Genomic DNA, 227990 nt, shown 5'->3' with positions numbered 1-227990 from the left:
TGGCGTCGCTCACATTCTGCGGCACCACCGCATCCGGGCCACCGGATTTCTGTAACCGGGTTTCCAGCGCCTGATACAGCGCGCCGGGGATGGCGCCTTCCGCCACCTGCTCCGTAAGCCACAGGGCACCGGCAATGCGCAGGGTGTCAGCGTTGTTGGCCTCCGGGTACAGAGACAGACTGTCGAGCATTCTGGTGCTGGCGAGCCACTCCAGCGCCCCCTGTCGGCTGCGTTCGCGTTGTGGGTGCAACTGTGTGTTAAAGCGCTGCATTAAACCCGCCAGCAGATCCAGTCCGTCCGCCAGTCCCGCTTCACCATCCCGGTGCAGTCGCGCCCAGGCGTAATACGTGGCGACACGAATATCTTTTGTGGTGGTGGTCAGCAGTTTTTCCGCAAGGGTACAAATCAGGTCGGCATCTGCCCCGGAAAGTTTATTGACCTCCTCGCGCATCTGCTGAAAATCATCGTCGTAGCCGGGGTCAGCGCCGGTGGGGTTGTCCACCTGTACTGGCCGCAGCCAGTTGTCCCACAGGGAAAGGCGCTGCTGCGCCTGTTCCGCCAGCGCTTCCGGCGCGGCCTGGCAGGCTGTAATCAGTGTGTGAACGGATGCCATCAGTACGTTTCCTCTGTGGGGTCGGTGTCATCGGTCAGGGGGTCAGCGGCGGGCTCGCTGACGGTGAATATCTGCAACGGCAGGCTGAAGTTTCGCAGCTTCAGCAGGGCCAGCGGGCCCTCCCCCGCCTCGGTACGCAGGGTGTAGTTCAGCGGTCTGCCATCCTGCGCCTGCCACGTGAGACTGTAACTGCTGCCCGTGCCGGGATACGCGCTGACTGACGCCTTGTCCAGCAGCCTTATCCAGCCCCACGCCCCGGACATATCCTCATACTGCCGGGTGCCGGCCTGGGTGCTTATCCAGCTTAATGCCGCACCCGGCGCTTCGGTGTCCGCAGGCCAGATAAAACGCTTCCAGGCGGGCATCTGGTTCATATAAGTCAGCTTCTGGCTGTCGATAACCAGCCGCGTCTCCATGATGCCATCCGCCGTTCCCGGGCGCAGTTCAAAGGACAACCCCGCCTCCCCGCGAGTGAACACCACATCGGAAATATGGCTCAGGGTATCAACCGCCCTGAGGAAGGCCGGATTGAAGGTCAGCCCCTGAGCGTTGATGCTGTCCGGCACCCAGTGACTCCCCTCCCTGTGCAGCACGCCGTTAAGACGGGTCTGGAGAAAACGGGTGATACGTCCGGAATCAGCGTTGAGGTATCTGGCCAGCAACGGCAGTGAGACCTCGCTGCTGACATCCTTAAACGGATACCGCCCGCCAAAGGCGTTGTTCCAGTCATCCACCACGGCGGTCTGCCACTGTGCATTCAGGCTTTCAGCCGCCGGAGTCAGTACCTGCTGCCAGGCCTGCTCCATTGGACTCACAAACACTGTCCGCCCAAAACCACTCCACTCCTGGCCCAGACCGGCGGCAATCAGGCTGCCGTAGTCGCGGGTTTCGGTCAGGTCCACGGCTTTGCCCTGAAACACCGTCTGCGCAAGCAGCCGGGTCATGGCCTGCGGGTCAGCGGCGTTGGTCACCTGCTGCAGGCGCAGACGCACCTGCGTCACCCGGGTCAGGTACGACTGCAGGCTCAACTCCTGTGCACCTGTCCGGTTTTTATCCATCAGCGCCAGTACCGGGCCAAAGGTCGCATCCAGCGGGCCGTGAACACCGGCGCTCTGATCAATGGCATCCTGGTTATCACCACCGAGCAGATTCTTCGCAGATTTCACCAGCGAATCCGAAATGGCTTCGCCTGTCTGCCCGGTGCGGCCCTGAACATTCAGGGTGTTCATCAGCGCCACCAAAGGTGACTGACGCACATCGGCCATTAGGGTCAACTGTTCAATTGAATCCGACAGCGTGGCCGCCTGATTCCAGCGCAGGCTGTTCAGAAACTCCAGCCAGACACCGCAAAAGTCGGCAAAGTAACGTTCCGTCAGGCGAGTTTTCAGGGCTTCCGGTGAAGTCTCATCTTGCTTATTCACCTGACGTTTGCTGTCAGTCAGCACCCAGTCGAGTTCGTCCCGGCGCGCTTTCACCACTTTCTCGATAGCGGGCTGCACGGCCTGCTCCCAGGCCTGGCGGGTGAACATACCCGGCACGACTTCCGAGGTGCTGAACAGACGGGATGCATCGGTATCGCCGGTCATATCTTCCAGGCGCATATCGACATAGAGATGCGACACCTGTGTGAGCATCTTCTGGTAGAGGGTCGATTCGCTGTTGCGTACGCCCATCAGACGAACCAACAGGGAACGCGCCTGGCTGACCATGCTTTCATCAGCACGCAGTTTCCATTCAGGGTGCGCAACCAGCTGCGCGCCATAAAACGACAGCAGAGAAGGAGCCATCCCCTGCCAGACGCCGTCTTTTACACCGTCACGCGTCTGCCAGTCGTTAAGCAATGCAGAGCTGAACCAGTTCGTATCCATATGTTCCGGACGCGCCAGCATCAGGTAGAGTTTGAGCTGCTCCCAGGTGGTTTTTGCCTTCTGCTCACGCAGCGAGCTCTCCGGCGGCAGCGCATTGAAGGCACTGATATGCTTCTGCAGGTGGTCTGCGGCTGCATCCCGCAACAGCGGCAGTGCGCTGTCCCGGTAACGAGGCCAGAGTGCGGCCAGCAACGCGTCATTCTGACTCAGCCCCCCCTGTTCATACCAGGGCACGCCATGCTCAGAACGGTACTGCAGAGAGGCCAGTGTTTTCTGGAGTTCAGACAGCGCGTGCAGGCGCTGCTCCAGTGGCTGATTCTGTCGGGCGGCAAGCAAAGCCTGGGCCTTTGCACCGTCAATCTGGCTGCGGTTGGTGACATACGCGATGCTCATCCACGCAGCCCAGCCTGCCATCGTCAGGGCGGCGGCAAACGCCACGCCCCTGCGCCAGGGAATACCGGGCTTGCGCGGACGCAGCGCGGCAGGGAGCATCCGTAGAGAATCAGGCAGGACATCCCAGCGCTTATCCATGCCCCAGTGGTGAGGCACGGCACGTTCAGCTCCGGCAGAAGGCTGACTGAACACCACGCCAGCCAGCAGCAACGGCCGGTACGGATTGAGTATCACAGACAGCGGCGCAGTCAGGCTCTCAGGTTCACGAATGAGCTGGTCGGCAAGCGTCAGCAGGAAGTTATGTTTCACCTCACCGCAGATCTGCTGCAGACCCTGTGAAGTTAAATCCGGCGTCAGGGCTGAGATTTGCTCTGCCAGCCCTTCGGTACGGCAACCGGCAGGCAGCAGGCAGCCGGTCGCCTGCGTAATACGCCCTTCCGGTTTACCGGCGCGCGGATGCAGGGACCAGACATACAGCGGGAGTGTCCAGCCAAGCGTTTCCATACGTGAGCTGATGGCGTGAGAAAGGGAATCCATGGTGCTTTCAGACGGTACCGGCAGCGGTTGTTCCAGCCCTGGTGCTGAGAGCTGGTCAAACGCTGAAGTGACCCACACTAGCCCATCTACCGGGCGACGGCGCAGTTTGCGCAGCGCGGTAAGCCAGGCACTGTCTGCTGGCGTATTGAGATCACCACCCCACAGCAACAGCGTACCCCGGTCTTCCTGCCAGAGCTGAGCCGTAAGGCCCGGGGTCAATTGCTCCACCTCAGAGACAGTGCCAGTGAGCAGCAGAATGCGTATTTTACGGCCCCAACGACGGCCGTAGAGGTTACGCATGGCTTCGCGCATGGTTGTAACGGTGGCATTGCGTGGCGGAATCCGGGCAACCCTTGATTCATCAGAAGGTAACGCACTGTTCTTCTGCTCCCGCCAGCGGTGATGTTTTTCCCGCATAACCCGGAACACAAACGGCATGTTACAAGCAATCAGCAAGACAAGCCACGCAGTTGCAAGTGCCATCATCTGTTTCAGGCGTGTATCGAGGCCATACTGAGGACCAAAATGCAGGATCAAGCCCACTATAGTGAGTGAGATTAAGGCTACGATGCCGGCAAGCCCTCCTCTGCTCCATGAACTAACCGGCGTCATTATGATTGCTCCCTGAAGTGATGGTGCTGACAAAACGATCAGTTCCGGAAGTAAACAGACCTAAAACAGTTGCCTGGCTGACTGTGACGATATCCGAGAGCAATGCGGCTAAAAGCCACGCACTGCCAGTTCCCGGAATACCGTTATATTTTTCCAGTATATCAATCTCTTCAGGCATCCACGGCGCCTGAGGAGATTCAGATGCGGTCATTAACTCAGCAAACCAGTCATTCCATTGCCCGTAGTCGCAAAAGACTTTTGATGTTTGATAGGCGATCGTTTGTGTTTCGAGGAACAATTCCATGTCAGCCTGGAAATGAGACATATCCAGCGGCATCGGTCGCAGAAGTCTGGCTGAATGAGAAAGTTGGTATTTTTCAGCCACATCATCGCTGGTAAGAAGCATACTCGCCAGTGAATCGGAATATCGCCCATCCCCATGCTTCTGCAATACCAGAATCAAATCGATATCCAGAACCGGGGTTTTAAGACGTTCTTCGACCCAAGCAAAGGACAATCTTTCACAAAAGCAAACCGAACCGGAGATGGTGCGCCTTGGATATATGCTTTCCCAGACTTTTCGAAATTGAGAATCAGCGGCTGCAGACACAGCGTCGCTTACAACAGTGATTTTAAGCGGTAATGTAGTCGGAAGTATCGCGATTGCGTTTTGCATACTGGCAATTCCCAGTGCGAACAAGGAGCCAGAATTCACAGAATGAGCGTCAAAATGACTGGTCAGTGAAAGAAGATGAGGCGCGTTTGATGCCTCTGCTTTCGCTATAGCATCGGAGGTCACTCCTGAAGGTAACAGAATGCTGCTGCCAAGCACAGCCAGATAACGACCTGCCCAGTTTTCCCACTGTTGCTGCCCGTATTCAGCTTCCTTCTGCAAAAAATAGTGCTCATCTACCGTTCTGGCCCAGAGCCAGCCTCGCAAACAAAACAGGAAAAACCAGCCAAGAACCGGGCTGAATGCCAGCCACCAGATGTTTAATACAGATAAAATCTTAACCATGCCAGACGCATGAAGTATAAACAGCAATACGCCTACAAAGACGGCAACACCTCCAGCTAAAAGCCACCCCACAAAAGAGGGTTCTGGAGGTAATGCCTTCGTTGTTGCTTTCGACCTTTCCCAGCCCATTTATTATCCTACCGTGCTGTTCTGCGCACTCGAAATGACTTTACAACCGCACTGGCATTTGCAGCCATCTACGACAACAGCACGACCGTTAAAGGTCCGGCGCGGTGATCCTTCCATTATGGGGTTCGTTCCATGCCCGATGATCGGGCAACTAACCAAATCGCCAACTAAAGCAACTTTTTTTCCGTCAACAGTAATACTGGAAGAGGCGGAGATCACTTTTCCACCATGTGTTGTTTTATCGCCTAGTAAAACCAAACCTTTTGTCATATTTAATCCTCTCTCAATTAAAAAGAATCAATTAACTTTCATTCCATCAACTTTATCAAAATCAGGAAAAGTGTTCTTTCAGTTATAGCGCTACCAACTGGATAAATAATTTATGGATAAACACCCTTCACTTTCCTTTCAATTCCAACTAACTTTATAATGCTTTCATCAACCCCAAGAGGAAAAACTAATTATTTTAATTCATAAACACGCAAGATAAAAAATCGTTCTTACTAAATAAAGATAACGAATTTTCACTTTCACTTAATTCTTCTCCTTTACGTAAGAATAATACTTTGGAGATATTCCAGCTTTCCATGAGTTGGAATATATTACCCTTTTTTTTGGATGTCTCATTAAAAGCAAGCGTCGCACCTACCGCAGTTCCGGGTAAAGGGCAAGATTACGCCCCCCCTCAGCCCAAAAGGACTGTAGCAAGATAGTTTCTGTCCATCGCCGCTTTTCTCGTCTTGTGTCGCAGTCCTACCTTGAATATGGTAGCTTGACGAAGAATATTTAGCACAGAAATTTGTGTACTATTAATAGAAATGGACACACCAGTCTGGTGTGAAGTTGTAAGGTTTAATACATATTTATATTGAATGAGCTAATATTGCTTTCCCTCAAAAATAATTCCACATTAGCACCATTTAGCAATTCATTTTTGCAATATAATTTAAGTGCCTTGTCAACGAAGTAATATATATTTAACTGAACTATCCGCATTAGCATCAATATAGATTGCAATTGTTTTTGTTGTACTATCGATTACGGGATTCGTTGTAAAGAAAACACGCCTATCTTTTATTTTAATATTCGATACACCTTCAACAAAACTAATTGATTCTTTGTCAAAGTTAAATATTCGGGCTGCTGTTACAGTGTTTGACAAAAAGCTTAAAGCAACAAAAAACCATTACCGACATTACATTTTTCATAATTCACTCACCCCCATCGAATTTTAATCAAGTAATTTCCAACTCATTTCACAACACACTGAGAAAAAGAATACCATGGAGAGCAGAATAATTTTTATGGGTTAGAAATCCCCCATCAATTTTTATCAGCATTTAGCAAATCTCAAATACATAGTGCTGGCGCAGAAGCGTGATAGTTAATTAACATAATACATCTTGAACATAAAACCCATCTATTATCACTTATCAATATTCATTTTTTCGACTTTATAAAAATCAGGAAATACTGTCCCATCAGATACAACACTTCCATCCGGATATATTATTTCAGAGTAGATGCCTTCAATTTTCTTCTCTGGCTCAATGTATTTTACAACTTTCAACTCATCAATCACCGGATGATAAAAAACCTTATTAATATTAGATATCCGTAATAAAATAAAATCTTCCTCCCCAAACAAAGATAGTGACTTGGTCTTCTCTGCTATGTTCCTTTCTCTAATATAAGGATAATATTTTGGCGATAGATTTAAATCTCCTTGCGTAGACCTATACTGCCCGTTACGAGAAGCATCATTATCAAAAGCAAGCGACACCCCCACCGCTGTTCCAGGTACAAGATCTTTGCCAAGATGTGTTGCATTTATATACTCGATACCTAAAATGACCGCACTCAATGTCCATTTACACGTACCACCACCGGTCATCGCAATTTTTGCTTTCCAGATATCCCCACTCTCTTGCTGCATAGGGACCTCAATAACGTTATAGCTTGGCTCTGTGACAACTGAGCCATCAAATCCACTGATTCTCTTTTTCATGCATTCATGCGAGATGTATCTGACCTCAAGTGGAATCGGTTTCGTATACTGAGATGGGTTTTTTACTTCAAAATTAACCCACTTTGTATCCGCCGGTGGAGATAACGTCTTGTTAACGGTCTGGCTAACGCTGCATCCTGCAGAGGAAAACAACACCAGGAAAAGCAGAATGATATTTGATTGATTATACATTTTCCATTACCTCTTCTCCATATTGAGCAAACCGCAAAAGCGTATCATTGCCAGACGGCATAGATAATGTTGGAGTCAGCGACACTCCCAACAAGCTTTCGATATTAAGGAACATTTCATTTCTGGATAATTCATCAATCGGTATATCATTTTTATTTTCTGCCATCTGCTCCCTGAATGAATCAACGTTATACATATGCTCAGTAAATGTGCGTTTTTCTACTATACCGGCGTTATCAATTAACTCTAACACCTTGTTATACATATAGGGCATGTAGGAGGTCATAAAGTGATCAAAAATATTTAAACTAACGCCTCTGTCCGGGTTGCTTCCTTTAGGGAAAAAGTCAGTTAGATCTGCCTCCGTTAATGATGCTTTAAACTCTTTTTGCTTCTGCCCAGCTTGCTGCATCTCCTGCTCCGCCAGAGTGGACACCAAATATAGTTTAGCCTTAATAGGAAGTGAATTCCTGATAGTAATACACCCTGCGTGAGTTGGCAGATCTCTCTTGCACTCCTTCCATTCTCTGCTTTGGGTGGCCGTAAGAAAGGCTACGGTGTTGCCGTGATGCCAGAAACAATCTCCCCAGGAAATCAACTGGTATGCAATCAGTTCACCCACTGACCAGAAGAAGCCCAGCGTCCCACCAAACCATCCCCATAATTTATATAACTCGTTATCCAGGTTAGCTTCTGCGGGTACGGCTGGTATCGGATCGTTATCATTAACATGGCGGAAATGGGTAATATCCGATAACTGCATTATAGCATCGCGGGTAAAGGTGCGTGGCATTCCATAAGTGTAAAGTATAGGATTGTAATTTCTAAATCTTGCCGCATCAATTAATGCCAGTGCCCCCCCTAAGCTATGACCACAAATAAATAACTTACGGTTTGCAAGTAAATCTTTTAATTTTTCAATTTCACCTTTAAATTTCTTTCCTACTCGATTATAACCACTCCAAAAACCAGTATGCACTTTCCCAGCAGGTACTAACGGAGTGCATTGCGTTTTGTCTATATCGCATAATTCTGAATTTACCGGCCTAAACGCAAGATCCGTTCCTACATCAAACAAGCTGGCCGTTCCACGCCAGGCAACGATTATCTTATCCGCGTTATAAACATAGTAAAGCTGCGTATCACCGTCTGCCTTTGTTGCAGCAGTATTTTCCTTTGCCTGTGCTGTTCCATGTGGACTCTTATCATCTACTTTTGGCGACGTATCCCGTGAGGTATCCATAAACACCGGAGGATAATATCTCTTACTGAAGGGAACATCCTGTACTAGGGCATTCCATGCTGAACCGTCTTTATATAGCTGTGGTAAACGGGAAAGATCTTGGCACTGGTTAATAAAAAAACGCGTAATTGAATCTGTGTCTAGGGTACTGTCATTTGCATAAGCAAGCGTTGCTGCTGCTCCCAGGTTGATTCCATTCGCAATGGAATAGTCCTTCTGATGATGAAGCACTAGCTCCCAGGCTCTGAAAGGGCATATTTCTACTACATGACGTTTTTCAAATTCATTCGTGCGGAATTTAAATCCCTTAAATGCCGTTTTGGCAGGAAAGTGGTATGCGGGTAACATTTCCCCTGGCCTTAATTCCAGGTTTGGTGAACTCTGACAAAGCTCTCCCACTACCGCATAGTGCCATACAGATCCATTCGCTTCGGCCTCTGGCCGAACAAGAGAATCCTGTGGTGCATCTCTGCTTATCCGCAACTGACGTTTTTCCATTTCGTTAATTAATGGCATAGGTTCGACGGTAAAAAGTAGTTCCAGGCCATGCCGCATATCGATCCTGATGAGTCCTTCTGCATCACTTTTGCCTGAATAAGAGAACTCATCTGCCGAACCGGAAATCGGATGAGAACTTTCAGCTGTCCATGGCATATTCGCCACGGGAGCACCCTGCTCATCAACCAGCTGAATTTCAATCCAGTACGGCATTTGCTCTTCGCATGGCGCATGAGGGTTTTTACGGCAAAGTGAGGTAACAGCTGTGGTCATTTTATTCGGCCTCCAGGCTTTCAGGAACATTTCGCGGGTATTCAATTTTTAATTGTGATGGCATGGACGTAAATATTGGAGCCGTTTCTCCTGTTGCACTGGAGACACCGTTATAAACCTCCCCTTCAGCCGTCGTAATTCGATATGTGGTAAAAGGTTTGACCGCTCCACTTTCTGAAGACGTTGTGATAAATCCTTCGCTGTACCCTTTCGGGAAAGTCACAGGTGGTGTATCTAAACTGGCGGGACCTGTCTGATTAACATTGGCCGCTTTCAGCAAAATATTGCCCAGGCATCCCAGTTCAATATTCCCGCCGCTAAGCTTTATATAAGCGCCCCCACAGCTTAAAACCAGTTCCTGGCTGGCATTAACTTTCACGCTTCCCTGACCACTGATGACGGTGATGTCCTGTAATGCTGAGACATTCACTGCATCAGCCTGCGCCTGAATATCAACCATTCCGGCGCCTGCATACATTTTCATTCCTGCAGCCTGTGCAAACAAACTAACAGCTTCGCCAACCGCGACAGTGAATGATTGCCCGGCACTTATATCGGTGTTTTTACCAGACATCAGACCAATGCTTGCCCCGCCTGAAGCCACTCGGACAGTCTCAGGACTAAGAATACCTATTCCAGCGGGTGCACTGGCCAGCATTCCTGGCATTTTGAGATATTTCAGTGAGCTGTTAAGTGTCTTCTGGCTGTCGATATCGGATACAGTTGCCTTCGCTCCTTTCACAGCAGCCTTAAGGCTTCTTGCCAGCGTGAGTGCCTGTTCCAGCTGTTCTACAGCTCTGTCCATCTCAAGCATCTTAGTGCCGACGTCAGGCTGTACATCTGCGGTAAGTAAAATTCCCTTGCCTCCTCGAACGCTGACCCAGTCATTAGTTCGCAGTTCTGCTCCTTCACCGCGCACTACCCTGTCTGCATTGACATTATGTCCCAGATTGAGTTGCGTTTTACCCCCGTACTCCGTACTGAGCTTAACGTGCTCTTCACCGCGCTTATCTTCCATCCGCAGCTTATTCAGGCCAGCTGTTCGAATGACGTTGCGCGTACTGTTGGCTTCCGTGACGTGATCAACATGACGGGAATCGTGAAGGGCATGGGCAATATACGGGCGATCCGGATCGCCCTCATGAAACGCAATGGCGACTTCAGTACCCTGTATCAGCGGGAAGTGGAAGCCGTACTTGTCGCCACCGTAAGGTTTGGCAAAACGCACCGGCATACTTTCCAGGCCCTGACCCTTGTCATCGCGGTCAGCATCAAACTTCACCCGGTACATGCCCGACGCATCCTGCCAGGCGTAGATATCGTTATCTTTGGCGCTGGTCACGCGCGCCATCAGGGTACCGCTGACCACCGGGCGTTTTTTAAGAGCCGGACGCCAGCAACGGTTTTCGTAATAAGGCATCCCTTCCCACGTCACTAACAGAGCATTCTTACGGCTGGCAGTATAACCCGTGCGGGTAATAATAATGCCTTTGTCCGTTTCGGAGGGTAAAGTCGGCGGGATCGCCACTTCACTGATGGTCAGCACCTGAGCCGGAGAAAGCAGGGCATCATTACTGCGTCCGCTGACCGTTGTTTGTACGGACAGAAAACGCTCGTGCTCGAGGCGGGCCCAGAAGTTGCCGGTTTCCGCGGAAGGTGTGATTTTGTCGCCACGTTCAAGATGACGCGGCAGGTAGTGATAAACCTCGCCGTAAGTCACACAATCACCTTCACCACGGGTCATGTCCGCCGGTGCAGAGGTCAGGACATTCTGGGCTTCACGGTGGTTGTAATCACTGGCGATGACAGAGCGCTCAACCACGTTTTGCCGGACGTTTATGCCCCATACAGCATCGGCCTTATTGTCATTCATCCCTGACGGGCTGTTCAGAGGCAGCGTTTTACCGAAGGTCCAGGCACTCTGCTTGTCTGCGAAGTGCACCACTTCGGTTTGCGTGTCCGGTTGCAGGGTGAAGAAGTAGAAAATCCCCACTTCGGCCAGCAGGCGCTCTATGAAAGCGAGGTCACTTTCCTTGTACTGATTTATCTGCTCACGCTTCGGATAGTCGGCTTTGAGGGTGAACTCATACTCCCAGCCTTTCAGACCATGTTCCTGCAATACTTCGGTGACAACTTCCGGAACGGACTTATTGACGAAAAAGCGGTGGGTACGGAATTGTTTGCGCAGCAGAGACAGGTAAGGCTCGATAATGATTTGGTATGTCGCCTGGTCACATGAACCACTGATACGCTTAAAATGCGTCACCACGCCATGTACCACTTTCTGCCCGGTCAGCTCCATCAGCGGCCCTGTCCCCATGGTCAGCGTGGCAGGCTTAGTCAGCAGTTGCGCTGAGCTGATATTCTGGTCACTGCTGGTAAAGATAACCTGATAGTGGTAAAGCTCACTTATAAACTCCTTACCGGTGAAAGTTTCCACATCCAGTAAGGCTGTGCAGGACGGAATATCCAGACGATAGCGGTTCAGCCCGCCTTCAGTTAGCGCAGACAGGGTGTTCTTAAACGTATCTGTCAGACTCATGATATTGACTCCATGGGATAACCTGCAGTCCATGACTTTATTGCCAACGGGTAAGTAACAGGTTCAATCAGGGTACTCAGCGAGTACGAAAAAGGGTGATTACGGTTCCAGCCCCGAGGGCGCAGGCGAGGATTTTCATCAGCAAAACGGTCATTTCAAAATTGTTCATGCCGTATTCGCCGTCACCAGTGATGGGGATAAAGCGCTTAACGATTGTGTAAAAATACGTATCCGGAAGAAACAGTACTCACGCCACCACTAAAGCTAAAAAGATAAAAAGCTTCATGACGTTAAACCGGAGCACTATTCAGAAACTTTAATTGAACCATACGGCCTTGCAATTTCACGATCGGTCAACGGAAAATTGTAAACCACCCCATGATTTATCCCCACGCCGACAACAAATTTTCGTGGCTCATCATGTTTCTTTGAAATTAATATATATTCAACAATAAACCTCCCATTATCAGGGAAGTGATAAAAAGAAGGAGGAATACATAATTTTCCATCAACGATCGTAAGTTCAGGGGAAAAATTAAAGTCCTTTTCCTTCAAGGGAGTTCCGCGCGGATTTATTCCTATGTCAGCAGGTTGATAACCCTGAGCATCTGTAATGTTAAAACATACGTTTTTTCCCTGTTTACTAACAGAAGTGGTTTCATGGGGGATAAACCTATCTCCCGGGCCCGGGCATCCGGTTAAAATCACCAGACACAAACCAGAAAAAACAACAGGCCAACACTTACCAAAACCAAACACTTTTACCATGGGAACCCTCGCAACGCAATTTTGTATTGTTCACGTATTACTGATTCAGTAGTATCACCATCCAGAGTAATAGTTGGATATTTACTGCCCCATAATCGATGCCATATATTATATCCCTGCGTTTGCAACGTAAAATTATCTGCAATAATCTGCGCCTGTTGCTCCATCGAATATTCACTTAAGAGACGACCATCAAGTATATAGTGATAGCTCACCATCCAGCTAACCAATCCTCTGAAGATTACATTCATCCCTTTTTCACGTTGCCAGACATGCCCCATTTCATGGATGAACATATGTTGAAGATCGTCTGTCGTCTGGGAAAAATCATCGCAGTATTGATCGCGAAAATAGATCTCCCCGTCCGGTGTCATCGCCGTATTCTTATCCTGTAAATTGAAAGGAAGGTAACTTTCCCTGTGAATCCATACTTTCGAATAATCAATAGTGGATAAAAAAACTGAGTGTGCCAGCTGTATCTCACCCCTCGTAAGTAGCCTGAGACCACCTTCTTTAATTCTTGACGGATCCTGAGTTTCTTCAGTCATGTTTACACTCCAGCCCAATCCCCTCTTCATCACTCCAGCCGAGCGTCAGGGTATGTGGTTTCTGCCCCGCTGCCATATGGGTCAGCAACTGCTGGCTCAGCACCGGCAGGATCTGCTGGTTCAGCAGACTGTCAACATTGCGCGCCCCGGTGTCCGGCAGCAGGCAGGCGGCGGTCAGCGCGTCGTACAGGCTTTCGCTGATATGGGTAGTCATACCGTAGTGACGGTTGAGGCGTCTGCTCACCTGATTCAGCTTCATCTCCACAATGGTACGCATCGCTGCCTTTGCCAGCGGACGGTAAATCACCGTCTGGAAGCGCGCGAGCAGCGCGGGCTGGAAGTGTTCCCGCAGGACAGGACGCAGCAGTTCATGCAGGTCCGGCTCTGTCGCCTCCGGCTGTTCCTCCAGCATCTGCATGATGAGGTCGCTGCCGAGGTTGGAGGTCATCAGAATCACCGTGTTGCGGAAGTCAATTTCCCGCCCCTCGCCGTCGCGCATGAAGCCCCGGTCAAAGACCTGGTAGAACAGGTTCATCACGTCCCGGTGCGCCTTTTCCACTTCATCCAGCAGCACCACGCTGTACGGGCGCTTACGGACGGCTTCGGTCAGAATGCCGCCCTGGCCGTAACCCACGTAGCCCGGCGGTGAGCCCTTGAGCTGCGAGACGGTGTGTGGCTCCTGGTATTCCGAAAGGTTGATGGTGATAAGGGACTTCTCGCCGCCGAACAGTTCGTCCGCCAGCGCCAGGGCGGTTTCGGTCTTGCCGGTGCCGCTCGGCCCCACAAGCAGGAACACGCCCTGCGGGCCGTTCTCCGGCGCCAGACCGGTTTTGCTGGCGCGCAGGCGCTGCGCAATGGCATTCAGTGCACTGTCCTGACCGACAACGCGTTTCGCCAGACTGTGCTCAAGGCTCAGCAGTTCCGTCTGCTCGTCCTTCATCAGGGAAGAGAGCGGTACGCCCGTCCAGTCGGCGATAACGGTGGCGACGGTACGCGCGTCCACATCCAGCCCCAGCAGCGGGGTATTCTGCTGCACGGCAGTAAGCTGCATCTGAAGGTCCGCAATCTCCCCCTGGCGGGAGATATCCGTGCGGCAGGCAAGCAGTTCTTCCGTGAGTTTCAGCTCCTGGCCGTACCGGGTTTCCCGTTCGTCGAGCTGCAAAATGATGGCGACTTCTTCCTCTCCGATGGCAGCCAGACGTTCGCCGTGGGCGGTATTGCCCACCGCGATATCCTCCAGCAGCGCCTGCTTTTCCATAGCCAGTGCCGTGAGCTGCGCCTTCATGCGGGTCAGCGGCTCCGGAATAGTGTCGAGGCTCATACGGACACGGGCAGAGGCGGTATCCAGCAAATCCACCGCCTTGTCCGGAAGCTGGCGTCCGGTCAGATAGCGTCTGGAGAGCGTAACGGCGGCTTTAACCGCTTCATCGGTAATATGCACGCCATGGTGCTCCGCGTAGCGTGACTTGAGTCCGCGCAGCATCAGGCAGGCGGTGTCGTCGTCCGGTTCATCAACTTTAACCATCTGGAAACGACGCTCCAGCGCGGCGTCGCGCTCAAAGTACTGTTTGTACTCGCTCCAGGTGGTGGCGGCGATGGTTCTGAGCTCACCCCGGGCGAGCGCCGGTTTCAGCAGGTTGGCCGCATCGGCGCCGCCCGCCTGGTTGCCCGCGCCGATAATGGTGTGCGCCTCGTCAATAAAGAGCAGAACCGGCAGGGGTGACTGCTGCACCGCATCGATGATGTTTTTCAGGCGCTGCTCGAATTCCCCCTTCACACCCGCCCCGGCCTGTAACAGGCCGAGGTCAAGGGTGCGCACCGAGACCGGCTTCAGCGCGTCCGGCACATTGCCCTCATGAATGCGCAGCGCCAGTCCTTCCACGAGCGCGGTCTTGCCGACTCCCGGTTCGCCGACCAGAATCGGGTTGTTCTTGCGCCGCCGGGAAAGAATGTCCACCATCTGGCGGATTTCATTGTCGCGGCCACAGACCGGGTCGATTCTGCCCTCACGGGCGCGGGCGGTGACGTCGAGGGTGAACCTGTCCAGCGCATTCTGCAACGCCGGGTTCAGCTCTCCTTTTATATCCGCATTCACCGGACGGCCGACAAACTCCACCTCATCCCCCTGCGTAAGCTCCGCTTCCTGCTGCACCTCCGGGCGTTCATCCGACTGCGCATCCAGAAGTCCACGCAGGCGCTCAAGCTGGCTCTGCGCCAGCGTCAGCAGCGGCCACAGGCCGTCGCAGCGCAGCAGTTTCGGTTTTTCCACCAGAGCCATCAGGAGGTGAATGCTGCGGATATGTTCTTCCCCCGCCAGCGAGGCGTGCAGCCAGGCGTCCTGCATCAGTGCCTGCACGCCCTCCGAAAGCTGCGGACGGCTGCGCACTGACCGTGGCAGGCTGTCCAGAAAACCCAGCATATCCTGCCATATCGTATCCATATCCCATTCGTAGCGCCGCGCCAGCACCGTCAGGTCGCCCTCACCCTGCTCCAGCAGTTTCAGCAGCCAGTGCTCAGGCAGTATTTCCGCATGGGCGCGGGTCTGGCACAGGGAAGCGGCCCCTTCCATCGCGCGGGCACAGTAAGGATTAAGACGGCGTAACAGGATGGCTGGATTTTCCATGAGACTCTCTCTTTATCAGTTCCGGGCACGCTACCGCCCGTCGCTGTTCCCTGTTATTCAGGAACCCAAAGCGCATCAGGTCGGGCAGGCAGATTGTGTTTTTCTTTGCACAGCGTCCGTGCATACAGACGCTGTGCAAAAAATTGCGGACAGGGCCCTGTCCGCATGCGACTTACGCGGTGGCGCGTTCGTTCCAGGAATCGGAATGAATGATGTTGCCGTCCTTGTAGGTCCAGGTGATTTTTTCGTAGCGCAGTTCAACCTGCTCGAGGTGGTTATGCTTCTCGAAAGCAGGATCCTTGATGTCATGCATCTTCGGATTCACTTTCACCAGCTTCACGTTCTCAAGCTTCGTGTTGAAGTACTCCACTTCCTGGCCTGCGTCATTGATTCTGTACCATTTGAACTCGGCCGATTTCAGGGTCTGGCCGGTCGTCACCGCCTTGTACAGGTACGGGCTGGAGGAGTCGATTTCCTTGGTGAACAGGAAAGGCGTGTGGATACGGGTGCCGGTCAGCTTGCCGGTATTGTTATCGGTCGGGATGTACAGGTTGTGCTCCTGGGCCACCACTTCGATACTGCCTTCACGATCCTGAACGTCCACGGACCCTTTGATGTCCGCGCCGCCGTCGTCCTTCAGCCACAGATAGACTGGAATTGCCATGTTAATTACTCCGTTACATTGTTATCAGCGCCATCATCCTGCGATGACGCATGGGTCGTGCCCGGCGCCTGGCAGGCATTCGCCTGCGGTACCAGACTGATTTCGACACGGCGGTTCAGCGCACGCCCTTCAGCCGTGTCGTTGGTGGCGACAGGACGGCTTTCACCATAGCCCTGCACCGCAAAACAGCTTTCCGGCACGTCGCCGGTATCCCGCATCCAGTCGCGGACCGACTCCGCACGCTTAAGCGACAGCACCTGGTTGAACGGGTCATCCCCGGTGCTGTCGGTATGGCCCGCCACCACAATCAGCCAGCCGGGCTTCGCCTTGATCCCCACCAGTGAGTTCACCAGCAGCTTTGTTGAGGCGGGTTTAAGCGCCCACTTTCCGGTATCGAACAGCGACATGCTGTCGAGGCGGACAGTCTGCGGCCCCTGCACGATTTTCTTAATCACCGGACGAAGTGGCGGCGGTGGCGTCCAGCTATTAATGGCGGCTTCTACCGGCGGGATCAGACGCATGCCCTGATACAGGCCGAGCCCGTAACGCAGTGGCTCGCCACGCCGCAGCCAGTCGTCCAGCAGGCGGCTGTCTGCCCGCAAACGCTGCTGCGCCTGCTGCTTCGGCTCAGGTGGCGTGCCGCTGAGACGGTGGTATACGGCAAGGTGGTCGCCCACGCTGCGCACCAGCCGCTGGTTGTTGATAAAGGAAGCCAGCATCGCCAGCGCAAGGAAGACAAAGCTGATACCCCCGGCCAGCCGCATATTCTGCATCCGGCGGCTGATGCCGTGGCGACGCGGCAGGTACGGCAGCAATACCTCCGGCAGCGGCAGTAAATCCGGTGCAAAGACAGGTTTCGGGCAAAGCGTGGTGATACCGGCTATCTGCTGCTGCCAGAGGTTATCCTCTGTTGCGGCGATCGGTGTCAGACAGATACCTGCCGCGCAGAGATTCAGCTGCGGAAGCTCACCCTGTCTGGCGCTGAGTGGCCGGGTGAGGTGGTGCGCCATCAGCGCCAGTATGCTGTCCAGCCACAGCGTGTCATAAAGGCGTGAGGCGCGGCTGCCGCTCTCCCACTGCCAGTCCGTCACCGGCAGGGCGACATGTCCGTTCTGCCGCACCCGCACGCCCGGTAACTCCGGTGTGACGGTTAACCACTGCGCCTCTTCTTTAGAGTGAAGGTCAGGTGGCGTCACCCAGGCCACGCTCCATACCGGTGGAACACCGTTCAGCCAGTTCCGGCACTGCGTAATACTGCGTCGCCAGCCACGGAGCGTCTGCGCCAGTGACTCTTCCGACGTCTGCTGTTCCGGTATCAGCGCCAGCAATACCGAGACCTGCGACACCAGCGCCGGACGGACAGCCGCCAGATGCTGCGCCAGCAGCGGCAGCTGTTCTGCGTTTTGCGCGTGTATGTACCAGCCCTGACGGGTTTCACGATAAACGGTATCGGGAGGGAACAGGCTGGTCGTATCGCCGCAGGCCAGCACCACCGCACCCTGAAAATCTTCCGGGGGCAGGACATGCTCCGTTACCGGTATGACGAACTGGCGACGCCGCCACCGGTGCCATAGCGCCGCGCCGCAGACCAGCAGAATACAGATGCTGAGCACAGAACGGTTGACGGTGGAAAGCGGCCAGAAACCCACGACCAGCCACAGGGCAAGGACAGCAGCAAACAGTGTGAGTAGCGTTCGGGTGAGTTGACGCATCCGTTATCCCTGCCCCGCAATCTGCGCCACCATCTGCGACAGCACAGAGGAGAAGGTGAACCACAGCGCCGCCAGCACCACCACGCCCGCCGCCCAGCCCAGCCAGTACATCCGGCGTCCGCTGCGCAGGCGGGATGCCCTGACCACCACAGGCGTTTCCTGGGTCAGCGCAAACGGCGGTACGCGCTCACTGAGCGTGCGCACCACATCCTCACGCCGCTCATCATCCTGCGTGCGGTACTGACCGGTGAAGCCCAGTTGCAGAGTGCGGTACAGACAGGTCAGCACTGCCACATCCGGCGCAGGTTCGCGCAGGGCCGTACGGATACGCTCCCATAGCTCTTCTCCTGCATTCAGGGTACGGAAAAACCGCGCCTGAAGTGGGTCTTTTCGCCACTGGCGGTAACCGTCATCCTGTTTATCCCGGTTCAGCACGCTCTCATCCATCAGGGCGCAGTACGCATACAGCATATGTTCGCAGGACGTGGTGCTGAACCCGGCTTTGTTCAGTGATTCACGCGCGGCGTTCACCCACCGGCAGGCCCGTCGGTACAGCGCTTCGCCGTCCTTTACCTCCTGGCCGCTGCGCAACTGGCTGACCATCAGCCAGCCCGGATAAAACGTTTTGTTTATCAGGTTAATGTCGGCATCGTTCATGAGCGCAGCACCGCAAACAGTTCAAGTTTCACCTCACCGAGGGAGCCCGGCGTATAGAAGGTACAGTTCCCGGCTTCCAGCATGGCACGAGCAGCATCGGTGGACAGATCCAGCGCGAAATACTGATTTTCCAGGCGCAGCGGGATGGCCGCCGGAACGTGACTCAGCGGTTTAATCACCATCCCGCTCAGGGCGATATTCACCACCTCAGAGACATCATCGTGGCTGCCCGCCTTGCACAGTTGCGGGAAGCGCGTCTGGAGTTCGTGGTTTGGCATGGCGGAGCGCACGGAGAGATAGAAATCGGCCCCTTCACGCAGCCTCGCGTCGTGCAGCTTCCCGCGCCAGATTTCCCGGTCTTCGCCCTGTTTCAGTTCAATAGCGATCACGCGCGACGGCAGACTGGCTTCAAGGAGACTATCAAGCAGGGTAAACAGCGGCGGGAACACCGTTTCCGGCGCGTCATGCCGATAGGGGGGAATGGCGTCCACATCATGTTCAAGCGAAAAGGTCAGCAGGCTGCCGGCAAGGCGGGCCAGCTCGCGGTACAGCAGTTCCGGATGGCGGGACGGCGCCTGGTGCAGCTCCGTCAGTACCGGCTCAACGCTGTTGAGGGCGTTCAGCAACCAGAACAGCGATACATCGGCCACCGCGAAGTCCGCCATCCGCTCGTTGCTTTCACGGCGCATTGCCATCAGGCGCTTACGCCGGGCCGCAAGGCGGTGCAGCAAATCACTCAGTTCGCTGAGCAGTAGCGGGCTGGCAGATAAAGAGAGCAGCGGCGGAATAAAGCTCCGCTCCAGTACCCACTGCCCCTGCGCGTTTCGCATCAGTCTCGCCACCGGGCAGGTAAGCCAGGCGCTGTTTTCCTGAGTCGACAGCCGCAGTGTCAGGGCATGACGAAGTACCGTCAGTTCACTGCGCTCATGCCCGGCCAGTTCCTGCACCGTCACCCGTTCAGACTGCCAGCGGCGCGGACGGGCACTGTCCTGCCCGTCATCCAGATTACCGCCGTTGGCGCTGAGGAGTGGCAGACACAGCAGCACTTCAACTGCATCACTCCCCACCGCTGATAAATCAGCGACCGGCGGCAGGTTATCCGCCAGATCTGTGTCCACCAGCGTACCATCCGCAAAGCGTACGCAAAGCCGGGTGGCATTCAGCCGTGAAAGGGCCAGCGCGCCTTCGTCGAACTCCGCACACAGCACACCCCACGGGTGCGCCAGCGCCATCCGGGCCACGGTGTCGGCCACATGTGCATCCCAGCGGGCCTGCTGCTGGAACTGCTGCGGGGCCAGGAAGGCCCCGTCTTCCCATAACGGACGATAAATTTTCATCCCTGCTACCGCCTTACGCTTTCGCTTTCGGCATCTGGCTCACCAGAGACAGGTTCACATCCATGCCTTCCACCTGGAAGTGCGGCACCGCAAACAGCTTCACGCGGAAGAAACCCGGGTTGTCTTCGATATCTTCCACCACCACCTTCGCGTCACGCAGCGGATGAGAAGCCTGCAACTCATCGCCCGGATCGGTCATTTCCGTCACCAGACTACGCACCCAGGTATTCAGCTCCAGCTCCAGCAGACGGCGGTCCTTGGTGGTGCCGATGTTTTCGCGCTGGATGAGCTTCAGGTAGTGCGCAATACGCGACAGCAGGAAGATGTACGGCAGACGGGCGTTGATGCGGCTGTTGGCCGTGGCATCTGCGGTGTCGTACAGCGCCGGTTTCTGCGCGGAGTTTGCCGAGAAGAAGCAGGCATAGTCGCGGTTTTTGTAATACGAGAGCGGAATAAAGCCGAGGTTGGCAAACTCAAACTCGCGGGTCTCCGGGATCATCACCTCAGACGGGATTTTCACCTGGTTGCCGGTGCCCAGATCGTACAGATGAATAGGCAGGTCTTTCACCGCCCCGCCCGCCTGCGGGCCACGGATCTGCACGCACCAGCCGTTATTGATGAAGCTCTTCACCATGTTTGACGCGAAGGAGAACGACGCGCTGGTCCACAGGTATTTCTCGTGATCCGGGCCTTTCACCTGCTCAACGTAGTTAAAGCTGCGTACCGGTACGGTGTCCGGGCCATACGGCAGACGCCCCAGCACGCGCGGCATCACGAGGCCGATGTAGCGGGCGTCGTCGGTGTCGCGGAAAGATTTCCACTTGATGTACTCGGCGCGGTCGAAGTAGTTGCCGATATCCTTAATTGCAGCGACCTCTTCCATCGAGTCTTTCAGGAAAAATTTCGGACCGACAGAGCCAATAAACGGCATATGTGCGGCAGCTGATACTTTAGAGATGTTGCGCAGCAGCGCCACATCCTGCGGGCTGGCGTCAAATTCATAGGATGAAATCACGGAACCAATCGGCTCGCCGCCCGGGGTGTCGTATTCGGCGGTATAGGTGTGCCAGTAGAGGCCGCTCTGAATAAGTTCCGGCGCGTCTTCAAAGTCCTGACGCAGATCTTCTTTCGACACATCCAGAATTTCGGTTTTCACATTCTGGCGGTAGTCGGTGCTGTCCACCAGCTGCTTCAGGCCGCGCCACAGGGACTCCACCTTCTGGAACTCCTGGTGATGCATTACGGCATCCAGCTGACGGCTGATCTGGAAATCCAGCTCAGCGATATGGTGGTCAATCAGCGTTTTGTCTAGCTTCTCCACCGGCTGACCGGATTTGCGGATGCAGTCCATAAACACCTGCATCGCCGCCGTCAGGCGTTCACCCGCCGGAGCGTCAGAAAGCGCGGCGTCATCCAGAAACGCATTGATATCACCCAGGCTGGAGGCCGGGGTCAGGTTGATTTTTTCAAACAGGGAGGCGTAAACGCCCTCTTTTTCCAGTACGGTGGTCTGCCCCTGCGCGGAGGCGGTTTCAGTATTCACAGACATCAGCATATTCCCGGTTAATCCATTAAATTACACATGCCGCTTATTTCGGGGCCAGTGCACTCATTTCGTCGCGTAATTCCTGAGACAGCGCCGGGTCTTTGAGAATTTTCTCGAGTTCTTTTCTGAAAGTAGCGTTATCAAGGAGATTGGATTTGAGGTCGCGTAATAAATTACGCATGGCCAGCATGGCGCGGAGCTGGGGGATCTGGCGGGCAACCTGTTCAGGTTCGAAATCCTTAATATCGGAGAAATTCAGTTTTATGCTTTCTTCCGAGCCATCCCCGGCCATTGTGTTAGGAACCGTCAGATTCACTTCCGGGTTAAATTCCGAAAGTACGCTGTTGAAGTTATTTTTATTGACGTTAATTTTCTCCCTTTCCGATAATGGGCGATTCTCTTTTCCATTACTGAAATCACCGACGGTGAGGAGTTTAAGCGGCAGTTCGATTTTCTTCTGCGCGCCACCTGTATGCAGAGCCAGCTTTAAGTTTATGCGTGCCTTGGGCACCTCATTCTGGAATGAATCGGCCATAGCAATCCCTTTCTTTAAAAGAAATAAATGTTAAGTGAGTGACGTTTCTTTACAAAGCCATATTAGAGCAAATGTCTATTTGAAATCAACTTTTCAGATCAAAGATCTACAATTTGACTTTTCTTAAGAATATTCCACCAATAAGAATAAAAAAGAACGCCGCGTAGCGGCCTGCCGAAATGCCCTTGCGCGCTTTTTGTGAGCCTGACAAAAAGTTGCTCAAAGGTTGGCTACCAGATTATTTTGTTACTTTATCGAAGTGATGGAATAGTCCAGCCACGGACTATTCCATCACTCACAGTTATAAAAAATAAGGATAATATTGGCCCCACTATATATTTAAATATCCTATCTCTTTTTTTAACCCCTATCACATACAGATAATCGATAAACCTGGGACCAAACAGTTATTCCTTTCAGAAAATCAGGCAGAATTATATCTAATCAGCAGGGTCAATTGAATTGACTTTCCCATAAATTCAGGAAGGGGCGCAACATCCCCTCTTCTAAACGTCTTAATTTCTCCCTTCATTGAATGACTTAGCCTTTCTCCTGCTACGCTTGTTGTATGGTTCAGAAACGCAGGAACGCTTTCGATGAAAAAAATCGCCATTATCGGCTCAGGCCCAACAGGGATTTACACCTTTTACTCACTTCTTAACAACGCAGCGCCGCTTTCGATCACCGTTTTCGAAAAGGCAGACCAACCCGGTGTCGGAATGCCCTACAGCGACGAGGATAATTCCCGGCTGATGCTGGCGAACATCGCCAGTATTGAAATACCGCCCATTTTCATCACTTACCTGGACTGGCTCAAACAGCAGAATGCGGCCCGCCTTGCCCGCTATAACGTCGACAGTGAGAAGCTGCACGACCGGCAATTTCTGCCCCGTATTCTGCTGGGTGAATATTTCCACGACCGGTTTCTCGCTGTCGCTGCCGAGGCGAAAAAGGCTGGGTTTCATATCGAGGTTCACCCCAACGCAGAAGTCACTGATATTAAGGCTGATGCAGACGGCGTGGCCCTTTCAGTAAACAATGCCCCTTTCTCAAGGCGGTTTGATCTTGCGGTTGTTGCCACCGGCCACGTCTGGCCTGATGAAGATGAAACCACCCGCGCATATTTCCCAAGCCCATGGTCAGGGCTGATGGACGCGGAGGTCCGAGCCTGTGAGGTGGGGATCATGGGTACCTCCCTCAGCGGGCTGGACGCTGCAATGGCGGTTGTGATGCAGCATGGCCGGTTTAGCGGGAAGCAGTTCGTTGTCAATAAAGGCAGCGAAGGGCTAAAAATCATGCTGATGTCCCGCACGGGCGTTCTGCCGGAGGCCGATTTTTACTGCCCTATCCCTTATGAACCACTGTCGGTGTTAACGGATTGTGTGGTGGCAAGCGAAATCGACAAAGGCCCGGATGGGCTGCTTGACCGCATCTTTGCGCTGATGGTGAAAGAGCTTGAGCTGGCCGATCCGCGATGGTGTCAGGCGATAGCGCTCGGCACGCTGAATGCCGACACGCTCCGTGATGCCTGGTTTGAGGATCGTAAAAAGCACGGTCCTTTCACCTGGGCCGAAGCGAATCTGAAAGAAGTGGAGCGCAACAAGCGCGAAAAACGCACCGTTGCCTGGCGCTATACCGTGCTTCGTCTGCATGAAGTGGTACAGGCCATCGTCCCTTCACTCAATGAGCATGACAGAGAGCGGTTTAAATCCGGGCTGGAGCGTGTGTTTATCGATAATTATGCCGCCATTCCACCGCAGTCTATCCGCCGGTTACTGGCGCTGCGCGAGGCAGGGATCATTAGCGTGGTCGCACTCGGTGATGATTACGATCTGGATATCGGCAGCGATCAGACCGTCATCACCACGGCAAAAAAAAGTTACCGCTTCGACGTGTTTATCGACGCGCGCGGACAAAAGCCGCTCAGAAACAAGGACATTCCCTTCCCCACCCTGCGTAAACAGCTTGCGGGAACCGGCGATGACGTTCCGGACGTGGGAGAAGACTATACGTTGCTGGCGCCGGCATCACTGCGGGGGCGTATCGCTTTTGGGGCGATCCCCTGGCTGATGCACGATCATCCGTTTGTTCAGGGTTTGTCTGAGTGCGCTGAAATTGGTAAAGCGATGGCGGAAGCAGCTGGAAAACCTGCGTCGGGCGTGCGAAGGAAGTTACCTTACATGGAGTTTTAACAGGGCTTCCCTGCCCTGCGGTGTCGGATTACTCGAAGAAGACTTCCGGGTTTTCCGACAACGACACGAACGATTTAGTGTTCTTGTCCAGGGCAAGGATTTTGCCGCTTTCGATGTCATATACCCAGCCGTGCAGGCGAATGGCATTGTTGCGCAGGCCTACCGCCACCGACGGATGGGTCTTGATGTTGCTCAGCTGCGCAAAGACGTTTTCCTGCACCATCGCATTCACTTTATCGATTGGCTTATCCCAGGTTTTCTTCTCCACCACCGCTTTTGCCGCATCAGAATAGCGCAGCCAGTGGGAAACGGCCGGCATCGGCTCCAGATCGGCGTTGTCAGCAATCGCCTTCATCGCGCCGCAGTTGGAGTGGCCGCAAATAACGATATCGGTCACGCCCAGGGCCACTACCGCATATTCGATGGTCGCAGAGACACCGCCAGGCTCCGGCCCGAACGGAGGCACAATGTTGCCCGCGTTTCGAATGACAAAGAGCTGTCCTGGCTCCTGTTGCGTAACCAGTTCCGGAACCAGACGGCTGTCGGAGCAGGAGATAAACAGCGCTTTGGGATTCTGACTGGACGCTAAACTACGAAAAAGCTCTTTACGTTGCGGGAAAATCTCTTTTTGAAAGCTGAGAAAACCTTCAATGATATGTTGCATAGCCATTTCTCTTTTATCTGTTTTAGTTTAGGTATGATCGCGATCACACTCGTAAAATTTAACCACCGCGTCTTAGCGGAGACAAGCAATATATTTCTGGCCCGACCGCTGCACGATCTCATCTGCGTTCACCGGGATGTTCTGCCCTTCAAAGGCCCCGTACAGGCGCTGGTACGTTTTCCCGGTCAGTCGGCCGATCACCGACTCAACGGTGCGGGCAGGCAGCGGCAGCATATTCGGATAACTCCACATAAACGACACGGCGTCTTTCCCGGGTGTAACCTGCAAAATATCACCGGCCAGCAGCACGCCGTCGCCTGACTGCCAGTGCAGCACCGTGCCGCCTGCAAAATGCCCGCCCAGCCGCAGCAGAGTCACCAAAGGCATAATCTCCAGGGCGTCCTCCTCCCAGAAGCGTATCGCCGGGCTGTCACGCATCACCCACTGCCGATCGCTGGCGTGCAGGTAGATCGGCGCGTTAAACGCGGCGGCCCATTCCTGCATGGTGGTGTAGTAATGCGGGTGCGAAATCGCGATCGCGCTGATGCCCCCGAGGGCGTCAACTAACGCTCTGGTCGCCGGGTCAAGATTGGCGATGCAGTCCCACAGAACATTGCCCTGTGGCGTACGCAGCAGAAGCGCGCGCTGGTTGATGGCAAAAGCGGGAACGGTTTTGATGCTGAACAGCTGCGGCTCCAGCTGTTGCCATTTGTTGGTGTGCGTGGTCGTAAGGCTGTCGAAGTCCGTCCATGCCTGGCCCGTCACCGGGACATACTGGCGCTCATCGTCGCAAATCGGGCAGTTTTTGGGCTGTTCATCGTAAGCGGTACCGCAGGTTTTACAGAGTGTAATCATCGGCTTTCCTCAGCAATAAAGCACTGAGTATGGCAGGGATTATCCATATGTGCTGAGGGGTGTCTGGCCCACTTTTTTTGACTTATACTGTGCCAGTATCAAAAACTGAATAACGCAGGTGGCACATGGAAATTGATCTCGATAACTTAGTCTTTAACGGGCTGGATGAAGCAGAAGAGCGCAACGCGGAACGTCTCGACGATGCGGATAAAAAAGCCCAGGCGATTGTCGCCGATGACGACTGCGGCGATGCCTGCAAGATCTGAAGAAAAAGCACCGGGCTCCCCGGTGCTTTTTTATGAATGCCTTTTGCTACCCAATATCAGATCTCCGGCGTTTTGCTAAACCCGGTCAGCATCAGGATCAGGCTTTGGGGAGATGAGCCCGTCTCAAACTGATAGTGATTTCCCTGACGATCGCCGCCGATATACCACGAAATTTCGGTTTTCCCTTCTGCCAGCGCCTTACGCACCGCTTTATCCACGTCCACCATCCGGTATTCGCGGGAGTGGTTCAGGTAAAGCACCGCATCCGAGCGGTAGTTGCAGGACGGCCGTGAATGCCAGCTTACGGTGGCCGGATCCCAGTCGTTACTCGCCGGATAGAAGAAAATTTGATCCGCGCCGTTGGTTTCCACTTTCCCGCCAAAAATTCTTACGCGGTATTTAAACTGGGCAGGATCCTGTCCGGCAGGCAGCGGTGGAATGTGGAACTTCACCAGCGACAATGTTTCGCTGTTTTTCGTGCGTCCACCGTTCTTCCAGTTATCCTGCACCAGTAAGACCTGGGGATCGGGCTGTGAAAGTGCGGGTTCCATGCTGCTGAGCCAGACGTTGGCCTTCGCTTTTGAATAACCATACGGCACGGTGGTGCCGCAATCCATTCCGCGGTTCATGCACAGGTCGGTCATAAAGCGCGCGGCATCTTCCGTCCAGCCGTTCATGAAGTCAGCATGTGCCGTATACAGGCTACCCCACCGCTCTTCACGCTCACTGCCATGCATGATGGGGTCGAGGGAAAGCTGGACTTTACTGGTATCCAGAGAGCTAATTGTCGGGAGCACGTACGCAATATTCATGTTCACCGTCGGGATCTTCACCGGGAAGGCGGACGGACACTGTCCTTTCGTATCGTAGGTGGCGTTAGCCAGGCCGTGGGCGGGCTTCAGGTTGACCCCGTCCCAGCAGTTCGGGAACTGAATGCCGATATTAAACTGCACGGCATCCTTCGCCTTGCGTAAGCCGCAGACTTCACCCGTTCTGGTGGTGTAACCCTTGCCATTGGCGCATAAAAAGGTGATATGCGGATTTGGCGCGGTGCCGTGGTGATCGCCCGCCAGCAGCGACAGCCCCGCCGGGAACGGGTGCAGCGGCCAGGCGTCAACGTTCGATGCTTGATAATAGGTTTTTTGATAGGCGGGTTTGACCACCGTTCCGTCCGGCAATTTTAGCGACGGAGCCCAGTAGGCCGATCTGTCTGCTTTGTTATCGCAGGTGGTCTTTTCCTGGGTACGCAGCGATTCACGGCTGGAGTAAGCATCCGTATGCACGTTACCAAAAAAATCGTGCAGCATAGCCTCGTTGGGCATGCTGAACATCATAATGGCATCATCGCCGAGGGTGTGGGAATAACTGCATACAACATGTGCCTGTGGACCAGCGTGTGCCGCCTGCATGGTAAGCAGAAGTGCGGTGGCAGAAAGCGCGGGGGTTAATACTGTCCGTTTCATTATCATCTCCATCTGTGAAAGGAGATAGTGGTAACAAAACGGCCATCAATTACCGAGGATTAGCCTGGGTATTTTTCCCTTCATCCTCGCTTTGCAGACACCACGCACAGCTCATTCCAGTACATTTCGCGCGTCCGGCGCAGTTCAGCGTGACGTTTTATCATGGAACCACTCCGGGTCGATGTTGGCTACGTCCACGCCATACAGGCTGGCGACAGGCAGTATTGACTCAAGAACACGTTGCGCGCTGTTCTCCGCATTCGCTGGTCGGGGCGCAAAAAACCGCCGTAACGTGCTTATCCATTTTTTCATCGTCATTACCCTTCTCGCTTAACCTGTCCTCAGTTAAACACCCAAATTGCGCCGGGGGGAAATATCAAAATCCACTGTCGATGTGCAGGATCTGCAAATAGCGCCCCACCGTCTGCTCTCTTCTTTAACACCTTGTTCACTCATGCTTTTTTTCACATAGCAAAGAACGATTTCTTATTTGGCGATAGCTTTCCCTTATGGGAGCGTAACGGGGTAAAACAAAAACAACGGGATGGCGTATGACTATGGCTGCAAAAATGAAAGGGTTTAAAAAACGGGCGCAGGTTCTGGGATTAGTGGCAGCCTGGGGCCTGGTTTCAGCGCAGGCGCAGGCCGATCGGCTGGCGGATATCAAGGCAGCAGGCGTGGTGAAAGTGGCCACATTTGATGCTAATCCACCCTTTGGCTCGATTGATGCCAAAACGCATGAGATCGTGGGTTACGATGTGGACTTCGCCAAAGCGCTGGCGAAATCGCTCGGCGTCAAGCTTGAACTGGTCACCACCAATCCGGCTAACCGCATTCCGCTGCTACAGTCCGGAAAAGCGGATCTCATCGTGGCGGATATCACCATCACCCCGGAACGCGCACAGGTCATTGATTTCTCGACGCCTTACTTTGTCACCGGCCAGCAGTTCCTGGTCCCGGTAAAATCACCGGACAAGCTTGATGACTATAGCCGGGCACGCATTGGCGCCGTAAAAGGTACGACGGGTGAACAGGCGCTGCACCAGCGTTTTCCGCAGTCCCGCGTCCTCTCTTACGATGACATCCCGCTGGCGCTGACGGCACTGCGCAATGGCAACGTGCAGGCCATTACCCAGGACAGCACCATTCTGGCTGGTCTGCTGGCGCAGGCGCCGGATAAAGCCGACTTCAAAATCCTGCCCGACCTGCTCAGTAAAGAAGAGATTGGCGTGGGGGTGAAAAAGGGTGAAACGGCGCTGCTGAAAGCCGTTAACGATGAGCTGGTTAACCTGGAGAAAAACGGCCAGGCGGCAAAAATCTATGACGTCTGGTTCGGTCCAGGCACCCCTGCTCCACAGCCTCGTAACTTTAAAATAGAAGCCCGGTAATATGCTCTCAGGTTTATTTTCGCACTCCGCGGCCAATGCCGCGGATTTTTCACGTCTGGAACAGGCCAGCGTTGAGTTTCGCCATGTGGACAAACGCTACGGCGACCATCCGGTTTTAACCGACATTAATCTCACCATCATGCCGGGTGAAGTGGTTGCCATTCTCGGCCCTTCGGGTTCCGGAAAATCGACCCTGATTCGGCTTATCAACCAGCTTGAGAGCCTGAGCGGCGGGGAGATTCTGGTCGACCACAAGCCGACCGGACAGCTTTCCGGCAGCAGGCTACGTCAGTTACGCAGCCGCGTCGGGTTTGTATTCCAGCAGTTCAATCTCTATGCCCACCTTACCGCCAGCCAGAACATCACCCTGGCACTGGAGCACGTTCACGGCTGGAAACCCCTGCCCGCCCAGGAGCGCGCGCTGGCGCTGCTGGAGAAGGTCGGCATGCTGGAGAAGGCGCACCGCTACCCTGCTGAACTTTCCGGCGGACAACAGCAGCGCGTGGCGATTGCCCGCGCTCTGGCCTCGTCGCCGCAAATCATTCTCTTTGACGAGCCAACGTCGGCACTCGACCCGGAGATGATTGGCGAAGTGCTGTTGGTGATGAAAGCCCTTGCCCACAGCGGGATCACCATGATTGTCGTCACCCATGAGATGCAGTTCGCCCGGGAAATTGCCGATCGAATCGTCTTTATCGACGGTGGACACATTCTGGAAACCGCGTCCCCGGCGCAATTTTTCAACCAACCGTCGCATCCGCGTGCGAGGCGGTTCCTGCAAAAAGTGCTGGATCCGCTGCATCAGGAGCAACTGTAATGCCCGCTCTGGACTGGCAGGGGGTGCTGGCCGGACAGCCCCTGCACTGGATCCTCTCCGGATTTCTCACCACTCTGTGGGTGACGCTGGCGGGGATTATGCTGGCAAGCCTGCTCGCCTTGTTCTTTATGCTTTTGCGGCTTTCCGGGGGACGTCTCGGGACGTCGTTCGTCAGCGGCTGGGTATCGCTGTTTCGCAATACGCCGCTGCTGGTGCAGCTGCTGTTCTGGTATTTCGCCGCCTGGAACGGGTTGCCGCAGGGGCTGCGTGACGCGGTGAACGCAGACCACAGCTGGTCCATTTTGCCCGGTGACGTCTGGTGGTTTACGCCCGAGTTTTTATGCTCTGCCTGGGGGTTAGGCGTATTTACCTCAGCGTTTTTAATTGAAGAAGTCGAATCGGGGCTGCGTTCCGTACCTGCCGGGCAACGGGAGGCGGCGCTCGCCCAGGGATTTTCCTCATGGCGTCTGTTTCGCTACATTCTTCTGCCACAGGGACTCGCTAACGCCTGGCAACCCGTCGTTGGCCAGTACCTTAACCTGATGAAGCTCTCCTCGCTCGCGAGCGGAATTGGCTTCGCCGAACTGACCTACCAGGTTCGCCAGATAGAAAGTTATAACGCCCATGCCCTGGAAGCCTTTACCGTCGGTACGGTGCTCTACTTACTTACCGGGATGGTGACGGGGAGCGTGCTGGTGCGCCTCGGCCCCCATTCAGGGAGGAAAAATCATGATCCCCGGATTTAACGTTATTGTCGAAAACCTGGATTATCTGCTTTGGGGACGTGCGACTGCGGGAGAACCCGGCGGCGTACTGCTCTCACTACTGATGGCCGCTGGCGCCGCCGCGCTTGCCCTGCCCGGCGGGATTGTGCTGGCATGCGTCGCCTGGCGCTATCCCGGCGTGGTGCGCAGTGCGCTGTTTGCGTGGGCAGAGTTGATTCGCGGGATCCCCCTGATCTTCGTAATATTCTGGATGTGGTATCTGCTGCCGCTGATAACCGGCAGGGATCTCCCTGGCGCGACGACCGTCACGCTGGCGCTGGCCTGGTTTACCGCGGCTGCGGTGATGCATTCGGTATTAGCCGGACTGAGAGCCCTACCGTCGGGCCAGAATGAGGCCGCGCTTTCTCAAGGGTTCAGTACGCAGCAAACGCTGTGGCGCGTGCTGCTGCCGCAGGCGCTGAGAAATATTCTGCCGTCGCTGGTGGGGATTTTTATCAGCCTGCTGAAGGATACGTCGTTGGCGTTTATCGTGAACGTTCCTGAACTGACCACGGTGGCGGGACAGGTCAACAACCGGGTGCAAATTTACCCGGCGGCCATTTTTATCTTTACGGGTGTGATCTATTACCTGCTCTGCTGCTCGCTTGAGCTGCTCGCGAAGCGCTGGCGCGTTAGCCGGCCAGCGCTTTAACCACCGTTTCCATCGCTTTGGTGGTCAACTCACTGCGCTTAACGCGCTGGTTCGCCAGCGCGGTACGCAGTACGCCCGCAATGACAATATGTTTCGGCTCCTGCCCTAAATCACGCATTTCGAGAACGACCTTGCCTACCACCCGACACATCTCCTGGTACAGCGCTTCGTCTTTGGTCACATTGCCCATTGCCATCACTCCGTTGCCCTAAACCGTCAGCTTAAATCATTCGTCGGCTGGATACAAAAAAGAAGCCCGGCGTGTTGTTCGCCGGGCTTCGTCTGGAAAATCAGTCGATTAGTTGTTAACCGGGATGACTGCGCCTTTGTATTTGGTGCGGATCCAGTCCTGAATCTCTTTGGAGTGCAGCACGTTCACCAGCGCGACGATATCCTTCTTCTTCTCGTCACCGCGATGAACGGTAATGATGTTGGCGTACGGGTTATTCTCACCGCTTTCAACCGCAATTGGATCGTGGACCGGATCCAGGCCAGCATCAATCGCGTAGTTGGCGTTGATCACCACCGCAGCACCTTCGTCGTTGTTGTACATCTGCGGCAGCAGAGACGCTTCGACGTTAGGGGTAAATTGCAGCTTTTTCGGGTTCTCCACGATATCGCTGATGCGCGCGGTCACTTTATCGATGCCCGGCTTCAGCTTGATCACGCCCTCTTTTTCGAAGATGGAGAGAATACGCCCTTCCTCGGAAACCGCATCACGCATGATGATTTTGCCGCCCTCCGGCAGATCCTTCAGCGATTTGTATTTTTTTGAATAGATACCGATCGGCTCAATGTGGATTGCGCCCGCACTGACAAAATCATAATCCTTATCGCCCGCGTGATCTTTCAGCACGCTGTTCAGGTAAGGGATGTGCTGGAAATAGTTGGCGTCAATGTCATGCCCCGCCAGCGCCGTGTTTGGCAGTATGTAGTCCTGGAAGGGTTTAATCTCCAGATCGATCCCCTGCTTCGCCAGAATCGGCTTAGCCTGCTCCAGAATTTCCGCGTGCGGGGTGTTGGACGCCCCCACGGTGAGCGTATCCGCCCAGGAGGCAAAGCTCAGGGCGCTCAGGGTTGCGGCGGCGATCAGTGTCAGTGTCTTTTTCATGATGTGGTTCCTGTGTGTATTTATTAGCGTTTATCTAACAGTGAAGTAATGGCATCGCCGCAGAACTGGATAATGAACACGATGATCAGAATGGTCACCGTTGCCACCAGCGTGACGTCACCATGGTTGCGCTGGAATCCTTCCAGATAAGCCAGATTTCCCAAACCGCCGGCACCTATCACCCCTGCCATTGCGCTGTAGCTCACCAGCGCAATCAGCGTCACCGTCATACCTGAAACCAGTGCGGGTGAGGATTCCGGCAATAAAACCCGAAACACTAACGTGCTCAGCCGCGCGCCCATCGAACGCGTGGCCTCAATGACCCCTTTGTCCACTTCTCGCAGGGCAATCTCGACCAGACGGGCGTAGAACGGCGCCGCGCCCACAATCAGGGCGGGCAGCGCAGCGTTAGCGCCGAGAATGGTCCCCACAACGGTCTTGGTGAACGGGATCAGCAGAACGATGAGAATGATGAACGGAATCGAGCGGAACACGTTCACCACAATCGACATCACGCTGTAGACCGTGCGGTTGTGGAATAACCCGCCGCGGGCAGTTAAAAACAGCGCCAGACCCAGCACGATGCCTAATACAAAGGTCGCCACGCCGGAAAGCGCGGTCATGTACAGCGTCTCCAGCGTCGCCGCCCAGAGCTGATCCCACTTGAGATGCGGAAAGAGATTCTCAGCCATGTTTAATCACCTCGCCTTCAATATCGCTGTGCTGCAGGTCGGCGAGGATATTGTTCAGTTGTTCATCAGATGCCACGACGTGCACCCAGAGTTGACCAAACACGCCGTGAGCGGTTTGGGTCATTTTTCCGTGCAGGATGTTAAACGGCAGGCCGTAGCGCAGCGTCAGTTCGCCCACAATCGGTTTATGCGTGCTGTGCCCGGTAAAGGTCAGCCTGATAACCGTACCTTCCAGATCGTTTGCCAGTTCGGTATTGAAGGTTTCTTCTTCAGCATACTGGCTCACCTGACGGACAAACTGCTGCGTAATCGGCTGCTGCGGATGGGTAAAGACGCTCAACACGTCGCCCTCTTCCACCACTTTACCGTTCTCCATCACCGCCACGCGGTCGCAGATTTTGCGCACCACGTGCATCTCGTGCGTGATCAGCACGATGGTCAGCTTGAACCGACGGTTAATATCCAGCAGCAGATCGAGGATCTGATCGGTGGTTTGTGGATCCAGCGCCGAGGTGGCTTCATCACACAGCAGTACGTCCGGATGATTGGCCAGCGCGCGGGCAATGCCCACACGCTGTTTTTGCCCGCCGCTCAGCTGCGACGGGTAAGCATTCTCCCGTCCCTTCAGGCCGACCAGCTCCACCAGCTCGGCAACGCGAGCCTGAATTTGCGCTTTTGGCACACCGGCAATTTGCATTGAAAAGGCGATGTTTTCCTTCACCGTGCGCGACCAGAGCAAATTAAAGTGCTGGAACACCATGCTGATTTTCAGGCGTGCCTGACGCAGCGCTTCTCCCTTCGCGGCGGAGATATCCTGACCGTTAATGGTGACGCTGCCGGCGCTGGGCTTTTCCAGACCGTTCAGCAGACGGATCAGCGTACTTTTCCCGGCCCCGCTGTAACCGATGATCCCGTAAATCTGTCCCTGCTCTATCGTCAAGTTGACGTTATCAACGGCTGTCAGCGCCAGCTTTCCGTTGTCAAAGACCTTCGAAATATTGCTGAGTACGATCATTCTTATTCGTTATCCGTTACGCATATAGCGGTTTAGCAGTATGGATGTCCAAAAGATAGTAAACAGCCGTTATCAGCTTTTAAATGACCAAAAAAGAATTTCTTATAATTCTGCGGAATAAGCAGCGAACTGGCGGGTGAAAAAGCATTTAGATGAATATCAGCAATAATTATCTGCCATTTGCATATCAGGTCACACTCTCCCGGCGAAATCGGTTAATTTTGCAGCACTTTATGCGGATTTAGCCATCCTCACATCCGGACAACTTTACGTCTTGCTGTCTTTCCATCTGAAAATACAAGGATTATTCCTTTCTGTTCTTAAACCTGGTGAAACGTTCTTTATTGAGAAAATTTCATGGTTCTATCATCCGGTCATCACCTCTTCACAGGACATGACCATGACGCTTTACCACTCCGTCACCGAACTGATTGGCCGTACGCCGCTCATCCAGCTGCACAAGCTGGACACCGGCCCCTGCTCGCTGTTTCTGAAGCTGGAAAACCAGAATCCCGGCGGATCGATTAAAGACCGCGTCGCGCTGTCGATGATTAACGAAGCCGAGCGTACGGGCCAGCTAAGGCCCGGCGGCACCATTATTGAAGCTACGGCGGGGAACACCGGCCTGGGGCTGGCGTTGATTGCGGCGCAGAAGGGCTACTCGCTGATCCTGGTGGTGCCGGACAAAATGAGCCGCGAGAAGATTTTCCACCTGCGCGCGTTAGGGGCGCAGGTCGTGCTGACCCGCTCGGATGTGAACAAAGGGCATCCGGCCTATTATCAGGATTATGCCCGGCGGCTGGCGAACGAACTGCCAGGCGCGTTTTATATCGACCAGTTCAGTAACGCGGCCAATCCGCTGGCGCATCGCACCACTACCGCACCGGAACTGTTTGAACAGCTTGACGGCCAGATCGATGCCATCGTCGTCGGCGTGGGGTCCGGCGGTACGCTGGGCGGCTTACAGGCGTGGTTTGCAGAACATTCGCCGCAGACGGAATTTGTGCTTGCCGATCCGGCCGGGTCGGTACTGGCGGACCAGGTTGAGACCGGACGCCATCACGATGCCGGCTCGTGGCTGGTTGAAGGGATTGGCGAAGACTTTATTCCTCCGCTGGCGCACATCGAGGGGGTTAACCGCGCCTGGCGCATTACCGATCGCGAGGCGTTCACCACCGCCCGCGATCTGCTAAAAACGGAAGGGATCCTGGCAGGCTCCTCCACCGGCACGCTGCTGGCGGCAGCGCTGAAATATTGCCAGGCGCAGACTACGCCAAAACGTGTGGTCACCTTCGCCTGCGACAGCGGCAATAAATACCTCTCGAAGATGTTCAATGACGACTGGATGCGCCAGCAGGGGCTGATTTCGCGTCCGCAGGCAGGCGATCTCTCGGACTATATTGCCCTGCGCCACGATGAAGGCGCGACGGTGACTGCCGCCCCGGACGACACGCTTTCTACCGTGCTGGCCCGCATGCGCCTGTACGACATCTCTCAACTGCCGGTGCTCGATGACAACAAGGTCGTCGGCATCATCGACGAGTGGGACCTGCTGCGACACATCGGGGGAGATGCCGATCGCTTCTCCCTCCCCGTGACGGCGGCCATGACGCGTCAGGTTGAATATCTGGATAAGCAGGCCCCGGAGAGCGCCCTGTACGCCATCTTTGACCGTGGCCTGGTGGCGATTATTTATGACGAAAACCGCTTTCTGGGTTTGATCACACGCAGTGACGTACTCACCGCCTGGCGTAACCGCCTGACAAAATAAAAGGAGCAAAAGATGAAAAACCTGGCCACCCTCAGCGTTCACAGTGGTGAGTATCACGACCCGCACGGCGCCGTGATGCCGCCAATTTACGCCACGTCGACGTTTGCGCAACCGGCACCGGGTGAACATACCGGCTACGAATACTCCCGGAGCGGCAACCCAACCCGCCATGCGCTGGAGACCGCCATCGCCGAACTGGAAGGCGGCACGCGCGGGTACGCCTTCGCGTCAGGGCTGGCGGCCATTTCCACCGTGCTCGAACTACTGGATAAAGACAGCCATATCGTCGCCATTGACGACGTGTATGGCGGTACGTATCGCCTGATCGAAAACGTGCGCAAGCGCAGCACCGGGTTACAGGTGAGCTGGGTTAAGCCGGACGATGTAGCCGGACTTGAGGCCGCCATTCGCCCGGACACGCGCATGATCTGGGTGGAAACGCCAACGAACCCGCTGCTGAAACTGGCCGACCTGGAGGCCATCGCGGACATTGCCCGGCGCCATAATGCGATCAGCGTGGCGGATAATACCTTCGCCTCCCCGGTCATTCACCGGCCGCTGGAGGCGGGGTTCGACATAGTGGTCCACTCCGCCACCAAATATCTCAACGGTCATTCAGACGTGGTTGCCGGGCTGGCTGTTGTGGGGTCGAATAAGGATCTGGCGGAGCGTCTGGGCTATCTGCAAAACGCGATTGGCGGCGTTCTGGATCCGTTCAGCAGCTTCCTGACGCTGCGGGGCATTCGCACCCTCTCACTGCGCGTTGAGAAGCACAGCGCCAATGCGCTGGCGATTGCGCAATGGCTGGAGCAGCATCCGCAGGTAGACAGCGTGTTCTATCCCGGGCTGGCATCACATCCCCAGTATGCGCTGGCCCGCAGACAAATGGCGCTGCCGGGCGGCATGATCTCCGTTGTGATTAAAGGCGATGCGCAGCGCGCGACAGAGGTGATCCGTCATCTTACGCTCTTTACCCTGGCGGAAAGCCTTGGCGGTGTGGAGAGTCTGGTGAGCCAGCCCTACAGCATGACCCACGCCTCCATTCCACTGGCGCAGCGTCTTGCAAACGGCATTGTGCCGCAGCTTATCCGCCTGTCGGTGGGGATTGAAGATGCGAAGGATTTGATCGCCGACCTTAAACAAGCGCTGAAAAAGTGAGCAAAAAACGGCGGGCGTTGCGCCTGCCGTCATAAGATGACATTAGGCCTTAACGCCTTGATAACAAACTTATGTGAATCTGCACAGATTGTTTTTGAAACGCTGTTTCCATTTTCCTTTTTACTGTAAATCAGCGTATAATGCGCGCCAAATCCCTGGTGAATGGTTTCAGCGCTTGGAATACAAAAAACAACGTACAACTTCTCCTCTCCTTCGTTGGGCTGGCACTCAGGCACACTTTCTTCTGCACGCTCATTTGATGTCACCTATTCTTAGTGCGTGTCATATACTCTTTCGCAACACAGGTTTGACTCCGCGGCGGTGCGCCCCCGGAGCGAGATTTCCATATCCTTCCCAACTTAAAGACTAAGACTGTCATGAAAAAGACGAAAATTGTTTGTACTATCGGCCCGAAAACCGAATCCGAAGAGATGCTGAGCAAAATGCTGGATGCCGGCATGAACGTGATGCGTCTGAACTTCTCCCACGGCGACTATGCTGAACACGGCCAGCGTATCCAGAACTTGCGCAACGTGATGAGCAAGACCGGGAAAAAAGCGGCAATCCTGCTCGACACCAAAGGTCCTGAAATCCGCACTATCAAACTGGAAGGCGGTAACGACGTTTCCCTGAAAGCGGGCCAGACCTTCACCTTCACCACCGACAAATCCGTTGTGGGTAATAACGAAATCGTTGCCGTGACCTACGAAGGCTTCACCAGCGACCTGTCTGTTGGCAACACCGTGCTGGTAGATGACGGCCTGATCGGCATGGAAGTGACCGCTATCGAAGGTAACAAAGTTATCTGTAAAGTGCTGAACAACGGCGATCTGGGCGAAAACAAAGGCGTCAACCTGCCGGGTGTGTCCATTGCTCTGCCAGCGCTGGCTGAAAAAGACAAACAAGACCTGATCTTCGGCTGCGAACAAGGCGTGGACTTCGTTGCTGCCTCCTTTATCCGTAAACGTTCTGACGTGGTTGAGATCCGTGAGCACCTGAAAGCGCACGGCGGCGAGAACATCCAGATCATCTCCAAGATCGAAAACCAGGAAGGCCTGAACAACTTCGACGAAATCCTCGAAGCGTCTGACGGTATCATGGTAGCGCGTGGCGACCTGGGCGTTGAAATCCCGGTTGAAGAAGTGATCTTCGCGCAGAAGATGATGATCGAGAAATGTGTTCGCGCGCGTAAAGTGGTTATCACCGCAACGCAGATGCTGGACTCCATGATCAAAAACCCACGCCCTACCCGCGCTGAAGCAGGCGACGTTGCGAACGCCATCCTCGACGGTACCGATGCCGTTATGCTGTCTGGCGAATCTGCAAAAGGGAAATACCCTCTGGAAGCGGTCAGCATCATGGCGACCATCTGTGAGCGTACCGACCGCGTGATGAAAAGCCGTCTGGATTACAACAACGACAGCCGTAAACTGCGCATCACCGAAGCCGTGTGCCGTGGTGCGGTAGAAACCGCCGAGAAACTGGAAGCCCCGCTGATTGTCGTGGCGACCCAGGGCGGTAAATCTGCGCGTGCCGTGCGTAAATACTTCCCGGATGCGACCATTCTGGCGCTGACCACCAACGAAACCACCGCGCGTCAGCTGGTGCTGAGCAAAGGCGTGATCCCACACCTGGTGAAAGAGATTGCCTCTACCGATGATTTCTATCGTCTGGGTAAAGAAGTGGCTCTGGAACTGGTTGATTGTGGCCTGGCTCAGAAAGGCGACGTGGTGGTTATGGTTTCTGGCGCGCTGGTTCCAAGCGGCACCACCAACACGGCATCTGTCCACGTGCTGTAATATTTCACGAACAAATTATTGTTTTGTTAAAAAGCGTCCTTCGGGGCGCTTTTTTTATTCCCGCCTTTAACCAGAACTATTCAAAAAGCAAATCGGGTTTTTCTATTTAATCGCGATTTATCTAAGATGAATCCGATGAAAAATGCCTTTTTTAACATAGCTTTTTCGTCAAAATTGCCGATTTCGTTGCTTCTTTGAGCGAACGATCAAAAATAGGCGTAATCCCATCAAAAAAATATTCTCAACCCAAAAAACTTTGTGTAATACTTGTAACGCTACATGGAGATTAACTCAATCTAGAGGGTATTAATAATGAATCGTACTAAACTGGTACTGGGCGCGGTAATCCTGGGTTCTACTCTGCTGGCAGGTTGCTCCAGCAACGCTAAAATCGATCAGCTGTCTTCTGACGTTCAGACTCTGAACGCTAAAGTTGACCAGCTGAGCAACGACGTGAACGCAATGCGTTCCGACGTTCAGGCTGCTAAAGACGACGCAGCTCGCGCTAACCAGCGTCTGGACAACCAGGCTACTAAATACCGTAAGTAATAGTACCTGTTAATAAAATGGCGCACATTGTGCGCCATTTTTTTTGCCTTAGTCAAACCTCTACTGAAGCGCTTTCTCTCCCTCGTCTTCCGCCACCGCCGCTGAGACACGACTATTCTGAACCGACAGGACAGAATTGCTGGCTGACGAACCATTGCCTGTTGAAACGGCAACCGGGATCCCGGCTCTGCGCGCCAGGGCTTTATCGATAAGCGTTTTATCGCTACCTGACTCCGCTGCAAAAGCGGTAAACGCCGCCGAGTGCGTGAACGGCACCGTCTGTGGGTTTTCGCCCTCTGCCTGCGCCAGCGGCCTGTGCACTTCGATATAACGTTTGCCGTCCGGCTCGATGGAGAACTTCACCGGCTCATTGATAATCTGCACCCGCGTGCCGACGCGCACTTGCTCAAACAACGCTTTGATATCCGGCGCGTTCATCCGCATACAGCCCGAGCTGACCCGCAGTCCTACGCTGTCCGGCGCGCTGGTGCCGTGAATAAGATATTCCCCATTCCCGATACCCAGACGAAGCGCAAAGCGCCCCAGCGGGTTATTTGGCCCTGCGGGTACCACAGGCGGCAGTTTAATTCCCTGGGCCAGTGAGCGCGCTCTGATGCCCGCTGTGGGGGTCCAGGTAGGGTTAGGGATTTTCTGACTCACACGGGTGGTGCTAACCGGTGTTTCCAGCCCAAGCTGACCAATACCCAGCGGATAGACCTGCACGATATTTTCGCCTGGCGGATAGAAGTAAAGACGCAGCTCCGCCAGATTCACCACAATGCCCTCACGCTCGGTGTCCGGCAGTAGCATCTGGGAAGGGATCGTAATGACCGTTCCTGGCGCAGGATTCACCGGTGCAATGGTATTATTGGTTTCAAGGATGAGCTGTGCGGCGGTATTAAACCGACGAGCGATAGACTGAAGTTTATTGTCCCCTTCCTGAATGGTGTATGTCTGGTTTTGCCCAATCAGGCGGCTGCCTGCGGGCGGTAAAGGATAATCAACCGCCCTGGCTGAATTAACAGCACTGAGCGAACCAAGGAGTAATAGAGTTATTAGAGACGCGCGCTTCATGCTGAGATTCCTTATTCACTGACCAAACGTCAGAAAGCTGAAAAACCAGCGAGGTGGAAACCACCCCGCGAAACAGAATGAATGCTGTTCTGTCAGTTTAGCTAAGGATTGCGGCTTTGGCGCGTATGGCGCGGATCATCGCTTCCAGTCCCTGGGATCGGGACGGGGTGAGGTGTTGGGTTAAGGCCATTTTTTCAAACCACGGGCGAACGTCAAAGGCGACAATATCCTGCGCCGACATCTGGTGATAAAGAATAAATACGACGGCAATAAGCCCCTTCACAATGGCGGCATCGCTGTCGCCCTGTAATTGAATTACGCCATCATCCGTCTGCTGCATCTGGATCCAGACCTGGCTCTGGCAGCCCTGAATGATGTTGTCCGGGTTATGCGCCTCTTCGCTGAGCGGCGGCAGGCGCTGACCCAGTTCGATGATATAAAGGTATTTCTCTTCCCAGTTCGCGCAACGCCCAAAGTTGCGCAGCAATTTATCTCTGTCCGGCAAATCTGCCATCTCTCGCCTCTCCGTTAGCCAAGCAGCTGGTGAATACGTTTTAATCCCGCCACCAGTCTGTCGACCTCTTCCGTTGTGTTGTACATCACCAGCGATGCGCGGCACATGGCCGGTACCTCATAATACGCCATCAGCGGCATCGCGCAGTGATGCCCGGTACGCACAGCGACGCCGTAATTATCAAGGAAACTGCCTACATCATAGGCGTGATGCTTGCCGAGGTTGAAGGCTATCACACCCAGACGGTCAGCAGGACCATATAAGGTCAGTTCCGGGACGCTGGCCAGCTCCTGCAAGGCATAATGCATCAGCTGTTGTTCGTACTCCTGAATCGCCGCCAGCCCCGTTTCAGTGACGTAGCTAATGGCCGCGCCCAGCCCGATGATCCCGCCCGTGTTGGGCGTACCCGCCTCGAAGCGCCAGGGCGCACGGGCGTAGGTTGTGCCGTCCGTCAGGCTGACGGTGGCGATCATTGACCCGCCCCCTTCCCACGGCGGCATGGCCTGGAGAATGTCCTCTTTCACATACAACACGCCGATGCCCGTCGGGCCATACAGCTTGTGCCCGGAGAAGACGTAGAAATCGCAGTCCAGGGCCTGAACGTCAACCGCATGGTGCATCACCGCCTGGGCACCATCAATCAACACTTTCGCACCGGCCTGATGGGCTTTGTCGACGATCAGCGCCACCGGATTTTCCGTGCCCAGCACGTTTGAAACGTGGGTCACCGCCACCAGCCGCGTTCTGTCGTCCAGCAGAGCGTCCAGCTTTTCCAGCTGGAGCGTGCCGTCTTCATTCAGGGGGATCACCCGCAGTTGCGCCCCCACACGCTCGCAGAGCATCTGCCAGGGCACGATGTTGGCATGGTGCTCCATCTGGGTGATGATGATGTTATCCCCCGCGTGCACCTGCGCATTGCCCCAGCTGTTAGCCACCAGGTTGATCCCTTCGGTGGTGCCGCGCACGAACACCAGCTCTTCCGGCGAACGCGCGTTGAGGAAGGCTGCAACCTGCGTGCGCACGTTTTCCATGCGCTGGGTCGCCTCGGCGCTCAGGGTGTGGATCCCACGATGTACCGCCGCATAACCGTGGCGGTAAAACTCGGCTTCCGCATCCACCACCTGATTCGGTTTTTGCGCGCTGGCCGCACTGTCGAGATAGGCCAGCGGCAGACCGTTCACTTCACGGGTCAGTACCGGAAAATCTGCCCGGACTTTCTCTACGGGAAATGTCATGCTTCGCCTCCAGGCAGTCGCTGACCGATACGGGCCAGCACCTGCTGTTTAAGTCCCCCATCGGGCAGCGCTTCCGTCAGCTCAGCCGCAAAGGCGTAAATAATCATCTTTTGCGCGGCCTGCTGGTCTATCCCGCGCGAGCGCAAGTAGAACATCTGCTCATCGTCAATACGCCCGACCGTCGCGCCGTGACTGCATTTCACGTCGTCCGCATAGATTTCCAGCTGTGGTTTGGTGTCCACCTCTGCCAGACGTCCCAGCAAGAGGTTGTTGTTGGTCATCTGCCCGTCAGTTTTGATGGCGTGCTGCGCCACGTTGATCAGGCCGTTGAACACCGCACGTCCTTTGTCGCTGACGATGGTTTTGTGCAGCTGACGGCTGTTGCAGTAGCCTTTGTTATGCTCAAGCCAGGTGCGCGTGTCGCACACTTCTGACTTCACCGGCATCGCCAGGCTGTTAATACGCAACGTAGTGTTTTCACCGTTCAGCTGGGTGCTGGTATTGTGGCGCAGCACCGCGCCGCCAAGCAGGAAGCTATGGCTGTACGCCGCGGCATCCTGGCCCAGCAGAATATCGTTGTGGGCGAAGTGGTGACTGAGCGGATTCTCAAACGCCAGCTTGATGTGGTGCAGCTGGGCATTGGCCGCCACGTTCATCGTCAGACGCGAACCGGTAAAATGACGGGTGTCGTTAAGGCTGACGTAATGCTCGATCACCGTCGCCTCCGCCCCTTCTGCCAGCTCAAGATGGTGGCGATAGTGGGCGGTGTTAATCTCATCACCCGCAACGCCCTGGGTGATATGCATCAGCAGCAGCGGTTTCGCCGGACGCTGGTTACGCTTAACGCGAATATGGGTGACAGATTGCGACAGGCTCTCTGTCAGGTGCAGGAAGACTTCAGGCTGAACGGGCGCGTTCAGCGACTGACGTTCATCGTTAATGACGATATCGAACCCGCTCTCCTGCACGCTGTCGCTCAGCTCCGCACGGAACAGACCGTCGACAAACACCAGACGCACGGCATCCACGCTCAGCGCCAGCATGTCGCGCTGATCGGGGCTGACCTGCGCCAGACGGGTGACAAACTCGCCGTTCAGCAGGCCATCCAGCGGGGTATATTTCCAGTTCTCATGTTTACGCGTCGGTAAACCGAGACGCAGCATCTGCTGGAGATGGTGCTGAGCCTGTTCAGAGCGCGCTCCAGCCTGCGCTTCAAACAGCCGGTGCCACTGCTGAAGTGCATTACTGCTGTTCGGTAAGCCAGCCATAACCCTGCTCCTCCAGTTGTTTAACCAGCGTAAAGTCACCGGATTTCACAATGCGTCCCTGGTAAAGCACGTGGACATAGTCCGGCTTGATGTAGTCCAGAATTCGCTGGTAATGTGTCACGATGATAAATGAGCGGTTGCCATCACGCAGGGAGTTCACCCCGTCGGCAACGATCTTCAGGGCATCGATATCCAGCCCTGAATCGGTCTCATCGAGAATGCACAGCGCTGGCTCCAGAACCGCCATTTGCAGAATATCGTTACGTTTCTTCTCACCGCCGGAGAAACCCACGTTTACCGAGCGGGTCAGCAGATCTTCCGGCATTTTCAGCAGCTTGATCTTCTCTTCCATCAGATCCTGGAAGTCAAAGCGATCCAGCGCCTCAAGGCCGCGATACTTGCGCACCGCGTTCAGCGCGGTTTGCAGAAAGAACTGGTTGCTGACGCCCGGAATTTCCACCGGATACTGGAAGGCCATAAAGATGCCCTCGCCGGCACGCTCTTCCGGCGACATCTCCAGCAGATCTTTGCCGTTAAACTCAACGGAGCCGCTGGTAACTTCATAATCTTCGCGTCCTGCCAGCGTCGCTGAAAGCGTACTTTTCCCGGAGCCGTTTGGCCCCATGATGGCGTGAACTTCACCCGGTTTGACGTCAAAATTGAGGCCACGCAGGATCTCTTTCTCTTCCACGCTAACCTGTAAATCTTTAATGCTTAACATGTGCTTTCCTTAACCGACGCTGTGTTCAAGACTAATGGCGAGGAGTTTCTGGGCTTCAACGGCAAATTCCAGCGGCAGTTCAGAGAACACGTCCTTACAGAAGCCGTTAACGATCATTGAAATCGCATCTTCTTCACTGATCCCGCGTTGCAGGCAGTAGAAAAGCTGATCTTCACCAATACGTGACGTAGTTGCCTCATGCTCAAGCTGGGCGCTGTTATTGCGGCATTCGACATACGGGAAGGTATGCGCCCCGCAGTCCGCGCCAATCAGCATGGAGTCACATTGGGTGAAGTTACGCGCGTTGGTTGCCGTCGGCATGATTTTCACCAGCCCGCGATAGCTGTTCTGGCTGTGACCGGCAGAGATCCCTTTGGAGATGATGGTCGATTTGGTGTTTTTACCGATGTGGATCATCTTGGTGCCGGTATCGGCCTGCTGATGACCGCTGGTCAGTGCCACGGAGTAAAACTCACCGATTGAGTTGTCGCCGCGCAGAATACAGCTCGGGTATTTCCAGGTAATGGCGGAGCCGGTTTCTGACTGCGTCCAGGACATTTTGCTGTTTTCGCCTTCGCACAGCGCACGCTTGGTGACGAAGTTCAGAATACCGCCGGTGTTACCGTCGCCCGGGAACCAGTTCTGTACCGTAGAGTACTTCACTTCCGCATCTTTATGGATGATGACCTCCACCACCGCCGCGTGCAGCTGGTAGCTGTCGCGCACAGGAGCGGAGCACCCTTCGATGTAGCTAACGTAGCTGCCTTCATCGGCCACCAGGATGGTGCGTTCAAACTGGCCGGTTTTTTCCGCGTTGATGCGGAAATAGGTCGAGAGCTCCATCGGGCAGCGCACGCCTTTCGGCACGTAGATAAAGGTACCGTCTGACGCCACCGCCGCATTCAGTGCCGCGAAGAAGTTATCGTTACTGGGTACCACGGTGCCAATGTACTTTTTCACCAGCTCCGGGTGATCGTGAATGGCTTCCCCGAAGGAGCAGAAAATAATCCCCTGCTCCGCCAGTTTTTCACGGTAGGTGGTTGCCACCGAGACGGAGTCAAAAATGGCGTCTACCGCCACCTCTTTGCCTTCGCGCACGGGCACGCCGAGCTGATTGAACGCCTCTTCCACCTCTTTACTCAGGAAGCTGTTCTCGGCACCGGTTTGCTGTACCGCACCGGGTTGCGAGGCGCAGGTATCATCACAGCTGCCGCAGGAGGGCGCAGAGTAATAGCTATAATCCTGATAGTTCAGCTTATCGTAATGCGCTTTCAGCCAGTGGGGTTCTTCCATCTCCAGCCACGCGCGGAATGCGCTCAGGCGAAACTCCAGCATCCACTCCGGCTCGTTACGTTTCGCCGAAATGGCGCGCACGACCTCTTCGTTGATGCCTTTCGCCAGTTCATCGGTTTGCAGCTGCGTGAAGAAACCCTCTTTATAGTTGAGGTGTCCGCCGCTCCAGGTGTTTACATCACTCGTTGCTTCAGTATTACGAGACATAGTACCGCCTATACCCCAAAGCTTTCGCCGCAGCCGCATTCGTTCTGGGCTTTCGGGTTATGAAATTTGAATAACTGGTTTAAACCTTCCCGAACGTAGTCGACTTCGGTTCCATCGATAAAAGGCATCGCCTGTAGTGCGACGTATAACTTTGCACCGTCGGTTTCAAAGACCAGATCGTCCTTTTCAGGTTCGGTTACGGTATCCAGCACGTAGCCAAATCCCGCGCAGCCAGTCTGCTTAACGCCTAAGCGTACGCCGAGGATGTCGGGATTTTTTGCCACCAGCTCATGAATATGCGCCGCCGCCGCGGGCGTCAGCGTTAAGCCACGCCAGGCAAAATCGGCCGGATTGAAGGTTTCTGAATGCAGTTCCATAGGTCCACCTCATCTGATAAGCCACCAGGGCATAACACCATGTTAGTGATAACGATTATCACTTCAACCCCCTGCGAGCAGGGGCTTTGGGCTAAACCGCCCTTTTTGGCTACTTTCATTAAGCATAGACCCTGTGACGGGATGCGGATGGGATGGTTAGATTTGTTCAATGCATTGATAAATAATGCATTTCATAAGAAAGGCGGTAAGGTGGCGGGCAATGATAAAAATTGTATTGGAAATACCTATTTTTAAAATAGCTAAAGTACGCCCAGGCACCAAATACATTATTTACGTATGCCTCCCCCTTAAGCCAGGTTCTTTTTAATCCTTTTTTGCCTTACCTGGGCGCGCATAAAGACGTTTGATGGATAAGTTAACCATTATTTATCAGTCTGATAGTGGTTAAATTCCGATCATGATTAATTACATAAACTCATCCCTTTTCGGCGTAATGTTTCCCTTGTTAACCATTTATTCAATAAGGGATTAAATTATGTGGAGTGCCCATAAAGCCGCAGTTCATGCTCGCCAGCATGCAGGTCAGTATAGCCAGAAAAGATGTGCAGAATTTGTTTCGAAATCCATTCGCGCCGGCGGTGCTAATCTACAGAACACGCATTATGCTAAGGATATGAAAAGCAATTTAATTCTGGCGGGTTTCCACCAGGTTTACGGTGAGCCTGTTGAGGGCGATGTGGCGGTGATCCAGCCCACTGCGCACCACCCATATGGCCACGCTTGCATCTATGGTGGGAACGGCGTCTGGTACTCTGATTTTGTTCAGCGAACAATGTATCCGGGAAAGGAATACCGGGAATTAAAGCCAGCATATGCAATTTACAGGCATGACTGACATGAAAAAAAAAATTCTGGCGATCCTGCTTCTGCCCACTCTCGCATCCGCTGCACAGAAGTTCCCCCCTGAGGTATCCGCTGCCCTTCAGTTTAATAAGTGGTACATCTCGCAAATTATTATCGGGAAAGAGCCCCTGAAAAACTATGAAGCGCTGAGGCCATATGTAACCCGCGAAACTATCAGCAAACTCAAAGCCATGGATAAGCTGGATCCAGATGAATATGACGTGCCTGACGTCGATATGTTCATCAAGGCTCAGGGATATGAAGATGACTGGGACATCGTCAGTGCGCGGGCGCTGGATTACGATGCCGCCTGTATGCAGGTTTATATCTCATTCGGCAAAAAGCGGGATCACACCGTGATTGACTGCATGGTCAAGGAAGATGGCGTGTGGAAAGTTGAATCCGTGGCCAGTATGAATATTTCAGACAACCTGATGATGGAATAAACCGACGATATGACAGGGGTACTGATGCTATGCATCTTCGCGGATACCCCTGTCGTATCGCCAGAAGGCAAAATCCCGCACTGGCGGTTTACCGTTGGCCCCCTTAACATCAGTGATGGATCGAAACGGCGAAACCCTGTTCACGCCAGTGGTCGAGCTGCTCCTGTTGACGAGGCGTAGGCGCTTTACCGGTCCAGACGAAGATTTTTTGCCCGGGGAAGAGTTCAGGACGTGGAGAATCAATCGGCTCAGCCAGCACGTCGATATGCCAGCCTTTGTAGGCAAGACGGGCCGCTTCCAGCCACAAATGCGTACGGTCGTCGCACTCCCACCCAATCAGCAGCGCATCCTTACCTGCTTTTTTTCGCGACTCACCCAGGCTTGCAACGGCAAACTCAATCAGGACACCGTCCAGCAGGCTCGCCATGTGACGCACCGTATTCTGGTCCTGGTTCATTCGCTGCCGCACAGGGGTGATGATGTTATCTATCAGAACATCCATCGCATGGTCACGGCGGAACTCGCCGATTTTGGCGCGCAGTTTTGCCGGGCTGGCATAGCGCAGAACGGTTAACATCTCTTCCTGAAACGATGCCCAGTTCCCCTGAGTCATCACTTCTGTATTTTCAAGAAGCGCTTTTACTTTACCGACCGAAACACCCGTTTTCATCAGGCGTTTGATCTCTTCGATACGCAGGATATCTTCATCGTCAAACTGACGATGGCCCCCTTCGCTTCGCTGCGGCTTCAACAATCCATAACGGCGCTGCCAGGCACGCAACGTAACGGGGTTGATACCGCATCGTTCGGCCACTTCGCCGATACTGTAATAGGCCATTAACTCCCTCACGCACAATACTTCCATACCTAACCAAACCAACCTTATCAGATTGTACAAATCATTTGTATAACTAACTCCTCGTTCTGAGACAAGTGAATGGCTCAAAGAACCACTCACTCGTTAATATATTGTTGTATAAATTTAGCCGTACGTACAGGTCACTTTTAACAGTTACGTACAGGTTTTTTATAAATCGTACTTTTTCTCGGGCCAGGCAATCGCCGGAATGCCCCCCAGACGCGGGCTGGCGAAAAGGTGACCCTGGAACTGAGAAATCCCGGCAGATTCCAGCCACATCCACTCTTCAGCTAGCTCTACGCCTACCGCACAGAACAGAATTTCCAGGGAGGCGCAGCATTTAATGATTGACTGAATGATTGCCTGACGCGGGCCGCTCTTGTGCACGTTAGCAATCAAATCACGGTTGATCTTGATTCTGTCCGGCTGGAACTGGGCCAGCAGTTGCAGACCGGCGAATCCCGCGCCAAAGTGATCGATGGCCACGCTGATCCCGGCGCTTTTAAGCTGTCTGACCGCGCTGGTGAACTCTTCGAAGCGCGAGATCGCCTCGCTCTCGGTGAACTCGACCACAATTTGCTCCGGCACAAAACCGTTCGCCTCAATTGCCGTCAGTAAAAAATCGACGGCGCCAGGAACATTAACCAGCGTCATCGGCAACAGATTAATGGACAACGTTTGAGTCTGTAGGCCCAGCGCGCTGGCCATCGACAAAGCCACCTGCTTACTCTTCAGATCCGATTCGTACAGCGCCTCACGCGACAGGTTGGCAAAGTAGCTTTCCGGGGACTCACCGGACGGCGTGCGGATCAGGGCTTCCCAGGAAACCACCTGCTGCATAAACGGATCGACGATAGGTTGAAATGCGAAACTACAGTCCGCGCCCTTTGCCACTACCGTTGGCTGGGAGGATAATGGCGTGTTTTCGGTGACAAACTCCCAGGCGTCAGCCGGAGGCAGCTCAAAGTAGTTGGCTTTTTCAGTGGCCTCAACGAAGGTGCGGAAAAATTGTAGGGCGCGATCGTTATAGGTCAGCTGATAGCGGGTTGTGCCTTTATCGAGTACCTTTTGTAGCACTTCGTCGGTGTCGTACTGACGAAGGTCAAAGAGCTCCATACCTACGTTGCCAAAACGTCTTGAAGGCCCGTGATCGCTTAATAATTCGACCACGTTGTGATGCCGTGGGTCACGGCAGATGAGCTGATAGATCTCCTTAACGTTATCAGCGGGCCCTTCAAGTAACTGAAAGAAGTGTGTGCCGTTAAACAGCAAAATCCCCGTCACATCGAACTGGCGATTTCTACAATTTGCAGCAGCGACCATGTCTTCCAGCGCTTTCACTGGAACGTCCTCGCAGATATGACTGCGGTAAATAATGGTTGTGAGCATGCTAATCCTGAAGATTGAGGGGGTGACCACGAAAACACGTGGGGAGAACTCTGTTATAGCACATTAATTACCCAATAAATAATTTACATCTCAACAATTTACATGACTTCTTTGCGCCTTTTCCGGGCTTGTACAACTCTGCAACGCCACTTCGAATTGTACAATATATTTTGTGAATTTAGCAGTAAGCTGTATACATATAACCATATGATAAATATATACTTTATCAAATATATTATAAAATATTTAAAAAATTGTACATTTTTAATGTACAGATTTGAAAATTATGTATACCTTAAATGTAACGTTACTGATTACGAAAATTTACAGGAGCGAAACATGCAGCAGAACGGACACCTCGCAGACACAGCAACAGCAATTGCGCAGTACTTCGAAAAAGCCGCGCTTCCAACCCAACAGGAAACATTGGGTCAGGTTGTTGTTGAAATCCTTAGCGACGGGCGGAATCTGAATCGCAAATCGCTCTGCACAAAACTGTTAAGTCGCCTTGAAAAGGCCAATGGCCCGGAAGAGGAGCATCATTATCACATGCTTCTTGGCCTGCTCTTCGAACGTTAATGTTATGAACAGCAGTGATGCGGACAGACTGATCGACCAGCTTATTGGAGAAGCCGCTCTTTCACTTTTGAAGGAGCGCGGTCCTGTAACGACCGAGGGTTTGGTTCAGCGTCTGCGTAACATGCAAGCCTGTGAGACGGATCCCCAGCGGCGGGAGACATTAGCGAGGGTGATAGCTGAAATCAGCTCTGGCACGGTCGCTTTTAAAGGTCGCAGAACCGCACAAGGACGAATTCAGAGAGAGGGATCTCTCAAAAATAACCGAGACAATGTAGTGCCGTTATTTGGAAATGGAAAACCGTCCGATCCCAAAAAGATACATTGACTACAACTTTACAGCTACGGTGAGAACAAATGAGACAAAATATTCAGCTTCAACCCGAATACCACTCCGCCTTTTTAGATAGCGCGTTGTCGGAGTATTTCCGTCACGCAGGCGATCGCTTTGCTGAAGAGTCTGCCATTTTTTCGACTGCGGTTCGTTGTGTTCTTGCTTCCGAAGGTCATCTGACCAACAAAGCGATCATTCTCTGGCTGATCCAGACGCTGGAATCCACCGATGATGTCGTTAAGGCGGATGTGATCCGCAAGACGCTGGAAATTGTCGTCGGTTACACCATGGACGATCTTTAACGCCTCACTCTTCCCATCTCTTCGGATAGCGTGTCATCGTCAATTCTGACGAACGGACTGACGATGACACGCCCTCTCTCCCCTAACGCCCTGTTAATCAAGCACGCCGAATTTGGCATGGATCCTGCTTAGTCCGCTAAGGGACTGGGCTTTCCAGTAAACATTGCTTCATTTCTTAACAGGTCTGTTATTGATGAAAAAAATCGCCAGCGTCTGCCCCTACTGCGGTGCAGGCTGCAAACTTAACCTCGTCGTTAAAAATAACCGGATTATCCGTGCCGAAGCCGCTGATGGCGTAACTAATCAGGGCACGCTTTGCCTGAAAGGGTTCTACGGCTGGGACTTTCTTAATGATACTCGGCTGCTTACCCCCCGCCTGACGCAGCCCATGATCCGCTACAGCAAAGGCGAGGCCTTTACCCCTGTTACCTGGGAAGAGGCCATTCGCTATACCGCTTACAGGCTTAAAAGCATCAAAGAACAGTACGGCCCTCGGTCCATTATGACCACGGGTTCCTCGCGGGGAACGGGCAATGAGACCAACTATGTGATGCAAAAATTTGCCCGTGCGGTGTTGAATACTAACAACGTCGACTGCTGCGCCCGCGTCTGTCACGGTCCGTCCGTTGCCGGTTTACAGGAGACCCTCGGCAACGGCGCCATGAGCAATTCCATTAACGATATTGAAAACTCAAAATGCCTGCTGGTATTCGGCTATAACTGCGCCGACTCTCACCCCATCGTCGCCCGACGCGTGCTTAAAGCACGTGAAAATGGCGCTAAAATCATTGTCTGCGATCCGCGTCATATTGAAACGGCACGCATTGCCGATCTTCATCTTCAGTTAAAAAATGGCAGTAACATGGCGCTGGTCAATGCCTTTGGCTATGTCCTGCTTGAAGAGGAATTGTACGACAAAAACTACGTTGCTCGCTTTACAGAAGGGCTTGAGGCGTACCGACTGACGGTAAAAGATTACGCACCCGAGCAGGTTGAACATCTGACGGGGATCCCCGCGCGGGATGTTCGTCAGGCAATTCGCATGTTCGCAGCGGCGCCTTCAGCAACGGTGATGTGGGGTATGGGCGTCACGCAGTTTGGTCAGGCGGTCGATGTGGTGAAAGGTCTCTCCAGCCTGGCACTGCTGACCGGCAATCTGGGCCGCCCTGCCGTCGGCGTGGGGCCGGTTCGCGGGCAAAATAACGTTCAGGGCGCCTGCGATATGGGTGTTCTGCCCAATATGTTCCCCGGCTACCAGGACGTCACTGATCCGGCGGTCAGACTGAAATTTGCCGATGCGTGGAAAATCAATGTCAACCGGATGGACGATCGCGTCGGAACGCGTATCACCGAAGTGCCGCATCTCGCGCTGGAAGGTAAGATCAAAGCGTATTACATCATGGGGGAAGATCCGCTTCAGACAGAAGCCGATCTGGGTCTGGTCCGCCGCGGCTTTGAGGCGCTCGATTTTGTGGTGGTTCAGGACATCTTTATGACCAAAACGGCAGAGCTGGCTGACGTGCTGCTCCCTGCCACCTCATGGGGAGAACACGCCGGTGTGTTCACCTGTGCCGATCGCGGCTTTCAGCGTTTCGGCAAAGCCATTGAGCCCAGCGGCAATGTCAGGCGTGACTGGGAGATCATCAGCCTGCTGGCCACGGAAATGGGCTATCCCATGCATTACGAGGATAACCAGCAGATCTGGGACGAAATGCGCGAGCTGTGCCCCCTCTTCTACGGCGTGACCTACGAAAAAATGGGCGAGATGGGTCATGTGCAGTGGCCCTGTCCAACCCTCGATCATCCCGGCACTCCCTACCTGTACAAGGATAATCAGTTCGACACCCCCACTGGCAAAGGCCAGCTATTTGCCGCCCCCTGGCGCGCCCCGGCGGAGACACCGGATGCGGATTACCCGCTGGTACTGTGCACAGTGCGCGAAGTGGGCCACTACTCCTGCCGCTCCATGACCGGGAACTGCGCCGCGCTGCAAAGCCTGGCCGACGAGCCGGGCCGGGTGCAAATTAACCCGGCCGACGCGGATGAACGGGGGATTGCCGAAGGCCAGCTGGTCTGGGTACGTTCACGCCGGGGTAAAGTGATCACCCGCGCCAGCATCAGCGAGCGCATCAATGCGGGAGCAATCTATATGACCTACCAGTGGTGGATTGGCGCCTGTAATGAGCTGACGCAGGATAATCTCGACCCGATCTCCAGAACGCCGGAAACGAAGTATTGCGCCGTGCAGCTTGAGGCAATCGAGGACCAGCGCTGGGCAGAGGACTATGCCGCATCGGCGTATCAGTCCATGAAGTCGCGGTTGATCGCTGCGGTTAACGTTTAAATGCTTGCCGGGTGGCGGCTAACGCTGCCCGGCCAGCTATCCGCTGCCGTTTCAGGCTATTTGTTGTGCATAATTATTTTCCAGGTAATCGCGAAGCAGGTTCGGCCGGCTCTTTTTCTCCATCAGCCTTCTCAACAGTACGATCAGCTCGTAATCGCTTCGCAGATTAAATTTTTGCATCATCATATATTTATGGGTAAAGACCGTTTTTTCGCTCATCTCCAGCGCCTGAGCGGTCTGCACTACCGACAGCCCTCGGTAAAAATTGACCAGAATACGAATTTGTTGCCGGGATAACCCTTTATGCTGGCAGTCGAAACAGGTCTTTTTATTCCAGGTGTAACCCGGTAATTGCGTCGTGAACCACGCAATAAACAGAACGCCGCTAATACGATCAAGCGATGCCCGGCGAGGAAGAAAAATAATGTCCTGAAAGCAGGAAGGCAGCGCCGAAAAGCGCAGCTCATCGTCGACGAGACCTATCACAATTCCTTTTTGCCGGGCCAGTAATTCCGGAAAACAGGTCAGCGTTTCCCCCTGACATAATGAAAGAACAATAATATCGGCCTGGCTGACGTTTTCATTGGTCAGCGCCAGGTGAAAAGTGATGGAGCGATGAAAGTTATGCTTAAAAAAATCTTCGAAAAAGCTCTGTAGCCCAGCCTGAAAAAACAGATCCGTTTCCTGAATCAGAATATTTAACATAGTTCACACCAACGTCTTTAAAAAAGGCTTATCACCGGCATTCAGTTGTACTGCATCGTCATCACCACAACCGCGCGGATGCTTCCCGGCGTGGCGCCCCCCGTCATGGATTTTACCGAGGCCAGCATAGCTAATGTCGCGGTTCTGTCCGCGGCAATGGTCTGGGTCATGCTGGAGCCTGTTCCTTTAAGCGCACCGGTTTGGGCATCGCGCATGGCTATCGCCACATGTGTGGCCGAACCGCTGTTCATAAAATAGTCCGCGCCCGCCTCAGGATCGGGGCTGCCGGTGAAAGCGACGGTCACACTCTGCGTTCCCGTTGGGCACTGGGTAAACAGCAGACTGAAAGGCACCGGATCCGATGTTGAGCCCGGCGTCGCCATATTGGTTGCCTGAATATTGCCCAGATTGACATCGAGGCTGTTATTGCCGCCATTAAATATGCACGGCGACGCCACGATATTTCCCGTCACACCGATATTGACGCTATCAGCGGAGCATACCTTCCCGCTGAGTAAGGCAAGTAACAGCAGTGTCCTGCATCTTATTTTCATCTTCTTACCTGCTACTGATAGGTCAAATTAAGGGTAGCGGAGGCATTCGCTGAACCTGACTCCACGCGGGTTAACGTCTGGTAATATCGGGCCGTTAATGGCAACGTCTCTTGCCCCCCGGCAGACTGTCGCAAAAACAGTCGGCTGTTCATCACCAGCGGTGCACCGTTATAGATAAGCTGCACCCCCACCCCTTTCGCAGTGCCGGCATTTCCCTGCCCGGTTAAGGCCATCACGCTGGTATTGGCGCTGTCCGGATTCTGTATTCCACTGAGCGAGACCGTAATATTGGTTCCGGCGGCGCAGGTCAGGCCCAGGTTTTGCGTGTTCTGTGCTCCCGCTGGCGTGGTGCCCACCACGGTGCCGAACGCCGAAGCGGGAATATCCCCTATCGGAAACGTCAGCTGGGCCGTATTCACCGTGCACGCCAGAGCATTGATGGTGCCGGAGGTGAGCTGCGTGGTCAGACCGTCACGGTAGAGGCCGTCGCTTCCCTGAAGCGTCACGACGCCAATCACACCCGGCGTTAATGCCCCCGATGAGACCGGACCCGTCACCACCAGCTCAATCCTCCCGCCGTACCAGTCCACATAGGAGGTCTGCGCATTGTACGAGAACGTATTGCTCGGGTTTTCAAAATAACCGTTGGAAGAAAAGCGTATTCCTATCCCGCTGACGTTCGTGTTGTAGACATGGTTGCCGTAGCTGCTCAACGTGGCGCCGTTGTAGCGCATGCTGAATCCCAGCATCAGCGGATTCGTACACCCGGTAAGATAGGAGCCTGTGGCTGACGCCGCGCCGGAAAATACTACCGTGCCGACAGGCGCATCGCGCTGCACGTTGATCGTCCCCACGGACAGGGTGGAAAGCTGCGGGGTGATGGTGGTGCAGGTACCGGCCCGAGCCATATTTGCCGCCGCGAGCAAACAGAGCAGCAGCATCGTCTTAAGACATTTCATGTTAGCGTTCCTGACGGCAGGTGGCGCGTATATCAGCGATCCCACCGTACGTTGAGTGATTCGGCAGCGTGAAATCAGCGCGGCATTGCTGGCTGGATTGACTTCCCCATGTGGCGACTAACGTTCCCTGCTCGCGCATCCCGGTTAAATAGACCTGACCGCGATCGCCGACAATAAAACTGCCGCTGTCATCACCCACAAGGGTGACCACCGCCCCAAACGGAACGGCGCGATCGTTGTCGGTCAGGGTCATCAGCACCCGGCGTCCTGACTTCGGCAGATAATCGGCTCTCACCACCGCTCCCCGCGTCGGCGTCACCGTGCGGGTGTTGATCTCCAGCTCGACATCGTCCGGCATATTTTCCGGGTCGAGGGTGAGATCGTTTTTCCGGTAGACAGAAAGGTTGCTCACGACCGTATATCCGCGAAAATCTGTCCGTACACCGGGCTGATTGCGGATATCCACGTCGTGGGCGCCAGGGGCTTTGATTAGGACGCTGGTCTCCCCCAGCGGCTGGGAAAGCGTGATGCCATCAGCATGGGCGAGAATGCCGCCTTGCAGCCCGTAATTCAGGCGTTCACTGTTTTTGTCATAACCATAACCTGCCGTGACTTCGCCATAGGTGCCTTTATAGTCCGCGTTCACGTTGCCGGTATTCCCCACGCCCTCTGTGCCATATCCCTGCTGGACGTTCCAGCTCAGGGCACGGTTCTCGAGTGCCACCCCGTTCAGGCCGACGTTATGCGTCGTCCCGTTATTGCTGCTGGCGTTCATGCCATAGTTAGCCCATGTCTGCGGCAAAAATTTATCCAGCGGAATGCTGACGTTGAACGCCAGAAGCTGGTCGTGGTCAGCGTTTTTTTGGCTTTTGCGGTTTTCTGACGCTGAGCGGACATTTTTGCTGTAGGTCCATGTCAGGCCATAGCTGATGTTGTGCCAGTAGTTGCTATAGCCGACGCTCCACGAAGCCATCGACTTACCGTCATTCCAGTAATCTTCCCGCGCCGCACTGAGGGTAAGCGCGCCCAGATTGTCCCCCAGCGTCTGGCTCATCGTCAGCTCGGCACGGTTACGCCGCCTGTCCTGAAGCGCGCTGCTGTCGCCGTACGAATCGAGGACGTCCTGCATCCCGTAATAGCCGCGGGTCGAGTAGCGATACCCGGCAATCGAAAAGTTCGTCCCGGTAGTGATAAAATTCTTGCTGTAACGGGCCCGCCACGACTGACCGCTTGTTTTCGCGGTATGTTCCGGCGTTGACCAGCCCTGAGTGACGTCTGCGGATACTGCCCCGAGATCGCCCATGTTCTTGCCCACCCCCAGAGCCGCTGACTGGTACTTATCTGCCCCCTGAACGCCGCCATAAAGCGTGATGCCGTGCGGGAGGCCGTAAATTCCGGTCAGTTGCCCGAAGGAGGTTTTCTCCACGCTACGGTTATACGAGCGATACTGCCCGGCGGTAAGGGCATATTTCAGGCGTCCCTCCCGTTGCAGGACCGGCAGCGAAGCGTACGGCAGGGTGAAATGTTGCTCACTACCATCAGCTTCGACGATCGTGACATCAAGATCGCCCGCGCCGCCGGTGGGATACATGTCCGCGATCTCAAACGCGCCCGGCGCCACGTAGCTTTGGTAGATTTGATAGCCATTCTGACGCACCACGACCTGCGCGTTAGTTCGCGCAATACCGCGCACCACCGGCGCATAGCCTTTCAGGGAATCCGGCAGCATATCGTCGTCGGACGCCAGCTGGACGCCGCGAAACGGCATGCTGTCAAAGACATCGGCAGGCGCGGAACTGTCTCCGAGCGTAAGCTGGGCTTGCAGGGGAATAATCGCGCGCTGCATCAAGGTGTAGACGTTGTCCCACTTATCCTGGCCGGACGCATCGCGGGACCAGGTGGTGTAGTTGCGTAACCGCCAGGGACCGACGTTGATCCCCGGCCGCAGGTTTGCATACTGGCTGTCGCTGCGGGTGCCTGCCCCGCTTCTTGCCCGGCTGTTTGCCCCGCTCAGGCTGTAGTTGAGCATGGCCGCGGTAATGCCTTCATCCCACATATCCGGCGGAACGTAACCTCTCGCTGGCAGGTCTATGGCCGCCTGTGGGATGCTGATCGCCAGGCGCTGGGCGCCAAACTGGAAATCCGCGCTGGCCTGTGGAATCGCCCTGAGATCGGCGCATTCTCCTTCCGCGGCGTCGAGCTGCGGGAAAAGCGCCGTTTTCACGCCCCACGCTTTTAACTGCCCGATACTCAGGCACGGCTGCAACGTTTCACTGCCGTTAGCATCCTTCACTGCCATGAAACGAATATCCCGCGTTTCCAGCAGCCGATCGTCAAGAATAATATCAACATGGTATGTCCCGGGCGCCTGCGAGCCGGATTCAAAGGCAGATAAATCCGCTTTCCCCATTCCGGGATTATCCAGCTCTACCAGTTCCGTATTAAACGTCTCACTGGCATACAGTGTGGGAGAGACACCAGCAAGCGCGAGGGCAATAAATATTGCCAGGCGCGCAGGCTGCATTGTATTCAATGCCGTTGTCATGACGAGCACCTGATTAACGCGTAAGGATCACAAACTGGCCCGGTGTAATTCACCAGGGCTGCCATAATCGTTAATGACTTTAAACGTCAGCGTATTGCCACTGGTTCCATTCGGTAACGGGAAACGGGCTGTGCCCGAAGGCATCACATACGTGACATCGTCAAGTTTCTTATTACCCAACGTAATTTCATTGAAATTGATAACGTACGGCGTTGGATTATTAACCAGAAGGGTATTTCCCGCACGACGCCAGGTTAATTTATTGGCCTGCTCCTCGGGGGTAGACGCACGAAGAGCCTCTGGTCGATAAATTAATTTGATGCGCGTTTTGACGGCAATTTGCAGCGAGTTCATCTGCTTAGAGGCTGACGGAATAGCTTTGATGTTCAGCCAGAATAAACTCTCCTGCCCTTGAGGCAGAGAGCCTGTCATGACAATACGCTCGAGGTTTTTTTGTCCGCCGTCCAGCCGATACAGCGGAGGAGTAATAATAAAAGGCGCTTTACCCGATTGTTCATCCTGAACATCTATCCACGACTGAATTAAATAAGGACCGTTATCAGGATTCGTAATATTTATTGACGCTTCTTTTTTAGCCCCATCAAAAATAACACGGGTGCCGCCAATAATTACTCCTGCACTGGCGGATGTTAACGTCAGCGGTAACAGCGCCATAACCAGGCCCGTTGTGGTGATAAAACGCATTTTTTTACCTCATAAAACAAGGGGCCAGGCGGCCCCCTGCTAATTACTGCCATTGACTTAGTTGTACACCACAGAGAAGTTCGCGACCGAGTTAGCCGGGCCCGCGGTAACGGATGCCGCGGTGGAAATATACTGCGCGTAGAAGCTCAACGTATTATCAGCCGTACTGCTGAGTGCGTAGGTATAGCTGTTGCTGCCGTGCAGCGGCAGATCGGCTTTATCTGCCGTCATCAGGTTAATCGCCACCCCGGTAGCCGCTCCCGCCACGGACGTATCAATCGCCAGCAGGCTGGCGTTGGTTAAATCCGGCGTGCCATCAAAACGGACTTTTGCATTGGTGACGGTTACCGGACAGTTTTTCAAAATAATATTAAACTGCGTCGCAGCCGTTCTCGCCCCGGTTGTCGGGAATTCCGTTTTATAATAATCGCCCAATACCACCACCTGATTCTGGGATGCCACATCAACGTCGCAGGCAGAATCCAGAATATTTCCGTTAAAATTAACGGTACCGGCCGCTGCCAATGCATTGGTCATAGTGAGTACAGAACCTGCCGCTAACATTGCCATCATCAATTTTTTATTCATAATTTTATATCCCGTATTACTCTATTTATTACCGACATTCAGTTGCAGAAATTAAACCCCTTCCGACGAGTCAAAATTTATACAACTCCTTTTCCGCATACAATCAATTTTGAGGTCTAGCTGTAGACCCTCTTTTAACAAATAAAAAACATATTCACTCGGGAATAGCTTAAGAATAATGTCCACAGTCTACTTTTAGACCTGAACAAAAAAAGTTGCAATTTCAATTAATTAACACTTAAAAAAAGATAAGTCTATAATTAGACTCGCTGCTAACATTCCCTGACCTGCTGTTTTTTAAGATAATTCTTTATGCCGATCAAAAAATGATCGCATCAGTCAGTGAGGTCTCAAATGAATACCCGATTCGCGCCTGAGTCAGAAATTGATAAATCAACAGTGCTCGGCGCTAAGCCTTTTAAGCACATTGAAAAAATAATCGATAATGTTTTGCCGCATGCGGAGAGAGGCATTATTGCCAGAGGAGAAATTATCCATTATTGCTCCGGCGATACCCGTCAATGCTTTTTACTGTTGCATGGCAGCGTGGCGTTGCACCGTCGCGGGGACGGTATCGTCTTAAATTCTGAATCTGCGCCATTTATACTCGGCGTGAGCAGCCAGTTATCGTCTGAGCACCTGTACGTCAGAGCGCTGGAAACCTCAGAGGTGGCCAGCGTTTCGCTGGCGCGTTTCAATCATGTTGTCGCACAACAGAATTTATGGGAGCACTTCTCAAACCTGCTGATCTATACCGCATCGCGCGTTTACGAACATTGCGCCCAGATATCGCAAATGTCGGCTTATGACATTATCCGCTTTCAGCTGGTTGAGTTGATGCAGGAGCCTGAAGCCATTAGACAAAACATTACCGCCGCAGCCTATATCAAAAGCCGCACCTATCTTTCACGCAGTGGCATTATGCGGATCCTCGCGGAGTTGCGGACGGGGAAATACATCACCATGGAGCGTGGCGTTCTAGTAGAGATCCATCACTTACCCCGTAAATACTGAGGCTGTATTTATCTCTGGAGAAGGTGGAAAAGAAGAGCGACACTATAGAGAGTACAGTCTCTTTCCAGGTTAACGCTATGTCTTCTGACAAACCATCGCATCGCGGATCTCCCTATGCTCAGGAACTGATTTCTCATTTACAGCCGCACTGCACCACGCATAAAACCGATCCCGGCGAGCAACTTGATCTCCAAGTAAACGGGCAGAGCATGTGTTATTTAATTCTTGACGGCACGGTCGCCATATACAGAAGAAGCGACGACATGATGCTTTCGACGGCGCGCAGTCCCGCCCTGTTTGGCCTCGCTAACCTGACGGACATCTATTTTACCGACTACCTTCGAACGGTAACGCCTTGCCTGATTGGTGTGCTCACGACCGATCGGGTGGCTGAAATTATCAAAGAGAAGGCGCTGTGGGGGCTGCTTTCTAATCATCTAATGTTTGTCTATAACCGGCTTTATCACAACGTCATGCCGAAAGGCGCGCCAACCGCGTACGAGATGATTCGCCAGCAGCTCGTGCTGCTGATGCAGGAAGATGACAGCTACCGACGTAGCGTGACGGCGGAAAGGTATATCAGGGATAAAACCCAGCTTTCCCGCAGCGGCGTAATGCGGATCCTGGCTGACCTGAAAACGGGCGGGTTCATCGAAATGGAAGAAGGCCGGCTGATTAAAATTAATAAACTGCCTGCCAGATACTGACTGTCAGACACAAAAAAGGCCGCGCTTGCGGCCTTTTCTTCACTGCTTAATGGACGTGAACGCCCAACCGCCAGGCAAAGTAGATCTCTTCTTTCAGTTCGTTTGAAGAGAGCGCCAGCAAATCCGTAAATTCCAGCTCAAGCTGTTTCAGCTTTTTCAGGTACTGCGCTGGAGACAGATTGCTTTTATCGCGACGTAAATATTCAATTGCCAGCTGTGTTGGGGTTATTTCAGTATCCATGATCTCCTCGCTTATGTTCAAAACGTGACCAGTATATCACAATCAGGCGGCTAATTTTTGACCAAAAGCAAGACATCCGGAAACTTTACACAACGGCCGTCGTCAGCCTTGATGAACAACACAGGCGATCCTGCTCGTCCAGGATATCAATCTGCCACACCTGATGGCGGCTTCCAGCATGCAGCGCCCGGCAGACGCCGCGCACGCGCCCGCTGCGAACGGAGCGGATGTGGTTGGCATTGACCTCCAGACCCACCACCTTCTGCTCTCCTTCCGTACACAGGTAGCCCGCCACCGATCCCAGCGTTTCGGCCAGCACGACGGACGCGCCGCCGTGTAACAGGCCAAACGGTTGATGAGTACGGCAGTCTACCGGCATCGTCGCTTCCAGTTCGTTGTCGCCAATGCGCGTGAACTGGATGTCCAGCAAACCGACCATGTTCTCCGCGTCCATGGCATTTAAGGCCTCCAGCGTGACCGCACGTTTCCAGATCATCCGATAATCTCCAGTAAAGCCTGCAATGGATGGCGGACGCCGTTACCTTCCACCCGTTTCACCTGGCTGCGGCAGGAGTAGCCCGTCGCCAGACAGCGGTTGCGTGGCAGGCGCTGCATCGCCTGATGCCATGACAGCTCGTAAATGCCGAGCGAATTAGCGTGGTTTTTGACTTCATGGCCGTAGGTTCCGGCCATACCGCAGCAGCCCACGTTGACGCTTTCCAGCTTCGCGCCAAACCGGGCGAAGATAGAAGCCCACTGGGCAGGCGCCGTCGGCAGCGCCGTCACTTCGGTGCAGTGCCCAAACAGGTACCAGGATTCTCCGCTGACCTCCTGAGGGGGCGTTTGCGTCAGCACCGCAGGCAGCCACTCGTGTACCAGTAAGACTTGAAAATCACCGCGCTTATCGCCGAGAGTCTGCTTATATTCGTCCCGGTAACAGAGCACCAGCGCCGGATCGACGCCCACCATCGGCATGCCGAGCTGCGCCACGCGATTCAGAAAATCTGAAGTTTTCTGCGCGGTTTTCGCAAAGCGGATGAGGAAGCCTTTAATGTGCTGCGCCTTGCCGTTCGGCGAGAACGGCAGCACCACCGGCTGGTAGCCGATTTTCTCGGCCAGTCGGACAAAATCGGTCACCACCTGCGCATCGTAATAGCTGGTAAACGGATCCTGCACCACCAGCACCACCTTCGCTTTCTGCTCAGGGCTTAATGCTTCCAGTTGTTCCAGGGTCATATTCGCCGAGCGGTGCCCCACCAGCCGACGCTGGAGCGATGGCACCGACAGCAGCGGCAGATCCACCATGCCGATATGTTTTTCAGACAGTTTTCGCACCAGTGGCTGGTTGATAAAGAAGTTAAAGGTTTTTGGCGCACGGGCCATCAGCGGCGCGTAACTCTCCACCGTTGCTACCAGATGATCGCGCATCGGGCGCAGATAACGCGTGTGGTACAGCTGGAGGAAGCGGGAACGGAATTCCGGTACGTCAATTTTAATTGGGCACTGGGTTGAACACGCCTTACACGCCAGGCAGCCGGACATCGCCTCTTTCACCTCATGCGAGAAATCGTATTCGCCTTTGTTCGCATGCCAGCTGTTGCGGGTGCGTTCGATAAGCCCGCGCAGGCTCGCGCGTTTTTCCGGCAGCTCCTGTTCCAGCTTGAGCGGGTCAACGCCGCGGTCGGCCAGCAGGCGCAGCCATTCGCGCACCAGCGTGGCACGCCCTTTTGGGGAGTGGATGCGGTTGCTGGTGATTTTCATCGACGGACACATCGGGCTTTTCACATCGAAGTTAAAGCACAGCCCGTTGCCGTTACACTCCATCGCGCCGCGCCAGGAAGCGCGTACCGCAATCGGAATTTGGCGGTCATAGGTGCCGCGCTTAACGGCATCCACCTGCAACATCGGCGCATCAACGCCCTCCGGCGGGCAGATTTTTCCCGGATTGAGGCGGTTATCAGGATCGAACGCGGCCTTCACCTTACGCAGCTCGGCGTAGAGCTGTTCGCCAAAAAAGGCCGGGCTGTACTCGGCGCGGAACCCCTTGCCGTGCTCGCCCCACAGCAAACCGCCGTATTTGGCCGTGAGGGCCACGACCTCGTCGGAGATCGCCTTCATCAGGATCTCCTGCTGCGGATCGCACATGTCCAGCGCCGGGCGCACGTGCAGCACGCCCGCGTCAACGTGCCCGAACATGCCATAGCTCAGACCATGGCTGTCGAGCAGCGCGCGAAACTCCACGATATAATCCGCCAGATGTTCCGGCGGCACGCAGGTATCTTCCGCAAACGGAATCGGCTTCGCCGCCCCTTTCGCGTTGCCGAGCAGCCCCACCGCCTTTTTACGCATCGCGTAGATTCGCTCGATGCCGGAGAGATCGTTACACAGCTGCCAGCCAATGACGCCGCCTTCCCCCTGCGCAATCAGCTCGTCCAGACGCTGGCAGAGCGTGCTTACCTGGCTCTCAATCAGCTCTGCGTCATCCCCGGCGAACTCGACGATGTTCAGGCCGAGCATCTCTTTATCCGGCACGTCGGTAATCAGTTCGCTCACCGAATGCCAGACAATATCCTCCCGGGCCAGGTTCAGGACTTTTGAATCGACGGTTTCCACCGACAGCGCCCGCGCCTCCACCATAAACGGTGCATTACGCAGCGCGGAGTCAAAGGAGTTGTATTTGACGTTCACCAGACGGCGCACCTTTGGCAACCGGGTGATATCCAGACGCGCTTCGGTGATGAAGGCCAGCGTCCCTTCTGACCCGGTCAGTACGCGGGTAAGATCAAACTGGCTCATATCGTCATTGAAGACATGTCGCAGATCGTAGCCCGTCAGGAAGCGGTTTAGCTTCGGGAATTTGTCAAGGATCAGCTCGCGATTTTCGCGGCAGCGCTCCAGCACGGTGCGATAAATCCGTCCGCTGGTGGTGCTCTCTTTTGCCAGCGTTTCGGCCAGCTCGATCGGCATCGGTTGGGTATCGAGGATATCGCCCCCCAGCAGCACCGCCCGCACACCCATAACGTGGTCGGAGGTTTTGCCGTACACCAGTGAGCCCTGCCCCGAGGCATCGGTGTTGATCATCCCGCCAATGGTCGCGCGGTTACTGGTGGAAAGCTCCGGCGCAAAAAAATAGCCGTAAGGTTTCAAAAACTGATTCAACTGATCTTTGATCACCCCCGCTTCCACACGCACCCACCCCTCTTCCGGGTTGATCTCAATGATGCGGTTCATATAGCGGGACATATCAATGATGATGCCCTGGTTCAGCGCCTGCCCATTGGTACCCGTCCCGCCGCCACGCGGGGTGAAGACCAGGGAGCTGAAACGCTCCTGCGATGCCAGACGGGCGATGAGCGCCACATCGGCGGTAGAGCGCGGGAAAACGACGGCATCGGGAAGAAGCTGGTAAATACTGTTATCGGTCGCCATCGTCAGCCTGTCGGCATAATCGGTAGCGGTGTCACCTGTAAAACCCTGTTGCTCCAGTGCCTGCAAAAAATTAAGCACCAGCTGAACGACGCCCGGTGCCTGAGAAATCTGTGGGATCATTGCTGTCGACCCTAATGAGAATAGTGTGAAATCGTTTGCGTTGTGTCTGGAAAGTTTTATCACATTTTTTTCTTATGTGCTTCGTAGAATTACGGGCAAAATCCGCCTGTCAAAAATCGCTGAAATCACTAATGATTAGAGAGATGCGGTTTATATTCCCATCAGCCTTGCTGGTGTTCATTTAAGGAAAGTTTCGTTTATGGTCAATCTTCGTCAGCCCAGGGATGTCGCGCAGATACTGCTGTCGGTGCTGTTCTTAGCCATTATGATTATTGCGTGTCTGTGGATCGTTCGTCCTTTCGTGCTCGGATTTGCCTGGGCCGCGACCGTCGTCGTCGCCACCTGGCCTTTACTCTTGCGTTTGCAGAAACTGCTGTTTGGTCGCCGCGGCCTGGCCGTGCTGGTGATGACGTTGCTGTTGTTCCTGCTGTTTATTATTCCCATTGCACTACTGGTTAACAGCCTGGTTGACAGTAGCGGCCCGGTTATTCGCGCGGTCACCAGCGGTGATATGACGCTGCCGGATCTCGCGTGGCTGAACAGTATTCCTGTTGTGGGCGCAAAACTGTACAGCGGCTGGCACAGCCTGCTGGAGATGGGCGGTAGCGCCCTGATGGCCAAAGTGCGTCCGTACATCGGCACAACCACCACCTGGTTTGTGGGGCAGGCTGCGCACATTGGTCGCTTCATGATGCATTGTACGTTGATGCTGGTCTTCAGCGCCCTGCTGTACTGGCGCGGCGAGCAGGTTGCGCTGGGGGTACGTCATTTCGCCACCCGACTGGCAGGTAAACGCGGCGATGCGGCCGTGCTGCTGGCAGCCCAGGCCGTCCGCGCGGTGGCGCTCGGTGTGGTGGTCACAGCGCTGGTGCAGGCTGTACTTGGCGGAATCGGGCTGGCGATTTCCGGCGTACCTTATGCCACCATTTTCACCGTCGTCATGCTGATGACCTGTCTGGCGCAGCTCGGTCCGCTGCTGGTGCTGGTTCCCTGCATTATCTGGCTTTACTGGACGGGGGATACGACCTGGGGCACGGTGCTGCTGGTCTGGAGTTGCGTGGTGGGCACCATGGATAACGTGATCCGTCCCCTCCTCATCCGCATGGGCGCTGACCTGCCGCTGATTCTGATCCTGTCCGGGGTAATCGGGGGGTTAATTGCCTTCGGCATGATTGGCCTGTTCATCGGTCCGGTTCTGCTAGCGGTGACCTGGCGTCTCTTCTCCGCCTGGGTGCATGAAGTACCGCCGCCGGGAACCGATCCAGACGTCATCTTAAGCGAACTTGAAGAGCTGGAAGATAAGAACGCGCAGTAAGAACGGATGCCGGGTGGCGCTAACGCTTACCCGGCCTACACTCTCCACAGCAATACTTAAACGTTGCTAAACTATTTATTCTCTGCACACTGGTCAGACCCGCCTTTTCCTGCCTAAAACCGTCATTCTCTTCAAGAAATCTTTACCTGCCTTTAACTATTGAGACGAATCCGATCGACTCAAAATCCTGGCATGCCTACTATTAAGACACGGTTATAAATCAACACCTTGATTTATAAGCATGGAAATCCCCTGAGTGAAACAACGAATTGCTGTGTGTAGTCTTTGCCCATCTCCCACGATGGGCTTTTTTTTATCCTTTTTACGCCAGTGTAATGTCACAGCGACTAAGCATCCGCCAATCCCCCGCCAGCACCCGCGTTTCCCCGGTCACCAGCACGTTCACCACCTCGCGAATATCCGCCGAGGACGCGCCAACCTGTAGCTCGAATTCCCCTGGCTCGACAATCCGCTTCCCGTCCCGGCGGGTGAAATTAAACATCTCCACCGGCAGGGTAAAGGTCAGCGTGGCGGTTTCTCCCGGTGAAAGCGTAACGCGCTGGAACGCTTTCAGCTCCTGAAGCGGACGCACCTGCGTGGCGACCTTATCGCGTACGTACACCTGTACCACTTCGCTGCCGCTGCGCTCGCCGGTGTTGGTGATATCGACGCTTAACGCCACCTCTCCGTCGATCGGGACGCGGCTTTCAGCCAGGCGGGCCGCGCCCCAGCGAAACTGCGTCCAGCCGAGACCGTAACCGAACGGGTAAAGTGCGCCGAAATGGAACGCAAACGGCGTGCCGCCGCTTTTCAGCTTGTGGTTATAGTAGTACGGCATCGCCCCGGCGTTTTTCGGCACGCTCACTACCAGCCTGCCCTGCGGCTCCGCGCGGCCGGTTAAGACATCTGCAATCGCCCAGCCCCCTTCCTGCCCCGGCGCCCAGGCCATCATCAGCGCGGCCACCTTCTCTTCCAGCCCCTGAAGGTTATAAGGACGCCCGCCCGTCATGACGACAATCACCGGCTTACCGGTTGCCACCAGCGCCTCCAGCAGCTGTTGCTGCACGCCTGGCAGATCCAGCGAGTCGGTATCAGATCCTTCCCCCACGGTGCCGCTCTGGAACAGCCCGGCAAGGTCGCCCACGCAGGCCACCACCACGTCACTCTCTTTTGCCGCGCTCACGGCGTCGGGGATCAGATCCATACGTTGTGAAACCGGCGATTGCTGCATCGGTTTACCGCCGCTGTCGCCCGGAAATACCGGCGCCCCCGCCATCCGTTTTTCGATAATGTGGCACCCTTTCGCGTAACGAACCTGCGATGCGCCAAGATACTGCTCCAGCGCCGCGCGCGGCGTCGTTACCTGTGAGGTCTCTTCAACCATATCGCTGATGATCAGGTGAACCGGGAAGCTGTAGCCGCTCAGCAGCGCCAGCGGATCGTCAGCCGTCGGCCCCACCACCGCTACACGGGGTTTTCCGCCGAGAGGTAATATGCCGTTATTTTCCAGCAGCGTGATCGATTTTGTTGCCACCTCGCGCGCCACCTGCCGGGTCGCCTCACTCTGCAAATCGATGCCGTCTTCGGCGGCGTACGGTTTTTCAAACAGCCCGAGACGGAATTTTTCACTTAGCACGCGCGCCACAATCTCATCCACTTTCGCCATTGAGATAAGCCCACGCTCTACCGCTTCTGCCAGATGACGCGCGCAGTCATCCTTCGGCAATTCCACGTCCAGCCCGGCGTTAAACGCCAGCGCCGCCGATTCCGCTGGATCGTGAGAAATTCCGTGGTGCTGGTGCAGCAGGCTGACGCCGCCGTAATCCGCCACGATAATGCCGTCGAAGCCCCACTGTTCACGCAGCACGGTAGTGAGCAGGAAATGGTCGCTGTGCCCTGGCTGATTATCAATGTCGTGATAGGCTGGCATCACCGAACCGGCGTTGGCCAGCTTCACCGCCATCTCAAACGGCAGCAGGAAGGTATCGTTTAGCTCGCTGAAACCGAGATGGACCGGCGCATGGTTGCGCGCCCCTTCGCTGAAGGAGTGGCCGACGTAATGTTTCAGGGTCGCCAGCAGATCGCGCTTATCGCCCTGCAACCCCTTCACGTACGCCGTCGCCATCACCCCTACCAGCCAAGGATCTTCCCCAAATGTCTCTTCCGTCCGTCCCCAGCGCACATCGCGCGAGACATCCAGCACCGGGGCCAGCCCCTGCTGGCACCCGACGGATCGGGCCTCTTTGCCAATCTGCTCCGCCGCGCGCTGCACCAGCGCCGGGTCCCAGGTGGAACCGTAGTTTAGCGACGACGGGAACAGGGTTGCATCTTTGCACAGCAGCCCCACCAGACACTCCTCATGAAACAGCGCCGGAATGCCGAGCCGGGTCTCCTCCATCATCATGCGTTGCAGGCGGTTGGCGGCACGCACGCCGGTTTTTGCATTAACAATGTGCGTGCCGAGCGGACGGGTGATCTGCCCGGCGCCGAGCTTCAGCCTTTCGTTGAGGGACGCCTGTTCGCTCACGCCAGCGAATTCATCGCTCAGATCGCTGCGCTCGCGGTGGTTGCCGTGTTCATCGAGGATCAGCCAGTACGCGTGCATCTGGGCAAATTTCTCTTCCGGCGTCATACGCGCCAGTAAATCAGCGACACGCTCGTGTACGGGACGTCCCGCGTCCTTGTAGATCGCAGTCATGGTTTACTCCTGTAGTGCGGATTGGGTTGCCGGGCTGAGCTGCCCCGCATCGTTTCGACTATCGCGTTTGCTGGCCAGCTCGCGGGCGATGCTGTCCACCAGCCGGCTGTTAAGTTTGTAGATGGCAAGGAGCGCCACCATGCAGAGGAACAGCACGCAGGGGATCAGGGTGAACAGGGCATTGATGGTTGCAAGAACGTGAGGCGCCTGGTTTGCCTGACCTGGAGCGTAATCCACCATGCCAAGCACCCAACCGACCACCGCCCCACCCAGCGCCAGCCCAAACTTGATGGCAAACAGGGCGGTTGAAAAGACCAGCCCGTCCAGGCGGCGGCCGCTACGGTGTTCTTCGTAGTCCACCACATCGGAGAACATGGTCCATTGCAGCGGCGTGGTCAGGTTCTGAATAAAGCTAAACACAATATTCAGACCGAATATCAGCCACACCTGCGAAGGCGGAATGAAGAAAATCAGCGCGCCAAAAATAACGAAAGATATAATGGTCCACTGATAGGCACGCACCCGGTCAAATTTCCCCAGCAGGCGTTCAGATAATAATGCGCCGCTTAAGGAGGCCACCATGCCGGAAACAATAAAGGCAAAAACCAGTTCCGGACGTAACAGAACATAGTTAACGTAATACATGGTCGCAGAGCCACGCGTCACGACGGCGGTTAACAGTAAAATATTAAACAGAAAAACTATTCGCCACTGGCTATTGGCGGCCAGCAGTTTTAAATCCGTCAGCATCGAACCGGAGGTGTCATTGCGCGGCGAGTAACGCTCCCGGGTCATAAAGAAGCAGCAGAAGAATAAAATAATGCCCAGCAGCCCCATCAGGCTCATGGCATAGAAATAGCCTTTTTGCACATTCCCCTGGCCTAATAATGAGACCAGCGGCAGCGCGATGACCGTTACAATCAACCCGCCGATAAACGACAGGCCAAAGCGCCAGGATTGCAGCGAGTGGCGTTCGCGCGGGTCGAGCGTCAGCGCGCCGGGCATGGCACAGTAAGGGACGTTAATCGCAGAATAGATCAGACTCAGGATGGCATAGGTTACGCAGGCATAGACAATTTTTGCCGTCTGCCCGGCATCCGGTACGTAGAAGGTAATCAGGCAGCTCACGCCAAACGGAATGGCAAACCAGAGCAGCCAGGGACGAAAACGACCGTGGCGGGTCTGAGTGCGGTCCACCAGCGCGCCAATGCACGGGTCGACAAACGCATCGACCACGCGCACCACTAAAAACATGGTGCCCATAATGGCGGCAGGCAAACCGAATACGTCCGTATAGAAATAAGCGAGAAATAACGTTGCCGTTTGCCAGACCAGCGCGCTGGCCATATCGCCGAGGCCATAACCTATTTTATCTTTGGTACGTAATACAGAGGAGATTGTCATTGTTATTTGCCTTTTTATCAGGTTAAAACGTATTTCAACCAGTCGCGCATCATCCCGACGGATGTACGCGGTAAGGCTCAAGTATTAGCAACGCCCTGCCCGCTAACAATTGTCTAAATTAACAGATAAATTATGATATTTGGTTTTTTGCTTTATTTGTGATGGTGAGCATATTCGCAGGAAAATAAAAAAGGCGAGGACAGATATCCTCGCCTTTTTCAGATTATGCAGGTTTTACTTGTTCAGCTCTGCCAGGCTCAGCCAGGTCTGCACCACGGTGTCCGGGTTCAGGGAGAGGCTATCAATTCCCTCGTCCATCAGCCAGGCCGCAAAGTCTTCATGGTCAGAAGGACCCTGGCCGCAAATCCCGACATATTTACCCTGTTTCTTCGCCGCGCGGATGGCCATGGAGAGCAGCGCTTTCACCGCCTCGTTACGCTCATCGAACAGCTCAGAGACAACGCCGGAGTCGCGGTCCAGGCCGAGCGCCAGCTGCGTCATGTCATTCGAGCCAATGGAGAAGCCGTCGAAGTGCTCCAGGAACTGCTCTGCCAGCAGGGCGTTGGACGGAATTTCACACATCATGATGATCTTCAGCCCGTTCTCGCCGCGCTTCAGCCCCTGACGCGCCAGCTCATCTACCACTGCCTTCGCCTGATCCACGGTACGGACGAACGGGATCATGATTTCCACGTTGGTCAGCCCCATGTCGTTGCGCACGCGTTTTACCGCCTCGCACTCCAGCGCGAAGCAGTCGCGGAAGCTTTCCGACACGTAGCGTCCGGCGCCGCGGAAGCCCAGCATCGGGTTCTCTTCTTCCGGCTCGTAGCGTTCGCCGCCCACCAGGTTGGCGTATTCATTGGACTTAAAGTCCGACAGACGCACGATCACGCGTTTCGGGTAGAAGGCCGCGCCGAGCGTGGCGATCCCTTCCGTCAGACGACCAACATAGAACTCTCTCGGCGAGTCGTAACCCTTCATCATCTCGCGGATTTCGTTTTGCAGTTTTGCGTCCTGGTCGTCGAACTCCAGCAGCGCACGCGGGTGCACCCCGATCATACGGTTAATGATAAATTCCAGACGCGCCAGGCCCACGCCTTCGTTCGGCAGGCAGGCGAAGTCAAACGCGCGGTCCGGGTTGCCGACGTTCATCATGATCTTCAGCGGCAGATCCGGCATGGTATCCACGCTGGAGCTTTTCACGCTGAAGTCGAGGATATCAGCATACACGTAACCGGTATCGCCTTCGGCACAGGAGACCGTCACGTTCTGGTCGTCCTTCATGCGTTCGGTCGCGTCACCGCAGCCGACTACCGCCGGGATCCCCAGCTCACGGGCAATGATTGCCGCGTGACAGGTACGGCCGCCGCGGTTCGTGACGATGGCAGCCGCTTTCTTCATGATCGGTTCCCAGTCCGGGTCGGTCATGTCGGTCACCAGCACGTCGCCGGGCTGAATGCGGTTCATCTCGCTAATGTCGTGGATCACTTTCACCGGACCGGCACCGATGCGGTGGCCGATTGCGCGTCCTTCCGCGACAATTTTGCCCTGCGCGTGCAGGGTGTAGCGCTCCATGACCTGACCGCGTGAACGGACGGTTTCCGGACGCGCCTGCACGATAAACAGCTTGCCGGTGTGTCCGTCTTTGGCCCACTCGATGTCCATCGGACGGCCATAGTGTTTTTCAATCTGCACCGCCTGCTTCGCCAGCTCTTCCACTTCGGCGTCGGTCAGGGAGAAGCGATCCCGCTGCTCCTGCGGCACATCTTCAATGGTGACCTGCTTGCCATGTTCTTGCGTCGGGGCATAGATCATGCGGATTTTTTTCGAGCCCATGGTGCGGCGTACCACTGCCGGACGGTTAGCCGCCAGCGTAGGCTTGTGCACATAGAATTCGTCAGGGTTCACCGCCCCCTGCACCACCATCTCGCCCAGACCCCATGCGGAGGTGATAAACACCACCTGGTCGAAGCCGGATTCAGTGTCGATAGAGAACATCACGCCGGAAGAGCCCACGTCGGAGCGCACCATGCGCTGTACGCCTGCGGAGAGCGCGACGCCGCGGTGGTCATAGCCCTGATGGACGCGATAGGAGATGGCGCGGTCGTTGAACAGGGAAGCAAACACATGCTTCACCGCCACCAGTACCGCCTCGTAACCCTGGACGTTGAGGAAGGTTTCCTGCTGCCCGGCGAAAGAGGCATCCGGCATATCTTCTGCGGTAGCGGAAGAGCGCACGGCAAAGGAGGCCTGCGCGTCGTCAGCGGAGAGCTGGTTGTAGGCGTCATGGATGGCTTTTTCCAGTTCCGGCTGGAAAGGTGTGTCGATAATCCACTGGCGGATTTGCGCGCCGGCTTTGGCAAGCTCGGTGACATCATCAATATCCGTTTTATCCAGCAGGTCGTAAATGCGCTGGTTTACACCGCTCTGGTCTAAAAACAGGTTAAACGCATCGGCGGTTGTGGCAAACCCGTTAGGTACGGAGACACCCATACCGGACAGATTTGTAATCATTTCACCCAGGGAGGCATTTTTGCCCCCAACTCTGTCTACATCATTCATGCCGAGTTGGTTATACCAAAGCACCAGCGGTGACGAGCCATTGTTGGACATCGAAACAATCCTTTTGTGATATTTGATCGGAGTAAGAAACACCTGACTACGTATTTATACTGGCATATTTATTTCCGCTAAAAAAACGGTGAATCGTGTAAGCAATTTAAATTTTCAACTTTTCGGACAGTTTCCCGGCATTCGCTAACCCGATGATTCCTATAGATTCCGGCAAAAACCATAGAAATAAAGCCGCTATTCGGAAAATGAAATCCACTTTTCAGGAAAATCAAAAACACCATTTCATTTTAAATTCAGATAAGTTCTTTGCTGTGAAATTAACTTTTTTAATTTATGCTTTCAGGCAATTACGTACGCTATTCAGGGTGGATAAAATGGATAATGCTGTCGATCGCCACGTTTTTTATATTTCTGATGGGACGGCGATTACCGCCGAGGTGCTGGGACACGCGGTGATGTCGCAGTTTCCGGTATCGATAAACAGCATCACGCTGCCGTTCGTGGAAAATGAGAGCCGGGCCAAAGCCGTCAAGGACCAGATCGACGCTATTTACCAGCAGACCGGCGTTCGTCCGCTGGTGTTCTATTCCATTGTGATCCCTGAGATCCGCAATATCATTCTGCAAAGCGAGGGCTTCTGTCAGGACATCGTGCAGGCGCTGGTTGCCCCCTTGCAAAGCGAGCTGAAGCTCGATCCGACGCCGATCGCCCACCGTACCCACGGGCTGAACCCCGGTAACCTGACCAAATACGATGCGCGTATTGCCGCTATTGACTACACCCTGGCGCACGACGACGGGATCTCGCTGCGCAATCTCGACCAGGCGCAGGTGATTTTGCTCGGCGTGTCGCGCTGCGGTAAAACTCCCACCAGCCTATACCTGGCAATGCAGTTTGGCATTCGCGCCGCCAACTACCCCTTTATTGCCGATGATATGGATAACCTGGTGCTGCCCGCCGCGCTCAAGCCGCTCCAGCACAAGCTATTTGGGCTGACCATCAACCCGGAACGACTGGCGGCGATCCGCGAAGAACGTCGCGAGAACAGCCGCTACGCCTCGATGCGCCAGTGCCGAATGGAAGTCTCTGAAGTCGAAGCGCTGTACCGGAAAAATCAAATTCCCTGGCTGAACAGTACCAACTATTCAGTAGAAGAAATTGCCACCAAGATCCTCGATATCATGGGGCTAAATCGCCGCATGTACTAATATGCTAGTACATTAATCCAGTTTCAGTTATTATCATGCCATCCTCGGGGCGACGTGCCCCGAACTTGAAATCAGCAGGGATTGGTTTAAGGTGATGCCCATCACTTCCCGGTAGTCTGCCGATGAAGCAAAAAATTTCTGAGACATTCCATGAACAAAACCGACGAACTGCGCACCGCGCGCATTGATAGCCTGGTCACACCGGCTGAACTGGCCCGGCTGCATCCCGTTTCCGCCGAGGTGGCGGACCATGTGACGGCCTCCCGTCGCCGCATCGAAAAAATTCTCAATGGTGAAGACAAACGTCTTCTGGTGGTGATTGGCCCCTGCTCCATCCACGACCTGGACGCGGCAATGGATTATGCACAACGCCTTCAGACGCTGCGCGGCAGGTATCAGGATCGCCTGGAGATCGTGATGCGTACCTACTTTGAAAAGCCGCGTACCGTCGTGGGCTGGAAAGGATTGATTTCCGATCCGGATCTGAACGGTAGCTACCGGGTGAATCACGGTATTGCGCTGGCGCGCAAGCTGCTGTTACAGGTTAACGAGCTGGGCGTGCCGACTGCCACCGAATTTCTGGATATGGTGACCGGACAGTTTATTGCCGACCTCATAAGCTGGGGCGCGATTGGCGCGCGTACCACCGAAAGTCAGATCCACCGTGAAATGGCGTCGGCGCTCTCCTGTCCGGTGGGCTTCAAAAACGGAACGGACGGCAATACCCGAATTGCCGTAGATGCCATCCGCGCGTCACGCGCCAGCCATATGTTCCTCTCCCCGGATAAAAATGGCCAGATGACCATCTACCAGACCAGCGGCAACCCGTTCGGACATATCATTATGCGTGGCGGTAAAAAACCGAATTACCATGCAGAAGATATTGCCGCCGCTTGCGAAACGCTGGCGGAATTTGACCTGCCCGAGCATCTGGTGGTGGATTTCAGCCACGGCAATTGTCAGAAACAGCACCGCCGCCAGCTGGACGTCTGCGAGGAAGTTTGCCAGCAGATCCGCAGCGGCTCGACCGCCATTGCAGGAATTATGGCGGAGAGCTTTATCAAAGAAGGCACGCAGAAGATCGTTGCCGGACAGCAAATGGTCTACGGCCAGTCAATCACCGACCCGTGCCTGAGCTGGGAAGACAGCGAACGGCTGCTGGAGATGCTGGCGTCTGCGGTAGATTCGCGCTTCTAACCCCTTGCCGGGTGGCGGCTTTGCCTTACCCGGCCTACGATTCGTGCCCTTCTCCCTCTCCCCGTGGGAGAGGGTCGGGGTGAGGGCGTCAGACCGCATCTCTCCCCCAAATTTGATCCCGTCACACAATTTTCACAAAAACGCTTGCTGTGAATTTGCAGTTTATTGATAATGATTATCATTGTTACATTGATTGTTATTTATAAACATTATGTCACCGACCGATAACAGCGCGGCAACGCCTTCAAAAACACACACAGCGCCGTCCCCTGCTCCCACCGATCGCCGAATCGACAGTAAAAGCCTGTTGGGTGAGGAGGGACGGGTCATTATCGAGCATGACGGCCAGCACTACCTGCTGCGCCAGACCAATGCCGGAAAACTGATCCTGACTAAATAAACCAGACAACACATTCGCCAGCCACCCAGGTGATCCCCAGGCAGCCAGCGCTTTTCAATTCTTATGGAGAGTTGCTATGCCACACCTGCAATCCGCGTCTTTACGCCCGTCTCTTCTGGCGCTGGCGATTGTCAGCACCCTGCCGGGCGTTACGTTTGCTGCCGCAGACGAGATCACCGTCACCGCCACCGGCAATGCCCGCAGCGCCTTTGAAGCCCCCATGATGGTGAGCGTGATTGACGCCACCGCGCCGGAAAACCAGACCGCCAGCTCCGCTGCCGACCTGCTGCGCAAGGTGCCCGGTCTGACGCTGGACGGCACCGGGCGCACCAACGGTCAGGACGTTAACCTCCGTGGCTATGACCGCCGTGGCGTGCTGGTGCTGGTGGATGGCGTGCGCCAGGGCACCGATACCGGACACCTGAACAGCACGTTCCTCGATCCGGCACTGATCAAACGTATCGAAGTGGTACGTGGCCCTTCCGCCTTGCTGTACGGCAGCGGCGCGCTGGGCGGCGTAATTTCGTATGACACCGTCGACGCCAGCGATCTATTGGATGCAGGTAAAAACAGCGGCTATCGCGTATTTGCTACCGGTGCAACGGGCGATCACAGCATCGGGATGGGCGCCAGCGCCTATGGCCGCACCGATACCCTGGACGGCCTGGTCTCATGGTCCAGCCGCGATCGCGGCGACATTCGCCAGAGTGACGGCGCGAGGGCGCCAAACGACGAATCCATCAACAATATGCTGGCGAAAGGCAGCTGGAAAATTGATCCGGCTCAGACGCTGAGCGGCTCCCTGCGCTACTACAACAACGACGCGCAGGAGCCGAAAAATCCGCAGACCACGAATGCCAGCAGCAGTAACCCGATGACCGATCGTTCCACCATTCAGCGCGATGCCCAGCTTGGCTACCGCATTGCGCCAGCCGGAAACAACTGGCTGAACGCCGATGCGAAAATTTACTGGTCCGAAGCGAGGATCAACGCCCAGAACATCGACGCCAGCGGCGAGTTCCGTAAGCAGACCACCAAAGGCGGAAAAGTCGAAAACCGCACCCGCCTGTTCAGCGACTCCTTCGCCTCGCACCTGCTGACCTACGGCGGGGAATACTATCGTCAGGAGCAACACCCTGGCGGCGCGACCACCGGCTTCCCGGACGCTAAAATCGACTTCAGCTCCGGCTGGTTGCAGGATGAGATTACCCTGCGCGACCTGCCGGTAACGCTTCTCGGCGGGACGCGTTACGACAACTACCGCGGCAGCAGCAGCGGTTACGATGACGTGGATGCGGATAAGTGGTCATCACGCGCCGGGTTAACCGTGAGTCCAGCCGACTGGCTGATGCTGTTCGGCTCTTACGCCCAGGCCTTCCGCGCGCCAACGATGGGCGAGATGTATAACGACTCGAAGCACTTCTCTATCGGCAGCTTCTACACCAACTACTGGGTGCCGAACCCGAACCTGCGTCCGGAAACTAACGAAACCCAGGAGTTCGGTTTTGGGCTACGTTTTGACGATCTGCTGCTCGCCAACGACGCGCTGGAGTTCAAAGCCAGCTACTTCGACACCAAAGCGAAAGATTACATCTCCACTACCGTCGATTTTGCGGCGGCCACCACCATGTCCTATAACGTACCAAATGCCAAAATCTGGGGCTGGGACATGATGGCAACCTACGCGACCAGCCTGTTCAACCTGGACGTGGCCTACAACCGCACGCGCGGGAAAGATACCGACACGGGCGAATACATCTCCAGCATCAACCCGGACACCGTCACCAGCAAGCTGGATATCCCGGTGGCGCAAAGCGGATTCTCCGTGGGCTGGATCGGCACCTTCGTCGAACGTTCAACGCACATCAGCAGCAGCTACAGCGAGCAGCCTGGCTACGCAGTGAATGATTTCTACGTCAGCTATAAAGGTCAGCAGCAGTTCAAAGGCATCACCACCACCCTCGTGCTGGGGAACGCCTTCGACAAAGCCTACTGGTCACCGCAGGGCATCCCGCAGGATGGCCGCAACGGCAAGATCTTCGTCAGTTATCAATGGTAATTCCCTTCGGGGCAACGATTCAGAAGGATAAGATTATGGGTCACTACACACGCTGGCTTGAGCTTAAAGAAGAACATCCGGGTAAGTACGCCCGTGATATCGCCGGATTAATGCACATCAGCGAAGCAGAGCTGGCATTTGCGCGTGTTGGACACGACGCCTGGCGGCTGCGCGGTGAAATCCGTGAGATTCTGGCGGCGCTGGAGTCGGTGGGGGAAACCAAATGCATCTGCCGTAACGAATACGCCGTTCATGAACAGATCGGAGCGTTTACTAACCAGCACCTCGGCGGCCACGCCGGGCTGGTGCTAAATCCGCGTGCGCTGGATCTGCGTTTGTTCCTCAACCAGTGGGCGAGCGCGTTTCACATAAGTGAAACGACCTCCCGCGGCGAACGTCAGAGCATTCAGTTCTTCGATCATCAGGGCGACGCTTTACTGAAGGTCTACACCACGGATCACACCGACGTTGCCGCCTGGGGCGACGTGCTGACCCGATTTATCATTGCCGATAACCCCGCTCTGGCGCTAAAGGCTGTCGAGGCCCCTGCGCATTCCGACGGTGCTGATGCAGGCTCGGTGGAGAAAGAGTGGCGCGCCATGACCGACGTGCATCAGTTCTTTAGCTTACTGAAGCGCCATAACCTGAGCCGCCAGCAGGCGTTTCGTCTGGTGAGTGACGATCTGGCCTGTAAGGTGGATAACAGCGCGCTGGCACAGCTGCTGGAGACGGCGCGACAGGACAGAAACGAAATCATGATCTTCGTCGGCAACCGCGGCTGCGTGCAGATTTTCACCGGTGTGGTGGAAAAACTGACGCCCATGAAAGGCTGGCTGAACATCTTCAACCCAACCTTTACCCTGCATCTGCTGGAGGAGACTATCGCCGAGACGTGGGTAACGCGTAAACCTACGGCGGACGGACACGTTACCAGCCTGGAGCTGTTTGCTGCGGATGGCACTCAGATCGCCCAGCTCTATGGGCAGCGTACCGAAGGCGAGCCTGAGCAGAGCCAGTGGCGTCGCCAGATTGACGCCCTGACGCCAGAAGGGCTGGCCGCATGAAAAACTGGTTTGCCCTGCTCTGCGCCCTGCCGCTGGTCGCCGTCGCCGCGCCGGAGAGAATTGTCGCCCTCGGCGGCGACGTGACGGAGATCGTCTACGCCCTCGGCGCGGAGTCTTCTCTGGTTGCGCGCGACAGTACCAGCCAGTGGCCGCAGGCGACAAACGCGCTGTCTGACGTGGGGTATCTTCGCCAGCTGAATGCGGAGGGGATTTTGTCCGTACGCCCGACGCTGGTGCTGGCAAGCGACCAGGCGCAGCCCTCTCTGGCGCTGAAGCAGGTTGAACAGAGCCACGTCCGGGTGGTTACCGTTCCCGGCACGCCTGACCTGCGCGCGATTGACGAAAAAGTACGGGTGATAGCTCAGGCGACGCATCATGAGGCGCAAGGGGAAACCCTGCGCAACTCGCTGCGTCAGGCGCTGGCGGCACTGCCCTCAACACCGCTCAACAAGCGGGTGCTGTTTATCCTCAGCCACGGCGGAATGACCGCAATGGCGGCCGGGCAACAGACCGGTGCGGATGCGGCAATACGCGCCGCCGGGTTGCAGAACGCCATGCAGGGCTTTACCCGCTATCAGCCGCTTTCCCAGGAGGGGGTGATGGCCAGCCAGCCGGATCTGGTGGTGATTTCGCAGGAGGGCCTTAACGCGCTGGGCGGCGAAGAAAATCTGTGGAAACTGCCCGGTCTGGCGCAAACGCCAGCGGGACGAAGCAAGCAGGTGCTGGCTATTGATGACATGGCCCTGCTGGGCTTCAGCGTCCGCACGCCGAAAGCCATACAACAGCTGCGTGCCAGAGCGGAGCAACTGCCCTGATGTCCCGGCGCATCACATTATCGTTATGGCTTCTGGCGGGGTCGCTTACCGTCATGACGATCATGGCTACCGGTTTTGGGGCGTTACGCCTGCCGGTGAACGTGCTCTGGAGCGGCAGCGATGAGACGCTACGCCAGATCTGGCTCACCATCCGTCTGCCCCGCGTGCTGCTGGCGCTGGTGATTGGCGGGTCGCTGGCGCTCGCCGGCTGCGTCATGCAGGGGCTGTTCCGCAATCCGCTTGCCGACCCGGGCCTGCTCGGGATCAGCAGCGGTGCGGCGCTGGCCGTCGCCCTGTGGGTGGTGCTCCCGCTCGCGCTGCCCGCGCTGGTGATGCTCTACGCCCCTATGCTGGCGGCATTTCTTGGGGCGCTGGCAGCCACAGGCGTGATCTTCCTGCTCAGCAAGCAGCATGACACCTCTCTGTCACGTCTGTTGCTGGTGGGTATCGCCATCAATGCCCTGTGCGGTGCGGCAGTGGGTGTGCTTTCGTGGGTCAGCAATGACGCCCAGCTGCGTCAGCTTTCACTCTGGGGAATGGGAAGTCTTGGTCAGGCGCAGTGGTCCACGCTGCTCGCCGTGACCTCGCTGATGGTGCCTGCCGCTCTGGCGATCTGGCGCTGTGCCAGTGCGTTAAATTTACTGCAACTGGGTGAAGAGGAAGCGCATTACCTTGGCGTGGACGTAGCCCTTGTACAGCGAATATTACTGTTATGCAGCGCCCTGCTGGTCGCTGCGGCTGTCGCCGTCAGCGGCGTGATTGGCTTTGTCGGACTCGTGGTGCCGCACCTGATGCGCATGTGGTTGGGCGCCGATCACCGGGCAACCCTCCCCGGCACGGTACTCGCGGGCGCGTTACTGCTGCTGGTGGCGGATACGGTCGCGCGCACCCTGGTCGCCCCGGCAGAAATGCCGGTCGGCCTGCTCACCAGTATCCTTGGCGCTCCCTGGTTCTTATGGCTCATTTTTCGTCGTGGAGAACAGCATGGCTGAACGTTATACGGCTGAAAATCTGACTTTTACCCGGTCTGGCCGCACGCTGACAGATAACGTTTCGCTGTCACTGTCGCAGGGAGAGCTGGTTACATTGATCGGCCCCAACGGCGCAGGGAAATCCACGCTGCTGCGGCTGCTGACCGGCTATCTGAAACCCGACAGCGGAGGCTGTTCGCTGGCGGGAAAAGCGCTGGATGAATGGCATCCGCAGGTGCTGTCGCGCTATCGGGCGGTGATGCGCCAGCAATCTCAGCCTGGATTTGACTGGCAGGTGGAGGAGATCGTTGGAATGGGGCGTGCGCCCTGGACGCGTCACCCGGAACCGTCAATTGTGCGTGAGGTGTTGCAGCTGACCGGTTGCCTGCCGCTGGCCGGCAGGCGCTATCATGCCCTCTCGGGGGGCGAGCAGCAGCGCGTCCAGCTCGCCCGCGCGCTGGCGCAGCTGTGGCGTGACGGAACGCCGCGCGGCTGGCTGTTTCTCGACGAACCCACTTCCGCTCTGGATCTCTACCACCAGCAGCATCTGCTGCGCCTGTTGAAATCGCTGACCCGTCAGGGCCATCTTCACGCCTGCGTGGTGCTGCACGATCTCAATCTTGCCGCATTATGGTCGGACCGGATCCTACTGTTACACAACGGCAGGATTGTTTCTCAGGGCATACCGGAGACGGTTTTGCAGGCCGACGCGCTGGCACGCTGGTACGGTGCGCAGGTGCACGTCGGCAGACATCCGGCGCACGCCGCGCCGCAGGTTTTTCTCGCCCCTTAGCTTGAGCAGCTCACTTCCAGCCGCTTGCCCCAGTCCGGCGGGCGGCTGACATAGTCATCCTCCCGGTCGGCAAACGGCGTGCGCAGGGCGATATGTAGCCGATGCAGCTCGGTATAGTCCCCCTGCTCTGCCTGCTCAATGGCCCGCTGCGCCAGCCAGTTGCGCAATACCATCGCCGGGTTAACCGCCTTCATCCGCGCCTGGCGGGTATCGTCATCAATTTGTTCCTGCTGTAAACGCGCCCGGTAAGCGGCAAACCAGTCATCAAACGCCTGTCGATCGAAGAACTCGTCGCGCAGCTGTGACGCGGCGCTCTGCTGCGCTGTCTGACTCAGCATACGGAAGGTTCGGGTATAGTCGCTGCCTTCACGCGCCATGATGGCAAACAGCCCATTCAGCAGCGCGTTATCGCCTTTTTCCTGCGTCATCAGCCCCAGCCTGGTGCGCATTAACACACCGTATTCCCGCAGCAGGACCTCCTGATAGCTGTCCAGCGCATCGTTCAGGGCATCGACGTCGATAAACGGCGACAGGCTTTGTGCAAGCCGCTGAAGGTTCCACAGCCCCACCGCAGGCTGGTTGTCGAAACGGTAACGCCCCTGATAGTCCGAATGGTTACAGATGTAACCCGGCTGATAGTCATCAAGGAAGCCGTACGGACCGTAGTCAAACGTCAGCCCTAACAGGGACATGTTGTCGGTGTTCATCACCCCATGGGCAAAGCCGACGGCCTGCCAGCGGGCAATCATTGCGGCGGTGCGCGCAACAATATCACGGAACCAGAGAACATAGCGGTCCGGCTCGTTTTGCAGGTGCGGCCAGTGACGACGAAGAGCGTAATCGGCAAGCTGGCGGACTTTATCCGGCTCGCGGCGATAGTAGAAGTGTTCAAAATGACCGAAACGCAGATGGCTTTCCGCCACGCGGACCAGCATCGCTCCATGCTCCATCGTTTCGCGGGCCACCGGCGTGTCGCTGGTGACAATGGACAGCGCACGTGAGGTAGGGATCCCCAGAGCGTGCATCGCCTCGGAAGCCAGACCTTCACGTATGGTTGAACGCAGCACCGCGCGGCCATCTCCCATGCGTGAGTATGGGGTTAGCCCTGCCCCTTTCAGGTGCCAGTCGAGCGTTTCGCCATTCGGCAGAACTTGTTCACCCAGCAGGATACCGCGGCCATCGCCGAGCTGTCCCGCCCAGACGCCAAACTGATGTCCGCTGTAGACCTGAGCCAGCGGCTTCATGCCCGGAAGCAGCGTTTCGCCGCCCCAGACGCCGGCGCCTTTTTCTGGCTGAAAAAGCGTCGAAGGGATGCCAAGCGAATCCGCTAATGCATCGTTATGCCAGATAATACGCGCGTTTTGTAAAGGCGTTGGCTTAAGCGCGGTGTAAAAGCCGGGTAATTCATCGTGCCAGTGAGCAGTAAAAGACAGGGTCATAAGTCCTCCTGCTTTAAGTGTAGAGGGTTTCCCTGGACGTAAACACGGGCGAAGAAAGGGGTTATTGCTGTACGAGAGTCGTGACCCGCTCTGCCGGGACGGCAGGCCACAGGCTTCCCTGCATTGCACCAAAATTGAATGGCAGCACGCGTTGTAAGATGCCGTGATCGTCAATTCCCGAGACCATGACCGACTGACAGTGCGGCGCGATCTGCCAGAGAATAGCGCGCATAAAAGGCTCAAACGAGAGTGCCGAGACACGCTGCTGGATAAAGTTTTTATCCAGAACCACCCGTTTGAACAGACCATCATAAACCGGCTTAAGGGACGCAGCCCCTGCACCGAAGTTAGCCAGCACTAGGGGGAAATGGATCGCCATTCTTGCCAGACAGGGATCGTCTTTCCCGTTATTTAAACCTGGATAGTTCTCATTAACAGTAAACTCAAGAAACGGATATCGTTCAAGGATTGAAACAGCGTTCTCATTAGTTAATAAAAACTCAACAATTGCAGGTGTAATATTGATCCATGCAATTAACTGATGCTGAATAAAAAATAGCTTACAGGTATCGAGTAATTGTAGTTTCTCCTGAAACAGCGCTAATTCATCTTCCTGAGAAAGATGTGGGATAACCAGTTCAGTCGGGATCCGTACGTCCGCACCCACGCCAGTAAAGTTAACCAAAATCTCTAAACCTTTAAGCAAACCTGCACTATCACGCGCCGGAAGGAGTAAAAGTTCAGACTGGTAAGCATTATCTAGCGTAATAATCATCGCGCTTGTCCTGCATTAAAGATGAGAGAGAACATCCTGGAGCAATTGCAGGCACAATTCCACTGTCTTGATTTTAATAAGGTTAATTTCATTCTTTCCGTATTAATTTTCAGATTTTTCCCTGAATCTTAATTAATTTTATCCTGGTTATTGAATAATAGCCAGTTTTAGATAAAACAGGCACATGCGGACATAAATAATTGGGCAAAAAATTTAACTTTAATCAACCCGCAAGAAAAGCCTGACGTCTATTTTCACCGCCAGGCCCTCCGCACTGCATTTTTATGCAGCGGTTAAATACGTCTGGCCTGCCAGAAGTTTTTACGCCAGTAAACATTATCCAGAGAGGAGCGCATCACGCCACGGCTGGTCGAGGCATGAATGAACTGATTATCGGTGTCATAAATGCCGACATGAAGGCCGCTTTCACCGGAGCCCGTTTTAAAAAAGACCAGATCGCCGGGCAGGAGTTCGTCCTTATCAATTTCAGTGCCGATTTTCGCCTGCATACGCGTTTCTCGCGGAAGCTGGAGGTCAAATTTATCGCGGAAGGTCATCAGCACGAATCCTGAGCAATCCACCCCGCCCCGGCTCATGCCGCCGTAGCGATAAGGGGTGCCGCGCCAGTTGCTGAGCTGATCGTTCAGGCTGGCAATGACCGTAATGGAATCGGAAAGCCGTGGGTTGGGCGGAGGTGCACGATGGCTGCTGCATCCTGCAAGAAATAGCGCCGCAACAAGGAGAAACCAGAATCGCATTTCAGACGAATCCTCTGCTTTTTTTGTTCTTTCGGTAATTTAGCGTGCATCTATGCGACTGTGCAAGAAAGGTTATTCCTGCGCCGTGGAAATGAGCATCTTGTGGCCTTCAATATCCAGCCTCCGGAACGACATGTGGTAAGCGCTCGCAAGATTGGCGGCCGTCAGCACGTTGTCGCGCGTTCCGCTGGCAATCAGTTTGCCACGCGCCAGCAACCACACCCGATGCGCGTGGCGCAACGTATGGTTTAAATCATGGCTGCTCATCACAATGGCGATCCCCTTGCGACATAGCGCGCTGAGCAGGGTATCCAGCGCTGCCTGTTGGGCAACGTCCAGCCCGCTCATCGGCTCGTCCAGCAGCAGCATCCGCCCGTGAGGATTTCCCGCCGGATGGATCTGAAGGATAACGGCGGCCAGACGCACGCGCTGCCACTCGCCGCCGGAAAGCTGATTTGCCTGCCGGGTGAGCTTATCGTCTAACCCGAGCGCCGCAGCAACCTCGTTGAGCAAGCCCACCTGATTTTTATCAGACAGATGCAGCGTCAGGTAGTGCCAGACGGGCATCGCAAAGGGCGGAACCTGCTGCTGAACCAGGTAGCCTCGACGGGAGGCAAGTGTAGCGGGTAGCCAGTCGACGAGCGATTGCCCGAGAAAGGTTATCTCTCCTTCCCCGGTGGTCAGCCCCGCCATACGCGCCAGCAGCGTGCTTTTTCCGGCGCCGTTTGGCCCAACCAGGTGAAGGATTTCACCTGCGTTGACTGCGGCAGTCACAGGCTCAAGACGTCCCTTCCCGGCAACGTCCGTGAGCTGCATCAGCAGCGTCATTATTTCGCCAGCGCCAGCTTGATTGATTCCATCACGATAGGATCTTCCGGCGTCATGTCAGGCGAAAAACGCTGCACGACCTGACCGTCACGTCCAATCAGGAATTTTTCGAAGTTCCACAGAATATCGTCCGGATAGAGCGGCGCGCGGCCTTTACTCGCCATACGCTCATAGAAACCACTCTCTTCAGGCGCAACGGCGGTCGGCGCCGCGGCCACCAGTTTGGCATACAGCGGATGACGATTTTCCCCGTTCACGTCAATTTTGCTGAACATCGGGAACGTCACGCCATAGGTTGTGCTGCAAAAGGTCTTAATTTCCTCTTCGCTGCCCGGCTCCTGGCCCAGGAACTGGTTGCACGGGAAGCCGAGTACGGTAAAGCCGTCTTTTTCCCAGGCTTTATGAATGTTTTCCAGCTGTTCATACTGCGGCGTAAGGCCACATTTTGACGCCACGTTCACGATGAGCAGCACCTTGCCCTTGTAGCCTACCAGCGTGGTTTTCTCGCCGTCAATGGTCGTCACTTCGGTATTCAGAATATCAGACTGCATAGCATTCCCTCAGGTTGACTTACAGGTTGTGTTTTAACGTCCAGCTTTTAATAGTAGCCAGATAAAGACCGGCGCGCCCAGCGTTGCGGTCACCACGCCTATGGGCAACTCAGCGGCCGTCAGGGCGAGTCGGGCGATGATATCGGCAACCAGCAGCGTTGCCGCCCCGGCAACCGCCGAGGCCGGGAGCAGGGTTCGGTGGTCCGTAATGCCGCACAGACGCAGCATATGCGGGATCACCAGCCCAATAAAGCCAATCGCCCCCGCAAGCGCCACGCTTACGCCCACCATCCAGCCGATGGCGATAACCAGCACGTTGCGCCAGAATCCAATCGGCATCCCGAGCTGGCGAGCAGACGTTTCGCCCAGCGCGAGAATATTCAGCGGCTGCGCCTGGAACACCATCCACAGGATAACCGGGATCAGGAGCACCATCAGCCACCCCTGACGCCAGTCAACACCCCCAAATCCCCCCATCATCCAGTACATTAACTGGCGCAGATCGAAGGAGGTAGAAAAGTAGACGGCCCAGGTCATCAGCGCACTACAGATGATCCCCAACGCTACCCCGGCAAGTAGCAGCCGGCTGGTGGATAAATGGCGACGAGCAAAGCGCAGAAGGATAAGGGTTATCAACAGCGCGCCAAGGATGGCGCTGAGGCTAATCCCCCAGCCGGAGAGCTCGCCTCCCCCCAACATCACGGCGGCGATAAGCCCGACGCCTGCACCATTCGAGACCCCGAGAAGCCCGGGTTCCGCCAGAGGGTTTTCAAATAATGCCTGCATGATCGTACCGCACAGCGCCAGCGCAGCGCCGACCAAAAGGACAGCCAGCGTCCGCGGCAGGCGGATCTGCCAGACAAAGAGCTGCCCTTCAGGCGTAAACCAGCTTTCCGGCCCCAGCCACCGATCGCCCGCGCACAGGCTGACGGTGGTGGCGACAATCAACAGCACCCCGAGCAGACACAGGCGGCGGAGATCGGAGCGGTGCTGAAGACGGGCAAGATCAAGCATAGACGATAGGTTATCCGGTTGAGATATCATTGATTTTACGGCGGGTTTAGCAAATAGCGCAAAGAAAAAAGGCCGCGTGAGCGGCCTTTTTAGTTAGTTCATATTACTCTGCTTTGGGCGTTGCGTTTTCGACACGGCTTTTTAACTTCTGTCCGGGTCTGAAGGTCACCACGCGGCGGGCTGTAATGGGAATATCTTCCCCCGTCTTCGGGTTACGGCCCGGACGTTGGTTTTTGTCTCGCAAATCAAAATTGCCAAAGCCGGAGAGTTTAACCTGCTCACCATTTTCCAGAGCACGACGGATCTCTTCGAAAAACAGCTCTACCAGCTCTTTGGCATCCCGTTTGCTAAGCCCAAGCTTATCAAACAGATATTCTGACATTTCAGCTTTTGTAAGCGCCATAGGTTCAATCCCTCAATGATGCCTGGAATCGCTCTTTTAATGCCTCTACACATTTGGCGACGGTAGCGGCAATCTCCTCTTCTTCGAGTGTACGGCTGGTATCCTGAAGGATAAGGCTAATAGCGAGGCTCTTGAAACCTTCTGCTACGCCCTTGCCGCGGTACACGTCAAATAAGTTTACGCCAACTACCTGATTTACGCCAACTTTCTTACATTCGGCCAAAATATCTGCTGCGGGCACATTTTCAGCGACCACAACCGCGATATCACGGCGGTTTGCCGGGAAGCGTGAGACGTCCTGCGCCTGAGGAATGACGCGGTCTGCAACCGGGTTCCACTCCAGTTCGAATACGATGGTACGGCCATTCAGATCCAGCTTACGTTCCAGTTCCGGGTGAACAACCCCAATGAAACCAACACGTTTGCCGTCTAAATAGATCGCCGCACTCTGACCCGGATGCAGGGCTGGAATCGCTTCTGCGCGGAATTCAATTTCGGATAATTTACCGGTCAGATCGAGAATTGCTTCCAGATCGCCCTTCATATCGTAGAAATCAACTGTCCCTTTTGCCAGGTCCCAATGCTCTTCATAGCGGTTACCGCTGATGGCGCCGGCCAGCATGAGATCCTGACGGATGCCTAAATTCGCCTGAGTATCCGGTACAAAGCGCAAACCGCTTTCGAAAATACGCACGCGGTTTTGCTGACGGTTCTGGTTATAAACGATAGTGCCCAGCAGTCCCGTCCACAGGGACAGACGCATCGCTGACATCTCGCTGGAAATCGGACTTGGCAGGATCAGCGCTTCCTGACCCGGGTGGATCAGCTGTTGCAGCTTAGGATCAACGAAGCTGTAGGTGATCACTTCCTGGTAGCCTTTGTCGTTCAGCATGGTTTTCACACGCTTCAGAGACAGATCGGCCTCGCGATGGCTGCCCATCACCAGACCCGCCTGCACCGGCTCGTCAGGGATGTTGTTGTAGCCGTAAACGCGGGCCACTTCTTCCACCAGATCTTCTTCGATCTCCATGTCGAAACGCCAGGATGGCGCAACGGCTTTCCACTCGTCCTGACCTTCAGTGACTTCGCAGCCCAGACGCGTCAAAATGTCGGTCACCTGCGCATCGGCAACGTGGTGACCAATCAGGCGACCCAGCTTGCTGCGGCGCAGGGTAATGGTCGCACGCTTCGGCAGTGTCGCTTCGTTGGTCACATCAATTACCGGACCCGCTTCACCGCCGCAGATATCGATCAGCAGGCGAGTTGCACGCTCCATCGCTTTGTATTGCAGCGCAGGATCCACGCCACGCTCGTAGCGATGAGAAGCATCAGTGTGCAGACCGTGACGGCGTGCGCGGCCGGTGATGGAGAGCGGGCTGAAGAACGCGCATTCCAGCAGGACGTTTTGCGTCTCGTCGTTAACGCCAGAGTGCTCGCCGCCGAAGATACCGCCCATCGCCAGCGCTTTGTTGTGATCGGCAATCACCAGGGTGTCGGCGTTCAGTTTCGCTTCGCTGCCGTCCAGCAGAACCAGGGTTTCGCCCTCTTTCGCCATGCGCACGACGATCCCACCTTCGATACGATCTTTATCAAAGGCGTGCATTGGCTGGCCCAGCTCCAGCAGAACATAGTTGGTGACGTCAACCACGGCGTCGATAGAACGGATACCGCAGCGACGCAGTTTCTCTTTCATCCACAGCGGGGTTGGCGCTTTAACGTTAATACCTTTCACCACACGACCGAGGTAGCGTGGGCAGGCCTCAGGCGCGTCTACCTGAATCGGCAGCACGTCACTGATGGTTGCCTCAACCGGCGCGATCTCCGGCACGTTCAGTTCGGTCTGGTTTAGCACGGCCACGTCGCGGGCCACACCGATGATGCCTAAGCAGTCGGCACGGTTTGGCGTTACGCTGATTTCGATGGTGTTGTCATCAAGCTTCAGGTATTCGCGGATATCGGTACCGACTGGCGCATCCTGCGGCAGTTCAATAATGCCGGAGTGATCGTCGGAAATACCCAGTTCGGAGAAGGAGCACAGCATACCTTCAGACGGCTCACCGCGCAGCTTAGCCGCTTTGATTTTGAAATCGCCCGGCAGTACCGCACCGACGGTCGCCACGGCCACTTTCAGGCCCTGACGGCAGTTTGGCGCACCGCAGACGATATCCAGCAGACGATCACCGCCCACATTGACTTTTGTTACGCGCAGTTTGTCAGCGTTAGGGTGCTGACCGCATTCAACCACTTCGCCCACGACCACGCCGGTGAAGGCGCCAGAAACCGGCTCTACACCGTCAACTTCCAGACCCGCCATGGTGATCTGGTTGGAAAGCGCGTCGCTGTCCAGCGTGGTGTTCACCCATTCGCGTAACCACAGTTCACTGAATTTCATTGTTCTGTCCTGCCCTTATTTAAACTGTTTGAGGAAACGCAGATCGTTTTCGAAGAACGCACGTAAATCGGTTACGCCGTAGCGCAGCATGGTCAGACGCTCCATGCCCATACCGAACGCAAAGCCGGAATACACTTCTGGATCGATACCCACGTTGCGCAGCACGTTTGGATGCACCATGCCGCAGCCCAGCACTTCCAGCCATTTACCGTTTTTACCCATCACGTCAACTTCCGCAGACGGTTCGGTGAACGGGAAGTAGGACGGACGGAAGCGAACCTGCAAATCTTCCTCAAAAAAGTTGTTCAGGAAATCGTGCAGCGTGCCTTTCAGGTTGGTGAAGCTGATGTTTTTATCAACAATCAGACCTTCCATCTGGTGGAACATTGGGGTGTGGGTCTGATCGTAGTCGTTACGATAGACGCGGCCCGGCGCGATGATGCGGATAGGCGGTTCCTGTTCCTTCATGGTACGGATCTGAACGCCGGAAGTCTGGGTACGCAGCAGACGGGTAGCGTCAAACCAGAAAGTGTCGTGGTCAGCACGTGCCGGATGATGGCCAGGAATGTTGAGGGCATCGAAGTTGTGGTAATCATCTTCAATTTCCGGGCCAGTCGCCACGGTAAAGCCGAGCTCACCGAAGAAACTTTCAATACGATCGATAGTACGGGTAACCGGATGCAGACCGCCGTTTTCAATACGACGACCCGGCAGAGAAACGTCAATCGTTTCTGCCGCCAGACGCGCATTCAGTACTGCGCTTTCCAGCTCGGCTTTACGCGCGTTCAGCGCCTGCTGTACCTGCTCTTTGGCTTCGTTAATCACTGCACCGGCTGCCGGGCGCTCCTCTGCTGGCAGTTCACGCAGGGTAGTCATCTGAAGGGTCAAATGCCCTTTCTTGCCCAGATATTCGACGCGGACATTGTCTAACGCGGCAACATCTGAGGCCTGGTTAATGGCGGCCGTTGCACTGGCAACCAGCTCTGCGAGATGTGACATGGTTTTCCTCATTATGTCGGTGCAGACACCGAATTGTTGGACGTATTCTCTTAACTTCAGGCACAAAAAAAGCCTCCATCGGGAGGCTTATCTGGCGCTGTTTTTCGTTTCATCTTTCACGCGCTAGCCTCCTGAAGTCAGGTGCTAAAGTAAAAGAAGAAGCGGAAAATAGCAGCATTCATGCTTGCGTTACCTTGTAGGGTAAAAACCGTTAAGACCTTATTGAAAAGCCTGCACGGATAAATGTCAATCTTCTGATGGTGTTAAATGAAAAGAGGAGGCAAAGCCCCCTCTCTCAACTGGCTTATGCCAGTGCTGCTTTCGCTTTTTCGACCAGAGCGGTGAACGCTACTTTGTCGAATACTGCGATGTCAGCCAGGATCTTACGGTCGATTTCAACAGAGGCTTTTTTCAGGCCGTTGATGAATTTGCTGTAAGAAATACCGTTCTGACGTGCTGCTGCGTTGATACGCGCAATCCACAGTTGACGGAACTGACGCTTACGCTGACGACGGTCACGGTAAGCGTACTGACCTGCTTTGATAACAGCCTGGAAGGCAACGCGGTATACGCGTGAACGCGCACCGTAGTAGCCTTTAGCTTGTTTCAAAATTTTCTTGTGACGTGCACGTGCAATTACACCACGTTTTACGCGAGCCATGTGTGCTCTCCTGTATCTATTCTAAGTTAAAAAAGTTAAACGTTAACGACTTATGCGTACGGCAGGCACGCGATGACCAGGCCCAGATCGCCTTTAGAAACCATGGCTTTTGGACGCAGGTGACGTTTACGCTTGGTAGCTTTCTTAGTCAGAATGTGACGCAGGTTAGCGTGCTTGTGCTTAAAACCACCTTTACCGGTTTTTTTGAAGCGCTTAGCAGCACCGCGTACGGTCTTAATTTTTGGCATTTTAATAACTTCCACTTCGCATTGTTAAATAAACGAAACATAGGCGAACAAAACCTATGAAACCCGAAGGCTCCACAGATTTTGCTGCTTGAAGGCCTTACTGTTTCTTCTTAGGAGCGAGCACCATGATCATCTGGCGGCCTTCGATCTTCGTAGGGAAGGATTCGACTACTGCCAGTTCACTCAGATCGTCACGGACGCGGTTAAGCACTTCCATACCAATCTGTTGGTGGGCCATCTCACGACCGCGGAAACGCAGCGTGATCTTGGCCTTATCGCCATCTTCCAGAAAGCGAATCAGGCTGCGGAGTTTTACCTGATAATCGCCATCGTCGGTACCAGGACGGAATTTGATTTCCTTAACCTGGATAACTTTTTGCTTCTTCTTCTGTTCCTTAGAAGACTTACTCTTTTCATAAAGGAACTTGCCGTAGTCCATGATACGACAAACTGGCGGTTCGGCGTTAGGGCTGATTTCAACTAAATCTACTCCAGCTTCTTCAGCCTTTTCGATCGCTTCTCTCAGACTCACAATCCCCAGCTGCTCGCCTTCCAGACCTGTTAAGCGAACTTCCTGGGCGCGAATCTCGCCATTGATACGATTCGGACGTGCCGTTTGAACTCGTTTTCCGCCTTTAATACCTTATTCCTCCAGTTGTTGAAGACTGCGGCTGCGAATCTCTTGTTGCAGCTTCTCAATCACTTCACTTACGTCCAGGCTCCCCAGGTCTTTACCACGGCGGGTGCGAACGGCAACTTTGCCTGCTTCCACCTCTTTATCACCACAGACCAACATATACGGGACACGACGTAAAGTGTGCTCGCGGATTTTAAAGCCAATCTTCTCATTTCTCAAGTCTGCTTTTACGCGAATGCCCGCATTTTGTAGTTTCTGCGTCAATTCTTTAACGTAATCCGCCTGAGAATCGGTAATGTTCATCACCACGACCTGCACTGGCGCAAGCCAGGTTGGGAAGAAGCCTGCGAACTCTTCGGTCAGGATGCCGATGAAGCGCTCCAGTGAACCGAGAATCGCACGGTGAATCATAACCGGCACCTGACGCTCGTTGTCTTCGCCAACATAAGAGGCGCTTAAACGCTGCGGCAGGGAGAAGTCCAGCTGTACCGTTCCGCACTGCCATGCGCGATCGAGGCAGTCATACAGGGTAAATTCAATTTTCGGACCGTAGAATGCGCCCTCGCCCAGCTGGTATTCGAACGGAATACCGTTCTCTTCCAGCGCTACGGCGAGATCCGCCTCTGCGCGATCCCATGTCTCATCGCTGCCGATACGTTTTTCCGGACGCGTTGAGAGTTTGACCACGATCTTTTCGAAGCCAAAGGTGCTGTACATATCGTAGACCATACGAATACAGGCGTTAACTTCTTCACGGACCTGATCTTCAGTACAGAAGATATGCGCATCATCCTGAGTAAAGCCACGAACACGCATCAGACCGTGCAGCGCACCTGATGGCTCGTTACGGTGGCAGCTACCGAACTCCGCCATACGCAGCGGCAGATCGCGATAGGATTTCAGACCCTGGTTGAAGATCTGAACGTGGCCCGGGCAGTTCATTGGCTTGATGCAGTATTCACGGTTCTCAGACGAAGTGGTGAACATCGCATCTTTGTAGTTGTCCCAGTGGCCGGTTTTTTCCCACAGCACACGGTCCATCATGAACGGGCCCTTCACTTCCTGATACTGGTACTCTTTCAGCTTGGAGCGCACGAACGTTTCCAGTTCACGGAAGATAGTCCAGCCGTCGTTATGCCAGAACACCATCCCCGGCGCTTCTTCCTGCATATGATACAGGTCAAGCTGCTTACCGATTTTACGGTGGTCACGCTTAGCCGCCTCTTCCAGGCGTTGCAGGTATGCGTTCAGGGCTTTCTTATCGGCCCACGCGGTACCATAGATACGCTGCAACATCTTGTTGTTGCTATCGCCACGCCAGTAAGCGCCTGCGATTTTCATCAGTTTGAAGTGATGACAGAAGCGCATATTCGGCACGTGCGGACCACGGCACATGTCGACGTATTCCTGGTGATGGTACAAGCCTGGCTTGTCATCATGAGCGATGTTTTCATCAAGAATCGAGACTTTGTAGCTCTCGCCGCGCTTCACGAAGGTTTCACGCGCTTCGTGCCAGCTGACTTTCTTCTTAATGACGTCATAGTTGGTTTCGGCGAGCTCGTGCATACGTTTTTCGAGCGCGTCGATATCTTCCTGGGTCAGGGTGTGGTCAAGGTCAACGTCGTAGTAGAAACCGTTGTCGATAACCGGGCCGATCGCCATTTTGGTGTTTGGCCACAGCTGCTTGATAGCATGGCCTAACAGGTGCGCGCAGGAGTGACGAATGATCTCCAGACCTTCTTCGTCTTTCGCGGTGATGATCGCAAGCGTTGCATCGCTTTCAATCAGATCGGACGCGTCTACCAGCTCGCCGTTTACGCGGCCTGCAATGGTTGCTTTTGCAAGTCCAGGACCGATATCCAGGGCAACATCCATTGGGCTAACAGCGTGGTCGAAATGGCGTTGGCTGCCATCAGGAAGAGTAATTACAGGCATTTTATATCCTTATTTGCAGTGATGCCCCACACATAAGAGCATATACAAAGAAAATAATCGTGATTAAACAGTAGATTACGAAACCATCTGACCAACAATCGTCAAATTGGTTCGTCATCATTCACCGGCCGATTTCAGAATAATGCGGGTTTACGACAGGCGACGTAATGGTAACACTATTGACAGGGCGAATGCACCTTCCTGCGACCGTTTTGAACCGCACATCCTGTTGTCTGCATTAATGAACTTTTGTTGACGGGTGCTCGCAATCCGTAAGTGCTGAGCTATTCTTGATCTGGTCCTTAAACATCGAAGGGGTATCACATGAACGTATCGAGTAGAACCGTTGTGATATTAAATCTACTTTCCGCTGCTGGCCTGGTATTGATTCTGGCTGACAGATTCCATTGGTTTTAAGCCGAACCGGTGTTCCGGCATAACCTGTTCTCCCTTGTTGAGCGCTTTCTGGCGCAGACTTTGGTAGACTAAGGGTATCAACTGACAAGGATTAGGTTATGCCAACAAAAAAATTTGCCGTGAAGCACTGGAAAATGGTCGTGGTGTTAATTGCTATTTGCGGCGCGATGTTGCTGCTGCGCTGGGCCGCAATGATCTGGGGCTAATATTTTGTCTGCGAAAACGTGGCGTTAATTTACTGAATAAATTTTAACTATCTTTACGATAATTTAGGGTACAAAAACCGGTACGTCATAATCCGGTTTTCGACAGGCTGTAACAGCGTATATATTGCGTCACAGGCGGCAGTTGAAATATCAGGACCACTCACCCGCCACCAGCTTGTGTACATCAAATGCGTCATTCATTGACTGGCCGGTAGACTGAGAGCCGGGGGCAATGTTGGAGCCCGCTTCTACATCAGAGGCTTTAGCGATCCCGATTGGGTTGTTAACGTCACTGGCAGGTTGCGTCATATTATCAGCAGCAAATACGCCAAATGAAAGTGCGGAAAGCACCATCGCTGCTGTAGCGGTTTTGATTTTTTTCATAATTTTATTCTCATACTTATTTAATGCGTTTAATGCGATAGGCCTGAGGCGAGTTTTTCGCCTGTGCCGTAAGTGTAGATCTGGATCACATTTTTGCCTAGTCAAATTATTTATCAATTCGTGTCAAATAAACTGAATAAGCTCTGGCCAGCTAATTATGGAGAAATTATGAAGAAGAAACCAAATCCATTATTTATTTTAAAACGCCGTTTAATATAAATAAGCACAGTTTCAGAAAATAAAAAACGGGCCGGGATTATTCCCGGCCCGACGAAATTACATTTTATAACCTAAAGAAATCGTGGTTCGGCGATCGGTATGTTCCGGCGCAGAATCAGGTGGGGATGAGTTCCAGGTTACGTTGTACGCCACCTTGAGTCCAAAGTGTTCGTTGATGGCCACGTTCAACGCACTTTCAGAGTTCAGCGTTGTATCTTCAGCGCCAAACACCGACACACCCTGGGTGAATTTTGCGTTATCCGTCATCTGCCATGCGTAGGTGCCCGATGCATAACCCAGCGGCTGGGTTTCATCTTCGCCGTTGGTGTACTCGTCGTAACGGACACCCGGACCGAATTCAAAACGCAGGCTGTGCACCGGCCCATTGAGGAACTGACGACCATAACCCGCAGTTACGACATCACGCTGGCGATAGCCGTTGTAGCGGTCAGTCAGCCAACTCGCCTGCCCGAACAGGTAGTCATAATCGGTCATGTTGTATCGGCTACGTCCGCCTACCGCGTATTTCTCCGATGAGCGTTGATCGTTAGCAGAGGTGTTGCTGGCATTTCCCCACAGCGACCAGGCCGTGGTGTTGCCGTACCAGGTCAGGGTGCTGTCTGCGGTCAGGGAGGAGCTTTTCGTATTACCGGATTGCGCCAGATACCCGGCATTCACGTTACCTTCAAAGGGTTTTTTGGCAGTGGAGGGATCGTCCATGACAGTAAAAACGGTATCATCGGCGGTTGCATTCAGTGACGCAAATACGCCACCCGCCAGCATCAGTGCTGCGGGTACTGTCTTCAAAAGCTTCATTTTATTTAAGGAGTCCGTACAACATAAAAAGAGACCGTCACGGTCTCGGAAACTTTCTTGCGGATCAATGACAAGGCGACCATAGAAAGGTAACAAATTATAAAAAGCCGCAAATAACATAGCAATATTTTCTTCTTTCATTTTTTGAATAAGAACGATCCCAAAACGCGTTTTATTTTATATGCCCGGCGCAGCTTATTTGTCAGCATTCATTTTTAAAATCATACTGTTATTTACGTTGCCTTCCTGCCAAACGGTGCCAGGCTTAAAAGAACCCATGATAAAAGGAGGTCATGATGGCTTCGATTTATACGCTGACACTCTCCCCTTCCCTCGACTCCGCGACCATGACGCCGCAAATCTACCCGGAAGGTAAGCTGCGCTGTAGCGCGCCGGTGTTTGAGCCGGGCGGCGGCGGCATCAACGTGGCGCGCGCTATTACCCATCTCGGCGGAAAAGCCACCGCCATCTTCCCCGCTGGCGGCGCCACGGGAGAACATCTGGTGGCGTTGCTGGCAGATGAACAGGTGGCCGTAGACACCGTCGACGCTAAAGACTGGACCCGGCAGAACCTGCATGTCCATGTTGAATCCAGCGGCGAGCAATATCGCTTTGTGATGCCGGGGGCGAAATTGACCGATGATGAGTTTCGTCAACTGGAAGAGAAAGTGCTGACCATTGAAAGCGGCTCATTACTGGTGATCAGCGGTAGCCTGCCGCCGGGCGTCAAAACAGAGAAACTGCCGGCGCTGGTTCAGGCGGCGCTCCAGCGCGGCATCCGCTGCGTTGTCGATAGCTCGGGCGAAGCCCTGAAGGCGGCGTTAGAACCCGGACAACTTGAACTCGTTAAACCTAACCAGAAAGAGCTCAGTGCCCTGGTTAATCGAGAACTCAGCCAGCCTGATGACGTTCGTACTGCCGCAGAAGAGCTGGTACGTACGGGCAAAGCACATCGCGTTGTTGTTTCTCTCGGTCCTCAGGGGGCGCTGGCCGTCGATAAGACGGGCTTTGTGCAGGTTGTGCCACCGCCGATGAAAAGCCAGAGCACCGTGGGTGCCGGTGACAGTATGGTTGGCGCGATGGTGCTGAAGCTGGCGCAGGGGGCTTCGCTTCTGGAGATGGCTCGCTATGGCGTCGCGGCAGGGAGTGCAGCCACCATCAATCAGGGAACGCGTCTGTGTTCGCTTGCGGATACCCAGAAAATTGTCGATTACCTCGAGAGAAGCTGAACCTAATTCCCCTTCCCATGGAGGGGGAAGTCGCTAAACAGAGCTTATCGACTATGCTAAGAAAACTTTCAGGATAACAACGAGGTGAATTATGAGCAGTGGTGATATCACCCGCTACGTCGTAACCGTGAATATTCATGAGGCGTCGCTGACCGAACTGAATGAACTCAACAACGCGTTCACGCGCGCCAATTTTCTGCTTACGCTGACGGACGATGAGGGCAATATTCACGATCTCGGCTCACTGGCATTTGGCCTGATAAGCCCGCTGAGTCAGGAAGAGGTGAAGGCGCTGGCCAGTAGCCTGGTGGAAAGCGTGACTGACAAAGCCACGGAAATTGATGTGGATAGCTGGGAAAACTGGCATAAAAAAGAACAATAAGTGCCCTGTATAAAATTAAACCGCTCAGTTGTGCGTTAGTTCCTGTTTTTTTATAGCCGTTTTGCGCTAACTTTATGATCTGGCAGACAACATGGGAGAGACATCATGTGGCAGGCTATCAGTCATCTTTTAAGTGAGCAGCTGGGTGAAGGTGAAATTGAACTGCGTAACGAACTGCCAGGCGGAGAGATCCATGCCGCATGGCATTTACGTTACGCCGGGCGCGATCTTTTCGTTAAATGTGATGAGCGCGAATTGCTCCCCATTTTTACTGCCGAAGCCGATCAGCTTGAGCTGTTATCGCGCAGTAAAACAGTCACCGTTCCGCAGGTTTTAGCCGTCGGCAGCGATCGTGACTATAGCTTTCTGGTGATGAACTATCTTCCCGCGCGTCCTCTGGATGCGCACAACGCCTTTATTCTCGGGCAACAGATCGCCCGTTTGCACCAGTGGAGCGATCAACCTCAGTTTGGGCTCGATTTCGATAACGACCTCTCCACCACCCCACAGCCAAACGCATGGCAGCGCCGCTGGTCGACTTTTTTCGCCGAACAGCGCATCGGCTGGCAGCTGGAGCTGGCCGCTGAAAAGGGATTAGCGTTCGGCAACATCGACGCGATTGTTGAACATATTCAGCAGCGTCTGGCTTCGCATCAGCCTCAGGCTTCCCTTCTGCACGGTGATTTATGGTCAAACAACTGCGCGCTTGGGCCTGATGGTCCCTATATATATGACCCGGCCTGCTACTGGGGCGACAGAGAGTGTGACCTCGCGATGCTGCCGTTGCACCCTGAACAGCCGCCGCAAATTTATGATGGCTATCAGTCTGTCTCGCCGTTACCTGCGGGTTTCCTTGATCGTCAGCCGGTTTATCAGCTGTACACCTTGCTAAACCGGGCTATTTTGTTTGGCGGGAGTCATCTGGTAAATGCCCAGCGGGCGCTGGACCGTATTCTGGCGGCATAGCGGGAAGGGGCGGCATCACGCCCCTTCCCTTAGGATTTACAGGAAGCCAAGCAGCGTAAAGAAGAAATACCCGGCCACAATGATGATGACCGGCAGGATGTAGAGCGGGAAAAACTGCACAAAAATGGTATGACGCGGAACGACAATGCGCGATTCGATCTGCTCACGGCTCATCCCGTCAGGGCCTTTCGCCTTCTCAAGTATCAGCTGATCTTCCACCCCTTCGCGTAAAAAGCGGGTCTGGCGACTCATGCGCGCGCCGGAGGCCTGCAACGCCATCGCGATAAATATCAACGCATAGATTATCCAGAAACCGACATTCAGCTGGTGGTGAAAATCCGGCGTGGGCGAGTTGAACCAGAAGACGTTCAGGAACGGGGTGTTAAACCGCATCATCTCAATCATGACGTGGGCAAAATCAAGCATAACGGCATTGATGCCCGGCTGTTTTTCGCTGTGATCGTACATAAATTTGAGTACGGAGATCAGCGTTGAAATCAGGGCGGGAATAAAAATAACCCAACCAGCAACACGTTTTAAGACCGCGATGCGTCCAGCTTGTTGATACGTCATTAGTTCCTCTTCATAAAGACGCGTTATTTGTGCCTAAGTCTACCTGCTGTCGGTCAATTTCGCCCGCTCTTTGCATGCAATATGCTAAATTGCTTGTGCTTAGCACCGTTCGTCTTACCCCAAGATAAGGAGATGTTGTAATGTCGACACCGCGCCAGATACTTGCCGCTATTTTTGACATGGATGGATTGCTGATTGATTCCGAACCCCTGTGGGATCGGGCTGAACTGGACGTGATGGCCAGCCTCGGCGTCGATATCAGTCGTCGTAACGAGCTTCCCGATACCCTGGGGCTGCGCATCGATATGGTGGTTGACCTTTGGTATGCCCACCAGCCATGGGTTGGCCCGGATCGCGACGAAGTTACGGCGCGCATTATCAACCGCGCCATCTCCCTCGTAGAAGAGTATAAGCCTCTGTTACCGGGCGTACGCGACGCTATCGCCCTGTGCAAGGCGCAAGGGCTGAAAGTGGGGCTGGCCTCCGCCTCACCGCTGCATATGCTGGAAAAAGTGCTGACGATGTTCGGGCTGCGCGACAGCTTCGACGCGCTGGCCTCGGCCGAAAAGCTTCCGTACAGCAAGCCACATCCGCAGGTGTATATGGACTGCGCCGCGAAACTGGGGCTGGATCCGCTTACCTGTGTGGCGCTGGAAGATTCGGTTAACGGCATGGTGGCGTCCAAAGCCGCACGTATGCGCTCCATCGTTGTGCCGGCTGAAGAAGGCCGACACGATCCCCGTTTTGCCCTGGCGGATGTCAGGCTGACGTCTCTTGAAGAATTGACTGCCCGCCATCTGCGTGGGGAGTAACGCTCTTTCAGGCAGCTTCGGCTGCCTGCCCGAAAAATCAAAACAACGTTTTACTTTATTTGCTTTTCTCATTCCAGACTCCTATTCTTACGTGCAGAATGACAATAACCTGACTTCTGAGGCGCGTATGATACTGGATGCTTTTACTCTGGCAGGAAAAGTGGCGATGGTGACCGGGTGCGATACCGGTCTGGGGCAAGGCATGGCCATTGCCCTCGCCGAAGCAGGATGCGATATCGTGGGGGTTAACCGCAAGGTTCCTGACGAAACGGCAGCGCGCGTTACGGCGCTGGGACGACGCTTTATCGCGATTCGCGCCGATCTTGGCAAGCAGGAGAGTATTCAGAGCGTGGTGGATACCGCAGTCGCTGAGATGGGCCGCATCGATATTCTGGTTAACAATGCCGGCACCATCCGCCGTGCCGATGCGCTGGAATTTAGTGAGAAGGACTGGGACGAGGTCATCGATCTCAATCTGAAATCAGTCTTTTTCCTCTCTCAGGCAGTGGCGAAACAGTTTATCGCGCAGGGTCAGGGCGGCAAGATCATTAACATTGCTTCCATGCTCTCCTTCCAGGGCGGCATCCGGGTGCCCTCCTATACGGCGTCCAAAAGCGGCGTGCTGGGCCTCACCCGCCTGCTGGCGAACGAATGGGCGCCGCTAGGTATTAACGTGAACGCTATCGCGCCAGGTTATATGGCGACCAATAACACCCGGCAGCTTCGCGATGATGAGCAGCGCAGCCAGGCGATCCTCGACCGGATTCCGGCGGGCCGCTGGGGTCTCCCGGAGGATTTACAGGGTCCGGTGGTGTTTCTGGCTTCAAGAGCATCTGATTACGTTAACGGTCATACTCTCGCCGTAGACGGTGGCTGGCTGGCGCGCTAACCGCGCGTTTGTGACAAAGAGTTACACCGTCACCTCTTTCACACACTGTATAAAAACCCTATACTGTATGAATCGACAGTTTACCGGGTTTTATCATGACGGCGGAAGGCCACCTGCTTTTTTCACTTGCCTGTGCAGTGTTTGCCAAAAACGCTGAACTGACCCCTGTGCTGGCACAGGGGGACTGGTGGCATATTGTCCCTTCCGCCGTACTTACCTGCCTGCTGCCGGACATAGATCATCCAAAGTCATTCCTTGGCCAGCGGCTAAAGTGGATTTCAAAGCCCATCGCCAGAGCCTTTGGTCATCGCGGGTTTACCCACAGCCTGCTGGCCGTATTTGGCCTGCTTACACTCTTCTATTTAAAGGTTCCGGAGAGCTGGATCGTCCCGGCGGATGCCATTCAGGGCATGGTGCTTGGCTACTTAAGCCATATCCTCGCCGATATGCTGACGCCAGCGGGCGTACCGCTGCTCTGGCCCTGCCGCTGGCGTTTCCGCCTGCCAATCCTCGTGCCGCAAAAAGGCAACCAGCTGGAGCGCGTTCTGTGCATGGCGCTGTTTGCGTATGCCGTCTGGATGCCGCAGACATTGCCCGAAAATGGTGCAGTGCGCTGGTCATCGCAGATGATCAACTCGCTGCAATTTCAGTTCAATCGTTTTATTAATCACCAGATTGAACATTAAACCGACAATATAATCACTTTTGTCATAAACCATTCCATATGGATATAAGCGTGACATCACACTTCTGATAACCTTGCGCCAACAGGTTCGGTAAAAACCGACCGTATAATAAATCAGGAGAACGGGGATGAATTTTCCACTCATCGCGAACATTGTTGTGTTCGTCGTATTGCTATTGCTTCTCGCCCAGGCTCGCCACAAACAGTGGAGCCTGGCGAAAAAGGTACTGGTCGGTCTGGTCATGGGTGTGGTGTTTGGCCTGGCCTTACACGCTATTTACGGCTCCGACAGCCCGGTACTGAAAGACTCCATTCAGTGGTTCAACATTGTCGGTAACGGCTATGTACAGCTGCTGCAAATGATCGTTATGCCGCTGGTATTCGCCTCTATTCTGAGCGCCGTAGCCCGCCTGCACAATGCCTCTCAACTGGGTAAAATCAGCTTCCTGACCATTGGTACCCTGCTCTTCACCACGCTGATTGCAGCGCTGGTGGGTGTACTGGTAACCAATCTGTTTGGCCTGACTGCTGAAGGTCTGGTGCAGGGTAGCGCTGAAACCGCGCGTCTGACGGCGATTGAGACCAACTACGTGGGTAAAGTGGCCGATCTGACCGTTCCGCAGATGGTGCTCTCCTTCATTCCTAAGAACCCGTTTGCTGATCTGACCGGCGCAAGCCCAACCTCCATTATCAGCGTGGTGATCTTCGCGGCATTCCTGGGCGTGGCTGCGCTGAAGCTGCTGAAGGACGATGCGCCGAAAGGCGAGCGCGTTCTGACGGCCATCGATACCCTGCAAAGCTGGGTGATGAAGCTGGTGCGTCTGGTCATGCAGCTGACGCCGTACGGTGTCCTGGCGCTGATGACCAAAGTCGTTGCAGGTTCTAACCTGCAAGACATCATTAAGCTTGGCAGCTTTGTGATTGCCTCGTACCTCGGTCTGGGCATCATGTTTGTTGTGCACGGCATTCTGCTGGCGGTGAACGGCGTTGGCCCGCTGAAATACTTCCGTAAAGTCTGGCCGGTGCTGACCTTCGCTTTTACCAGCCGTTCCAGCGCGGCATCTATCCCGCTGAACGTCGAAGCACAGACCCGTCGTCTGGGCGTACCGGAGTCTATCGCCAGCTTCTCGGCCTCCTTTGGCGCCACCATCGGGCAGAACGGCTGTGCGGGTCTCTACCCGGCGATGCTGGCCGTAATGGTTGCCCCAACAGTGGGGATTAATCCGCTGGATCCGGTCTGGATTGCGACGCTGGTCGGTATCGTGACCATTAGCTCCGCCGGTGTTGCGGGCGTGGGCGGCGGCGCGACCTTCGCTGCGCTGATCGTTCTGCCTGCGCTTGGACTGCCGGTGACGCTGGTTGCCCTGCTGATCTCTGTTGAACCGCTGATCGACATGGGTCGTACCGCCCTGAACGTGAGTGGCTCAATGACCGCCGGTACCCTGACCAGCCAGTGGCTGAAGCAGACCGACAAAACAATTCTCGACAGTGAAGATGATGCCGAACTGGCCCATCGTTAATCACGGCCGAAATAAAAAAACCGCCTGAGGGCGGTTTTTTTATGGCTGTTATTCTTCAACCTCTTCATCCTGGCGGGTCTGCATAGCCCATCGCTGCGCCGATTCTGGCACCGTAAACGCAGGGGAGCGACGGAAGTGCTCGCCAATCAGCACGAAGGCAACGTATTTACCCCGTAACATCCAGACATCGCGAAAACCATCCACTTTCAGGGCATGGTCAGGCGGCGCGGGTTCAACGCGGGGCACATAGCTAATAACCTGGCGGTTTTGTTGACGAAGAGGTTTCATAAGCGACGGGTTCACTAAAGCAAATTCTTAAAGCAGGAAATTTCTATCATAGCCGATTCTCCCCCCACCCGTCGCGCCTGACATGTGGCAGATGGCTCCTTTCGCTAATCACTTCCTCTGAAAACGCTTAGTTCGCCTGCTAATTCATCACATTGTTCTATCCTTAATAGGGTTTTCAGGAACGAACAAAGGAGAATCGTGCAATGTCGAACAATGATAAACCCCATCAATCCCCTATTCATGGCACCGAAGAATCTCAACCGGGAATGGACTCACTCGCCCCTGCGGATGGCTCTCATAAACCGTCGCCGGGCCTCTCCGCGCCGGGCGAGCAACCTACTGCACCGGGAAGCATGAAGTCACCCGATGCGGACAACGAAAAGTTAAAATCTCTCGACCCGCACCGCAAAGGGGGTGAAGGCTATGCGCTGACCACCAATCAGGGCGTGCGCATCGCCGATGATCAGAACTCCTTGCGCGCCGGAACGCGCGGCCCGACGCTGCTGGAAGATTTCATCCTGCGGGAAAAAATCACCCATTTCGACCATGAGCGTATTCCTGAACGTATCGTTCACGCTCGCGGCTCTGCGGCGCACGGCTATTTCCAGCCGTACAAGAGCCTGAAGGAGATCACGAAGGCGGATTTCCTTTCCGATCCGAACAAAATTACACCGGTATTTGTGCGCTTCTCTACCGTACAGGGCGGCGCGGGTTCGGCCGACACGGTGCGTGATATTCGCGGCTTCGCCACCAAATTCTATACCGAAGAGGGCATTTTCGACCTCGTCGGGAATAACACCCCGGTTTTCTTCATTCAGGATGCGCATAAATTCCCTGACTTTGTCCATGCGGTAAAACCAGAGCCACACTGGGCCATACCGCAGGGACAAAGTGCGCATGACACCTTCTGGGACTACGTCTCCCTGCAACCGGAAACCCTTCACAACGTGATGTGGCGATGTCTGACCGGGGGATCCCACGCAGCTATCGCACCATGGAAGGCTTTGGTATTCATACCTTCCGTCTGATTAACGCTGAAGGTAAAGCGACGTTTGTGCGTTTCCACTGGAAACCGGTCGCGGGGAAAGCGTCCCTGGTGTGGGATGAAGCACAGAAGCTGACCGGGCGCGATCCGGACTTCCACCGTCGCGAACTGTGGGAATCCATTGAAGCCGGTGATTTCCCGGAATACGAGCTGGGGTTACAGCTGATCCCGGAAGAGGACGAATTCAAATTCGACTTCGACCTGCTCGACCCGACCAAGCTTATTCCCGAAGAGCTGGTGCCGGTTCAGCTGGTGGGCAAAATGGTGCTTAATCGCAACCCGGATAACTTCTTCGCGGAGAATGAGCAGGCTGCGTTCCACCCGGGCCATATTGTGCCGGGGCTGGATTTCACCAACGATCCGCTGCTCCAGGGCCGTCTGTTCTCTTATACCGATACGCAGATCAGCCGTCTCGGCGGACCGAACTTCCACGAAATTCCTATCAACCGTCCGACCTGCCCGTACCATAACTTCCAGCGTGACGGGATGCATCGCCAGGATATCGATACCAACCCGGCGAACTACGAGCCAAACTCCATTAACGATAACTGGCCGCGTGAAACCCCGCCGGGGCCAAAACGTGGCGGATTCGAGTCGTATCAGGAGCGCGTGGACGGAACAAAAATTCGCGAGCGCAGCCCGTCATTCGGCGAATATTACGCTCAGCCTCGCCTGTTCTGGAACAGCCAGACCCCGATTGAACAGCAGCACATTATCGGCGGTTTCAGCTTTGAGCTGAGCAAAGTGGTGCGTACCTACATTCGCGAGCGCGTGGTCGACCATCTGGCGCATATTGATATCCAGCTTGCTCAGGGCGTGGCGAATAATCTCGGCATCACGCTCACCGATGAGCAATGCCATGCCGCACCGCCAAAAGACGTGAACGGGCTGAAGAAGGATCCGTCCCTGAGCCTGTACGCGGTACCTGGCGGGTCAATTAAAGGCCGCGTAGTGGCTATTCTGCTGAACGATAAACCGCGCGCCAGCGACGTACTGGGGATCATGCGGGCGCTCAAAACCCAGGGCGTACATGCCAAACTGCTTTACTCTCGCATGGGTGAAGTGACGGCCGATGATGGCTCCGTCCTGCCGATTGCCGCGACCTTCGCCGGAGCACCGTCGCTGACGGTTGATGCGGTGATTATGCCGTGCGGCGACGTTGAGAGCCTGCTCGGTAACGGTGATGCCGCCTATTATCTGCTGGAAGCCTATAAGCACCTGAAGCCAATCGCTCTGGCAGGCGATGCGCGGAAGTTTAAAACTCTGCTGAAGGTACCGGATCAAGGGGAAGAAGGCATTGTCGAAGGTGATAACGTCGATGATGCGTTTATGACCCGGTTGTTTGACCTGCTCGCCGCGCACCGCGTGTGGTCGCGCAGCAGTAAGATTGACCAGATACCGGCGTAAAAAACCTGAAGCCCTCACCCCGGCCCTCTCCCCTGGGAGAGGGAGAAAACAATAAAAACGGTAACCAAAAGGTTACCGTTTTGCTTTTACCTCGCCACCGGGCTTTGCCTCAAAGATCCCTGAACGTCCCCAGACGATACCCACGCTCGGCAATCGCATACTTTAACGACGCCGATGTCAGCACATCCAGTTCTGCCAGACGCGGCCAGCAGTAGGCGCTCTTACGTACTATCTCATCGACAAACGCCGGGTGCGCCATTACCTCAAGCGAGCGCTCCCCTTTTGCGGCGGAGTCATCCAGCACCTTCAGGAACAGCGCTTCATCGATCTCGTCGCCATAAAATGCGCTGCTGAACCCCTCCGTTGACGTCACCGCGACGTCCGGCAACCCGCGCACCTCACGATCCACGCGCATCGCCACGCCTTTACGTTGCGCAAACTCTGCCACAAGCGGGAAAATCGCCGGGATCATATGCACATGATGATGGCTGTCAATATGGGTAGGTTCGCGGCCAAACACATCCACAAAGCGGTTAAACTGGCACTCCAGCTCGCGGGCAATCTCATCGAGCGGCAGAGCGTCCTGCTCCGCCATTTCCCAAATCCATTTCCCCAGTTTTCCCTCGCGCGTCAGACCCGGCATCGGTGAAAGGGGCAACCCAAGCGTCAGCACAAAATGCATGCCCACGCCCAGCTCGGGCAGCTCACGGCTTAACTGCGCCGCATGTTCCACCGCCTCACCGTTGATGAGCGCTGTTGTAGAGGTCACGACGCCCCGGCGACAGGCTTCAATAATGCCGTAGTTCTGCCCTTTTGACAGGCCAAAATCATCGGCATTGACGATCAGCAGGTTTTCCATCGCGCCTCCTCTTAACGGTGTGTGAGTTTCAGTTTCTCAACCGTTGCAGCAAAGTTTGGTAGCCATTTTTCATGCGCCAGGATCATCTCACTCGCGAGTTTTTCAGCGTCACGGTCAGAATGCACCAGCGGGCTGAGATTCAGCGCCAGCAGCACGTCATTCAGTTCGCCGCTCAGGGCAGCATTGCTCGCCGCCACTTCAAAGCCTTTGATGGTGTGAATCAGCCCCATCACCTTATCGTCGAAGTGGGTAATGCGGGGATGCGGTTTTGCACCCTCGCGTCCAAGGATGCAGGTCATCTCAACGGCCCAGTCTGCCGGGATATTGTCGATGTGCCCGTGATGGGGAACGTTCACATAGTGCTCGGCCTGCTTGTCATTGTAAATGGCGTTAATCACTTCACACGCCGCATCCGAATAGTATGCCCCGCCGCGCTGCTCCAGCTCTTTCGGTTTGACGTTCAGGTTCGGATCTTTATACAAATCAAACAGCTGCTTCTCTACTTTCTGCACAACCTGAGCGCGTGCGCCACCTTTGTAGTATTCGCCCATTTCAATGGCCAGCATCTCTTTCTGCTTGAAGTAGTAAAGCAGATACGAGCACGGCAGCAGATTCAGGGAGCGGATCAGCCCTTCGCTGAACGGCAGATCGAAGATGTTTTTCACCGAGGCCGCAGTCAGGCGACCAGAGGCGACGCCGTCGAGCAGTTCCGCAAAGCGCGATTGCCCGTTCACAATCACATCTTTGATAAAGACCATGTGATTCAGGCCGAACAGGTCAATGGACAGATCATCGTGCTCGGTCAGTTCCAGTACATCGCGGATGAACATCTTCATGCCAATCGGAATATTGCAGACGCCGATAAAGCGTTTGAAACCGGTATGGCGATAGACTGCCTCGGTGACCATCCCGGCCGGGTTGGTAAAGTTGATCACCCAGGCGTTCGGGCAGATCTCCTCCACGTCTTTAATGATGTCAAAAATGACCGGAATAGTACGCAGGCCTTTAAACAGGCCACCTGCCCCGTTGGTTTCCTGGCCCAGATAACCATGGCTCAGCGGAATGCGCTCGTCCAGCTCACGCGCCTTCAGCTGGCCGACGCGCAGCTGCGTGGTCACGAAGTCAGCATCTTTCAGTGCCAGGCGACGATCCAGCGTTTTATGCACGGTTAAGGGCACGCCCGCTTTTTCAACCATGCGTTTGCACAGTTCAAAAATAATATTCAGCTTCTCCTGACCTTCTTCAACATCCACCAGCCATAATTCGCTGACCGGTAATTCATGATACCGTTTCAGGAAACCTTCAAGTAATTCCGGAGTATAGCTGCTGCCGCCACCAATGGTTACGACTTTTAATTTCTGTTGCATAATATCTCCCTTAGCGTATCAGGTTAATCGCCTGCAAGGTATAGCGTGCTCTTCCCGCTATTTGGGCAAGCCATTACGTCACTGTTCCTGGCGGATAAACCGCCGAAAGTTAATTAATTACCGTTAAATTTTTGCGGTAACTGTTCGGTGTGAATGAAGTCAATTTTTTAAAGGTTTTAATAAACAGACTGGGACTGCTGTAACCCGATTCGTAAGCGATATCGGTGACAGAGTAATTAGTAATTTCCAGCTGTTTTTTGGCAAAGTTAATGCGGATTTCATTAATAATTTGCACAGGCGTTTTACGGTAATAACGCTGCGTGGCGCGCGTCAAATATTCCTGCGATTTACCCGACAGCGCCACCATATTCTCCAGGGCGTTATCGCTGAACTGTCCTTTGTCGTGCATCAGCTCCACGGTACTACGCAGCCACTGAGGAATATCATCCACCACCTGCTGTTCTTCACGGTGATGGCGGAGGCGATTCATGACGTAGAACGTCACGGTTTCAATAAATTCATCAAATTCATTGTCGCGGAAATTCAGCGAGGCGATAACCGTTTCAATCCAGGTCATAAACTCATTTTTAACGCGATACACCTGTGACGCCACAAAGCAGAACGGCACCAGCGGCAGATAATGCTTCTCGAAGAAACGCCTGCTCACGCCTACGTTCAGAATGCGCGTCGCACCAAACTCATAAAAGCTCTGGTGATAAGATCCCATCGGCAGGAAGACGAAATCGCCACGCTCAAGCAGGACGCGCTTACCGTTGATCTCCTGATAGTAGCGGCCGGTCAGAACAATCGTGAACTCGTAGTAGTCATGCTGGTGCAGACCGCTGGCGCTCTCCGTTTTGTTGTAAATCACCACGTGAAAATTCTTGCCATTAAACAGCTGCTGCTCATGTGCGGTTTTGATTTCCATCGTGCTGACCTCCTGCTACTTCATCCTGACTTATTGCATCTTCTCGTGAAGCTCGATGAGCTCCGCTACCAGCTCGCGTGCCAGCATGGAGGTCATCAGATGATCCTGCGCATGTACCAGCACCAGACTCACTTTCATCTTCCCTTCGCCCTGGTCGCTTTCGATAAGCTTCGTCTGCACCAGATGCGCTTCGTTTAACGCCGTACGGGACTGCTCCATCATGGTTTTCGCGGCAACGAAGTCGCCCTGCTTAGCCTGCTTAAGCGCCGCATACGCCAGGCTGCGTGCCTGCCCGGAGTTGATGATGAGGCCCATCACCACCTCTTCCAGATCGTTCTCTGCGGTTTCTTCGGCAACGATACTCTCTAAATCTAACATTTTTTAAGCTCCTTTCCGCTGGCGCGGGTTGCCCCGCGCCGTGCAATTTTAGAATTTCAGTGCGAGGGCGATATCCTCTTCGCTCTCTTCTTCATCGATAACCGTTGCGGCCTTGTTCGCAATCGCCACGAACGGCATGTAGAGCAGGGTTGCAATCCCGAGGTTGAATATCGCCAGCAGGAAGGCGGCCACGCTACCATTGGTGTTGAAGAACGCGCCCAGACCAGCCGGCATCGTCCACGGCGCAATGTTGGTCACCGGCGGGATAATGCCCAGGTAGTACGCCGTCAGCGTAATCGCGGCCAGCAGCGGCTGAACCAGGATGAAGGGAATGAACATCACCGGGTTCATGATAATTGGCAGACCAAACAGGATCGGCTCGTTAATCTGGAAGATGCCTGACGGCAGGGCCAGCTTCGCAACCTGACGATGGTCAGCGCGGCGAGAGACAATAAAGACCGCGATGATCAGACCCAACGTCGCCCCGGTACCGCCCAGGAAGATATAGGAGTCAAGCATCGGCTTCGCCCACACATGGAAGGTTTTACCGGCCGCCAGCGCCGCATCGACGGAGCCGTACTGCTGGTAAAGCGCGACGTTTTCCAGTGCCCATGGGGTCATAATACCGCTGTCCAGCGCCGCCAGTGCCAGTGAACCATGCACGCCGAAGAACCACAGCAGGGAGGTAAAGATGACATACGCCCAACCGACCACGCTACCCATCGACGCCAGCGGCGTTGAGATAGAGTCCATAATGATCTGGTGGAAGTTAGTTCCCCAGTGAGAGAGCGCCCAGGCAATAATCCCCATGATGGAGAGAATAATGAAGCCCGGAATCAACGCGGAAAATGAACGAGAAACAGAGGCCGGAACGCTATCCGGCAAGCGGATAACCCAGTTACGGCGAATAATGAAGGTGAACATTTCGGCCACCACCAGCCCGATAATAATACCGGAAATGATGTTTGCCCCACCCAGCCAGTTGGCGCCAACGGCATAAGCGTCGCCCACGCTGTACGGTGTGACGGTCATGAACGCGGCAATGGACAGTAAGCCTGCCGCCAGCGGATCCACTTTACGCTCTTCCGCCAGCGCCATTCCAATAAAGAAAGGCGCCATTAGCGACATAATACCCAACGTACCGTTGTATACGTTGCCGCCAATGGCTTTTAAACCATTAAGGGTTTCAATAGTTGAAGCATCTAGCCTAATTCCTAATGAATAAAAAAAGGAACCTTCTCCAAAGCTCAGAAAAACGTTGTTAATTAAAACGAACATTGCCCCGGCTAATGTCAACGGCATTAATTTAATAAAGCCGTTCTTAATGGCATTAACATGAGGCTGCTTTCCTATTTTAACAGCAAAAGGAAGGAGTACCTTTTCAAGTGAAGCGATGACTTTACTCATAGGAAAATACCCTTAAAGGCCGCAACGATCGTTACGGCGTATTGTGTGTGAAATAACTCTTTGACGGGAAAAATAAAAAATTAATTAGCAGCTTTTTTAATCGCCGCAACGGCAGCTTTTAATACACCTAAACCATCAATCTTGCCGTATAAAACGGAATCGATCACTTCGACCGGCTTATTGGGTAGCAGACGTTGAATTTCTGGCAGCATATAAGCGATTTGCGGCCCGAGTAAAATAACGTCTGCTGTCTGGCCCTTCTCGCCCGCCAGCGTTTCCGGAAACGCCTCAATCACCACAGGGACTTCATATTTTTCGGCCTGCGCGCGCATTTTAGAAACCAGCAGCGAAGTGGACATGCCCGCAGAGCAAAACAGATAGATATGTTTCTTTTCCATGATAACTTCCCTCTTGTTTGGCTACCCGCCGTCTCGCTATCACTCGACTCGCTATCCTGGCTGACGGGCAGTGTGCTGAACATTGTTTATCGTTGAAGTGAGTATACGCAATGGTACAGGGAGGGGATAATTCTGGATAGACTGAAATTGTCTCTCATTGACCTGGCTTGTTGACTACCTTCACATTTCAGGCAAATATTTCGCGCCAAGAAATAAGATTCACGTATGCATAAAAAAACCGGCCTTCCGGCCGGTTAGTTAACGCTCTCAGGCAAGCAGGCTTACTGTGCCTTAGGTGCCTGTGGGTCGGTGTCGTATTCGGCACAGGTCTGGTAACCAGAATTGATCACGTGACCCGTATCATCCAGGGCGACAAAGTAGGTCTCTGCCTTACCATCACGTTGACCCAGAATATAGGTCTGGCAGGTACCACGCGCGTGGATCATAGTAACTTCTGAAGAAGGTTTACCGGCAATGGCTGCAACCTGGGAACGCGTCATGCCTTTTTTGACGTCTTTTACCACTGGCTGTGTGAACTGATCTTTGGTGCGATCGTAAGCTGTACACCCTGCCAGCATAGTCAGTACCGCCGCTGCGCTTAAAATTCCTGCTACGTTCTTGTTCATATTCCGTCCTCTTGTTTATCAGCGTGTTAACTAAGCATGGGATAAAAATTACTATTGTTCAACTTTGCGAGTTACGCCAGACGAATTTCGGAAAATTCTAATAAAACAACGGTAAGCTGCTAAATCGCTGTAAAACAGTACACTCAAAACTGTGATCCTTGTCGTTTCCCCGACAAAGGGTTAGTTTTAACAGATCACACTTTCTGTTTGGTTCTGCATAGGGAGGGCGTAATGGCTCTGCAACAAGAAATTATTCAGGCGCTGGGCGCGAAACCTGCGATTGATGCCAATGAAGAGATCCGTCGTAGCGTTGATTTTTTGAAAGCTTACCTGTCTGCACACCCTTTCCTGAAGACGCTGGTGCTGGGTATCAGCGGCGGTCAGGATTCCACTCTGGCCGGCAAGCTGAGCCAGATGGCCATCTCCGAGCTGCGTGACGAGACCGGTGACACCGCGCTGCAATTTATTGCCGTACGTCTGCCGTATGGCGTGCAGGCTGACGAGCAGGACTGTCAGGATGCGATCGCGTTTATTCAGCCGGACCGTGTTCTTACCGTAAACATCAAAGGTTCGGTACTGGCAAGCGAGCAGGCCTTGCGTGAAGCCGGTATTGAACTGAGCGATTTTGTTCGCGGCAACGAGAAAGCCCGTGAGCGCATGAAAGCGCAGTACAGTATCGCAGGGATGACCAAAGGGGTCGTCGTCGGCACCGACCACGCCGCGGAAGCCATCACCGGCTTCTTCACCAAATACGGCGATGGCGGCACGGATATCAACCCCCTCTTCCGCCTGAACAAGCGTCAGGGCAAGCAGCTGCTGGCGGCGCTGGGCTGCCCGGAGCACCTGTATAAGAAGGCGCCAACGGCGGACCTGGAGGACGATCGCCCTTCCCTGCCGGATGAAGCCGCGCTGGGCGTCACATATGACAACATTGATGATTATCTGGAAGGCAAAACGCTCGACGAAGGTACCGCCAAAATTATCGAAGGCTGGTATCTGAAAACCGAGCACAAGCGCCGTCCGCCGATTACGGTGTTTGATGATTTCTGGAAAAAGTAAAAGCAAAACGGTAACTCAGTTTTACAGGCCGGGTAAGGCGTAACCGCCACCCGGCTCTTTTTTAACCACCGAACACCTGCTACACTGTATGCCTGAACAGTATATGGAGCAGTATGTGAGCAGGCGTCAATCCGCCCCGCGTCTTGAGTTTGAAGCGGCGGCTATCTACGAATATCCCGAGCATCTTCGCCCCTGGCTTGAGGCTCTGCCTAAACAGCCTGGCGTCTATTTCTTCCACGGCGACAGCGATACCATGCCGCTCTATATCGGCAAAAGCGTGAATATCCGCAGCCGGGTGATGTCGCACCTGCGTACGCCGGATGAAGCATCGATGCTCAGGCAGTCCCGGCGGATCACCTGGATCGAGACGGCAGGCGAACTGGGCGCGCTTCTGCTCGAAGCCCGGCTCATCAAGGAACAGCAGCCGCTGTTTAACAAACGCCTGCGCCGCAACCGCCAGCTGTGTTCCTTGCAGGTTAACGCAGGAAAACCGCAGGTTGTTTATGCCCGGGAAGTGGATTTTTCGCATGAACCCAATCTTTACGGTCTGTTTGCCAACAAACGTGCCGCACTGCAAACCCTGCAATCCCTGGCTGATGAATTACAGCTTTGTTACGGCCTGTTAGGACTGGAAGCCACCACCCGCGGTCGCGCCTGTTTCCGCTCCGCGCTGAAACGCTGCGCCGGGGCGTGTTGTGGAAAAGAGAGCGTTGAAGAACATCATGCCCGGTTTATGGCGGGCCTGGCCTCTATCAGCGTTAACTGCTGGCCGTGGGAAGGCGCGGTGGCGCTGAAAGAAACCCGCGATGCGATGACGCATTATCACATCATCCGCAACTGGCTCTGGCTTGGCGCCGTTGAAAGTCTGGATGACGCTACCGCCCTGCTGCGCACCCCTGCCGGGTTCGATCAGGATGGTTACAAAATTCTCTGTAAGCCACTATTAACCGGAAAACATGAGATCATCGTCCTCAGTGACCCGGCAGCCAGGTAATTTCACTGAACAGCAGCGACCCCTTCGTTTCCAGTAAACGTAGGGTATGACTGCCCGCTTCCCAGCTGGCACCCTGATCGGCGGTCAGTAATTTGTCGCCCAGTTGCCAGGCGCCACTTAAGACAAAGACCACCCCACCGCGTGACGCGAAGGTAGTGAACGTTCGGGTAGCAACGCGCACCTTTGCCTGGCAGCAATCCCGTCGGGTCATGATGTTGAAGTCCATCGACATCTGCCCCTCTGTGAGCACGGCTTTCACCGCCAGATCGCCCGCAAATCGGTAAGGCTGGTGATGCTTCAGGGTATGACAAAACGCCCTGCCTGCATCCAGGGTCACCTCGCCGCCTTCCAGCAGCGTAATCACCCGGTCAACGCCCGGGAACGCGGAGAATTCGCCGTTACTGGCGATGGAGGCAATACTGGCCCGCCAGAAAAAATCCCGCGTCGCGGGAGGAAAACAGCAAATCTCACGCGTCTCACCCGCACCATTACGCCAGAGACTGACCGGCATTTTACGGATATCAAAGAATTCCATGACCACTCCTGAAGGACGCACCGTGCGCCAGGGCATTTTCACAGACGTATTATCGGCAGCAGTCAGGCCAGACCTTAGGCATGGGATAAAAGAAAAACCGCCGGTCCTGTCCACAGCGTTTTCGCTTTTGTAGACAGGAGCCCGGCGGTCTTAAGAGAGTGAACCGATTATTCGGTTGGTGCAGGCATTTTACCTTCCGGCGCTGCACGTTCTGTCAGACGCTTCTCAAAATTGGCATTAAATTGCTTTTTCTGTTCCGGCGTCAGAATGTTGTAAATCTTGTTCTGGGTTTCCATGTGGGCCAGCATGCGTGCTTTATGCTGCTCGGCCATTTTGTCGATCTGCGCTTCCGCTTTTGCTTTATCGAAGCTGTCGCTGGCAATGATGTCATGCATTGCGCGGCGCTCTTCCAGCGGAGGACGTTTCATCTGGTCACGCTGGCTTTTCATGATGTCGCGGATCTGCTGCTTCTGCGCATCGGTGAGGTTCAGATCTTTAAACATCATCATCTCATGGTGCATACCCGGCTTGCCTTTATGATGCATCATCATTTTGCCTTCCGTCGGCGCGGCGGTAGTGGTCGCGGTATCGGCGGCGAACGCCATGCTGGTAGCGCCCAGAGCCAGGGTAGAGGCAACAAACAGTGCAGTTAATTTACGCATAATGTCTTTCCTTACTTTCAGTTATTCTTCGGCGCTATGCCGTGTTGACGAGATTAACTTTACGGCGTTTATCGTCAATTAGTCAGAGCAACGGTAAAACAATGAAAGTGTAAAAAACAACTTTTCGCCAATTGTGGAGAAATTAAGGAAAAAGCGTGGAGAGATGAAACAAAAATATTCAAAAGGATGATTTTAAAGAGATTATGGAGAAGTATAGCGAAGTGCCGTTTAATAATAAAGCAATTCTCCAGGAATATTCCGCAAACAATACCAGAGCGCTTTTAACGCTAAGAAATTTATTCTTCATTTCCCCTCCGGTCTGCGCGAGGGGAGACGTTCAGGGCATTTTTTCCAGCATCAGACCTGCTCGCAAACCAAACGCGACCGACGGATTAGGAAATAAAACATATTCCGTGGATTTCTGTACCGCATAGCGCGTCTCACCATCTTCCGCCAGCAGGACGCCCTGGCGAAACGGCGTAAAGTTCAGCGTATGGGGTGCCATATGAAGCTGGAAAGCCTCGCTTTGACGCGTGATCTGCTGCACGACCCGATAGCGCACGACGGGTTCCCGGGTGGGTTCCGGCGCAACCCCGGCTAGCAACGCCCGGAGCGCCTGATGCGTAGGGGTAAAACGCGTCAGGTCGTTTTGCCCGAACGGCAGCGCTTTTCCCAGCTCCAGGGTGCAGGATAACGCGCCAACATTCTCGCAGGTGAAGTGGGTAAACGTGCCGCCTGGCGTCTGGTGGAAGACCAGTGCCTCCAGCCCCGCATCGCCAAGCCAGGTCAGAAACGCCTCATCCCACGGCTGATGACGCTGCGGTAACACGCCAAAACGCACATGGTACGAGGCGCGAATGGCCGTATGCAGATCAAGGTGCCAGCGCGTTTCCCCCGCCCCGGCAAAAAACGCCGTGACCACCTTCTCCAGCCATTGCGCGCGAGTCGTCTCATCACTCTGTGGAAACTGCGCCCAGCGACCACCAAACATGCGGTTGATGTCGCTCACGAGATACCGTTTATTTTGCGCCAGCGCAGGCGGATTTCCCAGTACCACCAGCAGACGGCAGTGCAGCGTGATCTCTGCGCGATACAGCGCGCGCAGCAATAGTTCGACAATCTCCACGGGCGCGGTTTCGTTTCCGTGAATGCCGGTAGAAAGCAGCAGCGACAGGTTATATTTCCCCGTCGGCGTGAGTTCAAGCACGCCCGGCCCCAGCCATCGCCAGTGGAACGAAGGGCCTGCCCCCTCTTGCCGCTCCGGTGTCTCTTCGGCCAGCGTCAGCGCCAGTAAGTTTTCCATGTCGTCTCCTTAGCGCTGGAACGGATAAACCGATCCCAGTTGCAGGATGGTTGATAATGCATCCAGCGCTTCGCGGCCTTCGCGCAGCAGCTGCGGATCAACCAGATCGGCCTGAACCAGACGGTCGCGATAATAGCGGTCCACCCAGTCATTGAGAGTATTGAACAGCGTGTCGTTCATCATCACCGCCGGATTCACGGCCTGCAATTCCTCCGGCGTTAACACCACGCGTAGTCGCAGGCACGCCGGTCCCCCGCCGTTGGCCATACTTTCCCGAAGATCAAACACGCGCAGTTCATCAATCGGGTTATCCGCCTGCACCAGTTCGCTGAGATAGCGCCAGACGCCCTGATGGTTTCGGGACTCCTGCGGCAGCACCAGCATCATGCTGCCGTCATCCCGGCTCAGCAGCTGGCTGTTGAACAGATACGTTTCGACCGCGTCCTGCACGCTTACCGCCTGCGTGGGCACCTGAATCGGCATAAATCCCGGCACGCGTTCGCGCAGCGTGGCCAGCAACTTTTCCTGATGGGCAAACGCCTGCTCGTGGCAGAACAGTACCTGACGGTTGGAAACGGCAATGACGTCGTTATGAAACACGCCCTGGTCGATCACCTGCGGATTTTGCTGGGCAAAAATCACCTGAGAAGGATTAACCTGGTTCAGCCGCGCAACCGCCTGGCTTGCGGCTAAGGTTTGTCTCGCCGGATAACGAACCGGCGCGGCGTGGCCGCCCTCTTCCCGTCCATAGATAAACAGCTGCAAACCCGGCTCGCCATAGTCGCCGCCCAGACGGTTGTGGTTTGCCGCCCCTTCATCGCCAAACATCGCGACCTGCGGCAGCGCCGAATGTACCTCGAAATGCGCATCATGATTAAAAATGGCGCGCAGCACGCGCCCGGTGGTCTCCGCTTCGCTGGCGCGGTGGAATTTGTTGTTCAGGTTAGCAACGGTCAGATGCACTTTGCCGTCCAGCGTATCCGCCGACGGCGCAACGGTGGCGGCATTCGCCACCCACATCGAGGAGGCTGAACTGGCTGCGGAAAGCAGGTGTGGCGTCTGCGTGCCTGCTTTTTCCACCACCTGTTCATCCGTACCGCTGAACCCCAGCTGGCGCAGCACGGCCACGTTTGGGCGCTCCTGCGGCGGGATCACCGCCTGCGGGAAACCGGCATCGGACAGCGCCTTCATTTTCAATAGCCCCTGCTTCGCCGCCAGCTTCGGGTTCGAGACCTGGAAACGGTGCTTCGTCGAGGCTTCATTACCGAACGACAGCCCGGCATAGTGGTGCGTCAGCCCCACGAGGCCGTCAAAGTTAACCTCACGCGCTTTCATGGGCGTCACCCTCTGTAAAATCCAGCCCCGGATTCAACGTCTCCGGCAGCGTCAGCGCCGGGGTTTCCAGGCTTGCCATCGGCCACGCGCAGTAATCGGCGGCATACCAGGCGCTGGCGCGATGGTTGCCCGACGCCCCTACGCCACCAAACGGCGCAGTGCTCGCCGCACCGGTCAGCGGTTTGTTCCAGTTCACGATCCCGGCGCGCGCTTCCAGCAGCAGCTGGTCGAATTTCTCGCGATGCGGCGATATCAGGCCGCTCGACAGGCCGTAACGGGTATTGTTGGCCATCTCGATCGCCGACTCAAAATCGTCATAGCGCCAGACGCACAGCAGCGGGCCAAAGACCTCTTTATCCGGCACGTTGCTCGTCGCACTCATCTCAATAATCCCCGGCGTCAGCAGCGACGTGCCCGGCTGAACCAGCTTCGGCTCCAGCAGGGTTTTCGCCCCGCGCGCCACGTGCTCCTGCCACGCTTTCAGTACGTTCAGCGCCGCCTGCCCGGAGATCAGCCCGCCGATAAACGGCTGCGGCTCGGCATCCCATTTCGCGGGAGCCAGACGCGCGCTCACCTCCACCAGACGCTTCAGGAACGCATCCCCCTGCGCGCCGCGCTTAACCAGCAGGCGGCGGGCGCATGTGCAGCGCTGTCCGGCGGTAATGAACGCCGACTGAATGGTCAAGTGGACCGCGGCATCGATATCCTCCGGATCTTCCACAATCAGTGGGTTGTTGCCGCCCATCTCCAGCGCCAGAATTTTTTCCGGTTGCCCCGCCAGCTGACGATGCAGCTGATAGCCCGTTCCGGCACTGCCGGTAAACAGCAGACCGTCAATGTCACTCAGCGCACTCAGCGCCTGACCGGTTTCACGCCCGCCCTGCACCAGATTCAGCACCCCCGGCGGCAGCCCCGCCTGCTCCCAGAGTTTTACCACTGCTTCTCCGGTTAAGGGGGTTAACTCACTCGGCTTGAAGATGACGGTATTCCCCGCCAGCAGCGCAGGCACAATGTGCCCGTTCGGCAGATGCCCGGGGAAGTTATACGGGCCAAACACCGCCAGTACACCGTGCGGACGGTGGCGCAGCGTGGCCGCGCCGTCTGGCATCTCGGTATGCTGCTCGCCGGTGCGGGTATGGTACGCCTTCACCGATATCGCAATTTTGTTGATCATCGCCGTGACTTCGGTGGTTGCCTCCCAGCGCGGCTTACTGGTTTCGCAGGCAATGATGCGGGTCAGCTCGGCTTTATTGGCCTCCAGCAGCGCAGCAAATTTCTCAACCAGCGCCTGGCGCTCGGAGAATGGCCGTTTCGCCCACGCCGGAAACGCGCGGCGTGCAGCCTGACAGGCCTGCTCAACCTGCCCGGCGCTTGCGTCGTTCCCAGACCAGAGCACCTCCTGGCCGACCGGGTTAGTTTTTGTCCGCGCGTCACCTTCGCCCGTAACCCAGTCACCGTTAATCCATAGAGTCATGCTGTTTTCTCCTCAGGGCAGAGCCGCACCAGGCGAACCGTGTCGCCAGCGTTACATTTCAGGGCATCCAGTTGCGCAGCCGTCAGTACCAGACGCTCGCATGATGGGTTGGTTCGCACCAGCATGGCGCGGAAGTTGGTGTAATTCTCGTTCGAGACCAGGCAGGCTGGCCACTCGCCCGGCGCGGGCTGGCCTTCTGAAACCTCAACCAGGCGGCTTTTACGGATGGCGCGAACGCGGTCAATGTCGCATTCCAGCGTCGGGCCGCCGTCGAAGATGTCGACGTAGTTACGGTAGCGAAATCCCTCTTTCTCCAGCACCGCGCGGGCCGGGGCGGTTTGCGGGTGAACTTCGCCGATCACCGCCTGCGCTTCTGGCGTTAGGAAATGGGTATAAATAGGATGCTTCGGCATCAACTCGGCGATAAACGCCTTCTGACCGGTGCCGCACAGGTAATCCGCCCGGCTAAATTCCATGGAGAAGAAGCGTTCGCCCAGACTCTCCCAGAACGGCGAGTAGCCCGTCTCATCAATCACGCCGCGCATCTCCGCGACCACTTTTTCGTTGAAGCGGTCGCGAAAGGCGGCCATAAACATAAAGCGCGATTTGGAGAGCAGATAACCGTTGCCCTCTTTGCGCCAGTCCGGATCGAGAAACAGTGTGCAGAGTTCGCTGGCGCCGGTATGGTCATTACAGAGAAAGAGCGTCGGCAGCGCGTTGTAAACGTTCAGCTCTTTCGAGGCGTGGACCATCGTGCCGACGCGGTAGTTGTACCACGGATCATTAAGCCCGACGGCCACCTCGATAGCGCAAATCCCCGCCACGGTCCCCGTGTCGGTATCTTCCAGCACGAACACATAGCCCTGTTCGCTTTTTGGCAACGTCCCCTGCCAGGTTTGCAGGGCGCGCTCAATGCGCGCCGACAGCGTTTTTTCATCGGCAGGCAGCGAGGTCAGCCCGCCCCCTGTCTTACCGGCAAGCTGCATAAGCCCGGCGAGATCGCCGTGCGCAACGGGACGAATGACCATCATGATGACACCCCGGACTTCACCTGTTCGCAGGCCAGCGCAAAACGATCTAAGCCAGTTCTGACCTCTTCCTCGCTGACGATCAGCGCAGGGGCAAAGCGCACCACGTTAGCACCGGCAATCAGCACCATTACGCCCTGCTTTGCCGCTTCCTGTGAAATCAGCTTCGCTTTGCCGGCAAACTCAGGGGCAAGCTCACAGCCTATTAACAGCCCCAGACCGCGGATCTCTTTGAACAGGCCAGTTTTGCTGTTAATGGCCGTGAGTCGCTCAACAAACCACTGGTGACGCTGCTTCACGCCGTTCAGCACCTCAGGGGTGTTGATGATATCCAGCACCTGTCCGGCGACAGCGGTTGCCAGCGGGTTGCCGCCGTATGTGGTGCCATGAGTGCCCACGGTCATCACGCTGGCGAATTTATCGGTGGTCAGCATCGCCCCCACCGGGAAACCGCCGCCGAGCGCTTTGGCTGTTGAGAGCACATCCGGGGTCACGCCATAGTGCATGTAGGCGTACAGGTCACCCGTGCGGCCCACGCCGGTCTGGACTTCGTCAAAAATCAGGACCGCGTTATGCCGATCGCACAGCTCGCGCAGCCCTTGCAGGAACGCTTTCTGGGCGGGCATGACGCCGCCTTCCCCCTGCATGGGCTCGACAATCACCGCACAGGTGGTGTCGTCAATCAGCTCGCTGGCAGAGTGTAAATCGTTATACGCCGCATGACGGATATCCGGCGGCAGCGGCGCAAAATCCTGAGAATATGAGGGCTGACCGCCCGCACTGACGGTAAACAGCGTGCGGCCATGGAAAGCATTTTTAAAGGCTACGATGCCGCTCTTATGCGCGCCGAATTTATCGTGCGCATATTTGCGCGCCAGCTTCAGCGCCGCTTCGTTCGCTTCCGCGCCGGAGTTACAGAAAAAGACTTTTTCTGCGAAGGTGGCGTCGATCAGCTTCTTCGCCAGACGCAATGCCGGTTCGTTGGTATAACCGTTGCCGGTATGCCAGAATTTCGCCGCCTGGTCATTCAGCGCCTGCCGCAACGCCGGGTTTGCATGCCCCAGCGCATTCACCGCAATCCCACCTGCAAAGTCGATATACTCTTTGCCCTGCTGATCCCACAGGCGAGAGCCTTCCCCACGTACCGGAATAAAAGCCGCCGGAGCGTATACCGGCATCATCCATTCATCGAAATTTTCACGCGTAACTGACAGAGACATAGCGACCTCATCCGGTAAATAAAAGGTTGTTTAAATGTTAAATAATTGAGTGTTTGCACTGTGAATGTAGATTGCAGCGTTCGTGCCAGCCAGCGATAAAAATGCATAAATGGGTTTGGGTAACAGAATATCAATGAGTTACAATATGGAGTTATTCACTTATAATGCATAAATAGTGAATATTTTTACGACAAGCGGCGCTTTGCCGCATGAAAACAAGAAAGAGTATGCAGAGGCCAAATATAATTCTGGAATTGTGATCGCTCGCGAAATTTATCGGTCGTTTACGCCCTGTTCGAGGGCAAAACGCGCCGAAATGGTGCAAATATTGCACCGTTGGCATTATCTGTCGCAGTAATTGGGCGAAGCGGATAACAGACGACGTAAATTCTGCTACCATCCTTGCACTATTCACCTTGTATTGGCAGCGACTATGAAATTTGTCTCTTTTAATATCAACGGCCTGCGTGCCCGCCCTCACCAGCTTGAAGCGATTGTTGAGCAACATCAGCCAGATGTGATCGGCTTGCAGGAGACAAAAGTTCACGACGATATGTTCCCGCTCGAAGAGGTAGCGAAGCTGGGCTATAACGTTTTTTACCACGGTCAGAAAGGCCACTACGGCGTTGCGCTGCTGACCAAAGATACGCCGGTGTCGGTGCGCCGTGGTTTCCCGGGTGACGGTGAAGAGGCGCAGCGCCGCATCATCATGGCGGAAATTCCTTCCGCACTCGGCAATGTGACCGTCATCAACGGCTATTTCCCGCAGGGTGAAAGCCGCGATCATGAAACCAAATTCCCGGCCAAAGCGAAGTTTTATCAGGATCTGCAAAACTACCTGACAACCGAACTCAAAAAAGAAAACCCGGTGCTTATCATGGGCGACATGAATATCAGCCCGACGGATCTGGATATCGGTATTGGCGAAGAGAACCGTAAGCGCTGGCTGCGCACCGGCAAATGCTCTTTCCTGCCGGAGGAGCGCGAGTGGATGGAGCGCCTGCTGGGTTGGGGGCTGGTGGATACTTTCCGCACGGCTAACCCGGAAACGCAGGACCGTTTCTCGTGGTTTGACTACCGCTCTAAAGGCTTCGATGACAACCGGGGCCTGCGTATTGATCTGCTGCTGGCGAGCGCCCCCCTGGCCGAACGCTGCATCGAAACCGGTATCGACTATGACATCCGCAGCATGGAAAAGCCGTCCGACCATGCGCCGGTATGGGCAACGTTCAAGCTGTAAACTTCAGTGAATATTAAAAAAATCAGTCTCCTGTGCGCCCTTCTGGGCGCATTTGTTTTAATTGTTGTTTTGCTTCTACCGGGCATGCTCTCCCTCGACACGCTAAAAATACACCAGCAAACGTTGCTCGCTCGTGTGGAGCAAGCGCCCCTTCAGAGCGCGCTGTTCTATTTTGCGGTTTACGTTCTGCTCTCCGCGCTATCGATCCCCGGAGCCGCGCTTCTGACGCTGCTCGGCGGGGCGCTTTTCAGCCTGTGGGAGGCGACGCTGTTGGTGTCATTTGCCTCGACGCTCGGCGCCACGCTTGCCATGCTCGTCAGCCGTTATCTGCTGCGCGACTGGGTGCAGCGGCGCTTTGCCGCACAGATGACCACGATCGATGCGGGGATGGATCGCGACGGCGCACGCTACCTTTTTGCCCTGCGCCTGATGCCGTTGTTCCCATTTTTTCTGGTTAATTTGCTGATGGGGCTAACCCGTCTCAGGGTGCGTCACTACTGGTGGGTCAGCCAGCTTGCGATGCTGCCTGCCACCGTCATTTATCTGAACGCCGGACGCGAGCTGGGGAAACTCACCTCGCTGCGCGATATTCTGTCGCCGGGACTGCTGTTCGCCTTTACACTATTAGGGTTATTACCGCTGGTCACTCGCTGGCTGTTTTCCCGTTACATCCCTTCGATTAAAAAGTGAGGCATTATGCGCCGGGTGCGTTTTTGCGCGTTTCTGACGAGTCTGCTGCTGGCAACCTCTGCCTTCGCCGCTGAGAGCTGGCAATCCATTCAGCAACAGGCCACCGGGCAGACCGTCTGGTTTAACGCCTGGGGCGGTGACGAGGCCGTTAACCGCTACCTCGACTGGGTAAGCGGCGAGATGAAAACGCACTACGCCATCAACCTGAAGATCGTTCATCTGGCCGATGCCGCCGACGCGGTGAAGCGGATCCAGACGGAGCATGCCGCAGGACGTAGCAGTAACGGGTCGGTGGATCTGCTCTGGGTAAACGGGGAAAACTTCCGCAACCTGAAAGCGGCAAACCTGCTGCTCACCGGCTGGGCGCAAACCCTGCCCAACTGGCGCTACGTCGATACCCGTAAACCGGTAACGGAAGATTTTGCCATCCCGACCGATGGAGCGGAATCCCCATGGGGCGGCGCACAATTAACCTTTATCGCCCGTAAAGCGAGTATGCCGACACCACCAGCAGATCCCCACGCGCTGCTGCTATACGCCCAACAGCACCCTGGCAAGGTGAGCTATCCACGACCGCCGGATTTTACCGGCACGGCGTTTCTGGAACAGCTACTGCTGGCGCTGACCGCCCATCCGGAGGCGATAAAAAACGCGCCAGACAGTACCTTTGCGCAGGTCACCGCGCCGCTGTGGGATTACCTTGATACGCTGCACCCCCTGCTGTGGCGCGAAGGAAACGATTTTCCTCCGTCGCCTGCGCGCATGGATACGCTGCTGGCCAGCGGCAGTCTGAACCTGTCGCTCACCTTTAACCCCGCCCATGCGATGCAAAAGGTGGCGAGCGGTGAACTGCCTGCCGACAGCTACAGTTTCGGCTTTCTCAAAGGCATGATCGGCAACGTCCATTTTGTCGCCATCCCGGCAAACGCCAGCGCGAGCGCAGGTGCGAAAGTGGTGGCGAATTTCCTGCTGTCACCACAGGCGCAGATCCGCAAAGCTAATCCTGCCGTCTGGGGTGACCCGAGCGTGCTGGATGGCGAAAAACTGCTTGCGAAAGCGGCAAAACAGCTTCGCGCCTTTACCCCCTCAGGCACGCCTGATGTGCTTCCCGAACCGCACGCCGCCTGGGTTAACGCCCTGGAGCAGGAATGGCTTCGCCGCTACGGAACCCGCTAAGCGGGCTGGTCTGGGCGGCAATGGCGGTCATCTATCTGCCCCTGCTTCCCGCCAGCGGCATGCTGCTGGCCCCGGCGTTTTCTCCCGGCAACTGGGCGACGCTGTTTGCCGACCCGCAGCTGCCGCAGGCGCTGGCCGCCACGCTGGTGTCAGCGCTTATCGCGACGCTGGGCTCACTGTTTATCGCCCTGACCCTGCTTGCGCTTCTCTGGCCGGGTGAAGGCTGGCAGCGCCTGAGCACCCGTTTGCCGTGGCTCTTAGCCGTGCCGCACGTCGCCTTCGCCACCAGCGCGCTGCTGCTGTTTGCGGAAGGGGGGCAGTTTTACCGGATCTGTACAGTCTGTTCGCCGCAGCTTGACCGCTACGGTATCGGGCTTGGCCTGACGCTTGCGGTCAAAGAGAGTGCGTTCGTTCTGTGGACAATCTACGCCGCGCTGCCTGAAAAGCGCCTCGTACAGCAGAAAATTGTCCTGCATACCTTCGGCTACGGACGAATGCAGGCGCTCAACTGGCTCATCCTCCCGGCAATCGCCCCCGCGCTGGGCGCCGTGATGCTGGCGGTGCTCGCCTGGTCGCTTTCCGTGGTGGATGTGGCGATCGTGCTCGGGCCGGGCAACCCGCCTACGCTGGCGGTGCTGGCCTGGCAGTGGCTCACCCAGGGCGATGCGCAGCAGCAAACCAAGGGAACGCTGCTGTGTCTGGTGTTGCTCCTGCTGCTGGCGGCGCTTGCCGCGGTGGGATACGGCTTCTGGACGGCATGGCGGCGCGCCCAGCCTGACCCCTCCGGGGTACGTCGCGCTTCGCATAGTGCGCTGCCCGCACGGGTGCTGGGCGGGTTACTGCCGCTGTGCGGCGTGCTCTGTGCGCTGGTTCTGCTGATGCTGGCACGCCGGGACGACATCGGCCCCGTCAGCGACAGCCTTTCACTGGGGCTGCTGTCCAGCCTGACAGCGCTGGCCATCCTCATGCTCTGGCTTGAGTGGGGATCCCAGCGCGGCGCGGTGTGGATCTGGCTGCCGCTTGCCCTCCCGGCGCTGCCCCTCGTGTCCGGGCAGTATGCCGTGGCGCTGTGGCTGGGCATCGACGGCCAGTACGCTGCGGTGCTCTGGAGCCATATGCTATGGGTTCTCCCGTGGATGCTCCTGGTGCTACAACCGGCCTGGCGCCGGCTCGATCCCCGGCTTATCCTCACTGCCAGAACGCTGGGCTGGCGGCGGGCGAAAATTTTCTGGCTAGTGAAATGCCCATTGATGGTTCGTCCGGCCCTGCTGGCCTTTGCCACCGGCTTTTCCGTGAGCATGGCCCAGTACATGCCTACCCTCTGGCTGGGGGCGGGACGTTTCACCACCGTGACGACGGAGGCGGTCGCCCTCAGCAGCGGCGGCAGCATTCCGATCCTCGCCAGCCGGGCGCTGGGTCTGTTGTTGTTGACCAGCAGCGTATTTGCACTTGCCGCGCTGCTCTCCCGGCTCGTGGGCCGTCACAGACAAGGATTACGTTAATGCTGACCGTGAAAAATCTCACCATTGCGCCGCTCTTCCGTGAGGTCAACTTCCGCGTCCCGGCGGGGGAGATTGTCACGCTGATGGGGCCCTCCGGGAGCGGGAAATCGACCCTTTTCGCCTGGATGGTGGGGGCGTTATCCGCTGATTTTAAGGCGCACGGCGAGCTATGGCTGAACGATCGCCGCTGCGATATGCTCCCCGTGGAAACGCGCGGGATCGGCATTCTGTTTCAGGATGCCCTGCTGTTTGACGCCTTCAGCGTGGGGCAAAACCTGATGCTGGCGCTGCCGGCGCACATCGTCGGGCGCGCCCGCCGCAACGCGGTCGAGCAGGCCCTGGAGACTGCCGGGCTGGCAAACCACTACACCAGCGATCCGGCGACCCTTTCCGGCGGCGAGCGCGCCAGGGTCAGCCTGTTGCGCGCCCTTCTCGCCCAGCCGCAGGCATTGCTGCTCGACGAGCCGTTCAGTCGACTGGATAAAACGCTGCGCGCCTCATTCCGGGCGTGGGTATTCGAGGTCACTCGCCAGCGCAGGATCCCGGTGGTGCTGGTCACGCATGATGAGGACGATATTCCGCCCGGCGGCGAGGTGATTGAGATTTCTCGCTGGCAATAATGTGCTAACGCAATGTTTTTGGCTTCAGGAGAGACGACAATGCCCCCCTCTTTTAATGACGTCAGGTTTTTCGATGAAACGTGTTTCTCAACTGACCGCGCTGGCCCTGATCTGCGGCCTCGCCTCACTCTCCTCCACGGCGGCTGATATGCCCCACTCCCTCACGCTGGCTCAGCTTCAGACGCAAAATGGCGCGGTAATTGATACGCGCATCAGTGCGTTCTATAACGGCTGGCCGCAGACCCTGAGCGGAACGTCCGGGCACGAGCCCGCCGCACTTAATCTCTCTGCCAGCTGGCTTGGGGCAATGAGCGATGAACAGCTCAGCGGCTGGGCAAAACAGCATCGGCTTACGCCAGACATGCCGGTTGCGCTCTATGGCAACGATAATGACAACCAGACCGTCAAAACACGGCTGGAGAAAGCGGGCTTTACCCACGTCTCCACCCTGAGCGATGCCCTGCAACAATCCGACCGTCTGCAACGTCTGGCGCATTTCGAACAGCTGGTTTATCCGCAGTGGATCCGCCAGTTGCAGCAGGGCAAACCCGTTACCGCCGCACCAGCCGGAGAGTGGAAGGTGATCGAGGCTGGCTGGGGTACGCCGAAGCTTTATCTCCTGAGCCACATTCCCGACGCGGGCTATATCGACACCAATGAAGTGGAAAGCGAACCGCTGTGGAATAAGGTCTCTGACGAAAAGCTGAAAGCGATGCTGGCGAAGCACGGGATCCGTCACGATACCACCGTCATTCTGTACGGTCGCGACGTGTATGCCGCCGCGCGCGTGGCGCAGATCATGCTCTACGCGGGCGTGAGGGATGTACGGATTCTGGATGGCGGCTGGAAGGCGTGGTCCGACGCCAGCCTGCCCCTTGAGCGCGGAACGCCTGCAAACGTGAAGCCAGCCCCTGATTTTGGCGCGCCGATCCCGGGCCAGCCGCAGCTGATGGTGGATATGGAGCAGGCCCGGGGAATGCTGCACCGTCAGGACGCGTCGCTGGTGAGCATTCGTTCCTGGCCAGAGTTTATCGGTGAAACCAGCGGCTACAGCTATATCAAGCCAAAAGGTGAAATTGCCGGTGCGCGTTGGGGCCATGCGGGCAGCGACGCGACCCACATGGAAGATTTCCACAATCCGGATGGCACCATGCGCAGCGCCGATGATATTGCCGCCATGTGGAAAACGTGGAATATCCTGCCGGAGCAGCACGTTGCGTATTACTGTGGTACCGGCTGGCGCGCGTCTGAAGCCTTTATGTACGCCCGCGCCATGGGCTGGCAGAACGTTGCCGTCTACGACGGCGGCTGGTACGAATGGAGCAGCCATCCGCAGAACCCGGTCTCCACCGGGGAGCGCGGACCGGAGAGCGCACGCTAGCGGGGAAGTGACTTCAGCGTGATATAACCGCTCCAGATGCGCGTTGTGGTGGTCAGCCAGCACAACGCGCCAAACACCCATGCAAAGAGCGCGAAATGCGCCGGAAACAGGCTGCACAGCACAAACAGCGCGATGGTCTCTGTTCCTTCCGTTAATCCTCCAATGTAATAAAGCGACTTGTGCGCATAGCCGGGGTTGTCGATATCATGCTTCCCCGCCAGCGCGGCAAAGGCCAGAAAACTGCTGCCCGTCCCCATAAACGCGAAAAGCAGCCAGGCGGCGGCGATCGCATTATCAGCCGGAGCGGCCAGCGCAAAACCAAACGGCACCAGGGCGTAAAACAGGAAGTCGAGGGCGATATCAAGAAATCCTCCCGCGTCCGTCAGGCCACGGCGACGCGCCAGCGCGCCGTCCAGACCATCCAGCAGCCGGTTCAGCACAATGGCGATCAGCGCCGCCGGATACCAGCCCAGCGCCAGAAAAGGTAACGCCAGCACGCCAATCGCAAACCCGGCGAGCGTTAAGCCATCAGGCGTGATAAACGGTTTATCCAGCGCGGCGGCCAGCTGATTTAACCCGGGTTTCAGCCGGGGGTGCAGATGTTTATCCAGCATGTGGTTTACCTTTAAACGTGGCGCACAGCCCCTGAGTCGGGATATCCAGCGCGGCGTTAAAGCGGGCGGAAAGATTCTGAAAGGCAATCAGAGCCGTCATTTCGGTGATGGTCTCTTCCGTAAAGTGGCGCTTCAGCAGGCTTTTGATATTTTCATCCACCTTAGGCGGCGTGGCGGTGACCGCTTCCGCATAGGCCAGCGCCGCGCGCTCCTCTTCGCTGAACAGGGTGGAATTTTGCCAGTCGCTGACGGCCTGCACTTTATCCAGCGCCCCGCTCCGCTCGGCCAGACGCAGGCTGTTGGCATCAATACAAAATGCGCAGTGGCAGATCTGCGAGACCCGCGTCATTAGTAGCGATCGGAGAACCGGGGTCAAACGCGCCTTGCGCCGCTCCAGATAGCCGACAAACAGCGCCACCAGCCAGAAAAGACGCGGCATACGCCCCCACCAGCGAGTGGGGTTCAGCACCGCGCCGAAGTGTTTTTTCTGCATGGCGGCGATGGGGCTAAGGCTGACGGGAAGGGTTTCCATGGGCGCAACCCAGGCGGATATCTCTTTCACCTGATTCTCCTGATGACTGGACTCTTTGGAAGGGCACGATAATATGTCGTTTTTCGCTATTAATTATTGACGAACATGCTGAAAACACTCGATGTGGTTGCGGCCATCCTCGAAAATGAGGGCAAGATTTTGCTGGCGCAGCGTCCCGAACATGCCGATCAGCCAGGAATGTGGGAATTTGCGGGCGGGAAGGTTGAAGCCGGTGAGACCCAGCCGGAAGCGCTGATCCGCGAACTGCGCGAAGAGCTCGGCATTGAGGCCGTGCCCGCGCGGTATGTGGCAAGCCACCAGCGGGAGGTGTCGCAGCGGCTGATTCACCTCCACGCCTGGCATGTGCCTGAATTTAGCGGTGAGCTGAAGGCGCATTATCACTCGGCGTTGGTATGGTGTACGCCAGAAGACGCGTTCACGTATGATTTAGCCCCGGCGGATATACCGCTGCTGGAAGCGTTTATTCTTTTACGCGACGCCAGACCAGCGGGTTTGTACTGAGGGTGCGTTCATCACGCTGGCACTGCAACAGCACGCCATCCGCCCTGACCACTGCGCCTTCGGAATAGTTTTGATCCTGATAGATACAGCACTGATTACACGGCTGCGCACGCTGGCCGCCAGCGCTAAAGACCTCTGGCGGCACGTTAACCTCGACATCCGGGCGAATGCGATCAGCCTGTGCCCCGGCGGACACCATCAAACATAACGCGGCCATTGCGTAACGGTTCATAGACTTTGTTTCCTTTGCATCGTTTATATCTATAACGGTCGATCCGGACGGGATCTTTAATGTATCTCGTCATCGCTTTTAGTTATGACGCGCGCCCTGTCATTAATTTCCCTTGCAGCATAAATTTCTGCTTGCCTCTCAAAGCGGTGCGGGTGGTATAGTCAAAAAAACGACACAAAACATCTCCGCCACACGCATAAATTATTATAAGAGGTTCTTATATCTATGGATCAGACACGCTCTCTGGAAAGCTTTCTTGCCCATGTTCAGCAGCGCGACCCGCACCAAAGCGAGTTTGCCCAGGCCGTTCGTGAAGTCATGACCACCCTGTGGCCCTTCCTTGAGGAAAATCCGCGCTACCGCCAGATGGCGCTGCTTGAACGTCTGGTAGAGCCAGAGCGCGTCATCCAGTTCCGCGTGGCGTGGGTGGACGATCGCAATCAGGTGCAGGTCAACCGCGCATGGCGCGTGCAGTTTAACTCCGCCATTGGGCCGTTTAAGGGCGGGATGCGCTTCCATCCTTCGGTGAACCTGTCGATTCTGAAGTTCCTCGGCTTCGAGCAGACCTTTAAAAATGCGCTCACTACCCTGCCGATGGGCGGCGGTAAAGGCGGGAGTGATTTCGATCCGAAAGGCAAGAGCGAAGGCGAAGTGATGCGCTTCTGCCAGGCGCTGGTCACTGAACTCTATCGCCACCTTGGGCCCGACACCGACGTTCCCGCCGGAGATATCGGCGTGGGGGGGCGTGAAGTGGGCTTTATGGCCGGGATGATGAAAAAGCTCTCCAACAACAGCGCCTGCGTCTTTACCGGCAAAGGTCTGTCGTTTGGCGGTAGCCTGATTCGCCCGGAAGCGACGGGTTACGGTCTGGTCTATTTCACTGAAGCGATGCTTAAGCGTCACGGGCTGAGCTTCGAGGGGATGCGCGTGGCGGTCTCCGGCTCCGGCAACGTGGCGCAGTACGCTATCGAGAAAGCGATGGCGTTTGGCGCGCGCGTGGTGACCGCCTCCGACTCCAGCGGCACCGTAGTGGATGAAGCTGGCTTTACGGCAGAAAAACTGGCGCGTCTGTGCGAAATCAAAGCCAGCCGTGACGGTCGGGTAGCGGATTATGCCCGTGAGTTTGGCCTGACCTATCTGGAAGGTAAACAGCCGTGGGGCGTGCCGGTGGATATCGCCCTGCCGTGCGCGACGCAAAACGAACTGGACGTGGATGCCGCCCGGACGCTGATTAGCAATGGCGTGAAAGCGGTAGCGGAAGGGGCAAATATGCCCACCACCATTGAAGCGACCGATCTGTTCCTGGACGCGGGCGTACTATTTGCACCAGGCAAGGCGGCGAACGCTGGCGGCGTGGCAACATCCGGTCTGGAAATGGCGCAAAACGCCGCGAGAATGAGCTGGAAGGCTGAGAAAGTGAATGCCCGTCTGCACCACATCATGCTCGATATTCATCACGCCTGCGTGGAGTATGGCGGCGAGGCGTCTCAAACCAACTACGTGCGCGGGGCGAATATCGCCGGGTTCGTGAAGGTGGCCGATGCGATGATTGGGCAGGGTGTGATTTAAGGTTTATATCGTGCGGCCGGGTGCCCTCACCCCGGCCCTCTCCCATAGGGAGAGGGTGAAAACCGGGCGTATCAGGCCGCGCTTTTCTTCTTTTTAAACGGTTTCTTCGCACCCGCGCCTGGTGCAACCATCCCTCTGAAGCGCTTCACCGGCGTGCTGCGCGCCTGATCGATCAGCTGGTAAAGCGTCCCCACCAGCGGCTGCATAAAGTCCTGATAGCGGCACTGCTTCTCGCTAATCTGCGTCAGCACCGATTCCCAGTGCGCGGTCATGTCCGGCCTGGCGGCCAGCTCCGGCAGGGAATGAATCAGCGCGCGCCCCGGCTCGGTCGAATGGATATAGCGCCCCTTTTTCTCAAGAAAACCGCGCTTAAAGAGCAGCTCGATGATCCCCGCGCGGGTTGCTTCCGTACCCAGACCGTCGGTGGCGCGCAGGATCTTCTTCAGATCTTTATCCTGCACAAAACGGGCGATCCCGGTCATGGCCGAAAGCAGCGTCGCATCGGTGAAGTGGCGCGGCGGCTGGGTCTGTCGTTCAACCACCTCCCCCTTCTCGCACAGCAGTTCGTCGCCTTTGGCCACGACCGGCAGCGGCGTACCGTCGTTCTCTTCGTCACGCTCTTTGTTGCCGAGCAGCGTGCGCCAGCCCGCTTCCGCGAGGAAACGCGCTTTGGCGATAAATTTGCCTTTGGCAATGTCCAGTTCGATAACGCACTTGCGGAACACCGCGTCCGGGCAGAACTGCATCAGATACTGACGCGCGATCAGGTTATAGACTTTTGCTTCGTTGTCGGTCAGGTTGACGTTGCTGGTGCGCGCCGTCGGGATTATCGCGTGGTGGGCATCGACTTTTTTATCGTCCCAGCAGCGGTTATGGGTATCCGGGTTTACCGCCGGTTGCGGCAACAGATCCGGCGCATGGACACCAATGGCGTTCATCACCGAGTGGCGTCCGGCGAAGTGTTCCTCCGGCAGATAGCGGCTGTCCGAACGCGGATAGGTGATCAGCTTGTGGGTTTCATAGAGCTTCTGGCAGATATCGAGCACGTTCTGCGCGCTCAGGCCAAACTTTTTCGCGGCCTCGATCTGCAACGCCGAAAGGGAGAACGGCAGCGGTGCGGGCTCTGATTCCCGTTTGTCGTTATAGCTGGTGACTATCGCGGGTTGGCCGGTAATGCGGTTAACCACGTGCTCCGCCAGCGGACGATGCAGCAGCCGTCCCTCTTCGTCCTGATATGACTCACAGGCATCGCTCGGCTGCCAGACGGCGGTAAAGCGTTCGTCTTTCAGCGTGACGATATGCGCTTTGACTTCGAAGAAGTCTTTGGCGACGAAATTTTCGATCTCTTCGTCGCGACGCACCACCAGCCCCAGCACCGGGGTTTGAACACGCCCAACAGAGAGTACGCCCTGATAGCCCGCATTGCGTCCCAGGATGGTGTAGGCGCGGGTCATGTTGATCCCGTACAGCCAGTCCGCGCGGGCACGTGCCAGCGCGGACACACACAGGGGAATAAATTCGCTGTTGGCGCGCAGGCGCGAAATCGCGCGCTCCACCGCCTGCGGGTTAAGGTCGTTGATCAGGCAGCGCTGCACCTGCTGACGCTTTTCCGGCGCCAGCTCCAGGTAGTCCAGCACTTCATCGACCAGCAGTTGCCCTTCCCTGTCCGGGTCACCCGCGTGGACCACTTCCGTCGCCTCATGCAGGAAACGCTTAATGACGTTGAGCTGTTTGGTGACGGAAGGACGCGGTTGCAGACGCCACTTTTCCGGCACAATCGGCAGATCGTTGAGATTCCAGCGGGCGTAGCGGCTGTCGTAGACATCCGGCTGCGCCTGTTCAAGCAGGTGACCGATACACCAGGTGACCACCTGCCCGTTACCGCATTCGATAAAGCCATCACCTTTGCGATGCGGCTTGGGCAGCACGTCGGCGATGGCTCGCGCCAGACTCGGCTTTTCGGCAATAAACAACCGCATCGAATTAACGGATCTCAATCATCGGGCGGCCACCGCGGGCGGTCACCAGCTCGCCAATGGCCGTCAGGGTGATGCCAAACTCGGCAGCCGTCGCCTGAACGTCAGCTTCAGCTTCCGGCGTCACCGCCAGCAGCAGACCGCCGGAGGTTTGCGGATCGCACAGCAGGTTACGCCATGCTTCCGGCATTTCGCCCATTAAATGGCCGTAGCTGGCGAAGTTGCGCTGCGTCCCGCCCGGCACCGCGCCCTGAGCAATGTACTCTTCCACGCCCGGCAGTTTCGGCACATCCTGATACCAGATCTGCGCCTGCACGCCCGCGCCCTGACACACTTCAGAGAGGTGCCCCAGCAGACCAAATCCGGTCACGTCGGTCATGGCCTTCACGCCGTCGATATTGGCGAATGCCGCACCGGCGAGGTTCATCTGACACATCACTTCCGTTGCCAGACCGATATGCTCGGGCTTCAGCAGGGATTTCTTCTCGGCAGTGGTCAGTACGCCAATGCCCAGCGGCTTGGTGAGGAACAGTTTGCAGCCCGGTTGCGCCGTGCTGTTGCGCTTCACGCGTTCGGTGGGCACCACGCCGGTGACGGCCAGGCCGAAGATCGGCTCCGGCGCATCGATAGAGTGACCACCGGCCAGGGCAATACCCGCCTGCTGGCAGGCAAAGCGTCCGCCTTCGATCACGTCGCGGGCAATCTCAGGCGGGAGGTTGTTAATCGGCCAGCCCAGAATGGCGATCGCCATGATCGGTTTACCGCCCATCGCAAAGATATCGCTGATGGCGTTGGTGGCCGCAATGCGTCCGAAGTCGAATGGGTTGTCGACAATCGGCATAAAAAAGTCAGTGGTGCTGATAATGCTGGTGCCGTTACCTAAGTCATAAACCGCTGCATCGTCACGCGTTTCGTTACCGACAAGCAGGTTCGGGTCGACAAACTTCGCCTGCTCACTGTGCAGGATGGTCTCCAGCACTTTCGGGGAAATTTTACAACCGCAACCGGCTCCGTGGCTGTATTGCGTTAAACGAATGGTTTGCTCGCTCATGGACGTCTCCTGTCATCTCAATCGCGCTATGGTAGCGCTCATTCCATAAAGAGGTAAGTATGACTGTCTGAATTCTGCGGCGGATGCTCAGAATCCAGACAGTTTAGCGCGGGTAATTAAAAACGGCTGACGAAAGGCGTGGTGTCCGGCACGCTGATGGTGCTGGAGGCTTTAAGCTGCGGGGTGCCGAGATAGAGGAAGCCGACAATTTTATCGTGCTCGCCACAGGCAAAGCCATCACGCACGACCGAACTTTCGGTCAGCGGTCCGGTGCGCCAGATGCCATTGAAGCCCTGCGCGACGGCGGCCATTTGCATTGCCATTACCGCGCAACCGGCAGACATCTCCTGCTCCCAGACCGGCACTTTATGATCGGCCTGGCATTTTGCGACTACCGCGATGATCATCGGCGCACGGAATGGCGCGTTGCGGGCTTTATCAATCCCCTTCTCATCCTGGCCTGCGGCAACAGCCCCCTGCTCCAGCAGCTGGCTGAAGCGGCCGCGCCCTTCGCCTTCAATAATAAAGAAGTGCCACGGCTGCAATGTGCCATGGTCCGGCGCACGCATTCCGGCACGCAGAATGTTTTCCAGCTGCTCGCCGACGGGTGCCGGTTCGGCCAGGCGGGAAGCGCTACGACGGTTAACAAGCAGTTCAAGTGCGTCCATTGGTTAACTCCTTTCATGAAATTTACTCACAAAATTAACACGACAGCAGATTTTGTTACAGCGTGGCAGGCGATTCCTGCTGACAAGTGGCGGTTGGGTCATTACGATAACCGCACATTACCGTCCCGTGGCGACGGAAACAGTCCTTTTCTGGTTAGGGAGAATACATGCGAACCCTTTGGCGAATCTTTGCCGGTTTCTTTAAATGGACGTGGCGACTGCTCAACTTCGTCCGCAACCTGGTGATGAACATCTTTTTCATCTTCCTGGTCCTGGTATGCGCTGGTATCTGGATGCATATCAGCAACGCAAACCAGTCGCAGCATTCGACGCGCGGCGCACTGTTACTCGATATCACCGGGGTGATTGTTGATAAGCCATCGACCAGCAACCGTCTGGGCGTGATTGGCCGCCAGCTGTTCGGCGCAACGTCAGACCGTCTCCAGGAAAACTCCTTGTTTGATATTGTCGACACCATCCGTCAGGCCAAAGACGATCGTAACATTACCGGTATCGTGTTGGACCTGAAAGATTTTGCCGGCGCCGATCAGCCGTCAATGCAGTACATCGGTAAAGCGCTGCGCGAATTTCGCGACAGCGGTAAACCGGTTATTGCCATTGGCGACAGCTACACCCAGGGGCAATATTATCTGGCGAGCTTTGCCAATAAGATCTGGCTTTCGCCACAGGGCACGGTCGATCTGCATGGCTTCGCCACTAACGGTCTGTACTACAAATCGCTGCTCGACAAGCTGAAGGTCACTACCCACGTCTTCCGCGTCGGGACCTATAAATCCGCCGTGGAGCCGTTTATCCGCGATGATATGTCCCCTGCCGCTCGTGAAGCGGACAGCCGCTGGATTGGTGAGCTGTGGCAGAACTACCTCGGCACCATTGCCGCTAACCGTCAGATTACCGCTGAGCAGGTCTTCCCGGGCGCGCGCGGCGTGCTGGACGGCCTGCGCAAGGTGTACGGCGATACAGCGAAATACGCGCTTGATAACAAACTGGTCGATCAGCTGGGTTCCAGCGCTGAAATTGAAAAAGCGCTGACTAAACAGTTCGGCTGGAGTAAAGAGGATAAAAACTACAGCGCCATCAGCATGTATGACTACGCCGCGAAAAAGCCGGACGACAGCGGTGACAGCATCGCCGTGGTGTTTGCTAACGGGGCCATTATGGACGGGGAAGAAACGCCGGGGAACGTCGGCGGAGACACCACCGCGTCGCAGATCCGCGATGCGCGCCTGGATCCGAAAGTGAAGGCAATTGTCCTGAGGGTGAACAGCCCTGGCGGCAGCGTCAGCGCCTCTGAAGTGATCCGTGCTGAACTGGCCGCCGCGCGCGCCGCAGGCAAGCCGGTAGTGGTCTCGATGGGCGGCATGGCGGCTTCCGGGGGGTACTGGATCTCGACGCCAGCCAACTACATCGTGGCTAACCCAAGCACGCTGACCGGCTCGATTGGCATCTTCGGTGTGATCAACACCGTTGAGAACAGCCTGGATTATCTCGGCGTCCACACCGACGGCGTTTCCACCTCGCCGCTGGCAGACGTGTCCGTTACCAAATCCCTGCCGCCTGAGGTGTCTGAGATGATGCAGCTCAGCATTGAGAGTGGCTATAAACGTTTCATCACGCTGGTTGCGGACTCCCGTAAAAAGACGCCCGATCAGATTGACCAGATCGCTCAAGGCCACGTCTGGACCGGCCAGGATGCGAAGAGCAACGGTCTGGTAGACAGCCTGGGTGATTTCGACGACGCCGTGAAGAAAGCGGCGGAGCTGGCGAAGCTCAAGCAGTGGCACGTGGACTATTATCAGGACGAACCGACGTTCTTCGATATGGTCATGGACAGCATGTCCGGCTCCGTCCGTGCCATGCTGCCGGACGCGCTTCAGGCTTATCTGCCGGCGCCGGTGGCGACCGCGGCGAAAGCCATGAAAGCGGAGAGCGACAAGCTCGCAGCCTTTAATGATCCACAGAGCCGTTACGCGTTTTGCCTGACCTGCGCGAACGTGCGTTAAAAACCGTCCCCTCTTCCCGTGAAGAGGGGATTTTTTCTTTTGAAGAACAAGAACTCATTACCATGCAGAAGAAATCAATATATGTCGCCTATACCGGCGGTACCATCGGTATGCAGCGCTCAGAAAATGGCTATATCCCGGTTTCCGGCCACTTGCAGCGCCAGCTGGCGCTGATGCCTGAATTTCACCGTCCGGAAATGCCGGACTTTACCATCCACGAATATGAGCCGCTGATGGACTCCTCCGACATGACGCCGGAAGACTGGCAGCATATTGCGGATGATATTAAAGCCCATTACGACCAGTACGACGGCTTCGTGATCCTTCACGGTACCGACACCATGGCGTTCACCGCCTCGGCGCTCTCCTTCATGCTGGAGAACCTGAGCAAGCCCGTCATCGTGACCGGTTCGCAGATCCCGCTGGCGGAACTGCGTTCAGACGGGCAGATCAACCTGCTTAACTCCCTGTACGTGGCCGCTAATTACCCGATCAACAAGGTAACGCTGTTCTTCAACAACCGACTGTACCGCGGGAACCGTACCACTAAAGCGCACGCCGATGGCTTTGACGCTTTTGCCTCACCTAACCTGCAACCGCTGCTGGAAGCGGGGATCCATATCCGTCGTCTGGGCACGCCGCCCGCACCAAATACGGCAGGCGAGCTGATCGTTCATCCGATCACCCCGCAGCCGATTGGCGTGGTGACGATTTATCCGGGGATCTCCGCCGACGTGGTGCGCAACTTCCTGCGCCAGCCGGTGAAGGCGCTGATCCTGCGCTCCTATGGTGTGGGTAACGCCCCGCAGAACGGTGAGTTCCTTAAGGAGCTTCAGGAGGCGAGCGATCGCGGGATTGTGGTGGTCAACCTCACCCAGTGTATGTCCGGCAAGGTCAATATGGGCGGCTACGCCACCGGTAATGCTCTGGCTCACGCAGGCGTGATAAGTGGTTTCGATATGACCGTTGAGGCAACGCTGACTAAACTTCACTATTTACTGAGTCAGGATCTGGATATTGATTCCATTCGCCGCGCCATGATGCAAAACCTGCGCGGTGAACTGACGCCGGACGAATAAGGAGATCCCATGAAGCAACGCGCCCTGTTACTGGTCGATTTGCAAAATGATTTCTGTGCGGGTGGTGCGCTGGCCGTCGCGGAAGGCGACAGCACCGTAGACGTCGCGAATTCGCTGATTGCGTGGTGTAAAGCTCGTGGTGAAGCGGTGGTGGCGAGTCAGGACTGGCATCCGGCAAACCACGGCAGCTTTGCCAGCCAGCACAACGTTGAGCCTTACAGCCAGGGCGATCTGGACGGGCTGGCGCAAACCTTCTGGCCCGATCACTGCGTGCAGCAGACGGAAGGCGCTGAGCTGCATCCGCTGCTGAACCAGAAGGCCATCGACGCGGTGTTCCACAAAGGTGAAAACCCAATCATCGACAGCTACAGCGCGTTCTTTGATAACGGTCACCGCCAGAAGACGGCGCTGGACGCGTGGTTACGCCACCATGAGATCACCGAGCTGATTGTGCTGGGCCTGGCGACGGATTACTGCGTGAAGTTCACCGTGCTGGATGCGCTCCAGTTGGGCTATACCGTGAATGTCATCACCGACGGCTGTCGCGGGGTAAATATTCAGCCGCATGACAGCGCTCAGGCGTTTATGGATATGGCCGCAGAAGGCGCAACGCTGTATACGCTGGCTGACTGGATGGAGACGCAGGCGTAAGCTTTTTAGCCGGGTGACGGCTTAGCCTTACCCGGCCTACTTTCTCTGGTTTTGTAGACCGGGTAAGCGTCAGCGCCACCCGGCATTTCTTCCCCAATCCCCATAAAGTGAACTCCCTCGCATCACAAGCGAAACGGCGATGCTATTCTCTTCAGGCTGTTTTTTCGCCACGCCTTTTCTGTGGCGTGGTTATTTTTGTTCAGTCAAAGAGGAAATTATATGAAACGTTTGCCCTTGCTGGCAGCATTACCCTTGCTTTGCGCGTCACTGGCTTCCGCCGCGCCCCTGATGTCCGTGGGTTACTTCAATGGGGGTGGCGATGTTACCGCCGGACCGGGTGGCGATATTAATAAACTGGACGTCCGCCAGATCACCCACCTCAACTACTCGTTTGGTCTGGTCTATAACAACGAGAAAGACGAAACCAACGCCGCGCTGAAAGATCCGGCAAAACTGCATCAAATCTGGTTATCACCTAAGGTGGCATCCGATCTGGCGTTACTTCCTCAGCTTCGTAAACAAAACCCGAACCTGAAAGTCCTGCTTTCCGTTGGCGGCTGGGGGGCGCGTGGTTTTTCTGGCGCAGCGGCAACCAAAGAGAGTCGCGCGGTGTTTATTCGCTCCGCGCAGGAGATCGTCAGTCAATACGGCCTGGACGGGATCGACCTGGACTGGGAATATCCGGTCAACGGCGCGTGGGGACTTGTCGAAAGCACCCCTGCCGACCGGGATAATTTCACCGCGCTGTTAAAAGAGATGCGTGACGCGTTTGGTAAGAAAAAGCTGGTCACGATTGCGGTGGGCGCGAATGCGGAAAGTCCGAAAAGCTGGGTGGATGTGAAAGCTATTGCCCCCCTGCTCGATTACATCAACCTGATGACCTACGACATGGCGTACGGTACTCAGTATTTTAACGCGAATCTGTATGACTCCAGCGACTGGCCAACGGTAGCTGCCGCAGACAAATACAGCGTCGAGTTTGTGGTGAATAACTATCTGGCCGCCGGGCTGAAGCCGCAGCAGATGAACCTCGGAATTGGTTTCTATGGGCGTGTGCCGAAACGTGCCGTAGAGCCAGGGATCGACTGGAGCAAACCAGACGCGCAAAACAATCCGGTGACGCAGCCCTACTTCGGGCCGCAGGAACTGAGCCTGTTCAAATCGCTTGGCTATGATCTGACCAAAGATACCTATGTGAAATACAACGATATCGTCCGCAAGCTGCTGAACGATCCGCAGAAACGCTTTACCGAGCACTGGGACGAACAGGCGAAGGTGCCGTGGCTGTCGGTGAAATCCGCCGACGGGAAGGCGCTGTTTGCGATTTCCTATGAGAACCCGCGCTCCGTGGCGATCAAAGCGGATTACATCAAGGAGAAAGGTCTGGCCGGCGCCATGTTCTGGGAGTATGGGGCTGACGACGAAAACCAGCTCGCGAAACAGCTGGCGGAGTCGCTTGGGATCCCGCATCAGTAGTAAGACAATCAAGCCCTCTCCCTTTGGGAGAGGGTTGGGTGAGGGCATAAACCCGCACCGTTATTGCATTTTCATCGTCGCAATCGGCTTCGGCGTGATGCCGAAGTCTTCTTTTAACTCGCGCTTGCTTTTCATCACCATCTGACCGTTAGTGTCGATGGTCATGTGCTGGGCGTCGGTATTGTGACGCGCCTGCCACAGCATCACCAGCTGCAAGCTGTTCTCTTTTTGCTCAGGTGTGAGCGCCACACCGTCCGGCCATTTTCCCAGCTCAACGGCCGTCACCAGACGCTGATAAACCTCCGGGGTCATACCTGCAATCATGTCATCAATATTCATGATCTCTCCCTTTCAAAGGAATAATTTGCTGAATCGTTTTTTCAACCCTTGGTCTGGTCGCCGTTTTCATCATCGGTAAAGCTCATGGAAGCCGAATTTACGCAGAAACGCTCCCCCGTCGGCTGCGGGCCATCCGGGAAGACATGCCCGAGATGGGCGTCGCAGTTCCCGCAACGAATTTCGGTGCGCACCATGCCGTGCGAGGTGTCCGTCAGGTAGCGGATCGCGTCATCGCTGACAGGCTCGTAAAAACTCGGCCAGCCGCAGCCAGAATCGTACTTCGTCTGGGAGTTAAACAGCGGTGCATCACACACCAGGCAGTGGTAGACGCCTTCCCGTTTATTGTGCAGCAAACGCCCGGAAAACGGCGGTTCTGTGCCGTGATTTTGCGTCACGTAAAACTGCATCTCTGTAAGGTTTTTTTTCAAATCGTCGGGGTTACGTTGGTTCGACATATGCTTACATCTCGCTGTTGAAACAGACATCTTTTAACCCAGATTCTAACAAAACATTAACACCCGCGCGTGCACTTTTGTTCTAAACTTATGTGTCGCGAAAAGGCGGTCAGGCAATTGTGATCAATTTCACATTTTAATCCTGCGAGGCCTTTAAAATTCCGGGCGCAGCCCCCATGTGGTTGCTAGCTCAAAGGGAAAGTGAGGCGAGTCAGTCGCACAAACGTTAGTCACAGGATTGATTTGTCGCAATGATTGACACGATTCCGCTTGACGCTGCGTAAGGTTTTTGTAATTTTACAGGCAACCTTTTATTCACTAACAAATAGCTGGTGGAATATATGACTATCAAAGTAGGTATCAACGGTTTTGGCCGTATCGGCCGTATTGTTTTCCGTGCTGCTCAGAAACGTTCTGACATCGAAATCGTTGGTATCAACGATCTCCTGGACGCTGAATACATGGCGTACATGCTGAAGTACGACTCAACTCACGGTCGTTTCGACGGCACCGTTGAAGTGAAAGACGGCCACCTGGTTGTTAACGGCAAAACCATCCGCGTTACTGCTGAGAAAGACCCAGCTAACCTGAAATGGAACGAAATCGGTGTTGACGTTGTAGCTGAAGCTACCGGTATCTTCCTGACCGACGAAACTGCACGTAAACACATCACTGCGGGTGCGAAGAAAGTTGTTCTGACTGGTCCTTCCAAAGACAACACCCCAATGTTCGTTCGCGGTGCAAACTTCGAAACTTACGCTGGCCAGGACATCGTTTCCAACGCATCCTGCACCACCAACTGCCTGGCACCGCTGGCTAAAGTTATCAACGACAACTTCGGCATCATCGAAGGTCTGATGACTACCGTTCACGCAACCACCGCTACTCAGAAAACCGTTGATGGCCCGTCTCACAAAGACTGGCGCGGCGGCCGTGGCGCGGCTCAGAACATCATCCCATCTTCTACCGGTGCTGCTAAAGCAGTAGGTAAAGTACTGCCAGAACTGAATGGCAAACTGACTGGTATGGCGTTCCGCGTTCCAACTCCTAACGTATCCGTTGTTGACCTGACCGTTCGTCTGGAAAAAGCTGCTTCTTATGAAGAAATTAAGAAAGCAATCAAAGCTGCTTCCGAAGGCCCAATGAAAGGCGTTCTGGGTTACACCGAAGACGACGTTGTATCTACCGATTTCAACGGCGAAGTGTGCACTTCCGTGTTCGATGCTAAAGCAGGTATCGCACTGAACGACAACTTCGTGAAACTGGTTTCCTGGTACGACAACGAAACTGGCTACTCTAACAAAGTACTGGACCTGATCGCTCACATCTCCAAATAAGTTGAGATGAGTGCTTGATCCTAAAAGGCGACTTCGGTCGCCTTTTTTATTGTTTTTAGACAGAGGATTGCTTAATGATTAATAAAATTTTTGCACTTCCGGTAGTCGAACAACTTACCCCTGTGCTCTCCCGCCGTCAGATTGACGGTGCCGATATCATCGTCGTTGATCATCCGCGCGTTAAAGCCTCCGTCGCGCTCAATGGCGCCCACCTGCTCTCCTGGAAACCAGAAGGTGAAGAAGAAGGCCTGTGGCTGAGCGAGGCCACCTCGTTCAAAAGAGGGGCGGCGATCCGCGGCGGCGTACCGATTTGCTGGCCATGGTTTGGCCCGTCAGCGCAGCAGGGATTACCGTCTCACGGTTTCGCCCGTAACCAGCAGTGGACGCTGAAAGCCCACAACGAAGATGAAAACGGCGCGGTGTTGACCTTTGAGCTCCAGGCGAATGATGAAACGCGCGCCCTGTGGCCACATGAATTCACCCTGTATGCCCGCTTCAAGCTGGGTAAAACCTGCGAGATTGAACTGGAAGCGCACGGCGAATTCGAAACAACGTCCGCCCTGCACACCTATTTCAACGTAGGCGACATTCAGGCCGTTAAGGTGAGCGGACTTGGCGATACCTTTATCGACAAAGTGGATAACGCGAAAGAAGGCAAGCTGGACGACGGCGTGCAGACTTTCCCGGATCGTACCGACCGCGTATACCTGCACCCGGAAGCCTGTAGCGTCATCCACGACAGCGCGCTGAACCGCGGTATTGATGTGGTTCATCACCACCACAGCAACGTAGTGGGCTGGAACCCGGGCCCTGCCCTTTCCGTCAGCATGGCGGATATCCCGGATGACGGTTACAAGACCTTCGTGTGCGTGGAAACCGCGTGCGTGACCGCGCCGCAGAAAACCAGCGAAGAAAAACCGTCCCGCTTAGGCCAGACGATCAAGATTGTGAAGCGCTAATATTGTTCAGGCATCATAAAAAAACAAACGGGGCGCTAGCGCCCCGTTTTAATGCATCACGTTCTGGTCAGAACTTGTAGGTCACACCCACGGAGAAGATGCCAGACCAGGACTTGTCGACCATCGGGCTGTCTTTCACTTCATCGCTCAGACGAATGTAACGGCCAGTACCGTACACATTCCAGTCACCGAGGAAGTTATACGAGGCGGTGAGTTCCAGGTACGGGTCCCAGCCATCATCCGCGCTGTAGCTATTCAAACCACTGCGGCGAGACTCCGCTTTAGACACGCCATAGTAGTAGTCGTTGTAATTTTCGCTGCTGTACTGCACACCGATACCCGGCGTCAGCGTCACTGCGCCGTTGGTATAGCGGTAAAGCCACGCCAGATCCCAGATGAAGCCGTTGCTGTTGTCCAGGGTATCGCCCGCCAGCGCAGTGCGCAGGAAGCCATACTCGGTATTATGGACGTAAGAAAGCCCCGCCATCAGTGAGCTTCTGCGTTTGTCCAGTTGACGAAGCGCATTGCTGTCGCTGTCGCCTGGTTTAAAGTGCGTTGGGTCGTAATAGGCCATGATGGAGAGCTTATCGGCCGTATCGTTCCACAGATAGTAGCCGCCGCCCAACCCACGGAACCAGAAGTTATCGCCTTCATAGGTGACAACGGGGACAGGATAAACGTCGCGGTCATACTGCTTGTACGGGCTGTTAATCACGCCAGCACCCGCGCCAACAGTCCACTGGCTCTCAGCCTGTACGGTGCTCGCTGCGGTAGCGGCAAGGATGCCCAATGCCAGAAGTTTGAGTTTGGTCACAATCCATTCTTTCCTGTAGTCAAATAATCAGCGGGTGAAGTGTAACCGCCATTCCCGTACATCCCAAAATTTTTTGCGCACTAATCCGTTTGATTAACCCGTTATTTTTCATTTTTCAGATGACATCCCGCTTTCATTTATGTGACCGATAAATGAAAAACCCGCTTTTCGCTTATAACCGCAGTGGAAATTTTTGGATGAGTTATTGATATGTCATTGAAAGTAGATTTTATCCGTATGCAAGTTTTGCAATTGCCATCTACGCTTTAATTTAAGAAGAGGTTTTGCTGAACACCCTGCGGTTCATAGCCTTCGACCTGGCACACAGGTTGCTGCTCTGGCAGTGAGGTGCGAAAAATTCTCTTCCGGGAGCCTCCACTACTCATACGAACGGCTCTTATCCTGTGCTAAAAAACGAAAGGACGGCATGCCATGAATATATTCGATCACTATCGCCAGCGCTACGAAGCTGCCAAGGACGAAGAGTTCACACTGCAGGAGTTTCTTACCATTTGTCGGCAAGATCGCAGTGCCTATGCCAATGCGGCAGAACGGCTATTGATGGCTATTGGTGAGCCAAACATGGTTGATACTGCCCTGGAGCCACGGCTTTCCCGTCTCTTTTCGAATCGGGTGGTCGCCCGATACCCGGCGTTTGAAGAGTTCTATGGCATGGAAGATGCCATTGAGCAGATCGTCTCCTACCTGAAGCATGCCGCTCAGGGGCTGGAAGAGAAGAAGCAGATCCTTTACCTGCTGGGTCCTGTCGGTGGGGGTAAATCCTCCCTGGCTGAACGGCTGAAAGCGCTGATGCAGCGCGTGCCGATCTATGTGCTGAGCGCCAACGGCGAGCGCAGCCCGGTCAATGACCATCCGCTGTGCCTGTTTAATCCGCAAGAGGATGCGCAAATTCTGGAAAAAGAGTTTGGCATTCCGCATCGCTATCTCGGTACGATCATGTCGCCGTGGGCGGCAAAACGTCTGCACGAGTTTGGCGGGGACATCACCAAATTCCGCGTCGTGAAAGTGTGGCCGTCTATACTCGAGCAGATCGCCATTGCCAAAACAGAACCCGGTGACGAGAACAACCAGGATATCTCGGCGCTGGTGGGTAAAGTCGATATCCGTAAGCTGGAGCATCACGCGCAAAACGACCCGGATGCCTACGGCTATTCCGGTGCGCTGTGCCGTGCCAACCAGGGGATTATGGAATTCGTCGAGATGTTTAAAGCACCGATCAAAGTGCTGCATCCGCTGCTGACCGCCACCCAGGAAGGGAACTACAACGGGACGGAAGGTATTTCCGCCCTGCCGTTTAACGGGATTATCCTTGCCCACTCTAACGAATCTGAATGGGTGACCTTCCGTAACAACAAAAACAATGAGGCGTTCCTTGACCGTGTGTACATCGTCAAAGTGCCTTATTGCCTGCGGATCTCCGAGGAGATCAAGATTTACGAAAAACTGCTCAACCACAGTGAGCTGGTCCATGCCCCTTGCGCACCGGGAACGCTGGAAACGCTGTCGCGCTTCTCGATCCTGTCGCGCCTGAAAGAGCCGGAAAACTCCAGCATCTACTCAAAAATGCGCGTGTATGACGGCGAAAGCCTGAAGGATACCGACCCGAAAGCGAAATCGTACCAGGAATACCGCGATTACGCCGGGGTCGACGAAGGGATGAACGGTCTGTCGACGCGTTTCGCGTTTAAGATCCTCTCCCGCGTCTTTAACTTCGACCACGCGGAGGTGGCCGCCAACCCGGTACATCTGTTCTACGTGCTGGAACAGCAAATTGAACGTGAACAGTTCCCACAGGAGCAGGCTGAACGCTACCTGGAGTTCCTGAAAGGCTACCTGATCCCGAAATACGCCGAGTTCATTGGCAAAGAGATCCAGACCGCCTATCTGGAATCCTATTCCGAATACGGCCAGAACATCTTCGACCGGTACGTCACTTACGCTGACTTCTGGATCCAGGATCAGGAGTATCGCGACCCGGATACCGGCCAGCTGTTTGACCGTGAATCCCTGAACGCGGAACTTGAAAAAATCGAGAAACCAGCCGGGATCAGCAACCCGAAAGACTTCCGAAACGAGATTGTGAACTTCGTGCTGCGCGCCAGAGCGCATAACAACGGCCGCAATCCGAACTGGACCAGCTACGAAAAACTGCGCACCGTTATAGAGAAGAAAATGTTCTCTAACACGGAAGAGCTGTTGCCGGTTATCTCGTTCAACGCCAAAACCTCAACCGACGAGCAGAAAAAGCACGACGATTTTGTCGACCGTATGATGGAAAAAGGCTATACGCGCAAACAGGTCCGCCTGCTTTGTGAATGGTATCTGCGCGTGCGTAAATCGTCTTAAAACAAGTGCCCGGTAACGCGCTTACCGGGCCAACAAAATGTCCGGCACTTACGGACGCTGCAAGTTGGCAAATGCAGTACGGGGGATATATGACCTGGTTTATTGACCGGCGTCTTAACGGCAAAAACAAGAGCACGGTGAATCGCCAGCGCTTCTTGCGCCGTTATAAAGCGCAAATTAAACAGTCGATCTCCGAGGCCATCAACAAACGCTCGGTGACCGACGTCGACAGCGGCGAATCCGTCTCCATCCCCAACGATGACATCAGCGAACCGATGTTTCATCAGGGGCGTGGCGGCCTTCGCCATCGTGTACACCCAGGTAATGACCACTTCGTCCAGAATGACAGAATCGAGCGTCCCCAAGGCGGAGGCGGCGGTTCTGGCAGCGGTCAGGGGCAAGCCAGCCAGGACGGAGAAGGCCAGGATGAGTTTGTCTTCCAGATTTCAAAAGACGAATATCTCGATCTGCTGTTTGAGGATCTGGCCCTGCCGAATCTGAGAAAGAATCAGCACCGTCAACTCAACGAATACAAAACCCATCGTGCGGGCTATACCGCAAATGGGGTGCCCGCCAACATCAGCGTGGTGCGTTCACTGCAAAACTCGCTGGCGCGACGCACGGCGATGACGGCAGGCAAACGGCGCGAACTGCGCGAGCTGGAAACCAGCCTGAAAGTAGTGGAAAACACGGAACCGGCGCAACTGCTGGAAGAGGAGCGCCTGCGAAAAGAGATTGCCGAACTGCGGGCGAAGATCGACCGGGTGCCGTTTATCGACACGTTCGACCTGCGCTACAAGAACTACGAAAAACGCCCTGAGCCTTCCAGCCAGGCGGTGATGTTCTGCCTGATGGACGTGTCAGGTTCAATGGATCAGGCCACCAAGGATATGGCTAAGCGTTTTTATATTCTGCTCTATCTGTTCCTGAGCAGAACGTATAAGAACGTGGAGGTGGTCTACATCCGCCATCACACTCAGGCGAAAGAGGTGGATGAACATGAGTTCTTCTACTCGCAGGAGACCGGTGGCACCATCGTGTCGAGCGCCCTGAAGCTGATGGATGAGGTAGTGAAGGAGCGCTACGATCCGGCGCAGTGGAACATCTACGCCGCGCAGGCATCGGATGGCGATAACTGGGCGGATGACTCGCCGCTGTGTCATGAAATTCTGGCGAAGAAGATCCTGCCGGTGGTGCGTTACTACAGCTACATTGAAATTACCCGTCGCGCCCACCAGACGCTATGGCGTGAGTATGAGCATCTGCAAGCGATGTTTGATAACTTTGCGATGCAGCACATTCGTGACCAGGATGACATCTATCCGGTCTTCCGGGAACTGTTCCAGAAACAGTCATCCACCAGCAACGCATGACCCAACAGCCAGCGCTCCCGCTGGCTGTTTTCTTTCAGCCCTCTCCGTCCCGTGCTAATGTAGCAAGCTACGTATTGGCAAATCACAGGTGAAATCGTTATGTCTGATGACGTGACCGGGACGACGACCCATCAGCGGCTAATCAGCTTATTAACCGAGCAGGAGGCGCGCTTTCGCGTGGTGGCGCATGAGGCCGTTGGGAAATGCGAAGCGGTCAGTGAAATTCGCGGGACCGATCTCCGGCAGGGTGCAAAAGCACTGGTCTGCAAGGTAAAAGGCAACGGCGTTAAGAAACATATTCTGGCAATCCTCGCCGCCGATCGGCAGGCCGATCTGAGCCTGCTGGCCAGCCATTTCGGTGGGCTAAAGGCCTCTCTCGCCAGTCCGGCAGAAGTGGATGCGCTTACCGGCTGCGTTTTCGGCGCCATTCCCCCCTTCAGTTTTCATCCGGATCTGACGCTGGTCGCCGATCCGCTGCTGTTTGAGCGCTTCGATGAGATCGCCTTTAACGCCGGCCTGCTGGAAAAATCGGTGATAATGGATACCCAGGACTATCTGCGTATCGCCCGTCCTGAACTGGTGACGTTCCGTAAACAATAAATACAGCGGCTGGCTAACGGTCAGCCGTTTTCCAGCAGCAGCACGGAAGCAATCAAAATAATCGCGATGATAAAAAATGATGAGGAAATAATTAGCGTTTCGACAAACATAGGATCGTTCATGATGCCCTCTGCTTTGCCCATTTACCTCTTTTTTACTCCCCCACAATGACAGCTAAATGACAATGACGCGTCCGCGAAAAGACGATTTTTTTCGCTGAAACGATTCGCTGTTAACTATCCTTCTCCGCATAAAGTCACTGTTTAAATACTTTTTTGTTACCGGTATCACGAAAAGAAATTTACGTAACCCCGATGCCAGATCTCGCAATTGTTAACCTTTTCATCCTGGTTAACCCTGTTTACGGAGCACCTCAAAAATAAACCTTACACTGGCAAGGTGAATACAATGACCGAGATAATTACCCGTAAAGAAAAGATCAGTTATGGGTTAGGCGATATGGCGAGCCATATTGGGCTGGATAACGTCATTATTTTTCTGACGTTTTACTATACGGACGTGGTGGGGCTACCTGCCGCATTCGTGGGCACCATGTTTCTTCTGGCGAGAACCGCCGATGCCATAATAGACCCGGCGATGGGCTATATCGCTGACAGGACGCGAACGCGCTGGGGCAAATTCCGTCCCTGGATGCTGTGGCTGGCGCTGCCCTTTGGCGCAAGTTGTCTGCTGACCTACGCCGTGCCGGCGTCCCTCGATCTGCACGGTAAAATGATTTTCGCCACCGTCAGTTATACCCTGATGATGCTGATGTATACCGCAATCAATATTCCCTATTGCTCCATGGGCGCGGTGATTACGCCCGACAACGATGCGCGAATTTCCCTCCAGTCTTATCGCTTTTTCCTTGCCACTTTGGGTGGCGCGCTGTCGACATTCTTTATGATGCCGCTGGCAGAGTTTTTAGGTGGCGACGATAAATTACTGGGCTACCGCTGGGCAATGGCCATTATGGCGACCGTCGCGGTCGTCATGTTCTGGATCTGCTTCGCCAATACGCGTGAACGTATTAAGGCTCCCGCTACCCACAATAATTATCTTGCGGAACTGCGGGATTTATTACGAAACGACCAATGGCGGATTGTCGCCGTCCTGGTATTAACCAACATTGGTTTTGGCGTTATTCGCCTTGGCGCAATGATGTATTTCGTCACTTATTATCTCGGTAGCGCAAGCTATTTTATGTGGATGCTCGGGGCGCATATTCTCGGGAAAGCCGCAGGCAGCGCGCTGGCCAAACGTCTGACGCAGAACGTCAGCAAAGTGCAGATGTTTGGATACTGTTCCGTACTGGCGGGGGTACTCAGCATCGCTCTGTTCTTTGCGCCTAAGTCGGTGCTTATTCTGGTGCCCATGACGTTTATCGTCTCCACCCTTTACCAGGCCACCACCACGCTGATGTGGGTAATGATGGCGGACGTCGCCGATTACGGCGAATGGAAACAGGGCAAACGCATGGACGGCGTGATCTTCTCCACTTTCCTCGCCGTACTCAAGTTGGGGATGGCGATCAGCGGCGCGATTGTTGGCTGGACGCTGGGCTTAAGCGGTTATGTTGCCAATGCCCCGGAGCAGACCAACACGGCCATGTACTGCATCATCGCCCTCTTCACCGTCGTGCCTGGCGTCTTGTCACTCTGCGCGTTTGCCACGCTGCGCTGGTATAAGCTCGACGACAGCACAATGCAATCCATCCATCTCGCCAAAAACCCTGTTTAGAAGGACGCGTTATCCATGAGTGAGCTGATTCAACATTCCAACAGCATCGAATGGCGTTTTGAACGCCAGATCCTGCGTATTGAACCGTGGGGAGAAAACAGCCTGCGCGTCAGGGCCACCTGCTCCCCGGCTTTTGAGGACGCCTTACAGGCACTGTTGCCCGCCGCCCCTTGCCAGGCTGAGATTATCGCCGAAGCGGAAAGCCTGACGCTGCGCAACGGCAATATTACCGCGACGCTGAACCTTAAAGGTCAGCTGGCCTTCTACAATCAGCGCGGCGAACTGCTGCTGGAAGAGATGTGGCGCCAGCGTTCAACGGTGGGTATCGGTGCCAGCGAGAAGAGTCAGGATAAATATGTCAGCGCCCTGAAGCTGGATGGCCGTGAATTTAAGCCGCTAATGGGGGGAAAATATCAGCTCACCGTCCGGTTTGAATCGCGTCCGGATGAACGCATCTATGGCATGGGTCAGTATCAACAGCCGTGGCTGGATCTGAAAGGCTGTACGCTGGAACTGGCGCAGCGCAACTCCCAGGCCAGCGTGCCCTTTATGCAGTCCAGCCTTGGCTATGGCCTGCTGTGGAACAATCCGGCGATTGGTGAAGCCAGCTTTGCAAAAAATCAGACGGAATGGCGCGCCCGCGTGACGGGAGAAATGGACTACTGGATCACCGCCGCTGACACGGTGGCGGATATCACCCGCCAGTATGTAAAAGCCACCGGAACTCCGCCCGCCGCCCCGGCGTTTATCAGCGGGCTGTGGCAGTGCAAATTACGCTACCGTACCCAGCAGGAGGTGCTTGAGGTTGCGCGGGAGTATCGCCGCCGTAATCTGCCGCTGTCGGTAATGGTCATCGACTTTTTCCACTGGCCGAATCAGGGCACCTGGTGCTTCGACCCCGTAGACTGGCCCGACCCTGAAGGGATGGTCGACGAGCTGCGCGAAATGGGTATTGCGCTGATGGTGTCGGTGTGGCCAACGGTAGAGGCGCGCAGCCCTCTCTATCCGCTGATGAAAGCCAAAGGCTGGCTGGTCAGCAGTGAACGTGGCGTGCAGGTCAACCTCGACTTTATGGGCAATACCACCTTCTTTGATGCGACCCATCCTGAGGCGCGGAAATTCGTCTGGGATACGGTGAAGAAAAATTACTACGACATGGGCATTAAGCTGTTCTGGCTGGACGAAGCGGAACCGGAATACCGCGCCTATGATTTTGACAACTATCGCTACCACGCCGGTCCGGTACTGGAAGTGGGCAATCGCTACCCGCGTGATTTTGCGCAGGGCTTTTACGATGGGCTCCAGGCAAACGGTGAAACCGACATTGTTAACCTTGTACGCTGCGCCTGGGCAGGCAGCCAGCGATTCGGCGTGCTGGCGTGGTCGGGTGATGTCCACTCCTCATTCCATGCTTTTCGCAATCAACTCGCCGCGGGACTGAATATGGGGCTGGCGGGGATCCCATGGTGGACGACCGATATCGGCGGCTTCCAGGGAGGGAACGTTAACGACCCGGCGTTCCACGAATTACTGATCCGTTGGTTCCAGTGGGCGGTGTTTACACCGGTTCTGCGCATGCACGGCTATCGCGAACCGCAGATTCAGCCTCCGGAGCGCTACCGTGACGGCATTCCTCAGTGTAACAGCGGTTCGCCTAATGAGCTGTGGAGTTACGGAGAAGAGAATTACGCCATCATGCAGCACTGGCTTACCGTGCGCGAAACCCTGCGCCCGTATATTGACGCGTTGTACCAGCAGGCTCATCTGCACGGAGACCCGCTCATGCGTCCGCTGTTCTGGCACTATCCGCAGGACAAGCAGAGCTGGGCGTGTGAAGATCAGTATCTGTTTGGCGAAGATCTTCTGGTGGCACCGGTTATGCAGGCCGGCCAGCGTGAGCGCGATGTCTGGCTGCCGACGGGCAATAGCTGGGTCGCTCTCAACGGTGAGCGCTACGCCGGTGGGGAGCATATCCGGGTGCCTGCGGCGCTGGAAACCATCCCGGTGTTTATCCGCGAAGGGAGTCCGCTTATCCAGCAGCTGGTGGACTGACGTCAGGCAAGTGCCCAAAAATAGACAATTTTTTCAGTAAAGCCTGCCTGCCGACGCGTTTGCGCGTAAAGTAAGCAGGCTTACTATTTTTGGCAAGGATCCCGTCATGTTCGACCCTACACTGCTCATACTTCTGGCCCTGGCTGCACTGGGTTTTGTCAGCCACAACACCACCGTCGCGATTTCCATTCTGGTCCTGATCATCGTTCGCGTCACACCGTTGAACACCTTCTTCCCGTGGATAGAAAAACAGGGGCTTACCATCGGGATCATTATTTTGACCATCGGCGTGATGGCCCCGATTGCCAGCGGAACGCTACCGGCCTCAACGCTGCTGCACTCCTTTGTAAACTGGAAATCGTTGGTGGCGATTGCGGTGGGCGTTTTTGTCTCGTGGCTTGGCGGTCGCGGCGTGACGCTGATGAGCAGCCAGCCTTCGCTGGTGGCCGGGCTGCTGGTGGGCACCGTGTTAGGCGTGGCGCTGTTTCGTGGCGTGCCGGTTGGCCCACTGATTGCTGCCGGTCTGGTTTCGCTGTTTATCGGGAAGTCGTAGTCAGGCTGGCGATATAGCGGGCCGGCGTCTGTCCCAGTCCTTTCTTAAACATGGTGATGAAGGCGGTGGTGGAGTCATACCCCAGCGCCTGCGCCGCCTGCTGGACCGACTTCCCGCCGATCAAAAACTGCAATGCGACAATCAGCTGGAGCTGGTGCCGCCAGCGGCGAAAGCTTAAGCCGGTCTCTTTCACCACCAGCCGCGCCAGATTGCGTTCGCTCATGGCAAAGTGGCTTGCCCACTGCGCCAGCGTCTGCCAGGCGGCAGGTTCGTTTGCCATGGTCTCACTCATCAGGCGAATTTTTGGATGCGGAGATACCGGCAGCTGTAGATGCTCCTGCGGTTGCAGGGGCAGTTCATCAAACAGGACGTCTACCAGCCTTCCCGTAGCGGGAAGAGGCAACTCTTCCCGTGACCTGTCCGCAAGCGCCAGCACCAGCTCCCGCACCAGGGGCGATATTTTCAGCGTACAGGTACGCGTCGGCAATTCGAGCGCACCGGGTTCAATAAACAGCAGGCAGAGCTGCGCGCCGGGCGTCGCCTTGTTGCTGTGCGGCGTTTGTCCTGGGATCCACACCGCATACTGGGGCGGCACCATCAGCATCGCGCTCTCCACTTCACAGGTGATCGCTCCACCCAGCGCCATAATCAGCTGCCCTTTGCGGTGCTGATGCAGCGGAATAAATTGTTCCTGTGCCACCACGCGGATGCGAAAGGCCACCGCCGCGTCGTGCTGGCTATCGGGATCGTAGCCGTCGAGCCCCAGTCCGTACATAAAGTTGTCCGATATTAGCGATAAACTGTCATTTTAGCCTGATTTCAACCACAACTTAAATCGGTATGGTATGCGCTCGCCTGAACGTAAGAGACAATAATGACTACTGCTATTCAACCTTCCGGGAAACAGGGTGCACTGCTGGTTGCAGGCATCCTGATGATCGCCACGACGCTGCGCGTCACATTTACCGGTGTCGCCCCCCTGCTCGACACCATCCGACAGGACTATGGCTTAAGCACGGCGCAAACCGGCCTGCTCACAACGCTGCCCCTGCTTGCCTTCGCCTTTATCTCTCCCCTTGCCGCAGGCGTCGCCCGGCGCCTGGGCATGGAGCGCAGCCTTTTTATCGCTCTGCTGCTGATTTGCATCGGGATTGGCGTACGTTCGCTGCCGTCGGCCGCGCTGCTGTTTATCGGTACGGCGATCGTGGGCTGTGGGATTGCGCTGGGCAATGTCCTGTTACCTGGCTTAATCAAACGTGATTTTCCGGGCCAGGTCGCAAAACTCACGGGGGCGTATTCGCTGACGATGGGGGCCGCCGCTGCCGCAGGGTCGGCGCTGATCGTCCCGCTGTCGCTGGGGAGTGGTGGCTGGCACGGAGCGCTGTTGATGCTGATGTTCTTCCCGCTGGTGGCGCTGCTGCTGTGGTTACCGCAATGGCGCCAGAGGCCGGCCGCCACCCTGACCGGCGCGGGCGCGTTGCACAACCGGGCTATCTGGCGCTCGGCACTCGCCTGGCAGGTGACGCTTTTTCTGGGCATTAACTCGCTGATTTACTATGTCATTATCGGCTGGTTACCCGCGATTTTGCTTAGCCACGGCTACAGCGAAACGCAGGCTGGCTCCATGCACGGGCTTCTCCAGCTGGCAACCGCTGTTCCCGGTCTCGCCATTCCGCTGATCCTGCACCGTCTTAACGATCAGCGTGGCATAGCCGGGCTTGTCGCTCTGATGTGCGCTGTCAGTGCGGCCGGGTTCTGGTTCGCGCCGGGGCTGGCCGTCGTCTGGACGCTGGTGTTTGGCTTTGGATCCGGCGCCACCATGATCCTCGGCCTGACGTTTATCGGACTGCGGGCCAGCTCGGCACATCAGGCCGCCGCGCTCTCCGGCATGGCACAGTCGATTGGCTATCTTCTGGCGGCCTGTGGCCCACCGCTGATGGGGAAAATTCACGATACCGCCGGAGACTGGCGCATTCCGCTGCTGGCCTGTGCGCTGGCTGCGGTAGTGATGGCCCTGTGCGGCATGCTGGCCGGGCGTGACCGGGAGATCACACCCCGCTGACATTCAAGGCAGACCTGACGGTCTGCTTTTTTTATCCCTGCGCCGCCCGCAGCATGGCCTGTACCAGCACGACAGGTCGCCCTTGAAGCGCAGCCCGCTCATGCTGGAACAGGGTGATGACAAAGAAAGGATGGGTTATCAGCTCTGCCGCGCGGATCTCGCCCTGCTCGTCCCAGCCCGTTACGCGCATGTCGCCCCGCTCAAGCTGGCTGGCAAACTCAGACGAGACACCGTAATTGCAGTGATACCCCTCCTGAATTTCCGGCTTGCCATACGCTTTGGCAATCAGCGTGTTATTCCGCAGCTCTATCGCGTCGGTTTTTTCTACCAGCGAGCAGGTCAGCGGCGCAATCACCATCCTTCCCTCGGTATCGGTTTCGGCATGGCCTGCATCGTGCCAGCCCAGTACATTACGCGCATACTCAATCAGCGCATGCTGGAACCCGCCGCAGGTGCCGAGAAAGGGGATGCTATTCTCACGCGCGTAACGCGCCGCAATAAACGCCGCCTCGGTGTTTTTATACGGGCTTGCCGGTACCAGCCAGATGGCATCATACCCGACGAGGTCTTCGGGGCTGGTCAGCTCAGGCGTGGCGAGCCAGTCATAATCAGCGGTGAGATCCAGAACCGCAGCGGCGTCGTCAATCGCCAGCGGGATCGCCTGGTGCGCAATAACATCAGGATTGAAATCACCAACCAGCGCAATGCGCAGCGTCGTTTTAACCGGGGAGAGTTCCATGAGAGATTCCTTATGCCGGAGGATTTTCAGATAACATAAGGAGCCTCAGACTACCGATCTTTTGCAATTATCACAATACCTTAAATTGGGTGGATAAAAGCCGGGTGCTATAGTGTTCTTGCCGAACGTCGCACGGCAGGAGGAAAACGGATGATTCAATGTAAGCGCGTATATGAACAGGCAACGTCAGACGATGGTTACCGGGTGCTGGTAGACAGACTCTGGCCGCGAGGAATAAAAAAGACCGACCTCGCCTGTGATGAGTGGTGTAAATCGCTAACGCCGTCCAGCGAACTGCGAAAAGCTTTTCACAGTGAAACGATAGATTTCACTGCGTTCAGTGAAGCCTATCGTAAAGAGCTGGCGCAGCATCAGGATGAAGGCAAACGCCTGGCGGCCCTCGCCCGACAGCAGACCGTGACGCTACTCTACGGGGCGAAAAACAGGGAGCAGAATCACGCGCGGGTACTGGCGGACTGGCTACGTAAACTGTGATTAACCGATCGCCAGCTCATCCACGTTGTGTGGCATCTCGTCGGGAGTTAGCGGCATCAAATGTTCCGGGCGAACAAACGCAAAACCGTGCTGGTTATCAAAGGCGTAAACATCACCGGTGACCAGCCACAGCGCACGTGCTGATGTATCAGGTAATTGCGTCATGACGCCGTTAACCGGGTTTACAAAACGCTGGCCCGGCTGACAAAGGCCAAACAGCTCCACGGATTTACCGATATTTCGACGGCCTGCCGCCGTACGCGCACCCACGATCATCGCCATGCTGCCCGGTTTTAACTGAAACATACTTCTTCTCGCAAACGTACTGCCAGAAACTGGCTAAGAATAATCCTAAAGAGAAGTGTATCGCAGTTTTATTGCCCTTGTCATCTGGTTGGTTGCGGGTGATCGCGTCGGTAGAGATCCCATTCATCGATCACTTCCCCGCCTGGTAATTTGCACTCGGTACGTACACCCTGCGGGCTTTGAACAGGGATTTGCTCTCCCCCTTTCTCCAGACAGTACACTGACGCCGGGTTTGCCATACCAATAGCGTGCGGCGGTTGAGGCGCATCAGGAGGGGTGGTCTTTGTTGAGCAGGCGGCCAGCGGTACAACCAGCGCCAGGAGAAGATATTTCATTATCATGATCCTTCAGGGTGTAAAAACGTCAGAGTAACGGGTCATCGCCGTTTTCTCCATGATTTCTCCATTAAACCTGCACGATTCCCTCTTATAGTGATACCTGTTCTCACACTGACCAGAGAACATCATTCCGTAATCAAGATGTTTTGCCCCGATCTCAACATCGGGGCTTTTTTTTAGCCTCTCCCTCATCCGCTTTCAGAAGAATCTATAAAATTAATCCTGTTCATGTTTTACTATGACCGGAGTCTAAATTTTCAGCATAACATGCAGATACAGAGGTCTTCTGCATGGGAGTCAACCTGCCTCATGTCAGATATCATTCTTGCCCGTGTTTCAGAAACCCTCTCCACTGAGCAATCTCTCGACAGTCTTGTGCGTCAGCTACTGGAAATGCTGGAAATTGTGACGGATATGGAATCAACCTACCTGACCAAAATCGATATTAACGCGCGTTTGCAGCACATTTTATATGCCCGTAACAGCAAGCAAATGCAAATCCCGGAAGGGTTCAGCGTGCCCTGGGACGAAACGCTCTGTAAGCGCGCCATGGATAGCGACACTTTGTTCAGTAACGAGGTGCCTGACCGCTGGCCGGAGTGTGAAGCGGCAAAAGCACTGGGTATTACAACCTATATGAGCGTGCCGGTTCACCTGGCTGACGGTTCTCTGTACGGCACGCTTTGCGCTGCCAGCACCGCACAGAAACAGTTCAGCGAGCGTGGCGAGCAGGTGATCAGGCTCTTTGCCGGGTTAATTGGTCAGTACATTCAGAAAGAGTCGCTTGTGCTTCAGCTTCGCGAAGCAAATGCGGCGCTCATTGCCCACTCTTACACCGACGCCCTTACCGGCCTGCCGAATCGTCGCGCCATTTTTGAAAACCTTACCACCCTGTTCTCACTGGCGCGCCATCTTAGCCGCAACGTCATGATTGCCTTTATTGACCTCGATGATTTCAAGCGAATCAATGACCAGTACGGGCATGAGGCGGGCGATCGCTTCCTCGTACAGGTCGGCAAGCGACTGACTCACGAGCAAACGCAGGATGAGATTATTGGCCGGCTCGGCGGCGATGAATTTCTGGTTGCCAGCCTGAGTCACAGCGATGATGGCGACGCCAGTACAGAGATCAACGCAATCAAAACCCGCCTCAATGGTCTCATTGCGGGCGAATACGGGTTAGGCAATGCCACCATTCTTTATCCCGGTGCAAGCCTTGGCGTCGTTATTGTCGATCCTCACAGCACGGATGAAGATAGCGCCCTGCGCACCGCGGACCTCGCGATGTATCAGGATAAAAAAGGAAAAAGCAAAACAGGCTTTGTCGCGTTAGATTAAAACCGTACACTCTACGGCCTTATACAAACTCAAACAGGTGATGGCATGAGAATAGGGATCCTCTTTCCGGTGGTTATTTTTATCACAGCGGTAGTGTTTTTAGGCTGGTTTTTCCTTGGCGGTTACGCCGCGCCGGGGGCATAAATGAGAAAAACGACCATCATCATGCTGATTGTCGCCATCGTGGCCGTCGCCGGTACGCAGTTAGGCTGGTGGTAACGCCCAAAGTAAAAAGGCCGCCGTCAGGCAGCCTTTTTTAACACAGGTCAGATTTAGCTTTTGATTTTTCTGTAGATAAACAGAACAACCAGCGCGCCAATCACCGCGACGACAAAGCTGCCGAAGTTGAAGCCATCAACTCTGCCAAAGCCGAACAGGGTACTGATCCAGCCGCCGACGACTGCACCCACAATCCCCAGAATGATCGTGACGATGAAACCGCCGCCATCTTTGCCCGGCATAATCCACTTCGCCAGGATCCCCGCAATCAGCCCAAAGATAATCCAGGATAAAATTCCCATAGCTTTCCTCTCTGTATGGTTTTTGTCATTAAATCAACGACACAGAAAAGGATAGCACAGGATCTGAGAAAGGAAATTTGTGATAAAAATCACACGGCTCGTTTGAGTAAAATATGAGCAGTAAAAAATGTCGATCCACACTCATCCTGGGGTTGCATCTTCTACTGAGAAAGATTATCTTTCTCATTACTGAATAGTTGAGCAAATAACTCAGGTATTCAGTACGACATTGCTCACATTGCTTCCAGTATTTTTTGCCCACTTTTTAGTGGGCTTTTTTTTGCCTCAACCCACCAAAATCTGGCGTTTTTTCTGTGGAGGTGAAACGCTATTCTCTGTGGCTTCTGAATAACCAAAAAGCGTTGATAACATGAACGTATCGAGCAAGTTCGTCATCTGCCTTAATCTTGTTTCTGCCAGTACGCTACTGTTACTGCTCTCAACACGGTTTGAGTGGTTCTGAGTTGAAAGGAGCCTGGCAAGGTGGATTTCCTTCCGATTCCGTGCCGGCTCAACTCTCATACTTGTAGCTTTTATGACCTGTGATAAGATCCCTGCACCTCAGGACGTGGCGGGACAGCAGGAAAATGAAGAAGGCCATTGCCGTTGCTATCATCTCAACCCTAATGGTCGTCCTGTCGCTGTATGCGGTTAACGCCATTATCGCTGAGCAGCAAAAGAACCGGCAGAGGGAGATCTCCCACACGCTCTTAAGCTATTCCGAAGAGTTAACACAAAATATCGCCAGTACGCTTAAAAATACCACCGTGCAGGGATGCGATAGCGCCAGTCTGAACGTCTACCGAAAATTAAAGATGCGTAGTCTCTATTTCGCCGATGTGGGGTTTATTGAAAAGGGGAAAATCACCTGCACCGCGTTTTGGGGCAAGCTGGCAAATCCCATCGCCCTTCCCCCTGAGCTGCATAAAACCCAGAACGGATTCAGTCTGGCGCAGTTTTCGCAGAAAGATTTCTTTATCGGCAATGCGACAATCTATAACCACCTTATTATCTTCACCTCCCGTTCAGCCTACGATAAATTTGCCCCCGTTACCGCCAACTATTCGCTTCGTTCTTCCACTAAAGATTTCGGCCGCACCTTTTTCACCGTTACGCCGCCATCAGAAAACCTTAGCCGCTTACAGTCTCTGTTATTTACGCTGGCTGTGACAGAGTGCAGTACACGCTGGGATTTGTGTGTCACCGTCACACACCACGATGCCGGACTGGCTTCGCTCTCCCACGTAGTGATGGTGCTTCTGTGTCTGTTTTTATACTTTATCTGGGTATCCCTGACGCTGTTTTCTCTTCGACTTTATGAAGACCGACGTTCTCTGGAGCGAACGCTGGTCAAGGCGGTGAAAGCGAATACCATCAGCGTTCATTTTCAGCCCGTTATTCGGGTGGCTGATAAGAAAATCGTCGGGGTTGAAGTGTTATCAAGATGGCAGGATAACAATCACAAAGAGGTTTCTCCTGAGCTGTTTATCTCGTTAATCAAAAAAATTGGCCTGTATAACGTTTATTATCAGAACATGATAAAGAAATCCCTGGCGGAAATTGCCGCGCTGGCCGCTGAACATCAGTTAATGATTTCACTGAACGTTGGCCGGACGGAAATTGAAGACGGCAAATTCCTGTCGGTATTACGTCATGCATGCTCAGAGAACGCGATTCCTTTATCGTTAATCAAAGTTGAGTTATCCGAGAATGGCGTTTCCACCTCGGCCATCCTTGAAGAGTTTTGTGAGGAGCTTAAATCGGCAGGCGTCAAAATTTCAATAGACGATTTTGGCGTGCAAAACTCTAATCTTGCCAGGCTCACAAATCTCAAATATGACGAAATCAAGGTAGATAAGTCGTTAGTGGACGGCATCAGCGAGCACTATAAACAGGATATCCTGCTGATCTTCAGCGACGCGCTCGCTAAACTGAACAAAACCCTGGTTTTTGAAGGGGTTGAAAGCGAAACACAATTTCAGTTCATCGCGCAGAGATACCCCGATGCCCTCGTACAAGGCTGGTACTTTTCAAAGTCGCTAACCCGGCACGACCTCGCCAGGCTGCTGGCAGACTCAGCGCGATGATGCGTTATTCATTGCCCCACTGATTCAGGAAGTTCGCAATATCGTCAATGCGCGCTTCGTCTATCTCCGCCTGGACAGCCATCTCCCGCTGCGCCTCTTCACTGATTTCCTCATTGTTGTATAAGCGAGTGAGCAGCAGCTGGAAATAGTGTGCCAGCGGCGTACGCTCTGCCTCTTCTACCGGTTTCGCCGTTTCAGTCGCATACTCGTCGACGATGTCATAATACTTGAGCGGGATATCATGGGTCATAGCGTTGTTTCCGTCTTGTGTGCATAAAAAACGGGAACCCTCAGGCTCCCGTTGTCATTTAACCCAGCGAGTGGATTACATGTTCGCGATAATCGCGTCGCCAAACTCTGAGCATTTCAGCAGTTTAGCGCCTTCCATCAGACGTTCAAAGTCATAGGTGACGGTTTTCGCGTTAATCGCGCCTTCCATACCCTTAACGATCAGGTCTGCGGCTTCGAACCATTCCATATGACGCAGCAGTATATCATTGAAGCCAACATGACCCATTGATTTTCGAGAAAAAAAACCATAATTATAGTTCTTATCACGCGTGTTAAACCTTCGGCTAACCCATTGATTGAGCTATATCAAATTTGGGTTTTGATAACCTCTTTTTAACAAAATTCACTTAGGAAACTCATCCCTAACTCATTAGGTCGTCTTGTTAGGTTTGTCATCGATAGTTTCTGTATGTTTGATAGAAAATAAACTTTTATAGACTGACTGAATCCGAGCCTTATCGGAATCGGTGTGATCGGCACGATTTACATACTCTAATGTTTCTCGAGCCAAAATAAGTGCAGCTTCTTCAAACTCGTGGGGCCAACTACTTCCTAACATAGAAAGTCCTTTGAGCACTCTCCTTTGGATCTCACTCATACCGGCACCATCACGGGCAATAGGTAAGAAAAAGTCTTCCAGTAACTCGCTGTTCTGAAGTGGCGCAACATGTATTGAAGGATATGTCACTCTAATTTCATCAGATTTATTCTGCGCATAAGCGGATAGTATTCGCACACCTCTGCCAATGACATCAATTGCGGTGCCAGGATCGTTCACTGCTGGTGAAAGAGCCCTGCAGGCTATTTCAGCCATAACGCTAAGACAAAATCGGGGATCCTGAGAAAATGAACGTACATCCGACACAATGATTGTATCTAGCAAATCTTTACTGATTAATGGCCCCTGCCCCTGACTCAGATACAAAACTGGCATCGAAGGATGTATGAAGCTGCCTGGCTGTGCCACAAGATATACATGTCGATGATCCTCAGTCAGCAGCCTGCTGAGTTTCAGCATATCAATATATTCAACATAGCCAATCATCTCCGGATAAACGGCAACCGTTCCGTTTGGCTGTTCATTGTTCTCAAGCCATGGATATCCGTCTAAATATGGACTTTTTGCTCTTTGAATAAATGTTTCGGTTGCTGCCTGTTCCACCTTTGCTGTCGTCTCGCCAACCCTTCCCAGAGAGGTCAAATGCTATATCCAACGAAGCAATGTGATGAGGATTAAGGCAATGACCACCAGTGTGACAACGAATAAAATGACTCTGCCCCTTTCTCCGTAGGCTCCCATATTAAGGGCAATGATTCCTACCAGGCTGAAGAGAAATGAACCGATGAAGGTGGCCAATACATTTTGTGTGGTTACGTCTTCAACAACTAAACGTGTTGCTCTTGGCGTTACATTAGTGGTAGCTGAACCATATGCTGTGACCATGATGCTCAGCGAAAAGGTGGTAACAGCTAACATACTCGATGCCAGTATGTTTAGAATGTTATCCACTGCTTCTGCGCCAACCTTAACTGATACCGACTCAGGGATCATTGATTTAAAAAGAATAGATAATAGAGCAGTTATTATTGCTACAATTGCGAATAACGCTGCCCTGAACCATAGTTTTTTAAATATTTGCCTCAGAATCCATTGCCAACGCGAAATCATACTGCATTCCCTCGTATTGTAGCCGAGAAAAATAAATGCCGCCCTTAGAGCGGCATGGGGATATTAACGAACCAGATGCAGGAAGTGCAGATGTTTTTCGTACTGGTCGAGTATGTCATTAATAAGCTGTTCCTGGTTCCAGCCCATCACATCATAGTTTTGTCCGCCCTCTTTAAGATAGACCTCAGCGCGATAATATCGATGCTGCTCAGCCTGCTGCTCATCATTATCAATCGCAGCCAGAGCGAAGGTCGGTGAGTTATACCCGCGAAGCCTCACTTCATAAATATAATTCAGCTCGTTGCCCAAATCGACCTCAAGTCGGATACGATCGTCAGCTGCGTCACTGATATGGCTTATCGTCCCTTGCTTGTTCAGTTCTTCTTGAACCAGCGTCATGGCAGGTTGGATAACGTCATCCATAAAGCGTTTCACAAGGGAACGTTTCGGTAGATAAGCAATATTGCGCAGCCTTCTCTGCCATGGAATTGGGTTTCGTGCAGCTGTTGGGGCAATAGTCGCCATGCTCAGACTTTCACGCTTAGTCAAATCCCGACGTAGCGCTTTTAAAAGTCCGTATATGGATATCAATAAGATAGCGGAGAAGGGTAATGCACTTGCTATTGTCACCGTTTGCAACGCGCTTAGCCCTCCCGCAAGGAGAAGTGCAATAGCAACAATTCCCATGAGCGAGGCCCAGAAAATTCGCTGCCAGACCGGTGTGTTTGCTACCCCACCTGATGCCAGAGTATCCACAACCATTGCTCCTGAATCAGCAGACGTTACAAAGAAGACGATGACCATCGCCATTGCAATAAATGACAGCACGGAGGAGAACGGGAAATGCTCTAGGAAATTGAACAGGGCCAGCGCGACATCCTGCTGAACTGTATTGGCGAGGTCAGTCGCCCCCTGGTTCATAATGAGATAGATCGCGCTGTTACCAAACACCGTCATCCACATGAGCGTAAAACCGGCGGGAACAAACAGCACGCCAGTGACAAACTCGCGAATGGTTCGGCCACGGGAAACCCTTGCGATGAACATCCCCACAAACGGCGACCATGAAAGCCACCATCCCCAATACAATAATGTCCACCCGCCCAGCCAGTTACTCGACTTGGGCTCATACGCGTAAAGGTTGAAGGTTTTACTTACCAGTTCCGAAAGATAACCGCCCGTATTTTCCACAAACGACTTCAGCAGAAGCACGGTTGGTCCGAGACACAGAACCAGCGCTAGCAGCAGCACCGCCAGGCCAAGGTTGAGCTCAGAAAGAATACGTATTCCTTTGTCCAGGCCGGACACCACCGAAATCGTCGCTAACCCCGTGATGACGACGATCAGAATAACCTGCACCGTTTCATTAATGGGTACCCCGAAAAGATGGTTCAAACCGGCATTTACCTGCAAAACGCCGTACCCAAGCGATGTTGCAACGCCAAAGACCGTGCCTATAACGGCGAAAATATCAACTGCATGGCCTATAGGCCCATAAATTCGATCTCCGATAATGGGATAGAGTGCAGAACGTAGCGTTAAAGGCAGGCCGTGACGATAACTGAAGAAGGCCAGGATCAGCGCCACAATGGCATAGATTGCCCATGCATGCAGACCCCAGTGAAAGAATGTCAGACGCATTGCTTCCTTCGCTGCCGCAACAGTCTCTGGTGTGCCGACGGGAGGTGAAAGATAATGCATCACAGGTTCGGCAACGCCAAAGAACATAAGACCGATCCCCATCCCTGCCGAAAAGAGCATCGCAAACCAGGAGTGATAGCTGAAATCAGGTTGCGCATGGTCCGGACCCAGCTTGATATCACCGTAGCGTGAGAGCCCCAGAAAAGTGACACTTAGTAAAATCAGTGCTACAGCAAGGATGTAGAACCAACTGGCATTCGTGAATATTTGTTGCTGAAGTAATTTAAAATTTTTGTCGGCTACATCCGGGAATACAGCGGCAAAAGCAACAAGAAGGAAAATTAACAAAGCAGATGTAAAGAATACCGCTTTGTTAATCTGGCTTTTAGACTTCTTTGGGATAGTATCATTTTCACTCATAATTATTCATTCCATTAACTTAGATCCGCTTAAGATGATAGGCATTGCCTCTCATATAGTAGCAAAAAATGAGCAGTAAATGGGGCATATAATCAGAAGTCACGTCGTGGTTATATTCTCATAGGCTTTCTCCGATTATGTATGCGGTAATACTCTCTCATCACAATTGTTGAAAGTCCCACGGCTAAGGCTCGTTTAAGGGTTAAATCAGCTTAGATACAGGAAATTTTTTATATAGCGTGCAAACTGCCACGTCATAAATTATTGCTACCTGCTTCCTTTCAACACCATTTGAAATGAGCCTCCCGGCCTGCGCCCATTGTTAAGGAGTTAACTTCGAGCGCCTGCCGCCGATCCGGCCTTTTTCCCTCGCAGCCGCCAGACCAGCCCGGGTGCGTTCACCAATCAGCTCTCTTTCCATTTCCGCCAGTGCTGACATGATGTGAAAAATGAAACGCCCCATCGGGCTTGAGGTGTCAATGCTGTCCGTAAGGCTCTTGAAGTGAATACCGCGCTGTCGAAGCTCGTCCACCAGCAGCACCAGATTTCGCATGCTTCGCCCGAGGCGATCCAGCTTCCATACCACCAGCGTGTCGCCCTCACCCAGCGTTCGCAGAAGCTTTTTGAGCGCTGGTCGGTTTGCTACCGTTCCGCTCATTTTTTCTTCGAAAATCTGTTCACATCCTGCGCGTTCGAGTGCTTGTCGCTGGAGATCCGTATTTTGGTCATTTGTTGACACCCTTACATAGCCGATTTGCATATTTTTCACCCACTCATTTCTGCAAAAAAATCAGGTGAAGTTATCGGCAAGGCTACCTCGGGGCAATCTATAAAACGTCGGTTTGGTAGACAGCAATGGTGTCATCCCATTAGAACTGGGAGGAACAGGTGCAAAGACTGCCAGTTCTGCACTCTCAAACCTTGGCGCGCTGAGCTTGAGCGGAGGTACATTAACGAATGCTCTGAATATCGCAGGTATCGCTGGCAACCCTTACGCTTTTACCGTTGAAGGACTTTCAACGGTGGGTAGTGTATGGGCTCATACGGTGATGGTTAACGGTACTCCTCGCTTCAGGGCAGGTGTTGCAGGCATTGGTGGTGCCGTCTCTTACCAAATCGCAGGAAGAAATAATGGCACCGATGCATTCTCAACAATGCTGTCTGTGAAGCCAGGCTCAGTTGTTTACACTTCTGAAAATACCACTAAAGCCTCCGACGGCACGCTGAAAGCAGCTTCGCCGGTGGCCAGAATCGTGAAATCTCAGAACGAGAATCAGCGTACCGATATTGATGAAAATGATTTTATCTGGTGCGGCTGCGGTACGGCTAACGCAGAGGCGGAGGGAGTATTCATTTCTCGGATCGGCACAGGGGTTTACGAACTCACTGGTTCGGCTGGCCTGGCGTCTGAGGGATGGCAGTTACTGCCGCCAATGGATCCAGGCGGCATGGGAGAGCTTGGGATTGTTGAAGCAGAGCAGACAGAAAGCGGTGGGCTGACTATCCGCCTGTTCAAGCGAAAGTACATACTGGGCGATGACGCAGAGATCGTCAAAACGAAAGGAGAACCGGTGGACGTGCCGGTGAACAGTTGGATCGATGTTCGCCTGGATATGCCAGATGATTCTGCCTTTAATCAGCGGATGAATCAGGAACTTCAGCCATAGCCACACGCTGATTCCAGATACTGTTTAGCGGCATCTCTACACGGACACTGACAAACTGATCGGCCGGAATATCGGCCGGTTCACCATCCACTAAACCTTCCCGTGAGTTCCTCGCAAATATCGGTGCTCCCGGATATTCCCGGTGGAATGTTTTCACGAGCACTGACCCGTCGGCATTTACCTCGTAGTCAAGCCAGATTAGGGCCTGCCCATTGCGATCTTTAGGGATATCGAACCCCCCATCAATCCCACCCCACGCCGCATCTGAATTCATACCCATGCAGCCCTCGATCAGATACTCTCCGGCTTTCATGCGAGTTACGGTACAGCCCTCTGATTCGTTATTAGTTTCAAACGAACCGTCTGCATACAGTTTAACTACTGGGGAAGCTGCTTTTAACGTGCCGTCACTAGCTCTGGTAGTGTTACCAGTGTCATAAACTCGTAACCATGGAAGGAATGAGGCGCTTTCTCTTGCCCTCCACCACATACCCTGGTTTCCTCGTCCCCCAAGCTGAAAGCAGTAGGATGAATCGGAACTATGAGCACAGTTTATCCCCATAAACACAGCAGTAGCTGAGGGACCGTCATAAGGGCTACTTAAAAATCGGCCATCGATAGCTATATCCCAGCCAGCACTACTATTACCCGGCCCGCCCAAGCCAAAATCTCCCCGGGATAACATCTGTCCTGTCGAGCTGTAAGCATCCCGTGTCGCACTACTTCCTAAACCGAGGTTTGTGCGAGCGTCAGCGGCATTCGTTGCCCCGGTCCCGCCCTGCCCAATCGGGATAGCTCCATTACTCCCCTTCTGCGCCAGTTTACCGATCGCCGGAATGGTCACGCGTACGCCGTTGATGGTGACGGTGATGTTCTGGTTTGCTGAGGTGGTGGCGAACGTCTCCCAGGCGCCGATGTTCTCGTCGTACTCGTTGATGAGCTGAGACATGCTCTGCGCCAGGCCGTCGACCGAGAGACTATCAGTAACAAGAATGCCGTACTTCTGGCCGCTCAACGCCGGAGACGCGGCAGGCGTAACCGTCAGTGACGTCGCACTGTTGATGGCCGTGATCTGAAACATCTGTACCGGGTTAGAAAGAACAAATAACGTCTGGCCAACCCGAATCTGGCTGGCGGGTGCCGTCCAGTTCGTGCCGGTGCCGGTTGCAGTGTTTCCGTTAATGGCGATGGTGCCAGTGTTATAAAGCATATTTTCTCCAGGCAATAAAAAACCCCGCCGGAGCGGGGTTTGTTCAAAACTGAATGGGTTAGTGGCAGGTGGTGCTGGTGAACGTGTTGGCGCTCACCCATGACCAGTTAAAGGGATAACCGGCGCGGTACTGCGTCTGATTATTTTGCTTGCGGACTCCGTAGATCTGGACGCTGCTTTCCTGTCCGCCAACCAGGGCTGTTCCGGTGCATACAGGTTGCTGCTTCTCAATAACGCCAGCGCAACCGGAGAGCAATACCGCTACCGCCAGGCAAAGAATCATATTTTTCATAGTTGTTATATCCCAGGGCATTCATGAAGCTACACAATAACAATATGAATCAACGGGATATAATTGATTTGTTAGATCAATTATTCGAAATTGATCGTTTAAAACGATCAATCATAGTTGGCGCAGTTAATGGCCATAATCACGTTCCTCAGATTCGAATACGCGACGTTTTGAAGGTTGCCGCCGGGGGTTGTCTGCGGTCTGGCGAATATCCGCGTATTGCTTCCCTCAAGTTTTGCCATGCTCTTGTATATGGCCATGTATGGCTGCGGCTGACCGCCAGCCGATATAACCCCGGTAATTAGCCCCAGCATGGCAGGCATACAGGCCCACTTCCCCGCCAGAGTTGTATTGATGTTGTATCCTGAGCTGGCATCCACCCCGGCGGTACCGAGGGTGACAACATCGCTCAGCGTGCGCGTTTCGTTTGTTAAAATCAGCGTCCCTGATGCATCCCACACAGCCAGCCCGTAGTCTGGCTTTGTCTGCGGGAAAATAGAGAAAAAATAAACGTACGCTGTGCCGGTTGCATTCGGTCTGAGAAAATCAATCGTGATGGTGTTCCCGCTTATCGTCTGAGTGATTTCGACCTCAACCGTGCAATGAACGAAGGCGACAACAGGCTGACCTGCGGGGAATGTGTGCGTCACTTTGGTATTGAACCCCGATGCTCCCTGAAGTGCCGCTGTCTTTCGCGCCTGAAGAGCGATTGGCGAGCTGTTCGCGGTCACCCATATTTCCCCGCTCGTGGTCGTCAGTAAAACGCCATACTCCGCCATTTATGCCCTCTCGATCTGGAAAATGAGATAAGCCGCTGCCGCAGGCTCAGTCCCTGCTGAGTAGTCGGTATCGCCTACTGCTGACACTGTTGCTGTTCCCCCCGAAATGGTGATCTTCCTCCGACTCGTACCAAACTGATCGCCGTTCATGCTCTGAAAATAGGTCAGCCTGCAACCCGGTGGAAGCGCTACGGTGTAAGAGCCTGTTTTCTGGTTCTGGGCCAGCTGGAGATAGCCACAAACGCTGACAGGCTTAACGCCATAGTTATTTACATTGCCTGAGGCGTCCCATGTCTGAACACCATATTCCGCCATCCAGTCCTCCTGAAAATAAAGAGGCCCCGTAAGAGGCCTCCCGTTACCATGTTCCCGTGATTCTCCCGATCTGCACCCTCAACACATTCCTGGAGTCCCGCACGCTGATTGTCTGGTTTGTCTGTTTCATGGACCCCTCACCAGCTGTCGAACCGTAGTTCTCAAACGTACCGCCCTTATCCAGCCTCCACCCGACTGAGCCAGCAACATAGTTATTGGACTGGATGTAGTTGCCGATCTTGGCGTTGCTGATGGTGCCATCACCTATCAGCGCGTTTCTGATGAACACCTGCCCGTTCTGAATAACGAACGGAAGCGTAACGGTCGCTCCGGCCTGGTGAGTAACGGCGAAACGGTCAGCCAGGAAGATAACCTGCGACTGCATGCCGGACGGCGTATTCTCCACGCCGATCCCCATCCCTGCCGCGTAAAGCTGACCATTGCTGGATAACCCGACCTTGATGCTGTACATCGCCTTCAGGTCCCCGTTAACGTTCGCAATGGCCTGAGCGTTAGTGGTAATGGCTGACGTATGCCCGTTGATGGTCGCCGTGATGCCGTTTATCTGCGTGGCCGTGGCCTGCTGGTAATCGGAGAATGTCTGGTTCAGGCTGTTGATGGATGCCTTGTTGCCGTTCACGTCAGTCTGCAAACTCAGCAGCGAACGCGCCGTTGCCTCCTTCTCGTTGACGATCACCTCATCAATGCGGTCCAGCTGCGCGCTGTTACCGGCGACCGATGCAGACAGCGTTTTTCGCGCCGCCACCTGCGCCAGGTTACCCTGAATAATCGCGATGGCGGAGGTCTTCACTCCCCCCGCCATGCCGTCCGCAGACACGCTGATGTTATCGATGCGCTGGCCCAGCGCGGTATCGGCCGTCGCCACTGTCTGCTCAAGCTCGCTCAGAGAAGAAGACACATTTCCGACCTTGCTCGACAGGTTTGTAACGCTGGTCTGAACCTTCCCGATATCCTGGGCATTTTGGGCAATTTTCTGCGCCTGTTGCTCCAGTTCGTCGTTGGCCTGTTTGATGTCGTCAGCCATGCCAGCAATTTTTTCATTGCTGTCTACCGCATTTTCGATCAGGTCTTTGAAAGTATCGGAGCCTTTCATGTCCTCCAGAATATCGTTGGTTATTTCACTGACATCTATCGAGGACGTGCCCATGACCCAGTCGGTCCAGTCCCCGGCGTTACCGATACGGTCAATCAGGCGCGCGCGGTACCACTGGCGAACGCCGGCAGGCATGGGGCCATGCTGATAATCTGCAGCTGGGTACGGCACCAGGACCAGCAGTTCAGGATTGGCGTAGTCGGCAGTTGTGGCGCGCTGAATCTCTGTATAGGCCGTGTCGCCTGAACCATCCGGAAATTTCCAGGTCAGGTCGATATGCCAGACCACATCTTCGGTCGCCAGGAAGTTTAGCGGAGTACCCGGTTTTCCCGTTTTACCGGAGAGATAAGTTGTTTCACCGTATCCCCATGGTGACGACGTATCCTGCGCATTCAGCGCCCGGACGCGCACGTCATAGCTGCCCGAATAAATGCCCTGAACCGAGAAACCCTGCGCGCTGGTAACCGGAACGTTTATCCAGTCCCCGTTGTCCTTACGCCACTGGGCAACATACCGGATTGCGCCCTCTACCTTATCCCATGACACCTCTAGGCTTGCTACAGTCAGCCCCTGAAACACATGATCGCTCTCAGTCACCACGATATTCTTCGGTGCAGACAGGACGCTTATCGGCGTGACGGTGATCGGGGGCGACTCGACCCGAACGCCGTCATCGATGTAACGGTATTTGTTTGGATCATGCTGAACGGCCGTAATAGTGAAACCGCCTGTACTGTTGTCGTTAGCCGCGATTGAAGTGACCCTGAAGTACTGTATTGCGAGGTTATCACTGTCAATCGCCCAGACGGCGCCCGCCACAGGAATCTGACTGAATGCCGTAGCCACCGTCACCGTTTTTTTATCTGCGCTCACCGCGCTGATTGTCCGCGTCTGGGCTTTTCCGTCGGTAAGGTTAACCACCAGCCGGTCTTTCGACGCGTAGTCTATTTCTCGATCCAGGGTAATCTGGCGACCGTTGACCGCCCTTATGCGGCCCCCGTTCTCCTTACCAGAACGGAAAGGATCGGCGACACCGATTATTTCAGCGGGCAGAGGGATATAACCGTCCAGCCCCACGCCAAACGATACGGTCCCGTCTTTGGCATTGGAGAGCAATACCCAGCGACCGCGTCGGTGCGCTTCACTTTGCGAGGTGCAGCCGATTGCGGTCAGGGACGTCTGCCGGACGTCGTAACGCTCTACAAGCGCCGAATCGTAGACCCCCTCAACGGTATCGCTGTAATGGTTCTGCGGATCGGACCAGGACACCAGGCAGGAGCTGTAGCGATTCTTGTATGAGCCGCCCGCATAAGTAAACAGCCCATCGATAACGTTTGAGGCGTTATAAACCCAGTCAACATCGTCCTGCGGGACGTCTGCCTGGACATAAATCTGATCGTTGCCCCAGAACGTTATTCCACGAAATACCGCGGCGAGATCGTTAAGTACCTGCCAGGCGTCCTCCTGGCTCTGAATGAAAACGTTGCAGGTGAAACGCGGTTCGGTGCCACCGGCCCCGTCGGAAACCATTTCGTCACAGTACTGGGCGATTGAATACAGCGCCCACTTATCCACCATGGACGCATCCACGCGCGTGCCCATGCCGTAAATTTCATCCAGAACCAGATCGTAAAAGATCCAGGCAGGGTTATTGGACCAAGCCATTTTGAACCCGCCGGACCATGAACCAGAATAGGTTCGGGTTATCGGATCGTAATTTTCCGGAACCTTAATCAGCTTGCCTTTTATCTTACAGGTCACTTTCGGCGCACTGCCGTTGAACTGGCTGCTGTCCACTTCGACATACAGGAGCGCTGTTAAAGGATAACGAAGCTTGCTGTCGATGACTTCCGCATAGGAAAACACCTTGAAGGCGTTAACCAGTTTCGAATTTGATCCGCTGGCATCAGCCGTAATACGCCTGACCCTGACAGACCAGCCGGACGTGGATTTTGGCAGTTCGATACGGTGGTCACGCTGATATTCCGTCGTGGTCTTTCCGTCAAACTTGCCGTTTACAACCGTTTTCCAGGCGCTGCCGTCCGTTGATAAATCGATCGCATACTCGGTAACCGTGCCCACCATATCGCCATTATCTTTATAGAGATACTGGACCGGAAGGCTGAGCTTGATGCGGATGGCATCCAGGGAAAGGTTGGTAAACTGACGTGTCCAGGGCGCGGTGGTGGTGACAGTTGTGCCCACCGCCAGCTCGTTATCGACCTGGGGCATCCCGGCAATATAGGTCTGGTCCTGTGTGCCCTTGCGGAACTCCCATTTCACGCCACTGAAATTGTATTCCCCGCTGTCGTTTGCCAGCGGCGTATCGTTGAGAAAAATGTTCTGAGCGGTCAGGTCGCCCTGTATTTCCCCCTCAGAAACGGCAATGAGCATTTTTAACTTTGCGACCGACAGCAGATCGTCTGGCTGCTCAACCGGAGTATGGGAACTGCCACCTCCCCCTTTGGCACCCTGCAGGATGGTTTCTTGTTTAAGAAGCTGCATTTTTTCACCCATAAAAAAAGATGCCGAAGCACCTTTAAGTTAGTGGCCGCTGGCCTACTGCTGATCGCTCGAGTACATACCGGCGCTGACTATCGCTCCCCCTGCCTCGATCAGACCGTAGGCCAGGGGGACAGGATGCCCCATAGCGACCGTATTGACCGGCGCCCCGAAGGCGTAGTTAGGCGTGTTGTCCGTGCTGGAGGATTTACCCGCGCCGAAGGATGGCTGGGGCGTGAGCATCTGGACAACGCCACCCAGCATCATTGACACCCCGACCCCGGTCAAAATTGACGTGGCGCTGATGGCTGTTGCACTCATCGCAGCCCCCCAGGCTGCCATACTCGCACCGGCGGTAAAGAATGCAGCGACCAGCGCAACGGCACCGACAACTATCTGCAGGACGCCCGAATTTTTGGCCCCCTCATAAACGGGCACGATCCGGTACACGCTTCCACCGCGCGTCATATCAAACTCTTCCAGCCCGATATTGTTGTCACCGTTAAAAAAGGCGAAACGGATCCCCTTCATATGAGCTTCCGACATATATTTTTTGAATCCGGGAACCTGTGAACACATGGCCCTGAGCATTTCGCGCAGGTCGGCAACATCAAACTGAACGCGTTTACCGAATTTTTTAGCCATTTTCCCTTCGAGAATAAGCGTCTTAACCATGCATTCGGTCCTTATGCCTGACCACCCGGACCGTTCTGTCGCGATAATATTTTCCATAAGGTGTTCGCGAAGAAAGATGCCCGAACAGATGATGGAGAATGATGTTGTCACCCACATATACTGCGGCGTGATTAGTCACCGATGCCTGGACACTCATCATGATGATGTCACCGGGCTGCATTGCACCGGCGGCAATCTCAACGAATCCCTCGCGCTCCCAGTTGTCGTCGTAGAGCCGATCCTTGCCGCTCTCCCACCATTCGTAAGGTACCGAATAGTCCCCGAGAACAATGCCGTATTCGCGCAAATAATATTCACGGATAAGCGACCAGCAGTCCGCGTAACCCAGCACCCACTGTCGCCCGGCATAATCCCGGTCTTCACGCGGGGAGATCGTGCAAAAGTCCCCATCCGGCCAGGACATGATCCCCCACTCAATACCCGACCAGTCGCACTGGATCCGGTCCAGCTCTGAGGGCACCAGCCGTACCACATCCGGATGGGAATGAATGAGCATGATGATCTCACCGCGCGCGCGGGCAGCGAGCTGGTCTTCCGGGGAGAGCGTGAATGTCTCCTCGGGTTTATCGGCAATGTTGCGGCAGGGAATATAGATTTGTTGCTGGCCTGACTGAACAATCAGGCCGCAGGCTTCTTTGGGGTATTCAGCAGCGACGTGCTGACGGATAGCATCCAGCAATTTTTCACGCATTTTTATTTCCCCTGCAGGTTTGCAGCCGGAAAACCGCCGAACGGCAGCGGCGCGTCCGGGCCGTGACGATCCTGACAATCCTGCCGGCGGCCGCCACAAACATCTTTCGACGGGTCATCGGTCGGCGTACCGTCTTTGGTAAAGTATTTCGTGCCGTTGTAATCGCATCCGGTCCCGCTTCGGTACCAGCCCCGCATACACCAGGTGCAGACAGGAGTAATCTGCCGTGTCGGCAGCTGCAGGCTCTGAATATCGAAAGGAGAACACAGCTCGAAATCAACCTGTACCCGCGTCTCTGCGGTTTTAGCATTGACGTAAAAGAGCTGTACGCGCTCATCGGCCGGGCTGGCACCCGGATTACCGTTTTTCCAGTTGGCGGCATCGAGATACTTCGAAAGCGTGGTATGGATTTTGACCTTAGCCCTGACCATATCGTCGTATTCAAGACACAGCGCGGTGACATAGTTTCCGACGTTCCCGACGGACAGCGTGGGCGTTGGCTGGGAACCTGTACTCGATAACTCCATCCCCTTCAGTTCATAGGGATGGGGATCGTACTGGTTTCCCTGCCAGATAATGGCGGGCAGATTTTCTGCGGCGAAGGCTGCCCACCCCTCTTCCTGAATATTGTGCGCATGAAAACGCAGCACCTGATCCATACCGAATTCAGTGCCGTCGATCTCAATAAGCTGAATAACGCTGCCGGGCTCAAGCTGTTGGATGTCTGCCGTAAAACTCATACTCCCCCCATAAAAAAAGCCGCCCGGAGGCAGCTTTCAGTGTTTGTCGAGAAAATCAGGGCGCGAACGCCTGTTCAAAAGTGAAGGCCACTGTGGCTTTTTTCCCGGTAGGGAAAGAAACGCTGAACGAATCGGCCTTCATTCTGAACAGCTTTTTTTCACCCCATGGAGTGGTCCACCAGAACGATTTAGTAACGTGAGACATCAGGAAAGCGCGCAGCGCAGCCGCCTCCTGTCTGGTGCCCGTCCAGTCCAGGTTCCACGTTTCCTGTTTGTCGTTGATCCCCATCCCCGCTATCTGTTTGTAGCCATCCCCGAACTGGGCCTGCAGCGTTCGGGCTGTTTCAGTGCCCTGCGCTGTTTTTCGCGTGCGCCAGGTAAACGTGTCCGTCACTGTGTCCTCCTCGAATAAAGCACGCCGCCTGCGGACATTTCTTTTTTCAGTCGCTCGGTGATTGTCTGCTGAACAATCGCCTGCAGCTGTTTCGCCGTCCCCGTGGCGTTCGCCTGATTTATGCTTCCGTCACTCCCCTGCTGGCTGATGCTGACTGGGGCATAAACACTGATCCCGCCCATGCCAGCACCGGCTGCGCTCCCGCCGCCGACCAGTCCCCCCGTGGCGTACCCGCGCATCAGGCGATAGAGATTTGCCACGCCGATGCGGCTGGTTGATTCTTTGGTGAAGACGAATTCCCCGCGGTGAACGATACCGGCTGGCTCGTACTTGCCGCCGTGCCCGGTAAAACCGCCCACGTCAAAACCTTGTGGCCGGTATGACGTGACCGCGAAGGACTGACCAGCAGAGGAGGTTTTCGCCCCGCCGCTAACCCAGCCCATTGCACTCTGGATGGTATAAGCCACCAGCAGCTGGTTGATAACAGACACAATCATTTTAAGGATCGAGCTGGTGAAGTCCCTGAAGCTCGCCTTCCCGGTTGTCGTCAGGCTGGTAAGCTGGCCCGCCAGCCCGCTGAACGTAGCCTGCGAAATCTGCTGAACAGAGCTGAAAACATTTGTCGCTGAATCCTGATATTCGGCCCAGCCCTGTTTCGCACCGGCCAGCCAGTTTGCACGCAGGGCATCTTCAGCCTCGAACGTCGCCCTTTGCTCTTCCAGAACCTTTTGCTGCGCCTGAGGGTTGTACGAATAGCTTTCGCTGAGACGATGCAGCGTATTTTGTCGGCCGGCTTCCCGGGTTGATACCCCCTCAGACTGAGCCTGCAGGCCCGCCCTGGCGGCTTTTTGCTGCTGCTCAAACTTTACGGTCTGATCGGCCAGCTGGTTGAGCTTTTGCTGGCTGGCAACCTTATCGCCTAGGTCGGCCAGCTGCCGCTTGTACTCGAGCGTTTCTTCCTTATGCGCCAGCAGAGATTTTTCCTGCGCCGTAAGCTGACGACGCCCCGCGGCCTCCTGCAGAACGGTGAACTGATTTTCAGTCTGCCAGAGATCCTGACGCTGTTTACTTATGACGTCGTTCACGCTGGTATGCTGCTCAAGCGTTTTAAGCTGGGCCTGAAGGGTGAGAAGTTCGGCCTGCGCCTTTTCCTCGGCTTTGTCCCCGGCGGGCGTTGAGTAGCTTTTGCCTTTCGGCGTTTTAGGATCCTTCCACTGCTTTTCAATCCCGGCGCGGGCCGCGGCAATGTCCTTTTCAGTCCATAGCGTGGCGACACCGTCTTTCGCATCCTGGCGGTTTTTCTCAATAAGCTGACTGAGCTTTTTCTCTGCTGAAGCCCGCTTTTCTGCCGCCGTCGCGCCGGACTCCACCAGCTGGTTAAACTGCTGCTGGCTGCGGATTGCCTGGGCCTGCTGGTCCGTTCGCATTTTTTCCCGCGCGGCTGCCAGCCCTTCCTGGGCGTATTGCTGATCGGCAAGATCGTAAGCCTGCTTTTTCAGCTCCACCTGCTGGCGTGCGTTTCTCAACCTTTCCGCATCAGCTTTCTGCAGAACGTTGTTACCGGCATAATCCGGGTCGACCTTAAGATTGCTGGACAGCGCGCGGTACTCTTTCTCTGCTGCCTGCCATTCAGCAAAAGAGTCCTGGCGCTTCATCGCGGTGTCAGGATTACGCCCGACGCCCAGCATCGCATCCCACGCACCGGAGGCGGCATTCTTCACCCAGTTCCAGGCTTTTTCGAGGGATCCGAGATTATCCTCGACCGCACCGGCGCGCTGAATGACCGCGTCGGAATATGCCCGCATGGCCAGCTCGGCGGCCTTCTGAGAATCCCCCAGCGCCTGAGCAGAAGCTATCTGTTCATACTGGGTGGCTGTCAGAAAATGAAGGGAATCGTTGAGCGTCGCGACCGCGTTTACCGGATCATCCTTCAGGCGTTTAAACTGATTTATGGTTTCGTCTACGGCCTGTCCGGTAGCCTGCTGCAGCCTGGCGGCAACATTGCTGACCAGGCTGACGTCATTACCGCTGAACGCGCCGCTTCCAACGACCTGCGCCAGCACGCCTGCAGCGGCATGCTGCGTCATGCCATTACCGGCCAGCGAGCGCGCCAGCGCCTGAAGCTGCCCTGACGTTTTCCCCGCGTAGTTCCCGGTCAGGATCAGCTGCCTGTTAAATTCCTCAGACTCTTTGCTGCCGTCATACCAGGCCTTACCCAGCCCGAATACCGCCGCGGCAATCCCACCGACCATCCCTGCGATCCCAAGACCGCGCAGCGACAGAAGCTGGTCTATCCACCCTGCCCGGTTAGCCAGCGTGATACCGGATCCGCGCAGCGCGCCAAAGTTACCGCGCATAACCTCGCCGATCAGTATCCCCAGCTCCTGCCGTGCGGCAGCACTTTGCAGCCCCAGACCGTGCGTGGCAACTTTGGCAGCTTCGAGCTTGCGGATATAGACTTCAGCCGCATCGCTGGCACCAACCTGCGCCGCCTTCATGCGCAGCAACTCGGTACCGGAGAGTTTTTGCTCTGCAACCTGTTGCTTCAACTGGCTGAGGAATCGCGTACGCGCAGCGGCCGATTTTTCCTCCACGATCTGAAGTTCTTTTTGCCGGGCCGTGGTGCGGGAAATAAGGGCAAGATAATCCTGCTGGGTGATATTGCCCTGCGCCCTGGCTGCGCGAAAGCGCGCCTGCACGTTCGCAAGCGACTGTGTTTCACCATTGAGCTGGCGAACGCCGTCAATCTGACGGAAAAATGATGCCGCCAGTTCATCCTGTCGGCGGGCAAGCGCTGCGGACTGCCCGTCATTTTCACGCATGCGCTGATTAAGCTCGGTCACACGGCGGTGAGTTTCATCAACGGACTTAGAAACGCTCTGCCAGTCTTTTGTCAGCCCTTCCGTGGCGGCAGACTGTCGGGCTTTCATTTCTGTAGCTGCAGCTGCACCAGCGTCGCCCACGCTCTTTAGTGCCGCGCTCTGACGGTCCGCTGCGCGCTGCATTCGCGCCTGAACTTTATCAGACTCATCCGCCATTCCTGTCAGTTGCCCTTTGATTCGGGCGACCTGCTCGCTGAAGGTGGCGCGGTCAACATCCAGCTTGATAACCAGATCGCTAATCTGCTGGGCCATAACGGATACCTCCTGTGATCCCCTCGGCGGCGGTCATCAGCGTCTCGTCGTTCGGCTCATCATCGCTGACGACGACACCCGAAGGAGAAAGCAGGCTGAAATGTGCGGGGGTAAGTTCCGGATCGCGGAAGAAAAGAGTTGAGATGGAATAAAGCAGCTCTGAGAAATGCGCATCGAGCTGCGCGTCCTGAAAATAATGCTCCCGGTAGAACTGGTGCCAGTCGCCCAGCTCACTGGAAGTCATTCCAGCCAGCATGGCGCGCCAGTCGGGTCGCCCGAACTCGCGCGCCAGATTCAGGACAAACTTCAGCTCGCTGGCAAGGGCTTTTCCGCCGAAACGGGTTCTGCGCTTTTGGCCTCCGCTGAGGCATCTGGATCGGCAGCGTTGTCATCATCAACCGGAACGAGCATGCCGGAAAGCAACTTTATTTGCATTTCTGCTTTACCGATTGCCTCCGGCGGCCAGCCGCTAAGCACCTGCTGATAAAGCGTTTCCACATCCGTGCCAGCCGGATCGTTATGCCACAAAGACATCGCGATCAGACGCGCACCGCAGCGAATATTTGAGCCAATCAGCCTGGCCGTCATTTCCTGATCGCTGATGCCTTCGCTGTCAGCGCTGACGGTCTTTTCCTCTGTGGCCATAAACGTGATGTATTCAATACGCTGCAGCGCCGACAGCTCGAAGATGGTCAGGGATTCTGTTTGCCAGTTGAACTTCTCTTTTTTCAGAAACATGCGACCTTCCTTACGCAGCAGTTACGGTGACTTTGCAGACCGCAACGAAATTACCATCGCTGGTCATAACAATAACGTCAGCGGTGCCTGCCGCCACGCCGGTGACGGTGATCGCGTTGCCGGTAACGGTGACCGTTGCTTTTGCCCCGTCGGAGGTTGCCACGCGGAACGAGGTATCTGAGGCACTGGCAGGGTTAACCGTCACATTGAGCGTTGTGGTTGCGCCCACGACCACGCTTGCCGTGGCTTTATCGAGCGTAACGCCGGTCACGGGGATATTCGGGGTCCCGCTTTCTTCAGCCAGCTCCGGCTTGCCGGTATTGGTGATTTTCGCTGTACGGGTAATGACCTCTTTTGCCGGAATGGCTTTACCCAGGCTGCTGCACCAGCCGCGGAAAACGTCGACGGTACCGTTAGGGTATTTGATTTTGTAATAGCGTACTGAGCCATCAATAAACCATGCGACCAGGTCTTTTTGCCCTTCTTCGCCCGGCTTCCAGGCGAGGGTGAACGAGGTATCGCCAGCAGATTTTGCCCCTTGGGCGGTGGCGTTCCAGTCGGCATCCTCGTCGTCGAGGTAAGTGTCGTCATAAGATTCGGCGGTCATTTCACCCGGGGTAAGTTCTTTGATTTTCGCCAGGCGATTCCAGTCGATATCAGAGAGTGGGTTAGCGAAAGCGTTGCCCGTTCCGGTGTAAAGCCAGAGCGTAGTACCGGCCCCTTTTACAGGAGCAAGTGGATTTGGTGTTGGCATGTTTCCTCACATTTCGTAAGTGATTGAATATTTCATATCGGCGGAAGTCCACAGCCCCATCGCATCATCGCGCTGGTAATCGAAGCCTTGTGGAACCATGAGCGTTAACAGTGAATCGAGGCCGGGAACATCAGCGAGGGCCGGATAGATATGGCTTTCCATCCATTCATCCAGTTCGGAATCTGGTACCTGCGAGGACAGGAAGACCTCGATATGTAACGTTGCCGCCCACATATCGGCATCAAGTTCTTCGCCGGTATACTCCGCATCGGTCAGATAGACCGCTACGGCAGGAAAATCTTCCTCCTCAATGACAGCCGGGCGCCCGTCAAAAAACATGACGTCGTTCCCGATGGCCTCTTCAAGCACATCAATAATTTTCTGGCGAATGAGAGTGTGTTTCATCGTGTCAGATGCAACCTCAGTTGTTGCCTTAGGGCATAGCCAAGTTGTTTTGGCATTTCCTCTTCAAGCATGCGTTTCTTCTCTGCTTCGAAAGCAGTGGTGAGGGGCGCGGACAATGGGATTTTGACCACGTCGATGGGATAACGACTTTTTCCTGCAATGCGCTTCATGACGTGCCAGCGTCCGTTCGCCAGACGCTGGATAAAGGCGTCGCGAAAAACATATCGGCCAATTCTCAGCACGCTACTTTTTCGAACCAGCGGGCCTTTTCGGTTCGTCGCTCTGACCTGCGCGGCACCGAGTTTAATGGCGGGAAGGTTGCCCCGATTAACCTTAATTCGGGCCGCTGAGTGCCCTGACGCCGAGGCTTTATTGATTCGCACCCTTTGTCTGACCAGCTTTACGGGTATCCCCGAAACGCGGTTATCACCGGCTACCGTTTCTTTCGCCACCCTTCGGACGGCAACCGAGACGCCATTAGCAGCAACCCGGTTCACAGCCCATGCGCTGGCATTGGGAACCATATTTCTGTCCAGGCTATCCAGGTTAGCAATCGCCTGCTCAAGACCTTTTAACGACATGAATGCTCCTTAACGACGCCGCGATCCGCCGGGAGGTGATCCACTACCCAGCCATACATGGCAGGAACCGCAATCATCCGGGCCCACGCGATCAACCCAAAATTCACGCCCGTTTACCTTCAGCGTGTCCAGACGTTCCAGCCCGCTTACATCCGATGAGTTCACAAAAAATGTCGGCTTGGTTCCGTCAATTCTGGTCCCCGCTTCTGCGAAACCGATGTTCTCTGAATCGTCAAAGACCCCGCGGAGCGTGACGCCGGATAAAGATCCAGAGGTTATCCTTGCCTCTGCGCCCATCACTCCACGTATAGTGGTATCCGCGCGCGCCATCGCTTCATCAAAAAGATTATCGAAATCAGCCATTAGCCCCCCTGTCAGACTTCCCGGGCCAGCCCCTGAGAAATCAGTTCGGTAGCCTCCGCGTCGGTCACGCGAATAACGACACCAGGCTCAACAATAGAGAGGGACTCGTTGCGTGTGGCGTGAAGTGCATGAATGTGCAAGGTCACCAGTGTCTCAACCGCCACCAGCTCGCCGGGTTCATTTGACGCAGGATTCTCGGTAATTGAGCCACAGGTGTTCTCTGGGCCGGGCTGGCCCGATGTGCTGATAGCAGTAGTGCTGGCAACGGACACCAAAGCGCCCTCTTCTCCGTCTTCGTCGAGTTCCTCTTCGAACTCAGAAATACGTAACGTAAGCTCCTGGATGGTGCCTGTTACGTTGACCTCACGATCAAGCTTTACGCCCAGCTCTTTCAGTCGGGCGATAAGGGTTTCTTTTTCTGTCATGGGAAATACTCCAGAAATGTGGCCCAACAGGGCCACTGGGGAAAGTTATGCCAGCTTGACTGAAACGAACGCGTCCGGATCTGGCAGCAACATCAGCGGAGCTGACTGAATCATGGTGAACTCGCGAGCCGGGTCGCCCGTTTGCACCCAGTTTTTCGGATAGCGCGTTGAAGCATTAATGCCTTCGCGCTGTGCATCTGCATCCAGAATGCAGCCATAGGTACGCAGACCGCGCGCCTGGGTATTTCCCAGCACCATTGTCAGATCCGGCAGGTAGTTCTTTTTGACGTCATCCTCGATGTACTGACCGGAGTACACAACAATGGCCACGTCGCCATACATCCCCTTATAAGAGACGGCCATTCCCAGGTCTTTCACGGCGGTTTCCAGCTCAGAGCTCGAACCACGACGCGTATCCAGCTTTTCCTTCACCGCGTCAAAGGAGCGGAACAGCGCCCAGCCCTTTGGATCGAAGACGATAATGTTGACCACACCGCTGGCGTTAAGCGCGTACGCTTCAATATCATCGATCGGGTCGTACGTTTTTTTGTCGCGAGAAGACCAGGCTGCTGCACCCGCCTGGGTGATGTTGTTACCGGCACTGCGTCCCATATCAACTTCAACCGGCTCAAACGCTTCCCCGGTCATGGTGTATTTACCACTGAGGACTGCAGCAACGGCCTGCTTTTCTTCTACCTGCGCAATTGCAAGCTCTTCATCTTTCATGTTCTGAAGAATGATGCGTCGGCGGCGATAGGCAGGGTCGGCCAGATTCTGTGGATCTTCATCAGGCAGGCGGCGAAGGGTCATCAGCGGATTCACTTCGTGTTTTGGCTACATGAGTCAAATAAGTAGCTATGAGATTGACTGTGAAAGAAAAAAACAATATTAATTATGGTTAACTATCTTGATTGCAATACACACTGCAATACAGAGAATTTAACTCTTTGAATGCTTCGGAGTAAGCCACAGTGAACAAAAGAGAGATGCATATCAAATCTGAACAAAAGATAAAAAAACTGGTTAACAGTGAATTACTCAAGACCTATCTACTAAATTCATTCCCATATTGTGAATACACATCGAGAAATTTTTCAGAGATAGCCACCGAATTAAACAAGAGAAAGGTATCTTTTAAAATTGACAGTTCTCAGTGTGCATTAACGTTTCTTCATGCAATAAATTATTATTTCGAAAAAATGAAAGAAGTTGACACTGGTGAACAACCATTTTATTTAAATGAAATGCCTAAAGACAACCTCGATGAATTAACGGATTTCATCTCAGATGCATTCAAAAACACACCCGCGAATTTATCAATTACTTTCAAACTGCACAATATGCTTTTACCCGCATGTTCCAATCATGATGGAATAATAATTTCCCTTGATAAAGAAGTAGAATCAATAGGATTGTTCGCGACAAAATCCAAGGAGATCACCTGTATTAATTTTGAAGGTGAAGGATTTTACTCTCCTTTTTCCAAAAATGACATACTGAGAGAGTACATACAAAAATTAAATATATTCTTTTATTTCATGATAAAAACAAAGGCCATCAATTTAAAAGATCAAAGTAATATCAACCCTCCACTTATGAATGGATTAGGGCTTATAAACGCAATTGATGCGCATATGATAACTAAATACTCTGTAAAAATTGTCGATAGAACTTATCCCCTCCTACCATACTCAGAGGTTTTACCAATAGGCATATCCAGATTTATAAGTCGCCTTGAGATAAACGCTGCGCTGGATAAAACCCTTGAAGAATATATAGATGTAATAACACAAAAGTCCAGCCAGTTATATAAAGACTCCTCAAATGAAGCCAGACGTATAAAAATGGCTATTGACTGGTATATAACTTCGTATGCTAATGAAGATTCAGTTATGGCATTCCTCCAGCTATGTATGGGATTAGAAGCTATTTTTGGAGATGATCAGGATCAGGGGGGGTTAACAAAGACATTAGGTGATCGGTGTGCTTACCTTATTGGAAAAAACATTAGACAAAGAAAAAATATCAAAGATGCCTTCAACAAGATTTACACAATAAGGTCAAAAATCGTTCACGGCGTCATAAATAAGATAGAACATGAAGATAGCTATATGCTTAACTATGCTCGGGAACTTTTGCAAACAGCCCTCGGCAAAGAAATTGCAAACTTAAACAACTAACCTAACCCTCACTTTATATTTATAAGGTGAGGGGTTAATTCTTATGCTCTAAATAAAACCCTAGCCCAGATGTATTATGAATAATACTAAACTTATATCCGCATGTGAATTCTCATCCGATGCATTTTATTTTTCATGATTGTAGCATCTGCCATGCAATCAATTTTTCTGATTCTCTTCGATATACTTCTCAGCCAACTCAGGAATAAGCTCTCCCACAGCCGACGCTCGATTTACCGCCCGGTTAACCTCAATTTTAATAGCATTGGAGAAACGCGGCTCCAAATCAGGAAACTTACGGTTAATCGTCAATGGTAGACTGTCCATGATTGAACCGATTTCTGCAGCAAGTTTTGCCAGCACATAAGTGGCGAATTCAGTGTCGATAACTTCACCAGTTTCCCGGGCGTTCTTAAGCTCTTGAGCGTCAGCCTGGGCATTAGTCAGGCGGATCCTTGCCTTCAAAAGTTCAGCATCATCTATATCACCTGCCTGCTCCACAATTTTACTTAGCTCATTATCAATCCTGTTACGTACAACGCTTGCCACATCATAAAACGCTTCGCGCCCGGCTCGCTCTACCGGCTCTACGCCCCACTTGTCGAAAGCCGTTACGCCAACCTTGCAGCTTTTCGCCATATTCTTTTTATTGAGCAGATGTTGAGTCATTTTCACCTCTGGACTGTTTTACTTGATGCATAAGTGGGTGTATTGAAGTGAGAAAAACAAATGGAATCAGCAGGATAAAAGGAACAACAACACCACCACCAGCATCTCAGAAAATCTCATAAATAGCGCTTTTTCGCGAGGTCGCCGCCCCGTAGTAAGCCAAACTGCCCGAAAGGACCCGCGCACTTTCGCCGGGTCAATCGGGCTGACTCACCTAGCCGATCAGCTTGCTTTTGCCGTTCTGGGCCTGTCGGCGAACTCGCTCAGCCTTGAGGCATAGTGACGCATCTGGTTTGACGGGCACAGGGACCTGACATGTCTCAGAGCTGCGAGGAATGTTATTGATCCACTCGATAACTTCGCTCAGATACCATGCCTTACGCCCTTCAGTGACCTGTACACGCACCGGAAACTCGCCTCGAGCTTCGAGGTTGAGCAATGTACGTCGGCTTAGTGTGGTGAGTTCTATCACCTGATTCATATCAACCAGGCGCTCACTGACTTTCATCTTGTCTGCGAGCTCATGCAGCTCGTTCACTACCGGATCCGGATAGAGAGCATCGGCGGTTGCCATCAGGCTTTTGTCTTTAACTTTCATCGTTATCTCCTCACACGTGCGCCAGAGGTTGAACAGAAATACCCGAACCAACAAAGGCGGCAATCTTTGCCGAGAGAGTTGTAACCTCTTCCGGCCAGTTGAGTGCATCGACATTCAGCACACCAGTCTTGTAGACCTGGGCCTGTGTCTGGCTTGCGGTATCGACGCTGAAGCAGGACACATAAACAGCTTGCCCTGCTTTAACGCCATCCCATGCAACCAGAGCACCAGTAGTCGCATCCTGCATCAGCGGTGTCAGCGCAGGGATTACGCCTTTCCCACCAGCAAAAATCCCCAGCGTAGATACCAGCGCTTCAGTGCCGGCCACCAGCTCAATGTAATTTGCAGTCATGAATGCTCCTTAAGCCACACGAACGGTGACAAAACGGTTAATGCGGGCCGGGATTGGTTGCGGTGCGGAATGCGTCTGAACATATTCAATTGCCGGGTCACCAGGTACGATGTAATTCCTGGGCGCAAGTTCTGCTTTGGTGATGCCCATGCGGATGAGTTCGGGATCCTGAATTCCACCATAAGCTACAATGCCCTGTAGCGCAGTGTTACCCAGCACCATCAAATCCGGGTCAAGGAAATATTTTTCTGTGCCGTCTTCGTCGGTATAGCGACCGCTGTAAACGACGATTGCAACGTCGCCCATATAGCCCTTAAAGCTCACTGAATCGCCCAGGTCTTTCAGTGCGGTTTCAAGCTGGGCATTAGAGCCGCGACGTGTATCGAGTACATCTTTGATCGCTTTGAATGAGCGGTATTTCTTCCAGACATTCCCGCCCATAATGATGATATTAGTAACGCCTTCGCTCAGTTCTGAGTAGGTTTCAATGTCGTCATTTGGATCAAATGTCGCTTTGTCTTTACCTGACCAAGCAGCGCCACCAGCCTGAGTGATCATGTTCTGGGATTTGATATTCCAGTCCAGTTCGTAGCGTTCGATCCCTTCTCCTTCAATGATATTTTTCCCGGTAGTAACTGCCTGGACAGCCAGCCATTCAATACGCGCCCGGATAGCAATGGATTGCTTCAGTATGGCCTGTTTGACTTTAATATTTCGTGCATCGAGCGAGCTGTATTGCTCAGGGGTTACACCCGCCGGACGAACGGCCAGTTTATTCGGATCAATGCTGCTTTTGGGCTTCATGTACCCCGGGCGGATAGATTTCGATTCATAACCCTCATCGCGTGCCACTTTACTGCCTACCATTGGCGAACAGAATGCAGCGATAGGGATATTTGGATCGTCGATAGTGTCCAGAATAATATCGCGGGTTTCGAACGTTACCGCACGGGTAAAGAATAAATCTGTGAACAGTGTTTTGAGTTGTTTCTGAATATCCTCGGCACTTACAACCCGGACAAGTGCCGCTGGCGTGTATAAACCTGACATACTTTACCTCATTAAAAATACAAATTGAGTCCGTTACAGTGATAATGCTATCACTGCAAAAGGTGGTATGGGGGTATGCAATGGAGTGCAATAATGTATAAAGTTAACTTGGTATAATTTCAGAGCATAATATATCTGATATCGTCAGCTCCGTTATACCCTCCAAATAACACCATGTAAAAATCGGTAATTACCAAAGCGGGCCTAAGTTCGGCCCGCTTTTTATTCCCAAACTGCAAATTTTAAATCTGAGTAAAAATCCTTCTTTCTGGCAAAGTGAAAGTGCTACAAAACCACGCCGTACCAATTTTCGGACCAAATGCGTCGACAATACTTACAGCTTTACCCTTTTGAGGCACCTTATAGCGTTTAAGCGTTCGCGTATAACCGCCCCCCCAATCTGTTGCTTCAACGTAGGTTGTTGCTATGCCGAATTTTATAGGTGTTACAAACTCCCTTTCATACCAGTAGAAAACCTGCCCAAAGTAAGCGGCATGGATCCATTTTTCCCACCATTTGGGAATGAATCTATCCTCATCATGCCGCTTATCTGGAAGACCGAGCCAAAGAACATAGATCCCCTTCTGGCTGTACGACCTAGTTCGATCATAAATCTGCTGTGGGGTTAAAGTGCTGCGCTGGACTTCGATAGCAACAGGAACACCTTTAATATATGCAAATATATCAGCACGAACATCGCCAAAGGATTTTTCTATTTCAGCACTATTTACGAAACCATTACCCCGGAGGGTTTCAAAAATTTCCAGCTTTGCTTTTCGGTGAAGCTCTGATTCACCAGCACCGTAGTAACAAGTCACAGGTGGTTTGTGAGCAAAATGATGGGTCATTACCGTTCCCTTTTTCAGGGTCACCTCTTTCCCACACTCCGGGCAATGGAACGGCGAGTCTGATTTTTGTGATTCCGAGGCAAATACGATTATTTGCCTATTTAGCGCAGTCAACATAATCCCTCCTTCAATTTCCGCACCATGCGCACTTTATGACGCACTTTTATCTCGCGCACTTCAGTGCGCAACCGAACAAACCCCGCGCAGTGCTTTAAGCCAGTATTGGTGCGGGTTTGCGAGTGGTTAATGCCAATCCGCGCACTTTCTTTGTATATATACGTAAAAAGTGCGGCGAGTGTCCATTTTATAATCATTTCGCGCACTCCGCGCATTACTTGCCGCACTTTTCGGGTTAAATTATCGTGATATCTCCTGAATCATTGATAAAGATAATATTTTCCCTGACGAGTTTATCCAGCCAGCGTTTAAAGCCTTTGCGGCCGTTCTCTCCAAACAGAGTAGTAATATCATCACGTATAACAGAGACATTACACGGTTCACCTTTGGCTTTTCGGCTCCGGATTGACTGCCAGAGTGCAGCGTGGTTCCCGGTCAGGTGCTTGATATCAGCCAGTTCTGGATCAGGTTCTCGCGCCTCTCGTGGCAGGTCCTGCACCACCAGCGACGAAATAAGTTCACCATCACGATCGGTGAACAGTTCGATCGGACGCAGATCGAATGCGGCCTGTTTCGGCTCCTCCGCATCTTTCATCTTCGTACAGGTCAGGATTATCGCCCCACCATCGCCCTCGCGCCGGACATTGAACTCAGCATCGAGCGCAGCCCTGAAAGCACTGGAACCACGTGCGCCTTTGGTATCGTCTTTTCCTGAATGATGCACCACCAGCAACGTGGCGCCAGTCTCACGCTTGATGACGTCGCAGCCTTCGATAAACGCCCCCATGTCACGAGCATCGTTTTCATCGTTACCACCGAAGCACCGTGCCAGCGTATCGACGACAATCAGGCGAACCGGCTGGCCCGTTCTGGACTTAACATCACGCGCAGCTTTGATCATCTCCTGCATTTCCTCACGGCGGACCGGGAAAACCGGACGGTTGACCAGATACAGGTTATTCAGTTTCACACCATATTTTTTCTCCCACGCCTTTATTCTCCGCGGGACGCCAATACCACCTTCACCCACTACGTACATTACTGCGCCAGCTGATACTGACTTTCCGGCCCATTTAATCCCGGCCGCAACGTGGCAAGCCCAGGACACCGCCAGAAAACTTTTATATGAACCGCTCGGGCCGTAGATACTGCTCAGGCTGTTAGAGGGCAGATAACTCTTTAACGTATAATCCTGCTCCTGATCGTACCCATCAGAGCCCACGCTTAATGGAAGGCTATGCCGCAATGACTCCTCCCGTATAGAGACTTCAACCTGCTCGCGCAGACGGGAAAGATATTCTCTCCAGTCCTCCGGCTCCTGGTCGGGAATGCCTTTGTACAATTTGGCATCCTGCACACCAGCCAGAGCCAGTTTTTCGGCAATATTATTAATCTGGATAGGCTCAATATTCCCGGCCAGATATATGCGCGCGGCACGACGGCCATAATCCACAATGCGCAGGTTATCGAGCTCTGCCAACTGTTTTGGCCCAAGGTAAATGGGAGGGATAGTGTCTTCGGCGATCTGTTTACCAAGACCCTCTTCCCATCCCCTGGCATGGGCGTATGCATCAGACCCGGCAAAGATAACGGCTTCAGTGAATTTTTCCTTTGGCAGGTGTTTCAGGTTCGGTGCGTTCTTCATTTCAGCCCCTTATCCCATCCGTCAGATCCAACACTCAGCGGCAGAGAAGATCGCAAAGCAGCGACTTTTTTACGCCCATTTGCTTTTACTGCCTCCTGCCAATCCCGGCTTTCCACAGGAAGGTAAATAAATTCATTTCGGAACCGGTACTCAGAAAAAACACACTCATGGGAGTATCCATCCCGGACATACGTAATACGGCTATCCGTTACGCCTGTGACAGTAATTTTTTCCCCGCGAGAATCTTTCCAGCGGCTGTTAAGCTCGATTTTTGGTTGAGCGATGCCCTCAGGCTGTGCCCGATTTAATTTTTTCACCATGAAATTTATTCCTTGTTGGTAGCAGTTAAACCGTGTGCATCAGCAGCCTGACGAACAGCCTGAATAAAACCTTCCGGTGTGGCCACGATTTCATTCGGACGAAGGCGGCGCTCTGTAACCTGACCGTTTTTAACCGTCACCAGTACGCGAATCTCGTAATCTGCGGGTAAGTCGGACTTATGCATTACGCACCTCCATTGGCACGGCATCTGTGCTGTAAGGATCGCTACCCAGAATGCTCCAAAGGATTTGGCTTTCAGGGTCCATAAACGACACTGAAAGCGGGCTTTCGGTTCGAATTTTTGCGGCAAAGGTTAACTTCCAGCCGCAGAACGCTTCGCGGGCAGTATCTTCGGTCTCGGCGACGGTGCGCAGAACTACGGGGGTGCAGGCGTGGCCATTCGGAGTGCCAAGGAATAGCCATGTAAATTTGGGATGAGTTTGTGTATGCTGTGTTCCAGCCATAGTCGTTACTCCAGTTAACGGTTAGGTTAGAGGCCCGGTCAGTGTTAGCGCACTACCGGGCCTCGATAATTTCATGGTTGCACAAAATCAATTTGGTACGTACCATGGGAATTCCAGCCTAACCTAACGGTACGTACCAATGCAAGATAAAAATTCGAAAGCTGCTTTTGAACGCTCAGGTAGCACCAAAAAAAACATTCGTTTCGAAGACGATTTACTTGAACAGATCAACGCTGCCGCCGGAGCAGGAAACTTCAGTTCATGGGTAAAAGAAGCATGTCGAGAGAAATTGCGTAACTCAAATGTAAAATACAAAGATCATTGACAAGTAATTCCTAGTAAGGAATGTAATAAATGCTACGTAATTTTTTTAGATACTTAGATGCGGAAATCAATAAAATCCCGACAAATCAGGAGATTAATGCTTTAGAGAAGCGCAAGGCTTATTTTTCAGCTTTTTTTTATTCATATGTAATACTTAGCTTCGGAATGGCTTTCTTTGCCCAGCCTTTATTAAAATACGCTGACCCCGTATTACTCATGCTGGACGGGTTTATTATTTCATTTGGCCTTGTATGTATTTATAGAGCAGGAGTGACAAGCGTTGTAAATTCAGAAATCAATAAGAAAGCAATGTTTTTTTGTTTCTTTGTATGTATTATTTTCGCTATAATTGTTACGACTATCCTTTTCAAGGATGGAATACAGAACAGCATTGAGCATGATAAGTATTGTGCAAACCTTCAACACTTAATCCAAAGAAATATTGACCCTGAAAAAAACAGTACGATCTTTAATAATTTGTACTGCAGATTACAATATAACAATACATTGCTAAAAATATCCCCATAAACCACCAACTGATTTGAGTGCTTTCTCAAATCAGTTGATTTAAAGCTAACGATTAAAATTTCATATCATCTGCAATCTCAGTAAAGTGCTGAGGAAAGTCCTTTCTATTTATCTTTCTTGTCTTATAGTCTATTTCGTAGATCTCACCAAAGATATCCTCCTTATTGACGAACTCATTTTCAATCATAAATATTTTATTGAATGTACCAAAAAACGACACCACACAAAATATTTCAGCACCCAGGTTAAAACTTGCAACAATATGTTTATGAATGTCAATTCTTGGTAGAAACGGGAACTCACTAACATCCCATGGCAGAGAACGGACGCCTTTTAAAAACTGAGGTATTGGTAACTTATTCAGAATGATATTTCTGATTTCATTTGCAACTGAGCACTTAATTCCTATATCTCCAAAAACGTAGACCATCGTAAGATAAGCCACCTTCAAATATTGATAATTTAATAAATCAAGGTCCAAATTGAAGTTAAGTGCAACTTCAGCCTCACGATTTAGAGGATCTGAAGTTCTTACAGTAAATCCTTTAGCCTCATATTTTTTAGTAATTGAAGACAAAGTATTTTGTACCTCATCTTCGTAACCAGTCACTGCAACAATATCACCATTCGCATCCTTTACGACTGGAATTTTAACTTTCAATGTCACTTCACTTGGAGACATCCTAACAAGCACCTCTTCTCCATTCCCTGTAACACCATTGAAGAATGGCTTAACTACACCACTCCTTGATTGAAGACCAGAGATAGATGAAATTAATTTTATTATTCCCATCCCTAGGAATGGCTCATCCAGTAAATTGTTAATTCGAGTATTTTCTTCTTTTGATGCATTAACAGTAAAACTTTCCGGCGCGCCTAACCCAGCCAATACAACATGCTCTCCATTTTGTTCTATTTGGCTTAATGGGATAAGGCTATAAGGGCACAAAGTATTAATAATTCTAGTCATTGATTCTCCAAATATTATGTCTCTATCCAATCACCTCGAATCCATGCCTGAACTTCAGAGAGGCGATATGCAACAGCTGTAGCACCAATCTTAATACGTTTGGGAAACTTCCCTTCCTTCTCCAGCTTCCAGCGCGTGCTGTTCGCAAGTGTAGTCAGTTCCCGACACTCTTTCTCACGGATCATACGGTCAATGTTAGGAATGTACTCGAGACCCTTTTTATCAACAACTGCCATTTTTTTCATGTTAACCAGCCTTTTGTTTGAGGATTGTCACTTTTGACTCAGCACCTGAGATGCTATTGAGGTATGTCATCCAGAGTTCTAACGCGTCCAGTTTCTTCGCCATAAATTTACTTCGGTTATAAATACCCGCCACACCAGGTAATGCGTGGCCTAACAGCTGCTCCACGACATGAAACTCAACGCCCAAATCACTTAGATGGGTTGAAAGCGTTCGCCTGAGATCATGTAGAGACCATTGCTTTTCGTGGCCCAGCCGCTTACCAATTTTTCCACCAATTTTGCTTACGCTTTCCCTGATACGCAGGCTACCCAGCACATAGCCAGAATGCTTTGTTTCTTCGTAGACGTCCGTTATCCACTGCCTCAGGACTTCGGGTACTGGCCTTACAATTTCCACTCCAGTTTTTGAATGTTCTTTTGGTACGGACCATACCCAGTTTTTTCGATCCCATTCCTTCCATTCTGATAACCGGGCCTCACTCATGCGGCATCCGAAAACCGTGCACAGAACAAACATTTTCCTGGCGTATTCGGACATTAACTTGATATCAGGTTCAACAAAGATAGCTTTCCAGAGCTGCCCTAACTCGGCCTCATCGAGAACCCGATCACGCTTACCTGCCGCCTGGCCAACATCGGTCATGCGCAAGTCCTTTAGTGCATCGCAGGTTGCGTACTGGCGAACCCGGCAAAAACGAAGTGCCAGTTTTGTGTCAGAAAATACATAAGCGGCCATAACAGGTGCATTTCGTTTAATCCGGTCAAAACAGTCGAGCCATTCATAAAGATGAGTGTCATTTACAGGCAGATGCCCGATAAAGGGAAAAACATGTTTACGAAAGCGGCCCAGAGTTACAGCATGGGTTTTGCGACGAACCTTGCAGTAATTTTCGTACCAGTAACAGAGAGCGTCCTGAACAGTAACCGGCCTAAGACGCTCCTCGGACTGAATCTTTATCTGTATGCGTGGATCTCGTTTCTCTGCAAGCCACGCCCGGCACTCATCCCGCTTCTCCCTGGCTTGTTTTAGCGACATATCCGGATACTTACCTAGCGTTAACCAGACCGGGGCAGTCAGACCACCAGCTAACCTGTAGAAGAAAACAAAACTCACAGCCCCCTTCTTACTCACACGAACGGAAAGACCCTTCCCATCCGCTACAGTGATCTGCTTTTCTCTGGATTTTCCCAGATATCCCTTAAGCGACTTGTCGCTCAATTTGTTCTCACCAGCCATTTTTAGCCCCCAAAAAGCAATACAAGCTGCAATACAGAGGTGATTGCAACGCACAGAAAACGAGGAAAATCCAGTGAAAGCGCCAGAAAAACTTAACCATAGTTATCAGACAATTAAGTGCAAAAACTAGCAACTATACGAAAGCCTCAGAAAGCCATGCTAAGTGCTTTGGCTTCACATACCCCGGCGTAAATTCCGACGTGCTGCCACCACGTGAACGAATCACTTTCCCGGAGACAATCGGCGATATGCGCCATGCTCTTCTGTAGACAGATGCATGGTGTCCGCCAGGTAATCAGCAATGTAAAGTTGCATGTAAGGCAGAGCTGCCATGGTTACTCCCTTCTCCGGTTTCCCGGTACGTAATGGTTATTGCTCAAAACTCGATTAAAAAAATTGCGGCGCTACGGCGCTGATGCTCGCCAGTAGTGGTCCCGCCGCGTCAGCAGGTAACATGTTGAACAAAGCGATTGCCGCTTCACGAATTTCTTTTTCAAGCTTTTGAAGGGGGACGCCCAGCAACTTAGCTTGATGCGCCTCACTGCATTCTTTGATTGCATTCGCCACCAGCTCAGCTTCCGTTCTGGCGTTACTGAGTCCATGCTTTCTGGCTATCTCAATAGGCATAGCTGCGAGGATTGCGCCCGACAGCTGCATAACGTAAGCAGTATATTTCTCCGACCCTCCTTCATTTTTCAGATAGCGGAATAAATTCTGCTTATTGACCGCGATGCCGCGGCCCCCTTCCTTCGCCCACTGCTCAGCCACCAGCTGAGCGATTTTTTCCTGCGCCTGACCGGGCAAAGTTGATTCCCACTCTCGAACTGCAACCTGTATTGAACGGTGCTTAAAGCTGTCTCGCCGATGCGCCATAAATTGATTTTGAGTTTTCAGCGGTCCGGCCAAGCGTTGGTTATGATGTTGATATGTAGCTGACTGCATGATTAAGCCTCCTTCTGAGGTAAACCATCTGTTGCGTTGGGATAGAGGTCTGGACGTAATTCATGCGGGGTGACTTCCCAATCCAAAGCTCTGCATGCGTTTAAAACCTCTGTGCTAGCTACCTGAGTACGAAACCAGACAGATACAGTCTGCGAGTTTTTACCTAAGCGGCGAGCCAGCTCTGATTGGCTGCCACACAGAGAAATAATCTTATTTTGAATGTTATGGTTCATTGAGCCTCCTAAATTCCATACCACATACTTGATAATTTACTTATCAATGTCAAGAAATTTAACTAGCCACATTTGAAAAGAAACTTTGTATGCTGGACAACTGGTTAGATTTGGAACTGAAAATGAACTTTGAAGAACGTTTGCAAAGAGCTATTGATGAGGCAGGCATTTCTCAATCTGAACTGGGGCGCCGGATAGGCGTCAACTCGCAAACCGTTAGCCATTGGTGTAACTCAGGGATTTTCCCGCGCAAGGAGAAACTGGTTCTCTTGCCTGAAGCCCTTGGAAAGCCTCTTTATTGGTTTTTCATGACTGATGAAGAAGAGCAGCACGTTGCTTCTCTAACGCAGAGTAAAACAGTTTTAACCCCCCACCAATCAGCACTATTAGAAGTTTTTGATCAACTTCCGGAAGCCGAGCAGGATAGATTCATTTCCTTAGCCAAAACCCGGCTTGAAGAGCTCGATGCGTTTATGGCGGAATTTTTACGTAAAAGAAAAATAGATCCTCAGCCATAACCTTCAAAATGTATCGTTAAAGGCCGCTATAAGCGGCTTTTTTTGCGCGTACACCCTCCAAAAGCTGATAAGACAAACCATTACTGGTATGTTATTTATCAATTTCAACTTGACCTATGGTATATTTATTTGTAGCCTGATTTTAGAAAATCAGTCATCAAGGCAGGACGCCCACGAAGTAGCTGCCGGTGGCATACGAAACACCGGATGAGATGGCAAGACAATCGCGCAGCAGGTTTACCGTTCCGCCAGCCTGGCGTTAAAGGCACACAGGAGTTAACCATGATCGATTTCGCACGCAAAAGAGCTGGCTGCCAAGCCGTACGCTTAAATCTGTTTGAAGTTCTGGTTCGTAAGCTTTGCTACTTACTGGCCCAAAAAGGCAATCCAGAGCTAAAAGTATGAGCTCGTTATTTGCTCTGATCGTTACCGTCTGTGCCCTCACCGGGGAATGCTCAGACATCATGCTAGGTGTATACCAAACCGAATCTGGCTGTGATGCAGCTGCCAAAGAGCAGCACATTAAAGGAGAGTGTTACCCATATAAACCGGCTGGAGACCAACAGCCTGCTTTCAAATTTTAATCGAGTTATGACCAATGGCTGTTACCAGCCCCCTAAAAGCACAAAACCCGCGCAAGGCGGGTTAAGTACCCGGTCAGCCGACCAAAGCTTTCCGGAATCGAGTTTTGACCAATGACCACTACCCAAGGCGGCAATCACTAGCTGCGGGTATCTTACAACCAAAATTAAGGACCCGATATGGAATTCTTTCATTTAATCAAGGCAACGCAGAAATCCGGCAAAGAAGATGCCGTTATCTGGTTCACTGCTAAATCAGAAGCGCGAGCCAATTTACAGCTGGATGTTGAGCTGGAAGATGCTGGCATTGAAACCGGCCGGGGCAAGGATTATAGCAAACCTGTCCGTACCGATTTCCCTGTTTACAACGACCTGCCGGAAGAAAGCACAGTAGATTACACCTGGTGCAAACGCTACGAACTGCAGGATGATGGACGCACCTGGCTGCCAAAGGCTGGTGCTGAGTCTACTGGAGCCGTGGACAACACCACTGCCGCTCAGGAAGCGACCACTACAGTTGAAACCACCGTCGAGAGTGTCCCACTTGAAAACCGCACTCCAGCAGTACGTTTTGCCGTTCACCTGACCAGCGACAAGTATCAATCACACATCACAAAAGAGCAGCAACTGGCTGCCAGCGAAATGTCACTGGATGAAGGCAACACCTATCTTCAGAACCTGCTGCTGGCGAAGAGCAACATCCCTGAAGTTGCCGAACTCAGCCTGAACGCTGAGTGGAAACTCGTTCAGGCGGTTAAGCAGGTATTCGCGCCAGATGAAACGCACGAAACTAATGATATCGCTGCATTCTTGGCTGACTGGGCTAAAGCAGATGCCAGCGATCGCAACCAAATAGTGGAAGCCTGGCGCAGCGGCAAATTTCCCCTTCTGAAATCTGAAAGCACCAGCGACACTGGCGTTATAGCAGGTCAGGGTCTTGAACCTGATAACGGTATCCAGATTGACGAGAATGATGACGAGACCACACGTTATCCAGTCGTTCGCATGCCCTTTCGCAAGCAGCTACTCGCCCAGTTCAACTCCGACGAACTGCGCCACCACATTACACGCGATGAATACGAAGGTATCAGCGCGCTGGAGATGGACACTGACAATAGCTATGTCCAGAACCTGCTGCTGGCGGCAGAAAACTGCGAACAGGTTAAGGGTTACGACACCAAAGACCTGTGGCGCTATACCGATGCCATTCGCAAAGTGTTTGGACAGGAAAAGCGTCACGAACTCGCTTTGGTTCTCCGTTTCACCAGAATCTGGGCGGCGACTGATTACATTGACCGCGGCCTGCTGGTAAAAGAATGGGCCAAAGGCAATCGCATTGCAGAAATACAGCGTACTGAAAGCGGTACGAATGCTGGCGGAGGCAACAAGACCGACAGAAACCCTGACCTTAAACATGATCTCGACACTCTCGATTTAGAGATTGCGCTGGCCACGTTACCAATGGATTTCAACATTTATGATATCCCTGGTGGTGTTTTCCGTCGGGCAAAAGAGATCGTTAGTAAAAAAGAAAGTCCATTCAAAGAATGGTCTAGAGCTCTTCGCGCAACTCCGGGGGTTTTGGACTACTCGCGTGCAGCTATCTTTGCACTTATCCGCAGCGCTCACCCAGAGCATTACCTGTATCCGGCACGTCTCAGCGGATTCATTAACGCGAATCTGACTGAAAGCAACCATTCTGCTCCATCAGACGAAACTCTTGCGGCTGCGCGCCATAACCCTGAGGTGAGCTGGACAAACGAGATAGTGACTGATTCTGCTTTTGAAACTGGTGGCCAGAATGAAGGTGCACAAGTCGATGGCGGCACGCTGCCGGTTCTCGAAAAAGTTGGTAATGGTCTTTTTTCTATTGAAGGGCTGGCCACCAGCAACGCTGTAAATGTCCAACAAAATACCGCGGCGGAGTACGTTGATAATGTGCAGATGGAAGAAACTGGCAATGATGAAACCCCGGACGGTACTGCGTTATCAGAAGGCACGGAAGAAACTATCTCAGGCGCAGGCGCTACTGAAACTTATAGCAGCACAACTTCCATAAATAATGATTCCGGTCATCATAATCATGCCGAGCCTGAAATGCTCTATACACACCTTATGATCGACATTGAAGCTTTTGGTAAAAAAGCTGATTCACCAGTCGTATCTATCGGAGCCGTGTTCTTTGATCCATCAACAGGTAATACCGGTTCGGAATTTTACAAAGTTATTAGCCTGGAATCAGCCATGGCCAGCGGCGGAGTTCCGGATGCATCTACCATTATCTTCTGGCTAAAAGCTTCGCCCGAAGCGCGCTCTGAGTTGGTAATGGATGACGCTATTCCGCTCGATGATGCATTACTGCAGCTAAATGAGTTTATAGGCGAGAATGCGGTTAACGGCCCAGATTCTGTTCAGGTCTGGGGTAATGGTGCCACTTATGACAATGTCCTGCTCGAGGCATCTTATGACCGGACGGGGATCCCCTGCCCATGGAAGTTCTGGAATAACCGGGATGTAAGAACCATTGTCGAGTTGGGTAAAGCCGTTGGCTGCAAGCCTCGCTATGAGATCCCATTTGAGGGAGAACCTCACAAGGCTATTTCGGATGCTCTTCATCAGGTCAAATACGTGTCAGCAATCTGGCAGCTTCTGACTGAACACTGATTTTTTAATTTCAGAATATGGCCCGAATATGGGCCATTATGAGGTAAATCACATGCTTCAAATGCTGACTTTAGAAGAATGGGCTGCGGAAAAATACCGGAGTAATCCTCCAAGTCTGAATACTTTACGTCGATATGCTAAAGAGAGCATGTTCACTCCCCCGGCCACCAAAGAAGGAAGATACTGGCGGGTAAGAGAAGATGCCGAGATTACAGGTAATTTAACCCAGCCCGTAATTAAAAAATCTGATTCGCCTATGCTTCAAAGGATAATGTCTGATGGCTGCCCGACCACGTAAAAACAACGTTAAGATACCTAATCTTTATCCGCTCTACAGTCGTAAGGTAAATAAAATCTACTGGCGGTATAAGCATCCCGTTACAGGTAAGTTTCATAGCCTTGGAACTAACGAGGCCGAAGCAACAGCAATAGCAATCGAAGCCAATGAGCGACTAGCTGAACAGCGCATCAGGCAGGTTTTGGCTATCAGTGACAAGATCGCCTCCAGCAAAGGAAAGGCGATAACAACAAATACGTGGTTAGATCGTTATTGGAAAATTCAGGATGAAAGACTGGAGAACGGTGATATCAAGCCGAACACTCATAAGCAAAAGGCTAAACCAGTAGCCCTACTTCGTGAGAGCGTGGGAATGAAATTGATTTCGTCCGTCGATGTTCGGGATGTTGCCCAGATACTGGAGTCCTATGTTGCAGAGGGCCAGCCACGAATGGCTCAGGTCATACGCTCAGTCTTAATTGATGTGTTCAAAGAAGCACAGCATTATGGCGAGGTACCGCCGGGTTATAACCCGGCTCTTGCTACAAAACAACCACGCCGACGGATTACCCGACAACGTCTTAACCTTGACGAATGGCAAAAGATTTTCGATATAGCTGATGCCCGCCATCAATACATGGGCAATGCAATGCTATTGGCACTCGTTACTGGTCAACGTCTTGGAGATATCTCCAACATGAAGTTTAGTGATATTTGGGATGACCATCTTCATGTCGTACAGGAGAAGACGGGGAGCAAGCTAGGGATTCCGCTATCCCTCAGACTCAACGCGATTGACTGGAGTTTGAGGGATGTAGTGGCGCGTTGCCGTGACTATGCAGTTAGTCCATACCTAATCCACTTCTTCCGGGCAACCTCAATGGCAGAACGCGGAGCACAGGTTAAGTCGAATACAATAACAATGAATTTCAGTAAAGCCCGTGACAAAGCAGAAATTAATTGGAGGGAAGGCACACCAGCCACCTTCCATGAACAACGGTCTTTAGCAGAACGTCTTTACGAAGCTCAGGGAATTGATACTCAGAAATTGCTGGGCCATAAATCACCGAATCAAACAGCTAAATATCATGATGATAGAGGAAAGGAATGGGTTATATTATTGCCATAAGTCTCAAATATTAATAGCCTTATAAAAAGCCCTTAAAATTAAGGGCATGGTTTTTTATTGAATCAAATCTAAACTTTCTTTGAGAGATTCTAAAACATCCAACATTGCCGCAGATGGTGTTTCATTATTGGTGTGCACCAGTGCATTTCTGTATTGAATAATTCGCCTAAGGTTTGTAGCTAATGGCTCTTTTAATAGTCCTACTTTAATTAACTCATTGACAATTAAGGTAAGAGGAAGCGATTTAATCCTTCTGGAGGATGTGTCATCTATGATTGAATTATATTTATTACGAAGTTTCTCCTCTATCTCTACAAATATTCTCATGAATTTACCATAAAGATAAAATTCATTATTACTTTCAATATCTTGATCGACACTTTTTTTCGGAACCGACGTTACCGAAATCTCATACTCATTCCTATCGCCTAAGTCCTTAACAATTTCTTTGCTAACTTTGGCAACTTGCCCACTGCGCAATGCTCTGAGTATAAAGTACGAAATTAGCAACATTGTTATTACAAAAAAAACCGATGCAGTATTCTTAACGCTAATCCTTATACCGTTGTTTAGATGATTGTAAGTCATCAAACTTAAAACATCTGTAAACACAGTCAAGACGGACATAATTGTAATTAAAAGCAATAGTGCGTAATCTTTAATTTGAATTTTAGTAATTACTTCATATAGGCTGTCATCTTTTTCAATTAAACGGTCTTGGTTGTTTCTTAAAAATACATAACCGGTTAATGATAGACCATATACCGCTCCCAGAACCTGGGCTTGAGTAGAAAAAATGTAGAGATATTGATTCTCATTCAAGAAAATAAAAGGTGATTGGAATGCTGCAATAATCCATATTGCTGTTACAGCTAAAATCATCAGCAGTAACGGATATGTATGAGAACAAAAAAATCGAAAAGTAAACTCTAATTTATTATCGTTTCCCACCAGGTCCCATTCCCATTTTGATAACTTATTTTGATAAAGTTTTGATAACCATTCGAAAACTAATAATAAAAACGGGAACCAATCGGCTCCCGTTCTTTACTAACCCAGCGAGTGGATTACATGTTCGCGATAATAGCGTCACCAAACTCTGAGCATTTCAGCAGTTTAGCGCTTTCCATCAGACGTTCGAAATCGTAAGTTACGGTTTTCGCGTTGATCGCGCCTTCCATACCTTTAACGATCAGGTCTGCGGCTTCGAACCATTCCATATGACGCAGCATCATCTCTGCGGACAGAATGATAGAGCCTGGGTTGACTTTGTCCTGGCCTGCGTATTTCGGTGCAGTACCGTGAGTGGCTTCGAACAGGGCGCACTCGTCACCGATGTTCGCGCCCGGGGCGATACCGATACCACCCACCTGTGCTGCCAGCGCATCGGAGATGTAGTCACCATTCAGGTTCATACAGGCGATCACGTCATACTCAGCAGGACGCAGCAGGATCTGTTGCAGGAACGCATCGGCAATCACATCTTTAATGATGATCTCTTTACCGGTGTTCGGGTTCTTAATTTTCTGCCATGGGCCGCCGTCGATCAGTTCACCGCCGAACTCTTCGGTCGCCAGCTGGTAGCCCCAGTCTTTGAACGCGCCTTCGGTGAACTTCATGATATTGCCTTTGTGCACCAGGGTCACAGAGTCACGATCGTTGGTGATAGCGTATTCGATGGCGGCACGCACCAGACGCTTGGTCCCTTCTTCGGAGCACGGCTTGATGCCGATGCCGCAATGCTCAGGGAAGCGAATTTTCTTCACGCCCATCTCTTCGCGCAGGAATTTAATCACTTTTTCTGCGTCAGCAGAGTCCGCTTTCCATTCGATACCCGCGTAGATGTCTTCAGAGTTTTCACGGAAGATAACCATGTCGGTCAGTTCCGGGTGCTTAACCGGGCTTGGGGTGCCCTGGTAGTAACGCACCGGACGCAGACACACATACAGATCCAGTTCCTGACGCAGCGCCACGTTCAGGGAGCGAATGCCGCCGCCAACTGGCGTGGTCAGAGGGCCTTTGATAGCAACGCGATAGTCGCGGATCAGGTCCAGCGTTTCGGCTGGCAGCCAGACGTCCTGGCCATAAACTTGAGTGGATTTTTCACCGGTGTAAATTTCCATCCAGGAAATTTTACGCTCGCCTTTGTAGGCTTTCTCAACAGCGGCATCAACCACTTTCAGCATCGCCGGGGTAACGTCTACACCGATACCGTCACCTTCGATGAACGGGATAATCGGGTTGTGAGGAACGTTAATCTTGCCGTTTTGCAGGGTGATCTTTTTACCTTCCGCCGGAACAACTACTTTGCTTTCCATTAACCTCTCCTTCGAGCGCTTCTGGTTGTTACTGATCTTATGTTAATAAATTGTAATGAGCCTTCCGATAGTACCTGATTGTCCGACGCCATGAAAGGTCTTCGTTATTAGGCTATAATGCGGCAATTGATAACGCCTGAAAATACCATGACGAAAACTTCTTTTAGAAAACACCGGGTTGAGCGATTCAGCTCACGACAAGCCACCAGAAGAACGCCAGAACCCCAGCCAACGCGGGTCATACTGTTCAATAAACCCTACGATGTATTGCCGCAGTTTACCGACGAGGCCGGGCGCAGCACGCTGAAGGACTTTATCCCCGTACAGGGAGTCTACGCAGCGGGACGCCTGGATCGCGACAGCGAGGGGCTGCTGGTCCTTACCAATGACGGCGTGCTCCAGGCCAGGCTTACTCAGCCGGGCAAACGTACCGGAAAAATTTACTATGTGCAGGTTGAAGGCGAGCCGGACGACGCGTCGCTGGCAAAGCTGCGCAACGGCGTAACGCTGAACGACGGTCCCACCCTGCCGGCTGGTATTGAACGTGTGAATGAACCCGAGTGGCTGTGGCCGCGCAACCCGCCGATTCGTGAGCGTAAATCCATTCCTACCAGCTGGCTTAAAATCACCCTTTATGAAGGCCGCAACCGACAGGTCAGGCGCATGACTGCGCATGTGGGCTTCCCTACCCTGCGACTCATTCGCTACGCCATGGGCAGCTATACGCTGGACTCGCTGGCAAACGGGGAATGGCGGGATGTTACCCCTAAGGAGAACTGATGTTTAAACCTCATGTTACGGTCGCCTGCGTGGTCCACGCGCAGGGGAAATTCCTGGTGGTGGAAGAGACCATTAACGGCAAAGCGCTGTGGAACCAGCCAGCCGGGCATCTTGAAGCCAATGAAACCTTATTGCAGGCAGCGAAACGCGAGCTCTGGGAAGAGACGGGTATCCGCGCCGAACCGCAGCACTTTATCCGTATGCATCAGTGGATAGCGCCTGACCAGACACCTTTCCTGCGCTTTTTATTCGCCGTTGAGCTTAACGAAACGTGCGCCACTGAACCGCACGACGACGATATCGATCGCTGCCTGTGGGTGACCGCAGACGAGATCCTGAACGCGCCAAACCTGCGCTCGCCACTGGTTGCGGAAAGCATCCGCTGCTGGCAGTCTACGGCGCGCCTGCCGCTGGATGTCATTGCAGAATTTAACTGGCCGTTTACAGAGGGTGTCAATGGTGGGGGGGCGTGATAGAATACGCCGCCTTGAAGTTCAATGTCGTGAGTATTCCATGTCAGATAACAGCCAGAAAAAAGTAATCGTCGGCATGTCCGGCGGTGTCGATTCCTCCGTTTCCGCCTACCTGTTGCAGCAACAGGGCTATAAGGTGGAGGGCCTGTTCATGAAGAACTGGGAGGAAGACGATGGCGAGGAATACTGCACTGCCGCTGCGGATCTCGCCGATGCGCAGGCCGTGTGCGATAAGCTCGGCATCGAACTGCACACCGTTAACTTTGCCGCAGAATACTGGGACAACGTTTTTGAACTCTTCCTCGAAGAGTACAAAGCGGGCCGCACGCCAAACCCGGATATCCTGTGCAACAAAGAGATCAAATTCAAAGCCTTCCTGGAATTCGCTGCGGAAGACCTGGGCGCAGACTACATTGCGACTGGCCACTACGTGCGTCGCGCGGATGTGAATGGCAAAAGCCAGCTGCTGCGCGGCCTGGACGGCAATAAAGATCAGAGCTACTTCCTCTATACGCTGAGCCACGAACAGATTGCCCAAAGTCTGTTCCCGGTCGGCGAGCTGGAAAAGCCGGAAGTGCGTAAGATTGCTGAAGATCTGGATCTGATCACCGCGAAGAAAAAAGACTCCACCGGTATTTGTTTTATCGGCGAGCGTAAATTCCGCGAGTTCCTGGGGCGCTACCTGCCTGCACAGCCGGGCAAAATCGTCACCGTTGACGGTGATGAGATTGGTCAGCACCAGGGACTGATGTACCACACTCTCGGCCAGCGTAAAGGTCTGGGTATCGGCGGCACCAAAGAGGGCAGCGAAGATCCGTGGTACGTGGTCGACAAAGACGTCGAAAACAATATTCTGGTTGTGGCTCAGGGTCACGACCACCCGCGCCTGATGTCCGTTGGACTGATCGCGCAACAGCTGCACTGGGTCGATCGCGAGCCGCTGAAAGGCACGCTGCGCTGCACAGTGAAAACGCGCTACCGCCAGACGGACATCCCTTGCACCGTAACCGCACTGGATGACGATCGCATTGACGTGCGTTTCGACGAGCCGGTTTCCGCCGTTACCCCTGGCCAGTCTGCTGTTTTCTACAGCGGCGAAATTTGCCTCGGCGGTGGGATCATTGAACAGCGCCTGCCGCTGCCTGCTGTTTAAACCGTTTGCACACATAAAGGAGACCGTGTGGCGAAGAACTATTACGACATCACCCTGGCGCTGGCGGGAATTTGCCAGTCAGCCCGTCTGGTGCAACAGCTGGCGCATCAGGGTCATTGCGACGCTGACGCCCTGCACGTTTCACTTAACAGCGTTATCGACCTCAACCCAGGCTCCACGCTGGGCGTCTTTGGCGGCAGTGAAACCAATCTTCGTCTCGGTCTTGAAACTCTGCTCGGCGTGCTCAACGCCAGTAACCGTCAGGGGTTGAATGCGGAACTGACCCGCTACACCTTAAGCCTGATGGTGCTGGAACGTAAGCTGAACGCGGCAAAAGGCGCAATGAATACCCTGGGCGATCGCATCGCCGGGCTACAGCGCCAGCTCGACCACTTCGACCTCCAGTCTGAGACCCTGCTGAGCGCGATGGCCGGTATCTACGTTGACGTGATTAGCCCGCTCGGCCCGCGTATTCAGGTCACCGGTTCGCCTGCCGTATTGCAAAGCCCACAAGTACAGGCGAAGGTACGCGCTTCGCTGCTGGCAGGCATCCGTGCCGCCGTGCTGTGGCAACAGGTCGGCGGTGGCCGCCTACAGTTAATGTTTTCTCGTCATCGCCTGACGACTCAGGCAAAACAAATTCTTGCTCATTGTTAACCACCCGGAGTTGCGAATTATGGAATTATCCTCACTGACCGCCGTATCCCCTGTCGATGGACGCTACGGCGATAAAGTCAGCGCGCTGCGCGGGATCTTCAGCGAATATGGCCTGCTGAAGTTCCGTGTTCAGGTCGAAGTACGCTGGCTGCAAAAGCTGGCCGCCCAGACAGCAATCAAGGAAGTTCCTGCTTTTGACGCAAAGGCAAACGATTACCTTGATAAAATCGTTGCTGAGTTCAGCGAAGAAGATGCCGCGCGCATTAAAACCATCGAACGCACCACCAACCACGACGTGAAAGCAGTTGAATACTTCCTGAAAGAGAAAGTGGCATGCGTCCCTGCCCTGCACGCGGTATCTGAATTTATTCACTTCGCCTGTACGTCTGAGGATATTAACAACCTGTCTCACGCGCTGATGCTCTCTACCGCGCGGAAAGAGGTGGTACTCCCTTACTGGCGTAAAATCATTGATGCGGTGAAAGCGCTGTCCGTGGAATACCGCGACATTCCGCTGCTGTCCCGTACTCACGGCCAGCCAGCAACCCCATCTACCATGGGTAAAGAAATGGCGAACGTGGCGTACCGCATGGAACGCCAGTATCGTCAGCTGGAGCAGGTTGAGATCCTCGGCAAAATCAACGGCGCGGTGGGTAACTACAACGCCCACATCGCCGCGTACCCGGAAGTGGACTGGCACCAGTTCAGCGAAGAATTTGTGACCTCTCTGGGGATCCAGTGGAACCCGTACACCACCCAGATTGAGCCGCACGACTACATCGCCGAGCTGTTTGACTGCATTGCGCGCTTCAACACCATCCTGATCGACTTCGATCGTGACGTATGGGGTTACATCGCCCTGAACCACTTCAAGCAGAAAACCATCGCCGGGGAAATCGGTTCGTCCACCATGCCGCACAAAGTGAACCCAATCGACTTCGAAAACTCCGAAGGTAACCTGGGTCTGGCGAATGCCGTGTTGCAGCATATGGCGAGCAAGCTGCCGGTATCCCGCTGGCAGCGCGACCTGACTGACTCCACGGTGCTGCGTAACCTGGGCGTAGGTATTGGCTACGCGCTGATCGCCTACCAGTCCACCCTGAAAGGTGTGAGCAAACTGGAAGTTAACCGCGACCGTCTGCTGGACGAGCTGGATCACAATTGGGAAGTGCTGGCGGAGCCGATTCAGACCGTGATGCGTCGTTACGGCATTGAAAAACCGTACGAGAAACTCAAAGAGCTGACCCGCGGTAAACGCGTTGATGCTGAAGGTATGAAACAGTTTATCGACGGTCTGGCGCTGCCAGAAGAAGAAAAAGCGCGCCTGAAAGAGATGACCCCGGCAAACTATATTGGCCGCGCCATTACTATGGTTGACGAGCTAAAGTAATCGCCCTTCCCCCTTTCCATCCGGAAAGGGGGCTGTTTTACATCATCGAGTTGATGTTTTCACGTCACATTACCTGTTTTGCCGGGATTAAAGCCTGCCGTCAGGATGGTTGTTAATTTTCGTCGTGGAATAACTTTCCGGAATATACCGTTTTAAGCCGAACGGGCACAGTTTGAACTGGCACGGGGTTTCAGCCGTGCACGGACGATCCATCTCTTGCCGGTTGCCTGGACACGCGTTTTTCTGTTTGAACCCCATCCAGCCTATGGATGTAAAGGGCATTGCCTGCGCTATCCATACTCTACGGCGTCGATCGTTAATCAGGATCCCCTGGTTTGAGGTGGTGATGATTTCACCTGTACGAACGTAATAATCTCCCTTTAACCACAGGATATAATTCAGACCATACTGTGTTTCAACTTTGCAAAAGATAGTTCCGCTTTCCGGGCTCGCAATAGTCTCAACAACCTTCCATTCCATAAAACCCTCTTTACTCGCTATATTGCTGTTTTGTCGTGTAAAAATGCTGCTTTTCTGGCACATCTTATGCAAATCTAATTTCGCACCATAAAATAAGCGTAGACAAAGGCAGACATAGTGAGAACATCCTTACAAAAAAAGGGCAATCTTTACAAAACTGGCGTGACCCTTCTGTCAAAAAAGCGACTCGCCTTCAACATTTCATAAACGGATGGCTGTTTTATCCGGATTGCAGAAGCTTGCGAAAACAAGTCCGTTTATATTACCCGCGCCTGGCGTCATGCCCCCTGTGTTCTGGAGCATGCAAAAAAATCATTTAATTTCATCGCGCTGGTGTCAACCTGAATAATCAGCGTTAAACTATTCATACCATTTATAAAGGGAGAAGTGATGATGCGCGTACTGGTTGTTGAGGATAACGCATTGCTACGTCATCACCTGAAAGTTCAACTTCAGGAGATGGGTCATCAGGTGGACGATGCTGAAGACGCAAAAGAGGCCGATTATTATCTCAATGAACACCTGCCGGACATCGCCATTGTCGATTTAGGGCTACCGGATGAAGACGGATTGTCCCTTATCCGCCGCTGGCGTAGCCATGACGTTTCCCTGCCGGTGCTGGTGCTAACTGCCCGTGAAGGCTGGCAGGACAAGGTTGAAGTCCTGAGCGCTGGCGCGGATGACTACGTGACCAAACCCTTCCATATTGAAGAAGTCGCCGCGCGTATGCAGGCGCTTCTGCGCCGCAACAGCGGGCTGGCGTCGCAGGTGATCTCTCTGCCGCCATTCCAGGTGGATCTCTCCCGCCGCGAATTTTCTATTAATGATGAAGTGATCCAGCTGACCGCATTCGAATACACCATCATGGAAACGCTGATCCGTAACAACGGTAAAGTGGTGAGCAAAGATTCCCTGATGCTTCAGCTCTATCCGGATGCCGAACTGCGCGAAAGCCACACCATTGACGTGCTGATGGGCCGCCTGCGTAAAAAAATTCAGGCGCAGTACCCGCATGACGTGATCACCACCGTGCGTGGTCAGGGCTACCTGTTTGAATTACGCTAAATGAAAGGGATTTTGCGTCACATTTTACCCCTTTCGCTGCGGGTTCGCTTTTTGCTGGCAACCGCCGCCGTCGTGCTGGTGCTGTCGCTCTCTTACGGGATGGTGGCGCTGGTCGGGTATAGCGTGAGCTTCGATAAAACCACCTTCCGCCTGCTTCGCGGCGAAAGTAACCTGTTTTATACCCTGGCGAAGTGGGAGAACAACCGAATCACCGTCGAGATGCCGGAAAACCTGAATCAGCAGAGCCCGACGCTGGCGCTGATCTACGATGAAAAAGGGAAATTGCTGTGGGCCCAGCGCGATGTCCCGTGGCTGAAAAAGCGCATCCGTCCGGAATGGCTGAAAACCAACGGTTTTCATGAAATAGAAGCCGATCTCAACTCCACCAGCAGCCTGCTGCGTGACGATCGCGCCTTACAGATCAAGCTTAATGAGATCCGTGCCGAAGATGACGACACGGAGATGACCCACTCTGTGGCCATCAACCTTTATCCCGCCACCCTGAACATGCCGCAGTTAACCATTGTGGTGATCGATACCATCCCGGTTGAGCTGAAACGCTCATATATGGTCTGGAACTGGTTTGTGTATGTTCTGGCTGCCAACCTGCTGCTGGTGATCCCTCTCCTGTGGGTTGCTGCATGGTGGAGCCTCCGCCCGATTGAATCCCTTGCCAAAGAGGTGCGCGAGCTGGAAGAACATCACCGCGAGAAGCTGAACCCGGAAACTACGCGCGAACTGACCAGCCTGGTGCGCAACCTCAACCGCCTGCTGAAAAGCGAACGTGAACGCTACGACAAGTATCGCACGACGCTCACCGACCTTACGCACAGCCTGAAAACCCCGCTGGCGGTGATGCAGAGTACCCTGCGTTCCATGCGCAGTTCGAAAATGAGCGTGGATGATGCAGAGCCGGTGATGCTGGAACAAATCAGCCGTATTTCACAGCAGATCGGCTATTACCTGCACCGCGCGAGCATGCGCTCCGGAAGCGCTCTGTTGAGCCGTGAACTGCACCCGGTAGCCCCGCTGCTGGATAACCTCACCTCGGCGCTGAACAAGGTGTACCAGCGTAAAGGGGTCAACATCAGTCTGGATATCTCACCGGAAATTAGCTTTGTTGGCGAGAAGAATGACTTTATGGAAGTGATGGGAAACCTGCTCGATAACGCCTGTAAATATTGTCTGGAGTTTGTCGAGGTTTCCGCGCGGGTAACGGATAACGAACTGCATATTATCGTTGAGGATGATGGTCCTGGCATTCCCCGTAATAAACGCGAAGTGGTGTTCGATCGCGGCCAGCGCGCCGATACGCTGCGGCCAGGCCAGGGCGTCGGATTATCCGTCGCCAGGGAAATTGTCGATCAGTACGAGGGCAAGATTGAAACCGGTGAAAGTTTGCTGGGCGGAGCCCGGATGGAAGTCATTTTTGGCCGCCAGCATCCCGTATCGAACGATAGTTGACCCGGAATGTGAAAAATACGCGGATCTCGCAGCCAGGGAGCGGGGCTTCCGTTATAATCCGACTCAGTAAGAGCCTGCGGAATACATAAATATGGATTATCAATTAACGCTTAACTGGCCCGAATTTATTGAACGTTACTGGCAAAAACGCCCGGTCGTTCTTAAACGCGGGATCAGCAATTTTATCGACCCTATTTCTCCTGACGAACTCGCTGGTCTGGCGATGGAAAACGAGGTAGACAGCCGTCTGGTAAGCCACCAGGACGGGAAATGGCAGGTCAGCCACGGTCCCTTTGAAAGCTACGATCACCTGGGCGAAAACAACTGGTCTTTACTGGTGCAGGCGGTCAACAACTGGCACGAACCTACCGCAGCCTTAATGCGTCCCTTCCGCGCCCTGCCAGACTGGCGAATGGACGATCTGATGATCTCCTTCTCCGTTCCCGGTGGCGGCGTGGGTCCGCATCTGGATCAGTACGACGTGTTTATCATTCAGGGTACCGGTCGCCGTCGCTGGCGCGTGGGCGAAAAAGTGCCAATGAAACAGCACTGCCCGCACCCGGATCTGCTCCAGGTTGATCCGTTTGAAGGGATCATTGATGAAGAGCTGGAGCCAGGTGACATTCTTTATATCCCACCGGGCTTCCCGCATGAAGGTTATTCCCTGGAAAACTCGCTGAACTATTCGGTTGGTTTCCGCGCGCCAAGCGGGCGCGAGATGATCAGCGGATTTGCTGACTATGTTTTACAGCGTGAGCTGGGCAGTTACCGTTACAGCGATCCGGACGTTCCGGCGCGTGAGCATCCGGCGGATATTCTGCCAGAGGAGCTGGATAAGCTGCGCGGGATGATGCTGGATCTGATCAACGAACCGGAGCACTTCAGACAGTGGTTTGGCGAGTTTATCAGCCAGTCGCGTCACGAACTGGACGTCGCACCGCCAGAGCCGCCTTATCAGGCAGATGAAATTTATGATGCGCTCCAGCAGGGCGATAAGCTGGTTCGTCTGGGCGGATTACGTGTACTGCGCATTGGCGAAGAGGTATTCGTCAACGGCGAGCGCCTGGACTCTCCGCATCGCCCGGCGCTGGAAGCGATTGCCAGCCATATGGTGCTGACTGCGGATACCTTTGGCGACGCGCTGGACGATCCCTCCTTCCTCGCCATGCTGGCCGCGCTGGTTAACAGCGGGTACTGGTTTTTTGAGGACTGAACCGCTTTAATGCCCGGTGGCGCTGCGCTTACCGGGCCTACGATCGAAATGTAGGCCGGGTAAGGCGTAGCCGCCACCCGGCTTTGTTTTACTTCCGCCCCCCCGCCGCAAAATCCTCAATCTCACCCGCCCAGTCTGCCGGATATAACCCCTCCCGCACGTCCCGATGAAACGTTGAATAGGGCCAGTCGACGACTTTCCCGACATAGCCATGCTTCAGCGGATTGATGTAGACGTAATCCATATGCCGCCGATAATCCTGCTCATTGCGAATGGTGTGCTCCCAGAAACGCGGTTGCCAGACGTGGCGCAGCTCAATGTTGCGGCTAAACGTTTTTTTGATGTCGCGCCAGCGCGCTGAAAAGTCGCTGTCCCCTTCCGGCAGGGTCCAGATACAGTGCATATGTTCAGGCAGGATAACCCAGGCGTTAATGGTGAAGGGCTTCGCACGCTTAACCGTGGCGGTAGCGGAACGCAGGCTGTCGATGTGGCGAGTAAGTAAATCGCTCTGGCGGTTTTGCAGATTGACGGTGAAAAACCAAGTCCCACCGGGGATGTAGTAGCGGCGGTAGTTTGACATTTGAACTCCCTGTTCATGTGCCGGGTGGCGGCTACGCCTTACCCGGCCTACATATTGCACCTGTAGGCCCGGTAAGCGAAGCGCCACCGGGCTTTTTTTACCGCTTCGCGGTTAACTCCGCTATCCGCACAATCACCTGCACCGCTTTCTCCATCCCTTCCAGCGTCACGAACTCATGCTTGCCGTGGTAGTTATATCCACCGGTAAACAGGTTCGGGCACGGCAGGCCCATAAACGACAGCTGTGAACCATCGGTTCCACCACGGATCGGTTTCATCACCGGCTCGATGTCACAATCGCGCATCGCCTGCTGGGCGATATCAAGAATGTGCGGATGCTCCATCACCTTCTCGCGCATATTGTAATAGCTGTCTTCGATGATGAGCTCAATATAACAATCCGGATGTAGCCCCTTGCCGATTTTTTTCGCGATCTCCATCATCTTACGCTTGCGCGCTTCAAAGGCTTTGCGGTCGAAATCGCGGACAATATAGTGCATCTGCGCGCTGTCCACGGTCCCCTTGATACTGGTCAGATGATAAAAACCCTCATACCCTTCCGTCATCTCCGGGCTCTCTTCGGCGGGCACTTCCGCATGAATACGCGCAGCCAGCGACAGTGCATTCACCATCACTCCTTTCGCAGAGCCCGGGTGCACGTTATTCCCGACGATTTTGATCGTTACCGATGCCGCGTTGAAGTTTTCATACTCAAGTTCACCCACGCCGCCACCGTCAACGGTGTAGGCCCATTGCGCGTTAAACGCCTCAACGTCAAAGTGTTTCGCGCCTTTTCCAACCTCTTCATCCGGCGTGAAGGCCACGCGGATATCGCCATGCGGGATATTTTTGCCCTTCAGCACCGCCAGCGCCGTCATGATCTCGGCGATGCCCGCTTTGTCATCGGCCCCCAGCAAGGTTTTGCCGTCGGTGGTGATTAACGTCTGCCCCAGCAGCTGATGCAGTACCGGGAACATCACTGGCGACAGCACTTCGTCGCCAATGCCCAGTGCTATATCACCGCCGCGGTAGTTTTCAACAATCTGCGGATTAACGTGTTTACCGCTAAAATCAGGTGAGGTATCGACATGAGAAATAAAGCCAATTGCCGGGATATTGCCGTCAATATTCGCCGGCAGCGTTCCCATCACGGTCCCTTTTTCGCTGAGCGTGACGTCAACCAACCCCATAGCCTCCAGCTGCTCTTTCAGCAGATTTAGCAGCTTCCACTGGCCTTCGGTGCTTGGCACCTGTCGGACCCCCGGCTTAGATTGGGTATCCAGCGAAACGTAATGTAAGAAACGCTCAAGTAGTTTATCCATGCAGTCACCCTCACTTTTTGTGACAACATTATCATTAAGCAGCAAAACGCAAATATTGCGTCAGGTCACTTTTATCCCGCAAACGAGAACTTTTTACGTTTATATCGTTCTGCGTTAATAAATGTAGCTTATGAATAAGTGAGAAGGATTGGCGATTCAATGGGTTTGCCGTAGAATGTCCGCCCTCATTACGAGTCACCAAGGTGGTTACACACAAACCCCGCTTCAGTCTGCTGCCTGAGGCGTCTATATGGGACAGCGCGAAAATTGAATACACAACCCCGTTCCCTTTCACCGCTGGTGCAACTGGAACGAATTCGTAAAAGTTTCGATGGCAAAGATGTCATTTCCGACCTTAATCTGACCATCAATGACGGTGAGTTTCTCACGCTGCTCGGCCCCTCCGGCTGCGGCAAAACCACCGTCCTGCGCCTTATCGCCGGGCTGGAAAGCGTCGATAACGGCCATATCCATCTTGAGAACCAGGACATTACCCAGGTTCCTGCCGAAGATCGCCACGTCAATACCGTCTTCCAGAGCTATGCCCTGTTCCCGCACATGACCGTGTTTGAGAACGTGGCGTTTGGCCTGCGGATGCAAAAAACACCGGCCAGCGAGATCCCGCCTCGGGTTACCGAAGCCCTGCGCATGGTGCAGCTGGAGGCATTCGCCCAGCGCAAGCCTCATCAACTTTCCGGTGGTCAGCAGCAGCGTGTGGCCATTGCCCGCGCCGTGGTCAACAAACCTCGCCTGCTCCTGCTGGATGAATCCCTTTCCGCGCTGGACTACAAGCTGCGCAAGCAGATGCAGAACGAGCTGAAAGCACTTCAGCGTAAGCTCGGGATTACGTTCGTGTTTGTCACGCACGATCAGGAAGAAGCCCTGACCATGTCAGACCGTATCGTGGTGATGCGCGACGGCAAGATTGAGCAGGATGGCACCCCGCGTGAAATTTATGAAGAGCCGAAAAACCTGTTCGTCGCCAGCTTCATTGGTGAAATCAATATTTTCAACGCCACGGTGATTGAGCGTCTGGACGAGCAGCGCGTGCGCGCGAACGTGGAAGGCCGCGAATGCAACATCACGGTGAACTTTGCCGTGGAAAAGGGGCAAAGGCTCAACGTCCTGCTGCGCCCGGAAGATCTCCGCGTTGATGAGATCCACGACACGGCTGATGTCGAAGGTCTGATCGGTTACGTTCGCGAACGTAACTACAAAGGGATGACCCTCGAATCCGTGGTCGAACTGGAAAACGGCAAAATGGTGATGGTCAGCGAATTCTTTAACGAGGACGATCCGGACTTCGACCACTCGCTGGATCAGAAAATGGTCATCAACTGGGTAGAAAGCTGGGAGGTTGTACTGGCTGATGAAGAACACAAGTAAGTTCCAGAATGTGGTGATTGCCACGATCGTCGGTTGGCTTGTGTTGTTTGTCTTTCTTCCCAACCTGATGATCATCGTGACCAGCTTCCTCACCCGCGACGACGCGAACTTCGTGGCGATGGTCTTTACGCTGGACAACTACGCGCGCCTGCTCGATCCGCTCTATTTTGACGTGCTGCTGCACTCGCTCAATATGGCGCTGATTGCCACCCTCGCCTGCCTGGTACTGGGGTATCCGTTCGCCTGGTTCCTGGCCCGCCTGCCGCAAAAAGTGCGGCCGCTGCTGCTGTTTTTACTGATTGTGCCGTTCTGGACCAACTCGTTAATCCGCATCTACGGGCTGAAAATCTTCCTCAGCACCAAAGGTTATCTGAACGAGTTTCTGCTGTGGCTGGGGGTGATCGAGACGCCGATCCGCATCATGTTCACCCCGGGCGCGGTGATTGTCGGCCTGGTCTATATCCTGCTGCCGTTTATGGTGATGCCGCTCTACTCCAGCATTGAAAAGCTCGATAAACCGCTGCTGGAAGCAGCGAAAGACCTGGGCGCCAGTAAGTTACAAACCTTTGTCCGCATCATTATTCCGCTGACCATGCCGGGTATTATCGCCGGCTGTCTGCTGGTAATGCTGCCTGCGATGGGGCTGTTCTACGTCTCGGACCTGATGGGCGGGGCGAAAAACCTGCTGATCGGTAACGTGATTAAGAGCCAGTTCCTTAACATTCGCGACTGGCCGTTCGGCTCGGCCACCAGCATAACGCTGACGGTGGTGATGGGGCTGATGCTGCTGGTTTACTGGCGTGCCTCACGCCTGCTGAATAAGAAGGTGGAGCTGGAATGATCGGTCGACTGCTTCGCGGTGGTTTTACGACCGCCATTTATGCGTATCTTTATATTCCGATAATCATTTTGATCGTGAACTCCTTTAACAGCTCGCGCTTCGGGATCAACTGGCAAGGGTTTACCACCAAATGGTATGGCCTGCTGATGAACAATGACAGCCTGCTACAGGCCGCTCAGCACTCGCTGACGATGGCGGTATTCTCTGCCACCTTCGCGACGCTGATTGGCTCGTTGACCGCCGTGGCGCTGTACCGCTACCGTTTTCGCGGTAAGCCGTTCGTCAGCGGTATGCTGTTTGTGGTGATGATGTCCCCGGATATCGTGATGGCCATTTCACTGCTGGTGCTGTTTATGCTGCTGGGCGTCCAGCTCGGTTTCTGGTCGCTGCTGTTCTCGCATATCACCTTCTGTCTGCCGTTTGTGGTGGTAACCGTCTACGCGCGTCTGAAAGGGTTCGACGTTCGCATGCTGGAAGCGGCGAAAGATCTGGGTGCCAGCGAGATGACCATTCTGCGCAAAATCATTCTGCCGCTGGCGATGCCCGCCGTGGCAGCAGGATGGCTGCTCAGCTTTACCCTGTCGATGGACGACGTGGTCGTGTCCTCCTTCGTCACCGGGCCGAGCTATGAAATTCTGCCGTTGAAGATCTACTCAATGGTTAAAGTCGGTGTTTCACCCGAAGTGAACGCGCTGGCGACTATTCTGTTGGTGTTATCGCTGGTTCTGGTGATTGCCAGCCAGGTTATTGCTCGTGATAAAACAAAATCTCAGGGGACACAGAAATGAAAAAAATGCTTGCCGCTGCGGCACTGGTGCTCGGAATGGGCGCTGCGCATGCTGATGACAGCAAAACGCTCTATTTCTACAACTGGACCGAGTATGTGCCGCCGGGCCTGCTGGAGCAGTTCACCAAAGAGACAGGCATCAAGGTGATCTATTCGACCTACGAGTCGAATGAAACCATGTACGCCAAGCTTAAAACCTATAAAGATGGCGCGTATGACCTGGTGGTGCCGTCGACCTATTTCGTCGACAAGATGCGCAAAGAAGGCATGATCCAGAAGATCGACAAAACGAAGCTAACCAATTTTTCTAACCTCGATCCTGAGATGCTAAACAAGCCGTTCGACCCGAACAACGACTACTCCATTCCGTACATCTGGGGCGCGACGGCAATTGGCATCAACAGCGATGCCATTGATCCCAAAACGGTTTCATCCTGGGCTGACCTGTGGAAGCCGGAATACAAAAGCAGCCTGCTGTTAACCGACGATGCGCGCGAAGTGTTCCAGGTGGCGCTGCGTAAACTCGGCTATTCCGGCAACACCACCGATCCGAAAGAGATCGAAGCAGCGTATAACGAACTGAAAAAGCTGATGCCAAACGTGGCGGCGTTCAACTCGGATAACCCGGCTAACCCGTATATGGAAGGTGAAGTGAATCTGGGGATGGTCTGGAACGGCTCTGCGTTTGTGGCGCGTCAGGCCGGGACGCCGCTTGAGGTGGTCTGGCCGAAAGAGGGCGGCATCTTCTGGATGGACAGCCTCGCGATCCCGGCGAATGCGAAAAACGTCGAGGGTGCCCTGAAGCTGATCAACTTCCTGCTGCGCCCGGATGTGGCAAAAGAGGTGGCGGAAACTATCGGCTACCCGACGCCAAACCTGGCCGCGCGGAAGCTTTTAAGCCCTGAAGTGGCAAATGATAAATCGCTTTATCCGGACGCTGAAACCATCGGCAAAGGGGAATGGCAGAACGACGTCGGTGACGCGAGCCGCCTGTATGAAGAATATTATCAGAAGCTAAAAGCAGGCCGTTAATGCATAACGGGCGACGCAATGTCGCCCGTTACTCTTATAGCCCCTTCAGGAGTTTATCCACAAAGACTGGCACCACCTCGCTCGCCAGACCGTAATGTTTCTCTTCAAACTCACTCCCGACCTGGCTTGGCTCCAGATTAAGCTCCACCGTATGGGCGCCTTGAAGTCGCGCTTCGTGAACAAATCCCGCCGCCGGATAGACATGTCCCGAAGTACCAATGGCGATAAAGACGTCCGCCATGGCCAGGGCGCTGTAGATCTCATCCATTCCCAGCGGCATTTCGCCAAACCAGACCACATGCGGACGCAGACGCGAAGGGAACTGACAGCAGTGGCAGCGGTCTTCGTCCAGCACGTCCTCTTTCCACTCCAGCACCTGACCACTCCATGCGCACCGCACCTTGAGCAGTTCGCCGTGCATGTGAATGATGTTGTGGTTTCCGGCCCTTTCGTGAAGATTGTCGATGTTCTGCGTGACCAGCAGAAAACGATCCCCCAGCGCTTCCTCCAGCTTTGCCAGCGCCAGGTGCGCCGCATTCGGCGCAATCTCCGGCTGCTGAAGCTGGCGACGGCGGGCGTTGTAGAACGCCTGCACCAGCGCCGGGTCGCGGGCGAAACCTTCCGGCGTCGCCACATCTTCAACTCGGTGTTCTTCCCACAGTCCATCCGCTGCGCGGAAAGTCTGAATACCGGATTCGGCGGAGATCCCCGCCCCGGTCAACACCACCACTCTGGGTTTATCCATCGCTTCTGGCATCATCCTGTCTCTGAAAAAGATCCGCTGACGCAGGCGTTCACGTAAGCGGCGTTTATTTTTGCGAAAACGGCTGAGTCGACCCTGGCGACGCGACAGCATAATAACCTCGTAAACTAATCGGTGAGATGAAGGAATGCGGCTCCGCGCATGCCTCCTGCGTCCCCGTGTCGCGCACGCTCAATGCGCGGCACGCGGGCGACCGGCAATAAATGTCGGGTCAGACGCCCGGACAACTGTTCCGTAATCGCAGTGAAATTTGACAGCCCTCCCCCGATCACCAGCAGATCCGGATCGACGATAGTCAGGATATTCCCCAGACACACCGCCAGCAGATCCAGATAGCGCTCGACGTGCTCACGCGCCTGCGCATCCCCCTGCTCCCACAGGGTAATGATATGAGGGGCCTCAAGTTTCTGATGATAGAAGTGTTCGTAAAGCCATGCAAACCCGCGGCCTGATAGGTAGTTCTCAATACAGCCGTGCTGCCCACAGCCGCAGCGGGTCAGCGGGAAATCACGTCCGACGACCTCCAGAGCATCCACCGGCAGGCGGATATGGCCAAATTCGCCGGTGATGTAGCTGCGCCCGGTAATGGGCTTACCGTTAATGACAATCCCGCCACCGACGCCCGTTCCGAGGATCAGCCCCATCACCAGCGGGAAGCGACGGAATTCATCATCCCAGGCTTCAGAGAGCGCGAAGCAGTTGGCATCGTTATCTAAACGCACGTCGCGTTCAAGGAGCGCGGAGAGATCGGCCCGCAGCGGTTTGCCGCTGGCGGCAGGCACGTTGGCCGCGTACAGCGTGCCATCGTCGGTTTCGGGCATACCCGGAATACCAATGCCAACGCTGCCTTTGACGCCAAAGCGTTCATCCGCTTGCGCCACCAGCGCGGCAATGGCGGTTAAAAACTCATCGTAGCTTTCGCGCGGCGTGGGGACGCGGGTTTCCCATTGTAGCTTAAGATCTTTATCGAACACGCCGAGCGCAATCTTGGTGCCGCCAATATCAAATCCGTAATACATGATGCATTCCTCTGTTTGATTCAGCGGCCAAAAGACCGCTAAACCATGACGAAATTACTGGCCACTTAATACCCTCGCCGGATCAATTCGGCTAGCGCGACGCGCCGGATACCAGCTTGCCAGCAGACTCAGTAAAAGTGCTGTAACCAGCACATAAATAACGTCCAGCCAGTGCAGTTCAGACGGCAGGAAGTCAATAAAATAGATATCGCCTGACAGGAACTGATGGCCAATAAGCGCTTCAATCCCGTTGATAATCGGCGTCAGCTGAAGGGAAACCACCACGCCGATCGCCACGCCGCAGAGGCTGCCAAACAGCCCCGCCAGTAAACCGTACCAGACGAAGATGGCGCGAATAAGACCGTCTTTCGCCCCTAAGGTACGCAGCACGGCGATGTCGCCGCTCTTATCCTTAACGGCCATCACCAGCGTCGAGACGATATTAAAACACGCCACCCCAATCACCAGCACCATCGCCAGATACATAATCGCGCGGATCATCTGGATATCACGGTACATATACCCGTAAGTGCCGATCCAGCTTTTGATGTAGACATAGTTATTGGTCACGCTGCCAGCGTCACGCACCAGTTTATTGGCGTTGAAGGCGTCGTTAACCTTAATGGCAATGCCCGTCACGCTGTCGCTCATATCCAGATACTGGCGTGCATCTTCCAGCGGCACCATCGCGAAGCTGTGATCGAGCTGGCCGCTCAGCTGCAAAATACCGGTGACGTGCAGACGTACGCGCTTAGGCTGCTGCAATTTGTGATCAGCGCTGGCGTTCGGGATCATGATCGAGACCCAGTCGCCCTGCTTCACCTTCAGCGCATCGGCAACGCCTTTGCCCATGATAATCTGCTGCTCGCCGGCCTTAAAGTTTGCCCATGCGCCATTTTGCACATAGCGCGGCAGCGCGCTCAGACGCTCTTCCTGACGAGGATTTACCCCTTTCACCTGAATGGCGCGCAGGTTTACCCCGCTCTCTACCAGCCCGGTAAAGTTAATGTAAGGTGCAGCCGCCGCAATACCGGGCACCTTTTCCACTTTGTTCAGGGCATCCTGCCAGTTGGACCACGGCTGGTTAACCGGCTCGATTTCACCGTGAGGGACAACGGCCAGAATGCGGTTATTCAGTTCACGCTCAAAGCCATTCATGGCGCTTAAGCCCACAATCAGCACCGCCACGCCCAGGGCGATACCGATGGTGGAGATCACGGAGATAAGGGAAACCATCCCGCTCCGGCGACGACCGCGGCTAAAGCGTAACCCGATGAGTAACGATAACGGTGAAGCCATTACTCCGCTCCCATCAGCGTCAGTTCAGCATTCAGACGACCGTCGCGCATTTCCAGCTGACGCCCCATCCGCTTAGCCAGTTGTAAATCGTGGGTGACCACCAGAAACGCGGTTCCCTGCGCGGCGTTCAGTTCGCCGAGAAGCTGGAAAATGCTGTCTGCGTTACGCGCATCGAGGTTACCTGTCGGTTCATCCGCCAGCACCAGGCGCGGGTTGTTGACCAGCGCACGGGCGATGGCCACACGCTGACGCTCACCGCCGGAAAGCTCAGACGGACGGTGATTCCCGCGATGACCCAGCCCTACCGCTTTTAGCATGTCGCTGGCGCGGGCATTAATTTCCGCGGGTTTCTTTTTACCAATCAGCAGCGGCATTGCGACGTTTTCCAGCGCCGTAAAGTCCGGCAGCAGATGGTGGAACTGGTAGATAAAACCCAGCTCACGGTTACGCAGCTCGGCTTTCGCCGTAGACGACATTTTACTCAGCGGCTGCCCGGAGAAGATCACATCGCCTTCGGTTGGCGTGTCCAGCCCGCCAAGCAGGTGCAACAGCGTACTTTTACCGGAGCCGGAGCTGCCGACAATCGCCATCATCTCGCCTTCGCCCACGCTAAAACTCACATTGTGCAACACGTCGGTCTGCACAGTGCCTTCCTGATAGCGTTTGGACAGGTTGTCGCACTGCAACAGGATCTTATTCATAACGTAAAGCCTCAGCGGGTTGAGTGGCGGCAGCCCGCCAGGAAGGATAAAGCGTAGAAAGCAGCGCAATGGCCATCGCGGCCAGCGCAATACCGACCACCTGGAGCGGCTCGATAGCCACCGGCAGCGCCGCGCCATCAAGCAGCGCGCCGATAATCGGCATGAGATTGTTGAGCTGGCTGGCGAGCAGCGCCCCCAGCGCCGCGCCGAGCAGCGCGCCGATGATGCCGGCGCTGGCACCCTGGACCATAAATACCGCCATGATCTGGCGCGGAGTCAGCCCCTGGGTTTGCAGAATGGCGACTTCGCCTTGCTTCTCCATCACCATCAGCCCGAGCGAGGTGATGATATTAAACGCGGCAACGGCCACGATCAGGCTCAGCAGCAGCCCCATCATGTTTTTCTCCATGCGCACGGCCTGGAACAGTTCGCCTTTCCGGTCGCGCCAGTCCTGCCATTTCGTCCCTTCCGGTAGCGTCTGCTGGCTAAGGGTATCCACCTTCAGCGGCGCATCAAGCCACAGACGCCAGCCGGTAATATTTCCCGCGGGGTAGCGCATCAGACGCGAGGCGTCCTGAATGTTCACCAGCATCTGGTAACCATCAACTTCGCTGTTCGCCGCAAACGTGCCAATCACGTTGAACAGGCGCTGGCTTGGCAGACGCCCCATCGGCGTAAACTGACTGGCTGACGGCACCATCACGCGCAGCTGATCGCCACGGTTGACCCCGAGCTGCCCGGCAAGCTGCTCGCCGAGGATGACGTTGTATTTACCCGCTTCCAGGTCGGTTTGTTTCACATTGACCAGGAACGGCGTCAGCGGATCTTTTTGCGCGGGATCGATACCCAGCATCACCCCGACCGCCACGCTACGGGCGCTTTGCAGCACCACATCGCCCGTCGTGAGCGGCGCAACGCGCGTGACACCCTGTAACTTCACCGCGCTTTCCGGCAGCTGTTGCGGATTAACGGAACCCTGAGTGGAAGAGAGAACGGCCTGCGGCATCAGCCCCAGGATATTGTTTTGCAGCTCGCGCTCGAAGCCGTTCATGACGGAAAGCACCGTCACCAGTGCCATCACGCCAAGCGTAATGCCAATAGTCGAAAGCCAGGAGACAAAGCGACCGAAGCGGTCCGCGGCGCGCCCACGCATGTAACGTAAGCCTATAAAGAGTGCGACAGGTTGATACATGAAATCCGTCTGTTTGCTGATAGCAGACCCACGAGTATATAAGCGAATCCGTTAAGCGTAAATGACTGAAACCGTAAGATTCGGTAATCATTTTTCCGAAAAATTCAGATAAATCATCATGCTACTGACTGAACTTCCGCCAGACAGCCTCCACCTTTTCCGAAAATCGTCCTGATACAGACTGTTACCCATTACATCAGGGCTTCATTTTACAACAATCGGCGTTTCGTTTATGGCAACAAGGTCGTCACGCACCATGAAACAAAAAGCATTATGGATTAACCAGATAAAAGGCCTGTGCATCTGCCTGGTGGTAATTTACCACTCGGTGATCACCTTTTATCCTCACCTTGACGGGCTACAGCATCCGTTATCGGGCCTGCTCGCCAAATGCTGGGTCTACTTTAATCTTTACCTTGCCCCGTTCCGTATGCCGGTGTTTTTCTTTATCTCCGGCTATTTGATCCGTCGTTATATCGACGAGGTGAACTGGCGCACCAGTCTCGACAAGCGGATCTGGAGCATCGTCTGGGTTTTGGCCCTGTGGGGCGTCCTGCAATGGCAGGCGCTGACCCATCTGAATGCCTGGCTCGCCCCCGAGCGAGAACTGGCGACAGCATCCAATGCGGCCTACGCCGATTCCGTTTCAGGGTTTGTACTGGGAATGCTCACGGCCAGCACCAGCCTGTGGTATTTGTACGCGTTAGTGGTCTACTTTACGCTCTGTAAGCTGCTGAGCCGCTGGAAACTGCCGATGCTGGGGATCCTGGCGCTGGCAAGCATCGCCATCAACTTCCTGCCGTTACCGTGGTGGGGAATGAACAGCGTGGTTCGCAACATGATCTACTACAGCCTCGGCGCATGGTACGGCGCGCAGTTGATGGCGTGGATGAAAGGGATGAATTTGCGCCGCAGCTGGCTGGTACTTATCGCCTCTGGCGCGGTGTCGGTAGTACTGTGGTTCGCTAATGTTCCTCTGCCGCTCTCACTGCTGTCGATCGTGGTCATCATGAAGCTCTTTTACAGCTTCGAGCAGCGTTATGCCGTTCATCCCAATAATCTGCTGAACGTCATCGGTTCAAACACCATCGCGATTTATACCACCCACCGCATTTTAATTGAGGCGTTTAGCCTGCTCCTGATTCGCGAAATGAATGCGGCGTACTGGCCGATCTGGGCGGAGTTAACGCTGATTCTGGTCTATCCGTTTATCAGCCTGCTCGTCTGCACGCTGGTTGGGCTGGGGGCACGTAAGCTCTCAACCGCCCTCTTTGGCGACCTTTTCTTCTCCCCTCCCGCGCGGCTTTCTCCACAGACTGCTACCCGTTAATCTCCTCGGCCCCCATCCGGGGGCACTTTCCCTCTTGTGCGGTTACGATTTGCTTATGCATAACGATCGAGGATAATAAAGACATTGCGTATCAGTGATATGCCCCAATACTGTTGGTATATCCCCAAGAGACTCTGACATAGCCATGCCTGAACACTATCGTTTTTCCTTGCCTGTAAAAGCAGGTGACCAACGCCAGCTGGGCGAACTGACAGGCGCGGCCTGCGCCACGCTGGTGGCGGAAATTGCCGAGCGGCATCCAGGGCCGGTGGTGCTGGTTGCCCCGGACATGCAAAACGCCCTGCGCCTGCACGACGAAATTCGTCAGTTCACCGACAGTCTGGTATTCAGCCTGGCCGACTGGGAAACGCTTCCCTACGACAGTTTCTCTCCGCACCAGGAGATCATCTCCTCGCGCCTGTCGACGCTGTATCAGCTCCCCACCATGCAGCGCGGCGTGCTGATTGTGCCGGTGAATACCCTGATGCAGCGCGTCTGCCCGCACAGCTATTTGCACGGCCATGCGCTGGTGATGAAAAAAGGCCAGCGCCTGTCGCGCGATGCCCTGCGCGTGCAGCTGGATGGAGCCGGCTATCGACATGTCGATCAGGTGATGGAGCACGGCGAATACGCGACGCGCGGTGCGCTGCTTGATCTCTATCCGATGGGCAGCGATCAGCCGTACCGTCTGGATTTCTTCGATGATGAGATCGACAGCCTGCGCGTGTTCGACGCCGACACCCAGCGCACGCTGGAGGAAGTGGACTCTATTAATCTGCTGCCCGCCCATGAGTTCCCGACGGATAAAACCGCCATCGAACTGTTCCGCAGCCAGTGGCGCGACAGGTTCGACGTGAAGCGTGATGCCGAACATATCTACCAGCAGGTCAGCAAAGGCACCCTTCCGGCCGGGATCGAGTACTGGCAGCCCCTGTTCTTTAACGAACCGCTGCCGGCGCTGTTCAGCTACTTCCCGGCAAATACGCTGATTGTTAACACCGGGGATATCGACGCCAGCGCCAGCCGCTTTGAAAGCGAAACGCGCGCCCGCTTTGAAAACCGGGGCGTTGACCCGATGCGTCCGCTGCTGCCGCCGGAAATGCTGTGGCTGCGTACCGACGAGCTCAACGCCGAGCTGAAACGCTGGCCGCGTATGCAGCTCAAAACCGATTCGCTTGCCGATAAGGCCGCCAACACTAACCTCGCCTTCCGGATGCTGCCTGACCTGGCCGTTCAGGCGCAGCAGAAATCCCCGCTCGATAATCTGCGCAAGTTTCTTGAGTCCTTCACCGGGCCGGTGGTCTTCTCCGTTGAAAGTGAAGGTCGCCGTGAAGCGCTGGGCGAACTGCTGGGAAGGATCAAAGTCGCGCCAAAGCGTATTCTTCGCCTGAGCGAAGCGACCGGAAATGGCCGTTACCTGATGATCGGCGCCGCCGAGCACGGATTCATTGATACGCTCAATAACCTGGCGTTGATATGTGAAAGCGACCTGCTGGGCGAGCGCGTCGCGCGCCGTCGTCAGGACAGCCGTCGCACCATCAACCCGGACACCCTGATCCGCAACCTGGCCGAACTGCACCCCGGTCAGCCGATTGTTCACCTGGAACACGGTGTGGGTCGCTATCAGGGGATGACCACCCTCGAAGCAGGTGGCATCAAAGGTGAATACCTGATGCTGACCTACGCTAACGACGCCAAGCTGTATGTTCCGGTGTCGTCCCTGCATCTGATCAGCCGCTACGCCGGGGGCGCGGAAGAGAATGCGCCGCTGCACAAGCTGGGCGGCGATGCCTGGGCGCGTGCACGCCAGAAAGCGGCGGAAAAAGTGCGCGACGTGGCCGCCGAGCTGCTGGATATTTACGCTCAGCGTGCGGCCAAAGAAGGGTATGCGTTTAAGCATGATAAAGAGCAGTACCAGCTGTTCTGCGACAGCTTCCCGTTTGAAACTACGCCGGATCAGGCCCAGGCCATCAACGCCGTGCTGAGCGACATGTGCCAGCCGCTGGCGATGGATCGCTTAGTCTGCGGCGACGTGGGCTTCGGTAAAACCGAGGTGGCGATGCGCGCCGCTTTCCTGGCGGTTGAGAACAACAAGCAGGTGGCGGTGCTGGTGCCGACCACCCTTCTTGCCCAGCAGCACTTCGACAACTTCCGCGACCGCTTCGCCAACTGGCCGGTACGTATCGAAATGTTGTCCCGCTTCCGCAGTGCCAAAGAGCAGACGCAGATCCTGGAACAGGCAAGTGAAGGCAAAATTGATATTCTGATCGGCACTCACAAGCTGCTGCAAAGTGACGTGAAGTGGAAAGATCTGGGGTTGCTGATCGTTGACGAAGAGCACCGCTTCGGGGTGCGCCACAAAGAGCGCATCAAAGCGATGCGCGCCAACGTCGACATTCTGACCCTGACCGCAACGCCGATCCCGCGCACCCTGAACATGGCGATGAGCGGCATGCGCGATCTGTCGATAATCGCTACCCCACCGGCGCGCCGTCTGGCGGTGAAAACCTTTGTTCGCGAGTACGACAATCTGGTGGTGCGCGAGGCGATCCTGCGCGAAGTGCTGCGCGGTGGCCAGGTCTATTACCTGTACAACGACGTTGAAAATATTCAGAAAGCCGCCGACAGGCTGGCAGAGCTGGTGCCGGAAGCGCGCATCGCCATTGGTCACGGCCAGATGCGCGAGCGCGAGCTGGAGCGGGTAATGAACGATTTCCACCACCAGCGCTTTAACGTGCTGGTGTGTACCACCATCATTGAGACCGGAATCGACATTCCGACGGCGAACACCATCATCATCGAACGGGCGGATCACTTCGGCCTGGCTCAGCTGCACCAGCTGCGCGGGCGGGTCGGGCGTTCGCACCATCAGGCCTACGCCTGGCTGCTGACGCCGCATCCGAAGGCAATGACCACCGACGCGCAAAAGCGTCTGGAAGCGATCGCCTCGCTGGAAGATCTGGGCGCTGGCTTTGCGCTGGCGACCCACGACCTGGAGATCCGCGGCGCCGGTGAGCTGCTGGGTGAAGACCAGAGCGGCTCCATGGAAACCATCGGTTTCTCGCTGTATATGGAGCTGCTGGAAAATGCCGTCGACGCGCTTAAAGCCGGACGTGAACCGTCTCTGGAAGATCTCACCAGCCAGCAGACCGAAGTGGAACTGCGCATGCCTTCCCTGCTGCCGGATGATTTTATTCCTGACGTGAATACCCGTCTGTCGTTCTACAAACGCATTGCCAGCGCGAAAAGCGAAGGCGAGCTGGAAGAGATCAAAGTCGAACTGATTGACCGTTTTGGGATATTGCCCGATGCGGCGCGCAACCTGCTGGATATTGCCCGCCTGCGTCAGCAGGCGCAGAAGCTGGGCATTCGCAAACTTGAAGGCAATGAGAAAGGCGGCGTAATTGAGTTTGCCGAAAAGAACCACGTCGATCCGATGTGGCTGATTGGCCTCCTGCAAAAACAGCCGCAGCATTTCCGTCTTGATGGCCCTACGCGTCTGAAATTTACTCAGGATCTGACGGAACGTAAAACCCGCATGGACTGGGTGCGTAACTTTATGCGTCAGTTGGAAGAGAACGCCATCGCATAACGGTTTCCCCCGCCAGCGCCCGGCTGGTGGGGGACAATTTACAAACTCTTTGCACTTCGCCCGATCTTCCCGACTATACATTCGCCATAATTATCATTAACGTCTTATAAAACAATAACATTATCATTTGTATGGATTATCATAATGATGATTTCTTCGCGTTTTACCCGCTGGTTAACTCTGGTTGCGCTGGCCGCGACGGTTGCCGTCGCGCTCCCTGCTCGCGCCAATACCTGGCCTCTTCCGCCCGCCGGCAGCAACGTCGTAGGTGAAAACCGCTTTCACGTGGTTGAAAACGATGGCGGCTCGCTGGAAGCGATTGCCAAAAAATATAACGTCGGGTTCCTGGCGCTGTTGCAGGCCAACCCGGGGGTAGATCCGTACATGCCCCGGGCGGGCAGCGTACTGACGATTCCGCTGCAAACCATCCTGCCGGACGCGCCGCGTCAGGGCATTGTGATTAACCTCGCCGAGCTACGTCTGTATTACTACCCGCCGGGCAAGAACGAAGTGACCGTCTACCCTATCGGTATTGGTCAACTGGGGGGCGATACGCTCACACCTACCATGGTCACCACCGTCTCTGATAAGCGCGCTAATCCTACCTGGACCCCGACGGCAAACATTCGCGCCCGTTATAAAGCTCAAGGTATCGACCTGCCCGCCGTGGTACCTGCTGGCCCGGATAATCCGATGGGGCATCATGCAATTCGCCTGGCGGCATATGGTGGGGTTTATCTTCTGCACGGAACGAATGCGGATTTCGGGATCGGGATGCGCGTCAGCTCCGGCTGCATTCGCCTGCGCGATGACGATATCAAAACGCTCTACCGCGTGATCGCCCCTGGCACGAAAGTGAATATCATTAATACGCCGATTAAAGTATCTGAAGAGCCAGGTGGCGTCCGTCTGGTTGAGATCCACCAGCCGCTATCGAAAAACATCAATGACGATCCGCAGACGTTGCCGATTAATCTGAATGCCTCCATGGTGAGCTTTAAAACGAATGCCAACACCGATGGCGCAGTGATGGAGCGGGCGATGGAAGCACGTTCGGGGATGCCAACCGATGTTACGCGGCATCATGAGGTTGCTCAGCAGTCAATGTAAAGCAGCAATAACGACAAACGCCCTGCATCAGCAGGGCGTTTTTTATTGCAGTGGCATAACGGAGGGTTGCGTTACGCTTATTTGTAGATAATTGCGGTACCGTGCAGGGTGTTAGGACCGGTCACAGAGGTGATGCGGAATGATTTCGCACCCATTTCGTCAGCTTTTTGCGCCAGCTGATCTTCCAGAGAGCCTAGGTTAGTCCCGGCAGTGGCAGAGATGGTACCGACTTTCTGCTGGTCTGCTGGAGTGGATTGCACTTCAACAGCAGCGAAGCTTGCGAAAGAGAGTGAACTCAGAACGGCGGCAGCGATGAGGGTTTTAACGTTTTTCATGATTTTATACCTTTAGGCAGATGATGTAGTGGTCGTTAGTTATTTAGTTAACGATCGATAGGTAAATGATAGATGTGATCCAGGTCACACGTCAACTCATTTTTATAATGATCGTTAAATTAATTTC

225 protein-coding genes, 1 other RNA gene, 9 pseudogenes and 1 other annotated feature (1 of these 236 running past the window's edge) are annotated in these 227990 nt (G+C 54.1%); of the genes and pseudogenes, 92 read left to right on the top strand and 143 right to left on the bottom strand.

The features are described 5' to 3' along the window. The 17 genes and pseudogenes from tssA to tssB form a co-directional block, all read right to left on the bottom strand. Window positions 1-613, bottom strand: partial view of a type VI secretion system protein TssA gene (tssA, locus tag RY075_RS09945; RefSeq protein WP_232967693.1) — the beginning only. 962 nt of this gene lie to the left of the window's left edge; 613 of the gene's 1575 nt are visible here — the first part of the coding sequence; it begins with the start codon at window positions 611-613; the stop codon falls past the left edge of the window. Beyond that, window positions 613-4023 carry an ImcF-related family protein gene (locus tag RY075_RS09940; protein WP_338628513.1) on the bottom strand — a complete coding sequence of 1137 codons (3411 nt, stop codon included), beginning with the start codon at window positions 4021-4023 and terminating at the stop codon, window positions 613-615. Before RY075_RS09940 ends, tssA begins: the two co-directional genes overlap by 1 nt. Then, complete coding sequence (locus tag RY075_RS09935; RefSeq protein ID WP_232967695.1) at window positions 4010-5170, bottom strand: hypothetical protein; 1161 nt, start codon at window positions 5168-5170, stop codon at window positions 4010-4012. Before RY075_RS09935 ends, RY075_RS09940 begins: the two co-directional genes overlap by 14 nt. A gap of 3 nt (window positions 5171-5173) precedes the next feature. Then, the gene (locus tag RY075_RS09930; RefSeq protein ID WP_072050849.1) at window positions 5174-5440 is read right to left on the bottom strand and encodes a PAAR domain-containing protein; all 267 of its coding nucleotides are present in this window, start codon (window positions 5438-5440) and stop codon (window positions 5174-5176) included. Between the two features lie 415 nt (window positions 5441-5855). Continuing rightward, window positions 5856-5960: pseudogene (locus tag RY075_RS09925) on the bottom strand (hypothetical protein); the annotation flags it as partial. Between the two features lie 636 nt (window positions 5961-6596). Next, window positions 6597-7370, bottom strand: coding sequence for a hypothetical protein (locus tag RY075_RS09920; protein ID WP_096946955.1), 774 nt, complete (start codon window positions 7368-7370; stop codon window positions 6597-6599). Then, entirely contained in the window at window positions 7363-9384 is a 2022-nt protein-coding gene (locus tag RY075_RS09915) for a lipase family protein (protein WP_096946956.1), read from the bottom strand. The genes RY075_RS09920 and RY075_RS09915 overlap by 8 nt, the downstream gene beginning before the upstream one ends. Window position 9385: 1 nt before the next feature. Continuing rightward, on the bottom strand, window positions 9386-11926 hold the full coding sequence (gene vgrG, locus RY075_RS09910) for a type VI secretion system Vgr family protein (protein WP_232967800.1): 2541 nt from the start codon (window positions 11924-11926) through the stop codon (window positions 9386-9388). A gap of 303 nt (window positions 11927-12229) precedes the next feature. Next, on the bottom strand, window positions 12230-12694 hold the full coding sequence (locus RY075_RS09905; RefSeq protein ID WP_223307835.1) for a putative T6SS immunity periplasmic lipoprotein: 465 nt from the start codon (window positions 12692-12694) through the stop codon (window positions 12230-12232). Further along, on the bottom strand, window positions 12688-13242 hold the full coding sequence (locus RY075_RS09900) for a type IV secretion protein Rhs (protein ID WP_232967799.1): 555 nt from the start codon (window positions 13240-13242) through the stop codon (window positions 12688-12690). Before RY075_RS09900 ends, RY075_RS09905 begins: the two co-directional genes overlap by 7 nt. Then, window positions 13235-15865: a type VI secretion system ATPase TssH gene (gene tssH, locus RY075_RS09895; protein ID WP_325773719.1), complete on the bottom strand. Its 2631-nt coding sequence runs from the start codon at window positions 15863-15865 to the stop codon at window positions 13235-13237. The genes RY075_RS09900 and tssH overlap by 8 nt, the downstream gene beginning before the upstream one ends. Before the next feature lie 172 nt (window positions 15866-16037). Continuing rightward, window positions 16038-16529 carry a type VI secretion system effector Hcp gene (gene hcp / locus RY075_RS09890; RefSeq protein WP_045347680.1) on the bottom strand — a complete coding sequence of 164 codons (492 nt, stop codon included), beginning with the start codon at window positions 16527-16529 and terminating at the stop codon, window positions 16038-16040. Between the two features lie 5 nt (window positions 16530-16534). Continuing rightward, on the bottom strand, window positions 16535-18241 hold the full coding sequence (locus tag RY075_RS09885; RefSeq protein ID WP_276191891.1) for an OmpA family protein: 1707 nt from the start codon (window positions 18239-18241) through the stop codon (window positions 16535-16537). A gap of 3 nt (window positions 18242-18244) precedes the next feature. Further along, window positions 18245-18898 (bottom strand): type VI secretion system protein TssL, short form, encoded by a 654-nt coding sequence (gene tssL, locus RY075_RS09880; protein WP_109949003.1) that lies wholly within the window; start codon window positions 18896-18898, stop codon window positions 18245-18247. After that, a complete protein-coding gene (gene tssK / locus RY075_RS09875) occupies window positions 18895-20235 on the bottom strand; it encodes a type VI secretion system baseplate subunit TssK (protein WP_109949004.1) in 1341 nt (446 codons plus the stop codon). Before tssK ends, tssL begins: the two co-directional genes overlap by 4 nt. A 13-nt stretch (window positions 20236-20248) precedes the next feature. Next, a complete protein-coding gene (gene tssC / locus RY075_RS09870) occupies window positions 20249-21784 on the bottom strand; it encodes a type VI secretion system contractile sheath large subunit (protein ID WP_023324775.1) in 1536 nt (511 codons plus the stop codon). A gap of 40 nt (window positions 21785-21824) precedes the next feature. Further along, window positions 21825-22316, bottom strand: a complete 492-nt coding sequence (tssB, locus tag RY075_RS09865; protein ID WP_003856899.1) for a type VI secretion system contractile sheath small subunit — start codon at window positions 22314-22316, stop codon at window positions 21825-21827. 596 nt (window positions 22317-22912) lie between these two features. Between tssB and RY075_RS09860 the strand changes: the two genes are divergently transcribed. After that, the gene (locus RY075_RS09860; RefSeq protein ID WP_109948833.1) at window positions 22913-24508 is read left to right on the top strand and encodes an FAD-NAD(P)-binding protein; all 1596 of its coding nucleotides are present in this window, start codon (window positions 22913-22915) and stop codon (window positions 24506-24508) included. A gap of 28 nt (window positions 24509-24536) precedes the next feature. Here the strand turns inward: RY075_RS09860 and RY075_RS09855 are convergent, their stop codons facing one another. After that, window positions 24537-25172 carry a carbonic anhydrase gene (locus RY075_RS09855; RefSeq protein WP_003857662.1) on the bottom strand — a complete coding sequence of 212 codons (636 nt, stop codon included), beginning with the start codon at window positions 25170-25172 and terminating at the stop codon, window positions 24537-24539. Window positions 25173-25244: 72 nt separating this feature from the next. Then, on the bottom strand, window positions 25245-26027 hold the full coding sequence (locus RY075_RS09850) for an MBL fold metallo-hydrolase (RefSeq protein ID WP_003857664.1): 783 nt from the start codon (window positions 26025-26027) through the stop codon (window positions 25245-25247). A 125-nt stretch (window positions 26028-26152) separates the two neighbouring features. On the opposite strand from RY075_RS09850, the gene RY075_RS09845 reads away from it, so the two are divergent. Continuing rightward, on the top strand, window positions 26153-26293 hold the full coding sequence (locus tag RY075_RS09845) for a hypothetical protein (protein ID WP_003857665.1): 141 nt from the start codon (window positions 26153-26155) through the stop codon (window positions 26291-26293). A 56-nt stretch (window positions 26294-26349) separates the two neighbouring features. Here the strand turns inward: RY075_RS09845 and RY075_RS09840 are convergent, their stop codons facing one another. Together RY075_RS09840 and RY075_RS09835 are read right to left on the bottom strand one after the other, a co-directional pair. Beyond that, window positions 26350-27756, bottom strand: a complete 1407-nt coding sequence (locus RY075_RS09840) for a DUF1996 domain-containing protein (RefSeq protein WP_109948832.1) — start codon at window positions 27754-27756, stop codon at window positions 26350-26352. Window positions 27757-27900: 144 nt separating this feature from the next. Then, on the bottom strand, window positions 27901-28068 hold the full coding sequence (locus RY075_RS09835; RefSeq protein WP_032609053.1) for a hypothetical protein: 168 nt from the start codon (window positions 28066-28068) through the stop codon (window positions 27901-27903). A gap of 245 nt (window positions 28069-28313) precedes the next feature. Here RY075_RS09835 and RY075_RS09830 point away from each other — a divergent pair, with 245 nt between their 5' ends. Genes RY075_RS09830 through RY075_RS09815 form a run of 4 tightly spaced genes read left to right on the top strand, consistent with a single transcriptional unit; the run spans window position 28314 to window position 31377 of the window. Beyond that, window positions 28314-29144, top strand: a complete 831-nt coding sequence (locus tag RY075_RS09830) for an ABC transporter substrate-binding protein (protein WP_044704414.1) — start codon at window positions 28314-28316, stop codon at window positions 29142-29144. A 1-nt stretch (window position 29145) separates the two neighbouring features. After that, window positions 29146-29961, top strand: coding sequence for an amino acid ABC transporter ATP-binding protein (locus RY075_RS09825; RefSeq protein ID WP_022650929.1), 816 nt, complete (start codon window positions 29146-29148; stop codon window positions 29959-29961). Beyond that, window positions 29961-30707: an amino acid ABC transporter permease gene (locus tag RY075_RS09820; protein ID WP_023315951.1), complete on the top strand. Its 747-nt coding sequence runs from the start codon at window positions 29961-29963 to the stop codon at window positions 30705-30707. The genes RY075_RS09825 and RY075_RS09820 overlap by 1 nt, the downstream gene beginning before the upstream one ends. Then, the gene (locus tag RY075_RS09815) at window positions 30691-31377 is read left to right on the top strand and encodes an amino acid ABC transporter permease (RefSeq protein ID WP_022650927.1); all 687 of its coding nucleotides are present in this window, start codon (window positions 30691-30693) and stop codon (window positions 31375-31377) included. The genes RY075_RS09820 and RY075_RS09815 overlap by 17 nt, the downstream gene beginning before the upstream one ends. On the opposite strand, the gene fumD is transcribed toward RY075_RS09815, so the two are convergent. The 4 genes from fumD to RY075_RS09795 all read right to left on the bottom strand — a co-directional run bounded on the left by fumD (window position 31358) and on the right by RY075_RS09795 (window position 34195). Next, window positions 31358-31567, bottom strand: a complete 210-nt coding sequence (gene fumD / locus RY075_RS09810) for a fumarate hydratase FumD (RefSeq protein WP_003857676.1) — start codon at window positions 31565-31567, stop codon at window positions 31358-31360. The genes RY075_RS09815 and fumD overlap by 20 nt on opposite strands. Before the next feature lie 108 nt (window positions 31568-31675). Next, on the bottom strand, window positions 31676-32488 hold the full coding sequence (locus tag RY075_RS09805; RefSeq protein ID WP_003857677.1) for a MetQ/NlpA family ABC transporter substrate-binding protein: 813 nt from the start codon (window positions 32486-32488) through the stop codon (window positions 31676-31678). 23 nt (window positions 32489-32511) lie between these two features. Continuing rightward, window positions 32512-33180 carry a methionine ABC transporter permease gene (locus RY075_RS09800; protein WP_023324531.1) on the bottom strand — a complete coding sequence of 223 codons (669 nt, stop codon included), beginning with the start codon at window positions 33178-33180 and terminating at the stop codon, window positions 32512-32514. Further along, window positions 33173-34195 (bottom strand): ATP-binding cassette domain-containing protein, encoded by a 1023-nt coding sequence (locus RY075_RS09795; protein ID WP_045336581.1) that lies wholly within the window; start codon window positions 34193-34195, stop codon window positions 33173-33175. The genes RY075_RS09800 and RY075_RS09795 overlap by 8 nt, the downstream gene beginning before the upstream one ends. Before the next feature lie 400 nt (window positions 34196-34595). Between RY075_RS09795 and RY075_RS09790 the strand changes: the two genes are divergently transcribed. From RY075_RS09790 to lpp, 4 genes are all read left to right on the top strand, one after another. Next, complete coding sequence (locus RY075_RS09790) at window positions 34596-35966, top strand: cystathionine beta-synthase (protein ID WP_063401531.1); 1371 nt, start codon at window positions 34596-34598, stop codon at window positions 35964-35966. A 12-nt stretch (window positions 35967-35978) separates the two neighbouring features. After that, complete coding sequence (locus tag RY075_RS09785) at window positions 35979-37124, top strand: PLP-dependent aspartate aminotransferase family protein (RefSeq protein ID WP_061856172.1); 1146 nt, start codon at window positions 35979-35981, stop codon at window positions 37122-37124. A gap of 377 nt (window positions 37125-37501) precedes the next feature. Continuing rightward, window positions 37502-38923, top strand: coding sequence for a pyruvate kinase PykF (pykF, locus tag RY075_RS09780; protein ID WP_003857687.1), 1422 nt, complete (start codon window positions 37502-37504; stop codon window positions 38921-38923). A gap of 312 nt (window positions 38924-39235) precedes the next feature. Then, complete coding sequence (gene lpp / locus RY075_RS09775) at window positions 39236-39472, top strand: murein lipoprotein Lpp (protein ID WP_001082307.1); 237 nt, start codon at window positions 39236-39238, stop codon at window positions 39470-39472. A 60-nt stretch (window positions 39473-39532) separates the two neighbouring features. Here the strand turns inward: lpp and RY075_RS09770 are convergent, their stop codons facing one another. From RY075_RS09770 to sufA, 7 genes are all read right to left on the bottom strand, one after another. Then, window positions 39533-40546 (bottom strand): L,D-transpeptidase family protein, encoded by a 1014-nt coding sequence (locus RY075_RS09770; RefSeq protein ID WP_003857729.1) that lies wholly within the window; start codon window positions 40544-40546, stop codon window positions 39533-39535. Between the two features lie 97 nt (window positions 40547-40643). Then, window positions 40644-41060 (bottom strand): cysteine desulfuration protein SufE, encoded by a 417-nt coding sequence (gene sufE / locus RY075_RS09765; RefSeq protein WP_048240920.1) that lies wholly within the window; start codon window positions 41058-41060, stop codon window positions 40644-40646. Window positions 41061-41074: 14 nt separating this feature from the next. Then, window positions 41075-42295, bottom strand: coding sequence for a cysteine desulfurase SufS (gene sufS / locus RY075_RS09760; protein ID WP_048240922.1), 1221 nt, complete (start codon window positions 42293-42295; stop codon window positions 41075-41077). Then, a complete protein-coding gene (gene sufD, locus RY075_RS09755) occupies window positions 42292-43563 on the bottom strand; it encodes a Fe-S cluster assembly protein SufD (protein WP_022650922.1) in 1272 nt (423 codons plus the stop codon). The genes sufS and sufD overlap by 4 nt, the downstream gene beginning before the upstream one ends. Next, complete coding sequence (sufC, locus tag RY075_RS09750) at window positions 43538-44284, bottom strand: Fe-S cluster assembly ATPase SufC (protein WP_003857736.1); 747 nt, start codon at window positions 44282-44284, stop codon at window positions 43538-43540. Before sufC ends, sufD begins: the two co-directional genes overlap by 26 nt. Window positions 44285-44293: 9 nt before the next feature. Continuing rightward, window positions 44294-45784 (bottom strand): Fe-S cluster assembly protein SufB, encoded by a 1491-nt coding sequence (gene sufB, locus RY075_RS09745; RefSeq protein WP_003857739.1) that lies wholly within the window; start codon window positions 45782-45784, stop codon window positions 44294-44296. A gap of 8 nt (window positions 45785-45792) precedes the next feature. Further along, entirely contained in the window at window positions 45793-46161 is a 369-nt protein-coding gene (gene sufA / locus RY075_RS09740; RefSeq protein ID WP_003857741.1) for a Fe-S cluster assembly scaffold SufA, read from the bottom strand. 496 nt (window positions 46162-46657) lie between these two features. Between sufA and RY075_RS09735 the strand changes: the two genes are divergently transcribed. Beyond that, window positions 46658-47017, top strand: coding sequence for a hypothetical protein (locus RY075_RS09735; RefSeq protein ID WP_017693570.1), 360 nt, complete (start codon window positions 46658-46660; stop codon window positions 47015-47017). A 1-nt stretch (window position 47018) separates the two neighbouring features. Continuing rightward, a complete protein-coding gene (locus RY075_RS09730) occupies window positions 47019-47471 on the top strand; it encodes a DUF3828 domain-containing protein (RefSeq protein WP_032609046.1) in 453 nt (150 codons plus the stop codon). 109 nt (window positions 47472-47580) lie between these two features. Here the strand turns inward: RY075_RS09730 and RY075_RS09725 are convergent, their stop codons facing one another. Beyond that, complete coding sequence (locus RY075_RS09725; protein WP_003857744.1) at window positions 47581-48309, bottom strand: MerR family transcriptional regulator; 729 nt, start codon at window positions 48307-48309, stop codon at window positions 47581-47583. Between the two features lie 189 nt (window positions 48310-48498). Next, window positions 48499-49719, bottom strand: a complete 1221-nt coding sequence (locus tag RY075_RS09720) for a diguanylate phosphodiesterase (RefSeq protein ID WP_003857746.1) — start codon at window positions 49717-49719, stop codon at window positions 48499-48501. Window positions 49720-50058: 339 nt separating this feature from the next. On the opposite strand from RY075_RS09720, the gene ycgZ reads away from it, so the two are divergent. The 4 genes from ycgZ to fdhF all read left to right on the top strand — a co-directional run bounded on the left by ycgZ (window position 50059) and on the right by fdhF (window position 53275). Beyond that, window positions 50059-50298, top strand: a complete 240-nt coding sequence (gene ycgZ, locus RY075_RS09715; RefSeq protein WP_003857747.1) for a regulatory protein YcgZ — start codon at window positions 50059-50061, stop codon at window positions 50296-50298. Window positions 50299-50302: 4 nt separating this feature from the next. Then, window positions 50303-50623 carry a hypothetical protein gene (locus tag RY075_RS09710; RefSeq protein ID WP_032658210.1) on the top strand — a complete coding sequence of 107 codons (321 nt, stop codon included), beginning with the start codon at window positions 50303-50305 and terminating at the stop codon, window positions 50621-50623. 29 nt (window positions 50624-50652) lie between these two features. Continuing rightward, complete coding sequence (locus RY075_RS09705) at window positions 50653-50931, top strand: biofilm/acid-resistance regulator YmgB/AriR (protein WP_003857748.1); 279 nt, start codon at window positions 50653-50655, stop codon at window positions 50929-50931. A 193-nt stretch (window positions 50932-51124) separates the two neighbouring features. Then, window positions 51125-53275: a formate dehydrogenase subunit alpha gene (gene fdhF / locus RY075_RS09700; RefSeq protein ID WP_045897529.1), complete on the top strand. Its 2151-nt coding sequence runs from the start codon at window positions 51125-51127 to the stop codon at window positions 53273-53275. A gap of 51 nt (window positions 53276-53326) precedes the next feature. Here the strand turns inward: fdhF and RY075_RS09695 are convergent, their stop codons facing one another. The 6 genes from RY075_RS09695 to RY075_RS09670 are packed head-to-tail and all read right to left on the bottom strand — an operon-like array spanning window position 53327 to window position 59331. Continuing rightward, a complete protein-coding gene (locus tag RY075_RS09695; RefSeq protein WP_023324523.1) occupies window positions 53327-53980 on the bottom strand; it encodes a LuxR C-terminal-related transcriptional regulator in 654 nt (217 codons plus the stop codon). A gap of 41 nt (window positions 53981-54021) precedes the next feature. Then, window positions 54022-54534 carry a fimbrial protein gene (locus RY075_RS09690; protein WP_109948830.1) on the bottom strand — a complete coding sequence of 171 codons (513 nt, stop codon included), beginning with the start codon at window positions 54532-54534 and terminating at the stop codon, window positions 54022-54024. 11 nt (window positions 54535-54545) lie between these two features. Beyond that, window positions 54546-55493, bottom strand: coding sequence for a fimbrial protein (locus RY075_RS09685; RefSeq protein WP_109948829.1), 948 nt, complete (start codon window positions 55491-55493; stop codon window positions 54546-54548). 1 nt (window position 55494) lies between these two features. Beyond that, window positions 55495-58038, bottom strand: a complete 2544-nt coding sequence (locus RY075_RS09680) for a fimbria/pilus outer membrane usher protein (RefSeq protein ID WP_252061723.1) — start codon at window positions 58036-58038, stop codon at window positions 55495-55497. A gap of 27 nt (window positions 58039-58065) precedes the next feature. Then, complete coding sequence (locus tag RY075_RS09675; protein WP_023315939.1) at window positions 58066-58743, bottom strand: fimbria/pilus periplasmic chaperone; 678 nt, start codon at window positions 58741-58743, stop codon at window positions 58066-58068. 57 nt (window positions 58744-58800) lie between these two features. Beyond that, complete coding sequence (locus RY075_RS09670) at window positions 58801-59331, bottom strand: fimbrial protein (RefSeq protein WP_022650915.1); 531 nt, start codon at window positions 59329-59331, stop codon at window positions 58801-58803. 354 nt (window positions 59332-59685) lie between these two features. Between RY075_RS09670 and RY075_RS09665 the strand changes: the two genes are divergently transcribed. Then, window positions 59686-60345 carry a winged helix-turn-helix transcriptional regulator gene (locus RY075_RS09665; protein ID WP_003857763.1) on the top strand — a complete coding sequence of 220 codons (660 nt, stop codon included), beginning with the start codon at window positions 59686-59688 and terminating at the stop codon, window positions 60343-60345. A gap of 77 nt (window positions 60346-60422) precedes the next feature. After that, complete coding sequence (locus RY075_RS09660; protein ID WP_045336603.1) at window positions 60423-61052, top strand: helix-turn-helix domain-containing protein; 630 nt, start codon at window positions 60423-60425, stop codon at window positions 61050-61052. 46 nt (window positions 61053-61098) lie between these two features. Here RY075_RS09660 and RY075_RS09655 read toward each other — a convergent pair whose 3' ends face one another. From RY075_RS09655 to RY075_RS09645, 3 genes are all read right to left on the bottom strand, one after another. Then, window positions 61099-61293 carry a YdiH family protein gene (locus RY075_RS09655; protein ID WP_003857766.1) on the bottom strand — a complete coding sequence of 65 codons (195 nt, stop codon included), beginning with the start codon at window positions 61291-61293 and terminating at the stop codon, window positions 61099-61101. Window positions 61294-61378: 85 nt separating this feature from the next. Continuing rightward, entirely contained in the window at window positions 61379-61789 is a 411-nt protein-coding gene (menI, locus tag RY075_RS09650; protein WP_338628499.1) for a 1,4-dihydroxy-2-naphthoyl-CoA hydrolase, read from the bottom strand. Then, window positions 61786-64842 (bottom strand): FAD-binding and (Fe-S)-binding domain-containing protein, encoded by a 3057-nt coding sequence (locus tag RY075_RS09645; RefSeq protein ID WP_232967762.1) that lies wholly within the window; start codon window positions 64840-64842, stop codon window positions 61786-61788. Before RY075_RS09645 ends, menI begins: the two co-directional genes overlap by 4 nt. 199 nt (window positions 64843-65041) lie before the next feature. Between RY075_RS09645 and ydiK the strand changes: the two genes are divergently transcribed. Both ydiK and rprA read left to right on the top strand, forming a co-directional pair. Beyond that, on the top strand, window positions 65042-66157 hold the full coding sequence (gene ydiK / locus RY075_RS09640; RefSeq protein ID WP_015570721.1) for an AI-2E family transporter YdiK: 1116 nt from the start codon (window positions 65042-65044) through the stop codon (window positions 66155-66157). 209 nt (window positions 66158-66366) lie between these two features. Beyond that, window positions 66367-66474: antisense sRNA RprA (rprA, locus tag RY075_RS09635), an RNA gene on the top strand. A gap of 5 nt (window positions 66475-66479) precedes the next feature. On the opposite strand, the gene RY075_RS09630 is transcribed toward rprA, so the two are convergent. The 3 genes from RY075_RS09630 to ppsA form a co-directional block, all read right to left on the bottom strand. Beyond that, window positions 66480-68855 carry a glycoside hydrolase family 3 N-terminal domain-containing protein gene (locus RY075_RS09630; RefSeq protein ID WP_338628497.1) on the bottom strand — a complete coding sequence of 792 codons (2376 nt, stop codon included), beginning with the start codon at window positions 68853-68855 and terminating at the stop codon, window positions 66480-66482. A gap of 3 nt (window positions 68856-68858) precedes the next feature. Next, on the bottom strand, window positions 68859-70259 hold the full coding sequence (locus RY075_RS09625; protein ID WP_232967763.1) for an MFS transporter: 1401 nt from the start codon (window positions 70257-70259) through the stop codon (window positions 68859-68861). A gap of 234 nt (window positions 70260-70493) precedes the next feature. Continuing rightward, on the bottom strand, window positions 70494-72872 hold the full coding sequence (gene ppsA / locus RY075_RS09620) for a phosphoenolpyruvate synthase (protein WP_023305974.1): 2379 nt from the start codon (window positions 72870-72872) through the stop codon (window positions 70494-70496). 335 nt (window positions 72873-73207) lie between these two features. On the opposite strand from ppsA, the gene ppsR reads away from it, so the two are divergent. The 8 genes from ppsR (at window position 73208) to RY075_RS09580 (ending at window position 81340) form a co-directional block, all read left to right on the top strand. Further along, on the top strand, window positions 73208-74041 hold the full coding sequence (ppsR, locus tag RY075_RS09615; protein ID WP_017384644.1) for a posphoenolpyruvate synthetase regulatory kinase/phosphorylase PpsR: 834 nt from the start codon (window positions 73208-73210) through the stop codon (window positions 74039-74041). 150 nt (window positions 74042-74191) lie between these two features. Next, the gene (gene aroH / locus RY075_RS09610) at window positions 74192-75238 is read left to right on the top strand and encodes a 3-deoxy-7-phosphoheptulonate synthase AroH (protein WP_032609039.1); all 1047 of its coding nucleotides are present in this window, start codon (window positions 74192-74194) and stop codon (window positions 75236-75238) included. A 211-nt stretch (window positions 75239-75449) separates the two neighbouring features. Next, window positions 75450-75638 carry a hemin uptake protein HemP gene (gene hemP / locus RY075_RS09605; protein WP_045332101.1) on the top strand — a complete coding sequence of 63 codons (189 nt, stop codon included), beginning with the start codon at window positions 75450-75452 and terminating at the stop codon, window positions 75636-75638. Between the two features lie 76 nt (window positions 75639-75714). After that, window positions 75715-77697, top strand: coding sequence for a TonB-dependent hemoglobin/transferrin/lactoferrin family receptor (locus RY075_RS09600; RefSeq protein WP_045895346.1), 1983 nt, complete (start codon window positions 75715-75717; stop codon window positions 77695-77697). Between the two features lie 35 nt (window positions 77698-77732). Then, window positions 77733-78761 (top strand): hematinate-forming heme oxygenase ChuS, encoded by a 1029-nt coding sequence (chuS, locus tag RY075_RS09595; protein ID WP_045895394.1) that lies wholly within the window; start codon window positions 77733-77735, stop codon window positions 78759-78761. Continuing rightward, window positions 78758-79576: a hemin ABC transporter substrate-binding protein gene (locus RY075_RS09590; RefSeq protein ID WP_045895343.1), complete on the top strand. Its 819-nt coding sequence runs from the start codon at window positions 78758-78760 to the stop codon at window positions 79574-79576. The genes chuS and RY075_RS09590 overlap by 4 nt, the downstream gene beginning before the upstream one ends. Further along, window positions 79576-80568 carry an iron ABC transporter permease gene (locus RY075_RS09585; RefSeq protein WP_039268858.1) on the top strand — a complete coding sequence of 331 codons (993 nt, stop codon included), beginning with the start codon at window positions 79576-79578 and terminating at the stop codon, window positions 80566-80568. Before RY075_RS09590 ends, RY075_RS09585 begins: the two co-directional genes overlap by 1 nt. Beyond that, window positions 80561-81340 carry a heme ABC transporter ATP-binding protein gene (locus RY075_RS09580; protein WP_023324502.1) on the top strand — a complete coding sequence of 260 codons (780 nt, stop codon included), beginning with the start codon at window positions 80561-80563 and terminating at the stop codon, window positions 81338-81340. The genes RY075_RS09585 and RY075_RS09580 overlap by 8 nt, the downstream gene beginning before the upstream one ends. Here the strand turns inward: RY075_RS09580 and selO are convergent. The 14 genes from selO to thrS all read right to left on the bottom strand — a co-directional run bounded on the left by selO (window position 81337) and on the right by thrS (window position 93980). Then, window positions 81337-82779, bottom strand: a complete 1443-nt coding sequence (gene selO, locus RY075_RS09575) for a protein adenylyltransferase SelO (RefSeq protein WP_338628491.1) — start codon at window positions 82777-82779, stop codon at window positions 81337-81339. The genes RY075_RS09580 and selO overlap by 4 nt on opposite strands. A 61-nt stretch (window positions 82780-82840) precedes the next feature. After that, on the bottom strand, window positions 82841-83554 hold the full coding sequence (locus tag RY075_RS09570; RefSeq protein WP_003857794.1) for an EAL domain-containing protein: 714 nt from the start codon (window positions 83552-83554) through the stop codon (window positions 82841-82843). 293 nt (window positions 83555-83847) lie between these two features. Then, on the bottom strand, window positions 83848-84312 hold the full coding sequence (locus tag RY075_RS09565; protein WP_015570730.1) for an NlpC/P60 family protein: 465 nt from the start codon (window positions 84310-84312) through the stop codon (window positions 83848-83850). A gap of 72 nt (window positions 84313-84384) precedes the next feature. Beyond that, window positions 84385-85140 (bottom strand): vitamin B12 ABC transporter ATP-binding protein BtuD, encoded by a 756-nt coding sequence (gene btuD, locus RY075_RS09560; protein ID WP_045336628.1) that lies wholly within the window; start codon window positions 85138-85140, stop codon window positions 84385-84387. Next, window positions 85140-85691 carry a glutathione peroxidase gene (locus tag RY075_RS09555; RefSeq protein WP_003857800.1) on the bottom strand — a complete coding sequence of 184 codons (552 nt, stop codon included), beginning with the start codon at window positions 85689-85691 and terminating at the stop codon, window positions 85140-85142. The genes btuD and RY075_RS09555 overlap by 1 nt, the downstream gene beginning before the upstream one ends. A gap of 33 nt (window positions 85692-85724) precedes the next feature. Beyond that, entirely contained in the window at window positions 85725-86705 is a 981-nt protein-coding gene (gene btuC, locus RY075_RS09550) for a vitamin B12 ABC transporter permease BtuC (protein WP_058656878.1), read from the bottom strand. A 103-nt stretch (window positions 86706-86808) separates the two neighbouring features. Further along, a complete protein-coding gene (ihfA, locus tag RY075_RS09545; protein ID WP_003857805.1) occupies window positions 86809-87108 on the bottom strand; it encodes an integration host factor subunit alpha in 300 nt (99 codons plus the stop codon). A 4-nt stretch (window positions 87109-87112) separates the two neighbouring features. Continuing rightward, on the bottom strand, window positions 87113-89500 hold the full coding sequence (gene pheT, locus RY075_RS09540; protein ID WP_129318548.1) for a phenylalanine--tRNA ligase subunit beta: 2388 nt from the start codon (window positions 89498-89500) through the stop codon (window positions 87113-87115). Window positions 89501-89515: 15 nt separating this feature from the next. Then, on the bottom strand, window positions 89516-90499 hold the full coding sequence (gene pheS / locus RY075_RS09535) for a phenylalanine--tRNA ligase subunit alpha (RefSeq protein WP_003857809.1): 984 nt from the start codon (window positions 90497-90499) through the stop codon (window positions 89516-89518). A 62-nt stretch (window positions 90500-90561) separates the two neighbouring features. Beyond that, window positions 90562-90686 (bottom strand) — a sequence feature (Phe leader region). After that, a complete protein-coding gene (gene pheM, locus RY075_RS09530; protein WP_001386830.1) occupies window positions 90637-90681 on the bottom strand; it encodes a pheST operon leader peptide PheM in 45 nt (14 codons plus the stop codon). (Overlaps the previous feature by 45 nt.) A 117-nt stretch (window positions 90687-90803) precedes the next feature. Then, window positions 90804-91160, bottom strand: a complete 357-nt coding sequence (gene rplT / locus RY075_RS09525) for a 50S ribosomal protein L20 (RefSeq protein WP_000124850.1) — start codon at window positions 91158-91160, stop codon at window positions 90804-90806. A gap of 50 nt (window positions 91161-91210) precedes the next feature. Continuing rightward, window positions 91211-91408 (bottom strand): 50S ribosomal protein L35, encoded by a 198-nt coding sequence (gene rpmI / locus RY075_RS09520; protein WP_001124225.1) that lies wholly within the window; start codon window positions 91406-91408, stop codon window positions 91211-91213. A gap of 97 nt (window positions 91409-91505) precedes the next feature. After that, the gene (gene infC, locus RY075_RS09515; protein ID WP_023616141.1) at window positions 91506-92048 is read right to left on the bottom strand and encodes a translation initiation factor IF-3; all 543 of its coding nucleotides are present in this window, start codon (window positions 92046-92048) and stop codon (window positions 91506-91508) included. A gap of 3 nt (window positions 92049-92051) precedes the next feature. After that, window positions 92052-93980, bottom strand: a complete 1929-nt coding sequence (gene thrS / locus RY075_RS09510) for a threonine--tRNA ligase (protein WP_003857814.1) — start codon at window positions 93978-93980, stop codon at window positions 92052-92054. 324 nt (window positions 93981-94304) lie between these two features. Here thrS and yncL (RY075_RS09505) point away from each other — a divergent pair, with 324 nt between their 5' ends. Continuing rightward, window positions 94305-94397: a stress response membrane protein YncL gene (gene yncL, locus RY075_RS09505; RefSeq protein ID WP_071785204.1), complete on the top strand. Its 93-nt coding sequence runs from the start codon at window positions 94305-94307 to the stop codon at window positions 94395-94397. Between the two features lie 98 nt (window positions 94398-94495). Beyond that, window positions 94496-94603, top strand: a complete 108-nt coding sequence (gene yniD / locus RY075_RS09500; RefSeq protein WP_023324498.1) for a small membrane protein YniD — start codon at window positions 94496-94498, stop codon at window positions 94601-94603. Between the two features lie 150 nt (window positions 94604-94753). Here the strand turns inward: yniD and RY075_RS09495 are convergent, their stop codons facing one another. Both RY075_RS09495 and RY075_RS09490 read right to left on the bottom strand, forming a co-directional pair. Further along, entirely contained in the window at window positions 94754-94987 is a 234-nt protein-coding gene (locus tag RY075_RS09495; RefSeq protein ID WP_023324497.1) for a hypothetical protein, read from the bottom strand. Window positions 94988-95263: 276 nt separating this feature from the next. After that, window positions 95264-96022, bottom strand: coding sequence for a YdiY family protein (locus RY075_RS09490; protein ID WP_026080717.1), 759 nt, complete (start codon window positions 96020-96022; stop codon window positions 95264-95266). A 296-nt stretch (window positions 96023-96318) separates the two neighbouring features. Here RY075_RS09490 and pfkB point away from each other — a divergent pair, with 296 nt between their 5' ends. From pfkB to RY075_RS09475, 3 genes are all read left to right on the top strand, one after another. Beyond that, entirely contained in the window at window positions 96319-97251 is a 933-nt protein-coding gene (gene pfkB / locus RY075_RS09485) for a 6-phosphofructokinase II (protein WP_232967719.1), read from the top strand. A 91-nt stretch (window positions 97252-97342) separates the two neighbouring features. Continuing rightward, window positions 97343-97633 carry a type V toxin-antitoxin system endoribonuclease antitoxin GhoS gene (ghoS, locus tag RY075_RS09480; RefSeq protein WP_003857822.1) on the top strand — a complete coding sequence of 97 codons (291 nt, stop codon included), beginning with the start codon at window positions 97343-97345 and terminating at the stop codon, window positions 97631-97633. Window positions 97634-97738: 105 nt separating this feature from the next. After that, complete coding sequence (locus RY075_RS09475; protein ID WP_022650899.1) at window positions 97739-98599, top strand: fructosamine kinase family protein; 861 nt, start codon at window positions 97739-97741, stop codon at window positions 98597-98599. Between the two features lie 36 nt (window positions 98600-98635). Here the strand turns inward: RY075_RS09475 and RY075_RS09470 are convergent, their stop codons facing one another. After that, entirely contained in the window at window positions 98636-99172 is a 537-nt protein-coding gene (locus tag RY075_RS09470; RefSeq protein ID WP_003857823.1) for a YniB family protein, read from the bottom strand. 140 nt (window positions 99173-99312) lie between these two features. On the opposite strand from RY075_RS09470, the gene hxpB reads away from it, so the two are divergent. The 4 genes from hxpB to tcyP all read left to right on the top strand — a co-directional run bounded on the left by hxpB (window position 99313) and on the right by tcyP (window position 103078). Continuing rightward, on the top strand, window positions 99313-99984 hold the full coding sequence (gene hxpB / locus RY075_RS09465; RefSeq protein WP_003857825.1) for a hexitol phosphatase HxpB: 672 nt from the start codon (window positions 99313-99315) through the stop codon (window positions 99982-99984). Between the two features lie 127 nt (window positions 99985-100111). Continuing rightward, the gene (gene kduD / locus RY075_RS09460; protein WP_003857827.1) at window positions 100112-100873 is read left to right on the top strand and encodes a 2-dehydro-3-deoxy-D-gluconate 5-dehydrogenase KduD; all 762 of its coding nucleotides are present in this window, start codon (window positions 100112-100114) and stop codon (window positions 100871-100873) included. A gap of 95 nt (window positions 100874-100968) precedes the next feature. Continuing rightward, window positions 100969-101559, top strand: a complete 591-nt coding sequence (locus RY075_RS09455) for a metal-dependent hydrolase (RefSeq protein WP_015570742.1) — start codon at window positions 100969-100971, stop codon at window positions 101557-101559. Window positions 101560-101686: 127 nt separating this feature from the next. Beyond that, on the top strand, window positions 101687-103078 hold the full coding sequence (gene tcyP / locus RY075_RS09450) for a cystine/sulfocysteine:cation symporter (RefSeq protein ID WP_022647826.1): 1392 nt from the start codon (window positions 101687-101689) through the stop codon (window positions 103076-103078). 48 nt (window positions 103079-103126) lie between these two features. Here tcyP and cedA read toward each other — a convergent pair whose 3' ends face one another. After that, entirely contained in the window at window positions 103127-103366 is a 240-nt protein-coding gene (gene cedA / locus RY075_RS09445; protein ID WP_022647825.1) for a cell division activator CedA, read from the bottom strand. 203 nt (window positions 103367-103569) lie between these two features. Between cedA and katE the strand changes: the two are divergent. Further along, window positions 103570-105818, top strand: a pseudogene (gene katE / locus RY075_RS09440) (catalase HPII). Between the two features lie 109 nt (window positions 105819-105927). Here the strand turns inward: katE and chbG are convergent. From chbG to osmE, 7 genes are all read right to left on the bottom strand, one after another. After that, window positions 105928-106677, bottom strand: a complete 750-nt coding sequence (gene chbG / locus RY075_RS09435) for a chitin disaccharide deacetylase (RefSeq protein ID WP_022650895.1) — start codon at window positions 106675-106677, stop codon at window positions 105928-105930. An 11-nt stretch (window positions 106678-106688) separates the two neighbouring features. Continuing rightward, window positions 106689-108044 (bottom strand): 6-phospho-beta-glucosidase, encoded by a 1356-nt coding sequence (locus RY075_RS09430; RefSeq protein ID WP_022650894.1) that lies wholly within the window; start codon window positions 108042-108044, stop codon window positions 106689-106691. Between the two features lie 109 nt (window positions 108045-108153). After that, window positions 108154-108972 (bottom strand): transcriptional regulator ChbR, encoded by an 819-nt coding sequence (gene chbR / locus RY075_RS09425; protein WP_017384663.1) that lies wholly within the window; start codon window positions 108970-108972, stop codon window positions 108154-108156. 30 nt (window positions 108973-109002) lie between these two features. Further along, complete coding sequence (gene chbA / locus RY075_RS09420) at window positions 109003-109350, bottom strand: PTS N,N'-diacetylchitobiose transporter subunit IIA (RefSeq protein ID WP_003857835.1); 348 nt, start codon at window positions 109348-109350, stop codon at window positions 109003-109005. 48 nt (window positions 109351-109398) lie between these two features. Then, the gene (chbC, locus tag RY075_RS09415; RefSeq protein ID WP_017384664.1) at window positions 109399-110757 is read right to left on the bottom strand and encodes a PTS N,N'-diacetylchitobiose transporter subunit IIC; all 1359 of its coding nucleotides are present in this window, start codon (window positions 110755-110757) and stop codon (window positions 109399-109401) included. Between the two features lie 80 nt (window positions 110758-110837). Further along, window positions 110838-111155: a PTS N,N'-diacetylchitobiose transporter subunit IIB gene (gene chbB / locus RY075_RS09410; protein WP_015570750.1), complete on the bottom strand. Its 318-nt coding sequence runs from the start codon at window positions 111153-111155 to the stop codon at window positions 110838-110840. A gap of 281 nt (window positions 111156-111436) precedes the next feature. Further along, entirely contained in the window at window positions 111437-111781 is a 345-nt protein-coding gene (osmE, locus tag RY075_RS09405) for an osmotically-inducible lipoprotein OsmE (protein WP_003857836.1), read from the bottom strand. A gap of 231 nt (window positions 111782-112012) precedes the next feature. Here osmE and nadE point away from each other — a divergent pair, with 231 nt between their 5' ends. Beyond that, on the top strand, window positions 112013-112840 hold the full coding sequence (nadE, locus tag RY075_RS09400) for an ammonia-dependent NAD(+) synthetase (RefSeq protein ID WP_003857837.1): 828 nt from the start codon (window positions 112013-112015) through the stop codon (window positions 112838-112840). A 115-nt stretch (window positions 112841-112955) separates the two neighbouring features. Continuing rightward, window positions 112956-113834, top strand: coding sequence for an excinuclease Cho (cho, locus tag RY075_RS09395; protein WP_057979962.1), 879 nt, complete (start codon window positions 112956-112958; stop codon window positions 113832-113834). Here the strand turns inward: cho and ves are convergent. The 7 genes from ves to RY075_RS09360 all read right to left on the bottom strand — a co-directional run bounded on the left by ves (window position 113812) and on the right by RY075_RS09360 (window position 121391). Next, complete coding sequence (gene ves / locus RY075_RS09390; RefSeq protein WP_022650891.1) at window positions 113812-114369, bottom strand: environmental stress-induced protein Ves; 558 nt, start codon at window positions 114367-114369, stop codon at window positions 113812-113814. The genes cho and ves overlap by 23 nt on opposite strands. Window positions 114370-114536: 167 nt before the next feature. Further along, on the bottom strand, window positions 114537-115031 hold the full coding sequence (gene spy / locus RY075_RS09385) for an ATP-independent periplasmic protein-refolding chaperone Spy (RefSeq protein ID WP_015570753.1): 495 nt from the start codon (window positions 115029-115031) through the stop codon (window positions 114537-114539). A 337-nt stretch (window positions 115032-115368) separates the two neighbouring features. Beyond that, on the bottom strand, window positions 115369-116334 hold the full coding sequence (gene astE, locus RY075_RS09380) for a succinylglutamate desuccinylase (RefSeq protein ID WP_022650890.1): 966 nt from the start codon (window positions 116332-116334) through the stop codon (window positions 115369-115371). 9 nt (window positions 116335-116343) lie between these two features. Beyond that, window positions 116344-117669 carry an N-succinylarginine dihydrolase gene (astB, locus tag RY075_RS09375; protein ID WP_045897545.1) on the bottom strand — a complete coding sequence of 442 codons (1326 nt, stop codon included), beginning with the start codon at window positions 117667-117669 and terminating at the stop codon, window positions 116344-116346. Continuing rightward, a complete protein-coding gene (gene astD, locus RY075_RS09370) occupies window positions 117656-119143 on the bottom strand; it encodes a succinylglutamate-semialdehyde dehydrogenase (protein WP_126814538.1) in 1488 nt (495 codons plus the stop codon). The genes astB and astD overlap by 14 nt, the downstream gene beginning before the upstream one ends. Further along, window positions 119140-120174 carry an arginine N-succinyltransferase gene (astA, locus tag RY075_RS09365; RefSeq protein ID WP_022650887.1) on the bottom strand — a complete coding sequence of 345 codons (1035 nt, stop codon included), beginning with the start codon at window positions 120172-120174 and terminating at the stop codon, window positions 119140-119142. The genes astD and astA overlap by 4 nt, the downstream gene beginning before the upstream one ends. Beyond that, window positions 120171-121391, bottom strand: coding sequence for an aspartate aminotransferase family protein (locus RY075_RS09360; RefSeq protein WP_232967704.1), 1221 nt, complete (start codon window positions 121389-121391; stop codon window positions 120171-120173). The genes astA and RY075_RS09360 overlap by 4 nt, the downstream gene beginning before the upstream one ends. A 433-nt stretch (window positions 121392-121824) precedes the next feature. Here RY075_RS09360 and xthA point away from each other — a divergent pair, with 433 nt between their 5' ends. The 6 genes from xthA to RY075_RS09330 all read left to right on the top strand — a co-directional run bounded on the left by xthA (window position 121825) and on the right by RY075_RS09330 (window position 128000). Next, the gene (xthA, locus tag RY075_RS09355) at window positions 121825-122631 is read left to right on the top strand and encodes an exodeoxyribonuclease III (RefSeq protein ID WP_022650885.1); all 807 of its coding nucleotides are present in this window, start codon (window positions 121825-121827) and stop codon (window positions 122629-122631) included. A gap of 6 nt (window positions 122632-122637) precedes the next feature. Further along, entirely contained in the window at window positions 122638-123321 is a 684-nt protein-coding gene (locus RY075_RS09350) for a TVP38/TMEM64 family protein (RefSeq protein ID WP_276191500.1), read from the top strand. Between the two features lie 15 nt (window positions 123322-123336). Further along, window positions 123337-124497 (top strand): ABC transporter substrate-binding protein, encoded by a 1161-nt coding sequence (locus RY075_RS09345; RefSeq protein ID WP_232967718.1) that lies wholly within the window; start codon window positions 123337-123339, stop codon window positions 124495-124497. Continuing rightward, the gene (locus RY075_RS09340) at window positions 124470-125999 is read left to right on the top strand and encodes an ABC transporter permease subunit (protein WP_047653636.1); all 1530 of its coding nucleotides are present in this window, start codon (window positions 124470-124472) and stop codon (window positions 125997-125999) included. Before RY075_RS09345 ends, RY075_RS09340 begins: the two co-directional genes overlap by 28 nt. Then, entirely contained in the window at window positions 125999-126619 is a 621-nt protein-coding gene (locus RY075_RS09335) for an ATP-binding cassette domain-containing protein (RefSeq protein ID WP_047653638.1), read from the top strand. Before RY075_RS09340 ends, RY075_RS09335 begins: the two co-directional genes overlap by 1 nt. Before the next feature lie 73 nt (window positions 126620-126692). After that, window positions 126693-128000, top strand: a complete 1308-nt coding sequence (locus RY075_RS09330; protein ID WP_232967703.1) for a sulfurtransferase — start codon at window positions 126693-126695, stop codon at window positions 127998-128000. Here RY075_RS09330 and RY075_RS09325 read toward each other — a convergent pair. Together RY075_RS09325 and RY075_RS09320 are read right to left on the bottom strand one after the other, a co-directional pair. After that, entirely contained in the window at window positions 127997-128614 is a 618-nt protein-coding gene (locus tag RY075_RS09325; protein WP_022650879.1) for a CDP-alcohol phosphatidyltransferase family protein, read from the bottom strand. The two genes, RY075_RS09330 and RY075_RS09325, sit on opposite strands and share 4 nt — an antisense overlap. Continuing rightward, window positions 128604-129176 (bottom strand): carboxymuconolactone decarboxylase family protein, encoded by a 573-nt coding sequence (locus tag RY075_RS09320; protein WP_047653640.1) that lies wholly within the window; start codon window positions 129174-129176, stop codon window positions 128604-128606. Before RY075_RS09320 ends, RY075_RS09325 begins: the two co-directional genes overlap by 11 nt. 75 nt (window positions 129177-129251) lie before the next feature. Between RY075_RS09320 and RY075_RS09315 the strand changes: the two genes are divergently transcribed. After that, the gene (locus RY075_RS09315) at window positions 129252-129668 is read left to right on the top strand and encodes a pyrimidine (deoxy)nucleoside triphosphate diphosphatase (protein ID WP_023315911.1); all 417 of its coding nucleotides are present in this window, start codon (window positions 129252-129254) and stop codon (window positions 129666-129668) included. Here the strand turns inward: RY075_RS09315 and RY075_RS09310 are convergent. Continuing rightward, complete coding sequence (locus RY075_RS09310; protein ID WP_003857857.1) at window positions 129628-129900, bottom strand: YnjH family protein; 273 nt, start codon at window positions 129898-129900, stop codon at window positions 129628-129630. The genes RY075_RS09315 and RY075_RS09310 overlap by 41 nt on opposite strands. Window positions 129901-130125: 225 nt before the next feature. Between RY075_RS09310 and gdhA the strand changes: the two genes are divergently transcribed. Continuing rightward, window positions 130126-131469 carry an NADP-specific glutamate dehydrogenase gene (gdhA, locus tag RY075_RS09305; protein ID WP_302378133.1) on the top strand — a complete coding sequence of 448 codons (1344 nt, stop codon included), beginning with the start codon at window positions 130126-130128 and terminating at the stop codon, window positions 131467-131469. 71 nt (window positions 131470-131540) lie between these two features. On the opposite strand, the gene RY075_RS09300 is transcribed toward gdhA, so the two are convergent. The 3 genes from RY075_RS09300 to RY075_RS09290 form a co-directional block, all read right to left on the bottom strand. Next, window positions 131541-133448: a DNA topoisomerase III gene (locus tag RY075_RS09300; RefSeq protein WP_338628482.1), complete on the bottom strand. Its 1908-nt coding sequence runs from the start codon at window positions 133446-133448 to the stop codon at window positions 131541-131543. A 4-nt stretch (window positions 133449-133452) separates the two neighbouring features. Continuing rightward, on the bottom strand, window positions 133453-134496 hold the full coding sequence (selD, locus tag RY075_RS09295) for a selenide, water dikinase SelD (protein ID WP_045350495.1): 1044 nt from the start codon (window positions 134494-134496) through the stop codon (window positions 133453-133455). Window positions 134497-134612: 116 nt separating this feature from the next. Beyond that, on the bottom strand, window positions 134613-135164 hold the full coding sequence (locus RY075_RS09290; protein WP_023324479.1) for an NAD(P)H nitroreductase: 552 nt from the start codon (window positions 135162-135164) through the stop codon (window positions 134613-134615). Between the two features lie 167 nt (window positions 135165-135331). Between RY075_RS09290 and sppA the strand changes: the two genes are divergently transcribed. The 4 genes from sppA to RY075_RS09270 all read left to right on the top strand — a co-directional run bounded on the left by sppA (window position 135332) and on the right by RY075_RS09270 (window position 140394). Continuing rightward, window positions 135332-137188 (top strand): signal peptide peptidase SppA, encoded by a 1857-nt coding sequence (sppA, locus tag RY075_RS09285; protein ID WP_232967700.1) that lies wholly within the window; start codon window positions 135332-135334, stop codon window positions 137186-137188. Between the two features lie 62 nt (window positions 137189-137250). Next, window positions 137251-138267 carry an asparaginase gene (gene ansA, locus RY075_RS09280; protein WP_338628481.1) on the top strand — a complete coding sequence of 339 codons (1017 nt, stop codon included), beginning with the start codon at window positions 137251-137253 and terminating at the stop codon, window positions 138265-138267. Between the two features lie 9 nt (window positions 138268-138276). After that, window positions 138277-138918, top strand: coding sequence for a bifunctional nicotinamidase/pyrazinamidase (gene pncA, locus RY075_RS09275; protein WP_045895312.1), 642 nt, complete (start codon window positions 138277-138279; stop codon window positions 138916-138918). Window positions 138919-139137: 219 nt separating this feature from the next. Then, window positions 139138-140394 carry a glycoside hydrolase family 18 protein gene (locus RY075_RS09270; RefSeq protein ID WP_022650869.1) on the top strand — a complete coding sequence of 419 codons (1257 nt, stop codon included), beginning with the start codon at window positions 139138-139140 and terminating at the stop codon, window positions 140392-140394. A 60-nt stretch (window positions 140395-140454) separates the two neighbouring features. On the opposite strand, the gene RY075_RS09265 is transcribed toward RY075_RS09270, so the two are convergent. After that, window positions 140455-140733 (bottom strand): YeaC family protein, encoded by a 279-nt coding sequence (locus RY075_RS09265; protein ID WP_003857863.1) that lies wholly within the window; start codon window positions 140731-140733, stop codon window positions 140455-140457. A 41-nt stretch (window positions 140734-140774) separates the two neighbouring features. After that, complete coding sequence (gene msrB, locus RY075_RS09260) at window positions 140775-141188, bottom strand: peptide-methionine (R)-S-oxide reductase MsrB (RefSeq protein ID WP_003857865.1); 414 nt, start codon at window positions 141186-141188, stop codon at window positions 140775-140777. Between the two features lie 341 nt (window positions 141189-141529). Here msrB and gapA point away from each other — a divergent pair, with 341 nt between their 5' ends. Continuing rightward, window positions 141530-142525, top strand: a complete 996-nt coding sequence (gapA, locus tag RY075_RS09255) for a glyceraldehyde-3-phosphate dehydrogenase (protein WP_006809136.1) — start codon at window positions 141530-141532, stop codon at window positions 142523-142525. A 74-nt stretch (window positions 142526-142599) separates the two neighbouring features. Next, on the top strand, window positions 142600-143484 hold the full coding sequence (locus RY075_RS09250) for a D-hexose-6-phosphate mutarotase (protein WP_023324474.1): 885 nt from the start codon (window positions 142600-142602) through the stop codon (window positions 143482-143484). A gap of 67 nt (window positions 143485-143551) precedes the next feature. Here the strand turns inward: RY075_RS09250 and RY075_RS09245 are convergent, their stop codons facing one another. Further along, window positions 143552-144298 (bottom strand): MipA/OmpV family protein, encoded by a 747-nt coding sequence (locus tag RY075_RS09245; protein ID WP_022650867.1) that lies wholly within the window; start codon window positions 144296-144298, stop codon window positions 143552-143554. 432 nt (window positions 144299-144730) lie between these two features. Between RY075_RS09245 and yeaG the strand changes: the two genes are divergently transcribed. From yeaG to RY075_RS09230, 3 genes are all read left to right on the top strand, one after another. Further along, window positions 144731-146665 carry a protein kinase YeaG gene (gene yeaG, locus RY075_RS09240; protein ID WP_006809140.1) on the top strand — a complete coding sequence of 645 codons (1935 nt, stop codon included), beginning with the start codon at window positions 144731-144733 and terminating at the stop codon, window positions 146663-146665. Window positions 146666-146754: 89 nt separating this feature from the next. After that, window positions 146755-148038, top strand: coding sequence for a YeaH/YhbH family protein (locus RY075_RS09235; protein ID WP_017384692.1), 1284 nt, complete (start codon window positions 146755-146757; stop codon window positions 148036-148038). A 99-nt stretch (window positions 148039-148137) separates the two neighbouring features. After that, complete coding sequence (locus RY075_RS09230; protein ID WP_022650816.1) at window positions 148138-148638, top strand: YbaK/prolyl-tRNA synthetase associated domain-containing protein; 501 nt, start codon at window positions 148138-148140, stop codon at window positions 148636-148638. 20 nt (window positions 148639-148658) lie between these two features. Here the strand turns inward: RY075_RS09230 and yoaI are convergent, their stop codons facing one another. After that, complete coding sequence (gene yoaI, locus RY075_RS09225; protein WP_017384693.1) at window positions 148659-148760, bottom strand: small membrane protein YoaI; 102 nt, start codon at window positions 148758-148760, stop codon at window positions 148659-148661. 286 nt (window positions 148761-149046) lie between these two features. Here yoaI and RY075_RS09220 point away from each other — a divergent pair, with 286 nt between their 5' ends. The 3 genes from RY075_RS09220 (at window position 149047) to RY075_RS09210 (ending at window position 152983) form a co-directional block, all read left to right on the top strand. Beyond that, window positions 149047-150378 carry a glycoside-pentoside-hexuronide (GPH):cation symporter gene (locus tag RY075_RS09220; protein ID WP_022650815.1) on the top strand — a complete coding sequence of 444 codons (1332 nt, stop codon included), beginning with the start codon at window positions 149047-149049 and terminating at the stop codon, window positions 150376-150378. Window positions 150379-150393: 15 nt separating this feature from the next. Further along, window positions 150394-152430: a glycoside hydrolase family 31 protein gene (locus RY075_RS09215; protein WP_023315858.1), complete on the top strand. Its 2037-nt coding sequence runs from the start codon at window positions 150394-150396 to the stop codon at window positions 152428-152430. Between the two features lie 106 nt (window positions 152431-152536). Then, entirely contained in the window at window positions 152537-152983 is a 447-nt protein-coding gene (locus RY075_RS09210) for a DUF441 domain-containing protein (protein ID WP_003857881.1), read from the top strand. On the opposite strand, the gene RY075_RS09205 is transcribed toward RY075_RS09210, so the two are convergent. Further along, window positions 152967-153758 carry a helix-turn-helix transcriptional regulator gene (locus tag RY075_RS09205; RefSeq protein ID WP_022650813.1) on the bottom strand — a complete coding sequence of 264 codons (792 nt, stop codon included), beginning with the start codon at window positions 153756-153758 and terminating at the stop codon, window positions 152967-152969. The genes RY075_RS09210 and RY075_RS09205 overlap by 17 nt on opposite strands. Before the next feature lie 99 nt (window positions 153759-153857). Between RY075_RS09205 and RY075_RS09200 the strand changes: the two genes are divergently transcribed. Next, window positions 153858-155045, top strand: coding sequence for a CynX/NimT family MFS transporter (locus RY075_RS09200; protein ID WP_022650812.1), 1188 nt, complete (start codon window positions 153858-153860; stop codon window positions 155043-155045). Window positions 155046-155076: 31 nt separating this feature from the next. On the opposite strand, the gene RY075_RS09195 is transcribed toward RY075_RS09200, so the two are convergent. Further along, on the bottom strand, window positions 155077-155784 hold the full coding sequence (locus tag RY075_RS09195) for a CTP synthase (protein ID WP_022650811.1): 708 nt from the start codon (window positions 155782-155784) through the stop codon (window positions 155077-155079). A gap of 150 nt (window positions 155785-155934) precedes the next feature. Here RY075_RS09195 and RY075_RS09190 point away from each other — a divergent pair, with 150 nt between their 5' ends. Next, the gene (locus RY075_RS09190; protein ID WP_003857886.1) at window positions 155935-156279 is read left to right on the top strand and encodes a DUF488 domain-containing protein; all 345 of its coding nucleotides are present in this window, start codon (window positions 155935-155937) and stop codon (window positions 156277-156279) included. On the opposite strand, the gene RY075_RS09185 is transcribed toward RY075_RS09190, so the two are convergent. Together RY075_RS09185 and RY075_RS09180 are read right to left on the bottom strand one after the other, a co-directional pair. Then, the gene (locus RY075_RS09185; protein WP_022650810.1) at window positions 156280-156585 is read right to left on the bottom strand and encodes a hypothetical protein; all 306 of its coding nucleotides are present in this window, start codon (window positions 156583-156585) and stop codon (window positions 156280-156282) included. An 80-nt stretch (window positions 156586-156665) separates the two neighbouring features. Beyond that, window positions 156666-156920, bottom strand: a complete 255-nt coding sequence (locus tag RY075_RS09180; protein WP_022650809.1) for a DUF333 domain-containing protein — start codon at window positions 156918-156920, stop codon at window positions 156666-156668. A 312-nt stretch (window positions 156921-157232) separates the two neighbouring features. On the opposite strand from RY075_RS09180, the gene RY075_RS09175 reads away from it, so the two are divergent. Continuing rightward, entirely contained in the window at window positions 157233-158261 is a 1029-nt protein-coding gene (locus RY075_RS09175) for a sensor domain-containing diguanylate cyclase (RefSeq protein WP_023315855.1), read from the top strand. A gap of 45 nt (window positions 158262-158306) precedes the next feature. Then, the gene (locus RY075_RS09170) at window positions 158307-158405 is read left to right on the top strand and encodes a YoaK family small membrane protein (RefSeq protein WP_015570793.1); all 99 of its coding nucleotides are present in this window, start codon (window positions 158307-158309) and stop codon (window positions 158403-158405) included. 128 nt (window positions 158406-158533) lie between these two features. Here RY075_RS09170 and RY075_RS09165 read toward each other — a convergent pair whose 3' ends face one another. After that, window positions 158534-158782, bottom strand: a complete 249-nt coding sequence (locus RY075_RS09165) for a GlsB/YeaQ/YmgE family stress response membrane protein (protein ID WP_003857896.1) — start codon at window positions 158780-158782, stop codon at window positions 158534-158536. 370 nt (window positions 158783-159152) lie between these two features. Here RY075_RS09165 and yncL (RY075_RS09160) point away from each other — a divergent pair, with 370 nt between their 5' ends. Further along, window positions 159153-159245: a stress response membrane protein YncL gene (gene yncL / locus RY075_RS09160; RefSeq protein ID WP_071524166.1), complete on the top strand. Its 93-nt coding sequence runs from the start codon at window positions 159153-159155 to the stop codon at window positions 159243-159245. A 124-nt stretch (window positions 159246-159369) separates the two neighbouring features. After that, window positions 159370-160869, top strand: a complete 1500-nt coding sequence (locus tag RY075_RS09155) for an EAL domain-containing protein (RefSeq protein ID WP_338628475.1) — start codon at window positions 159370-159372, stop codon at window positions 160867-160869. 4 nt (window positions 160870-160873) lie between these two features. On the opposite strand, the gene RY075_RS09150 is transcribed toward RY075_RS09155, so the two are convergent. The 5 genes and pseudogenes from RY075_RS09150 to RY075_RS09130 all read right to left on the bottom strand — a co-directional run bounded on the left by RY075_RS09150 (window position 160874) and on the right by RY075_RS09130 (window position 165650). Beyond that, a complete protein-coding gene (locus RY075_RS09150; RefSeq protein ID WP_022650806.1) occupies window positions 160874-161119 on the bottom strand; it encodes a YmjA family protein in 246 nt (81 codons plus the stop codon). A gap of 75 nt (window positions 161120-161194) precedes the next feature. Continuing rightward, window positions 161195-161365 (bottom strand): annotated as a pseudogene (locus RY075_RS09145) (NADP-dependent isocitrate dehydrogenase); the annotation flags it as partial. Window positions 161366-161530: 165 nt separating this feature from the next. Further along, window positions 161531-162829, bottom strand: a pseudogene (locus tag RY075_RS09140) (DUF2254 domain-containing protein). Window positions 162830-162892: 63 nt separating this feature from the next. After that, the gene (gene betT, locus RY075_RS09135; RefSeq protein ID WP_058677626.1) at window positions 162893-164890 is read right to left on the bottom strand and encodes a choline BCCT transporter BetT; all 1998 of its coding nucleotides are present in this window, start codon (window positions 164888-164890) and stop codon (window positions 162893-162895) included. Window positions 164891-165092: 202 nt separating this feature from the next. Next, window positions 165093-165650, bottom strand: a pseudogene (locus RY075_RS09130) (recombinase family protein). An 82-nt stretch (window positions 165651-165732) separates the two neighbouring features. On the opposite strand from RY075_RS09130, the gene RY075_RS09125 reads away from it, so the two are divergent. Then, complete coding sequence (locus RY075_RS09125) at window positions 165733-166557, top strand: hypothetical protein (RefSeq protein WP_338628474.1); 825 nt, start codon at window positions 165733-165735, stop codon at window positions 166555-166557. Here RY075_RS09125 and RY075_RS09120 read toward each other — a convergent pair. The 18 genes and pseudogenes from RY075_RS09120 to RY075_RS09035 form a co-directional block, all read right to left on the bottom strand. Further along, window positions 166523-167767 carry a phage tail protein gene (locus RY075_RS09120; protein WP_338628473.1) on the bottom strand — a complete coding sequence of 415 codons (1245 nt, stop codon included), beginning with the start codon at window positions 167765-167767 and terminating at the stop codon, window positions 166523-166525. The two genes, RY075_RS09125 and RY075_RS09120, sit on opposite strands and share 35 nt — an antisense overlap. Before the next feature lie 58 nt (window positions 167768-167825). After that, window positions 167826-168059: a hypothetical protein gene (locus RY075_RS09115; protein ID WP_017382566.1), complete on the bottom strand. Its 234-nt coding sequence runs from the start codon at window positions 168057-168059 to the stop codon at window positions 167826-167828. A 107-nt stretch (window positions 168060-168166) separates the two neighbouring features. Next, window positions 168167-168838, bottom strand: coding sequence for a hypothetical protein (locus RY075_RS09110; RefSeq protein WP_338628472.1), 672 nt, complete (start codon window positions 168836-168838; stop codon window positions 168167-168169). Next, complete coding sequence (locus tag RY075_RS09105) at window positions 168839-169153, bottom strand: hypothetical protein (RefSeq protein WP_022651029.1); 315 nt, start codon at window positions 169151-169153, stop codon at window positions 168839-168841. It abuts the gene before it with no gap. A gap of 43 nt (window positions 169154-169196) precedes the next feature. Next, complete coding sequence (locus tag RY075_RS09100) at window positions 169197-172784, bottom strand: DUF1983 domain-containing protein (RefSeq protein ID WP_338628470.1); 3588 nt, start codon at window positions 172782-172784, stop codon at window positions 169197-169199. Window positions 172785-172826: 42 nt separating this feature from the next. Beyond that, a complete protein-coding gene (locus tag RY075_RS09095) occupies window positions 172827-173444 on the bottom strand; it encodes a tail assembly protein (protein ID WP_039025137.1) in 618 nt (205 codons plus the stop codon). Then, window positions 173437-174156, bottom strand: coding sequence for a C40 family peptidase (locus tag RY075_RS09090; RefSeq protein ID WP_049134817.1), 720 nt, complete (start codon window positions 174154-174156; stop codon window positions 173437-173439). The genes RY075_RS09095 and RY075_RS09090 overlap by 8 nt, the downstream gene beginning before the upstream one ends. Window positions 174157-174158: 2 nt before the next feature. Further along, window positions 174159-174896 (bottom strand): phage minor tail protein L, encoded by a 738-nt coding sequence (locus RY075_RS09085; RefSeq protein ID WP_016063063.1) that lies wholly within the window; start codon window positions 174894-174896, stop codon window positions 174159-174161. 55 nt (window positions 174897-174951) lie between these two features. Then, window positions 174952-175290, bottom strand: a complete 339-nt coding sequence (locus RY075_RS09080; protein WP_001704112.1) for a phage tail protein — start codon at window positions 175288-175290, stop codon at window positions 174952-174954. Next, entirely contained in the window at window positions 175287-178424 is a 3138-nt protein-coding gene (locus RY075_RS09075) for a phage tail tape measure protein (RefSeq protein WP_338628468.1), read from the bottom strand. The genes RY075_RS09080 and RY075_RS09075 overlap by 4 nt, the downstream gene beginning before the upstream one ends. Then, window positions 178408-178680 carry a phage tail assembly protein T gene (locus RY075_RS09070; RefSeq protein WP_049134815.1) on the bottom strand — a complete coding sequence of 91 codons (273 nt, stop codon included), beginning with the start codon at window positions 178678-178680 and terminating at the stop codon, window positions 178408-178410. The genes RY075_RS09075 and RY075_RS09070 overlap by 17 nt, the downstream gene beginning before the upstream one ends. A gap of 50 nt (window positions 178681-178730) precedes the next feature. Continuing rightward, a complete protein-coding gene (locus tag RY075_RS09065) occupies window positions 178731-179162 on the bottom strand; it encodes a phage minor tail protein G (RefSeq protein ID WP_338628466.1) in 432 nt (143 codons plus the stop codon). A 10-nt stretch (window positions 179163-179172) separates the two neighbouring features. Beyond that, entirely contained in the window at window positions 179173-179916 is a 744-nt protein-coding gene (locus RY075_RS09060) for a phage tail protein (protein WP_049134813.1), read from the bottom strand. A gap of 6 nt (window positions 179917-179922) precedes the next feature. Next, entirely contained in the window at window positions 179923-180321 is a 399-nt protein-coding gene (locus RY075_RS09055; protein WP_040017196.1) for a phage minor tail U family protein, read from the bottom strand. Continuing rightward, window positions 180318-180902: a phage tail protein gene (locus tag RY075_RS09050; protein ID WP_338628465.1), complete on the bottom strand. Its 585-nt coding sequence runs from the start codon at window positions 180900-180902 to the stop codon at window positions 180318-180320. Before RY075_RS09050 ends, RY075_RS09055 begins: the two co-directional genes overlap by 4 nt. Before the next feature lie 9 nt (window positions 180903-180911). Next, the gene (locus RY075_RS09045; RefSeq protein ID WP_338628464.1) at window positions 180912-181265 is read right to left on the bottom strand and encodes a head-tail joining protein; all 354 of its coding nucleotides are present in this window, start codon (window positions 181263-181265) and stop codon (window positions 180912-180914) included. A gap of 11 nt (window positions 181266-181276) precedes the next feature. Next, complete coding sequence (gene gpFI / locus RY075_RS09040; protein ID WP_058677644.1) at window positions 181277-181690, bottom strand: DNA-packaging protein FI; 414 nt, start codon at window positions 181688-181690, stop codon at window positions 181277-181279. Window positions 181691-181735: 45 nt separating this feature from the next. Then, window positions 181736-182524, bottom strand: a pseudogene (locus RY075_RS09035) (major capsid protein); the annotation flags it as partial. A 137-nt stretch (window positions 182525-182661) separates the two neighbouring features. Between RY075_RS09035 and RY075_RS09030 the strand changes: the two are divergent. Then, on the top strand, window positions 182662-183870 hold the full coding sequence (locus tag RY075_RS09030; RefSeq protein WP_248192927.1) for a HEPN domain-containing protein: 1209 nt from the start codon (window positions 182662-182664) through the stop codon (window positions 183868-183870). 159 nt (window positions 183871-184029) lie between these two features. Here RY075_RS09030 and RY075_RS09025 read toward each other — a convergent pair whose 3' ends face one another. The 9 genes from RY075_RS09025 to RY075_RS08985 all read right to left on the bottom strand — a co-directional run bounded on the left by RY075_RS09025 (window position 184030) and on the right by RY075_RS08985 (window position 189934). Then, window positions 184030-184539: a terminase small subunit gene (locus tag RY075_RS09025; protein WP_248188522.1), complete on the bottom strand. Its 510-nt coding sequence runs from the start codon at window positions 184537-184539 to the stop codon at window positions 184030-184032. 214 nt (window positions 184540-184753) lie between these two features. Further along, window positions 184754-185137: an AlpA family phage regulatory protein gene (locus tag RY075_RS09020; RefSeq protein ID WP_338628461.1), complete on the bottom strand. Its 384-nt coding sequence runs from the start codon at window positions 185135-185137 to the stop codon at window positions 184754-184756. A gap of 10 nt (window positions 185138-185147) precedes the next feature. Continuing rightward, window positions 185148-185489 carry a head decoration protein gene (locus RY075_RS09015; RefSeq protein WP_023343864.1) on the bottom strand — a complete coding sequence of 114 codons (342 nt, stop codon included), beginning with the start codon at window positions 185487-185489 and terminating at the stop codon, window positions 185148-185150. Between the two features lie 9 nt (window positions 185490-185498). After that, window positions 185499-186539 (bottom strand): major capsid protein, encoded by a 1041-nt coding sequence (locus RY075_RS09010; protein ID WP_338628459.1) that lies wholly within the window; start codon window positions 186537-186539, stop codon window positions 185499-185501. 242 nt (window positions 186540-186781) lie between these two features. After that, complete coding sequence (locus tag RY075_RS09005) at window positions 186782-187504, bottom strand: competence protein CoiA family protein (protein ID WP_338628457.1); 723 nt, start codon at window positions 187502-187504, stop codon at window positions 186782-186784. A gap of 235 nt (window positions 187505-187739) precedes the next feature. After that, window positions 187740-189149 (bottom strand): helicase RepA family protein, encoded by a 1410-nt coding sequence (locus RY075_RS09000; RefSeq protein ID WP_338628455.1) that lies wholly within the window; start codon window positions 189147-189149, stop codon window positions 187740-187742. Continuing rightward, the gene (locus tag RY075_RS08995) at window positions 189146-189469 is read right to left on the bottom strand and encodes a DUF4222 domain-containing protein (protein WP_338628453.1); all 324 of its coding nucleotides are present in this window, start codon (window positions 189467-189469) and stop codon (window positions 189146-189148) included. Before RY075_RS08995 ends, RY075_RS09000 begins: the two co-directional genes overlap by 4 nt. Window positions 189470-189474: 5 nt before the next feature. Then, the gene (locus tag RY075_RS08990; protein ID WP_135516084.1) at window positions 189475-189654 is read right to left on the bottom strand and encodes a hypothetical protein; all 180 of its coding nucleotides are present in this window, start codon (window positions 189652-189654) and stop codon (window positions 189475-189477) included. After that, window positions 189647-189934, bottom strand: coding sequence for a host cell division inhibitor Icd-like protein (locus tag RY075_RS08985; RefSeq protein WP_338628452.1), 288 nt, complete (start codon window positions 189932-189934; stop codon window positions 189647-189649). Before RY075_RS08985 ends, RY075_RS08990 begins: the two co-directional genes overlap by 8 nt. Before the next feature lie 139 nt (window positions 189935-190073). Between RY075_RS08985 and RY075_RS08980 the strand changes: the two genes are divergently transcribed. Both RY075_RS08980 and RY075_RS08975 read left to right on the top strand, forming a co-directional pair. Continuing rightward, window positions 190074-190259, top strand: coding sequence for a YlcI/YnfO family protein (locus tag RY075_RS08980; RefSeq protein ID WP_135516082.1), 186 nt, complete (start codon window positions 190074-190076; stop codon window positions 190257-190259). Between the two features lie 29 nt (window positions 190260-190288). Then, a complete protein-coding gene (locus RY075_RS08975; RefSeq protein ID WP_338628451.1) occupies window positions 190289-190786 on the top strand; it encodes a hypothetical protein in 498 nt (165 codons plus the stop codon). Between the two features lie 52 nt (window positions 190787-190838). On the opposite strand, the gene RY075_RS08970 is transcribed toward RY075_RS08975, so the two are convergent. The 7 genes and pseudogenes from RY075_RS08970 to RY075_RS08940 form a co-directional block, all read right to left on the bottom strand. Continuing rightward, the gene (locus tag RY075_RS08970; protein ID WP_338628450.1) at window positions 190839-191756 is read right to left on the bottom strand and encodes a hypothetical protein; all 918 of its coding nucleotides are present in this window, start codon (window positions 191754-191756) and stop codon (window positions 190839-190841) included. Window positions 191757-191770: 14 nt separating this feature from the next. Then, the gene (locus tag RY075_RS08965) at window positions 191771-192001 is read right to left on the bottom strand and encodes an AlpA family phage regulatory protein (protein WP_135516079.1); all 231 of its coding nucleotides are present in this window, start codon (window positions 191999-192001) and stop codon (window positions 191771-191773) included. 1 nt (window position 192002) lies between these two features. Further along, a complete protein-coding gene (locus tag RY075_RS08960; RefSeq protein WP_338628447.1) occupies window positions 192003-193238 on the bottom strand; it encodes a tyrosine-type recombinase/integrase in 1236 nt (411 codons plus the stop codon). Between the two features lie 163 nt (window positions 193239-193401). After that, window positions 193402-193488: pseudogene (locus RY075_RS08955) on the bottom strand (hypothetical protein); the annotation flags it as partial. Further along, window positions 193485-193571 (bottom strand): annotated as a pseudogene (locus tag RY075_RS08950) (DUF1376 domain-containing protein); the annotation flags it as partial. The pseudogenes RY075_RS08955 and RY075_RS08950, both read right to left, overlap by 4 nt. A gap of 54 nt (window positions 193572-193625) precedes the next feature. After that, window positions 193626-194180 (bottom strand): toxin YdaT family protein, encoded by a 555-nt coding sequence (locus tag RY075_RS08945; protein WP_069597477.1) that lies wholly within the window; start codon window positions 194178-194180, stop codon window positions 193626-193628. 2 nt (window positions 194181-194182) lie between these two features. Then, window positions 194183-194413, bottom strand: coding sequence for a YdaS family helix-turn-helix protein (locus RY075_RS08940; RefSeq protein ID WP_338628445.1), 231 nt, complete (start codon window positions 194411-194413; stop codon window positions 194183-194185). 89 nt (window positions 194414-194502) lie between these two features. Between RY075_RS08940 and RY075_RS08935 the strand changes: the two genes are divergently transcribed. The 7 genes and pseudogenes from RY075_RS08935 to RY075_RS08905 all read left to right on the top strand — a co-directional run bounded on the left by RY075_RS08935 (window position 194503) and on the right by RY075_RS08905 (window position 199582). After that, window positions 194503-194931 (top strand): helix-turn-helix domain-containing protein, encoded by a 429-nt coding sequence (locus RY075_RS08935; protein ID WP_081329663.1) that lies wholly within the window; start codon window positions 194503-194505, stop codon window positions 194929-194931. Between the two features lie 282 nt (window positions 194932-195213). Then, complete coding sequence (locus RY075_RS08930) at window positions 195214-195336, top strand: hypothetical protein (protein WP_257393914.1); 123 nt, start codon at window positions 195214-195216, stop codon at window positions 195334-195336. Continuing rightward, window positions 195333-195515: a DUF1482 family protein gene (locus RY075_RS08925; RefSeq protein ID WP_069597476.1), complete on the top strand. Its 183-nt coding sequence runs from the start codon at window positions 195333-195335 to the stop codon at window positions 195513-195515. Before RY075_RS08930 ends, RY075_RS08925 begins: the two co-directional genes overlap by 4 nt. 177 nt (window positions 195516-195692) lie before the next feature. Then, window positions 195693-197468 (top strand): annotated as a pseudogene (locus RY075_RS08920) (RecE family exodeoxyribonuclease); the annotation flags it as partial. Next, the gene (locus RY075_RS08915; protein WP_338628643.1) at window positions 197457-198176 is read left to right on the top strand and encodes a 3'-5' exonuclease; all 720 of its coding nucleotides are present in this window, start codon (window positions 197457-197459) and stop codon (window positions 198174-198176) included. The pseudogene RY075_RS08920 and the gene RY075_RS08915, both read left to right, overlap by 12 nt. Before the next feature lie 52 nt (window positions 198177-198228). Next, entirely contained in the window at window positions 198229-198474 is a 246-nt protein-coding gene (locus RY075_RS08910) for an excisionase (protein WP_338628441.1), read from the top strand. Further along, on the top strand, window positions 198455-199582 hold the full coding sequence (locus tag RY075_RS08905; protein WP_338628440.1) for a phage integrase Arm DNA-binding domain-containing protein: 1128 nt from the start codon (window positions 198455-198457) through the stop codon (window positions 199580-199582). The genes RY075_RS08910 and RY075_RS08905 overlap by 20 nt, the downstream gene beginning before the upstream one ends. A gap of 54 nt (window positions 199583-199636) precedes the next feature. Here RY075_RS08905 and RY075_RS08900 read toward each other — a convergent pair whose 3' ends face one another. Both RY075_RS08900 and icd read right to left on the bottom strand, forming a co-directional pair. Further along, the gene (locus tag RY075_RS08900; protein ID WP_338628439.1) at window positions 199637-200533 is read right to left on the bottom strand and encodes a hypothetical protein; all 897 of its coding nucleotides are present in this window, start codon (window positions 200531-200533) and stop codon (window positions 199637-199639) included. Window positions 200534-200649: 116 nt separating this feature from the next. Then, entirely contained in the window at window positions 200650-201900 is a 1251-nt protein-coding gene (gene icd / locus RY075_RS08895; RefSeq protein ID WP_338628438.1) for an NADP-dependent isocitrate dehydrogenase, read from the bottom strand. Between the two features lie 117 nt (window positions 201901-202017). Between icd and rluE the strand changes: the two genes are divergently transcribed. The 5 genes from rluE to purB are packed head-to-tail and all read left to right on the top strand — an operon-like array spanning window position 202018 to window position 206353. After that, window positions 202018-202680 carry a 23S rRNA pseudouridine(2457) synthase RluE gene (rluE, locus tag RY075_RS08890; protein ID WP_022650805.1) on the top strand — a complete coding sequence of 221 codons (663 nt, stop codon included), beginning with the start codon at window positions 202018-202020 and terminating at the stop codon, window positions 202678-202680. Next, a complete protein-coding gene (locus tag RY075_RS08885) occupies window positions 202680-203153 on the top strand; it encodes an NUDIX hydrolase (protein ID WP_045330560.1) in 474 nt (157 codons plus the stop codon). Before rluE ends, RY075_RS08885 begins: the two co-directional genes overlap by 1 nt. A gap of 40 nt (window positions 203154-203193) precedes the next feature. Continuing rightward, the gene (gene mnmA / locus RY075_RS08880; protein ID WP_032103856.1) at window positions 203194-204306 is read left to right on the top strand and encodes a tRNA 2-thiouridine(34) synthase MnmA; all 1113 of its coding nucleotides are present in this window, start codon (window positions 203194-203196) and stop codon (window positions 204304-204306) included. A 27-nt stretch (window positions 204307-204333) separates the two neighbouring features. Then, complete coding sequence (hflD, locus tag RY075_RS08875; RefSeq protein ID WP_006809213.1) at window positions 204334-204963, top strand: high frequency lysogenization protein HflD; 630 nt, start codon at window positions 204334-204336, stop codon at window positions 204961-204963. Between the two features lie 19 nt (window positions 204964-204982). Beyond that, a complete protein-coding gene (gene purB / locus RY075_RS08870; protein WP_022650802.1) occupies window positions 204983-206353 on the top strand; it encodes an adenylosuccinate lyase in 1371 nt (456 codons plus the stop codon). 87 nt (window positions 206354-206440) lie between these two features. Here purB and RY075_RS08865 read toward each other — a convergent pair whose 3' ends face one another. Then, window positions 206441-206833, bottom strand: coding sequence for a hypothetical protein (locus RY075_RS08865; RefSeq protein ID WP_022650801.1), 393 nt, complete (start codon window positions 206831-206833; stop codon window positions 206441-206443). Between the two features lie 393 nt (window positions 206834-207226). On the opposite strand from RY075_RS08865, the gene phoP reads away from it, so the two are divergent. The 3 genes from phoP to RY075_RS08850 all read left to right on the top strand — a co-directional run bounded on the left by phoP (window position 207227) and on the right by RY075_RS08850 (window position 210575). Then, window positions 207227-207898 (top strand): two-component system response regulator PhoP, encoded by a 672-nt coding sequence (phoP, locus tag RY075_RS08860; RefSeq protein ID WP_338628642.1) that lies wholly within the window; start codon window positions 207227-207229, stop codon window positions 207896-207898. Beyond that, window positions 207899-209362: a two-component system sensor histidine kinase PhoQ gene (gene phoQ, locus RY075_RS08855; protein WP_015570801.1), complete on the top strand. Its 1464-nt coding sequence runs from the start codon at window positions 207899-207901 to the stop codon at window positions 209360-209362. 91 nt (window positions 209363-209453) lie between these two features. Beyond that, window positions 209454-210575, top strand: a complete 1122-nt coding sequence (locus RY075_RS08850; RefSeq protein WP_017384706.1) for a cupin domain-containing protein — start codon at window positions 209454-209456, stop codon at window positions 210573-210575. A gap of 88 nt (window positions 210576-210663) precedes the next feature. On the opposite strand, the gene RY075_RS08845 is transcribed toward RY075_RS08850, so the two are convergent. Both RY075_RS08845 and pepT read right to left on the bottom strand, forming a co-directional pair. Beyond that, on the bottom strand, window positions 210664-211155 hold the full coding sequence (locus RY075_RS08845) for a transposase (RefSeq protein ID WP_129255942.1): 492 nt from the start codon (window positions 211153-211155) through the stop codon (window positions 210664-210666). 97 nt (window positions 211156-211252) lie between these two features. Beyond that, the gene (gene pepT / locus RY075_RS08840; protein ID WP_232967562.1) at window positions 211253-212476 is read right to left on the bottom strand and encodes a peptidase T; all 1224 of its coding nucleotides are present in this window, start codon (window positions 212474-212476) and stop codon (window positions 211253-211255) included. Between the two features lie 237 nt (window positions 212477-212713). Between pepT and potA the strand changes: the two genes are divergently transcribed. From potA to potD, 4 genes are read left to right on the top strand one after another with little or no spacing between them, the layout of a single operon-like run. Beyond that, the gene (gene potA, locus RY075_RS08835; protein WP_166714835.1) at window positions 212714-213862 is read left to right on the top strand and encodes a spermidine/putrescine ABC transporter ATP-binding protein PotA; all 1149 of its coding nucleotides are present in this window, start codon (window positions 212714-212716) and stop codon (window positions 213860-213862) included. Next, the gene (potB, locus tag RY075_RS08830; RefSeq protein WP_017693625.1) at window positions 213846-214703 is read left to right on the top strand and encodes a spermidine/putrescine ABC transporter permease PotB; all 858 of its coding nucleotides are present in this window, start codon (window positions 213846-213848) and stop codon (window positions 214701-214703) included. The genes potA and potB overlap by 17 nt, the downstream gene beginning before the upstream one ends. Next, on the top strand, window positions 214700-215491 hold the full coding sequence (potC, locus tag RY075_RS08825) for a spermidine/putrescine ABC transporter permease PotC (RefSeq protein ID WP_022650797.1): 792 nt from the start codon (window positions 214700-214702) through the stop codon (window positions 215489-215491). The genes potB and potC overlap by 4 nt, the downstream gene beginning before the upstream one ends. After that, entirely contained in the window at window positions 215488-216522 is a 1035-nt protein-coding gene (gene potD, locus RY075_RS08820) for a spermidine/putrescine ABC transporter substrate-binding protein PotD (RefSeq protein WP_058658860.1), read from the top strand. Before potC ends, potD begins: the two co-directional genes overlap by 4 nt. Before the next feature lie 34 nt (window positions 216523-216556). On the opposite strand, the gene cobB is transcribed toward potD, so the two are convergent. The 5 genes from cobB to lolC are packed head-to-tail and all read right to left on the bottom strand — an operon-like array spanning window position 216557 to window position 221496. Continuing rightward, the gene (gene cobB, locus RY075_RS08815; RefSeq protein ID WP_060580424.1) at window positions 216557-217378 is read right to left on the bottom strand and encodes a Sir2 family NAD+-dependent deacetylase; all 822 of its coding nucleotides are present in this window, start codon (window positions 217376-217378) and stop codon (window positions 216557-216559) included. 14 nt (window positions 217379-217392) lie between these two features. Further along, entirely contained in the window at window positions 217393-218304 is a 912-nt protein-coding gene (nagK, locus tag RY075_RS08810) for an N-acetylglucosamine kinase (RefSeq protein WP_023324463.1), read from the bottom strand. 54 nt (window positions 218305-218358) lie between these two features. Continuing rightward, window positions 218359-219603 carry a lipoprotein-releasing ABC transporter permease subunit LolE gene (gene lolE / locus RY075_RS08805; RefSeq protein ID WP_232967565.1) on the bottom strand — a complete coding sequence of 415 codons (1245 nt, stop codon included), beginning with the start codon at window positions 219601-219603 and terminating at the stop codon, window positions 218359-218361. Further along, a complete protein-coding gene (gene lolD / locus RY075_RS08800) occupies window positions 219603-220304 on the bottom strand; it encodes a lipoprotein-releasing ABC transporter ATP-binding protein LolD (RefSeq protein WP_015570809.1) in 702 nt (233 codons plus the stop codon). The genes lolE and lolD overlap by 1 nt, the downstream gene beginning before the upstream one ends. After that, window positions 220297-221496 carry a lipoprotein-releasing ABC transporter permease subunit LolC gene (gene lolC / locus RY075_RS08795; protein ID WP_017384712.1) on the bottom strand — a complete coding sequence of 400 codons (1200 nt, stop codon included), beginning with the start codon at window positions 221494-221496 and terminating at the stop codon, window positions 220297-220299. The genes lolD and lolC overlap by 8 nt, the downstream gene beginning before the upstream one ends. A 256-nt stretch (window positions 221497-221752) precedes the next feature. Here lolC and RY075_RS08790 point away from each other — a divergent pair, with 256 nt between their 5' ends. From RY075_RS08790 to RY075_RS08780, 3 genes are all read left to right on the top strand, one after another. Continuing rightward, window positions 221753-222826: an acyltransferase family protein gene (locus RY075_RS08790; protein WP_023324461.1), complete on the top strand. Its 1074-nt coding sequence runs from the start codon at window positions 221753-221755 to the stop codon at window positions 222824-222826. A 145-nt stretch (window positions 222827-222971) separates the two neighbouring features. Further along, on the top strand, window positions 222972-226418 hold the full coding sequence (gene mfd / locus RY075_RS08785) for a transcription-repair coupling factor (protein WP_023315819.1): 3447 nt from the start codon (window positions 222972-222974) through the stop codon (window positions 226416-226418). A gap of 144 nt (window positions 226419-226562) precedes the next feature. Next, on the top strand, window positions 226563-227528 hold the full coding sequence (locus RY075_RS08780; protein ID WP_338628433.1) for a L,D-transpeptidase family protein: 966 nt from the start codon (window positions 226563-226565) through the stop codon (window positions 227526-227528). 77 nt (window positions 227529-227605) lie between these two features. Here the strand turns inward: RY075_RS08780 and bhsA are convergent, their stop codons facing one another. Continuing rightward, window positions 227606-227863: a multiple stress resistance protein BhsA gene (gene bhsA, locus RY075_RS08775; RefSeq protein ID WP_045345718.1), complete on the bottom strand. Its 258-nt coding sequence runs from the start codon at window positions 227861-227863 to the stop codon at window positions 227606-227608. Window positions 227864-227990 lie beyond the last annotated feature (127 nt).

The sequence above is a fragment of the Enterobacter sp. JJBC genome (genome assembly GCF_036936505.1).
Taxonomy (GTDB): domain Bacteria; phylum Pseudomonadota; class Gammaproteobacteria; order Enterobacterales; family Enterobacteriaceae; genus Enterobacter; species Enterobacter hormaechei_C.
This window is presented reverse-complemented; position numbering and strand designations above follow the sequence as displayed.

What these genes read in the sequence shown, in the direction of transcription:
- RY075_RS09730 (WP_032609046.1), top strand. Translation starts at nt 47,019, where the DNA reads ATGAAAAAAAAAATTCTGGCGATCCTGCTTCTGCCCACTCTCGCATCC.
- gpFI (WP_058677644.1), bottom strand. Translation starts at nt 181,690, where the DNA reads ATGACAGAAAAAGAAACCCTTATCGCCCGACTGAAAGAGCTGGGCGTA.
- astE (WP_022650890.1), bottom strand. Translation starts at nt 116,334, where the DNA reads ATGGAAAACTTACTGGCGCTGACGCTGGCCGAAGAGACACCGGAGCGG.
- RY075_RS09000 (WP_338628455.1), bottom strand. Translation starts at nt 189,149, where the DNA reads ATGAAGAACGCACCGAACCTGAAACACCTGCCAAAGGAAAAATTCACT.
- ppsR (WP_017384644.1), top strand. Translation starts at nt 73,208, where the DNA reads ATGGATAATGCTGTCGATCGCCACGTTTTTTATATTTCTGATGGGACG.
- RY075_RS09220 (WP_022650815.1), top strand. Translation starts at nt 149,047, where the DNA reads ATGACCGAGATAATTACCCGTAAAGAAAAGATCAGTTATGGGTTAGGC.
- RY075_RS09190 (WP_003857886.1), top strand. Translation starts at nt 155,935, where the DNA reads ATGATTCAATGTAAGCGCGTATATGAACAGGCAACGTCAGACGATGGT.
- RY075_RS09625 (WP_232967763.1), bottom strand. Translation starts at nt 70,259, where the DNA reads ATGACAATCTCCTCTGTATTACGTACCAAAGATAAAATAGGTTATGGC.
- RY075_RS08865 (WP_022650801.1), bottom strand. Translation starts at nt 206,833, where the DNA reads ATGGAATGGAAGGTTGTTGAGACTATTGCGAGCCCGGAAAGCGGAACT.
- RY075_RS09005 (WP_338628457.1), bottom strand. Translation starts at nt 187,504, where the DNA reads ATGTTGACTGCGCTAAATAGGCAAATAATCGTATTTGCCTCGGAATCA.
- RY075_RS09430 (WP_022650894.1), bottom strand. Translation starts at nt 108,044, where the DNA reads ATGCAACAGAAATTAAAAGTCGTAACCATTGGTGGCGGCAGCAGCTAT.
- RY075_RS08945 (WP_069597477.1), bottom strand. Translation starts at nt 194,180, where the DNA reads ATGCAGTCAGCTACATATCAACATCATAACCAACGCTTGGCCGGACCG.
- RY075_RS09060 (WP_049134813.1), bottom strand. Translation starts at nt 179,916, where the DNA reads ATGCCAACACCAAATCCACTTGCTCCTGTAAAAGGGGCCGGTACTACG.
- RY075_RS09685 (WP_109948829.1), bottom strand. Translation starts at nt 55,493, where the DNA reads ATGAAATGTCTTAAGACGATGCTGCTGCTCTGTTTGCTCGCGGCGGCA.
- ycgZ (WP_003857747.1), top strand. Translation starts at nt 50,059, where the DNA reads ATGCAGCAGAACGGACACCTCGCAGACACAGCAACAGCAATTGCGCAG.
- cobB (WP_060580424.1), bottom strand. Translation starts at nt 217,378, where the DNA reads ATGCTGTCGCGTCGCCAGGGTCGACTCAGCCGTTTTCGCAAAAATAAA.
- nagK (WP_023324463.1), bottom strand. Translation starts at nt 218,304, where the DNA reads ATGTATTACGGATTTGATATTGGCGGCACCAAGATTGCGCTCGGCGTG.
- RY075_RS09790 (WP_063401531.1), top strand. Translation starts at nt 34,596, where the DNA reads ATGACGCTTTACCACTCCGTCACCGAACTGATTGGCCGTACGCCGCTC.
- RY075_RS08885 (WP_045330560.1), top strand. Translation starts at nt 202,680, where the DNA reads ATGTTTAAACCTCATGTTACGGTCGCCTGCGTGGTCCACGCGCAGGGG.
- potD (WP_058658860.1), top strand. Translation starts at nt 215,488, where the DNA reads ATGAAAAAAATGCTTGCCGCTGCGGCACTGGTGCTCGGAATGGGCGCT.
- RY075_RS09235 (WP_017384692.1), top strand. Translation starts at nt 146,755, where the DNA reads ATGACCTGGTTTATTGACCGGCGTCTTAACGGCAAAAACAAGAGCACG.
- btuC (WP_058656878.1), bottom strand. Translation starts at nt 86,705, where the DNA reads ATGCTTGATCTTGCCCGTCTTCAGCACCGCTCCGATCTCCGCCGCCTG.
- RY075_RS08915 (WP_338628643.1), top strand. Translation starts at nt 197,457, where the DNA reads ATGGAAGAAACTGGCAATGATGAAACCCCGGACGGTACTGCGTTATCA.
- lolD (WP_015570809.1), bottom strand. Translation starts at nt 220,304, where the DNA reads ATGAATAAGATCCTGTTGCAGTGCGACAACCTGTCCAAACGCTATCAG.
- pfkB (WP_232967719.1), top strand. Translation starts at nt 96,319, where the DNA reads ATGGCTTCGATTTATACGCTGACACTCTCCCCTTCCCTCGACTCCGCG.
- astA (WP_022650887.1), bottom strand. Translation starts at nt 120,174, where the DNA reads ATGATGGTCATTCGTCCCGTTGCGCACGGCGATCTCGCCGGGCTTATG.
- RY075_RS09580 (WP_023324502.1), top strand. Translation starts at nt 80,561, where the DNA reads ATGGCTGAACGTTATACGGCTGAAAATCTGACTTTTACCCGGTCTGGC.
- potB (WP_017693625.1), top strand. Translation starts at nt 213,846, where the DNA reads ATGAAGAACACAAGTAAGTTCCAGAATGTGGTGATTGCCACGATCGTC.
- pykF (WP_003857687.1), top strand. Translation starts at nt 37,502, where the DNA reads ATGAAAAAGACGAAAATTGTTTGTACTATCGGCCCGAAAACCGAATCC.
- RY075_RS09270 (WP_022650869.1), top strand. Translation starts at nt 139,138, where the DNA reads ATGAAACGTTTGCCCTTGCTGGCAGCATTACCCTTGCTTTGCGCGTCA.
- bhsA (WP_045345718.1), bottom strand. Translation starts at nt 227,863, where the DNA reads ATGAAAAACGTTAAAACCCTCATCGCTGCCGCCGTTCTGAGTTCACTC.
- sufA (WP_003857741.1), bottom strand. Translation starts at nt 46,161, where the DNA reads ATGGAACTGCATTCAGAAACCTTCAATCCGGCCGATTTTGCCTGGCGT.
- RY075_RS09210 (WP_003857881.1), top strand. Translation starts at nt 152,537, where the DNA reads ATGTTCGACCCTACACTGCTCATACTTCTGGCCCTGGCTGCACTGGGT.
- RY075_RS09185 (WP_022650810.1), bottom strand. Translation starts at nt 156,585, where the DNA reads ATGTTTCAGTTAAAACCGGGCAGCATGGCGATGATCGTGGGTGCGCGT.
- RY075_RS08940 (WP_338628445.1), bottom strand. Translation starts at nt 194,413, where the DNA reads ATGAACCATAACATTCAAAATAAGATTATTTCTCTGTGTGGCAGCCAA.
- yncL (WP_071785204.1), top strand. Translation starts at nt 94,305, where the DNA reads ATGAACGTATCGAGTAGAACCGTTGTGATATTAAATCTACTTTCCGCT.
- tcyP (WP_022647826.1), top strand. Translation starts at nt 101,687, where the DNA reads ATGAATTTTCCACTCATCGCGAACATTGTTGTGTTCGTCGTATTGCTA.
- RY075_RS09120 (WP_338628473.1), bottom strand. Translation starts at nt 167,767, where the DNA reads ATGCTTTATAACACTGGCACCATCGCCATTAACGGAAACACTGCAACC.
- RY075_RS08990 (WP_135516084.1), bottom strand. Translation starts at nt 189,654, where the DNA reads ATGCATAAGTCCGACTTACCCGCAGATTACGAGATTCGCGTACTGGTG.
- RY075_RS09360 (WP_232967704.1), bottom strand. Translation starts at nt 121,391, where the DNA reads ATGTCTCTGTCAGTTACGCGTGAAAATTTCGATGAATGGATGATGCCG.
- RY075_RS09680 (WP_252061723.1), bottom strand. Translation starts at nt 58,038, where the DNA reads ATGACAACGGCATTGAATACAATGCAGCCTGCGCGCCTGGCAATATTT.
- RY075_RS09795 (WP_045336581.1), bottom strand. Translation starts at nt 34,195, where the DNA reads ATGATCGTACTCAGCAATATTTCGAAGGTCTTTGACAACGGAAAGCTG.
- chbB (WP_015570750.1), bottom strand. Translation starts at nt 111,155, where the DNA reads ATGGAAAAGAAACATATCTATCTGTTTTGCTCTGCGGGCATGTCCACT.
- RY075_RS09800 (WP_023324531.1), bottom strand. Translation starts at nt 33,180, where the DNA reads ATGGCTGAGAATCTCTTTCCGCATCTCAAGTGGGATCAGCTCTGGGCG.
- RY075_RS09725 (WP_003857744.1), bottom strand. Translation starts at nt 48,309, where the DNA reads ATGGCCTATTACAGTATCGGCGAAGTGGCCGAACGATGCGGTATCAAC.
- RY075_RS09885 (WP_276191891.1), bottom strand. Translation starts at nt 18,241, where the DNA reads ATGCGTCAACTCACCCGAACGCTACTCACACTGTTTGCTGCTGTCCTT.
- phoP (WP_338628642.1), top strand. Translation starts at nt 207,227, where the DNA reads ATGCGCGTACTGGTTGTTGAGGATAACGCATTGCTACGTCATCACCTG.
- gapA (WP_006809136.1), top strand. Translation starts at nt 141,530, where the DNA reads ATGACTATCAAAGTAGGTATCAACGGTTTTGGCCGTATCGGCCGTATT.
- RY075_RS09050 (WP_338628465.1), bottom strand. Translation starts at nt 180,902, where the DNA reads ATGTCGTTAAAAGGTCTTGAGCAGGCGATTGCTAACCTGGATAGCCTG.
- RY075_RS08850 (WP_017384706.1), top strand. Translation starts at nt 209,454, where the DNA reads ATGGATTATCAATTAACGCTTAACTGGCCCGAATTTATTGAACGTTAC.
- ghoS (WP_003857822.1), top strand. Translation starts at nt 97,343, where the DNA reads ATGAGCAGTGGTGATATCACCCGCTACGTCGTAACCGTGAATATTCAT.
- RY075_RS09025 (WP_248188522.1), bottom strand. Translation starts at nt 184,539, where the DNA reads ATGACTCAACATCTGCTCAATAAAAAGAATATGGCGAAAAGCTGCAAG.
- menI (WP_338628499.1), bottom strand. Translation starts at nt 61,789, where the DNA reads ATGATCTGGAAACGTGCGGTCACGCTGGAGGCCTTAAATGCCATGGAC.
- tssH (WP_325773719.1), bottom strand. Translation starts at nt 15,865, where the DNA reads ATGGAAAATCCAGCCATCCTGTTACGCCGTCTTAATCCTTACTGTGCC.
- RY075_RS09205 (WP_022650813.1), bottom strand. Translation starts at nt 153,758, where the DNA reads ATGTACGGACTGGGGCTCGACGGCTACGATCCCGATAGCCAGCACGAC.
- RY075_RS09590 (WP_045895343.1), top strand. Translation starts at nt 78,758, where the DNA reads ATGAAAAACTGGTTTGCCCTGCTCTGCGCCCTGCCGCTGGTCGCCGTC.
- RY075_RS09855 (WP_003857662.1), bottom strand. Translation starts at nt 25,172, where the DNA reads ATGCAACATATCATTGAAGGTTTTCTCAGCTTTCAAAAAGAGATTTTC.
- RY075_RS09290 (WP_023324479.1), bottom strand. Translation starts at nt 135,164, where the DNA reads ATGGACGCACTTGAACTGCTTGTTAACCGTCGTAGCGCTTCCCGCCTG.
- potC (WP_022650797.1), top strand. Translation starts at nt 214,700, where the DNA reads ATGATCGGTCGACTGCTTCGCGGTGGTTTTACGACCGCCATTTATGCG.
- sufE (WP_048240920.1), bottom strand. Translation starts at nt 41,060, where the DNA reads ATGGCAGATTTGCCGGACAGAGATAAATTGCTGCGCAACTTTGGGCGT.
- fumD (WP_003857676.1), bottom strand. Translation starts at nt 31,567, where the DNA reads ATGGGCAATGTGACCAAAGACGAAGCGCTGTACCAGGAGATGTGTCGG.
- tssC (WP_023324775.1), bottom strand. Translation starts at nt 21,784, where the DNA reads ATGTCTGTGAATACTGAAACCGCCTCCGCGCAGGGGCAGACCACCGTA.
- ppsA (WP_023305974.1), bottom strand. Translation starts at nt 72,872, where the DNA reads ATGTCCAACAATGGCTCGTCACCGCTGGTGCTTTGGTATAACCAACTC.
- RY075_RS08965 (WP_135516079.1), bottom strand. Translation starts at nt 192,001, where the DNA reads ATGAAAAAAATGGCAGTTGTTGATAAAAAGGGTCTCGAGTACATTCCT.
- RY075_RS09655 (WP_003857766.1), bottom strand. Translation starts at nt 61,293, where the DNA reads ATGGATACTGAAATAACCCCAACACAGCTGGCAATTGAATATTTACGT.
- RY075_RS09230 (WP_022650816.1), top strand. Translation starts at nt 148,138, where the DNA reads ATGTCTGATGACGTGACCGGGACGACGACCCATCAGCGGCTAATCAGC.
- purB (WP_022650802.1), top strand. Translation starts at nt 204,983, where the DNA reads ATGGAATTATCCTCACTGACCGCCGTATCCCCTGTCGATGGACGCTAC.
- RY075_RS09330 (WP_232967703.1), top strand. Translation starts at nt 126,693, where the DNA reads ATGAAACGTGTTTCTCAACTGACCGCGCTGGCCCTGATCTGCGGCCTC.
- thrS (WP_003857814.1), bottom strand. Translation starts at nt 93,980, where the DNA reads ATGCCTGTAATTACTCTTCCTGATGGCAGCCAACGCCATTTCGACCAC.
- yeaG (WP_006809140.1), top strand. Translation starts at nt 144,731, where the DNA reads ATGAATATATTCGATCACTATCGCCAGCGCTACGAAGCTGCCAAGGAC.
- RY075_RS09325 (WP_022650879.1), bottom strand. Translation starts at nt 128,614, where the DNA reads ATGCTGGATAAACATCTGCACCCCCGGCTGAAACCCGGGTTAAATCAG.
- pncA (WP_045895312.1), top strand. Translation starts at nt 138,277, where the DNA reads ATGAAGCAACGCGCCCTGTTACTGGTCGATTTGCAAAATGATTTCTGT.
- pepT (WP_232967562.1), bottom strand. Translation starts at nt 212,476, where the DNA reads ATGGATAAACTACTTGAGCGTTTCTTACATTACGTTTCGCTGGATACC.
- RY075_RS09455 (WP_015570742.1), top strand. Translation starts at nt 100,969, where the DNA reads ATGACGGCGGAAGGCCACCTGCTTTTTTCACTTGCCTGTGCAGTGTTT.
- yncL (WP_071524166.1), top strand. Translation starts at nt 159,153, where the DNA reads ATGAACGTATCGAGCAAGTTCGTCATCTGCCTTAATCTTGTTTCTGCC.
- rpmI (WP_001124225.1), bottom strand. Translation starts at nt 91,408, where the DNA reads ATGCCAAAAATTAAGACCGTACGCGGTGCTGCTAAGCGCTTCAAAAAA.
- ves (WP_022650891.1), bottom strand. Translation starts at nt 114,369, where the DNA reads ATGGAATTCTTTGATATCCGTAAAATGCCGGTCAGTCTCTGGCGTAAT.
- RY075_RS09300 (WP_338628482.1), bottom strand. Translation starts at nt 133,448, where the DNA reads ATGCGGTTGTTTATTGCCGAAAAGCCGAGTCTGGCGCGAGCCATCGCC.
- RY075_RS09085 (WP_016063063.1), bottom strand. Translation starts at nt 174,896, where the DNA reads ATGAGTTTTACGGCAGACATCCAACAGCTTGAGCCCGGCAGCGTTATT.
- RY075_RS09155 (WP_338628475.1), top strand. Translation starts at nt 159,370, where the DNA reads ATGAAGAAGGCCATTGCCGTTGCTATCATCTCAACCCTAATGGTCGTC.
- RY075_RS08905 (WP_338628440.1), top strand. Translation starts at nt 198,455, where the DNA reads ATGGCTGCCCGACCACGTAAAAACAACGTTAAGATACCTAATCTTTAT.
- RY075_RS08980 (WP_135516082.1), top strand. Translation starts at nt 190,074, where the DNA reads ATGCAAGATAAAAATTCGAAAGCTGCTTTTGAACGCTCAGGTAGCACC.
- RY075_RS09095 (WP_039025137.1), bottom strand. Translation starts at nt 173,444, where the DNA reads ATGGTTAAGACGCTTATTCTCGAAGGGAAAATGGCTAAAAAATTCGGT.
- tssK (WP_109949004.1), bottom strand. Translation starts at nt 20,235, where the DNA reads ATGAAAATTTATCGTCCGTTATGGGAAGACGGGGCCTTCCTGGCCCCG.
- RY075_RS09645 (WP_232967762.1), bottom strand. Translation starts at nt 64,842, where the DNA reads ATGATCCCACAGATTTCTCAGGCACCGGGCGTCGTTCAGCTGGTGCTT.
- RY075_RS08935 (WP_081329663.1), top strand. Translation starts at nt 194,503, where the DNA reads ATGCTGGACAACTGGTTAGATTTGGAACTGAAAATGAACTTTGAAGAA.
- RY075_RS09900 (WP_232967799.1), bottom strand. Translation starts at nt 13,242, where the DNA reads ATGACTGAAGAAACTCAGGATCCGTCAAGAATTAAAGAAGGTGGTCTC.
- betT (WP_058677626.1), bottom strand. Translation starts at nt 164,890, where the DNA reads ATGAGTGAAAATGATACTATCCCAAAGAAGTCTAAAAGCCAGATTAAC.
- fdhF (WP_045897529.1), top strand. Translation starts at nt 51,125, where the DNA reads ATGAAAAAAATCGCCAGCGTCTGCCCCTACTGCGGTGCAGGCTGCAAA.
- RY075_RS08780 (WP_338628433.1), top strand. Translation starts at nt 226,563, where the DNA reads ATGATGATTTCTTCGCGTTTTACCCGCTGGTTAACTCTGGTTGCGCTG.
- RY075_RS09075 (WP_338628468.1), bottom strand. Translation starts at nt 178,424, where the DNA reads ATGGCCCAGCAGATTAGCGATCTGGTTATCAAGCTGGATGTTGACCGC.
- sufS (WP_048240922.1), bottom strand. Translation starts at nt 42,295, where the DNA reads ATGACATTTCCCGTAGAGAAAGTCCGGGCAGATTTTCCGGTACTGACC.
- RY075_RS09660 (WP_045336603.1), top strand. Translation starts at nt 60,423, where the DNA reads ATGTCTTCTGACAAACCATCGCATCGCGGATCTCCCTATGCTCAGGAA.
- RY075_RS09045 (WP_338628464.1), bottom strand. Translation starts at nt 181,265, where the DNA reads ATGGCTGATTTCGATAATCTTTTTGATGAAGCGATGGCGCGCGCGGAT.
- RY075_RS09115 (WP_017382566.1), bottom strand. Translation starts at nt 168,059, where the DNA reads ATGAAAAATATGATTCTTTGCCTGGCGGTAGCGGTATTGCTCTCCGGT.
- RY075_RS09930 (WP_072050849.1), bottom strand. Translation starts at nt 5,440, where the DNA reads ATGACAAAAGGTTTGGTTTTACTAGGCGATAAAACAACACATGGTGGA.
- RY075_RS09180 (WP_022650809.1), bottom strand. Translation starts at nt 156,920, where the DNA reads ATGAAATATCTTCTCCTGGCGCTGGTTGTACCGCTGGCCGCCTGCTCA.
- RY075_RS09020 (WP_338628461.1), bottom strand. Translation starts at nt 185,137, where the DNA reads ATGAAAGTTAAAGACAAAAGCCTGATGGCAACCGCCGATGCTCTCTAT.
- RY075_RS09310 (WP_003857857.1), bottom strand. Translation starts at nt 129,900, where the DNA reads ATGAACCGTTACGCAATGGCCGCGTTATGTTTGATGGTGTCCGCCGGG.
- RY075_RS09840 (WP_109948832.1), bottom strand. Translation starts at nt 27,756, where the DNA reads ATGAAACGGACAGTATTAACCCCCGCGCTTTCTGCCACCGCACTTCTG.
- lolC (WP_017384712.1), bottom strand. Translation starts at nt 221,496, where the DNA reads ATGTATCAACCTGTCGCACTCTTTATAGGCTTACGTTACATGCGTGGG.
- RY075_RS09770 (WP_003857729.1), bottom strand. Translation starts at nt 40,546, where the DNA reads ATGAAGCGCGCGTCTCTAATAACTCTATTACTCCTTGGTTCGCTCAGT.
- RY075_RS09175 (WP_023315855.1), top strand. Translation starts at nt 157,233, where the DNA reads ATGTCAGATATCATTCTTGCCCGTGTTTCAGAAACCCTCTCCACTGAG.
- RY075_RS09915 (WP_096946956.1), bottom strand. Translation starts at nt 9,384, where the DNA reads ATGACCACAGCTGTTACCTCACTTTGCCGTAAAAACCCTCATGCGCCA.
- RY075_RS09860 (WP_109948833.1), top strand. Translation starts at nt 22,913, where the DNA reads ATGAAAAAAATCGCCATTATCGGCTCAGGCCCAACAGGGATTTACACC.
- icd (WP_338628438.1), bottom strand. Translation starts at nt 201,900, where the DNA reads ATGGAAAGCAAAGTAGTTGTTCCGGCGGAAGGTAAAAAGATCACCCTG.
- nadE (WP_003857837.1), top strand. Translation starts at nt 112,013, where the DNA reads ATGGCTCTGCAACAAGAAATTATTCAGGCGCTGGGCGCGAAACCTGCG.
- RY075_RS09675 (WP_023315939.1), bottom strand. Translation starts at nt 58,743, where the DNA reads ATGCGTTTTATCACCACAACGGGCCTGGTTATGGCGCTGTTACCGCTG.
- ydiK (WP_015570721.1), top strand. Translation starts at nt 65,042, where the DNA reads ATGGTCAATCTTCGTCAGCCCAGGGATGTCGCGCAGATACTGCTGTCG.
- RY075_RS09150 (WP_022650806.1), bottom strand. Translation starts at nt 161,119, where the DNA reads ATGACCCATGATATCCCGCTCAAGTATTATGACATCGTCGACGAGTAT.
- RY075_RS09830 (WP_044704414.1), top strand. Translation starts at nt 28,314, where the DNA reads ATGGCTGCAAAAATGAAAGGGTTTAAAAAACGGGCGCAGGTTCTGGGA.
- RY075_RS09690 (WP_109948830.1), bottom strand. Translation starts at nt 54,534, where the DNA reads ATGAAAATAAGATGCAGGACACTGCTGTTACTTGCCTTACTCAGCGGG.
- RY075_RS09940 (WP_338628513.1), bottom strand. Translation starts at nt 4,023, where the DNA reads ATGACGCCGGTTAGTTCATGGAGCAGAGGAGGGCTTGCCGGCATCGTA.
- RY075_RS08845 (WP_129255942.1), bottom strand. Translation starts at nt 211,155, where the DNA reads ATGTCAAACTACCGCCGCTACTACATCCCCGGTGGGACTTGGTTTTTC.
- hxpB (WP_003857825.1), top strand. Translation starts at nt 99,313, where the DNA reads ATGTCGACACCGCGCCAGATACTTGCCGCTATTTTTGACATGGATGGA.
- RY075_RS08790 (WP_023324461.1), top strand. Translation starts at nt 221,753, where the DNA reads ATGAAACAAAAAGCATTATGGATTAACCAGATAAAAGGCCTGTGCATC.
- chbG (WP_022650895.1), bottom strand. Translation starts at nt 106,677, where the DNA reads ATGGAAAACCTGCTGATCGTCAATGCCGATGATTTTGGCCTGTCAAAA.
- pheS (WP_003857809.1), bottom strand. Translation starts at nt 90,499, where the DNA reads ATGTCACATCTCGCAGAGCTGGTTGCCAGTGCAACGGCCGCCATTAAC.
- RY075_RS09105 (WP_022651029.1), bottom strand. Translation starts at nt 169,153, where the DNA reads ATGGCGGAATATGGTGTTCAGACATGGGACGCCTCAGGCAATGTAAAT.
- RY075_RS08910 (WP_338628441.1), top strand. Translation starts at nt 198,229, where the DNA reads ATGCTTCAAATGCTGACTTTAGAAGAATGGGCTGCGGAAAAATACCGG.
- sufD (WP_022650922.1), bottom strand. Translation starts at nt 43,563, where the DNA reads ATGGCTGGCTTACCGAACAGCAGTAATGCACTTCAGCAGTGGCACCGG.
- msrB (WP_003857865.1), bottom strand. Translation starts at nt 141,188, where the DNA reads ATGTCGAACCAACGTAACCCCGACGATTTGAAAAAAAACCTTACAGAG.
- RY075_RS09670 (WP_022650915.1), bottom strand. Translation starts at nt 59,331, where the DNA reads ATGAATAAAAAATTGATGATGGCAATGTTAGCGGCAGGTTCTGTACTC.
- RY075_RS08960 (WP_338628447.1), bottom strand. Translation starts at nt 193,238, where the DNA reads ATGGCTGGTGAGAACAAATTGAGCGACAAGTCGCTTAAGGGATATCTG.
- xthA (WP_022650885.1), top strand. Translation starts at nt 121,825, where the DNA reads ATGAAATTTGTCTCTTTTAATATCAACGGCCTGCGTGCCCGCCCTCAC.
- RY075_RS09920 (WP_096946955.1), bottom strand. Translation starts at nt 7,370, where the DNA reads ATGTATAATCAATCAAATATCATTCTGCTTTTCCTGGTGTTGTTTTCC.
- RY075_RS09215 (WP_023315858.1), top strand. Translation starts at nt 150,394, where the DNA reads ATGAGTGAGCTGATTCAACATTCCAACAGCATCGAATGGCGTTTTGAA.
- hemP (WP_045332101.1), top strand. Translation starts at nt 75,450, where the DNA reads ATGTCACCGACCGATAACAGCGCGGCAACGCCTTCAAAAACACACACA.
- RY075_RS09710 (WP_032658210.1), top strand. Translation starts at nt 50,303, where the DNA reads ATGAACAGCAGTGATGCGGACAGACTGATCGACCAGCTTATTGGAGAA.
- RY075_RS08985 (WP_338628452.1), bottom strand. Translation starts at nt 189,934, where the DNA reads ATGGCTGGAACACAGCATACACAAACTCATCCCAAATTTACATGGCTA.
- RY075_RS09170 (WP_015570793.1), top strand. Translation starts at nt 158,307, where the DNA reads ATGAGAATAGGGATCCTCTTTCCGGTGGTTATTTTTATCACAGCGGTA.
- lpp (WP_001082307.1), top strand. Translation starts at nt 39,236, where the DNA reads ATGAATCGTACTAAACTGGTACTGGGCGCGGTAATCCTGGGTTCTACT.
- RY075_RS08925 (WP_069597476.1), top strand. Translation starts at nt 195,333, where the DNA reads ATGAGCTCGTTATTTGCTCTGATCGTTACCGTCTGTGCCCTCACCGGG.
- rplT (WP_000124850.1), bottom strand. Translation starts at nt 91,160, where the DNA reads ATGGCTCGCGTAAAACGTGGTGTAATTGCACGTGCACGTCACAAGAAA.
- RY075_RS09705 (WP_003857748.1), top strand. Translation starts at nt 50,653, where the DNA reads ATGAGACAAAATATTCAGCTTCAACCCGAATACCACTCCGCCTTTTTA.
- sufC (WP_003857736.1), bottom strand. Translation starts at nt 44,284, where the DNA reads ATGTTAAGCATTAAAGATTTACAGGTTAGCGTGGAAGAGAAAGAGATC.
- RY075_RS09845 (WP_003857665.1), top strand. Translation starts at nt 26,153, where the DNA reads ATGGAAATTGATCTCGATAACTTAGTCTTTAACGGGCTGGATGAAGCA.
- RY075_RS09200 (WP_022650812.1), top strand. Translation starts at nt 153,858, where the DNA reads ATGACTACTGCTATTCAACCTTCCGGGAAACAGGGTGCACTGCTGGTT.
- rluE (WP_022650805.1), top strand. Translation starts at nt 202,018, where the DNA reads ATGCGGCAATTGATAACGCCTGAAAATACCATGACGAAAACTTCTTTT.
- RY075_RS09720 (WP_003857746.1), bottom strand. Translation starts at nt 49,719, where the DNA reads ATGCTCACAACCATTATTTACCGCAGTCATATCTGCGAGGACGTTCCA.
- ihfA (WP_003857805.1), bottom strand. Translation starts at nt 87,108, where the DNA reads ATGGCGCTTACAAAAGCTGAAATGTCAGAATATCTGTTTGATAAGCTT.
- RY075_RS09015 (WP_023343864.1), bottom strand. Translation starts at nt 185,489, where the DNA reads ATGACTGCAAATTACATTGAGCTGGTGGCCGGCACTGAAGCGCTGGTA.
- RY075_RS08930 (WP_257393914.1), top strand. Translation starts at nt 195,214, where the DNA reads ATGATCGATTTCGCACGCAAAAGAGCTGGCTGCCAAGCCGTACGCTTA.
- yniD (WP_023324498.1), top strand. Translation starts at nt 94,496, where the DNA reads ATGCCAACAAAAAAATTTGCCGTGAAGCACTGGAAAATGGTCGTGGTG.
- RY075_RS09850 (WP_003857664.1), bottom strand. Translation starts at nt 26,027, where the DNA reads ATGATTACACTCTGTAAAACCTGCGGTACCGCTTACGATGAACAGCCC.
- chbA (WP_003857835.1), bottom strand. Translation starts at nt 109,350, where the DNA reads ATGTTAGATTTAGAGAGTATCGTTGCCGAAGAAACCGCAGAGAACGAT.
- tssB (WP_003856899.1), bottom strand. Translation starts at nt 22,316, where the DNA reads ATGGCCGATTCATTCCAGAATGAGGTGCCCAAGGCACGCATAAACTTA.
- RY075_RS09815 (WP_022650927.1), top strand. Translation starts at nt 30,691, where the DNA reads ATGATCCCCGGATTTAACGTTATTGTCGAAAACCTGGATTATCTGCTT.
- RY075_RS09735 (WP_017693570.1), top strand. Translation starts at nt 46,658, where the DNA reads ATGTGGAGTGCCCATAAAGCCGCAGTTCATGCTCGCCAGCATGCAGGT.
- RY075_RS09010 (WP_338628459.1), bottom strand. Translation starts at nt 186,539, where the DNA reads ATGTCAGGTTTATACACGCCAGCGGCACTTGTCCGGGTTGTAAGTGCC.
- sufB (WP_003857739.1), bottom strand. Translation starts at nt 45,784, where the DNA reads ATGTCTCGTAATACTGAAGCAACGAGTGATGTAAACACCTGGAGCGGC.
- astD (WP_126814538.1), bottom strand. Translation starts at nt 119,143, where the DNA reads ATGACTCTATGGATTAACGGTGACTGGGTTACGGGCGAAGGTGACGCG.
- mnmA (WP_032103856.1), top strand. Translation starts at nt 203,194, where the DNA reads ATGTCAGATAACAGCCAGAAAAAAGTAATCGTCGGCATGTCCGGCGGT.
- tssL (WP_109949003.1), bottom strand. Translation starts at nt 18,898, where the DNA reads ATGAACGATGCCGACATTAACCTGATAAACAAAACGTTTTATCCGGGC.
- RY075_RS09665 (WP_003857763.1), top strand. Translation starts at nt 59,686, where the DNA reads ATGAATACCCGATTCGCGCCTGAGTCAGAAATTGATAAATCAACAGTG.
- RY075_RS09835 (WP_032609053.1), bottom strand. Translation starts at nt 28,068, where the DNA reads ATGAAAAAATGGATAAGCACGTTACGGCGGTTTTTTGCGCCCCGACCA.
- RY075_RS09935 (WP_232967695.1), bottom strand. Translation starts at nt 5,170, where the DNA reads ATGGGCTGGGAAAGGTCGAAAGCAACAACGAAGGCATTACCTCCAGAA.
- RY075_RS09315 (WP_023315911.1), top strand. Translation starts at nt 129,252, where the DNA reads ATGCTGAAAACACTCGATGTGGTTGCGGCCATCCTCGAAAATGAGGGC.
- RY075_RS09250 (WP_023324474.1), top strand. Translation starts at nt 142,600, where the DNA reads ATGATTAATAAAATTTTTGCACTTCCGGTAGTCGAACAACTTACCCCT.
- gdhA (WP_302378133.1), top strand. Translation starts at nt 130,126, where the DNA reads ATGGATCAGACACGCTCTCTGGAAAGCTTTCTTGCCCATGTTCAGCAG.
- hcp (WP_045347680.1), bottom strand. Translation starts at nt 16,529, where the DNA reads ATGGCAATTCCAGTCTATCTGTGGCTGAAGGACGACGGCGGCGCGGAC.
- RY075_RS09825 (WP_022650929.1), top strand. Translation starts at nt 29,146, where the DNA reads ATGCTCTCAGGTTTATTTTCGCACTCCGCGGCCAATGCCGCGGATTTT.
- RY075_RS09055 (WP_040017196.1), bottom strand. Translation starts at nt 180,321, where the DNA reads ATGAAACACACTCTCATTCGCCAGAAAATTATTGATGTGCTTGAAGAG.
- astB (WP_045897545.1), bottom strand. Translation starts at nt 117,669, where the DNA reads ATGAAAGCGCGTGAGGTTAACTTTGACGGCCTCGTGGGGCTGACGCAC.
- ansA (WP_338628481.1), top strand. Translation starts at nt 137,251, where the DNA reads ATGCAGAAGAAATCAATATATGTCGCCTATACCGGCGGTACCATCGGT.
- RY075_RS09090 (WP_049134817.1), bottom strand. Translation starts at nt 174,156, where the DNA reads ATGCGTGAAAAATTGCTGGATGCTATCCGTCAGCACGTCGCTGCTGAA.
- RY075_RS09110 (WP_338628472.1), bottom strand. Translation starts at nt 168,838, where the DNA reads ATGGCGGAGTATGGCGTTTTACTGACGACCACGAGCGGGGAAATATGG.
- aroH (WP_032609039.1), top strand. Translation starts at nt 74,192, where the DNA reads ATGAACAAAACCGACGAACTGCGCACCGCGCGCATTGATAGCCTGGTC.
- RY075_RS09495 (WP_023324497.1), bottom strand. Translation starts at nt 94,987, where the DNA reads ATGAAAAAAATCAAAACCGCTACAGCAGCGATGGTGCTTTCCGCACTT.
- RY075_RS09070 (WP_049134815.1), bottom strand. Translation starts at nt 178,680, where the DNA reads ATGCTGGCTGGAATGACTTCCAGTGAGCTGGGCGACTGGCACCAGTTC.
- RY075_RS09585 (WP_039268858.1), top strand. Translation starts at nt 79,576, where the DNA reads ATGTCCCGGCGCATCACATTATCGTTATGGCTTCTGGCGGGGTCGCTT.
- vgrG (WP_232967800.1), bottom strand. Translation starts at nt 11,926, where the DNA reads ATGAGTCTGACAGATACGTTTAAGAACACCCTGTCTGCGCTAACTGAA.
- RY075_RS09335 (WP_047653638.1), top strand. Translation starts at nt 125,999, where the DNA reads ATGCTGACCGTGAAAAATCTCACCATTGCGCCGCTCTTCCGTGAGGTC.
- RY075_RS09565 (WP_015570730.1), bottom strand. Translation starts at nt 84,312, where the DNA reads ATGCGATTCTGGTTTCTCCTTGTTGCGGCGCTATTTCTTGCAGGATGC.
- RY075_RS09470 (WP_003857823.1), bottom strand. Translation starts at nt 99,172, where the DNA reads ATGACGTATCAACAAGCTGGACGCATCGCGGTCTTAAAACGTGTTGCT.
- RY075_RS09570 (WP_003857794.1), bottom strand. Translation starts at nt 83,554, where the DNA reads ATGATTATTACGCTAGATAATGCTTACCAGTCTGAACTTTTACTCCTT.
- selO (WP_338628491.1), bottom strand. Translation starts at nt 82,779, where the DNA reads ATGACCCTGTCTTTTACTGCTCACTGGCACGATGAATTACCCGGCTTT.
- RY075_RS09555 (WP_003857800.1), bottom strand. Translation starts at nt 85,691, where the DNA reads ATGCAGTCTGATATTCTGAATACCGAAGTGACGACCATTGACGGCGAG.
- osmE (WP_003857836.1), bottom strand. Translation starts at nt 111,781, where the DNA reads ATGAACAAGAACGTAGCAGGAATTTTAAGCGCAGCGGCGGTACTGACT.
- pheT (WP_129318548.1), bottom strand. Translation starts at nt 89,500, where the DNA reads ATGAAATTCAGTGAACTGTGGTTACGCGAATGGGTGAACACCACGCTG.
- cedA (WP_022647825.1), bottom strand. Translation starts at nt 103,366, where the DNA reads ATGAAACCTCTTCGTCAACAAAACCGCCAGGTTATTAGCTATGTGCCC.
- RY075_RS08970 (WP_338628450.1), bottom strand. Translation starts at nt 191,756, where the DNA reads ATGACTAGAATTATTAATACTTTGTGCCCTTATAGCCTTATCCCATTA.
- btuD (WP_045336628.1), bottom strand. Translation starts at nt 85,140, where the DNA reads ATGACGCTGCTGATGCAGCTCACGGACGTTGCCGGGAAGGGACGTCTT.
- RY075_RS09100 (WP_338628470.1), bottom strand. Translation starts at nt 172,784, where the DNA reads ATGGGTGAAAAAATGCAGCTTCTTAAACAAGAAACCATCCTGCAGGGT.
- RY075_RS09805 (WP_003857677.1), bottom strand. Translation starts at nt 32,488, where the DNA reads ATGAAAAAGACACTGACACTGATCGCCGCCGCAACCCTGAGCGCCCTG.
- selD (WP_045350495.1), bottom strand. Translation starts at nt 134,496, where the DNA reads ATGAGCGAGCAAACCATTCGTTTAACGCAATACAGCCACGGAGCCGGT.
- RY075_RS09475 (WP_022650899.1), top strand. Translation starts at nt 97,739, where the DNA reads ATGTGGCAGGCTATCAGTCATCTTTTAAGTGAGCAGCTGGGTGAAGGT.
- RY075_RS09340 (WP_047653636.1), top strand. Translation starts at nt 124,470, where the DNA reads ATGGCTTCGCCGCTACGGAACCCGCTAAGCGGGCTGGTCTGGGCGGCA.
- RY075_RS09905 (WP_223307835.1), bottom strand. Translation starts at nt 12,694, where the DNA reads ATGGTAAAAGTGTTTGGTTTTGGTAAGTGTTGGCCTGTTGTTTTTTCT.
- mfd (WP_023315819.1), top strand. Translation starts at nt 222,972, where the DNA reads ATGCCTGAACACTATCGTTTTTCCTTGCCTGTAAAAGCAGGTGACCAA.
- RY075_RS09695 (WP_023324523.1), bottom strand. Translation starts at nt 53,980, where the DNA reads ATGTTAAATATTCTGATTCAGGAAACGGATCTGTTTTTTCAGGCTGGG.
- spy (WP_015570753.1), bottom strand. Translation starts at nt 115,031, where the DNA reads ATGCGTAAATTAACTGCACTGTTTGTTGCCTCTACCCTGGCTCTGGGC.
- sppA (WP_232967700.1), top strand. Translation starts at nt 135,332, where the DNA reads ATGCGAACCCTTTGGCGAATCTTTGCCGGTTTCTTTAAATGGACGTGG.
- RY075_RS09195 (WP_022650811.1), bottom strand. Translation starts at nt 155,784, where the DNA reads ATGGAACTCTCCCCGGTTAAAACGACGCTGCGCATTGCGCTGGTTGGT.
- kduD (WP_003857827.1), top strand. Translation starts at nt 100,112, where the DNA reads ATGATACTGGATGCTTTTACTCTGGCAGGAAAAGTGGCGATGGTGACC.
- RY075_RS08975 (WP_338628451.1), top strand. Translation starts at nt 190,289, where the DNA reads ATGCTACGTAATTTTTTTAGATACTTAGATGCGGAAATCAATAAAATC.
- RY075_RS09490 (WP_026080717.1), bottom strand. Translation starts at nt 96,022, where the DNA reads ATGAAGCTTTTGAAGACAGTACCCGCAGCACTGATGCTGGCGGGTGGC.
- RY075_RS09165 (WP_003857896.1), bottom strand. Translation starts at nt 158,782, where the DNA reads ATGGGAATTTTATCCTGGATTATCTTTGGGCTGATTGCGGGGATCCTG.
- RY075_RS09820 (WP_023315951.1), top strand. Translation starts at nt 29,961, where the DNA reads ATGCCCGCTCTGGACTGGCAGGGGGTGCTGGCCGGACAGCCCCTGCAC.
- RY075_RS09600 (WP_045895346.1), top strand. Translation starts at nt 75,715, where the DNA reads ATGCCACACCTGCAATCCGCGTCTTTACGCCCGTCTCTTCTGGCGCTG.
- RY075_RS09065 (WP_338628466.1), bottom strand. Translation starts at nt 179,162, where the DNA reads ATGTTTCTGAAAAAAGAGAAGTTCAACTGGCAAACAGAATCCCTGACC.
- RY075_RS09630 (WP_338628497.1), bottom strand. Translation starts at nt 68,855, where the DNA reads ATGACTGCGATCTACAAGGACGCGGGACGTCCCGTACACGAGCGTGTC.
- RY075_RS09785 (WP_061856172.1), top strand. Translation starts at nt 35,979, where the DNA reads ATGAAAAACCTGGCCACCCTCAGCGTTCACAGTGGTGAGTATCACGAC.
- chbC (WP_017384664.1), bottom strand. Translation starts at nt 110,757, where the DNA reads ATGAGTAAAGTCATCGCTTCACTTGAAAAGGTACTCCTTCCTTTTGCT.
- phoQ (WP_015570801.1), top strand. Translation starts at nt 207,899, where the DNA reads ATGAAAGGGATTTTGCGTCACATTTTACCCCTTTCGCTGCGGGTTCGC.
- lolE (WP_232967565.1), bottom strand. Translation starts at nt 219,603, where the DNA reads ATGGCTTCACCGTTATCGTTACTCATCGGGTTACGCTTTAGCCGCGGT.
- yoaI (WP_017384693.1), bottom strand. Translation starts at nt 148,760, where the DNA reads ATGAACGATCCTATGTTTGTCGAAACGCTAATTATTTCCTCATCATTT.
- RY075_RS09265 (WP_003857863.1), bottom strand. Translation starts at nt 140,733, where the DNA reads ATGAATATTGATGACATGATTGCAGGTATGACCCCGGAGGTTTATCAG.
- RY075_RS08995 (WP_338628453.1), bottom strand. Translation starts at nt 189,469, where the DNA reads ATGGTGAAAAAATTAAATCGGGCACAGCCTGAGGGCATCGCTCAACCA.
- chbR (WP_017384663.1), bottom strand. Translation starts at nt 108,972, where the DNA reads ATGGAAATCAAAACCGCACATGAGCAGCAGCTGTTTAATGGCAAGAAT.
- chuS (WP_045895394.1), top strand. Translation starts at nt 77,733, where the DNA reads ATGGGTCACTACACACGCTGGCTTGAGCTTAAAGAAGAACATCCGGGT.